The organism is Pseudonocardia halophobica (assembly GCF_050948485.1).
In the GTDB taxonomy this organism is placed as follows: Bacteria; Actinomycetota; Actinomycetes; order Mycobacteriales; family Pseudonocardiaceae; genus Pseudonocardia; species Pseudonocardia halophobica.
In genome coordinates this window covers 1985793-2216478 of sequence record NZ_CP192046.1, presented here as the reverse complement: position 1 = coordinate 2216478, position 230686 = coordinate 1985793, and the positions used below count along the sequence as shown (strand labels likewise).

203 protein-coding genes, 1 tRNA gene, 3 rRNA genes, 3 pseudogenes and 1 riboswitch (2 of these 211 only partly in view) are annotated in these 230686 nt (G+C 72.7%); of the genes and pseudogenes, 77 read left to right on the top strand and 133 right to left on the bottom strand.

Translation table 11 applies throughout. From position 1 onward, the window contains the following. Positions 1 to 188 carry the beginning of an LLM class flavin-dependent oxidoreductase gene (locus tag ACQP04_RS10605; protein WP_433506878.1) on the bottom strand. 1051 nt of this gene lie to the left of the window's left edge, so 188 of the gene's 1239 nt are visible here — the first part of the coding sequence; the start codon lies at positions 186 to 188; its stop codon lies off the left edge, out of view. 111 nt (positions 189 to 299) lie between these two features. Beyond that, on the bottom strand, positions 300 to 1271 hold the full coding sequence (locus ACQP04_RS10600; RefSeq protein WP_433506877.1) for a helix-turn-helix domain-containing protein: 972 nt from the start codon (positions 1269 to 1271) through the stop codon (positions 300 to 302). A gap of 118 nt (positions 1272 to 1389) precedes the next feature. Between ACQP04_RS10600 and ACQP04_RS10595 the strand changes: the two genes are divergently transcribed. The 4 genes from ACQP04_RS10595 (at position 1390) to ACQP04_RS10580 (ending at position 3332) form a co-directional block, all read left to right on the top strand. Then, positions 1390 to 1599 (top strand): DUF4177 domain-containing protein, encoded by a 210-nt coding sequence (locus ACQP04_RS10595; protein ID WP_433506876.1) that lies wholly within the window; start codon positions 1390 to 1392, stop codon positions 1597 to 1599. Continuing rightward, positions 1596 to 2027: a VOC family protein gene (locus ACQP04_RS10590; RefSeq protein WP_433506875.1), complete on the top strand. Its 432-nt coding sequence runs from the start codon at positions 1596 to 1598 to the stop codon at positions 2025 to 2027. The genes ACQP04_RS10595 and ACQP04_RS10590 overlap by 4 nt, the downstream gene beginning before the upstream one ends. A gap of 14 nt (positions 2028 to 2041) precedes the next feature. Then, entirely contained in the window at positions 2042 to 2467 is a 426-nt protein-coding gene (locus ACQP04_RS10585; protein WP_433506874.1) for an MmcQ/YjbR family DNA-binding protein, read from the top strand. Between the two features lie 94 nt (positions 2468 to 2561). Further along, the gene (locus ACQP04_RS10580; RefSeq protein ID WP_433506873.1) at positions 2562 to 3332 is read left to right on the top strand and encodes an enoyl-CoA hydratase-related protein; all 771 of its coding nucleotides are present in this window, start codon (positions 2562 to 2564) and stop codon (positions 3330 to 3332) included. Between the two features lie 96 nt (positions 3333 to 3428). On the opposite strand, the gene ACQP04_RS10575 is transcribed toward ACQP04_RS10580, so the two are convergent. Further along, on the bottom strand, positions 3429 to 4019 hold the full coding sequence (locus ACQP04_RS10575) for a TIGR03086 family metal-binding protein (protein ID WP_433506872.1): 591 nt from the start codon (positions 4017 to 4019) through the stop codon (positions 3429 to 3431). Positions 4020 to 4084: 65 nt separating this feature from the next. Between ACQP04_RS10575 and ACQP04_RS10570 the strand changes: the two genes are divergently transcribed. Further along, the gene (locus ACQP04_RS10570; RefSeq protein WP_433506871.1) at positions 4085 to 4984 is read left to right on the top strand and encodes a Sir2 family NAD-dependent protein deacetylase; all 900 of its coding nucleotides are present in this window, start codon (positions 4085 to 4087) and stop codon (positions 4982 to 4984) included. On the opposite strand, the gene ACQP04_RS10565 is transcribed toward ACQP04_RS10570, so the two are convergent. Continuing rightward, positions 4985 to 5167 carry a hypothetical protein gene (locus ACQP04_RS10565; protein WP_037043434.1) on the bottom strand — a complete coding sequence of 61 codons (183 nt, stop codon included), beginning with the start codon at positions 5165 to 5167 and terminating at the stop codon, positions 4985 to 4987. A 43-nt stretch (positions 5168 to 5210) separates the two neighbouring features. On the opposite strand from ACQP04_RS10565, the gene ACQP04_RS10560 reads away from it, so the two are divergent. Both ACQP04_RS10560 and ACQP04_RS10555 read left to right on the top strand, forming a co-directional pair. Next, a complete protein-coding gene (locus ACQP04_RS10560; protein WP_433506870.1) occupies positions 5211 to 6176 on the top strand; it encodes a zinc-binding dehydrogenase in 966 nt (321 codons plus the stop codon). A gap of 123 nt (positions 6177 to 6299) precedes the next feature. Further along, positions 6300 to 6734, top strand: coding sequence for a MarR family winged helix-turn-helix transcriptional regulator (locus ACQP04_RS10555; protein ID WP_037043431.1), 435 nt, complete (start codon positions 6300 to 6302; stop codon positions 6732 to 6734). A gap of 98 nt (positions 6735 to 6832) precedes the next feature. On the opposite strand, the gene lepA is transcribed toward ACQP04_RS10555, so the two are convergent. After that, on the bottom strand, positions 6833 to 8674 hold the full coding sequence (lepA, locus tag ACQP04_RS10550; protein WP_433506869.1) for a translation elongation factor 4: 1842 nt from the start codon (positions 8672 to 8674) through the stop codon (positions 6833 to 6835). 117 nt (positions 8675 to 8791) lie between these two features. On the opposite strand from lepA, the gene ACQP04_RS10545 reads away from it, so the two are divergent. After that, on the top strand, positions 8792 to 9730 hold the full coding sequence (locus tag ACQP04_RS10545; protein WP_433506868.1) for a hypothetical protein: 939 nt from the start codon (positions 8792 to 8794) through the stop codon (positions 9728 to 9730). Between the two features lie 57 nt (positions 9731 to 9787). On the opposite strand, the gene ACQP04_RS10540 is transcribed toward ACQP04_RS10545, so the two are convergent. Beyond that, positions 9788 to 10390 carry a maleylpyruvate isomerase N-terminal domain-containing protein gene (locus ACQP04_RS10540; RefSeq protein ID WP_433506867.1) on the bottom strand — a complete coding sequence of 201 codons (603 nt, stop codon included), beginning with the start codon at positions 10388 to 10390 and terminating at the stop codon, positions 9788 to 9790. Positions 10391 to 10480: 90 nt separating this feature from the next. Between ACQP04_RS10540 and ACQP04_RS10535 the strand changes: the two genes are divergently transcribed. Further along, entirely contained in the window at positions 10481 to 11554 is a 1074-nt protein-coding gene (locus tag ACQP04_RS10535) for a glycosyltransferase family 9 protein (RefSeq protein ID WP_433506866.1), read from the top strand. Between the two features lie 44 nt (positions 11555 to 11598). Here the strand turns inward: ACQP04_RS10535 and ACQP04_RS10530 are convergent, their stop codons facing one another. Further along, a complete protein-coding gene (locus tag ACQP04_RS10530) occupies positions 11599 to 12351 on the bottom strand; it encodes an alpha/beta fold hydrolase (protein ID WP_433506865.1) in 753 nt (250 codons plus the stop codon). A 156-nt stretch (positions 12352 to 12507) separates the two neighbouring features. Between ACQP04_RS10530 and ACQP04_RS10525 the strand changes: the two genes are divergently transcribed. Then, positions 12508 to 13944 carry an MDR family MFS transporter gene (locus ACQP04_RS10525; RefSeq protein WP_433506864.1) on the top strand — a complete coding sequence of 479 codons (1437 nt, stop codon included), beginning with the start codon at positions 12508 to 12510 and terminating at the stop codon, positions 13942 to 13944. A 61-nt stretch (positions 13945 to 14005) separates the two neighbouring features. On the opposite strand, the gene ACQP04_RS10520 is transcribed toward ACQP04_RS10525, so the two are convergent. The 3 genes from ACQP04_RS10520 to ACQP04_RS10510 are packed head-to-tail and all read right to left on the bottom strand — an operon-like array spanning position 14006 to position 17435. Beyond that, on the bottom strand, positions 14006 to 14848 hold the full coding sequence (locus ACQP04_RS10520) for a transglutaminase family protein (RefSeq protein ID WP_433506863.1): 843 nt from the start codon (positions 14846 to 14848) through the stop codon (positions 14006 to 14008). Between the two features lie 2 nt (positions 14849 to 14850). After that, positions 14851 to 15795, bottom strand: a complete 945-nt coding sequence (locus ACQP04_RS10515; RefSeq protein WP_433506862.1) for an alpha-E domain-containing protein — start codon at positions 15793 to 15795, stop codon at positions 14851 to 14853. Next, positions 15795 to 17435, bottom strand: coding sequence for a circularly permuted type 2 ATP-grasp protein (locus tag ACQP04_RS10510; protein ID WP_433506861.1), 1641 nt, complete (start codon positions 17433 to 17435; stop codon positions 15795 to 15797). Before ACQP04_RS10510 ends, ACQP04_RS10515 begins: the two co-directional genes overlap by 1 nt. A gap of 409 nt (positions 17436 to 17844) precedes the next feature. Between ACQP04_RS10510 and rpsT the strand changes: the two genes are divergently transcribed. Continuing rightward, positions 17845 to 18111: a 30S ribosomal protein S20 gene (gene rpsT, locus ACQP04_RS10505; RefSeq protein WP_358207663.1), complete on the top strand. Its 267-nt coding sequence runs from the start codon at positions 17845 to 17847 to the stop codon at positions 18109 to 18111. Positions 18112 to 18325: 214 nt separating this feature from the next. Here rpsT and holA read toward each other — a convergent pair whose 3' ends face one another. Further along, entirely contained in the window at positions 18326 to 19294 is a 969-nt protein-coding gene (gene holA / locus ACQP04_RS10500; protein ID WP_433506860.1) for a DNA polymerase III subunit delta, read from the bottom strand. Positions 19295 to 19522: 228 nt separating this feature from the next. Further along, a riboswitch (SAM riboswitch) is annotated at positions 19523 to 19667 on the top strand. A 6-nt stretch (positions 19668 to 19673) separates the two neighbouring features. Between holA and thrC the strand changes: the two genes are divergently transcribed. Beyond that, positions 19674 to 20939: a threonine synthase gene (thrC, locus tag ACQP04_RS10495; protein WP_433506859.1), complete on the top strand. Its 1266-nt coding sequence runs from the start codon at positions 19674 to 19676 to the stop codon at positions 20937 to 20939. A 333-nt stretch (positions 20940 to 21272) separates the two neighbouring features. Here the strand turns inward: thrC and ACQP04_RS10490 are convergent. The 10 genes and pseudogenes from ACQP04_RS10490 to ACQP04_RS10445 all read right to left on the bottom strand — a co-directional run. Further along, positions 21273 to 23021: pseudogene (locus tag ACQP04_RS10490) on the bottom strand (ComEC/Rec2 family competence protein); the annotation flags it as partial. Between the two features lie 392 nt (positions 23022 to 23413). Next, the gene (locus ACQP04_RS10485; protein WP_433506858.1) at positions 23414 to 24271 is read right to left on the bottom strand and encodes a helix-hairpin-helix domain-containing protein; all 858 of its coding nucleotides are present in this window, start codon (positions 24269 to 24271) and stop codon (positions 23414 to 23416) included. 475 nt (positions 24272 to 24746) lie between these two features. Next, positions 24747 to 24992, bottom strand: a complete 246-nt coding sequence (locus ACQP04_RS10480; RefSeq protein ID WP_433506857.1) for a hypothetical protein — start codon at positions 24990 to 24992, stop codon at positions 24747 to 24749. 577 nt (positions 24993 to 25569) lie between these two features. Beyond that, on the bottom strand, positions 25570 to 26394 hold the full coding sequence (locus tag ACQP04_RS10475) for a DegV family protein (RefSeq protein ID WP_433508343.1): 825 nt from the start codon (positions 26392 to 26394) through the stop codon (positions 25570 to 25572). A 571-nt stretch (positions 26395 to 26965) separates the two neighbouring features. Next, positions 26966 to 27781 carry a diglucosylglycerate octanoyltransferase gene (octT, locus tag ACQP04_RS10470; RefSeq protein WP_433508342.1) on the bottom strand — a complete coding sequence of 272 codons (816 nt, stop codon included), beginning with the start codon at positions 27779 to 27781 and terminating at the stop codon, positions 26966 to 26968. Between the two features lie 43 nt (positions 27782 to 27824). Continuing rightward, on the bottom strand, positions 27825 to 28451 hold the full coding sequence (locus ACQP04_RS10465; RefSeq protein WP_433506856.1) for a histidine phosphatase family protein: 627 nt from the start codon (positions 28449 to 28451) through the stop codon (positions 27825 to 27827). Next, a complete protein-coding gene (gene rsfS / locus ACQP04_RS10460; RefSeq protein ID WP_037043406.1) occupies positions 28448 to 28834 on the bottom strand; it encodes a ribosome silencing factor in 387 nt (128 codons plus the stop codon). The genes ACQP04_RS10465 and rsfS overlap by 4 nt, the downstream gene beginning before the upstream one ends. A 74-nt stretch (positions 28835 to 28908) precedes the next feature. Then, positions 28909 to 29523, bottom strand: a complete 615-nt coding sequence (gene nadD / locus ACQP04_RS10455; RefSeq protein ID WP_433506855.1) for a nicotinate-nucleotide adenylyltransferase — start codon at positions 29521 to 29523, stop codon at positions 28909 to 28911. A 49-nt stretch (positions 29524 to 29572) separates the two neighbouring features. Then, a complete protein-coding gene (locus ACQP04_RS10450; RefSeq protein WP_433506854.1) occupies positions 29573 to 30181 on the bottom strand; it encodes a TetR/AcrR family transcriptional regulator in 609 nt (202 codons plus the stop codon). Positions 30182 to 30260: 79 nt separating this feature from the next. Further along, positions 30261 to 30884 (bottom strand): alpha-ketoglutarate-dependent dioxygenase AlkB, encoded by a 624-nt coding sequence (locus ACQP04_RS10445; RefSeq protein WP_433506853.1) that lies wholly within the window; start codon positions 30882 to 30884, stop codon positions 30261 to 30263. 167 nt (positions 30885 to 31051) lie between these two features. Here ACQP04_RS10445 and ACQP04_RS10440 point away from each other — a divergent pair, with 167 nt between their 5' ends. The 3 genes from ACQP04_RS10440 to ACQP04_RS10430 all read left to right on the top strand — a co-directional run bounded on the left by ACQP04_RS10440 (position 31052) and on the right by ACQP04_RS10430 (position 34107). After that, positions 31052 to 31981, top strand: coding sequence for an ABC transporter substrate-binding protein (locus ACQP04_RS10440; RefSeq protein ID WP_433506852.1), 930 nt, complete (start codon positions 31052 to 31054; stop codon positions 31979 to 31981). Beyond that, positions 31978 to 32805 (top strand): siderophore-interacting protein, encoded by an 828-nt coding sequence (locus tag ACQP04_RS10435; RefSeq protein WP_433506851.1) that lies wholly within the window; start codon positions 31978 to 31980, stop codon positions 32803 to 32805. The genes ACQP04_RS10440 and ACQP04_RS10435 overlap by 4 nt, the downstream gene beginning before the upstream one ends. Positions 32806 to 32919: 114 nt before the next feature. Further along, positions 32920 to 34107: an MFS transporter gene (locus ACQP04_RS10430; protein ID WP_433506850.1), complete on the top strand. Its 1188-nt coding sequence runs from the start codon at positions 32920 to 32922 to the stop codon at positions 34105 to 34107. A 1-nt stretch (position 34108) separates the two neighbouring features. On the opposite strand, the gene ACQP04_RS10425 is transcribed toward ACQP04_RS10430, so the two are convergent. From ACQP04_RS10425 to ACQP04_RS10415, 3 genes are all read right to left on the bottom strand, one after another. Continuing rightward, positions 34109 to 34678 (bottom strand): TetR/AcrR family transcriptional regulator, encoded by a 570-nt coding sequence (locus ACQP04_RS10425; RefSeq protein WP_433506849.1) that lies wholly within the window; start codon positions 34676 to 34678, stop codon positions 34109 to 34111. 68 nt (positions 34679 to 34746) lie between these two features. Next, positions 34747 to 35109, bottom strand: a complete 363-nt coding sequence (locus ACQP04_RS10420; RefSeq protein ID WP_433506848.1) for an SPW repeat protein — start codon at positions 35107 to 35109, stop codon at positions 34747 to 34749. Positions 35110 to 35237: 128 nt separating this feature from the next. Next, positions 35238 to 36260 carry an iron-siderophore ABC transporter substrate-binding protein gene (locus ACQP04_RS10415; protein ID WP_433506847.1) on the bottom strand — a complete coding sequence of 341 codons (1023 nt, stop codon included), beginning with the start codon at positions 36258 to 36260 and terminating at the stop codon, positions 35238 to 35240. A 154-nt stretch (positions 36261 to 36414) separates the two neighbouring features. Between ACQP04_RS10415 and ACQP04_RS10410 the strand changes: the two genes are divergently transcribed. Continuing rightward, the gene (locus ACQP04_RS10410; protein ID WP_433506846.1) at positions 36415 to 37200 is read left to right on the top strand and encodes a S41 family peptidase; all 786 of its coding nucleotides are present in this window, start codon (positions 36415 to 36417) and stop codon (positions 37198 to 37200) included. Positions 37201 to 37207: 7 nt separating this feature from the next. Here the strand turns inward: ACQP04_RS10410 and ACQP04_RS10405 are convergent, their stop codons facing one another. From ACQP04_RS10405 to ACQP04_RS10365, 9 genes are all read right to left on the bottom strand, one after another. Further along, positions 37208 to 38638: a vWA domain-containing protein gene (locus ACQP04_RS10405; protein ID WP_433506845.1), complete on the bottom strand. Its 1431-nt coding sequence runs from the start codon at positions 38636 to 38638 to the stop codon at positions 37208 to 37210. Between the two features lie 23 nt (positions 38639 to 38661). Next, a complete protein-coding gene (locus ACQP04_RS10400; protein WP_037043371.1) occupies positions 38662 to 39546 on the bottom strand; it encodes an AAA family ATPase in 885 nt (294 codons plus the stop codon). A 518-nt stretch (positions 39547 to 40064) separates the two neighbouring features. Continuing rightward, positions 40065 to 41366: an MmgE/PrpD family protein gene (locus ACQP04_RS10395; protein WP_433508341.1), complete on the bottom strand. Its 1302-nt coding sequence runs from the start codon at positions 41364 to 41366 to the stop codon at positions 40065 to 40067. A 63-nt stretch (positions 41367 to 41429) separates the two neighbouring features. Then, a complete protein-coding gene (locus ACQP04_RS10390; RefSeq protein WP_433506844.1) occupies positions 41430 to 42719 on the bottom strand; it encodes an MFS transporter in 1290 nt (429 codons plus the stop codon). Positions 42720 to 42893: 174 nt separating this feature from the next. Continuing rightward, a complete protein-coding gene (locus ACQP04_RS10385; protein ID WP_433506843.1) occupies positions 42894 to 44327 on the bottom strand; it encodes an MmgE/PrpD family protein in 1434 nt (477 codons plus the stop codon). Continuing rightward, positions 44324 to 45151 carry a cyclase family protein gene (locus ACQP04_RS10380; protein ID WP_433506842.1) on the bottom strand — a complete coding sequence of 276 codons (828 nt, stop codon included), beginning with the start codon at positions 45149 to 45151 and terminating at the stop codon, positions 44324 to 44326. Before ACQP04_RS10380 ends, ACQP04_RS10385 begins: the two co-directional genes overlap by 4 nt. After that, a complete protein-coding gene (locus ACQP04_RS10375) occupies positions 45148 to 46035 on the bottom strand; it encodes an HpcH/HpaI aldolase/citrate lyase family protein (protein WP_433506841.1) in 888 nt (295 codons plus the stop codon). The genes ACQP04_RS10380 and ACQP04_RS10375 overlap by 4 nt, the downstream gene beginning before the upstream one ends. Continuing rightward, positions 46032 to 47246, bottom strand: coding sequence for a CaiB/BaiF CoA transferase family protein (locus ACQP04_RS10370; protein WP_433506840.1), 1215 nt, complete (start codon positions 47244 to 47246; stop codon positions 46032 to 46034). The genes ACQP04_RS10375 and ACQP04_RS10370 overlap by 4 nt, the downstream gene beginning before the upstream one ends. Beyond that, a complete protein-coding gene (locus ACQP04_RS10365) occupies positions 47243 to 48073 on the bottom strand; it encodes an IclR family transcriptional regulator (RefSeq protein ID WP_433506839.1) in 831 nt (276 codons plus the stop codon). Before ACQP04_RS10365 ends, ACQP04_RS10370 begins: the two co-directional genes overlap by 4 nt. A gap of 163 nt (positions 48074 to 48236) precedes the next feature. On the opposite strand from ACQP04_RS10365, the gene ACQP04_RS10360 reads away from it, so the two are divergent. The 4 genes from ACQP04_RS10360 (at position 48237) to ACQP04_RS10345 (ending at position 53848) form a co-directional block, all read left to right on the top strand. Further along, entirely contained in the window at positions 48237 to 49622 is a 1386-nt protein-coding gene (locus ACQP04_RS10360) for an FAD-dependent oxidoreductase (protein WP_433506838.1), read from the top strand. Continuing rightward, the gene (locus ACQP04_RS10355; RefSeq protein WP_433506837.1) at positions 49619 to 51088 is read left to right on the top strand and encodes a dihydroorotase; all 1470 of its coding nucleotides are present in this window, start codon (positions 49619 to 49621) and stop codon (positions 51086 to 51088) included. Before ACQP04_RS10360 ends, ACQP04_RS10355 begins: the two co-directional genes overlap by 4 nt. 90 nt (positions 51089 to 51178) lie before the next feature. After that, on the top strand, positions 51179 to 53272 hold the full coding sequence (locus tag ACQP04_RS10350) for a RecQ family ATP-dependent DNA helicase (RefSeq protein WP_433506836.1): 2094 nt from the start codon (positions 51179 to 51181) through the stop codon (positions 53270 to 53272). Between the two features lie 117 nt (positions 53273 to 53389). Next, positions 53390 to 53848, top strand: a complete 459-nt coding sequence (locus ACQP04_RS10345) for a DUF6918 family protein (RefSeq protein ID WP_433506835.1) — start codon at positions 53390 to 53392, stop codon at positions 53846 to 53848. A gap of 99 nt (positions 53849 to 53947) precedes the next feature. Here ACQP04_RS10345 and ACQP04_RS10340 read toward each other — a convergent pair whose 3' ends face one another. After that, a complete protein-coding gene (locus tag ACQP04_RS10340; protein WP_433506834.1) occupies positions 53948 to 54265 on the bottom strand; it encodes a hypothetical protein in 318 nt (105 codons plus the stop codon). 50 nt (positions 54266 to 54315) lie between these two features. Between ACQP04_RS10340 and ACQP04_RS10335 the strand changes: the two genes are divergently transcribed. Then, the gene (locus ACQP04_RS10335) at positions 54316 to 54759 is read left to right on the top strand and encodes a nitroreductase/quinone reductase family protein (RefSeq protein WP_037043351.1); all 444 of its coding nucleotides are present in this window, start codon (positions 54316 to 54318) and stop codon (positions 54757 to 54759) included. Here ACQP04_RS10335 and ACQP04_RS10330 read toward each other — a convergent pair. From ACQP04_RS10330 to ACQP04_RS10300, 7 genes are all read right to left on the bottom strand, one after another. After that, positions 54725 to 55915: a methyltransferase domain-containing protein gene (locus ACQP04_RS10330; protein ID WP_433506833.1), complete on the bottom strand. Its 1191-nt coding sequence runs from the start codon at positions 55913 to 55915 to the stop codon at positions 54725 to 54727. The two genes, ACQP04_RS10335 and ACQP04_RS10330, sit on opposite strands and share 35 nt — an antisense overlap. A 63-nt stretch (positions 55916 to 55978) precedes the next feature. Then, complete coding sequence (gene proB, locus ACQP04_RS10325) at positions 55979 to 57091, bottom strand: glutamate 5-kinase (protein WP_433506832.1); 1113 nt, start codon at positions 57089 to 57091, stop codon at positions 55979 to 55981. A gap of 94 nt (positions 57092 to 57185) precedes the next feature. Further along, positions 57186 to 58769 (bottom strand): GTPase ObgE, encoded by a 1584-nt coding sequence (gene obgE, locus ACQP04_RS10320; RefSeq protein WP_433506831.1) that lies wholly within the window; start codon positions 58767 to 58769, stop codon positions 57186 to 57188. An 82-nt stretch (positions 58770 to 58851) separates the two neighbouring features. After that, entirely contained in the window at positions 58852 to 59109 is a 258-nt protein-coding gene (gene rpmA, locus ACQP04_RS10315) for a 50S ribosomal protein L27 (RefSeq protein WP_037043345.1), read from the bottom strand. Between the two features lie 13 nt (positions 59110 to 59122). After that, positions 59123 to 59431 carry a 50S ribosomal protein L21 gene (gene rplU, locus ACQP04_RS10310; protein WP_037043344.1) on the bottom strand — a complete coding sequence of 103 codons (309 nt, stop codon included), beginning with the start codon at positions 59429 to 59431 and terminating at the stop codon, positions 59123 to 59125. Positions 59432 to 59577: 146 nt separating this feature from the next. Further along, positions 59578 to 63162, bottom strand: coding sequence for a translation initiation factor IF-2 N-terminal domain-containing protein (locus ACQP04_RS10305; protein WP_433506830.1), 3585 nt, complete (start codon positions 63160 to 63162; stop codon positions 59578 to 59580). A 163-nt stretch (positions 63163 to 63325) separates the two neighbouring features. Then, the gene (locus tag ACQP04_RS10300; protein ID WP_433506829.1) at positions 63326 to 64147 is read right to left on the bottom strand and encodes a TIGR03936 family radical SAM-associated protein; all 822 of its coding nucleotides are present in this window, start codon (positions 64145 to 64147) and stop codon (positions 63326 to 63328) included. A 187-nt stretch (positions 64148 to 64334) separates the two neighbouring features. Here ACQP04_RS10300 and ACQP04_RS10295 point away from each other — a divergent pair, with 187 nt between their 5' ends. Continuing rightward, positions 64335 to 66824 carry a flippase-like domain-containing protein gene (locus ACQP04_RS10295; RefSeq protein WP_433506828.1) on the top strand — a complete coding sequence of 830 codons (2490 nt, stop codon included), beginning with the start codon at positions 64335 to 64337 and terminating at the stop codon, positions 66822 to 66824. Between the two features lie 4 nt (positions 66825 to 66828). On the opposite strand, the gene ACQP04_RS10290 is transcribed toward ACQP04_RS10295, so the two are convergent. Together ACQP04_RS10290 and ACQP04_RS10285 are read right to left on the bottom strand one after the other, a co-directional pair. Beyond that, positions 66829 to 67359: a GNAT family N-acetyltransferase gene (locus tag ACQP04_RS10290; protein ID WP_433506827.1), complete on the bottom strand. Its 531-nt coding sequence runs from the start codon at positions 67357 to 67359 to the stop codon at positions 66829 to 66831. Beyond that, positions 67352 to 69301 carry a TIGR03960 family B12-binding radical SAM protein gene (locus tag ACQP04_RS10285; protein ID WP_433506826.1) on the bottom strand — a complete coding sequence of 650 codons (1950 nt, stop codon included), beginning with the start codon at positions 69299 to 69301 and terminating at the stop codon, positions 67352 to 67354. The genes ACQP04_RS10290 and ACQP04_RS10285 overlap by 8 nt, the downstream gene beginning before the upstream one ends. 105 nt (positions 69302 to 69406) lie before the next feature. Here ACQP04_RS10285 and ACQP04_RS10280 point away from each other — a divergent pair, with 105 nt between their 5' ends. Together ACQP04_RS10280 and ACQP04_RS10275 are read left to right on the top strand one after the other, a co-directional pair. Then, positions 69407 to 70228 (top strand): class I SAM-dependent methyltransferase, encoded by an 822-nt coding sequence (locus ACQP04_RS10280; protein WP_433506825.1) that lies wholly within the window; start codon positions 69407 to 69409, stop codon positions 70226 to 70228. Between the two features lie 130 nt (positions 70229 to 70358). Then, positions 70359 to 71954, top strand: coding sequence for a hypothetical protein (locus tag ACQP04_RS10275; protein ID WP_433506824.1), 1596 nt, complete (start codon positions 70359 to 70361; stop codon positions 71952 to 71954). A 729-nt stretch (positions 71955 to 72683) separates the two neighbouring features. Here ACQP04_RS10275 and dapA read toward each other — a convergent pair. The 11 genes from dapA to ACQP04_RS10220 form a co-directional block, all read right to left on the bottom strand. Further along, entirely contained in the window at positions 72684 to 73562 is an 879-nt protein-coding gene (gene dapA, locus ACQP04_RS10270) for a 4-hydroxy-tetrahydrodipicolinate synthase (protein ID WP_433506823.1), read from the bottom strand. A gap of 698 nt (positions 73563 to 74260) precedes the next feature. Next, the gene (locus tag ACQP04_RS10265; RefSeq protein WP_433506822.1) at positions 74261 to 75091 is read right to left on the bottom strand and encodes an ABC transporter permease; all 831 of its coding nucleotides are present in this window, start codon (positions 75089 to 75091) and stop codon (positions 74261 to 74263) included. Next, positions 75088 to 75927, bottom strand: a complete 840-nt coding sequence (locus ACQP04_RS10260) for an ABC transporter permease (protein WP_433506821.1) — start codon at positions 75925 to 75927, stop codon at positions 75088 to 75090. The genes ACQP04_RS10265 and ACQP04_RS10260 overlap by 4 nt, the downstream gene beginning before the upstream one ends. Then, positions 75927 to 76850 (bottom strand): ABC transporter ATP-binding protein, encoded by a 924-nt coding sequence (locus ACQP04_RS10255; RefSeq protein ID WP_433506820.1) that lies wholly within the window; start codon positions 76848 to 76850, stop codon positions 75927 to 75929. Before ACQP04_RS10255 ends, ACQP04_RS10260 begins: the two co-directional genes overlap by 1 nt. A gap of 10 nt (positions 76851 to 76860) precedes the next feature. Then, positions 76861 to 77367: a GNAT family N-acetyltransferase gene (locus ACQP04_RS10250; protein WP_433506819.1), complete on the bottom strand. Its 507-nt coding sequence runs from the start codon at positions 77365 to 77367 to the stop codon at positions 76861 to 76863. An 86-nt stretch (positions 77368 to 77453) separates the two neighbouring features. Beyond that, on the bottom strand, positions 77454 to 77864 hold the full coding sequence (gene ndk, locus ACQP04_RS10245) for a nucleoside-diphosphate kinase (RefSeq protein WP_433506818.1): 411 nt from the start codon (positions 77862 to 77864) through the stop codon (positions 77454 to 77456). 34 nt (positions 77865 to 77898) lie between these two features. After that, positions 77899 to 78438: a DM13 domain-containing protein gene (locus ACQP04_RS10240; RefSeq protein WP_433506817.1), complete on the bottom strand. Its 540-nt coding sequence runs from the start codon at positions 78436 to 78438 to the stop codon at positions 77899 to 77901. 52 nt (positions 78439 to 78490) lie between these two features. Continuing rightward, the gene (locus tag ACQP04_RS10235) at positions 78491 to 78883 is read right to left on the bottom strand and encodes a DUF4233 domain-containing protein (protein ID WP_433506816.1); all 393 of its coding nucleotides are present in this window, start codon (positions 78881 to 78883) and stop codon (positions 78491 to 78493) included. A gap of 37 nt (positions 78884 to 78920) precedes the next feature. After that, positions 78921 to 80405 carry a bifunctional tetrahydrofolate synthase/dihydrofolate synthase gene (gene folC, locus ACQP04_RS10230; RefSeq protein ID WP_433506815.1) on the bottom strand — a complete coding sequence of 495 codons (1485 nt, stop codon included), beginning with the start codon at positions 80403 to 80405 and terminating at the stop codon, positions 78921 to 78923. A gap of 43 nt (positions 80406 to 80448) precedes the next feature. Beyond that, positions 80449 to 83076 (bottom strand): valine--tRNA ligase, encoded by a 2628-nt coding sequence (locus tag ACQP04_RS10225; RefSeq protein WP_433506814.1) that lies wholly within the window; start codon positions 83074 to 83076, stop codon positions 80449 to 80451. 77 nt (positions 83077 to 83153) lie between these two features. Beyond that, complete coding sequence (locus ACQP04_RS10220; RefSeq protein ID WP_433506813.1) at positions 83154 to 83855, bottom strand: hypothetical protein; 702 nt, start codon at positions 83853 to 83855, stop codon at positions 83154 to 83156. A 153-nt stretch (positions 83856 to 84008) separates the two neighbouring features. Between ACQP04_RS10220 and ACQP04_RS10215 the strand changes: the two genes are divergently transcribed. Continuing rightward, complete coding sequence (locus ACQP04_RS10215; protein WP_433506812.1) at positions 84009 to 84434, top strand: PPOX class F420-dependent oxidoreductase; 426 nt, start codon at positions 84009 to 84011, stop codon at positions 84432 to 84434. Here ACQP04_RS10215 and ACQP04_RS10210 read toward each other — a convergent pair. Genes ACQP04_RS10210 through ACQP04_RS10200 form a run of 3 tightly spaced genes read right to left on the bottom strand, consistent with a single transcriptional unit; the run spans position 84431 to position 86298 of the window. Beyond that, positions 84431 to 84739 carry a DUF6457 domain-containing protein gene (locus tag ACQP04_RS10210; RefSeq protein ID WP_156067386.1) on the bottom strand — a complete coding sequence of 103 codons (309 nt, stop codon included), beginning with the start codon at positions 84737 to 84739 and terminating at the stop codon, positions 84431 to 84433. The genes ACQP04_RS10215 and ACQP04_RS10210 overlap by 4 nt on opposite strands. A 45-nt stretch (positions 84740 to 84784) precedes the next feature. After that, positions 84785 to 84922 carry an MFS transporter small subunit gene (locus ACQP04_RS10205; RefSeq protein ID WP_197040546.1) on the bottom strand — a complete coding sequence of 46 codons (138 nt, stop codon included), beginning with the start codon at positions 84920 to 84922 and terminating at the stop codon, positions 84785 to 84787. Beyond that, positions 84919 to 86298 carry an OFA family MFS transporter gene (locus ACQP04_RS10200; protein ID WP_433506811.1) on the bottom strand — a complete coding sequence of 460 codons (1380 nt, stop codon included), beginning with the start codon at positions 86296 to 86298 and terminating at the stop codon, positions 84919 to 84921. Before ACQP04_RS10200 ends, ACQP04_RS10205 begins: the two co-directional genes overlap by 4 nt. A gap of 128 nt (positions 86299 to 86426) precedes the next feature. On the opposite strand from ACQP04_RS10200, the gene ACQP04_RS10195 reads away from it, so the two are divergent. After that, complete coding sequence (locus ACQP04_RS10195; protein ID WP_433506810.1) at positions 86427 to 87599, top strand: CaiB/BaiF CoA transferase family protein; 1173 nt, start codon at positions 86427 to 86429, stop codon at positions 87597 to 87599. A gap of 146 nt (positions 87600 to 87745) precedes the next feature. On the opposite strand, the gene clpX is transcribed toward ACQP04_RS10195, so the two are convergent. The 6 genes from clpX to ACQP04_RS10165 all read right to left on the bottom strand — a co-directional run bounded on the left by clpX (position 87746) and on the right by ACQP04_RS10165 (position 93097). Beyond that, complete coding sequence (gene clpX, locus ACQP04_RS10190) at positions 87746 to 89023, bottom strand: ATP-dependent Clp protease ATP-binding subunit ClpX (protein WP_433506809.1); 1278 nt, start codon at positions 89021 to 89023, stop codon at positions 87746 to 87748. A 238-nt stretch (positions 89024 to 89261) separates the two neighbouring features. After that, positions 89262 to 89891 carry an ATP-dependent Clp protease proteolytic subunit gene (locus tag ACQP04_RS10185; protein WP_037043313.1) on the bottom strand — a complete coding sequence of 210 codons (630 nt, stop codon included), beginning with the start codon at positions 89889 to 89891 and terminating at the stop codon, positions 89262 to 89264. Beyond that, complete coding sequence (locus tag ACQP04_RS10180) at positions 89888 to 90493, bottom strand: ATP-dependent Clp protease proteolytic subunit (protein ID WP_345378561.1); 606 nt, start codon at positions 90491 to 90493, stop codon at positions 89888 to 89890. The genes ACQP04_RS10185 and ACQP04_RS10180 overlap by 4 nt, the downstream gene beginning before the upstream one ends. A gap of 263 nt (positions 90494 to 90756) precedes the next feature. After that, on the bottom strand, positions 90757 to 92274 hold the full coding sequence (gene tig, locus ACQP04_RS10175) for a trigger factor (protein ID WP_433506808.1): 1518 nt from the start codon (positions 92272 to 92274) through the stop codon (positions 90757 to 90759). 142 nt (positions 92275 to 92416) lie between these two features. Further along, positions 92417 to 92851, bottom strand: a complete 435-nt coding sequence (locus ACQP04_RS10170) for a hypothetical protein (RefSeq protein ID WP_433506807.1) — start codon at positions 92849 to 92851, stop codon at positions 92417 to 92419. Between the two features lie 72 nt (positions 92852 to 92923). Then, the gene (locus tag ACQP04_RS10165; protein ID WP_433506806.1) at positions 92924 to 93097 is read right to left on the bottom strand and encodes a CsbD family protein; all 174 of its coding nucleotides are present in this window, start codon (positions 93095 to 93097) and stop codon (positions 92924 to 92926) included. A gap of 187 nt (positions 93098 to 93284) precedes the next feature. Between ACQP04_RS10165 and ACQP04_RS10160 the strand changes: the two genes are divergently transcribed. Genes ACQP04_RS10160 through ACQP04_RS10150 form a run of 3 tightly spaced genes read left to right on the top strand, consistent with a single transcriptional unit; the run spans position 93285 to position 95028 of the window. Then, positions 93285 to 93926, top strand: coding sequence for an RNA polymerase sigma factor (locus ACQP04_RS10160; protein WP_433506805.1), 642 nt, complete (start codon positions 93285 to 93287; stop codon positions 93924 to 93926). Next, positions 93917 to 94612 (top strand): Asp23/Gls24 family envelope stress response protein, encoded by a 696-nt coding sequence (locus ACQP04_RS10155; RefSeq protein WP_433506804.1) that lies wholly within the window; start codon positions 93917 to 93919, stop codon positions 94610 to 94612. The genes ACQP04_RS10160 and ACQP04_RS10155 overlap by 10 nt, the downstream gene beginning before the upstream one ends. Further along, a complete protein-coding gene (locus tag ACQP04_RS10150; protein WP_433506803.1) occupies positions 94609 to 95028 on the top strand; it encodes an Asp23/Gls24 family envelope stress response protein in 420 nt (139 codons plus the stop codon). Before ACQP04_RS10155 ends, ACQP04_RS10150 begins: the two co-directional genes overlap by 4 nt. On the opposite strand, the gene ACQP04_RS10145 is transcribed toward ACQP04_RS10150, so the two are convergent. Next, the gene (locus tag ACQP04_RS10145; RefSeq protein ID WP_433506802.1) at positions 94971 to 95693 is read right to left on the bottom strand and encodes a (2Fe-2S)-binding protein; all 723 of its coding nucleotides are present in this window, start codon (positions 95691 to 95693) and stop codon (positions 94971 to 94973) included. The two genes, ACQP04_RS10150 and ACQP04_RS10145, sit on opposite strands and share 58 nt — an antisense overlap. A 571-nt stretch (positions 95694 to 96264) precedes the next feature. Between ACQP04_RS10145 and gltB the strand changes: the two genes are divergently transcribed. Together gltB and ACQP04_RS10135 are read left to right on the top strand one after the other, a co-directional pair. Next, entirely contained in the window at positions 96265 to 100830 is a 4566-nt protein-coding gene (gene gltB, locus ACQP04_RS10140) for a glutamate synthase large subunit (RefSeq protein ID WP_433508340.1), read from the top strand. Beyond that, positions 100823 to 102274 (top strand): glutamate synthase subunit beta, encoded by a 1452-nt coding sequence (locus ACQP04_RS10135; protein ID WP_433506801.1) that lies wholly within the window; start codon positions 100823 to 100825, stop codon positions 102272 to 102274. The genes gltB and ACQP04_RS10135 overlap by 8 nt, the downstream gene beginning before the upstream one ends. 94 nt (positions 102275 to 102368) lie before the next feature. Here the strand turns inward: ACQP04_RS10135 and ACQP04_RS10130 are convergent, their stop codons facing one another. The 4 genes from ACQP04_RS10130 to ACQP04_RS10115 form a co-directional block, all read right to left on the bottom strand. Continuing rightward, on the bottom strand, positions 102369 to 103343 hold the full coding sequence (locus tag ACQP04_RS10130) for a cation diffusion facilitator family transporter (protein ID WP_433508339.1): 975 nt from the start codon (positions 103341 to 103343) through the stop codon (positions 102369 to 102371). A 349-nt stretch (positions 103344 to 103692) separates the two neighbouring features. Further along, positions 103693 to 104139 carry a nitroreductase family deazaflavin-dependent oxidoreductase gene (locus ACQP04_RS10125; RefSeq protein ID WP_433506800.1) on the bottom strand — a complete coding sequence of 149 codons (447 nt, stop codon included), beginning with the start codon at positions 104137 to 104139 and terminating at the stop codon, positions 103693 to 103695. A gap of 99 nt (positions 104140 to 104238) precedes the next feature. Next, complete coding sequence (locus ACQP04_RS10120; protein WP_433506799.1) at positions 104239 to 104490, bottom strand: hypothetical protein; 252 nt, start codon at positions 104488 to 104490, stop codon at positions 104239 to 104241. A gap of 71 nt (positions 104491 to 104561) precedes the next feature. After that, the gene (locus ACQP04_RS10115) at positions 104562 to 105230 is read right to left on the bottom strand and encodes a DedA family protein (RefSeq protein WP_433506798.1); all 669 of its coding nucleotides are present in this window, start codon (positions 105228 to 105230) and stop codon (positions 104562 to 104564) included. Between the two features lie 166 nt (positions 105231 to 105396). On the opposite strand from ACQP04_RS10115, the gene ACQP04_RS10110 reads away from it, so the two are divergent. Both ACQP04_RS10110 and ACQP04_RS10105 read left to right on the top strand, forming a co-directional pair. Continuing rightward, the gene (locus tag ACQP04_RS10110) at positions 105397 to 105924 is read left to right on the top strand and encodes a DUF1697 domain-containing protein (RefSeq protein WP_433506797.1); all 528 of its coding nucleotides are present in this window, start codon (positions 105397 to 105399) and stop codon (positions 105922 to 105924) included. 57 nt (positions 105925 to 105981) lie between these two features. Then, positions 105982 to 106806 (top strand): hypothetical protein, encoded by an 825-nt coding sequence (locus ACQP04_RS10105; protein ID WP_433506796.1) that lies wholly within the window; start codon positions 105982 to 105984, stop codon positions 106804 to 106806. Between the two features lie 25 nt (positions 106807 to 106831). Here the strand turns inward: ACQP04_RS10105 and ACQP04_RS10100 are convergent, their stop codons facing one another. Together ACQP04_RS10100 and ACQP04_RS10095 are read right to left on the bottom strand one after the other, a co-directional pair. Continuing rightward, entirely contained in the window at positions 106832 to 107164 is a 333-nt protein-coding gene (locus tag ACQP04_RS10100) for a hypothetical protein (protein ID WP_433506795.1), read from the bottom strand. Positions 107165 to 107337: 173 nt separating this feature from the next. After that, complete coding sequence (locus ACQP04_RS10095) at positions 107338 to 107922, bottom strand: NAD(P)-binding domain-containing protein (protein WP_433506794.1); 585 nt, start codon at positions 107920 to 107922, stop codon at positions 107338 to 107340. 371 nt (positions 107923 to 108293) lie between these two features. Here ACQP04_RS10095 and ACQP04_RS10090 point away from each other — a divergent pair, with 371 nt between their 5' ends. Beyond that, positions 108294 to 109637, top strand: a complete 1344-nt coding sequence (locus ACQP04_RS10090; RefSeq protein WP_433506793.1) for an ABC1 kinase family protein — start codon at positions 108294 to 108296, stop codon at positions 109635 to 109637. A 2-nt stretch (positions 109638 to 109639) separates the two neighbouring features. On the opposite strand, the gene ACQP04_RS10085 is transcribed toward ACQP04_RS10090, so the two are convergent. Together ACQP04_RS10085 and ACQP04_RS10080 are read right to left on the bottom strand one after the other, a co-directional pair. After that, on the bottom strand, positions 109640 to 110737 hold the full coding sequence (locus tag ACQP04_RS10085) for an MFS transporter (RefSeq protein WP_433506792.1): 1098 nt from the start codon (positions 110735 to 110737) through the stop codon (positions 109640 to 109642). A gap of 138 nt (positions 110738 to 110875) precedes the next feature. After that, positions 110876 to 112063 (bottom strand): MFS transporter, encoded by a 1188-nt coding sequence (locus ACQP04_RS10080; protein ID WP_433506791.1) that lies wholly within the window; start codon positions 112061 to 112063, stop codon positions 110876 to 110878. Positions 112064 to 112233: 170 nt separating this feature from the next. Here ACQP04_RS10080 and ACQP04_RS10075 point away from each other — a divergent pair, with 170 nt between their 5' ends. Beyond that, positions 112234 to 113178: a hypothetical protein gene (locus ACQP04_RS10075; RefSeq protein WP_433506790.1), complete on the top strand. Its 945-nt coding sequence runs from the start codon at positions 112234 to 112236 to the stop codon at positions 113176 to 113178. A gap of 140 nt (positions 113179 to 113318) precedes the next feature. Here the strand turns inward: ACQP04_RS10075 and ACQP04_RS10070 are convergent, their stop codons facing one another. Continuing rightward, a complete protein-coding gene (locus ACQP04_RS10070) occupies positions 113319 to 114329 on the bottom strand; it encodes a thiamine-phosphate kinase (RefSeq protein WP_433506789.1) in 1011 nt (336 codons plus the stop codon). An 89-nt stretch (positions 114330 to 114418) separates the two neighbouring features. Here ACQP04_RS10070 and ACQP04_RS10065 point away from each other — a divergent pair, with 89 nt between their 5' ends. After that, complete coding sequence (locus ACQP04_RS10065; protein ID WP_037043291.1) at positions 114419 to 114655, top strand: Lrp/AsnC ligand binding domain-containing protein; 237 nt, start codon at positions 114419 to 114421, stop codon at positions 114653 to 114655. 31 nt (positions 114656 to 114686) lie between these two features. After that, positions 114687 to 115268, top strand: coding sequence for a DUF3515 domain-containing protein (locus ACQP04_RS10060; RefSeq protein WP_433506788.1), 582 nt, complete (start codon positions 114687 to 114689; stop codon positions 115266 to 115268). Between the two features lie 200 nt (positions 115269 to 115468). On the opposite strand, the gene ACQP04_RS10055 is transcribed toward ACQP04_RS10060, so the two are convergent. After that, a complete protein-coding gene (locus tag ACQP04_RS10055) occupies positions 115469 to 116593 on the bottom strand; it encodes a D-alanine--D-alanine ligase family protein (RefSeq protein WP_433506787.1) in 1125 nt (374 codons plus the stop codon). 101 nt (positions 116594 to 116694) lie between these two features. Then, the gene (locus ACQP04_RS10050; protein ID WP_433506786.1) at positions 116695 to 117579 is read right to left on the bottom strand and encodes an isocitrate lyase/PEP mutase family protein; all 885 of its coding nucleotides are present in this window, start codon (positions 117577 to 117579) and stop codon (positions 116695 to 116697) included. 50 nt (positions 117580 to 117629) lie between these two features. Here ACQP04_RS10050 and ACQP04_RS10045 point away from each other — a divergent pair, with 50 nt between their 5' ends. Continuing rightward, positions 117630 to 118076, top strand: coding sequence for a TIGR03618 family F420-dependent PPOX class oxidoreductase (locus ACQP04_RS10045; RefSeq protein WP_433506785.1), 447 nt, complete (start codon positions 117630 to 117632; stop codon positions 118074 to 118076). 229 nt (positions 118077 to 118305) lie between these two features. Then, complete coding sequence (locus ACQP04_RS10040) at positions 118306 to 120882, top strand: MFS transporter (RefSeq protein ID WP_433508338.1); 2577 nt, start codon at positions 118306 to 118308, stop codon at positions 120880 to 120882. 67 nt (positions 120883 to 120949) lie between these two features. On the opposite strand, the gene ACQP04_RS10035 is transcribed toward ACQP04_RS10040, so the two are convergent. Beyond that, positions 120950 to 121294, bottom strand: a complete 345-nt coding sequence (locus tag ACQP04_RS10035) for a nuclear transport factor 2 family protein (protein WP_433506784.1) — start codon at positions 121292 to 121294, stop codon at positions 120950 to 120952. 44 nt (positions 121295 to 121338) lie between these two features. Beyond that, the gene (locus tag ACQP04_RS10030; protein ID WP_433506783.1) at positions 121339 to 122730 is read right to left on the bottom strand and encodes a PLP-dependent aminotransferase family protein; all 1392 of its coding nucleotides are present in this window, start codon (positions 122728 to 122730) and stop codon (positions 121339 to 121341) included. Positions 122731 to 122810: 80 nt separating this feature from the next. Between ACQP04_RS10030 and ACQP04_RS10025 the strand changes: the two genes are divergently transcribed. After that, complete coding sequence (locus ACQP04_RS10025) at positions 122811 to 123482, top strand: pyridoxamine 5'-phosphate oxidase family protein (protein WP_433506782.1); 672 nt, start codon at positions 122811 to 122813, stop codon at positions 123480 to 123482. 74 nt (positions 123483 to 123556) lie between these two features. Here ACQP04_RS10025 and ACQP04_RS10020 read toward each other — a convergent pair whose 3' ends face one another. Further along, positions 123557 to 124096 (bottom strand): TetR family transcriptional regulator, encoded by a 540-nt coding sequence (locus tag ACQP04_RS10020; RefSeq protein ID WP_433506781.1) that lies wholly within the window; start codon positions 124094 to 124096, stop codon positions 123557 to 123559. A 45-nt stretch (positions 124097 to 124141) separates the two neighbouring features. Here ACQP04_RS10020 and ACQP04_RS10015 point away from each other — a divergent pair, with 45 nt between their 5' ends. The 5 genes from ACQP04_RS10015 to ACQP04_RS09995 are packed head-to-tail and all read left to right on the top strand — an operon-like array spanning position 124142 to position 129756. Next, positions 124142 to 124651, top strand: coding sequence for a GNAT family N-acetyltransferase (locus ACQP04_RS10015; RefSeq protein ID WP_433506780.1), 510 nt, complete (start codon positions 124142 to 124144; stop codon positions 124649 to 124651). 11 nt (positions 124652 to 124662) lie between these two features. Further along, entirely contained in the window at positions 124663 to 126762 is a 2100-nt protein-coding gene (locus tag ACQP04_RS10010) for a prolyl oligopeptidase family serine peptidase (RefSeq protein WP_433506779.1), read from the top strand. Further along, positions 126759 to 127748: a mechanosensitive ion channel family protein gene (locus tag ACQP04_RS10005; RefSeq protein WP_433506778.1), complete on the top strand. Its 990-nt coding sequence runs from the start codon at positions 126759 to 126761 to the stop codon at positions 127746 to 127748. The genes ACQP04_RS10010 and ACQP04_RS10005 overlap by 4 nt, the downstream gene beginning before the upstream one ends. Continuing rightward, the gene (locus ACQP04_RS10000; protein ID WP_037043275.1) at positions 127745 to 128128 is read left to right on the top strand and encodes a globin; all 384 of its coding nucleotides are present in this window, start codon (positions 127745 to 127747) and stop codon (positions 128126 to 128128) included. Before ACQP04_RS10005 ends, ACQP04_RS10000 begins: the two co-directional genes overlap by 4 nt. A 38-nt stretch (positions 128129 to 128166) precedes the next feature. Then, a complete protein-coding gene (locus ACQP04_RS09995) occupies positions 128167 to 129756 on the top strand; it encodes a glycoside hydrolase family 13 protein (protein ID WP_433506777.1) in 1590 nt (529 codons plus the stop codon). 70 nt (positions 129757 to 129826) lie between these two features. Here ACQP04_RS09995 and ACQP04_RS09990 read toward each other — a convergent pair whose 3' ends face one another. From ACQP04_RS09990 to ACQP04_RS09965, 6 genes are all read right to left on the bottom strand, one after another. Beyond that, positions 129827 to 130471 (bottom strand): hypothetical protein, encoded by a 645-nt coding sequence (locus ACQP04_RS09990; RefSeq protein WP_358204994.1) that lies wholly within the window; start codon positions 130469 to 130471, stop codon positions 129827 to 129829. Further along, the gene (locus ACQP04_RS09985) at positions 130468 to 130905 is read right to left on the bottom strand and encodes an acyl-CoA thioesterase (protein ID WP_433506776.1); all 438 of its coding nucleotides are present in this window, start codon (positions 130903 to 130905) and stop codon (positions 130468 to 130470) included. Before ACQP04_RS09985 ends, ACQP04_RS09990 begins: the two co-directional genes overlap by 4 nt. Further along, complete coding sequence (locus ACQP04_RS09980; RefSeq protein WP_433506775.1) at positions 130842 to 131582, bottom strand: alpha/beta fold hydrolase; 741 nt, start codon at positions 131580 to 131582, stop codon at positions 130842 to 130844. Before ACQP04_RS09980 ends, ACQP04_RS09985 begins: the two co-directional genes overlap by 64 nt. Before the next feature lie 30 nt (positions 131583 to 131612). After that, entirely contained in the window at positions 131613 to 131999 is a 387-nt protein-coding gene (locus ACQP04_RS09975) for an STAS domain-containing protein (protein WP_433506774.1), read from the bottom strand. A gap of 36 nt (positions 132000 to 132035) precedes the next feature. Further along, complete coding sequence (locus tag ACQP04_RS09970) at positions 132036 to 136760, bottom strand: NAD-glutamate dehydrogenase (RefSeq protein WP_433506773.1); 4725 nt, start codon at positions 136758 to 136760, stop codon at positions 132036 to 132038. A gap of 274 nt (positions 136761 to 137034) precedes the next feature. After that, a complete protein-coding gene (locus ACQP04_RS09965) occupies positions 137035 to 138054 on the bottom strand; it encodes a hypothetical protein (protein ID WP_433506772.1) in 1020 nt (339 codons plus the stop codon). A gap of 2793 nt (positions 138055 to 140847) precedes the next feature. Between ACQP04_RS09965 and ACQP04_RS09960 the strand changes: the two genes are divergently transcribed. Then, the gene (locus tag ACQP04_RS09960; protein WP_433506771.1) at positions 140848 to 141189 is read left to right on the top strand and encodes a hypothetical protein; all 342 of its coding nucleotides are present in this window, start codon (positions 140848 to 140850) and stop codon (positions 141187 to 141189) included. A 712-nt stretch (positions 141190 to 141901) separates the two neighbouring features. On the opposite strand, the gene ettA is transcribed toward ACQP04_RS09960, so the two are convergent. The 6 genes from ettA to ACQP04_RS09930 form a co-directional block, all read right to left on the bottom strand. Beyond that, the gene (gene ettA / locus ACQP04_RS09955) at positions 141902 to 143578 is read right to left on the bottom strand and encodes an energy-dependent translational throttle protein EttA (RefSeq protein ID WP_433506770.1); all 1677 of its coding nucleotides are present in this window, start codon (positions 143576 to 143578) and stop codon (positions 141902 to 141904) included. 25 nt (positions 143579 to 143603) lie between these two features. Continuing rightward, on the bottom strand, positions 143604 to 144119 hold the full coding sequence (locus ACQP04_RS09950) for a single-stranded DNA-binding protein (RefSeq protein WP_433506769.1): 516 nt from the start codon (positions 144117 to 144119) through the stop codon (positions 143604 to 143606). A 233-nt stretch (positions 144120 to 144352) separates the two neighbouring features. Then, positions 144353 to 144469 (bottom strand): 5S ribosomal RNA (gene rrf, locus ACQP04_RS09945). 134 nt (positions 144470 to 144603) lie between these two features. Beyond that, positions 144604 to 147725, bottom strand: a 23S ribosomal RNA gene (locus tag ACQP04_RS09940). A gap of 309 nt (positions 147726 to 148034) precedes the next feature. Beyond that, positions 148035 to 149551, bottom strand: a 16S ribosomal RNA gene (locus ACQP04_RS09935). Together the 16S, 23S and 5S rRNA genes form the textbook arrangement of a ribosomal RNA operon. A 497-nt stretch (positions 149552 to 150048) precedes the next feature. Further along, entirely contained in the window at positions 150049 to 152229 is a 2181-nt protein-coding gene (locus tag ACQP04_RS09930; RefSeq protein WP_433506768.1) for a cytochrome c oxidase assembly protein, read from the bottom strand. 62 nt (positions 152230 to 152291) lie between these two features. On the opposite strand from ACQP04_RS09930, the gene ACQP04_RS09925 reads away from it, so the two are divergent. After that, positions 152292 to 152945, top strand: a complete 654-nt coding sequence (locus tag ACQP04_RS09925; RefSeq protein ID WP_433506767.1) for a methyltransferase domain-containing protein — start codon at positions 152292 to 152294, stop codon at positions 152943 to 152945. Here ACQP04_RS09925 and ACQP04_RS09920 read toward each other — a convergent pair. Then, positions 152857 to 153645, bottom strand: a complete 789-nt coding sequence (locus ACQP04_RS09920) for a PP2C family protein-serine/threonine phosphatase (protein ID WP_433506766.1) — start codon at positions 153643 to 153645, stop codon at positions 152857 to 152859. The genes ACQP04_RS09925 and ACQP04_RS09920 overlap by 89 nt on opposite strands. Positions 153646 to 153818: 173 nt before the next feature. Between ACQP04_RS09920 and ACQP04_RS09915 the strand changes: the two genes are divergently transcribed. The 7 genes from ACQP04_RS09915 (at position 153819) to ACQP04_RS09885 (ending at position 159339) form a co-directional block, all read left to right on the top strand. Beyond that, a tRNA-Arg gene (locus ACQP04_RS09915) sits at positions 153819 to 153892 on the top strand. 76 nt (positions 153893 to 153968) lie between these two features. Further along, on the top strand, positions 153969 to 154904 hold the full coding sequence (locus ACQP04_RS09910; RefSeq protein WP_433506765.1) for a tyrosine-type recombinase/integrase: 936 nt from the start codon (positions 153969 to 153971) through the stop codon (positions 154902 to 154904). Between the two features lie 251 nt (positions 154905 to 155155). Next, positions 155156 to 155479 (top strand): hypothetical protein, encoded by a 324-nt coding sequence (locus tag ACQP04_RS09905; RefSeq protein ID WP_433506764.1) that lies wholly within the window; start codon positions 155156 to 155158, stop codon positions 155477 to 155479. After that, on the top strand, positions 155476 to 155787 hold the full coding sequence (locus tag ACQP04_RS09900) for a hypothetical protein (protein ID WP_433506763.1): 312 nt from the start codon (positions 155476 to 155478) through the stop codon (positions 155785 to 155787). Before ACQP04_RS09905 ends, ACQP04_RS09900 begins: the two co-directional genes overlap by 4 nt. Continuing rightward, positions 155784 to 157874: an AAA family ATPase gene (locus ACQP04_RS09895; protein WP_433506762.1), complete on the top strand. Its 2091-nt coding sequence runs from the start codon at positions 155784 to 155786 to the stop codon at positions 157872 to 157874. Before ACQP04_RS09900 ends, ACQP04_RS09895 begins: the two co-directional genes overlap by 4 nt. Positions 157875 to 157910: 36 nt before the next feature. Then, positions 157911 to 158174 carry a hypothetical protein gene (locus tag ACQP04_RS09890; protein ID WP_433506761.1) on the top strand — a complete coding sequence of 88 codons (264 nt, stop codon included), beginning with the start codon at positions 157911 to 157913 and terminating at the stop codon, positions 158172 to 158174. Between the two features lie 238 nt (positions 158175 to 158412). Then, entirely contained in the window at positions 158413 to 159339 is a 927-nt protein-coding gene (locus tag ACQP04_RS09885) for a phage major capsid protein (protein WP_433506760.1), read from the top strand. A 224-nt stretch (positions 159340 to 159563) separates the two neighbouring features. Here ACQP04_RS09885 and ACQP04_RS09880 read toward each other — a convergent pair whose 3' ends face one another. The 4 genes from ACQP04_RS09880 to ACQP04_RS09865 all read right to left on the bottom strand — a co-directional run bounded on the left by ACQP04_RS09880 (position 159564) and on the right by ACQP04_RS09865 (position 163026). Then, positions 159564 to 160574, bottom strand: coding sequence for a protein rep (locus ACQP04_RS09880; RefSeq protein WP_433506759.1), 1011 nt, complete (start codon positions 160572 to 160574; stop codon positions 159564 to 159566). A gap of 260 nt (positions 160575 to 160834) precedes the next feature. Continuing rightward, positions 160835 to 162040 carry an FtsK/SpoIIIE domain-containing protein gene (locus ACQP04_RS09875; RefSeq protein ID WP_433506758.1) on the bottom strand — a complete coding sequence of 402 codons (1206 nt, stop codon included), beginning with the start codon at positions 162038 to 162040 and terminating at the stop codon, positions 160835 to 160837. Then, positions 162037 to 162405 (bottom strand): hypothetical protein, encoded by a 369-nt coding sequence (locus ACQP04_RS09870; RefSeq protein ID WP_433506757.1) that lies wholly within the window; start codon positions 162403 to 162405, stop codon positions 162037 to 162039. Before ACQP04_RS09870 ends, ACQP04_RS09875 begins: the two co-directional genes overlap by 4 nt. 108 nt (positions 162406 to 162513) lie before the next feature. Then, complete coding sequence (locus tag ACQP04_RS09865) at positions 162514 to 163026, bottom strand: hypothetical protein (RefSeq protein ID WP_433506756.1); 513 nt, start codon at positions 163024 to 163026, stop codon at positions 162514 to 162516. 485 nt (positions 163027 to 163511) lie between these two features. On the opposite strand from ACQP04_RS09865, the gene ACQP04_RS09860 reads away from it, so the two are divergent. Beyond that, a complete protein-coding gene (locus ACQP04_RS09860) occupies positions 163512 to 163766 on the top strand; it encodes a hypothetical protein (protein ID WP_433506755.1) in 255 nt (84 codons plus the stop codon). 591 nt (positions 163767 to 164357) lie between these two features. Next, on the top strand, positions 164358 to 164576 hold the full coding sequence (locus ACQP04_RS09855; protein WP_433506754.1) for a hypothetical protein: 219 nt from the start codon (positions 164358 to 164360) through the stop codon (positions 164574 to 164576). 1915 nt (positions 164577 to 166491) lie between these two features. Here ACQP04_RS09855 and ACQP04_RS09850 read toward each other — a convergent pair. Continuing rightward, complete coding sequence (locus tag ACQP04_RS09850) at positions 166492 to 167061, bottom strand: TetR/AcrR family transcriptional regulator (protein ID WP_433506753.1); 570 nt, start codon at positions 167059 to 167061, stop codon at positions 166492 to 166494. A gap of 157 nt (positions 167062 to 167218) precedes the next feature. Between ACQP04_RS09850 and ACQP04_RS09845 the strand changes: the two genes are divergently transcribed. Continuing rightward, positions 167219 to 167662 (top strand): cupin domain-containing protein, encoded by a 444-nt coding sequence (locus ACQP04_RS09845; RefSeq protein ID WP_433506752.1) that lies wholly within the window; start codon positions 167219 to 167221, stop codon positions 167660 to 167662. Here ACQP04_RS09845 and ACQP04_RS09840 read toward each other — a convergent pair. Continuing rightward, a complete protein-coding gene (locus ACQP04_RS09840) occupies positions 167631 to 168656 on the bottom strand; it encodes an SAM-dependent methyltransferase (protein ID WP_433506751.1) in 1026 nt (341 codons plus the stop codon). The two genes, ACQP04_RS09845 and ACQP04_RS09840, sit on opposite strands and share 32 nt — an antisense overlap. A 1033-nt stretch (positions 168657 to 169689) precedes the next feature. On the opposite strand from ACQP04_RS09840, the gene ACQP04_RS09835 reads away from it, so the two are divergent. Beyond that, a complete protein-coding gene (locus tag ACQP04_RS09835) occupies positions 169690 to 170178 on the top strand; it encodes a group II truncated hemoglobin (protein WP_433506750.1) in 489 nt (162 codons plus the stop codon). 474 nt (positions 170179 to 170652) lie between these two features. Here the strand turns inward: ACQP04_RS09835 and ACQP04_RS09830 are convergent, their stop codons facing one another. The 16 genes from ACQP04_RS09830 to ACQP04_RS09755 all read right to left on the bottom strand — a co-directional run bounded on the left by ACQP04_RS09830 (position 170653) and on the right by ACQP04_RS09755 (position 184202). After that, the gene (locus ACQP04_RS09830; RefSeq protein ID WP_433506749.1) at positions 170653 to 171570 is read right to left on the bottom strand and encodes an NADP-dependent oxidoreductase; all 918 of its coding nucleotides are present in this window, start codon (positions 171568 to 171570) and stop codon (positions 170653 to 170655) included. A 55-nt stretch (positions 171571 to 171625) separates the two neighbouring features. Continuing rightward, positions 171626 to 172255 carry a nitroreductase family protein gene (locus tag ACQP04_RS09825; RefSeq protein ID WP_433506748.1) on the bottom strand — a complete coding sequence of 210 codons (630 nt, stop codon included), beginning with the start codon at positions 172253 to 172255 and terminating at the stop codon, positions 171626 to 171628. Between the two features lie 76 nt (positions 172256 to 172331). After that, complete coding sequence (locus tag ACQP04_RS09820; RefSeq protein ID WP_433506747.1) at positions 172332 to 173315, bottom strand: isocitrate lyase/PEP mutase family protein; 984 nt, start codon at positions 173313 to 173315, stop codon at positions 172332 to 172334. A 195-nt stretch (positions 173316 to 173510) separates the two neighbouring features. Beyond that, positions 173511 to 173738: a GNAT family N-acetyltransferase gene (locus tag ACQP04_RS09815; protein ID WP_433508337.1), complete on the bottom strand. Its 228-nt coding sequence runs from the start codon at positions 173736 to 173738 to the stop codon at positions 173511 to 173513. 259 nt (positions 173739 to 173997) lie between these two features. After that, positions 173998 to 174297, bottom strand: a complete 300-nt coding sequence (locus ACQP04_RS09810) for a DUF3040 domain-containing protein (RefSeq protein WP_433506746.1) — start codon at positions 174295 to 174297, stop codon at positions 173998 to 174000. 20 nt (positions 174298 to 174317) lie between these two features. Further along, a complete protein-coding gene (gene ctaD / locus ACQP04_RS09805) occupies positions 174318 to 176066 on the bottom strand; it encodes an aa3-type cytochrome oxidase subunit I (RefSeq protein WP_433506745.1) in 1749 nt (582 codons plus the stop codon). Positions 176067 to 176077: 11 nt separating this feature from the next. Further along, a complete protein-coding gene (locus ACQP04_RS09800; RefSeq protein WP_433506744.1) occupies positions 176078 to 177013 on the bottom strand; it encodes a ferritin-like domain-containing protein in 936 nt (311 codons plus the stop codon). Between the two features lie 372 nt (positions 177014 to 177385). After that, on the bottom strand, positions 177386 to 178027 hold the full coding sequence (locus ACQP04_RS09795; RefSeq protein ID WP_433506743.1) for a uracil-DNA glycosylase family protein: 642 nt from the start codon (positions 178025 to 178027) through the stop codon (positions 177386 to 177388). 10 nt (positions 178028 to 178037) lie between these two features. Next, complete coding sequence (gene msrA / locus ACQP04_RS09790) at positions 178038 to 178577, bottom strand: peptide-methionine (S)-S-oxide reductase MsrA (RefSeq protein ID WP_433506742.1); 540 nt, start codon at positions 178575 to 178577, stop codon at positions 178038 to 178040. A gap of 54 nt (positions 178578 to 178631) precedes the next feature. Then, positions 178632 to 179075 (bottom strand): DUF5709 domain-containing protein, encoded by a 444-nt coding sequence (locus ACQP04_RS09785; protein WP_433506741.1) that lies wholly within the window; start codon positions 179073 to 179075, stop codon positions 178632 to 178634. A 72-nt stretch (positions 179076 to 179147) separates the two neighbouring features. Beyond that, complete coding sequence (locus ACQP04_RS09780) at positions 179148 to 179819, bottom strand: FAD-binding oxidoreductase (protein ID WP_433506740.1); 672 nt, start codon at positions 179817 to 179819, stop codon at positions 179148 to 179150. A gap of 53 nt (positions 179820 to 179872) precedes the next feature. After that, complete coding sequence (locus tag ACQP04_RS09775) at positions 179873 to 180481, bottom strand: molybdopterin-dependent oxidoreductase (protein WP_433506739.1); 609 nt, start codon at positions 180479 to 180481, stop codon at positions 179873 to 179875. A gap of 112 nt (positions 180482 to 180593) precedes the next feature. After that, the gene (locus ACQP04_RS09770; RefSeq protein ID WP_433506738.1) at positions 180594 to 181289 is read right to left on the bottom strand and encodes a TetR/AcrR family transcriptional regulator; all 696 of its coding nucleotides are present in this window, start codon (positions 181287 to 181289) and stop codon (positions 180594 to 180596) included. Positions 181290 to 181549: 260 nt separating this feature from the next. Further along, positions 181550 to 181798, bottom strand: coding sequence for a hypothetical protein (locus ACQP04_RS09765; protein ID WP_433506737.1), 249 nt, complete (start codon positions 181796 to 181798; stop codon positions 181550 to 181552). A gap of 457 nt (positions 181799 to 182255) precedes the next feature. After that, entirely contained in the window at positions 182256 to 182681 is a 426-nt protein-coding gene (locus ACQP04_RS09760; protein WP_433506736.1) for a DUF6197 family protein, read from the bottom strand. 861 nt (positions 182682 to 183542) lie between these two features. Continuing rightward, complete coding sequence (locus ACQP04_RS09755) at positions 183543 to 184202, bottom strand: response regulator (RefSeq protein ID WP_433506735.1); 660 nt, start codon at positions 184200 to 184202, stop codon at positions 183543 to 183545. Positions 184203 to 184509: 307 nt separating this feature from the next. Here ACQP04_RS09755 and ACQP04_RS09750 point away from each other — a divergent pair, with 307 nt between their 5' ends. From ACQP04_RS09750 to ACQP04_RS09740, 3 genes are all read left to right on the top strand, one after another. Continuing rightward, positions 184510 to 186357 (top strand): AAA family ATPase, encoded by a 1848-nt coding sequence (locus tag ACQP04_RS09750; RefSeq protein ID WP_433506734.1) that lies wholly within the window; start codon positions 184510 to 184512, stop codon positions 186355 to 186357. A gap of 9 nt (positions 186358 to 186366) precedes the next feature. Continuing rightward, positions 186367 to 186747 (top strand): PAS domain-containing protein, encoded by a 381-nt coding sequence (locus tag ACQP04_RS09745; RefSeq protein WP_433506733.1) that lies wholly within the window; start codon positions 186367 to 186369, stop codon positions 186745 to 186747. A 162-nt stretch (positions 186748 to 186909) separates the two neighbouring features. Continuing rightward, the gene (locus ACQP04_RS09740) at positions 186910 to 191787 is read left to right on the top strand and encodes an AAA family ATPase (RefSeq protein WP_433506732.1); all 4878 of its coding nucleotides are present in this window, start codon (positions 186910 to 186912) and stop codon (positions 191785 to 191787) included. Between the two features lie 20 nt (positions 191788 to 191807). Here ACQP04_RS09740 and ACQP04_RS09735 read toward each other — a convergent pair whose 3' ends face one another. Then, positions 191808 to 192191, bottom strand: coding sequence for a response regulator (locus ACQP04_RS09735; RefSeq protein WP_433506731.1), 384 nt, complete (start codon positions 192189 to 192191; stop codon positions 191808 to 191810). Positions 192192 to 192484: 293 nt separating this feature from the next. Here ACQP04_RS09735 and ACQP04_RS09730 point away from each other — a divergent pair, with 293 nt between their 5' ends. After that, positions 192485 to 193414: a serine/threonine-protein kinase gene (locus ACQP04_RS09730; RefSeq protein ID WP_433506730.1), complete on the top strand. Its 930-nt coding sequence runs from the start codon at positions 192485 to 192487 to the stop codon at positions 193412 to 193414. Between the two features lie 792 nt (positions 193415 to 194206). Further along, positions 194207 to 194485 (top strand): hypothetical protein, encoded by a 279-nt coding sequence (locus ACQP04_RS09725; protein ID WP_433506729.1) that lies wholly within the window; start codon positions 194207 to 194209, stop codon positions 194483 to 194485. 323 nt (positions 194486 to 194808) lie between these two features. Here ACQP04_RS09725 and ACQP04_RS09720 read toward each other — a convergent pair whose 3' ends face one another. From ACQP04_RS09720 to ACQP04_RS09700, 5 genes are all read right to left on the bottom strand, one after another. Beyond that, positions 194809 to 196089 (bottom strand): MFS transporter, encoded by a 1281-nt coding sequence (locus ACQP04_RS09720; protein ID WP_433506728.1) that lies wholly within the window; start codon positions 196087 to 196089, stop codon positions 194809 to 194811. 629 nt (positions 196090 to 196718) lie between these two features. Then, positions 196719 to 197051, bottom strand: coding sequence for a hypothetical protein (locus ACQP04_RS09715; protein WP_433506727.1), 333 nt, complete (start codon positions 197049 to 197051; stop codon positions 196719 to 196721). Between the two features lie 441 nt (positions 197052 to 197492). After that, positions 197493 to 198086 carry a Dps family protein gene (locus ACQP04_RS09710; protein WP_433506726.1) on the bottom strand — a complete coding sequence of 198 codons (594 nt, stop codon included), beginning with the start codon at positions 198084 to 198086 and terminating at the stop codon, positions 197493 to 197495. 84 nt (positions 198087 to 198170) lie between these two features. After that, positions 198171 to 199298 (bottom strand): transaldolase, encoded by a 1128-nt coding sequence (gene tal, locus ACQP04_RS09705; protein WP_433506725.1) that lies wholly within the window; start codon positions 199296 to 199298, stop codon positions 198171 to 198173. 662 nt (positions 199299 to 199960) lie between these two features. Beyond that, a complete protein-coding gene (locus ACQP04_RS09700; RefSeq protein WP_433506724.1) occupies positions 199961 to 200620 on the bottom strand; it encodes a TetR/AcrR family transcriptional regulator in 660 nt (219 codons plus the stop codon). A 292-nt stretch (positions 200621 to 200912) separates the two neighbouring features. On the opposite strand from ACQP04_RS09700, the gene ACQP04_RS09695 reads away from it, so the two are divergent. Continuing rightward, positions 200913 to 201569, top strand: a complete 657-nt coding sequence (locus ACQP04_RS09695; RefSeq protein ID WP_433506723.1) for a TetR/AcrR family transcriptional regulator — start codon at positions 200913 to 200915, stop codon at positions 201567 to 201569. A 296-nt stretch (positions 201570 to 201865) separates the two neighbouring features. Continuing rightward, a pseudogene (locus tag ACQP04_RS09690) lies at positions 201866 to 202271 on the top strand (PH domain-containing protein). Here the strand turns inward: ACQP04_RS09690 and ACQP04_RS09685 are convergent. From ACQP04_RS09685 to ACQP04_RS09670, 4 genes and pseudogenes are all read right to left on the bottom strand, one after another. Beyond that, positions 202199 to 202456 (bottom strand): hypothetical protein, encoded by a 258-nt coding sequence (locus ACQP04_RS09685; protein ID WP_433508532.1) that lies wholly within the window; start codon positions 202454 to 202456, stop codon positions 202199 to 202201. The pseudogene ACQP04_RS09690 and the gene ACQP04_RS09685 sit on opposite strands and share 73 nt — an antisense overlap. 720 nt (positions 202457 to 203176) lie before the next feature. Continuing rightward, positions 203177 to 203763 (bottom strand): annotated as a pseudogene (locus ACQP04_RS09680) (AMP-binding protein); the annotation flags it as partial. Between the two features lie 204 nt (positions 203764 to 203967). Continuing rightward, a complete protein-coding gene (locus tag ACQP04_RS09675; RefSeq protein WP_433506722.1) occupies positions 203968 to 205632 on the bottom strand; it encodes an acyl-CoA dehydrogenase family protein in 1665 nt (554 codons plus the stop codon). Then, positions 205629 to 206372, bottom strand: a complete 744-nt coding sequence (locus tag ACQP04_RS09670; RefSeq protein ID WP_433506721.1) for a TetR/AcrR family transcriptional regulator — start codon at positions 206370 to 206372, stop codon at positions 205629 to 205631. Before ACQP04_RS09670 ends, ACQP04_RS09675 begins: the two co-directional genes overlap by 4 nt. A gap of 342 nt (positions 206373 to 206714) precedes the next feature. On the opposite strand from ACQP04_RS09670, the gene ACQP04_RS09665 reads away from it, so the two are divergent. From ACQP04_RS09665 to ACQP04_RS09620, 10 genes are all read left to right on the top strand, one after another. Further along, positions 206715 to 206957, top strand: coding sequence for an Lrp/AsnC ligand binding domain-containing protein (locus ACQP04_RS09665; protein ID WP_433506720.1), 243 nt, complete (start codon positions 206715 to 206717; stop codon positions 206955 to 206957). Positions 206958 to 207239: 282 nt separating this feature from the next. Further along, positions 207240 to 207587, top strand: coding sequence for a hypothetical protein (locus tag ACQP04_RS09660; protein WP_433506719.1), 348 nt, complete (start codon positions 207240 to 207242; stop codon positions 207585 to 207587). 640 nt (positions 207588 to 208227) lie between these two features. Beyond that, the gene (locus tag ACQP04_RS09655) at positions 208228 to 209457 is read left to right on the top strand and encodes an NAD(P)-dependent oxidoreductase (RefSeq protein ID WP_433506718.1); all 1230 of its coding nucleotides are present in this window, start codon (positions 208228 to 208230) and stop codon (positions 209455 to 209457) included. Next, positions 209454 to 210581 (top strand): DUF1015 family protein, encoded by a 1128-nt coding sequence (locus ACQP04_RS09650; protein WP_433506717.1) that lies wholly within the window; start codon positions 209454 to 209456, stop codon positions 210579 to 210581. The genes ACQP04_RS09655 and ACQP04_RS09650 overlap by 4 nt, the downstream gene beginning before the upstream one ends. Positions 210582 to 210967: 386 nt before the next feature. Continuing rightward, positions 210968 to 211324 carry a hypothetical protein gene (locus tag ACQP04_RS09645; RefSeq protein ID WP_433506716.1) on the top strand — a complete coding sequence of 119 codons (357 nt, stop codon included), beginning with the start codon at positions 210968 to 210970 and terminating at the stop codon, positions 211322 to 211324. A gap of 448 nt (positions 211325 to 211772) precedes the next feature. Continuing rightward, positions 211773 to 212588 carry an ArsR/SmtB family transcription factor gene (locus ACQP04_RS09640; protein WP_433506715.1) on the top strand — a complete coding sequence of 272 codons (816 nt, stop codon included), beginning with the start codon at positions 211773 to 211775 and terminating at the stop codon, positions 212586 to 212588. Positions 212589 to 212601: 13 nt separating this feature from the next. After that, positions 212602 to 213270, top strand: coding sequence for a maleylpyruvate isomerase family mycothiol-dependent enzyme (locus ACQP04_RS09635; protein ID WP_433506714.1), 669 nt, complete (start codon positions 212602 to 212604; stop codon positions 213268 to 213270). Positions 213271 to 213375: 105 nt separating this feature from the next. Beyond that, a complete protein-coding gene (locus tag ACQP04_RS09630; RefSeq protein ID WP_433506713.1) occupies positions 213376 to 216447 on the top strand; it encodes an ATP-binding protein in 3072 nt (1023 codons plus the stop codon). 62 nt (positions 216448 to 216509) lie between these two features. Further along, a complete protein-coding gene (locus ACQP04_RS09625; protein WP_433506712.1) occupies positions 216510 to 217883 on the top strand; it encodes an FAD-binding oxidoreductase in 1374 nt (457 codons plus the stop codon). 38 nt (positions 217884 to 217921) lie between these two features. Continuing rightward, complete coding sequence (locus ACQP04_RS09620) at positions 217922 to 218734, top strand: alpha/beta fold hydrolase (RefSeq protein ID WP_433506711.1); 813 nt, start codon at positions 217922 to 217924, stop codon at positions 218732 to 218734. 73 nt (positions 218735 to 218807) lie between these two features. Here ACQP04_RS09620 and ACQP04_RS09615 read toward each other — a convergent pair whose 3' ends face one another. Then, positions 218808 to 219311 carry a hypothetical protein gene (locus ACQP04_RS09615; RefSeq protein WP_433506710.1) on the bottom strand — a complete coding sequence of 168 codons (504 nt, stop codon included), beginning with the start codon at positions 219309 to 219311 and terminating at the stop codon, positions 218808 to 218810. 800 nt (positions 219312 to 220111) lie between these two features. Beyond that, positions 220112 to 220270: a hypothetical protein gene (locus tag ACQP04_RS09610; RefSeq protein ID WP_433506709.1), complete on the bottom strand. Its 159-nt coding sequence runs from the start codon at positions 220268 to 220270 to the stop codon at positions 220112 to 220114. 4 nt (positions 220271 to 220274) lie between these two features. Here ACQP04_RS09610 and ACQP04_RS09605 point away from each other — a divergent pair, with 4 nt between their 5' ends. Beyond that, positions 220275 to 221180 (top strand): hypothetical protein, encoded by a 906-nt coding sequence (locus ACQP04_RS09605; RefSeq protein WP_433506708.1) that lies wholly within the window; start codon positions 220275 to 220277, stop codon positions 221178 to 221180. Positions 221181 to 221265: 85 nt separating this feature from the next. On the opposite strand, the gene ACQP04_RS09600 is transcribed toward ACQP04_RS09605, so the two are convergent. From ACQP04_RS09600 to ACQP04_RS09565, 8 genes are all read right to left on the bottom strand, one after another. Then, positions 221266 to 221784, bottom strand: a complete 519-nt coding sequence (locus tag ACQP04_RS09600) for a (2Fe-2S)-binding protein (protein WP_433506707.1) — start codon at positions 221782 to 221784, stop codon at positions 221266 to 221268. Continuing rightward, positions 221774 to 222634 carry an FAD binding domain-containing protein gene (locus ACQP04_RS09595; RefSeq protein ID WP_433506706.1) on the bottom strand — a complete coding sequence of 287 codons (861 nt, stop codon included), beginning with the start codon at positions 222632 to 222634 and terminating at the stop codon, positions 221774 to 221776. Before ACQP04_RS09595 ends, ACQP04_RS09600 begins: the two co-directional genes overlap by 11 nt. Before the next feature lie 4 nt (positions 222635 to 222638). Further along, on the bottom strand, positions 222639 to 224957 hold the full coding sequence (locus tag ACQP04_RS09590) for a xanthine dehydrogenase family protein molybdopterin-binding subunit (RefSeq protein WP_433506705.1): 2319 nt from the start codon (positions 224955 to 224957) through the stop codon (positions 222639 to 222641). Between the two features lie 285 nt (positions 224958 to 225242). Continuing rightward, positions 225243 to 226004, bottom strand: coding sequence for an IclR family transcriptional regulator (locus ACQP04_RS09585; protein WP_433506704.1), 762 nt, complete (start codon positions 226002 to 226004; stop codon positions 225243 to 225245). 109 nt (positions 226005 to 226113) lie between these two features. Beyond that, positions 226114 to 226740 (bottom strand): TetR/AcrR family transcriptional regulator, encoded by a 627-nt coding sequence (locus ACQP04_RS09580; protein ID WP_433506703.1) that lies wholly within the window; start codon positions 226738 to 226740, stop codon positions 226114 to 226116. Between the two features lie 55 nt (positions 226741 to 226795). Further along, positions 226796 to 227638 carry an SDR family NAD(P)-dependent oxidoreductase gene (locus ACQP04_RS09575; RefSeq protein ID WP_433506702.1) on the bottom strand — a complete coding sequence of 281 codons (843 nt, stop codon included), beginning with the start codon at positions 227636 to 227638 and terminating at the stop codon, positions 226796 to 226798. Beyond that, positions 227635 to 228162: a carboxymuconolactone decarboxylase family protein gene (locus ACQP04_RS09570; RefSeq protein WP_433506701.1), complete on the bottom strand. Its 528-nt coding sequence runs from the start codon at positions 228160 to 228162 to the stop codon at positions 227635 to 227637. Before ACQP04_RS09570 ends, ACQP04_RS09575 begins: the two co-directional genes overlap by 4 nt. Next, on the bottom strand, positions 228159 to 229544 hold the full coding sequence (locus tag ACQP04_RS09565; RefSeq protein WP_433506700.1) for a 4-hydroxyphenylacetate 3-hydroxylase N-terminal domain-containing protein: 1386 nt from the start codon (positions 229542 to 229544) through the stop codon (positions 228159 to 228161). The genes ACQP04_RS09570 and ACQP04_RS09565 overlap by 4 nt, the downstream gene beginning before the upstream one ends. A gap of 255 nt (positions 229545 to 229799) precedes the next feature. Here ACQP04_RS09565 and ACQP04_RS09560 point away from each other — a divergent pair, with 255 nt between their 5' ends. Further along, positions 229800 to 230686: the 5' portion of an ABC transporter ATP-binding protein gene (locus ACQP04_RS09560; protein ID WP_433506699.1), read on the top strand. 118 nt of this gene lie beyond the right edge of the window; the window shows 887 of its 1005 coding nt (coding positions 1-887); its start codon is at positions 229800 to 229802; its stop codon lies beyond the right edge, outside the window.

Sequence of the window (230686 nt, the reverse complement as noted above, 5' to 3'; positions counted from 1 at the left end):
CCGACCCCGTCGAAGCCGAGCCGGTCGGCCAGCTCCAGCTCGTCGAGGTTCCACTGGTAGTACTGCGCGACCTTGCGCGGGTCGCACAGCTCGCTGTTGGGCGGGGTGATCCAGATGCTCTCGTAGCGCTGCTCGAAGTCGGCCGGGAGGTCCCGGTAGGGCATCAGGTGGAAGAAGATCGACCGCATCGGCTCTCCACTCCGTCGGGGTGATCCGGGTCACCTCGATCCTGCGGAGCGCGGGCGGGCCGAGTCATGCACCTGCCTGCCGGAAACCGGCCGATCCCTGCCAGCCGGCGCCTACCGCGGCCGCAGGGCGGCCCGGTAGGCGCTCGGCGACGTGCCGAAGCGGGCGCGGAAGGCCCGCGAGAAGTGGCTGGAGTCGCTGAAACCCCAGTTCCGCGCGATCAGCGCGACGGGCACGGAGCCGGCGGCCAGCTCGGCGCGCGCCCGCAGCAGGCGCCGGGTGCGGACGTGCGCGCCGACCGTGTCGCCCGAGGACTCGAAGGCCCGGTACACCGTCCGCACCGACACGCCGTGGGCGGCCGCGATCGCCGCCGGCGTGATCTCCTCGCCGAGGTGCCGGTCGATCCAGGCCTCCATCGCGGCGCGCAGCCCGGGCCCGTGCGGCGCGTCGCCGGTGGCCCGGACCAGGCCGGCCACCAGCTCCAACGTGGCGTTGCGGGCCGCCGCGACGGCCGACGGCGGCAGCTCCCCCGACCCGGCCAGCAGGTCGAGGTAGGCGACGAGCAGGCGCGCGGCCGGGTCCGCGCCGTCGAGCGGCCGGTCCCCGACCGACCAGCCGCGGCCCAGGACCTCGTCGAGCGCCGACCGGCGCGTGATCAGCGTGCGCTTGGCGAAGCGGCCCCGCACCGAGAAGCGGGCGGGCAGCCGCCCCTCCCACATCAGCAGGTCCCCCGGGCGCAGCCGGCGTCCGTTCTCGCCCTGCATCATCAGCTCGCCGCCCGACCGCGTGACGAGCACGCCGACCAGGTCGTCGTCCGCGCTGCCGATGCGGGAGCGCGGCCGCACGCCGTCGCAGGGATCGGACTCGCAGTCGACGAGCTCGAGGTCGCCGATCCGCCGTCGCCGGACGACGCCGTGGAAGGGCCGCGGCGGCCGGCCGGCGGCGAACCGCAACCGCATCGGCGCGTGCGACTCCGAGACGACCTGCTCCCAGAGCTCCTCGCGGTCCCCCTCGGCCACCCCGGCGAGGGAGTACTCCTCCGGGCCGGACTCCTCGGTCCCCGACGCGGTGCACACGGCGGTCACGGGCGCCTCCCCTCCGCCGCGCCGACCTCGGCATCGGCGGGCGTCGGCTCCATCATGACCGCCGGTCGAACGTTCGTGAATCCTCCGCCCGCAGTCCACCGCTGGCATGCTCGGACGCATGGCACGGCGATTCGAGTACAAGGTGATCCAACTCCGCGAGGGCCTGATCGGCGGGAAGCTGTCCGCGGACAAGCTGGAGAAGATCCTCAACGGCGAGGCCGACGACGGCTGGCAGCTCAAGACCATCACCAGCGCGGACGTGAAGGGACGGATCGGCCCCGGCGGCGTCGAGGGCCTGCTGGTCACGTTCGAGCGGCCGGTGGCATGACGGGCACCGCCGTGCGCCCGCCCTTCCACCTCGCGATCCCGGTCGACGACATCGACGCCGCCCGGCGCTTCTACGGCGAGGTCCTCGGCTTCCCGCGCGGCCGCTCCGCCGAGGCCTGGACGGACTGGGACGTGCACGGCCACCAGGTCGTCACGCACCTCGTCCCGGGTCACCGCGGCGTCGCCGGCCGCAACCCCGTCGACGGGCACGAGGTCCCGGTCCCGCACTTCGGCGTGGTCCTGCCGGTGCCCGAGTTCACCGCCCTGGCCGAGCGGGTGCGGGCCGCGGGCGTGGAGTTCGTGATCGAGCCGTACGTGCGGTTCGCCGGCGAGCCGGGCGAGCAGCACACGATGTTCTTCCTCGACCCGGCCGGCAACGCCCTGGAGTTCAAGGCGTTCGCGGACCTGGACCAGCTGTTCGCGGTCTGACAGCATCTCCGGCCGTGGTCGACGACCGGCCGGCACGGGTCGAGGACGTGCACGCGCTCGCCGCCGGGATGCCGCACGTCACCCGCGTCGACGGCACCGCCGGCAACGCGGTGTACCAGGTGGGCGGCAAGTCGTTCGTCTTCTTCCGCACGCCCCGGCCCGACGCCGTCGACCCGGACACCGGCGAACGCTACGACGACGTGATCGTCTTCTGGGTCGGCGGCGACGAGGACAAGGCCGCGATGGTCCAGGACCCGGGCTCGCCCTTCTTCACCACGCCGCACTTCGACGGCCACCCGTCGGTGCTCATCCGCGCCTCGCGCCTGCACGAGATCGGCCGCGACGAGCTCGCCGAGGTGGTGCAGGACGCCTGGCTGTCCCGCGCCTCCGCCAAGCGGGCGCGGGACTGGCTCGCCGCCCACGGGACCGCCGACGCCTGAACCGGTGTGCACCCGCCGCCCCCCGCGCCTCCGCCGACGAGATGCCGGACGAGGAGAGCGCCCGACCGGTGCGCACTCGGTAGGGTCCGTGGCCGTGAGCGAACTCGTCCACCGCGACACCGCCGACGGCGTCGCGACGATCACCCTCGACTCCCCCGCCAACCGCAACGCGCTGTCCGCCCAGCTGCGCCGCGAGCTGATCGCCCAGCTCGACGCCGCGATCGGCGACGACGAGGCCCGGGTGATCGTGCTGACCCACACCGGCACCGTGTTCTGCGCCGGCATGGACCTCAAGGAGTCCCAGGGGCGCAGCGCCGAGCAGCAGGGGGTCACCGAGGTCCCGCGGATCCTCGAGACGATCTGGACCTCGCCCACCCCCGTCGTCGCCCGGCTCACCGGCCCGGCCCGCGCCGGCGGCGTCGGCCTGGTCGCCGCCTGCGACATCGCCGTGGCCGCGGACACCGCCACCTTCGCCTTCACCGAGGTCCGGCTCGGCGTGGTGCCCGCGGTCATCTCCGTGACGGTGCTCCCCCGGCTGCTGCCGCGCGCCGCCCACGAGCTCTTCCTCACCGGGGAGACCTTCGACGCCGCCCGCGCCGCGTCGATCGGGCTGCTCAACCGCGCGGTGCCCGCCGACGAGGTCGACGCCGAGGTCGCCCGGTACGTCGACATGCTCCGGCTCGGCGCCCCCGGTGCGCTCGCGGGTGTGAAGGAGCTGCTGCGCCGCGAGCGCCCGAGCTCCATGTCCGCGGAGTTCGCGCAGATGAACGCCCTGTCCGCGGACTACTTCGCCGGCGAGGAGGGCCAGGAGGGCATCCGCGCCTTCGGCGAGAAGCGCAGGCCCAGCTGGGTCACCCCCGGCTGAGCGGAGCTCGCGGAGCGAACATCAGCACTGAGCGGAGCTCGCGGAGCGGACATCAGCACTGAGCGGAGCTCACGGAGCGGACATCGGCGCTGAGGGTCACGGCTGCCAGGCCGGGTCCCGCCCGCTCACCCCGAGAGCCCGGTCCAGTGCGGGCGCCGCGGGGTCGACGGGCACCTCGGCGCCGATCCACCCGGCCTCGCGACCCATCGACGCCATGCCGCTCATCGCCTCCAACGCGGCCTCGCCGAGGGCCGGGGACACGCTGAACGGCTGCCCGGTGGCCACGGCGAGGTCCCACGCGTGCACCACGAACTCGCCGGTCATCATCGCGCCGATCGCGGCGGCGGGCATCGGCCCGCCGCCCAGGTGCGACTCGCCCTCCCACACGCGCGGGTCGGTCCAGGCCGCGGCGGCCGCGGCGCCCTCCTTCTCCGCCGCGGCGGCCCACTCCGGCTCGGGCAGGTCGCGCAGGAACGGCGCCCGCGAGTCGGCCGTCCAGGACTCCGGCCAGGGCTCGCGGGTCGCCGAGTGGTGGGCCAGCAGGAAGCCGAACGCGAGATGGTTCACCAGGTCGGCGACGGTGTAGTCGGAACACGGGGTCGGGTCGGCGTACCGCCCGGCCGCGGCGCCGCGGATCGTCGCGACGGCGAGGTCGACGGCGTCGGTGAACAGCGTCTGATCGGTCATGTCCCCCAGCCTCGTCGGCCCCGAGCGCCGCGCATTGCACATTCGCGCCACGTACCCTGGAGATCGTGCAGAACGCCCTGGCCGCGCCCCTCGACGAGGCGCTCGACCTGCTCGCCGGGCGCCCGCTCGTCGCCCTGACCGGGGCCGGGCTCTCCACCGACTCCGGCATCCCGGACTACCGCGGCCCGGGCTCGCCGCTGCGCCGCCCGATGACCTACGGCGAGTTCGTGTCGGGCCCCGCGGCGCAGCGCCGGTACTGGGCGCGCAGCCACGTCGGGTGGGCCCGGATGCGCCGGGCCGTGCCGAATCCGGGCCACCTCGCCCTCGCGGACCTGGAGCGCCGCGGCGTGCTCCGCGGCCTGATCACGCAGAACGTCGACGGCCTGCACGGCGAGGCCGGCCATCGCGAGCTGATCGACCTGCACGGCCGGATCGCGGACGTCGTCTGTCTGGCCTGCGGGGAGATCAGCTCGCGCGCCGTGCTGCAGGAGCGGTTCGAGGCGGCCAACCCCGGCTTCGCCGACTCGGTCGGCCCCGAGATCGAGACCGCGCCCGACGGCGACGTCCTGCTGGAGCGGACCGAGGGCTTCCGGCTGGTCGGCTGCGCCACGTGCGGCGGCCCGCTCAAGCCCGACGTCGTGTTCTTCGGCGAGAACGTGCCGAAGGAGCGGGTGGTCCGCGCCTACGCGATGGTCGACGCGCTGCGGGCCGCCGGCGGCGCGCTCCTGGTCGCCGGCTCCTCGCTGACCGTCATGTCCGGCCTGCGGTTCGTGAAGCACGCCGCGAAGCACGACGTGCCGGTGGTCATCGTGAACCGGGGCGAGACCCGCGGCGACCCGCTCGCCGCCCTGCGCCTCGACGCGGGCTGTTCCGAGGTGCTCTCCGCACTGGCCGGCGCCTGCGGCGGCGCGGGGGTGGAGGTGCGGGACACGCCGATCCCGGAGTGGCGGGACCTGGCCCCCTGATCAGGGTCGTCTGCGGCGCGCCAGGGCGTCGGTCACCACACCGGCGGCCCGGTCCAGCAGCCCCGCGACGGCCCAGCACAGCGGCAGCACCACCACGATCGCCAGCCCGACCTGCAGCGGGAACGCGAGCTGCGTCAGCCACAGCTCCACTGCGTCCCACCAGTCCGCGATCGCCCTCGCCACGGTTCACACGGTAGCGCCGGGTCCGGCGGGTTAGGTTCTGGGCATGTTCGCCGTCTACGCCGCTGAGCCCAACGCCGACGCTCCGCTCGACTCGCTGACCGTCGGCGAGCGCCCCGACCCCCAGGTCCCCGAAGGCTGGGTGAAGGTGCGGGTCACCGCCGCCAGCCTCAACATGCACGACCTCTGGACGCTCCGGGGCGTCGGCATCAAGCCCGAGCAGTTCCCGATGATCCTCGGCTGCGACGGCGCCGGCACCCTCGAGGACGGCACCGAGGTCGTCCTGCACTCGATCATCGGCGACCCGACGTGGAGCGGCGACGAGACGCTCGACCCCAAGCGCACGCTCCTCACGGAGAAGCACCAGGGCGCGATGGCCGACTACATCGCGGTCCCGAAGCGCAACGCCATCCCGAAGCCCGACGGCATCACCGCGAGCCAGGCCGCGGTCATGGGCACCGCGTGGCTGACCGCCTACCGCATGCTGTTCACGAAGTCCGGCCTGCACCCCGGCCAGACGATGCTCGTGCAGGGCGCGTCCGGCGGCGTCTCGACGGCGCTCGTCCAGCTCGGCCGCGCGGCCGGGATGACGGTCTGGGTGACCGGACGCACGGAGGACAAGCGCAACCTCGCCGAGAAGCTCGGGGCGCACGCCGTCTTCGAGTCCGGTGCGAAGCTGCCCGGCAAGGTCGACGCCGTGTTCGAGTCGGTCGGCGAGGCCACCTGGAAGCACTCCATGCGCGCCCTGCGACCCGGCGGCGCGATCATCTGCTGCGGCTCGACGAGCGGGCCCAACCCGGGCGCCGACCTGCAGCGCCTGTTCTTCCTCCAGCTCCGCGTGGAGGGCTCGACGATGGGCACGCGGCAGGAGCTCGCGGACCTGCTGAGCTTCGTCGCGAACGCCGGCATCACCCCGGAGATCGGCCTCGAACTGCCCCTCGACCGGGCCGAGGAGGGCTTCCGCGCGATGCTGGACGGGGACACAGCGGGCAAGATCGTGTTCACGCACTGACACCGGCAACGTTGCTGTCGCGGTCTTCTCCTCGCGAACTGCGGCAATCGGGCCGCACAGCAAGTACAGTCGGTCATCGTGCCTGAGCCACTTAGTCCCACGGCGCCGGGGCACGGTCGGACCATGACCGTCCCGGCGCCGCGCGTCCCCGGTCTCGTCGAGCTCCTCGACCGGGTCGAGCGCGCTGTCGCGGCGTCGCTCACCCCGGCCACCTCGGCGCAGGGCGTCAGCCGCGACGGCTGGCGGGTCCTGCTGATGCTCGCCCGCGGCGGAGGCCGAAGCATGGGTGAGATCGCCTCGCACACCGCGCTCCCGGCCCCCACCGCGACCCGCGTCGTCGACCGCCTCGTCGCCGACGGGCACGCCTACCGGCAGAACGACCCGGTGGACCGAAGACGGGTGCTGGTGCATCTCGCCGCGGGCGGCCGCGAGGTCGTGGAGCGCGTGTGCGGGAGCATCGAGCGTCGGGTGGGCACCGCACTCGGCGCCGTCCGGACCCCGGAACGCGTGCAGCTCGCCCGCCTCCTCGACGACCTGGCGAACCCCGACCCCGAGTAGAGCTCCCCCAGCGACCTCGAGCTCCCCGGCTCCCCCGTACCCGGCTCAGCAGCGACGCCGGGCTCCCCTCGGTCCCTGCGCCGAGACCTGCTCCGCGGCTACTTCTTCGCCTTGTCCGCGGTGGACTCGGTGGACAGTGCCGCCACGAAGGCCTCCTGCGGCACGTCGACCCGACCGATGGTCTTCATGCGCTTCTTACCCTCCTTCTGCTTCTCCAGCAGCTTGCGCTTGCGGCTGATGTCACCGCCGTAGCACTTCGCGAGGACGTCCTTGCGGATCGCGCGGATCGTCTCGCGCGCGATGATGCGCGACCCCACCGCCGCCTGGATCGGCACCTCGAACTGCTGGCGCGGGATCAGCTCGCGCAGCTTCGTGGCCATCGTGGTGCCGTAGGAGTACGCCGCGTCCTTGTGCACGATCGCGGAGAAGGCGTCGACCGGCTCGCCCTGCAGCAGGATGTCCACCTTGACCAGGTCGGAGACCTGCTCGCCGGCCTCCTCGTAATCGAGGCTGGCGTAGCCGCGGGTGCGGGACTTCAGCGCGTCGAAGAAGTCGAAGATGATCTCGGCGAGCGGCATCGTGTACCGCAGCTCGACGCGGGTCTCGGACAGGTAGTCCATCCCGCCGAGCTGGCCGCGCCGGCTCTGGCAGAGCTCCATGATCGCGCCGATGAACTCCGACGGCGCCAGGATCGTGACCTTCACGATCGGCTCGTGGATCTCGGCGACCTTGCCCGTGGGCCAGTCCGACGGGTTGGTCACGGTCATCTCGGTGCCGTCGTCCGTGAACACCTGGTAGACGACGTTCGGCGCGGTGGAGATGAGGTCCAGGTCGAACTCGCGCTCCAGCCGCTCCCGGGTGATCTCCAGGTGCAGCAGGCCGAGGAAGCCGCAGCGGAAGCCGAAGCCCAGCGCGGCCGAGGTCTCCGGCTCGTAGGTGAGCGCGGCGTCGTTGAGCTGCAGCTTGTCCAGCGCCTCGCGCAGGTCCGGGTACTGCGAGCCGTCCACCGGGTAGAGGCCGGAGTAGACCATCGGGCGGGGCTCGCGGTAGCCCGTGAGCGGCTCGGTGGCGCCGCGCCGCTGGGAGGTGACGGTGTCGCCGACCTTCGACTGCCGGACGTCCTTCACCCCGGTGATCAGGTAGCCCACCTCGCCGACGCCGAGGCCCTCGGTGGCCTTCGGCTCCGGCGAGACGATCCCGACCTCGAGCAGCTCGTGGGTGGCGCCGGTGGACATCATCTTGATCCGCTCGCGCGGGACGATCTTCCCGTCGACGACCCGGATGTAGGTGACGACGCCGCGGTAGGTGTCGTACACGGAGTCGAAGATCATCGCGCGGACCGGGGCGTCGGAGTCGCCGACGGGCGCGGGGATCTGCTTCACGCACTCGTCGAGCAGTGCCTCGACACCCATGCCCGTCTTCGCGCTGACCCGCAGCACGTCCTCGGGCTCGCAGCCGACGATGTGCGCGATCTCGGCCGCGTAGCGGTCCGGGTCCGCCGCGGGCAGGTCGATCTTGTTGAGGACCGGGATGATCGTCAGGTCCTTCTCGAGCGCCAGGTAGAGGTTCGCCAACGTCTGCGCCTCGATGCCCTGCGCGGCGTCGACCAGCAGGATCGCGCCCTCGCAGGCCTCCAGCGCCCGCGAGACCTCGTAGGTGAAGTCGACGTGGCCGGGGGTGTCGATCAGGTGCAGGACGTGGTCGGTGCCGTCGACGGTCCACGGCAGCCGGACGTTCTGCGCCTTGATCGTGATGCCGCGCTCGCGCTCGATGTCCATGCGGTCCAGGTACTGCGCCCGCATGGCGCGCTCCTCGACCACACCCGTGATCTGCAGCATCCGGTCGGCCAGCGTCGACTTGCCGTGGTCGATGTGGGCGATGATGCAGAAGTTCCGGATGCGCTCCGGCGGGGTGAACGTGCGGTCGGCGTACGTCGTCACTCAGACATCCATTCCGGTACGGGGTCGCATCCATCGTCCCACGTCGTCCGATCGGGCCGCGCAGGCCCGCGCGCGTGTGAGACGGACCACCGTCGGGTATCCGCCGCCATGGATTCCGTGAGCACCGGTACCCCCTCGTCGTCCGGCGCCCCGGCCGGCTCCGCCCCGACCGGGCCCGGACCGGACCCCGCCGCCGACCCCACGACCCGGGAGTTCCCGCGGACGCACGAGACGGCCGGGCCACGCGAGTGGGTCGGACGGACCGTGCGCGGGCGGTCGGGGAACACGGTCGGGAAGCTCACGAGCGTCGTCGACGGGCCGGACGGCACCCCGTGGGGCCTCGTGCAGCCGCGGCTCGGCGGCGCCCGCACCATCCCCCTGAGCGGCGCCGCGCCCGACGACCGCGGGATCACCGTGCCGATCGACCGGCGCACGTTGCGCAGCGCCCCCGCGCGCCGCGAACCCGACGCCGACCTGGCCCAGCACTACACCAGCCGCGGCGCGCTCACCGCCGCCCACGAGTACCAGCACGAGCGGTTCGGCGGGCTGAAGATCGGGTCGGCCTTCTTCGGCTGGCTCGTCGCCGTGGGCCTGACCGTGCTGCTCGGCGCGCTCGCCTCGCTCGTCGTCCGGCTCGCCGGGGTGTCGCCGGACATGACCGGCGGACCGGGCCAGGACCCGCGGATGCTCGGCGTCGCCGGTGGGATCGTCGCGGTCGTGGTGATGCTGCTGGCCTACTACGCAGGCGGCTACGTCGCCGGCCGCCTCGCCCGGTTCGACGGCGCCCGCAACGGCGTCGCGGTGTGGGCGATGGGCCTCGTCGTCACCGTCGCGGTATCGATCGCCATGGCGGTCACCGGCACCACGGACAGCCTGTTCGCCGCGCTGCGCGTGCCCGGCGTCGCGATCTCCGGCGAGTCGCTGACCCTGTCCGGGGTGATCGCGCTGCTGATCGCGGCCGTCGTCGCTCTCATCGGCGCGGTCGTCGGCGGCAAGGCCGGCGAGCGCTACCACCGCCGGGTGGACCGGGCGGCCGAGACCGCGCTCACCCCCTGAAAAGCCTGCTCAGCAGGGGTCGTGAGTGGCCGGTGACCCGCTAGGGGCAGTCGGCACTCACGGGGTCGTGGGGCCGTTGCCGTCCCACTCCTCGAGCGGGGCGCAGTGCCACCGCCAGTTCTCCAGCCGCGGCCGCGCGCCCAGGGGCGCGCGGCCGTTGGCCCAGCGCAGGGTGGGCCAGGAGCGTTCGTCGTGCGGCGCCCACGGGAACAGCCGGCGGACGACGTGGGCGGCGAGGTGCGCGTCGGGTTCGAAGGCGAGGCCCAGCCCGCGGGCGGCGTCGTCGGTGTGCACCAGCAGCTCGTCGCAGGCCATCGCGGCGAACCCCGACGGATCGGCGACACCGTCCGGGTGGAACCCGCGGACGTCGTCGCCGCAGGCGTCGATCGTCGCCGCCAGCACGAACGCCCCGGTCCGCACGGCCGCCACCAAGGTCGGCGGGGGCCGGTCGGCGTGCACCCGCAGCTCCACGGCGTCGACCTCGGCCGGCCCGCCCGCCAGGTCCACCGCGTAGAAGTGCAGCACCCGCGCGACGTGCGCGACGACCTCGGACACCGTCATGTCCAGCGTGCCCGCCCGCGCCGACCAGTCCCGCTGCAGCGCGCCGCCGAGCAGGCCGGTGCAGGCGGCGGCCGCGGTTCGGACGTCGTCGCTGCGCACCCGCCCACGGTAGGAGGCCCGACGCCCCCGCGACACCCTGCGCCACCCGGGCGGGGTGTGTGCCGGCCGCGGAGTGGGCATCCCTCCGCCGTGCCCGATCATGGTCTGCTCCCCGGGGTGCGGCGCATCGCCGTGCTCCGCGCCAACGGCCTCGGCGACTCCCTCGTCGCCCAGCCCGCGCTCGCGGCCCTGCGGGCCGCCTACCCCGACGCCTCGATCACGCTCGCGACCTCCGCGCCGGTCGCCGAGCTGCTGCGCGGGCGTCCCTTCCCGGTCGACGAGGTGCTGGAGGCACCGCGGGTGTCCGGTGTGCGCGGGGAGGTCGGCGGGCCGCCCGACGACGCACCCGAGGTCGTCGAGGAGTTCTGCGCGGCGATGCGGGCCCGGGAGTTCGACCTCGCGGTGCAGCTGCACGGCGGCGGCGCCAACGCCAACCCGCTGTTGCTGCGCTTCGGCGCCCGGGTGACCGCGGGCAGCCGCGCGGAGGACGCTCCCGCGCTGACCCGGACCATCCCCTGGACGCCGTTCCAGCACGACGTGATGCGCTGGCTCGAGGTCGTCGGCCTCGTCGGGGCGCGGCCGGTCACGCTCCGGCCGGAGCTCGCGGTCACCGACGCGGACCGCGCCGCCGCCGACGCCGCCCTCCCGGCCCTGCACGGCCCGCTCGTCGTCCTGCACCCCGGCGCGACCGACATCAGCCGCCGGTGGCCACCCGAGCGGCTCGGCGAGGTCGGCCGCGCGCTCGCGGAGCAGCGCGGCGCCTGCGTCGCGGTGATCGGCGGGAAGTCCGACCTGGAGCTCGGCGAGCAGGTCCGCGCCGGGCTCGGCGACGCGCCCGTCCTCGACCTCGTCGGCACGCTCGACCTCAACGGGCTGGTGGGTGTGCTCGAACGGGCGGACCTGGTGGTGGGCAACGACTCCGGGCCCCGGCACATCGCCGAGGCCGTCGGCACCCCGACCGTCGGCGTGTTCACCCGGGCCAACCTCGTCGACGTCAGCCCGCTGTTCCGCGCGCGGCACCGGGTCGTCGTCGACTGGGAGAGCCGTTGCGCGGTATGCGGCGACCCGTACCTCGGCCGCAGCTGTGGGCACGAGGCCACGGTGCTCGCGGGGGTCGAGGTCCGCGAGGTCCTCGACGCCGCGCTCGCCCTGCTGCCGGGGTAGGCCTGAGGCCTCGCCGGGCGTTCCGGCCGCCGCGGGTGTGGTGGTCAGACCTCCGCCCAGAACCGGTTCAGCACGGCGGCGGCGCGCTCGGGGTCCTGCGTCATCCACCAGTGCCCGAGCCCGGCGAGCACCTCGACGCGGGCGCCGGCGCGGGCGGCAGCCCGGTGCCGCTGCTGCTCCGTGCCGACCATGTGGTCCTCGCTCGGCACGAGCGCGAGCCCGGGGCGCGCGGCCGCCTTCTCCAGGTCCTTGCCCAGCTCCGCCATGACCGGCTGCGCGGCGGAGCGGTAGAGCCGCAGGATCGAGTCGGTCATCGTCTCGTCGAACGCGGCGGCGATCCGCTCGGCAACGGGCGCCGCCATCCCGAACCCGGACAGCCGCTCGGCGCGCGCGGTCGGGCCGGCGGCGAGCATCCCCGCGACCGCCTGCTCACCCACGCCCGGCTGCTGCCACGCCTGCGCCAGCTCGTGCCACACGTAGTCCGGGTCGAAGATGCCGACGACATCGGACACCCAGCTGCGCAGCAGGTCCGGCCGGGCCGTCGCGACGTTCACCGCGTGCCCGCCGCCCCAGTCGTGCCCCACGAGGTCGACCGGGCCCTCGGCCGCCACGATCGGCTCGAGCTCCCGGATCAGCCAGTCCCGGTACTCGAGCACGGTCCCGCCGAAGCCCTCCGGGACGGGCGCGCCGAACCCGGGCGGGGCGAGCCGGACCACCGGCCCGCGGTCCAGGTGCGGGACGAGCAGGTCCCACACCGCGGGCGTCTCGGGGTTGCCGTGCACCAGGACGACGGTCATGGGGGCACCCTACGAGCCCCCACCGACAGTTGCGGCGCAATCGGCCGCAGGGTGTCCGCGCACCGCGAAACCGCGTGGCCGATGACCTTCGGGCCCGGATAGCGTCAGTACGTACGTGAGATCCACGTACGCCGTCCCCCGATCGGAGAACCCCGCATGACCGCGCCCGACGCACCCCCCAGTTCCGTCGAGGTGCCCCGGTCGGCGTCGACGGTCGTCTGGCTGCTGGTGGGCTCCGCGTTCGTCATGATCCTCAACGAGACGATCATGAGCGTCGCGCTGCCCGTCCTGGTCACCGACCTCGGGATCACGGTCGGCACGGCCCAGTGGCTGACCTCGGGCTTCCTGCTCACGATGTCGGTGGTCATCCCGATCACCGGCTTCCTCCTGCAGCGCCTCACCCCGCGCACCGTCTTCCTCGCCTCGATGTCGCTCTTCAGCCTGGGCACGCTGATCTCGGCGCTCGCGCCCGGTTTCGGCCTGCTCATGACGGGGCGGGTCGTGCAGGCGCTCGGCACCGCCGTGATGATCCCGCTGCTGATGACCACGGTGATCCGGCTCGTCCCGGCGGAGCGCCGGGGCGCGACGATGGGCACGATCACGGTGGTCATCGCCGTCGCGCCGGCCGTCGGTCCGACGATCTCCGGCGTGATCCTGTCCACACTGGGCTGGCGGTGGATGTTCATCGTCATCCTGCCGATCGCGCTGCTGGCACTGGCCGCCGGCGCCACCTGGCTGCGGCTCGACAGCGAGACCCGGAGGATCCCGCTGGACTGGCCGTCCGTCGTGCTCTCGGCGCTGGCCTTCGGCGGGCTCGTGTTCGGGCTCTCCAGCATCGGTGAGTCGGCACGCGGCGAGGCGCTGCTGCCGCCGTGGGCGCCCACGGTGATCGGGCTGGTCGCGCTCGCCGTGTTCGTGTTCCGGCAGCTCCGGCTGCAGCGGGACGGGCGGGCGCTGCTCGACCTGCGCCCGCTCGGCTTCCGGCCCTTCGCGGTGTCGCTGGTGTTGGTCGTGCTCGGCATGATGGCGCTGTTCGGCGTGCTGATCCTGCTGCCGCTCTACCTGCAGGACGTGCTCGGCGTGTCCGCGTTCGTCACCGGGCTGGCGGTGCTGCCCGGCGGCCTGGTGATGGGTCTGCTCGGCCCGTTCGTCGGCCGGCTCTACGACCGCGTCGGCGCCCGCCCGCTCGTCATCCCCGGCACCGCGGTGCTGGCGCTGTCGCTGTGGGGCTTCACGACCGTGGGTGCCTCGACCCCGGTCCCGATGCTGATCGGCATGCACGTCCTGCTCGTGATCGGGCTGTCGTTCATGTTCACGCCGCTCATGACGGACGCGCTGGGCCGCCTGCCCAGCGAGCTCGACTCGCACGGCAGCGCGATCCTCGCCACGCTTCAGCAGGTCGCGGGCGCGGCGGGCACGGCGCTGTTCGTCACGCTCATGGTCGTGTTCGCGGCCACGCCGGGCGTCGCGGCCGACGTCCCCGGAGCCCGCGCGGCGTTCCTCTGCGCCGCGGTGATCGCGACGGTCGCCCTGCCGGTCTCGCTGCTCGTCGGTGGGAAGAAGCAGGTCGCGGAGGCCCCCGCGGCCGCCTGACGCATCCCGGCGAACGGCGCTCTCGCTCATTCCTCATGAGCGAGAGCGCCGTTCGTGCGTCTCAGGCCAGGCGCGTCATGTGCACCGAGACGTCGAGCGCCTCGGCGGTGCCGCCGGAGTAGATGCCCTTGAGCGGGGAGACGTCGGCGTAGTCGCGGCCGACGGCGACCCACACGTGCCGGTGCCCGATCGGGATGCCGTTGGTCGGGTCGAAGCCCCACCAGGCGCCGGTGCGCGCCTCGATCCACGCGTGCGACTGCCCGGACACCGTCTCCCCCACCGCGACCTCCTGGCGCGGCAGCAGGTACCCCGAGACGTACCGGGCCGGGATCCCCATCTCGCGCAACAGGACCAGGGTGAGGTGCGCGTAGTCCTGGCAGACCCCCTTGCCCGCCTGCCAGGCCTCGGTGGCCGAGGTGTGCACGCCCGTCGTCCCCGCCTGGTAGGTCATGGTGTCGCGGACCCGCTCGCAGGCGGTGAGGACGGCGTCGACGGGGTCCTTGCCGCGCTTGAGGTTCTTCGCGATCCGGGCCAGCTCCGCGTCCCGCCCGACGTACTCGGTGAACTCGAGCATCTCGGTGTACCGGTCGCGCACGGCCTCGGACGCCAGGTCCTCCCAGGTCGCCTCGCGGACCGGCTCGCCGGCGTCGCCCGTCTCGACCACCGAGGTGCCGGTGACCAGCAGCTCCTTGTGCGGCGCGTGCAGGTCGAACGCCGTGACCTGGGTGCCCCAGTAGTCCTCGTAGCGGTACGCGCGGGTCGCGGGCACCGTCTCGACGCGGCTGACGATCACGTTCTGGTGGGTGTCGCTGCGCGGGGTCAGCCGCACCTCGTTGTAGGTCTCGTGCACCGGCGAGCTGTACTTGAAGCCCGTCTCGTGCACCACGCGGATGCGCCAGCCCATCCTCAGACCACCTCCGGCGCGGTCCACGCGACCCAGGGGGCGGCGTGGAAGAACTGCAGCGAGACGGCCTCGCCGACCTTCTGGATCGTCTCCTGCAGGGACAGGAGCTGGGCCGGCAGGTCGTCGAGCAGCTCCTCGGGGCGGAGGAACTCCAGCTCGCTGCGCGCCCGGCCGAGCAGCCGCAGCGCCTCGGCCTTCGCCCCGACCCGCGCCGTCGGCCGCTGGTCCAGCTGCTGCAGGCAGGTCTCGGCCTCGCGCAGCGAGTAGAAGACCGACCGCGGGAAGAGCCGGTCCATCAGCATGAACTGCGCGACCCGCACGGCGTCGACGGCGCCGCGGTAGGTGCGCAGGTAGGTGTCCTGGGCGCCCGCCGAGCGCAGCACCGACAGCCAGCCCGGCGAGCTCATCCGGTCCGAGACGCGGGACAGCAGCAGCCGCACCACCATGTCGACCCGCTCGACCGAGCGGCCGAGCAGGTAGAAGCGCCACGAGTCGTCCCGGCTCATCGTGGAGGCGGCCAGCCCGGAGAACATCGCCGCCCGGTCCTCGATGTAGCTGAAGAAGGCGTGCGGCCCCACCCAGCGCGCGTACCGCTGCCGCTCGGGCAGGGCGTTCCAGGTGGCGTTGAGGCACTCGAACATCTCCGACGACACGACCTCGCGCGCGCCGCGAGCGTTCTCCCGGGCGCTGGAGATCGACGAGACGATCGAGCCGAGGGTCTCGGTGGAGTAGGCGAGCACCTCGGTGAGCGAGAAGGCGTCGAGCGGCTCGTCCGTGCCGGGGTCGACGCCCATGACGCCGAGCAGCCGGCGGGCGACCGCGTCGACGTCGATCGTGGCGTCCTCGAGCAGCTGGTGGACCGAGACGTCGAGGATCCGCGCGGTGTCGTCGGCGCGCTCGACGTAGCGGCCGATCCAGTACAGCGACTCGGCGTTGCGGGCGAGCATCAGCCCGTCACCTGCTCCTGGCGCATCCCGCCGAGCTCCTGGACCTGGCGGCCCTGCTGCTGTTGCTGCTGTTGTTGTTGCTGCTGGCCGAGGGTCAGCTCGGGGCCCTGCTCGGCGGCGGGCCCGCGGGCCGGGGCGGACGACGCGATCCCGCGCTCCCCCAGCTCCCGTTCGGCCTCGCTCGACCGGCTCGCCGCCAGCACCCAGGTGTCCTTCGAGCCGCCGCCCTGGCTGGAGTTCACCACGAGGCTGCCCTTCGGCAGGGCGACCCGGGTGAGGCCGCCGGGCAGCACGAAGACGTCCTCGCCGTCGTTGACCGCGAAGGGCCGCAGGTCGACGTGCCGCGGCACCAGCCGGTCGTCGACCTTCGTCGGGACCGTGGACAGCTGCACGACGGGCTGGGCGATCCAGCCGCGGGGGTCGTCCCGGATCGCCCTGCGCGCCTTCTGCAGCTCCTTGGCCCTGGCGTTCGGGCCGAAGAGGATGCCGTAGCCGCCCGAGCCCTCGACCGGCTTGAGCACCAGCTCGTCGAGCCGGTCGAGGACGTGCCCGCGCTCCTCGTCCAGCCAGCACCGGAAGGTCGTGACGTTCGGGATGACCGGCTTCTCGTCGAGGTAGTACTTGATCATCTGTGGGACGTAGGTGTAGACGAGCTTGTCGTCGCCCACGCCGTTGCCCACCGCGTTGGCGATCACCACGTTGCCCGCGCGGGCGGCGTTCATGATCCCCGCGACGCCCAGCACGCTCGTCGGCGTGAACTGCAGCGGGTCGAGGAAGTCGTCGTCGATCCGGCGGTACACGACGTCGACCTGCTGCTCGCCCTCGGTCGTGCGCATGTAGAGGACGTTGTCGCGGCAGAACAGGTCCCGGCCCTCGACGAGCTCGACGCCCATCTGCCGGGCCAGCAGCGAGTGCTCGAAGTAGGCGGAGTTGTAGACGCCCGGGGTGAGCACGACGACCGTCGGGTCGGCGACGTTGGGCGCCGCGGCCGAACGCAGCGCGTGCAGCAGGTGGGTCGAGTAGTCGGCGACCGCGCGGACCCGCTGGCGCGTGAACAGGTCGGGGAAGACCCGCGCCATGGTGCGCCGGTTCTCCATCACGTAGGACACGCCGGAGGGGTTGCGGAGGTTGTCCTCCAGCACCCGGAACGTGCCCTCCTGGTCGCGGACGAGGTCGATGCCGGCGACGTGGATGCGCACCCCGTTGGGCGGGTTGAGCAGGTGCGCGGCCCGCTTGAAGTGCTCGCAGCTGGTGATCAGCCGGCGCGGGAGCACACCGTCGCGCACGATCTGGGCGTCGTTGTAGACGTCGGCGAGGAAGGCCTCGAGGGCCTTCACCCGCTGAACGATCCCGCGCTGCAGCCGGCTCCACTCGCTCGCACTGATCACCCGCGGCACGATGTCCAGCGGGAACGGGCGCTCCTTGCCCGAGAGGCTGAAGGTGATGCCCTGGTCCATGTACGCCCGGTCGAGTGCCTCCGAGCGCGCGGCCAGGTCGGCGGCGGCGGCCGGGGCGATCGCGTCGTGCAGGTGCCGGTACGGGGCGCGGACGCTGCCGTCGGCGTTGAACATCTCGTCGAACGCGTCGGGGTGGGGCCGGTCCGGCTCCAGGTACCCGTCGAACAGGGCGGAGCCGGCCACCCGGCCGGCCCCGTTCGTCCCTGCACCGTCTGCGGCAGCGGCCCCGTCGTCCTGTGCGGGTTTCCCGCCCGCCCGTACTGGTCTGCGGTCCACTGCTCGGCTCACGGGGGTCATCTTGACCGTTTCGCCTGGCCGGAGCCAGACGGAGCGGTGCTACGTCCGCGTTACGGACACGACCGGCCCGGATCCGTCGCGGAGCGGCGCGTTCCGCCCGCCGAGAGGGTCCTCGCTGTGTGATCCTGGCTCCGTGGGCGCGCGGAGCGCGGGCCCGTGCAGGGCCGTCCGCGCCGGGCTGTAGCATGGACGACCGAGTGCTCGGCGTGCTCGCTCGCATCGGTGGAGAACCGGTCGGGGTCGCCAGAGCCCCCCGATACGTACCCAGCACCAGGAAGACTCGAGGCACACCAGCGTGGCGAACATCAAGTCCCAGATCAAGCGGGTCAAGACCAACGAGAAGCGCCGTCAGCGCAACAAGTCGGTCAAGTCGTCGGTCAAGACCGCGATCCGCAAGTTCCGCGAGGCCGCCGAGGCCGGCGAGACCGAGAAGGCCGTCGAGCTGCAGCGCGCCGCCGCTCGCGCCCTCGACAAGGCCGCCAGCAAGGGCGTCATCCACAAGAACCAGGCCGCCAACCGCAAGTCGGCCATCGCCAGGCGCGTCGCCAAGATCGGCGCGTGAGTCCTCGGGCGCGGTCGCGCGCCCGGTGAAGCTCCCGGGTTCTTCCCGGTCGAGCGTTCCGTCGACGGCACTGCCCTTTCCCGTGGGGCAGTGCCGTCGACGCGTTCTCAGGTGGTGGCGCGCCGGTTCGTACTCCTGGTGCGTCATGGCTCCGTAACGCGGTGTCAGGGCGTGCCTGTGGGCGTCATGGCTCCCTAACGCTGCAGCATGCGGGTCAGCCGGTGCCTCGGGCGTCGACGACCGCGAGGACCGCGCGCTCCAGGGCGTAGGCGGGGTCGGCGGCCGCGCCCTTGACGTCCGCGTTGACCTGCGCGGTCGTGGCGATGGCGGTCGCGAGGCCCGCCGGCCGCCAGGCCCGCACCTGTCCCTGCGCCTTGCGGATCTTCCAGGGCGGCATGCCGAGGCTGCCCGCCAGGCGGTTGGGGTCGCCCCGGCCGGCCGCGCCGACCTTGGCGAGCGTGCGCACGGCGTCGGCCAGCGCGTCGGCCACCAGGACCGGCGCGACGCCCAGCACGAGCGCCCAGCGCAACGCCTCCAACGCACCCGCCCGGTCCCCCGCGACCGCCTTGTCCGCCACCGCGAACCCCGACGACTCGGCCCGGCCCCGGTGGTACCGGCGCACGGCCTGGCCGTCGACCTGCCCGCCCGTGTCGGAGACCAGCTGGTTCGTGGCCGAGGCCAGCTCCCGCAGGTCCGACCCGACCGCCTCGAGCAGCACGCTCACGGCCTCGGCGGTGATCGACCCGCCGGCCCGCCGCACCTCGGCGCGCACGAAGTCGGCGCGCTCCTCGGCCCGGGTCAGCCGATCGCACTTGGTGACGGCCGCACCGGCCTTCCGCAGGTCGTCGGCCAGTTGCTTGCCGCGGGCCCCGCCCGCGTGCACCGCGACCAGCACGATCCCGTCGGCCGGCTCGGCCACGTAGGCCATGATCGCGGCGACCAGGTCCTTGCCCGCCTCGTGCGCCCCCTGGATCACCACGACCCGGCCCTCCGCGAACAGCGAGGGGCTCAGGTGCCCGACCAGCTCGCCCGGGGTGAGCTCGGCGGGGCGGAACCGGCGGATGTCGGCCTCGGGATCGACCGCCCGGGCGGCGCGGAGGATCTCGCTCACGGCCCGCTCGACCAGCAGCTCCTCCTCGCCCACGACGAGCTGCACAGGGGCGGGCGGCTTCGTGGCCGGCATGGGCCGGGCTCCTCTCGCACGCGTCGCGCGGTGCCGCGCACCGGGGCCCGGGCGTGCCGGGCCCGCGGGTCATCGTCGCGCACGGCACCGACAGTCCGTGACACGGCTCCCAGAAGGTGAGTGCGGCTGGCCGGGAGCGGGGCCGGTGCCGTAACGTGCACGGCATCCGGATCAATCCGGACGCCGCGCTCGCTCCGCGCACGAAGCCTGCTCGGCACAACCGCATATGGCTCATCCAGAGGGGCAGAGGGAACGGCCCGACGAAGCCCCGGCAACCGGCGTCGAACGACGATCCGCGCAGCGCACCGCTCGGTGCGCGCACGTCGACGGACCAGGTGCCAATTCCGGCCCGCGCCAGCGGGACAGATGAGGAGATCTGATGACTCTCACTGCAGACACGCCTGCCAGCACCACCCTCGACCTCGGCTCCGCCCGCGCCCTGTCCTGTCGCGAGTGCGGCCACCAGACGCCGCTCGCCGCGGAGTTCGCCTGTCCGCAGTGCTTCGGCCCGCTCGAGATCGCCTACGACTTCCCGCACGTCACCCGCGAGTCGATCGAGTCCGGCCCCAAGTCCATCTGGCGCTACAAGGACCTCCTCCCCGTCCCGACGCACGTCCAGTCCTTCCCGAACACCGAGCCCGGCTTCACCCGCCTGATCCAGGCCGACCGGCTCGCCGCCGAGCTCGGGGTCCGCAAGCTCTGGGTGAAGGACGACACCGGCAACCCCACCCACTCGTTCAAGGACCGGGTCGTGGCCGTCGCCCTCGCCGCCGCGCGCGAGCTGGGCTTCTCCGTCCTCTGCTGCCCGTCCACCGGCAACCTGGCCAACGCCGTCGCCGCGGCGGCCGCCCGCGCCGGGTGGGACTCGGTCGTGCTGATCCCCTCCTCGCTCGAGCAGGCGAAGATCACCACCACCGCGGTCTACGGCGGCACCCTGCTCGCCGTCGACGGCAACTACGACGACGTGAACCGCCTCGCCACCGAGCTCGCCGCGGAGCACGAGGAGTGGGCGTTCGTGAACGTGAACGTCCGCCCGTACTACGCCGAGGGCTCGAAGACCCTGGGCTACGAGGTCGCCGAGCAGCTCGGCTGGCGCCTGCCCGACCAGATCGTCGTCCCGGTCGCCTCCGGCTCGCAGCTGACCAAGGTCGACAAGGGCTTCGGCGAGTTCATCAAGCTCGGGCTCGTCGACGAGAAGCCCTACAAGATCTTCGGCGCCCAGGCCACCGGCTGTTCGCCCGTCGCCTCGGCGTTCGAGGAGGGCCACGACTTCGTCCAGCCCGTCCGGCCGGACACCATCGCCCGCTCGCTGGCGATCGGCAACCCCGCCGACGGCCCCTACGTCCTCGACTCCGTGCGCCGCACCGGCGGTGCCGTCGGCCACGTGACCGACGAGGAGGTCGTCGAGGGCATCCGGCTGCTCGCCCGCACCGAGGGTGTGTTCGCCGAGACCGCCGGCGGCGTCACCGTGGCGACCGCGAAGAAGCTGATCGAGGCCGGCAAGATCGACCCCGACGCCGAGACCGTCCTGCTGATCACCGGCGACGGGCTCAAGACGCTCGACGCCGTGTCTGCCCACGCACGCCCGACCGCGATGGTGCCGTCGACCAGCAAGGCCGTCCGCGAGGCGCTCGAGGGCCGCTGACCCGGCACACCGCAACCACGACCGGGCCCGGAGGACGCGTTCCTCCGGGCCCGTCGTCGTCCCGGAGGCCCGGCGCCGGGTGCTGCGGCCCGCACGGGAGCGGCGCGGGGCCGGGAGCGGGTCCCCGCGGGCGACCAGCTCGTCGGCCCGCGTGAAGGCCACGTCGCCCGACTGGTCCGTGCGCCGCACGACGGCCCCCGACGCCGTCAGAAGGTCCAGCAGGCCCGGGTTCGGGTGCCGGTAGGAGTTGCCCGCGCCCACGCTGACCAGGGCGACCCGTGGCGCGACGGCCCGCAGGAAGTCCGGACTGGTCGAGCGGGAGCCGTGGTGGGGCACCTTGAGCACCTCCGCCCGCAGGTCCGCGCCGCTGTGCAGGAGGTCGGCCTGGGCGTCGAGCTCCACGTCGCCGGTCAGCAGGATCCGGCCGGCCGGTGTGGTCGCCCGGAGCACGACGGACGTGTTGTTCACGGCGGTGCCGTCCTCGCCGTCGACGTACTCCGGCGGGCGGTCCGGTGCCAGGACGTCGAGCGTGAGGGCGGGCCACGCGAGGCGACGGCCCGCGGTCAGCTCGAGCACCGGCGCGCCGGCGTCCGCCGCCTGCTGCGCGATCCGCCGCAGGGCCCCGGCCGGCTCGCGCGCCGGCCCCAGTGCGACCCCGCCGGCCGCCCGGCCGCGCAGCGCCCCCGCGAGACCGCCCATGTGGTCGGCGTGCAGGTGCGTGACCACCACGAGCGCCAGCGCGTCGACGCCGAGTCGGCGCAGACAGGCGTCCGTGGGGCCGTCGTCGGGACCGACGTCGACGAGGACCGCCTGGCCAGGAACGCCCGTGGCGAGGACGAGCGCGTCGCCCTGGCCGACGTCGCAGGCGACCACGACCCAGTCCGGGGGCGGCCAGCCGGGGCGGATCACGCGCGTGGGCACCAGGACGAGCGCCAGCCCGAGCACGACCGCGAGGACGAGCAGCCGGGAGCGGCGGAACCGGAGGAGCACCACCAGCACCAGCAGCACACCGGTCAGCAGGAGCGCGCCACCCACGCCGGCCGGCCAGGGCAGGACTGCTCCGGGAATCGCCGCGGCGCGGTCGGCCACCAGCACGAGCCACGCCACCGCGGGCCCGGCGAGCCACGCGCACGCGGTGGCCAGGCCGGGTGCCAGCGGGGAGACCACGGCAGCGAGCACGCCCAGGACCGTCGCCGGCGCGACCGCCGGTACCACCAGCAGGTTCGCCAGCACGGCCACGAGGCCGAGCTGGCCGCTGAGACCTGCGATCAGCGGAGCCGTGGCGACGCACGCGGCCGCGGGGACCGCGAGCATCTCGGCGACACCCTGCGGCACACCACGCCTCTGCAGCGCGGCGGACCACCCCGGCGCGACCAGGACGAGCGCCGCCGTCGCGAGGACGGACAGGGCGAAGCCCAAGTCGACCGCGAGCGCCGGGTCGACGACCAGCAGCACCAGCACGGCCGCGGCCACGGCCGGGACCGCCGATCGGCCCCGTCCGAGCGCGAGCGCCAGCAGCACGATGCCGCCCATGACCGCGGCCCGTACGACACTGGGTGAGGGCCGGGCGAGCACCACGAAGCCGACCAGGGCGGCCCCGGCCAGCACCGCGGACAGGCGGGGGTCGGCTCGGAACAGGCGGAGCAGGCCGAGCACGGCTCCGCCGACGATCGCGAGGTTCGCACCGGAGACCGCGGTGAGGTGGGTGAGACCGGCGGCCCGGAAGTCCTCCTCCACCTCGGTCGTCTGCTCGCGGGTGTCGCCGACTGCGAGGCCGGGCAGCAGACCCGCCGAGTCCTCCGGCAGCACGTCGGCGGCCCGCCGCAGGCCGTCGCGGAGTGCTCCGGCTGCGGTCTGCCACCACGGCGGCGGGCTCACGGCCGTCGGGGATCCGCGCACCCGCAGCACCGCGATGGTGAGGTCGGCCCGCTGGGCGGGGAGGAGCAGACCCTCGGCAGTGACCGTCTGGCCCGGGAGGAGGCCGCTCCACCCCTCGGCGGGCGCCAGCAGCAGGACGCGACCGCCCGACCGCCACTCCCCCGCACCGACCGTCGCGGTCTCCAGCTCGGCCTCGACCAGCATCCGGTCCGCTCCGACGTCCGCGCCGTAGGCGGGGCCGCGCAGGGGTCGTGGGTCGTCGGTCAGCGTGACCTGCAGGACCGCGGCCGATCCGCGCTCGGCGGCGGGGCGCAGCGGGTGGTCGTGGACGTGGAGGGCGTGCAGGCCTGCGAGCAGCCCCACGGCCAGGGCGCACCCGGAGGCGGCGAGCATGGCGGACCGGGTGCGGCCCGGTGCCCGACGAGTCGTCGCGATGAGCGTGGCCAGGGCGACGATGCAGGCGACCAGCGCGGCGAGCGGCCCTCCGAGCACCGCGCAGAGCACCGTCGCCCACGCGGCGAGGGCCGCCGGCACCAGGCGCAGGTCCGGCCGGGCCCGGGGTTCCTCGGCGACCGCCCGGCGCTCCTCGCGGGTCCTCATACGGTCACCAGCTCCCGGAGCTGTGCGAAGCGGCGCTCGCCGATGCCCTCCACCTCGCGCAGCTGGTCGACGCGGGCGAAGCGGCCGTTGCGGGTGCGCCAGTCGACGATGCGTTGCGCTGTGACCGGCCCGACGCCCGGCAGCGCGTCCAGCTGCTCGACGGTCGCGCGGTTGAGGTCGATCTTCCCGGCAGGTGCCGCACCGACGGCGTCACCAGCGGTCGGTGCGGGACCGGACGCGGCGCCGCCGGCGTCCGGTGCGGCCGGGACGCCGACCGCCACCTGCTCGCCGTCGGCGACGCGGCGCGCGAGGTTGACGCTCGCGAGGTCGGTGCCGGGCACCGCACCACCGGCGGCCTCGAGCACATCGGCCACACGGGAGCCGTCCGGAACGCGGACGAGACCGGGGCGACGGACCTTCCCCGACACGCTGACGACGAGTTCGGTCGGCGCCGTCGTGGGCGGTGCGGAGAGGCCGGGGCTCGACTCGACCGCCGTGTTCAGCGAGACGACGGGCAGCGGGGGTACCTGCTCCGCGCGGGGTCGTGCGCTCCAGACCCCGACGGCCGCCACCACGGCCGCCACCGCCGCGACCAGGACCAACGCGAGTGCGCCCGCGCGGCCGGGGTCGAGTCGGGAGCCGCGCCACGCGGTGGGGACCCAGCGCGAGGCGACGCGGGTGAGTCGGCTCGGTCGGCTGCCGGGACTCCGCGACCCCTGCTCCTCGTCGGCGTAGTCGTCGGGGTGCTCCTCGCCAGGCGCGAGGTGGTTGTCCGCCGGCTCGTCGACCTCGGCGAGCAGCGCTGCGAAGTGCGGGTTGCCGGAGGCGTGGTGAGGTGGCTCGTTGCGGGTCACGTCCGCCGTCCCGTTGAAGGACAGGGGCAGTGGCAGGGTGGGCGGGTCATCGGCGCCGGGGTCGGGGCTCAGAGGTATGGCCGGCCGGAAGACCCGAGGAAGTGGGCGGTGGCGAGGGACCTGCGCAGGCGGGGTTCTCGGTGCCGGGATCTCCTCGCCGCCCCGCTCCCTCACCGGGTAGGGGCGGCCCACGGGTGTCCCGAGCACCGCGGACAGCCGCGCCGCGGATCGGGTGTTCGGGGAGCTCCGTGCCACGCCCGCGACGCTAGGGCCGCCGACACCCCTTTCCCGGATCACTGCGTCGGCTGTGGACGGAGAGGGCGGGGTGGGGACAACGTCATCCACACGGGCCTCAGGAGCGCCGGATCTGTCGGGGGTGCCGGGCAGGATGGGGCGGGGTGCCGCGCCCAGGTCCGTTGCGGGTGGATGTGGCGCAGGCAGAGGAGCCCGGGGGCAGAAGGGCTGGCTGCGTTCCTCACCAGAAGATCGCTGGTCGCGGTACCTGACGGCCGCCGGTGGTCGTCAGGCATCGCAGACGATGATCATGTTGGATCGACGCCCGGCACCAGCGGCCCTCGGCGCGGCCGTCACACGAGATCGCCAGTCGCTGCACATTCCTGGCCACTATGGGCGGCCAGGCACCGCAACTGACGATCATGCTGGTAGGCAGCACGGCAACCCGGATCTCGCCGCCGAGCCGCTCCCCGAGATCGCCGGTCACGTCACATCCCGGCCACCACCGGCCGCCGAGTACCGCAGACGGTGATCATGGGGGCTCGCGGAAGCGCGAGCGGGCCTCCACGCCGGGTGTCGCGCAAGATCGGCAGTCGCGGCTGCAGGAGCCGCCGTTATGGTCAACAAGCAGCGATCACGTTGCGACGCAGGCAGGGAGGCCCGGCTTTCGGGCAATGGCAGGGCTCAAGATCGGCGGTAGCGCTACTTCAGGGCTGCCGGTGCCGCCGTCATGGTCCGCGAACAGCGATCATCCTGCGTCGCGGCGTCAGGGAGACGCAGCCTCGGGGCCGGGCGTCGCCCACCAAGCGCCGGGAGCGGTGGTTCATGGCTGCCAGACGCGCCATGATCCGCCGCTGACGGTGATCATGCCGCAGCGCTGTCACCCGCAGTGGCGTCGGCGCGGACCGGATCAACGGCCCGCCTGCGCATGATCGGCGGTTGCAATGATCATGTGACAGCGGAGGGCACGGACCGGCGTACGCAGGGTCGCTCGGATCAGCATCTGCGGTCCGCGCCGCAGCCGCCAGGTACCGCGACCGGCGATCGGAACGTGGAGCCGCCTATCACCGCGGCACCACCACGACGCCCAGGGCGCCGTTGCCGACGTGGGCGCCGATGACGGCGCTGATCTCGGAGACCACCGGGCGGGGGGAGGCGGGGAGGTGTTCGGCGAGGCGGTCCGCGAGCTCCTCGGCGCGCCCGGGGACGCCGAGGTGATGCACCGCGAGGTCGGCCTCGGCGCCGGCGGCGGCGACCGCGTGCTCGACGAGCCGCTGGGTGGCGCGGGCGGAGGTGCGGACCTTCTCCAGAGCGGTGATGCGGCCGTCGACCAGGTGGAGCAGCGGCTTGACGGCGAGGACGGTGCCCAGCACCGCGGCCGCCGCGCCGATCCGGCCGCCGCGGCGGAGTCGGTCGAGCTCGTCCACACAGAAGATCACTCGGCACCGGGCGGCCACGGCCGCGGCGGCGGCCTCGACGTCGGCCGGGTCCGCGCCCTCGGCGGCAGCACGGTCGGCGGCGAGGACGGCGAACCCCAGACCCATGCCCAACGCTCGGGAGTCGACGACGCGGACCCGGCCCGGGTCGACCTCCTCGGCGGCGAGCCGCGCCGCGTCCCAGGTGCCCGACAGCTCACGGGAGAGGTGCACGGAGACCACCGCGGACGCTCCCGCCGCGAGCAGGTCGCGGTAGGTCTCGGCGAACGCCTCCGGGGTCGGGCGCGAGGTCTGGACGTCCAGCCGACGGTCGGCGATCGCCGCGCTCAGCTCGCCCGGACCGATGTCGACGCCGTCGCGCACCACGCGGTCGCCCAGCCGCACCTCGAGCGGAACGACGCGCACGGCGCCGGCCAGCGAGGACGGCAGGTCGGCCGTCGAGTCGGTCACCACCGCGACGCGGCCCGCGACCTCCTCGGCGCCGGCCCGGCCCGCTGCGCCCGCAGGCGCCTCGGCGCCGTCGGGCGCGGTGCCCTCCGCGCCCTCGGGGTCGGTCGCGCGGCCGGCTCGCTCGGTCACCGCTGCGGACCGCGGGTCGAGTGCGGAATCGGGCACGGGCCGAACCTAGAACCTCTCCAGTCGATCTCCAACCGGCTGCGCCGGTCGACGTCGCCGGCCGCTCACGACCCGCCGGGCCGCTCGCCGCCCACAGGATCGATCGCCCCTCGCGAAGCCGACCGCACCTGCCGAGCCGATCGCCGCCCGCAGGGTCGACCGCCACCTGCGGAGCCGATCGCCGCCCGCAGAGTCGATCGCCACCTGCACAGTCGATCGTCGCCGACGGAGCGGATCACGTTACCCAGCGGACCACGCTCGGCGGAGCCGCTTGCCGAGCCCGCCGACGCCCTGGCAGCCGATCACGACCGGAGGGGCAGATCCCGAGCACGGAAGCCGGATCACGAGCGGAACGACCGAGTTCCGCAGGCTGGCCGCTCACGGAGCGGTCGGCGGCCCTGCCCACCGATCACGCCTCCACTGCCGAAGTGCCAGGAGCCCCGACGACCTCCCCCGGACCACGCGACCCGATGCCACCGGAACCGGGCACCCGAGCGAGCTCCCCCCGCACCAGCTCGGCGAGCGTCTCCCCCACCCGCCGGTGCGCCTCCCAGCCCCAGTGCATCCCGTCGGGGTTGCCGCGTCCGCCCAGGACGTGCCCCGCGACCAGGGTGGGCGCGTCGAGCACCCGCACCCCGTGCGCGTCGGCCCAGATCCGGGTGGCCCGCTCGGCCGCCGCCCGCCCGGCGTGCACCCCGCCGTAGACCGCGGCCCGGTGCACCGACGGCAGCATCGCGACGACCGGGATCCCGGGCCGCAGCGCCGTCACGGCGGCGCGGCACCGTTCCAGGTACGACACCGTGAGCCGCGGGGGCAGCGCCACCGGCCCACCGCCCGGCAGCGCCGCGAACGCGCGCGACAGCCACGGCTGGGCCCGCAGGTAGCCGTCGCGCACGCGCCCCCGCACCGACGCGGGCCGCAGCACCGGGATCAGCTCCCGCATCGCCGTGGGCAGCGGCGAGGGCAGCGAATCCATCCCGCCCACCCCGAGCACCAGTGCGTCGACCCGCGGCATCGCCGCCCACACCCGCGGGTCGTGGGTCAGTGCGTGCCAGGCGTGTCGCGCCGTCCAGCCGATCCCGGCGACGAGCTCGACCCGCCCGCCGAGAGCCGCCGCGGCGACCTGCGGCCAGATCCGCGGGTGGTCCGCGGGTTCGGCCCGTTCGGGGCCGTGGAAGGCGAGCGAGTCGCCGAGGACCAGCAGCGTCGAAGGGGATGAGCGGATCCCCCCGTGTCCGAAGGCGCTCCGGTTCAGGGCCGATGGGTCCTCAGGAGGTGACACCGATGTTGTACCCGGACAGCCGCCAGCGCGGGTGGTCCGCGCGCCGCGCGACGACCGCCCATTTGCAGTTGCCCATGCCGCCGATGATCGGCCACACGGCCTCGGGCAGGTCCAGCAGCCCGGACACCAGGCCGCCGATCATCCCGCCGTGCGCCACGATCAGCAGGGACTGCGAGCCGGGCTCCTCGGCCAGGTCGACGTCGATCTCCTCGACGACCGGCAGCGACCGCCGGACGACGTCGACGCGGGACTCCCCGCCCGGCGGCGTCCACCGCGGGTCGCCGCGCCACTCCGCGATCTGGCCCGGGTAGTCGACCTCGACCTCGTCGACTCTGCGGCCCTGCCACTCCCCCAGGTGCGTCTCGCGCAGCCGCTTGTCGAGCTTGACCGGCAACCCCAGGACGTCGGCGATCGTGTTCGCCGTGTCGACGGCGCGGGCCAGGTCGGAGCTGACGACCCGGTCGAAGGGCATGGCGCCGAGGACCGGGGCTGCCCGCAGCGCCTGCTCGCGGCCCTCCTCGGTGAGCTGGGAGTCGATGTGGCCCTGCATGCGGCCGGCGACGTTGTAGTCCGTCTGCCCGTGCCGCAGCAGCACGACCCGCCGGAGAGTCACTCCGACTCCTCGGCCGGGGTGGTGCGGGCCTCGGGGAAGTCGAGGGCCGGGCAGTCCTTCCACAGCCGGTCCAGCCCGTAGAACCCGCGCTCGTCCGTGTGCTGGACGTGCACGACGACGTCCGTGTAGTCCAGCAGGACCCACCGGCCCTCGCGGGTGCCCTCGCGGCGGGTCGGCTTCACGCCGTGCTCGCGGAGCTTCTCCTCCACGCCGTCGACGATCGCCTGGACCTGCCGTTCGTTGGGCGCCGAGGCGAGGACGAAGCAGTCGGTGATCACGAGCTGCCCCGACACGTCGAGCACGACGATGTCCTGGGCGAGCTTGTCCGCGGCGGCGGCCACCGCCACCCGGGCGATCTCCACCGCCTCTGCCGTTGCCGCCACGCGGCCTCCCTCCGCGACGGCCGGACCTCGGCCTCGCCGCCCCAGTGTCGCAGGCCGCGCCGGGTGGGTCCGGTTCAGGCCGGGATACCGGTTCCCGCGGGCGCGTCCGGGGTGTAGAGCCGGCGCTTCGAGATGTACTGGACCACCCCGTCCGGCACGAGATACCAGACCGGCCGGCCGGCGGCGACGCGGTCCCGGCAGTCCGTCGACGAGATGGCCATGGCCGGCACCTCGACGAGCGTGACGGCGCCCTTCGGCAGGTGCGCGTCGGCCAGCTCGTAGCCGGGACGGGTCACGCCGACGAAGTGCGCCAGCGTGAACAGCTCCTCGACCTTGTGCCAGGACAGGATCTGGGAGAGGGCGTCGGCACCGGTGATGAAGTACAGCTCCGCGTCGGGCATCGCGGCGTGGATGTCCGCCAGGGTGTCGGCGGTGTAGGTCGGGCCGCCGCGGTCGATGTCCACCCGGCTCGTCATGAACCGCGGGTTCGACGCCGTGGCGATCACCGTCATCAGGTAGCGGTCCTCGGGCGGGCTCACCGCCCTCGCCGACTTCTGCCACGGCTGCCCGGTCGGCACGAAGAGGACCTCGTCGAGCGCGAACCGGTCGGCGACCTCGCTGGCCGCCACCAGGTGGCCGTGGTGGACGGGGTCGAACGTCCCGCCCATCACCCCGATCTTGCGCTGCATCGCGGCAGGATATCCCGCCCCGGAGGCCCGGTACGGACACACCGCCGCCTCACCCGGCGGGCTGAGCAGCGGCGACCCGGCCACGGGCCCGCTCGCACCGCTCGGCGTAGGCGACGGCCGCGGCGTGCGCCTCGGCGACCTCGACGGCATCACCCGTGCTGAGCAGGTCGAACTGCAGGCCGCGCCAGAGGGCGACGATCTCGCGGGCGATCGTGTCGGCCTCCGGGTCCGGCACGCCCTCGGCCCGCAGCCGCCCCGCGACGAGGTTGGTCCAGTCGTGCCCGACCCGGGCGAGGAACTCGTCGAAGCGGCCCGGCTGGTGCAGCGCCACGCCGTAGACCTCGAAGAACAGCCGATGGAACGGGTGGTTCTCGCGGGCGGCGATGCCGGTCCACACGGCGTCGAGGCGTTGACGGAGGGGGCCGGTGCCGTCGAGCGCGGTCAGCGCGGCCGCGAAGGTCGGGAACCGCAGCGAGGCCGCCATCAGCGCCTGTGCGATCAGTTGTTCCTTGGACCCGAAGTAGTACAGCAGCATCCGGTTGTTGGTGCCGACGGCCGCGCCGAGCCGGCGCAGCGTCAGCCCGGCGATGCCGTGCTCGAGGACGTAGTCCGCGATCAGGCCGAGCAGCCGGTCCCGCTCGGACTCCGGTGCCGCCATGGCGTCACCGTACCCACCGAGGGGCGGCCCGGACCCGCCAGCAGGGCGGCCTCGGCACAGCCGACGACGTACGGATGAGTCAGGAGCGCTCGTAGGCGTGGCGGAACTGCACGCTGATCCGGGCGGAGGCCGACCGCACCTTCGGCACGCTGTGCTGCCACGTCCGCTGGCAGGTCCCGCCCATCACCAGCAGGTCGCCCGGCCCGGGGAGGAACCCGACGGACGCGCCGCCGCCGTGCGGCCGCAGCCGGAAGGGCCGCAGCCCGCCCAACGAGATCAACCCGACGAGCGCGGTGTCCATCTCCCTGGCCACCCGGTCCCCGTGCCACGCCACGCTGTCCGCCCCGTCGCGGTACAGGTTGGCCCCGACCTGCGTGAACTCCTCGCCGTAGCGCTCGCTCAACAGGCGCGCGGCCTCGGCGAACACCGGTTCCGGGAGCCCCTGGCCGACGGTCCACCGGTGCGTGAGCCGCGGTTCGGGCAGTACCCGCTCGTACATCCGGACGTCCCGCTGCGCCCACGGCGTGCTCCGCAGCAACCGCGCGAACAGCTCGTCCGCCCCGCGCAGCCACCCGGGGACGAGGTCCACCCAGGCGCCGGCGCCCAGCTCGTGCCGGACCAGCCCGTGGAAGTCCGGGTCGACCTCGACGGCCGGAGCGCCCTCGTCGAACAACGACGGCTGCCACACCAGGTCCACTCCCATGGAACCGACGCTACCCTCTCTCGAACATCAGTTCGAGAGTTTTCGATCGAAGTCCCCACAGACTGCAGCCGGTCTTCGACCCCGAAATTCAGGGCCGACGTCACATTCCGGACGCCGAAACGCAGGTTAGCCTTCCCTCTGCTCGCCGCCGAGAACATGGAGCCCCGATGACCCCACGCCGTGCCCGCCGCCTGCTCACGACCACCGTCGCGGTCGTCGGGGCGCTCCTCCTGTCGGCCTGCGGCGGCGACGCCGCCGGCGGCGAGCAGCCGGCGGCGCCGCGCACCGTGGGCCACGCGCACGGCGAGACGCAGGTGCCGGCCGACCCGCAGCGGATCGTCGTGCTGGAGCCCGTACAGCTCGACACCGCGGTCGCGCTCGGACGCGTGCCGGTCGGGGCCGCCGTCCTGAGCACCGCCGCCGGCGTCCCGGCCTATCTGGGCGAGGAGGCGAAGGCCGTCGATCCGGTCGGGACCGTCGCCGAGCCGTCCCTCGAGCAGATCGCGGCGCTGAAGCCGGACCTGATCCTCGGCACCGAGTCCCGGCACCGCGAGCTCTACCCGCAGCTCGCCGCCCTCGCGCCCACCGTGTTCATGGCCAGCCAGGCCGACCCGTGGCAGGACAACGTCCGGTTCGTCGGGCGGGCGCTCGGCGCGGAGGACGCGGCGCAGGGCCTGCTCGACCGGTACCACCAGCGGTGCGACGAGGTGGCCGCCACGCACCGCACGGCCGGCCGGACCGCACAGCTCATCCGGCCCCGCGAGGGGGTGCTCACCCTCTACGGCCCCACCTCCTTCGCCGGCAGCACGCTCGAGTGCGCCGGCTTCACGACCCCGTCGCGGGACTGGGAGAACTCGATCTCGGTGGACCTGTCCCCGGAGCTCGTCCTGGAGGTCCGGGCCGATCTCGTGCTGGTCACCGCGACCAGGGCCGGCGACGAGACGGTCGTCCCGCCCGCGGTGGCGGCGGTGCGGACCGAGTCCTTCCCGAACCTGCACGTGGTGGACCAGTCCTTCTGGATCACCGGCGTCGGGCCCCGGGGCGGACTGGCCGTGCTCGACGACCTCGAGCGCATCCTGGCCGGACGCACCGCATGACGCGGTCGTTCGACACCTCGCCGAACGTCCTGTTCGACACCCGGGTCGCCGGCGTCGACCGGCTCTCGCCGGGTTTCGTGCGCCTCACCCTGCACGGTCCCCAGCTGGCCCACTTCGTCGCGCACGGCCCCGACCAGCGGATCAAGCTCCTCGTCCCGCAGGGCGGCTATCCCGCCGCGTTCGCGCCCGGGACCGAGCCACTGCCGGAGCGGGACTGGCGTGCGATCTGGCGGAGCCTGCCCGACGCCGGGCGGCCCGCCCTGCGCAGCTACACGCCCACCGCGGTGCGGTGGGCGCAGCGCGAGATCGACGTCGACGTCTTCGTGCACGCCCGGCCGGGCCCCGCGAGCCGGTGGGCCGGCGCGGCCCGGCTCGGCGAACGCCTGCTGGTCTCCGGTCCGGACGTGCGCCGGGGCCGGCCCGGTCACGGCGTCCAGTGGCAGCCGGGCGGGGCCACAGCCGTACTGCTCGCCGCCGACGAGGCCGCGCTGCCCGCCCTCCGCGGCATCCTCGCCTCCCTCGGCCCGGGGGTCGGGGGCACGGCGCTCGTCGAGGTGGGTGATCCGGCCGACGCCGCCGGCCTGCCCGCGCCGCCCGGTGTCGTGACCGCCCTGTGCCCGCGCGGGAGCCTGCTCGCCGCCGTCGAGGAGTGGGCGGGCGGCCGGGGGGTCTCCGCCGCAGCGCTGGGCGGGGAGTTCTACGCCTGGGCCGCGACCGAGAGCTCCCGCGTCGCCCGGGTCCGCACCCTGCTCGCCGGGGCCGGGATCGCGGCGGACCGGATCCACACCCAGGGCTACTGGCACGACCGCCGCCGCGCGGGGTAGCCGAAGGCCGGCGCAGTCCGGCACCCGAACGGAAGCTCGGTGCGGCGCACCATCTGCATCCCATGATCCGGGAGCACTTTCTCAATCTCTGATATCACGGCGTACGGTCCACCCATGCCCACCACCACCGCCTCCCGCCGCCGCTGGGTGGTGCTCGCGATCGGCGTCCTCGCCCAGACCTCGGCCTGCGCGTTCGTCTACGGGGTCCCGTTCCTGGTGCCGGGGCTGCGCGACGCGATGGGCCTGTCGCTGGCCGCCGCGGGCACCTTCGTCGCCGCGCCGACCACCGGCCTCCTGCTCACGCTGATCGCGTGGGGCGCGGCCGCGGACCGGTTCGGCGAGCGGAAGGTGATGGCCTCGGGGCTGCTGCTGGCGGGGCTCGTGGTCGGCACGGTCGCGCTGCTGCCCCACCCGGGGCACGCCGCCGTGCTGGGCCTGCTGGCCGTGGGCGGGGCGGCGTCGGCCAGCGTGTTCGCCGCGAGCGGCCGGATGATCATGGGCTGGTTCCCGCGCACCGAGCGCGGCCTGGCGATGGGGATCCGACAGACCGCGCAACCGCTCGGCGTCGCACTGGCCGGGCTGGTCCTGCCGAGCCTGGCGGAGCGGACCGGCGCGATCGGCGCGCTGATCGTCCCCGCCGCGCTCTGCCTGCTCTCGGCCGTGCTGGTCGTCGCGTTGGCCCCCGACCCGGCGCGGCCGCCGCGGACCGAGGGTGTGCGCGAGGGCTCGCCGTACGGGACGCCGGTGCTGTGGCGGGTGCACGCGGCGAGCGCCATGCTGGTCGTCCCCCAGTTCGCGATCAGCGCCTTCGCCACGGAGTACCTGGTGCGCCAGCAGGGCTGGAGCGCCACCGGGGCCGGTGCGTTCGTCGCGGTGATCCAGATCGCGGGCGCGCTCTCGCGGATCGGCTCCGGCGTGTGGTCGGACCGGGTCGGGTCGCGGCTGCGGCCGATGCGGCAGCTCGCGGTGGGCGCGACGCTCGTCCTCCTCGTCTTCGCCCTGGGCGACGCGGTCGCCCCGTGGCTGGCCGTCGCCGCACTGGCCGTCGGCGGGATCGTCACCGTGGCCGACAACGGGCTGGCCTTCACTGCGGTCGCCGAGATCGCCGGGGCGACGTGGTCGGGGCGGGCCCTCGGCATCCAGAACACCGGGCAGAACGTCGTGTCGTCGCTGACCCCGGTCGCGCTGGGCGCGGTCGTCGGAGCGGCGGGCTACGCGCTCGGGTTCGTGGTCGCCGCGGCGGCGCCGCTGGCCGCGATCGCCCTCACCCCGGTGCGGGACGAGCCCGAACCCAGCTGGTGAGTCAGCCGACGCCGGCGTCGAGGGCCGCGGCGAGGAAGCGCAGCTCGGGCCGCAGGTCGAGCCGGGCCGGCGACCCCTCGTCGGCGTGCCGGTAGACCGAGTGCCGGTAGCTCAGCGTCGACGCCAGCAGCAGCGCCGCGCTGTCGACGCCGGTCCCGTCGCCCTTCCGGGCCCCGAGCAGCACGGCCCGGATCTCCTCGACGAACCGGGCGAACCGGCCGTGCAGCGCGTCGCGCACCGCGGGGTGGGTGTCGGCCTCGCGCCACAGCAGGTGGGAGACCACCGCGGAGGACCCGAGCCGCTCGTCGAGCACCGCGACGAGCCGGCAGAGGCTCTCCGCGACGTCGCCGGGCACGACCACCGCCGCCCGGTCGACGGTCTCCTCCGGCAGCCGCCCGACCAGCGCGGAAAGCAGGTCGACCTTCTTCGCGAAGTAGTAGTGCACCAGGCCCTTCGGCACGTCGGCGCGCTCGGCGATCTTCGAGGTGGGCGTCGCGTCGAACCCCCGCTCGGCGAAGAGCTCCTCCGCCGCGGCCAGGATGCGCTCGCGCGCCGGTTCCGGTGCGGTCATCGCCTCCCATCCTGCACGCACGAGGGGCCGCGACCCCCGCGGGTCGCGGCCCCTCGTCCCTCGATCGGTCAGTGGGTTCCGGCCAGCCCGCGGTGGGCGCTGGTGGCCGCCGGCAGGGCGCTCGCGGCGACCAGCACCGCGAGGACACCGGCGACCCACGAGGTCCACGCGGCCCCGGTGAGGTCGCTGAAGCCCATCACCCACGGGGCGATGAACAGCAGCACACCGAGCACGCCGTGCCCGTACTCGCTCGCCACCGAACCCGGTGCGGCGAGCGACCACAGAGCGGTCAGGGCGAGCACCACGCCGAGGACGACGAGCGTCCACGCCGCGGCCGCGTCCGTGGCCACCACGACGGGCGACAGGGCGGCCAGGACGCCGATCACCAGGGCGACCCAGTCCTGCCACCGTGTCCACGCCTTCGCGGTCATCACGATCACTTCCCTCCAGGAGACCTTCCCGATGCCTCCGGTCTACGCCTTGACTGGCCGACCGGTCAACTTCGTCGCCGAGTGATCCACGACTCGCCGGCCGGCGTGCCGACCGGCGAGCGCGCAGGTCAGCGGCGGCTGCGGGTGGCCGCCTCGGCGAGCACCGGCAGGTAGGCGTCGAGCACCCACGGGATCGACAGGACCGACGGCGACGAGCTGGCCGCCACCCGGTCCGCCCCGATGATCGGCGCGTAGCCCCCGGCCTTCACGGCGGGCATCTCCTGCACGGCGGGGTCGGCGCGGAACGCGGCGTCGAGGTCCGGCGTGCCGAAGAACCCGACGAGCAGGTCGGACTGCAGCCGCGGGACCAGCTCGGCGCTGACCGTGTAGTAGACCGCCTCGCCCCCGGGGGCGTTCTGCTCGACGAAGGGCGCCGACGTCATCCCGAGGTCCTCCAGCAGCCGGACCCGGACGTCCGTCGGCCGGAAGATGCCGAGCTGCCCGCCGTCCATCCCGCCGGTGTAGGCGAACGTGGCCGCCGCGAGCTGCGGGTACTCCGACGTGGCCGCGGCCAGCCGGGACTGCGTGGCCACGACGAGCTCCTCGGCCCGGGTGCTGCGGCCCAGCGCGCGGCCGGCGATCCGGGTCTGCTCCTGCCAGCTCGTGGAGTACGGCGCGTCCGGGTAGGCGACGACGGGGGCGATCCGGGAGAGCGTGTCGTACTCGTCCTGGGTGAGTCCGGAGTAGGTGGCGAGGATCAGGTCGGGCTGCGCGGCGGCGATCGCCTCGAACGCGATCGGCTCCGGCGACCGCCCGACGACCTGCGGCATCGGCTTGCCGGCCAGCGCGTCCCGGACCCACGGGAGCACCCCCTCGGCATCTCCGCCGTAGTCGAAGAACGGCATCGCGACGGGCACCACGCCGAGCGCGATCGCCACGTCCTGGTTGGCGGCGCTCACCGTCGCGACGCGGGTGGGCTCGGCCGCGATCGTCGTGGTGCCGAACTTGTGCGTGATCGTGACGGGGAAGCCGTCGCCGCCGCCCGCGGAGGACGGCGTGTCGCCGCCGGACGCGCACCCGGCGAGGGTCAGCGCGGCGAGGCCCGACGCGGACAGGACGAAGGAACGGCGGGACAGGGTCGGCACGTGCATGGCTCCCCGGGACGTCGTGACAGTACATCGGTGAGCCTAACCTCAGTACCGTAGGATCCTGCACGAATCGGACACACCCCGCGCACGCCATACTGGGCCGGTGATCGGGCGCGGCAGGCGGGAGCGGAAGGCCAGGGAGAGCTCGGAGAGGGCGGTGACCGCGGCGCTCGACCTCATGGAGGGCCGGGCCCTGCACGCCGACCGGGTCGACTGGTCCGCTGCCCGGACGGACGTCCTCGGCGCGCTCGACGACCCGGAGCAGCTCGAGCTGAAGCTGTTCCACCTCGTCAGGCAGGCAGGTGGGCCGCACGGAGGCGTCCGCCGCGCCCGGCCGGCGACCGGTGCGCCGGAACTGCCGCGGGTCGAGGAGCAGGGTGACGCGGTCGTCCTCAGCCTGCCCTCCTGTGCCGAGCACGACGCCCGGACCTACGTCGACGCCGCCCGCGCGGCCCTCGGCGGCCGCAGCGCCGAGCGGTGGATCGTGGACCTGCGCGGCACCGGCGGCGGCTCGCTGTGGCCGCTGCTCGCCGCCGTGGCACCGCTCCTCGGCGAGGGCGAGGTCGGCGCGTTCGTGGACCGGAAGGGCGGCCGCACCCCGTGGACCGTGCGCGACGGCGTGGTCTCGCAGGGCGGGACCCCGCAGCTCCAGGGCCCACCCGGCCGGTTCGACGGACCCGTCTCCGTGCTGACGGACGGGAACACGGCGAACTCGGGCGAGGCCGTGGTCGTCGCCTTCCGCGGCCGCCCCGACGCCCGCTCCTACGGCGCCCCGACCCTCGGCTTCAGCACCGGCGTCGAGTCCGCGCCGCTGCCCGGTGGGCTGGTGCTCACGGTCGCGACCAGCCGCTTCGCCGACCGCACCGGCCAGGTCTACGGCGGCCCCGTCACCCCCGACGTCCCCAGCGACGACCCGCTCAGCATGGCCCTCTGGGACCTGTGAGTGGGCGTCAGACGGGCAGGAGGGCCTCGACGACGTCGGCGAGCTGGCCCGCGGTGCGGCACTCGTGCATCGGCAGGACGTCGGCGTAGCGGTGCGCGGCGGAGTCGCCGGTCCCCCACTGCCGCTTCGGCTCCGGGTTGAGCCAGTGCGCGTGCCGGGCCTGCCCGACGAGCCGGCGCAGCACGGCGAGGTTGGGGTCGCGGTAGTTCGTGCGGGCGTCGCCGAGGATCAGCAGCGAGGTCCTCGACGTGATCGCCTCGCCCCAGAACTCGGCGAAGCTGCCCAGCGCGTGCCCGTAGTCGGAGTGCCCGTCGAAGGCGGTGAGGTCGGCCTCACGCAGCACCCGCTGCATGACCCCGGACAGCTCCGCGCCGGGCTCGAACAGGTGCGTGACCTCGTCCGTCTTCTCGACGAACGCGAACACCCGCACCTTCGAGAACTGCTCGCGCAGCGCCTGGACCAGCAGCAGCGTGAAGTGCGAGAACCCGGCGACCGAGCCGGAGACGTCGCAGAGGATCACCAGCTCCGGGCGCCCCGGGCGGCGGGTCTTGTAGGCGGGCTTCATCGGCACCCCGCCGGTCGACATGGACCGCCGCAGCGTGCGGCGCATGTCCAGGGTGCCGCGCTTGGCGTGCTTGCGGCGCACGGCGAGCCGGCTCGCCAGCCGCCGGGCCAGCGGGTGCACGGTGCGGCGGAGCTGGGCGAGCTGCTCGGCGTAGGCGGAGAGGAACTCGACCTGCTCGGCCTGCTTGGGCACGGCCGTCTTCGCGACCTGGTCCCGGCCGCGCTGTTCCGCGGTCCGGCGCCGCACCTCGTCCTGCACCATCTTGCGGAACCGGGCGATGCGGTCGCGGATCTCGCGGCGGCGGACCTCGTCGGTGAAGTCGTCCGTCGGGTCGCCGTCCTGGCGCATCCCGTCGAGGATCCGGGCGAGCAGCGTCTCCGGCGACATCAGCCGCAGGGCCTGGTACGCCGACCAGCTGGGCTGGCCGTTGACGCCCTGGACGCCGGTGCCACTGGCCCCGGCGGTGCCGAGCGCGTCGACGGCCGCGCGGGCCAGCTCGCGCAGTGCCTCCTCGTCGCCGGCGAGCAGCAGGTCGGCGAGGAGATCGCGCAGGGCGTCGACGTCGACCGGGCCCTCCGACCCGTCGTCCGTCTCCGTGCGCGGCACCTCCACGTCCTGGGCGCCGACCCCGAGGGCGGGCGGGAAGTACAGGTCGAAGAGGGTGTCGAAGACCTCGCGCTGGCCGGAGCGGCGCAGCAGCGCGGACGCGAGCCCCTCGCGCAGCTCGCGCCGGCGCAGCAGGTCGAGCGCGCCGACGACCTCGGCCGCGTCGACCGTCTCGCCCGGCCCGACGGCCACGCCGTGCCGGCGCAGCGCGCCGACGAAGTCGACGAGGTGACCGGGCAGCCCGTGCTCGGGGGTCGTGACGGCCATCGGGGCCTCCTCGGTTGGACGGCTCAGTTCAGCCGGAGTTCCGCACTCGCCTTGACCTGGTCGGACTGGTGCTTGAGGACGACGCCGAGGGTCTGCCGGACGGCGTCGTCGTCGAGGGTGTCGAGGCCGAGGGCCAGCAGCGTGCGACCCCAGTCGATGGTCTCGGCGACGGACGGGACCTTGCGCAGCTCCATGGCCCGCAGCACCCGCACGGTCCGCACCAGCGCGTCGGCCAGCGCCTGCGGCAGCTCCGGGACGCGGGTCAGCACGATCCGGCGCTCGAGGTCCGGGTCGGGGAAGTCCAGGTGCAGGAACAGGCAGCGGCGCTTGAGCGCCTCGGACAGCTCGCGCGTGGAGTTCGAGGTCAGCAGCGCGAACGGCTTGCGGGTCGCGGTGACCGTGCCCATCTCCGGGATGGAGACCTGGTAGTCCGACAGGACCTCCAGGAGCAGGCCCTCGACCTCGACGTCCGCCTTGTCCATCTCGTCGATGAGCAGGACCGTCGGGTCGTCCCGGCGGATCGCGGTGAGCAGCGGGCGCGGGAGGAGGAACTCCTCGGAGAACACGTCGTCCCGGGTGGCGTCCCAGCTCTCGTGCCCCTGCCCGGCGGTGATCCGCAGCAGCTGCTTGGCGTGGTTCCACTCGTAGAGCGCGCGGGCCTCGTCGATGCCCTCGTAACACTGCAGGCGCACCAGTCCGGAGCCGGTCGCGGCGGCGACCGCCTTCGCGAGCTCGGTCTTGCCGACGCCGGCGGGGCCCTCCACGAGGAGCGGCTTGCCGAGCCGGTCGGCGAGGTACACGGTCGTCGCGACGGCGGTCGACGCGAGGTAGCCGACGCCCTCGAGGCGCTCGGTGACCTCGTCGACCGAACCGAACAGCGGTGACTGGGTGGCCTTCACCCGGATCATCCTGCCTTGTGGGTACCGGCCCCGCCCAGCCGTGTTGCCGATCGGACGTTCAGTTGGGGGTGAGTGGTGCGTCACATCCCGACTCTCGGCCGAGCAGTCGCAGGGCCGTGGAGATCGGGTCGAGGAGCCGCGGCAGGGCCGGATCGAGCCCCTCCTCGACGTCGACGGCGAGCAGCCGTTGAGCACGACGTCGGCGCCGGCGGCCCCGGCGCGTTCCAGCGCGGGCCGCACCGCCCGCGCCCAGCGGCCGGCGTCCTCGATGTCCTCGACCGCGAGGTCCAGCACGGTGACCCCGAGGAAGGCGCCGGACCAGCCGTAGGCGGCGATCCGCGCCTCGAGCTCCGCGGCGATGGCGTCGTTGCGGGCGACCTCCGACGCCCGGACGTCGGCCTCGGTCTCCAGCGCGCGGGGCGCCTCCGGCCCGATGTCGTGCAGCTCGACCCGGACGCCCCGCGGCGCCAGCGCGTCGTAGCGGGCCTGGCGGCGGGCGACCTCGGCCTCGCCGACGTGGATCCGGGTCACGGCGTGGATGCGCACGACGGGTGCTCCTTCGGCTCGGCCAGACCGCGCAGCGCGTCCCCGACCCCGGGGAGGCCGGGCAACGCCGCACACACGGCCTGGATCGCGTCCACCGGCTCGCTGCCGCCGAGCAGGTCCGCGAGCAGCGTCGGCAACGTCTGCGTGGTGAACGGGTGATGGTCGGCGTCGCCCACCGGGTTCGGGGCCTCCGCGGTGACCGTCCCGGCCGCCGACCGGACGGTGACGCGCGCGGGGCGCTCCGCGGGCAGCCTGGCGTCGAGGTCGGGGGCGGCCCGGACCGTCACGCGGGCGGCCAGTGCCGCGGTCACGGGATCGGCGAGGGCCTCGGCCGACAACGCCGCGGGGTCCATCCGGCCGCGCCGCAGCGCCGTCGCGACCGTGAACGGCACCGAGAACATCGCGGCCAGCGGGCCGGTCCAGGCGCGGCGGTCGAGACCGGCGGCGAGCGAGTGCGTCTCGACCAGCACCTCCTCCACCTCCCCGCCGATGTCGTCGCGCAGCTCCAGCGCGGCGTCGACCGCCGCGTGGGTGAACGAGCACGAGGCGTGCCGCTTCACGTATCCGCCCTCGACCTCCCAGCGGCTGCCCGGAGCCGCGTCGAGCTCCGCCGGATCGAGCCCGCCCAGCAACTCCCCGAGCGATCCGGCCGCGGTCCCGGTCGAGCGGGCGAGCCCGGCTGCGGCCATCCGCGCCGCGGCGAGACCGGAGACGTTCGCCGCCCCCATCCACGCGTCCCGGACCCGGTTGCCGTCGAGCGCGCTGACGAAGTGCCCGGCGATCGGCATGCCGCTGCCGGCGTCGATCGCCCCGGCGGTGGCACCGGCGTCGAGCCCGAGCAGGCGCGCACAGCCCGCCGCCGCACCGGCCACGCCCCAGTTGCCGTGCGGGTGCGTGCCGGGGCGCAGCCGGGTGGCCCGGCCGAAGCGGGCCCCGACCTCGTAGGCCGCGAGCAGGGCGGCGAGGGTGTCCGGGCCGGACGCGTCCCGCTCGGCGGCCAGGGCCAGCACCGCCGGGAAGGCGTGCGCGGCGGGATGCCCCTTGGCCCGCTTGTGGCCCTCGTCGAGCTCGAGCCGGACGAGCGCGGTCGCGTTGAGCCACGCGGCCGCCTCGACCGTCGTCGTGCACCCGGCCCCGACGAGCGGCGCCGGGCCGGGTCCCGGCGACCAGGCCCCGACGAGCCGGCGCTGCTCGGGCTCGGGGCGCCGAGCGCCGTCACACCGAGGACGTCGAGGAGGACCAGGCCGAGCCGCTCCCGCGGCCCGGCCGGCACGTCGGCCCAGCGCAGCCCCGCGACCCAGGCCCCGAGCCGGTCGACGGCGGCGCGGACCTCGCGCTGCCGCACCTCAGGCGGTGGTGGCGGTCGAGCGGGTCGCGGCGCCCTCGGCCGTGCGGGCGGGCTCGCGCGGCACCAGCAGCATGAGCAGCGCACCGCCGACGGCGAGCACCGCCATCACGATGAAGCCGCTGGTGAACGTGCCGGTGCCGGAGACGATGAACCCCATGACCGACGGGGCCACGATGCCCGACGACGCGAAGGCGGCGTCGGCGAACCCGGCGGCGCTGCCCGGCTGGTCCGGGGCGGCGTCGATCGAGGCCACCCACCAGATGCCGCCGGTGACGAACCCGAAGCCCACGCCGCAGGAGATCGAGATGATCGCGACGGTCAGGCTGGGCACGAGCAGCATCGGGATCAGCGAGCACCCGGCGAGCAGCAGGGCCACGCCCATGACCGCGAACCGGCTGCGGATCCGCGGGCTGCGCCGGTACACCCGGTCGACCACGACGCCGCCGACGAGCGCACCGACCACGCCGGCCGCCCACGGGGCGACCGAGAACGCGCCGGCCTGCTTGAGGCTGAGCCCGTACGCGCTGGAGAAGAAGGTCGGCAGCCAGTACATGAAGGCCCAGAACATGAAGCCCCAGGCGAAGTACCCGCCGGCGACGACCCACAGGTTGCGGTTGGTGAGCAGCGGCCGCCAGCGCACGGGGGCGCGCTCCGGCCGGGCGTCGGCCTCCTGGCCCGCGGCGATGTAGGCGCGCTCGGCGGCACTCACCCGCGGCGACTCGTCCGGCAGGTCGCGCAGCAGCGCGAGCGCGACGAGCGCCCAGACGCCGCCGAGGATCGCCATCGTCCAGAACATCCCCTTCCAGCCCAGCGCCCCGATCAGCCAGGTGAGCAGCGGGCCGGAGATGAGCAGGCTGCCGGAGACCGCGACGCCGCCGCAGAGCGCGAGGGCGACGCCGCGCTCGCGCACCGGCAGCCAGCGGCTCACGGCACGGGTGGCGGCCGGGAAGGCCGGGGACTCCCCGATCCCGAGCAGCAGCCGCACGATCAGCAGGCCGGCGAAGGAGCCCGCCAACGGGATCAGTGCGACGGAGACGGAGAACAGCATCACCGCGGCCAGCAGGACCTTGCGCGTGCCGAACCGGTCGACCAACGGCCCCGACACGAAGGCGAAGACCATGTACCCGACCGAGAAGACGCTGCTGATGATCCCGTACTGCGCGGTCGTGATCCCGAACGCCTGCTCCAGCGGTTGGACCGCGTAGGAGATGGCGCTCCGGTCCACGTAGTTGATGACGATCAGGGCGATGACCACCCCGATCGTCACGAAGCGGAAGCGACTCTGCATCTCGTGTTCCTCGGATTCCCCGGCCCGGTCCGGCGACCGGCCGATGTCCGCGTCATCGCGTTCCTGCCAGCGGAACAATTCTGACGCTCCTTTGCGCGGAAATACTCCTCTTGCTGCTGCCCTACGTCAACGATCAGGCTCGTTCTCTACAAATTTCCGGGACAGATGTTCCGTTCAGAGGAACAGTTCCGGGCGACGGAGAATCGCGAGGGCGTCGCGGACGGGCCGGCCGTCGCGCAGGCCCCACACGGCGGCCACGACGTCCGCGGCGGCGCCCGGCACCAGCGCGCGGTCGGCGTTCCCCGTGAACTTCGTCGACAGCTCGTCGGCGGAGAGCGGGTTGGCCGGGCCGCCGCGGTTGGCCCGGACCCGTTCGGTGGCCGTGCGGCCGTCGGCGAGCTCGGCGGTCAGGACCGCCGGGAACTGGCGCGGGAACAGCGCCGTCGACTCCTCGTCGGCGACCACCCGCACGCGGCCGGCCAGGTCGAGCCGCCTCGGGTCGGCGACGGCCGCGTCGGTGAAGTCCTCGTGGAACACCCCGAGCCCGCCGCCGCCCAGCAGCGCGGCGGCCACGGTGTAGGGCCCGCTGAACGCCGCGTGGTACCCCGACCGCGGCCGCGCCTTCTCCTCGGGCGGCTCGGCGATGGTCCGCAGCACCGGGGCCGGGACCCCGAGGGTGAGGGCCCGCACGTCGCCCGGCTCCACCCCGCGGGCGCGCAGCGCGAGCGCCGCGTCGATCCCGGCGTGGGTGAAGTGGTTGCAGGGGTAGGGCTTGAAGAAGATCCCCGGCGTCTCCCACTCGTCGCCGAACCCGTCGGTGACGCGCTCGACGTGCACCCGGTCGCCGCAGAAGGCCTGCAGGAACCCGAACCGCCCCTCGATCACCGTCGGCGGTCCGGTCAGGCCGTGCCGGGCCAGGTCCGCGGCGGCGACGCCGGCGTGCGCGGCCCAGCCGCAGTGCACCCGCTTGATCGTGCCGCCGGTCCGGTTCGCCTCGATGACGCCGGCGCCCATGCTGGCGGCGATCCCGACGACCGAGGTCAGCTGCTCGGCGTCGAGCCCGGACAGCATGCCCGCCGCGACGGCGGCGCCGACCGCGCCGCAGATCGCCGTGGCGTGCTGGCCGCGCTCGAAGAACACGGAGTTGCCCAGCTCCTCGTCGTACCCGGCCATGCCGAGCCGGCAGGTCACCTCGATGCCGACGGCGGCCGCGGCCAGCATCGCCGGGCCGGACGCGCCGACCCGCTCGGCCGTCGCGAGCGCCGCCGGGATCACCGACGACGACGGGTGCAGCACGGACGGCAGATGCGTGTCGTCGAAGTCGAGCGAGTGCGCGAGGGTGCCGTTGACCAGCGCCGCCGACGGGGCGGGCAGCGGCTCGGCGCGGCCGACGGCGGTGGCCGTGCCGCGCCCGCCCCACTCCCCCACGACGGCGCCGACGATCCGGGCCGGCTCCTCGCGGGTGGCCGCCAGGCAGTTGCCGAGGACGTCGACGGTGCGGGCGACGACGTCGTCGGCCAGCTCGGCGGGGATGCCGTCGGCGGCGACCCGCGCGGCGACCTCGCCGATCCGCTGGGCCGGGGTGCGGGTGGCGGTCGGGGCGCTCACGCGGCCACCACCGCGAGCGGGCGGACCGGCGCACCCGTGCCGCCGACGATGCGCAGCGGCGCGAACACGGCCAGGAACTCGCCGAGCCCGGCCGCAGCGGCGTCCTCGAGTGCGAGGTGCTCCACGATGTGGATGCCGTGCTCGACCAGCAGCACCCGGTGCACCGGCAGGACGCGGTGCCCGGCGCCGGCGGGGATCTGCTCGAAGGCGGTGGTGTCGGAGCCGGTCGCGACCACGCCCCGCTCGGCGAGCCAGCGCGCCCCGTCGACGGTCACGCCGGGCACCCCGGACTCCTTGCCGAGGTAGGCGCTCGTGTCGCCGAACAGGCGGCCCCACCCGGTCCGGACGAGAGCGATGTCGCCCCGGCCCGGCTCGGCGCCCACCCGCGCGGCCGCGGCCTCGAGGTCCCCGGCCGTGACGCCGTAGCCGCCCTCGAGGGTGTCGACCCCGTGCACCGCGGCCACGTCGAGCAGCACTCCGCGGGTCACCATCGGCGGGATGGTCTCGGCCCCGTGCGCGGTGTGCTTCCCGCCCCGCTGCGCCTCGGCGGCATCGATCCCGCCGTGCAGCAGGCCCTCGTGGCTGACGTGGGACAGCGCGTCGACGTGGGTGCCGACGTGCCCGCCGGTCACGATGACCTCGTTCGAGGCCGAGCCGCCGTCGGGCCGGACGGCGTCGCCGTGCCGGCGCTCGAGCGTCATCCGGAAGCCGGGGTGGTTGGGCGAGCTGGGCATGCCGGTGTAGAGCGGGTGCCCCAGCTCGATCACGCGGGTGCCGGCGCGGACCGCGTCCAGCAGCGCGGAACCCGTGGTCGTGGCGGTCATGGGAGCTCCTTCCCGGCGCGCGGGCGGTGCTGCGCCGGTTCGTAGGGGTCGGGGAGGGCGTCCGCGAGCTCGACGACCCAGCGCGCCCCGGACACCACCGCGGGGTCGACGAACCGGCCCCGCGGGTCGACCCAGGCGGACTCGCCGGCCGACTCCAGCGACCCGAGCAGCTCGCGCGCCCGGGCGACCTCGTCCGGGTCGGGGGTGAAGGCCCGGTGCACCGGGCCGATCTGGGCGGGGTGGATCACCGAGCGGCCGAAGAAGCCGGCGTCGCGGGCGGCGGCGGAATCGGCCGCGAGGCCCTCCGGGTCGCCCAGGTCGGTCCAGACGCTGGCCACCGGGCTCGGCAGGCGGGCGGCCCGGGCGGCGACGACCACCCGGCCGCGGGCCCACTCCAGCCCGGACCCGCGGACCCGGAGGTCGGCGGCGAGATCGGCCTCGCCGAGCGAGAGGCCGGCGACCAGCGGGTGGCAGGTGGCGAGCTCGAAGGCCCGTTCCACCCCCAGGGCGTTCTCGACCAGCAGGTGCAGCGGTCGGCCCAGTCGCTCGGCCAGTGCGGCGACGGCCGCGGGATCGTCCGCCTTGGGCACCCGGACGCCGTCGGTGTCCGCCCCGGCGAGGGCGGCGACGTCGTCGGCGGCCCAGGGCGTGCCGATGCCGTTCATCCGCACCCACACCGGGAGCCGGCCCCGCGAGACGGACGCGGCGGCCTCGCGCGCGGCGGCCTTGGCGTCGGCGGGGACGGCGTCCTCGAGGTCGAGCACCACGGCGTCGGCCGCCCCGGCCAACGCCTTCGCGACGACGTCGGACCGGTGGGCGGGGACGTAGAGCCAGCTCCGCGCGCGGCCGAGGGCGGTGCGCGGGGCAGTGGGTGCGGCTGTCACACGACCCCCTCCGTGCGCAGCCGCTCCAGCTCGTCGGCGTCGACCCCGTAGCGGCCCAGGACCTCCGCCGTGTCGCGGCCCAGCCGCGGACCGGCGCTGCGGACCCGGCCGGGCGTCTCCGACAGCCGGAACGGCACGTTCTGGAAGCGGATCGGGCCGAGCTCCTCGTCGTCGACCCGGACGATGCTGCCGAGCGCGGCGTACTGCGGGTCGGCCAGCACGTCGGCGGCGGTGTAGATCGGGGCGACGGCGGCCTCGGCCTTCTCGAAGGCCTCGATCACCTCGTCGCGGTCCCGCGCCGCGATCCAGGCGCCCACCGCCGCGTCGAGCTCCTCGACGTGCTCGGCGCGCGAGGCGCCGGAGGCGAACCACGGCTCGTCGATCAGCTCGGGCGCGCCGACCAGCCGCATCACGCGCTCGGCGATCGACTGGGCACTGGTGGACACGGCGACCCAGCGGCCGTCCGCGCAGCGGTAGGTGTTGCGCGGCGCGTTGTTGGTGGACCGGTTGCCGGTCCGCGGCTGCAGGACGCCGAGCTGGTCGTACCCGATGACCTGCGGGCCGAGCAGGTGCAGCAGCGGCTCGATGATGGCCATGTCGAGCACCTGTCCGCGGCCGGTGGTCTCCCGCGCCCGCAGCGCGGTCATGATCCCGAACGCCGTGGTCAGGGCCGCGACGCCGTCGGCGAGGCCGAAGGGCGGCAGGGTGGGCGGGCCGTCGGGCTCCCCGGTGATCGCGGCGAAGCCGCTCATGGCCTCGGCGAGCGTGCCGAACCCCGGGCGCGACGCGTACGGCCCGAACTGCCCGAAGCCGGTGACCCGGGCGAGGACGAGCCGCGGGTTGCGGGCCGAGAGCTCCTCCCAGCCCAGCCCCCAGCGCTCCAGGGTCCCGGGGCGGAAGTTCTCGATCACCACGTCCGCGTCGGCGGCGAGCTCGCGGAACAGCTCCTGCCCGCGAGGTGTGGACAGCACGAGCGTGACGGACTTCTTGTTGCGCGCCAGCATCTTCCACCAGAGGCCGACGCCGTCGCGCTGCACGCCGTGGGTTCGCGCGGGGTCCCCGCGCGGGTGCTCGATCTTGATCACCTCCGCGCCGTGGTCGCCGAGCAGGGTGGCCGCGAGGGGCCCGGCGAACAGCGTCGACGCGTCGAGGACCCGCAGGCCCTCCAGCGCGTCCGGGCCGGCTCCGGGCAGGGTGCCTGGTGCGGTCATGACGTCCTTCCGGCTGCGACGGGCGCAGCGCTGCGTGCGGGGGTGCGGGGCGGTCGGGCGGGGGCACGGTCGGCGAGCCGTGCGGAGACCCGGGCTGCGGCCGCGACGACCTCGGGCGCGGTGGCCGCGACGAACTCGTCCGTGACCCGGAACCGGGGCCCGCAGACCGAGACCGCGCCGACGACGTCGCCCGACGGGCCGAAGACCGGGGCCGCGACGGACCCGGCGTCGGCCTGCCGCTCGCCGGCGGAGGCCGCGTAGCCGCGCTCCCGGATCCGGTCGAGCTCGGCGTGCAGCACGTCCGGCTCGGTCAGGGTGGCGGCCGTCAGCGACGGGAGCGCGCCGGCGAGCACCGCGTCGATCTCGTCGGCCGGGGCGAACGCGAGCATGCACTTGCCGGACGAGCCGGCGTGCAGCGGGAACCGGCGGCCGAGCTCGACGGACATGGTGATCTCGTGCGTCCCCACGACCTGGTCGAGGTAGACGCGGCCGCCGTGCACCTTCGCGCTCACCGTGGCCGTCTCCCGCAACCGGTCGCGCAGGTCGACCAGCTGGGGCAGTGCCGCGGAGCGCAGGTCCGAGTCGCGCAGGGCGCGGCCCCCGAGGGCCGCGGCGGCGGGCCCCAGCCGGTACTCGCGGCTGACCGGGTCGTAGGCGATCAGCCCGCGCCCGGTGAGCGACTGCAGGATGCGGTGCACGACCGCCTTCGACAGCCCGAGCTCGCGGGCCACCCGGGTGACGCCGAGCGTCGGCGGCCCGTCGGTGAAGAGCAGCAGCACGTCCGCCACCCGCTCGGTGGCCCCGGTGCCGCCGGTCGTCTCGGCCATGCGCCCCTCCGGTTGTCCCGCTTGACGGAACAAAGACTGAGCCGCGGGTCCACCTGATGTCAAGCGATCCGTGTCAGGGTCTTGCATAAGTCCAGGTCGAGTGGTCTCATCGCTACACCCCACGAGGTCCGATACTGTTTCTCTCAGCGGAACGGAGGTCCCGGTGACGGAGGTCGACCTGGTGATCGCCGGGGCGGGCGGCGGTCTCGCCGGCGCGGCCCACGCCGCGCAGCTGGGGCTCGACGTGCTGGTGGTCGAGGCCAACCCGCACTTCCTGCGCGGCAACAACACCTCGATGTCGACGGCGATGGTCCCGGGTCCGGGGTCGCGCTTCCAGGCCGCCGCGGGGATCGAGGACTCTCCCGCCCGGTTCCTGGCCGACGTCGAGGCCAAGACGCACGGCACCGCCGACCCCGTGGTCGCCCGAGCCCTCGCCGAGGTCGGCGCCGAGCTGGTCGAATGGCTGGCCGACCACGTCGGCATGCCGATCGAGCTACCCACGGACTTCGTCTACCCCGGCCACTCCGTTCCACGCGTGCACACGGTCCCGGGCCGGCACGGCTCGGCCCTGCTCAGGTACCTGTCCGACGCCGTGGCGGCGTCGCCGCGCGTCGACGTGCTCGCCCCCTGCCGGCTCGTCGACGCCCCGCCCGGGCCGGACGGGACCAGGGTCGCCGTCGTCGAGCATCCGGACGGGACCCGCGAGGAGATCGCGGCCCGCGCGGTCCTGTTGGCCACCAACGGTTTCGGCGCCGACCCGGAGCTCGTCCGGACCCACCTGCCGGAGATCGCCGACGCTCACTACCACGGCAGCGAGCACTCGCGCGGCGACGCGCTGCGGATCGGCACCGCGCACGGCGCGGCCACCGGATGCCTGGACGCCTACCAGGGGCACGCCGCCCTCTCGGCGAAGGCCCAGACCCTCCTGACCTGGACCGCGGTCATGCACGGCGGGACGGTCGTCGACGGGTCGGGCCGCCGCTTCGGCGACGAGACCACCGGCTACTCCGAGTACGCCGCCACCCTCGCCGCGCAGCCCGGCGGACGCGGCTGGTTGGTGTACGACGGGCGGATCGACGCCCTGTGCCGCACGTTCACCGACTACCTCGACGTCCGCTCCGCCGGGGCCGTCCGCACGGGCGCGACGGTCGACGAGCTCGCCGCGGCCACGGGCCTGCCGGCCGGCCCCCTGGCCGAGGAGATCGACGCCCTCGCCGCCGTCGCCCGCGGTGCGGCCGCGGACCGCTTCGGCCGCACGGTCGAGGCGCCGCTCACGAGCCCGTTCCACGCGGTGGAGATCGTGCCCGCGCTCTTCCACACCCAGGGGGGCCTGCGCGTCGACGCCGACGCCCGGGTCGTCGACGCCGGCGGCGCGCCGCTGCCGGGCCTCTACGCCTCCGGCGGGGCCGCGGTCGGGATCTCCGGCCACGGCGCCGCCGGCTACCTCGCCGGGAACGGGCTGCTGCCCGCCCTCGGCCTCGCCTACCTGGCCGCCGGGCACGTCGCCCGCGCGGCCGTTCCCTCCGTCGAAGAAGGTGCAGCCCGATGAGCCAGCCCGACCTGATCATCCGCGACGTCCGGGTCGTCCGGCCCGGCGGGAGCGAGCCGCAGCACGCCGACATCGCCGTGACCGACGGGCGGGTGTCCGAGGTCGCGCCCCGGGTCGAGGTGCCCGAGGGCACCGCCGTGCACGAGGGCCGGGGCCGCCTGGCCTTCCCCGGCGTGGTCGACGCGCACCAGCACTGGGGCATCTACAACCCGCTCGCCGAGGACACCGCGACCGAGAGCCGCGCGTGCGCCCAGGGCGGCGTGACGACCTCGCTGACCTATATGCGCACCGGGCAGTACTACCTCAACCGGGGCGGCAGCTACGCCGAGGTCTTCCCGGAGGTGCTGGCCGCGGCGGAGGGCCGCTCGTACGTCGACTACGCCTTCCACCTCGCCCCCATGCAGCGCTCGCACATCGACGAGATCCCCGCGCTGGTCCGCGACCACGGTGTGACCTCGTTCAAGATCTTCATGTTCTACGGCAGCCACGGCCTGCACGGTCGCTCCGCCGACCAGAACTCGTTCCTCATGATCCCCGAGGGCGAGCGGTACGACCTGGCGCACTTCGAGTTCGTCATGCGCGGCATCCAGGCGGCGCGCGAGGCGAACCCGGACATCGCCGACCAGATCTCGCTGTCGCTGCACTGCGAGACGGCCGAGATCATGACCGCGTACACGAAGCTCGTCGAGGAGGAGGGGCGGCTCACCGGGCTCGAGGCCTACAGCGCCTCCCGGCCGCCGCACTCCGAGGGCCTCGCGGTCACCATCGCCTCCTACCTCGCGCACGAGACGCAGCTGCCCACGATCAACCTGCTGCACCTGTCGTCGGCCAAGGCGATGGAGGCGGCGATGACCATGGCGCGCGCCTTCCCGCACGTCGACTTCCGCCGCGAGGTCACGATCGGGCACCTGCTCACGGACGTGACCACGGCGGACGGCATCGGCGCCAAGGTGAACCCGCCGATCCGGCCGCGCGAGGACGTCGAGGCGCTGTGGGAGCACCTGCTGGCCGGGGACGTGAGCTGGGTCGTCTCCGACCACGCGTGCTGCAAGGAGGAGCTGAAGTTCGGGAAGGACAAGAACGACGTGTTCGCCGCGAAGTCCGGCTTCGGCGGCACCGAGTACCTGCTGCCCGGGCTGGTCGGCGAGGGCCGCAAGCGGGGGCTGTCGATGTCCCGGGTCGCCGAGCTGACCGCCTGGAACCCGGCGCAGCGCCTCGGGCTGCCGACCAAGGGCGACATCGCGCCCGGCTTCGACGCCGACATCGCCCTCGTCGACCCGGACCGGTCGTACGTGGTCGACCCGGCGGACTCCGAGTCGACGCAGGAGTACACGCCCTTCCGCGGGCTGGAGATCGGGTCGACGGTCACCACGACCTTCCTGCGCGGGCGGCGGGTCTACGACGACGGGCAGGTCGTCGGCGAGCCGACCGGGCGCTACCTGCACCGGCCGACCGGCCGGGCCTGAGCGGCCTCGGGCCCGCGGGCCCCGCGGTTCCGCGCGCCGGATCCGCGGGGCCGGTCGGTTCCTGTCGGGGGTTGCCGCCACCATGGGGGCGTGACCACCACGGAACAGGACCTGCGCTCGCGCGCCGAGGAGCTGCTGCAGACCCTCGCGGGCGAGGGCGCCCGGCTGCGCGAGGACCAGTGGCGGGCGATCCACGCCCTCGTCGCCGAGCACCGGCGCGCGCTGGTCGTGCAGCGCACCGGCTGGGGCAAGTCCGCGGTGTACTTCCTGGCCACGGCGCTGCTGCGGGAGCAGGGCGCGGGGCCCACGGTGATCGTGTCGCCGCTGCTCGCGCTGATGCGCAACCAGATCGACGCGGCCACCCGCGCCGGGATCGTGGCCGTCACGGTCAACTCCGCGAACCTCGACGAGTGGGAGCAGACCTACGCCGAGATCGCCGCCGGCGAGGTCGACGTCCTGCTCGTGAGCCCGGAGCGGCTCAACAACCCGGACTTCCGGGACCGCGTGCTGCCCGAGCTGACCCGGACCGCGGGAATGCTGGTGGTCGACGAGGCGCACTGCGTGTCCGACTGGGGGCACGACTTCCGCCCCGACTACCGGCGGCTGCGCGCGCTGATCGCCGAGCTCCCCGAGGGCATCCCGGTGCTGGCCACCACGGCCACGGCCAACGACCGCGTGGTCACGGACGTGACCGAGCAGCTGGGGTTGCAGTCCGGCGAGCCGCTGGTGCTGCGCGGCTCGCTCGACCGCGATTCCCTGCGGCTGTCCGTGGTGGCGATCGACTCGCCCGCCGACCGGCTGGGCTGGCTCGCCTCCCGGCTGGACGAGCTGCCCGGCGCCGGGATCGTCTACACACTCACCGTGCAGGCGGCCGAGGATGTCGCGGAGTTCCTCCGCGAGCGCGGCTTCGCCGTGCGCGCCTACACCGGTAAGACGGACGCCGAGGAGCGGCTCGACGCGGAGGCCGACCTGCTCGGTAACCGGGTGAAGGCGCTGGTCGCCACGTCGGCGCTCGGGATGGGCTTCGACAAGCCGGATCTCGGGTTCGTCGTCCACCTCGGCGCGCCCTCCTCCCCCGTGGCCTACTACCAGCAGATCGGCCGCGCCGGGCGCGCGCTGGACCGGGCCGAGGTGGTGCTCCTGCCCGGCCGCGAGGACCGGGAGATCTGGGCGTACTTCGCCTCGCTGGCGTTCCCGCCGGAGCCGCTGGTGCGCCAGACCCTCGCCGCGCTGTCGGACCAGCCGCTCTCCACGGCCGCCCTGGAGACCCGCGTCGACCTGTCGCGCACGCGGCTCGAGATGCTGCTCAAGGTCCTCGACTCGGACGGGGCGGCGAAGCGGGTCAAGGGCGGCTGGATCGGCACCGGCGCGGAGTGGGTGTACGACCGCGAGCGGCACCAGCGGATCGCCGCCGCGCGCAAGGCCGAGCAGCAGGCGATGCTCGACTACCTCTCCACGGACGAGTGCCGGCTGGTCTTCCTGCGCCGCCAGCTCGACGATCCGGACCCCACGCCGTGCGGCCGGTGCGACGTCTGCAGCGGCACCGTCTGGTCCCCGGAGGTCTCCGCCGACGTGTCGGCGGCCGCGGCGGAACGCCTGCAGAAGCCGGGCGTGGAGCTCGCGCCCCGCAAGATGTGGCCGAGCGGCATGAAGGAGCTGGGGATCCCGGCGTCGGGCCGGCTGAAGGCCGACGAGCTGGCCGAGCCCGGGCGGGCCGTCGGGCGGCTGTCGGACATCGGCTGGGGCACGCGGCTGCGCGAGCTGCTGGCCGGGCCGGACCAGCCCGTCCCGTCGGACCTGCTCGACGCCGTGGTGCGCGTGCTCGCGGGCTGGAACTGGGCGCAGCGGCCGGTCGGCGTCGTCGGGATCGGGTCGCGCACCCGCCCGCACCAGCTCGAGCACCTGGCCCGCCGGATCGCCGAGATCGGGCGGCTGCCGCTGCTCGGCACCCTGCCCCCGGCCGGCGACCGCCCGGGCGCGCACGAGAACTCGGCGCAGCGGCTGGCCGCGGTGTGGGAGGGGTTCGACACCGCCGAGCTCCCCGACCTCGGCGGTCTCGACGGCCCCGTGCTCCTGGTCGACGACCTGGTCGACTCGGGCTGGACGATGACCGTCGCCGCCCGGGCCGTCCGCCGCGCGGGCGCCCCCGCGGTCCTCCCCCTCGCCCTGGCACTGGCGGGCTGACCGCCTACCGCACCCGCTGTCACCGCGCGCTCACGGGGCCCGTCAGGGTGAATCACACGCGTGTAATACCTTCCGGACTCGCCCGCACCGACTCCCCGTGAGAGAGGACGAGCCCCCGTGACCCAGAACCTCGAGACCATCCTCACCGACCCCGCGCGCCGGCCCGCCGTCGTCGCCGACCTGAACGAGCTCGTCGGGCAGGAGGTGAAGGACAAGGGCGGCATGTCCGGCGCCGCCGTCAAGCTCGGCTACCAGACGGTGTCGAAGATCCGGCCGGGCGTGGTGCCCGCGGCGGTCGACCGCATGCTGCCCCAGTTCGCCGGCGCCCTGCAGCCCTTCTACGCCGACTACCGGGCCGCCGCGGCCGGCAGCGACTTCGGTGCCTACCTGGCCGGCCGCCCCGACGCCGCCGACGCGCTGCTCGGTGTCACCGACCGGCGCGCCGAGAGCTCCAGCTCGGACGCGCTGAAGAAGGCCTACGCCAAGCTGCGCCCGAACGCCCGCAAGAACGTCGAGGAGGCCCTCCCCCGCCTCGGCACCCTCATCGGCAGGCACGCCGCCTCCGCCGGCGGCTGAGCCGACCCCGACGCCTGCCGCGGCAGGCCGACGAGGCCCGGGGCGCCGACGACGTCGCCCCGGCCCGTCCGGGCCCACCCGCCCGGCGGCGCACGCGCCTCAGTTCCGTGGCGCCTCGCCGAGCAGGTCGGCGACCAGGCGCTCGGACAGCCCCTCGGCGTCCCCGCGCCAACCCTGGTCGGCGTAGTCGAGCAGCTCGGCCGCGATCAGCCGGCCCACGGGCCCGGGATACCGGTCGAGCGCCACACCCGCCGCCCGGCGGATCCGCAGGACGGCCTCGGTGTCGAGCGGCGCGGGCCGCACGGGCCGCGGGTCCCGCGGTCGCCGGGCCCGGATCGGTCCGGACGTCCAGCGTCCCGCAGGCGGCTCCAGCAGCACGCCCCCCGGCCGGTCCCGCCCGCTGTCCCCGACATCCACGCCCTGCCGTTCGCCCCGCCCCCGGCCGCCGTTACCCCTAGGCTCGGGCCGTGCCTCATGATCTCGTGCTGAAGGGCATGAACGCCGCGCACCGCCTGCTGCTCAAGGCGACCGGCGGCCGCGTCGGCCACGACGCCGCGGGGATGCCCGTCCTCGAGCTGACCACGGTCGGCCGGCGCAGCGGCGAGCCTCGCTCGGTCCTGCTCACCGCGCCGCTGGTGGAGGGCGACACCCTCGTGGTCGTCGCCTCGCGCGGTGGCGACGACCACCACCCGGCCTGGTTCCTCAACCTCCGCGACCACCCGGACGTGCAGGTCTCGGTGCGCGGCGGCCCGCGCGAGCCGCGCCGCGCGGAGATCGTGGGACCCGACGAGCGGCCCGCGCTGTGGGAGCGCATCGCCTCCCGCTACCGCAACTACGCCGGCTACCAGCGCCGGACCGACCGGGAGATCCCGCTGGTCAGGCTGGTGCCGGTGCCACCACCAACCGGCTGAGCTCCTTCTCGACGACCGCGCCCTCGCCGGGCAGCGCCGCCCCGGCGGGCACGGCGAGGATCCGCAGGTCCGCGGCGTGCGGCCGGCCGGCGGCGTGCCAGGCGTCGACCCCGGCCCGCAGCAGGCGCACGGCCGCCTCGCCCTCGGGCCCGAAGGCGCGCACCCCGGCCGGCTCGGTGACCAGGGCGGCGAGCCCGCCCGGCACGGTGACCGCCACCGTCGCCCGCCCCTGCCCGGTCGGGACCAGCCAGTACCCGGGCGGGTCCTCGGCGTCGCCGGTGAGCAGCCGCAGCGCGCCGGGGACCGTGAGCATGAGCCACAGCCCCAGCCCGTCCCACACGTCCGCGCGGTCGAGGCTCCCGGTCGACCGGTGCAGCTTCCGCGGCTCGTCGAGCAGCCCGGCGACCGCCTCCAGGTCGGGGGTGTCGCCCTCCGGCACCTGCGCCGCCCACCCGGGTCCGATCCGCTCGACCGCCTCCGGCCCCGCACCGGCCCCGCGCAGCCGGATGAACGCGCAGCTGCGGACCGACCGGCTCTCCAGCACCCCGTCGGGCCGCAGGTCGAAGGCCACGGACAGCTGGCTGCCCCGGACGGTGAGCGGCAGCAGCAGCCGCCCGCCCGGCACGAGCTGGGCCACCCACTCCGGCCGGACGTCCCAGCTGCCGACCGTGAGCACGATCCGGTCGTACGGGGCGGCATCGGGGACACCGAGCGCGCCGTCGCCGACCCGCAGGTCGACGCCCGTGATCCCGGCCTGCGCGAGGTGTCGCGCAGCCAGCTCGACCAGCTCCCCGTCGATGTCCACGGACACCACCCGCCCCGCGGGGCCGACCAGCCGGGCGAGCAGCGCGGCGTTGTACCCGGTGCCCGCCCCGACCTCCAGGACGCGGTGCCCGCGTGCCGGGGCGAGCTGCTCCAGCATGATCGCCATCATCGAGGGCTGCGACGCGGAGCTGGTCGCGATCCCGTCGACCACCTGGGTCGGCACGGCCTCGTCGGCGTAGGCCTCGCGGATCGGGATGCCGGGCAGGAAGAGGTGCCGCGGCACGGCCAGGAATGCCTCGACCACGGCGGGCGTGATCGCGCACCCGTGCGCGCGGAGGCCGTGCACCAGCCGCGCGCGGGCCTGCGCCGGATCCGTCGCCGGGTCGGTCATCCGCAGAGTCTGCCCCTGCCGGACCGTCGGCCGCATCTGCGTGGCCGCCCGGCCCGGCCGGCGTCAGAGGATCACGAGGTCGTCGGCGTGGACGATCTCCCGCCGGTAGTGGCGGGGCAGGTCCGTGGAGCGCCGCCCGATGATCCCCGGCAGCTCGGCGGCGTCGTAGTTCACCACGCCCCGGGCCACGACCGCGCCGTACGGCCCGACCAGGTCGACCACGTCCCCGGAGACGAAGTCGCCGTCGATGCCGTGCACGCCCGGGGCCAGCAGCGAGCGCCGCCGCTCGACCACGGCGGTCACCGCGCCCGCGTCGAGGTCCAGGCGCCCGCGGACGTCCGCCGCGTGCTTCATCCAGAACAGCCGCGCCGACATCCGTCGGCCGGACGCCCGGAACGCCGTGCCGACCTTCGGCCCGCCCGTGTCGAGGGCGTCGGCCACCTCGTCCGCCGCGGCGAGCAGCACCGGGATGCCCGACGCCGACGCCATCGCCGCCGCCGTGATCTTCGTGGCCATCCCGCCGGTGCCGAGGCTGCCCTGGCCGGGCTCGGCCACGGTGACGGCCTCGAGGTCGGAGGGGGCGTCGACCTCGGCGAGCAGGGTGGAGCCCGGGCGGCGGGGGTCGCCGTCGTAGAGCCCGTCGACGTCCGAGAGCAGGACCAGCGCGTCCGCGCCCACGATGTGCGCCACCAGGGCGGCGAGCCGGTCGTTGTCGCCGACGCGGATCTCGTCCGTGGCCACGGTGTCGTTCTCGTTGACGACCGGGATGACGTCGAGCCCCAGCAGCCGCTCGAGGGTGCGCTGGGCGTTGCGGTAGTGCGAGCGGCGGATCATGTCGTCCGCGGTCAGCAGGACCTGCCCGATCCGCTGGTCGTGCCGGAGGAACGAGGCCGAGTAGGCGTGCGCGAGCAGCAGCTGCCCGACGCTCGCGGCGGCCTGCTGGGTGGCCAGGTCCCGGGGCCGGCGGGCCAGCCCGAGCGGCGCCAGGCCGGCCGCGATCGCCCCCGAACTGACCAGCACGACCTGCGACCCGGCCGCGCGACGGGCGGCGAGCGCGTCGACCAGCCGGTGCAGGCGGGCGGGGTCGAGCCCGCCCGCGAGGCTGGTCAACGACGACGACCCCACCTTGACGACCACCCGCCGGGCGTCGCCGAGCAGCCTGCGGGTGTCGGTCACCGGAAGATCGTCCCGCGAGTCGGCACTTCCGGGCGACCGAGTTGCACATCGCGGTCGGCGCCCGAGGCCCGAAGACCGGGACGCACGCCTCCGGTCATCGGGGGTCGTCCTCGTCCGACCAGACCTCGAGCTCGTCGTCCCCGAGCTCGAAGAGCTCGCCGCCGTCGTCGAGGTCGTCCTCGTCGGCCGCGTCGTTGGTCCAGCGGGCCTCGTTCGCGTAGCTCGCCCCGGCGGCCAGCTCCGCGTCGGTGAGGTGCCGCCGGCGCGCGAGCCTCGCGAGCTTGCGCTCTGCGGCCGAGACGCGGGCGGAGCCGCCCTCGACGCGGGCGTCCGTGCCGCGGCCGGACATGACCCGGGCGATCCCGGCCGGCGTGCTGGGCTGCCAGTCGAAGGTGACGTCGCCGATCGTGACCGGGCAGCCCGGGACGGCCCCGGCCTCGGCCAGCGCGTCTTCCACGCCGAGCCGGGCGAGCCGGTCCCCGAGGTAGCCGACGGCCTCGTCGTTGTCGAAGTTCGTCTGCCGGATCCAGCGCTCGGGCCGGGCGCCGCGCACCAGGAACCCGTCCTCGAGCTGCGGGTCGGGCTCGACGGTGAAGCCGGCGTCGTCGACCGCCTGCGGGCGCAGCACGATCCGCGTGGGCTCGACGACGGGCTGGGCGGCGCGGTAGGCCGCGACCTGCTCGCCCATCGCGAAGGCCAGCTCGCGCAGGCCCTTCCGGCTGGCGGTGGAGATCGGGAAGATCGGCCAGCCGAAGCGTTCCTGCAGGTCCGCGGTCACGATCTCGACCATGTCCGCGGCGTCCGGGACGTCGATCTTGTTCAGCGCGATCAGCCGGGGCCGGTCGGCGAGGTCGCCGCCGAGCGCCGGGGTGTAGCGCGCGAGCTCGTCCTCGAGGGCCTGGACGTCGGCCACGGGGTCGCGGCCGGGCTCGAAGGTGGCGCAGTCGACGACGTGCACCAGCACCGAGCAGCGCTCGATGTGCCGCAGGAAGTCGAGGCCCAGCCCGCGGCCCTCGGAGGCACCGGGGATGAGGCCCGGAACGTCGGCGACGGTGAACACCTCGTCCCCGGCGGTGACCACGCCGAGCTGCGGGACCAGCGTGGTGAACGGGTAGTCCGCGATCTTCGGCCGCGCCGCGGACAGGGCTGCGACCAGCGACGACTTGCCGGCCGAGGGGAACCCGACCAGCCCGACGTCGGCCATCGACCGGAGCTCGAGGGTGAGGTCGCGGGACTCCCCCGGCTCGCCGAGCAGGGCGAAGCCGGGCGCCTTGCGCGCCGACGACGCGAGTGCCGCGTTGCCGAGCCCGCCGCGGCCGCCCTCGGCGGCGACGAACCGGGTACCCGGCCCGACCAGGTCGGCGACGATCTCGCCGCGCCGGTCGAACACCACCGTGCCGTCCGGGACCCGCAGCTCCAGGTCCTCGGCGTTGGCGCCGGCGCGGAACCCGCCCTGGCCCTGCTTACCGTTCTTCGCGACGGCGTGCGGGCGGTGGTGGAAGTCGAGCAGGGTGTGCACACCCGGGTCGACGACGAGCACCACCGAGCCGCCGCGGCCGCCGTTGCCCCCGTCGGGGCCGCCGAGCGGCTTGAACTTCTCGCGATGGATCGACGCGCAGCCGTTGCCGCCCGCCCCCGCGGTGGCGTGGACGACGACCCGGTCGACGAACCGCGACATGTCTGACTACTCCTCTACACGCGAAAGCGGCGGACCCCAGCCCGGGGCCCGCCGCTCGCGAACTGCCTGTGGTGGTCGGGCCTCAGGCCTCGACCGGCACCACGTTGACGACCTTGCGGCCGCGCTTGTGGCCGAACTGGACGGCACCCTCGACGAGCGCGAACAGCGTGTCGTCGCCACCGCGGCCGACACCGTCGCCCGGGTGGAACTTGGTGCCGCGCTGGCGGATCAGGATCTCGCCGGCGTTGACGGTCTGGCCGCCGAACCGCTTGACGCCCAGCCGCTGAGCGTTCGAGTCGCGCCCGTTGCGGGAGCTGGACGCACCCTTCTTGTGAGCCATGGCGCAGGTCTCCTTACGCGCTGATGCCGGTGACCTGGACCTTGGTCAGCGGCTGACGGTGGCCCTGACGCTTGTGGTACCCGGTCTTGTTCTTGAACTTGTGGATCCGGATCTTCGGGCCCTTGGTGTGCTCGACGACCGTGGCGGTCACCGAGGCCTTGGCCAGCGCATCCACATCCGTGGTCAGCTTGTCGCCGTCCACGAGCAGCACGGCGGGCAGGCTGATCTCGGCGCCGGGCTCACCGTCGATCTTCTCGACGGTCAGCACGTCGTCGACGGCCACCTTGTACTGCTTGCCGCCGGTCTTGACGATCGCGTACATCGTTGACGCACGACTCCTGAAACTCTCGGGGGACTCATGGGCGCCCAGCCCCGGCGAACGGGGCACGGCGCGCACGCCGGCTCCCTCAGCACAGGCCGAGGGCGCGGCTCCTTGACTCCCAGGGTACGGAAGGGGAAATCGCAGGGTCAAACCGGGTCCCCCCCGGTCGGTCCGGCGGGGCCGTCCTGCGTGCCGGCCCCCACGGACGAGGTCACCGGGACGGTGACCGTACCGGAGGCGTCGCCCTCGCTCGGCGGGCCCGCCGGACGCGAGGCCGCCCGGCGCGACCTGCGCGGACGGGAGGTGACGGCCGTGTCGCTCGCGGGCTCCGGCCGGTCCGGGGCCGCGGGGGCGGACCCGGTCTCCGGCACCGGTGCCGTGACGACGACCGGCTCGGCCGCCGTGCTCGGCGCGCCGGCCGAGCGGGTGACCCGGCGGCGCTTCTCCGGCCTGGCCGGGGCGTCGGCCGCCCCGGGGGGCCCGGCCGGCTCGGCCTGCCCGGCGGAATCGGTGGGCTCGGTCCCGGTGCGCTCGGTCACCTCGGGGGTGTCCGCGGTCGCCGGGACCGCCGGGGCGTGCCCGTTCGACGTGGCGACCGGAGCAGCGTCCCCGGCCGCGGCGGCCGGAGCCGACGTGGCCTCGGCCGGTGCCTCCGAAGCCGCAGCCTCCGCAGCCGCAGCCTCCGCAGCCTCCGCAGCCTCCGAAGCCTCCGCAGCCGCAGCCTCCGCAGCCTCCGCAGCCTCCGAAGCCGGCGCCTCCGGGGCCGCTGCCGCGGTCTCCTCGGGCCCCTCGGCCGTGACGACGACGGCCTCGGCGGTGCCGGAGCTGCCCGCCGGGCGCTCGGCCCGGCGCCGCCCGCGCCGCCGGGCGGGCCGACCGGAGTCCGGCTCGTCCATGCCCGTCGGCGCCTCGGGGGTGTCGGCGACCGGGGCCGGGGTGGTCTCGACCACCTCGGTGACCGCGGCGGCACCGGCGACACCCGCCGGGGTGTCCGTGTCCTCCACGTCGGCGACCTCGGCCGGGGCCGCCTCGCCCGTCGTGTGCCGCGCCGCCGCCACGATCTCGGCGACGGCCGCCGCGGCGCTGCGGACGTTCGGCCCCTGCTGCTCGGCGCGCTCGGGGTGACGGTCCTCGCCGCGGCGCCGGCCGCGCTTGCGGCCGCCGGTCTCGCCGCCGCCACCGCCCGCGCTGTCGTTCACGGGGTGCACGTGGTCGCCGTCCGTGGAGACGATCACGCCCCGGCCGCGGCAGTGCTCGCACGGCGTGGAGAAGTGCTCCAGCAGCCCGCCGCCGACCCGCTTGCGGGTCATCTGGACCAGGCCCAGCGAGGTCACCTCGGCGACCTGGTGCCGGGTGCGGTCCCGGGCCAGGCACTCGGTCAGCCTCCGCAGCACCAGGTCCCGGTTGGCCTCGAGCACCATGTCGATGAAGTCGACCACGATGATGCCGCCGATGTCGCGGAGCCGGAGCTGGCGGACGATCTCCTCCGCCGCCTCCAGGTTGTTCCGCGTGACGGTCTCCTCGAGGTTGCCCCCGGAGCCGGTGAACTTGCCGGTGTTGACGTCGATGACCGTCATGGCCTCGGTCCGGTCGATCACCAGCGTGCCACCGGAGGGCAGCCAGACCTTGCGGTCCAGCGCCTTGAGCAGCTGCTCGTCGATCCGGTACTCGGCGAACACGTCCTTCGGCCCGACGTGCCGGTGCAGCCGGTCGGCCAGCTCGGGTGCGACGTGCGCCACGTAGTCCGAGACGGTCTCCCACGCGTCGTCGCCGGACACGGTCAGCGAGGAGAAGTCCTCGTTGAACTGGTCCCGGACGACCTTGACCAGCAGGTCCGGCTCCTCGTAGAGCAGCGCCGGGGCCTTGGGCGCCTTGGGGCCGGTCTTCTCGGACTTCTCCTTGACGACCTCCCACTGCGCCTGCAGCCGGCGGACGTCCCGCTCCAGGGCCTCGTGGCTGACGCCCTCGGACGCCGTCCGGATGATCACGCCGGCGTCGGCCGGGACGATCTCCTTGAGCATGTCCTTGAGGCGCTTGCGCTCGATGTCCGGCAGCTTGCGGGAGATGCCCGCCGCCCCGCCGCTCGGCACGTAGACCAGGAATCGGCCGGCCAGGCTGATCTGGGTGGTGAGCCGGGCGCCCTTGTGCCCGACCGGATCCTTCGTGACCTGGACGAGGACGCTGTCGCCGCTGCTCAGGGCCTGCTCGATGCGGCGGGCCTTGCCGTTGAGACCGGCGGCGTCCCAGTCGACCTCGCCGGCGTAGAGCACGGCGTTGCGGCCGCGGCCGATGTCGACGAACGCGGCCTCCATGCTGGGCAGCACGTTCTGCACGCGGCCGAGGTAGATGTTGCCGACCATCGAGGCGGGTGCGGACCGGTCCGAGGACCCGTTGCCGCCGTCGGCGACGAAGTGCTCCACGAGCACGCCGTCCTCGAGCACGCCGATCTCGGTGCGCGGCCCGCTCTGGCGGACCACCATCGACCGCTCGACGGACTCGCGGCGGGCCAGGAACTCGGCCTCGGACAGGATCGGCGGGCGCCGGCGGCCGGCGTCGCGGCCGTCCCGGCGGCGCTGGCGCTTGGCCTCGAGCCGGGTGGAGCCGCGGACGGACTGCACCCCGTCGTCCCCGGAGTCGCGGGAGTCCCGGGCGTCCCGGGCGTCCCGGGCGTCCTTGTCCCGGGCCTGGCGCACCTTGGTGACGGTGTTCGGCGGGTCGTCGTCGCCGCGCTCGTCCGCCGTGTCGCCCGCGCCGCGGCGCCGCCGGCGGCGACGGCGGCGCCGCGAGCCGCCGGCCTCGCCCTCGTCGGTGTCCTCGTCGTCCGCGTCGGAGTCCTCGGCCGAGTCGTCGGACTCGGCGTCGGCGGCATCGCCCTCGGCGGTGTCCGCGGCGTCCGACGTGTCCTCGGCGCCTTCGCCGTCCTCGCCGTCCTCGCCGGCCTCGCCGTTGTCCCCGCGGCCGCGGCCCCGGCCACGCCGGCCTCGGCGCCGACGGCGGCGGCCCGCGCCCTCGTCGTCGCCCTCGTCGGAGGCGTCGGTCTCGTCGGCGGTCTCGGCGTCCCCGGTCTCGTCCCCGGTCTCGTCCGCGGGCGTCTCGGGCGTCTCCTCGGCGGCCTCCGGCTCGGCCTTGGCCGAGCGGCGGCGGGTGCGGCGGGGCTTCGCGGGGCCCTCGTCCTCGGCGGGAGCGGCGGCCTCGGCGGGCGCCTCGCTCGCGGCCTCGGCGGGCTCCGGCGCGGCCCGCCGGCGCCGGCCGCGGGTGGGCGCGGCGTCGGGCTGGGGGGCCTGGAAGAGCGGGGCGGGCGGCGCGAAGACCGGCGAGAGGGGGCCCTCGGTCTGCGCGGCCGGGGTGTCCGCGGCGGGCTGCTCGGCGGCGGGGCGTCCGCCGGCGGCCGGTTCGGTGTCCTGCCCGGCGGCGGCCTCGGCGGCCGCGACCGTCTCCGGCGCCGCGGTCTCCTCGGTCGTGTCCGACTCGGGGGCGGTCGCCGGGGCTTCGGGGGCGGCCCCGGTGGCCTGCTCGCCCAGCAGTGCGGTGACGACCTGCTCGGCCGTCTTCCGGTCGACGCCGGCCTGCGCGCTCCGCGCGGCACTGCCGAGCTCGGCGAGCGCCGCGAGGACCTCCTTGCTGGTCCGCCCGATCAGCCGGGCGAGGGCGTGCACACGCAGCTTCTCCGGCAGTTCCGACACGGAGAACTGCCCGCCGGTACCCCCGGCGGGCGCATCGTTGATCGACATCCAACTCCTTCGCCCCCGGGCGCCCCTCGAGGGCGGCCGCACAGGGGCCTCACGCGTTCTCCCGTCCCGCGGTGCGGGCCGGGCAATCCTGGTCGCTCGGCGGTGCTCGACGCCGCGTCCGGCCGGCCCACCCCGGGCCGGCGGCGGCACCGCTCCGCGGCGGTCAGGCCCGGGCGGTGACCCGGCCCGCTCCGAGCGGATCGGCGAGGCGGCCCCGGTCGTCGAGCAGGCCCTGCGCCATCCGGGTCGCCTTCGCGGGCACCGGCGGTTTCAGACCTGCGACAACGTCGAGTGCGCCCAACACGTCGTCGGGTCGAACAGCGGGTGTCGTCTGCCGTACGACCGCCGTCAGTATCGCACAGTCCGACCCCGCGGCGTCCGGTTCCCGTGTGACTCCGCCCGGTGCGTCACCTACCGGCGGTCCCCCCACGGGCGCATCGTCGCAGGCCGTGACGCCCACCGACACGACCGCGGCCCGGACGTCGATCTCCCGTCGCCCGGCCGGCATGACCCGCTCGACCACGAGCGCGTCGCGCGCCAGGAGCGCCTCGACGGCCGCCCGCAGCGCACCCTCGGGGACCCCGGGGAGGACGATCCGCCACAGGCTCGCGTCGATCCGGTCGGCGAGCGCCGGCGGCTCGGCGACCACGGCGTCGAGGATGTCCAGCCCCGCGGGCAGCGCCGCGTCGAGCGCCGTGCGGACGACCTCGGGATCGACCTCGCGGGTCAGGCCGATCTCGAGGTACTCGGCCTCGCTGGCCGTGCCGGTCGGGGCCGCGCCGATCCACGAGATCCGCGGGTGCGGGCTGAAGCCGTGCGAGTGCGAGACGGGGATGCCGGCGCGGCGCACCGCGCGTTCGACGCTGCGGGCCACGTCGCGGTGCGACAGGAACCGCAGCCGCCCGCGCTTGGCGAAGCGCACGCGGATGCGCTGCACCGTCGGCGGGGCGGGGTTCGCGGCCTCCCCGGGACGCACTCGAGCCATGGGAGCAGGGTAGGCCCCGGTCCCCGCCGACCCGGCGGCCGGCCTCACCCCGGTCCCGGCGGATCGGCCCGCCAGGAGGCCCGATCCGGCGGTTGGGGCGCGCGTCTTCCGGGGACACACTCGTCGCGGTCGGCACGGGCGCCGGCCGCGGCGGACCGGGAGCGGGGTCGAGGGCGGGGTCGGGAACGTGGACGACAGGCTGGACGACAGGACCGACGAGCGGGTCGACGCGCAGGTCGGTGCGCCGGTCGGGGAACGGGCCGACGAGGGGCCCCGGGAGCGGGTCCCGCACGGGCCCGCACCACAGCCGGAGGACCCCGTCGTGACGGTTCCCACACGCTCCCTGCGGCGGTTCTCCGTCGGCCGCCGGCCCCGCGACGTCGTGCGGGTCGTGGTGGCGGCCGCGATCGTCACGCTCTGCGCGCTCGCGGCCGACGGCGCGGTCAACCCGGTCGAGGCGGCGATCTTCGAGGAGATCGGGGCGCTGCCCGCGGGCTGGGCCCCGGTGGCCACCGGGCTGCTCTGGGTCGGCACGTGGGCCGGGATCGCCGGGGCGGCGGCCGTCGCGCTGTACCTCAAGCACGTCCGCGCGGCGGCACAGCTGGTCGCCGCCGGCACGGTCGCCTGGTTGGTGACGACGGCGCTCGGTCATCTCCTCCCCGACCGGCCCGTCCCGCCCGAGCTCGCGGGCGAGACCGGTCTGCGGCTCCCGGGCCCCGAGGGGTTCGCCTTCGCCGCCACCCACACGGCCGTCGCGGCGGCGCTGGTCACCGCCGCGGCCCCGTACCTGCCGCGCAAGGCGGCCTCCGGGGCCTGGGTCGTGGCGGCCGCGGTCGCGCTCGCGGAGGTGTACCAGGGCGCCCTGCCGCTCGCGGTGTTCGCCGGCGCGGTCGTCGGCTGGGGCGCTGGGTCGGCGTCGCACCTCGTCGGCGGGGCCCCCGGCCGCCGGACCTCGGTCGAGGCGGTGCGCCGCACCCTCGAGGAGGCGGGGCTCTGCCCGGACGACATCCACGCGGAACGCACCCACCTGGTCGGACCCCGCCGCTTCACCATCACCACCCGGGACGGCCGCGTGCTCCGGGCCCGCGCGGTGGCGCGGCTGCACCGGCGGGCGGGCCCCTGGTACCGCCTCCGGCGGCTCCTCGCCACGATCGACGTCCAGGACGTGCCCCGGCTCTCGAGCACCCACCACGAGGTGGAGCACGAGGCGTACGTGTCGCGGCTGGCAGAGGCGGCCGGGGTGCGGACCCCGCACGTCGAGCTAGCCTGCGTGATCGAGCACGGCTCACCGGTGCTGGTGCACGGCGTCGTCGAGGGACGGCCGCTCTCGGAGCTGCCGGTCCGGGAGATCGACGACCGGCTCCTGGACAAGGTGTGCACCCAGGTCGCGATCCTGGGCCGGGCCCACATCGCCCACCACGACCTGCAGGCCGACAACATCCTGGTCGACGCCGACGGGAACCCCTGGCTGCTCAACTTCACCTTCGGCCAGGTCGGGGCGAGTCCCGCGCTGCTGGCCCAGGACCTCGCCGACGTGCTGATCACGCTGGTCTCCATCGTGGGCGTCGACCGGACCGTCTCGGCCGCCGACCGGACCCTGTCCGCGGACCGGCTGGAGGCGGCGCTGGCCTACCTGCAGCCCCTCGCGCTGCACCGCGGGGTCCGGGAGCAGATCGCCGAGGGCCACTACCTGTTCAGCGAGCTGCGGGAGGCGCTGGCGGACCGGATCGGGCGGCCGCTGCCGAGCTACCCGTCCCCCGTCCGGCCGCGCGCCCTCGTCACGATGCTGTTCCTCGGCGGCGCGATCTACCTCCTGCTGCCGCAGCTCGCCGACCTGCCGGAGACCGTGAGCCTGCTCCGTGACGCCAACTGGTGGTGGCTCGCCCTGGCCGTGTTCACCGGGATGCTGGCGATCGTGCTGTCCGCGGTGTCCCTGCTGGGCTCCTGCGACACCCACCTGCCCTTCCGCCGCACCGTGGAGGTGCAGGTCGCGGCCGCCTTCACCGGCCGCACCACCCCGGGCGGCGTCGGCTTCTTCGGGATCAACATCGCGTTCATGGAGAAGCTGGGGATGCGCCGTTCGCTCGCCGTGGGCGTGACGATGCTGAACCTCGCGGCGACCGGCGCGGTGTCGGCCGTGATCTGCGTGGTGGGGATCTTCGCGGTGGGCATCACGGGAACCCTGCGGTTCGTCCGCATCCCCACGGGCTGGCCGCTGCTGGGCGCCATCGCCGGGATCCTCGTCCTCGCCGGGCTCGTCCTCGGGTCGCCGCTGGGCCGGCGCCGGATCGTCCGGCCCGGCCTGCAGGTCGTCCGCGAGCTGTGGGGCGCGATCCGCCGCCCGCTGCGGGCCGCGCAGCTGTTCGGCGGCGCCGCCGCGTACCACCTGATGTCCGCGTTGGGCCTGGCCACCTGCCTGGCCGCCTTCGACCCGCACTTCCCGTGGCTGGAGGTGATCGTGGTGTTCGTCGTCGGGCAGACGCTCGGGCACATCGCCCCGACGCCGGGCGGCCTCGGCGCGGTGGAGGCGCTGCTCGTCGCCGGGCTCGTCGCCGTCGGCGTGGCCCCCGCGCCCGCGGTCGCCGCGACCCTCACCTCGCGGCTGCTGACCTACTGGCTGCCGGTGCTGCCCGGCATCGGGATGTTCCGCTACCTGCAGCACCGAGGTGTGGTCTGACCTGCTACTCCGGCCCGGGCTCGAGGACCAGCAGGGTCTCCCCCGCCGGCCGGAAGCCCGCGCGCCGGTAGAAGGTCGTGCTGCGGGCGGTCGGGGCGAGGATCAGCCGCCGGTAGCGCCGGTCCCGGGCGTGGTCGACGACGGCCTGCAGCAGGGCGCGCGGAACGCCGCGATCGGCGAAGGCCTCGAGCACGAAGGCGTTGCCGACCTGCCCGACCTTGCCCGCGCGCGTCCCGGGCCGGGGCATCGGGACGATCTCCACGACGTTGATCGAGCCGATCGGCGTCCAGCCGGCCCGGTCGCTGCCGATCTCGGCCAGCCAGAAGGTCCGCCGGGGCTGCTCGACGCGCGCCCACTGCGCGAACGCCGCCTCGAAGCCCGCGTCGGAGACCGGCCGGCCGGCCCGTTCCTCGGTCCAGGCACGGCGCAGCCGCGCCAGGGCCTCGACGTCGCGCTCGTCCGCGACGCGGACGGTGATCTGCCGGGTGCCCGCCGACTGCGACCCGGCCGGCTGCCCGGAGGGGTCCTCAGCCACCCAGCTCCCGTCCGACGGGGTTCACCACCGTCAGCGGGAGCAGCGTCGTGCCGCTCGGCCCGACCTCGATGTCGGTGCCCGTCGAGGGGCACACCCCGCAGTCGAAGCACGGGGTCCAGCGGCAGTCGTCCTGCTCCCGCCCGGACAGCGCGTCCTGCCAGTCCGCCCAGAGCCAGTCCCGCTCCAGCCCGGAGTCGAGGTGGTCCCAGGGCAGGATCTCGCCCTCCTCGCGCTCCCGGGTGGTGAACCACTCCAGCGAGACGCCGAGCGGCTCCAGCTCCGCCTTCGCGGCGGTGATCCAGCGCTCGTAGGAGAAGTGCTCGGACCAGCCGTCGAACCGGCCGCCCTCGCGCCACACCCGCTCGATCACGGCGCTGACCCGGCGGTCGCCGCGGGCGAGCAGGCCCTCGATCAGCGAGGGCTGCCCGTCGTGGTAGCGCATGCCGATGTTGCGGCCGAGCTTCTTGTTGCTGTTCACGGCCTCGCGGAGCTTGCGCAGCCGGGCGTCGACGACCTCCGGGTGCGCCTGCGCCGCCCACTGGAACGGTGTGTGCGGCTTGGGGACGAACCCGCCGATGGAGATCGTGCAGCGGACGTCGTTGCGGCCGGAGGCGGCGCGGCCGGCCTGGATGACCCGGTGCGCCATGCCCGCGATCTCCAGGACGTCCTCGTCCTCCTCGGTGGGCAGCCCGCACATGAAGTAGAGCTTGACCTGCCGCCAGCCCTGCGCGAACGCCTCGGAGACGGTGCGGATGAGGTCCTCCTCCGAAACCATCTTGTTGATCACCCGGCGGATCCGCTCGGACCCGCCCTCGGGCGCGAAGGTGAGGCCGGAGCGGCGGCCGTTGCGGCTGATCTCGTTGGCGAGGTCGATGTTGAACGCGTCGACGCGGGTCGACGGCAGCGAGAGCGACGTGTTGGTGCCCTCGTAGCGGTCCGCCAGGCCCTTGGTGATGTCGGCGATCTCGGAGTGGTCGGCGCTGCTCAGGGACAGCAGGCCGACCTCGTCGAACCCGGAGGCCCGCACGGCGGCGTCGACCATCTCGCCGATCCCCTGCAGCGACCGCTCGCGCACCGGGCGGGTGATCATGCCCGCCTGGCAGAAGCGGCAGCCGCGGGTGCAGCCGCGGAAGATCTCCACGCTCGCCCGCTCGTGCACGGTCTCGGCCAGCGGGACCAGCGGCGCCTTGGGGTAGGGCCACTCGTCGAGGTCCGACGTCGTGCGCTTCTGGACCGTGGCCGGGGCACCCTCCGCCGGGGTGACGGCGGTGATCGCGGTGTCGTACTCCACCTCGTAGAACGAGGGGACGTAGCAGCCGTCGGTGTTCGCCAGCCGGCGCAGCAGCTCGCGGCGGCCTCCCGGCCGTCCTTCGGCCTTCCAGGCCTTGACGACGTCCGTGATGTCGCCGACGACCTCCTCGCCGTCCCCCAGCGCCGCGACGTCGACGAAGTCGGCGATCGGCTCCGGGTTGAAGGCGGCGTGCCCGCCGGCGACGACGACCGGGTGGCTCTCGTCCCGGTCCACCGCGTGCAGCGGAATGCCGGCGAGGTCGAGCGTGGTCAGCAGGTTCGTGTAGCCCAGCTCGGTGGAGAAGCTGACGCCGAGGAGGTCGAACGCGCCGATCGGGCGGTGGGTGTCGACGGTGAAGGCGGGGACCTCGTGCTCGCGCATGAGCTTCTCGAGGTCCGGCCAGACGGCGTAGCAGCGTTCGGCGAGGGCGTCGGCGCGCTCGTTGAGGACCTCGTAGAGGATCATGACGCCCTGGTTGGGCAGGCCGACCTCGTACGCGTCCGGGTACAGCAGGGCCCACCGGACCTCGGCGGACTCCCACGGCCTGGTCTGCGCGTTCAGCTCGCCGCCGACGTACTGCACGGGCTTGGACACCCGCGGCAGCAACGGTTCGAGGGCAGGGAAGACGGACCCTGACAGCACGGCGCTCACGCGAACCCAGGGTAGCCCTGCGCCGATTCCTCCTCCGCACACGGTTCCGCACACGCTCCCCCGCCACGCTCCCCGTGACCGGCACCATCGACCCGAGGAGCCACCATGAGCACCCCGACCACCGACCCGATCCACGCCATCGGCCCCAAGCACCGCGCGCTGTGGGCCTCCGGCGACTACGGCACCGTCGCCTCCGACCTCATCCCCGGGCTGGGCGCGATCCTCGTCGAGGCCGCCGGCATCGGCCCCGGGCAGCGCGTGCTCGACGTCGGCGCCGGCACCGGCAACGCCTCCATCCCGGCCGCGGCGTCCGGCGCCGAGGTCGTCGCCTCCGACCTGACGCCCGAGCTGCTCGACCGGGGCCGGCGCATCGCCCGCTCCCGCGGCCTGGACCTGGAGTGGGTCGAGGCCGACGCCCAGTCGCTGCCGTTCGAGACCGGCGAGTTCGACGCCGTGATCTCCTGTGTGGGCTCGATGTTCGCGCCGTTCCACGAGCGCACGGCAGCCGAGACGCTGCGCGTCTGCCGGTCCGGCGGCACCGTCGGAATGATCAACTGGACCCCGGAGGGCTTCGTCGGGCAGCTCTTCGCCACCATGAAGCCCTTCGCGCCGCCGCCCCCGCCGGGCGCCCGCCCCGCGCCGCTGTGGGGCAGCGAGGAGCACGTCCGCGAGCTGTTCGGCGACGGTGTCCGCACGCTCCGTGCCGAGAAGCGCACCTACACCCTCGACGTCACCGACTCCCCGCAGGACTTCCGCGAGTGGTGGAAGCGCAACTACGGCCCGACGATCGCCGTCTACAGGTGCGTCGCCGACGACCCGGCGCGCACCGCCGAGCTCGACGCCGCCTTCCTCGACTTCCTCACCCGCACGCAGAAGGGCGGGATCTGGGAGTCGGAGTACCTGCTCGTGACGGCCGAACGGGCCTAGCGGGCGGGCGGGAACCGGCCCGTCACGGCCGAACGGGTCTGCCGCAGACGGCGGAACCGGCCGAACGGGCGACGCCGGACGTATCGGGCGGTGCCATCCTGACCTCCTTCCCAGCGGACGGGAGAGCGGGATGGAGCCGGACGACACAGGACGGGGGGACGACGGCGGGGAGGGGCCCGCCGTCGTCGTCCGACTGCTCGGGCCGCCGCGCGTCGAGACCCGAGGTCCCCGCCCTCCCGTCCCTCGGGGCCGCAAGCCGTGGGCGCTGCTCGCGCTGCTGCTGACCACGACCGGCCCGGTGCCCCGCGGGCGCGTCCAGGAGCTGCTGTTCCCCGACGCCGAGGACCCGCAGGCCGCGCTGCGCTGGACGCTCAGCCAGGTGCGCCGCGCCGTCGGGGACGCAGTGCGCCTCGAAGGCGACCCGCTGACCTGCGAGATCGCCGAGGGCGTCCGGGTCGACGTCGTCGACGTCCTGGCCGGACGTGCCCCGGCCGGCTGGCCCCTCGCCGAGGCCACCCTCCCGCTGCTGGAGTGCGCCGAGCCGGACGTGCCGGAGTTCGCCGCGTGGCTGCACGGCCGCCGGCACGGCCTCGCCCGGGCGGGTGCGCGGCTTCAGCGGCGGCACCGGCCGCGCGGCAGCTCCCCCGCCAGCCGTTCGGCGGTGCGGGAGCTCGTCCGCGTCGGCGAACAGGTGATGGACTCGGGGGCTGCGCGCGACGGCACCGCTATCCTCGCCGGCGCGGTCCGGCGGGCCCGGGAGCTGGGCGACGACGTCGTGCTCGCCGAGGCGCTGGCGCACTACGGGCGCGGGTACGTCCACGCCGTCGCCAGCACCGACCCCGGCGCGGCCGCCGCGCTGCGCGAGGCCGACCGGCTCGCGACGCGCGAGGGCCTGGCCGACATCGCCTCGCTCGCCCGCCGCGAGCTCGGCTTCGTCGCCACGGCCACCGGCGACCCCACCGCCGCGCTGCGGTGGCTCGAGAGCGCCGACGTCGCCGCCGGGGAGCGACCCGAGCAGCGGGCCGGGGTGGCGCACGTGCGCGGGTTCGCGCTCATCGACACCGGGCTCTCCGAGTGGGCGGTGCGCGAGCTCGACGCCGCGGTGGCCCTCGCCGAGACCGCGGACCGGCCGCGCGCCTTCACCGCCGCGGTCGCCATGCGGGCCCGCGCCCGGCTGCAGCGCGGCGAGGACGAGGCGGCCGCCTCCGACGTGGCCGAGGCCCGCCGGATGGCCTCCGAGCTGGGGTGGACGTCGATGCGGCCGTGGATCGACGTGCTCCACGGCGAGGTCCTCCTCCGGGAGGGCCGGCTGGCCGAGGCCGAGGCCGTGCTGGCCGACGCCCACACCCTCGCCGAGGTCCTCGACGACGCCTGCTGGATCGCGCTGACCAGCCGCGGCCTCGCCGTCGCCCGGGCACGGCTCGGGAACCCGGCCGCCGCTGCGACGGCCCTCGACGGCGCCTGCGCCACCCTCGTCGCCGACGCCGACGTCTGCTGCTGGATCGAGCTGCACCTGCGGGACACGCTCTGCGGGATCACCGCCGACCTCGACCGGGACGCCGCGCTCCGCGAAGCCGCCCTGCTCGCCCGGCGCGCCGACCACACCGGGCTGGCGGAGTACGCGGTCCGCGCCGCCCGCCACCGCGCCCGCCTCGGCGACCCCGACGCCGCCGCCGACGCATGGGCCCGCGCCCTCCCCCACGACAACCCCGCCCTCCTCCGCTGACCGCACGAACGGCCCTCTCGTGCGGTAGGTCCGCACGAGAGCGCCGCTCGCTCACAGGAAGGCGGGAGCGGGGCATTTTTCCGCCGGCTCCCCGGGTGGCACCGCCCGCGGCACACCCGTCCTGACGCAGCCTCATACCCGGCGCCGCCGGCACACGTGTCCCGGCGTCGGCCTCACACCCGACAGAGCGCTCCCGCATCCAGTCGACCGGGTGTGACGCGACCCGACGGGTGTGCGGCGCCCCGCAGACCCGACGGGTGTGCGGCGCCCGCGGAAGCGTTTGCCGACGCTCGCCCTGTCCCCGCAGGCCTCCGACGGCCCACCCGGCAACGGGCGCAATGGCCGGCGACCCCGACGCGACCGGCACATCCTGGACCACGCGGCACACCCATCCTGGCGCAGCCTCACACCCCGCGCCGCTGTCCCACATCCAGTTGACCGGGTGGGAGACGACCGGCGGGGGTGCGGCGACCCACGGAGCGATCACTGACGCTTGCCAGGCCGCGCAACGGACCCGGCGTACCGACCACGGGTCGACACCACGACGGCGCATCGACGCGGGCACCATGCGCACGACCGCGCTGCAGAGCCGGCACCCGCCCCCCATGGGACGGCGTCCCGCACCCTCCCGAGCGCTTCACACCCGGTCGACGGGGTGTGCCGCGCTCCTCTCGGGTGCGGGACCGGGCCCGGGCGGGTGCGCCGCGCCCCTCAGGCGTGCGGGGTCGGTCAGTCGAGGAGGCCGGCGGTGCGGAGGGCGGCGCGGACGTCCTCGTGGTGCCACTCGTCGAGCGGGACCAGCGGCAGCCGGATGCCGCCGGGCATCAGCCCCATCTCCGCAAGGGCCCACTTCACCGGGATCGGGTTGGGCTCGGCGAAGAGGGCGCGGTGCAGGCCGGCGAGGTCCGCGTCGATGGTGGCGGCCTCCTCGTCGTCGCCGGCGATGGCGGCCTTGCACATCCGCGCCATCTGCTCGGGCGCGACGTTCGCGGTGACCGAGATGTCGCCGTGGAAGCCGGCGAGCATGCTGGCGCGGGCGGTGGCGTCGTCGCCGGAGTAGAGCGCGAAGTCCGTGAGCCCGAGCGCGACCAGGTCCCGGACCCGGTCCAGGTCGCCCTTGGCCTCCTTGAGCCCGACGATGTTCGGCACCTCGGCGAGCCGCTCGACGGTCGAGGGCAGCATGTCGCAGGCCGTCCGGCCGGGGACGTTGTACAGGTACTGCGGGATGTCGACGGCCTCGGCGACCTTCTTGAAGTGCCGGTACAGGCCCTCCTGCGGGGGCTTGTTGTAGTACGGCGTGACGAGCAGCGCCCCGTCGGCGCCCGCCGCGGCGGCGGACTCGGTCAGGTGGATGGCCTCGTCGGTGTTGTTCGCGCCGGTGCCCGCGATGACCGGGACCCGCCCGGCGACGACGTCGATCGTGCGACGGATGACGTCCGTGTGCTCCTCCACCGACAGCGTGGAGGACTCGCCGGTCGTGCCCACGGACACGATCGCCGCGGTCCCCGCCAGCACCTGCCGCTCGACGAGCCGGTCGAGCGCCTCGTGGTCGATCGAGCCGTCCTCCCGCATGGGGGTGACCAGCGCGACGAGACTTCCGGTGATCATGATCATGCCCTTCGTGACGCGAACGCGACGGCGACGGTAGCAAGCGCGGACGGCCGGGGCCCAGGGCGATCCGGCCCGTGCGACCAGGCCCCCGGACCCGGTCCGGACAACGGCGGGGTGGTGCTGGCCCCACCCCGCCTCGGGGGTCGGCGCGCCCGGATCCGGGGGCTCGCACCGGCGACCGGCGGCCCGGTGATCCCTAGCGTTCCGGGCAGCGTTCCGGGTCCGACGAAGGAGCTGCGATGAGTCCGGTGTCCTCCCCGGTCGCGCCGGTCCGCCGGCGGCCGGCGCCCCGCGAGCTGCCGCGGCTGCGCGAGGCCGGCACCGCCGCGGCCCTGCTCGCGGTGGCCGCGCTCGGCCTGCGGTGGTGGGGGTCGCCGTGGCACGAGGTGCCCGTGACGCACGTGGCCGAGTGGCACATGCGCACGCTGCTGGGCCTCGGGCGGGCGGGCCGGGTACCGGTCCTGCTGCTGCTCGGCCTGGCGGTGCTCGCGCTGGTCACGGGCGGGCTCGCGCGCTCGGGCCGACTGCGCTGCTGGCCGCACCACCTGGCACTGGCGGCGGCCGGCGCCACCTCCGTGCTGGCCGCGGTGCAGACCCTGACCCGCTGCCCCCTCGCCCTCGGCGCCTGGCTCACCGGGCTGCTGGGCCTCGTGGCGCTGGCCGGATCGACGGCGCGCTCGGGGCGCCGACCGGACCTACCGCAGCAGCAGCGCCTCCAGCCGGCGGGCCGCGACGACGACGCCGACCGCGGCCATCACCACGAAGTAGGCGACGTGACCGAGCATGCCGAGGTGGACCGCGCCCGTGGTGAGCCCGCGCATGAGCTCGACCGCATGGTACAGCGGTAGGCACTCGACGAGGATCTGCAGCGGGCGCGGGTAGACGCCGAGCGGGTAGAAGGTCGTGGCGAACAGGAACATCGGCAGCACGGCCAGCGTGACCAGGTCGAAGTCCTGCCAGGAGCGCATGAACGAGGTCGCCGCCATCCCGATCGCGGCGAACGCGAACGCGACCAGCAGCGCGGCCGGCAACGCCAGCAGCGCCCAGGGCGAGGTGATCAGGCCGGCGACCGCCATGACCGACAGGAAGCCGGTGGCGTAGAGCCCGCCGCGCAGCAGCGCCCAGCCGATCTCGCCGAGCGCGATGTCGACCGGGCCGAGCGGGGTGGCCAGCATCGCGTCGTACAGCCGGTTGTACTTGAGCTTGAAGAACACGTTGAAGGTCGCGTCGAACACCGCGCCGTTCATGGCGGACGCGGCCAGTAGGCCCGGCGCGATGAAGGCGGCGTAGGAGATCGGCCGCCCGTCCGGCCCGGGCAGCTCGCCGACCAGCGAGCCGAGGCCCGAGCCCATCGCCAGCAGGTAGAACACCGGCTCGGCGAACCCGGACACGATCGCCGGCCAGGTGCGCCGCGCGGCCGTGGCGGAGCGCAGCAGCAGCATCCGCGAGCGACCGGCGTAGCTCCCACCGGGCAGCACCCGGGCCCACCCCGGGGCGGGGCGCGCTGCGGCGTCGAGCGTGGTCACGGCGCCAGCCTCCGGGTGAACGCCCGGACCGACAGCCCGGTGCCGACGGCGAGGAGCGCCGCCAGGTAGGCGAGGTGCCCCAGCACCGCCCCGGCCGTGCCGGTGCCCAGGGCCGCGGCGCGGGCCAGCTCCGTGCCGTGCCACAGCGGCGACACCCACGCCAGCGGCTGCACCCACGCGGGCAGCGCGGCGACCGGGAAGAACGTGCCAGAGAACAGGGTCATGGGCAGCACGACGAACCGGAACAGCGCGTTGAACGCCGCCCCCTCGTCCTCCCGGCTCGCCGAGAACGCCATGACCGGCGCAGCGACCGCAGCCCCGGTCAGCACCGCGGCGACGAGCGAGCCCAGCACCCCGATCGACGCGGCGCCGCCGAACACGGCGATCAGCACCAGGTAGACCGCGCCCGTGAGCGTCATCTTGGCCGCGACCCACACGAGATGGCCGACGGCGATCTGGGCCCCGGTGAGCGGCGTGGCCGCCATGCCGAGGTAGACGCGCTGCCACTTGAACCCGGACAGCACCGGGTAGGTCATCTCGAACGCCGCGCTCTGCACCGTGGACATCGCCAGCAGCGCCGGGGCCAGCCACACCAGGTACGGCACGCCGCCCGTGGCCGCCTCCGCCCCCGGCCGCGACGCGATCAGGCTGCCGAAGCCGAGCCCGAACGCGAGCAGGAACAGCAGCGGCTGGAGCACCGACGACACCGCCGTCGCCCGCCAGTTGCGCCGGTACCACCGCCAGAACGACTCGACGACCAGCAGCACCCCGCGCACCCACGCGGGCGCCGTCGCCGGCGCGCGCCGGGTCGCGGGCACGCGTTCCTCGATCGCCATCAGTCCACCAGCGTCCGGCCCGTGAGCCGGAGGAACACGTCCTCCAGGGTGGAGCGCCGCACCAGCGCCGAGAGCGGCCGCAGCCCCGCAGCGTGCAGCGCGACCTGGGAGCGCTCCCCGTCCGGTGTGTAGAGCAGCGCCCGGTCCGGGAGCAGCTCGACGCGCTCGGCGTACCGCTCGAGGTCGCCCGCCGCGGGCCGTTCCTCGGGCAGGAACCGCAGCTCCAGCACCTCCCGCGTGGACCACCGCTCGATGAGCTCCGCGGGCGAGCCCTCGGCCACGATCACCCCGCCGTCCATGACGACGAGCCGGTCGCACAGCTGCTCGGCCTCGTCCATGTAGTGCGTGGTGATGATCTGGGTGACGCCCTCGCGCTTGAGCTGGTACAGCCGCTCCCACAGCAGGTGCCGGGCCTGCGGGTCCAGACCCGTGGTCGGCTCGTCGAGCAGGAGCAGCTCCGGGTCGTTGACCAGCGACCGGGCGATGGTGAGCCGGCGCTTCATGCCGCCGGACAGCGGCTCCACCCGGTCCTCGGCCCGCTCGGTGAGCCGCGCGAACTCCAGCAGCTCAGCCGCCTTGGCCCGCACGTGCCGGCGGGGCAGCCCGAAGTACCGGCCGTAGATCTCCAGGTTCTCCCGCACCGACAGCTCGGTGTCGAGGTTGTCCAGCTGCGGGACGACGCCGAGCCGGGCCCGGATCCGCGGCCCCTCCCGGTCCGGGTCCATCCCCAGGACCTGCAGCGATCCCGAGGTGCGCGGCGAGACGCACGCGATCATCCGCATGGTCGACGACTTGCCCGCCCCGTTGGGCCCCAGGAAGCCGAACACCTCGCCCTGCGCCACGTCCACGTCGATCCCGCGGACGGCCTCGAACCTCCCGAAGCGCTTGCGCAGGTCCCGCGCCTGGACCAGTCCGTCCCCCACGCCCGGAACGCTAACGGGAGGGACCGACACTTTCCTGTCGATTCCGGGTCCGGTCCCGTACGGCCTCGTCGTCGGCGATCCCGCGCTGGAACCAGTGCTCGTCCCGGACGTCGCCCGGCCCGAGCCGCAACGCTCCGGGGAAGCGGCCGACCTCGGCCCAGCCCCGTGCGGCGTACCACTCCGGGAGCCCGGTGCCGCCCCGGGCCGACAGGATCAGCTGGGCGAGACCGAGCTCCGCGGCGCGGCCGACGGCCGCGTCGAGCAGCCGCCCGCCGAGACCGCGGCCCTGCAGGTCCGGCCGCACCATCAACCGGATCACGGTGGCCCGGTGCGCCACCACCGGCCCGCGCCCGGGCTGCAGGAACACCGTGCCGACGAGCTCGTCCCCGGGCAGGTGCAGGGCGAGCAGGTGCAGCGTGCCGGCCCGGACCTCGGCCACGGTCGCCTCGGCGAGGGCCCGGACGTCCGCCTCGGGGGCGTCGGGCGGGAAGCCGACCGCCCCGCCCGCGCGGGTCACGGCCGTCCAGAGCGTGCCGAGCGCCGCTGCGTCCGGATCGGTGTCCGGCCGGGGTCCGGAGAGCCCGGCCGGGGTCGCCGCGTCGCTCAGAGGTTCGGGAACCAGAGCTTGATCTCGCGCTCCGCGGACTCGGGCGAGTCCGAGCCGTGCACCAGGTTCGACTGGGTCTCCAGGCCGAAGTCGCCGCGGATGCTGCCCGGGGCCGCCTTCTCCACCGGGTCGGTGCCGCCGGCGATCTGTCGCCACGCCGCGATCGCGCGCGGACCCTCGGCCACCGCCGCCAGGAGCGGGCCGGAGGTGATGAACTCGAGCAGCGACTCGAAGAAGGGCTTGCCGTCGTGCTCGGCGTAGTGCTGGCTCGCCAGCTCGCGGTCGATGGTGCGCAGCTCCAGCGCCACCAGCCTGAGGCCCTTGCGCTCGATGCGCGCCAGGCACTCGCCGATCAGGTTGCGGGCGACGCCGTCGGGCTTCACGAGGACCAGGGTGCGTTCAGTCACGCGACGGAGCGTAGCGACGCCCCCCGACGGGTCGTCACGGGGCCAGCGTGGCCGCGCCGAACGAGACGGAGAACCGTTCGCACCAGATGCTGACGCTGGTCAGCCCCGCGAGGTCGGCGCCCGCCGGCACGGGGTAGTTGGCGCTGCCGACGTTGCCCTTCAGCGGGCCGAGGTCGAGGTACCGACCGTCGTCGAACACGTGCCAGCCCTCGCGGCCGGGCAGCACGGGCGCGTCGGTCAGCCAGACACGCAGCCGCGGGCCGTTGCTCGTGACCAGGTCCTGCAGCCGCAGCACCCGGGACCCGTCCGGCAGGCCGAGGAGCAGCGCCTCGCCGGTGGTCGCGTGCTCGTGCGCGACGAGCCGGCCGGACGCGAGCACGACGGGCGCGGCCTCCGGGACGCCCGCCGGGGCCGCGGCGGCCGGAGCGGGCTCCGCCACCGACTCGTCGACGACGAGCTTCCACGGCTCGAACCACACCAGCCCGGCCGCGACGACCAGCGCGAGGACGACGGCGGCGGGCAGGATGACGGACCGGCGCCGCCATCGGCGGCGGGTCCCCGGGCGACCGGACATCCGCGCAGGATGCCGGTCCCACGGGCCCGTGACCAGGGCCGGAGGGCAGCCGCTACTGCTGCTGGGACGGCAGCTGCCCGCGGGCCATCCGGCGGGCGACGTCCCGCCGCATCCACAGCACCATGCCCCACACCAGGACGAAGATCAGGCCGATGGCCAACAGGGACACGTGGAAGAGGCCCGTGGCCACCAGCCCCACCTGCAGGACCAGCGCGAAGCCCAGCCCCCACGGCCGCCGCTGCAGGCCCGAGGCCACGATCATCAGCAGCCCGAGCACCAGCACCACGGTGATCGCGACCGGGTTCAGCGCCCCCTCGGTGAACCTCGCGACGACGAGCACCCCGAGCAGCACGACGATCGCCTCGAGCACCAGCAGCCCCGCGCACACGCCGCGGAATCCCTTCATCGGGTCCGTGGCGGGCGGGCGCACCGGTTCCGTGCTCACGCCGGCACCCCGGTGGTCCCGTCGATGGTCGCCGTGCTCACGCCGGCTCCTTCCCGAAGATCGACCGGGCCTCGCCCGCGGTCACCACGGAGCCGGTGACGATCACCCCGACGCCCGAGTCCCCGGCCTCCTCGGCCAGCTCGACGCCCTGGTCGATCGCCGCCGCCAGCTGCGGCTCCACGCTCACCCGGTCCCGCCCGAACACCTCGACGGCCAGCGCCGCCAGCTCGTCCGGGTCCATGGCGCGCGGCGACGAGTTCATGGTCACCACGACCTCGTGCACCGCGGGCTCGAGCGACTCCAGCAGGCCCTTCGCGTCCTTGTCCCGCATCACGCCGATCACCGCGACCAGCCGCGTGAACCGGAACTCCGACATCAGTGCGGCGGCCAGCGCACGGGCACCGTGCGGGTTGTGCGCGGCGTCGATCAGCACCGTCGGCCGGCCCGGCCCGCCCTGCATCGGCTCCAGCCGCCCCGGCGAGGTGATCGACGCGAACGCCGCGCGGACCGCGTCGGGATCCAGCGGCTGCTGCGGGCCCGCCCCGACCAGCGCCTCGGCGGCGGCCAGCGCGATCGCCGCGTTGGACGCCTGGTGCTCGCCGTGCAGCGGCAGGAAGATCTCGTCGTACCGGCCGGACAGGCCCTGCAGCTCCAGCCGCTGCCCGCCCACGGCCAGTTCGCGCTCGCGCACCCCGAACTCGGCGCCCTCGCGGGCCACCTGGGCGCCGACCTCGGCGCAGCGCTCGATGAGCACCTCCGCCACGGCCTTGTCCTGCGCGGCGAGCACCGCGACGGAGCCGGGCTTGATGATCCCGGCCTTCTCCCGCGCGATCCCCAGGAGGTCCGTGCCCAGGTACTCGGCGTGGTCGAGGCCGACGGGGGTGATCACGGAGACCCGGGCGTCGACGACGTTGGTCGCGTCCCACCGGCCGCCCAGCCCGACCTCGACGATCCCGGCCTCGACCGGCGCGTCGGCGAACGCCGAGTACGCCATGGCCGTGAGCACCTCGAACTTGCTGAGACTGATCTCGTTCTTCGCGTCGAGCAGCTCCACGAAGGGCTCGACGTCCCGGTAGGCCTGCACGTACTGCGCGGGCGAGACGGGCCGGTTGTCGAGGTTGATCCGCTCGGTGGCCCGCTGCAGGTGCGGGCTGGTGTACCGGCCCGTGCGCAGCCCGATCTCACTGAGGATCGCGTCGACCATGCGGGCCGTGGAGGTCTTGCCGTTCGTGCCGGTCAGGTGCACGACCGGGTAGCCGGTCTGCGGGTCGCCGAGGACCTCGACGAGTGCCCGGATCCGGTCCAGCGACGGCTCAATGACCGTCTCCGGCCAGCGCCGGTCCAGCTCGGCCTCGACCGCGAGGAACTCGGCGTACTCCGCCACCGTGGACTGCGCGGGCACGACGTCCGGGGTGTCCGAGCCCCGGATCTGGTCCAGGACGTGGGAGATCACCGCGTCCTGGGCCTGCTCCTCCGGAGCGCGGACCTCGCCCTCGCCCTCGGGGGGTTCCGGATCCGTCACCGCGGCACCTCCACACCGGCCGGGTGGACCGCGCGCACGCGGCTCATGAGGCCGGCAGCCCCTCGAGCCGCGCCGTGACCCGCTCGATCTCGGCGACGGCGGCCTCCCGCCGCGCGCGGATCCCGTCGACGACCTGCGCCGGGGCCTTCTCGGTGAACTTGGGGTTCCCGAGCTTCTTCTCGGCCTGCTCCAGCTCCTTCTGCGCGGCCGCCAGGTCGCGCCCCAGCCGCGCCCGCTCGGCGGCGACGTCGATCGCCCCGGACGTGTCCAGCTCGACGTGGACGGTGTCGCCGTTCAGCGCGACCTCGACCGTGGCGGTCGGCGCGAAGTCCGCGCCCGCCGGGTCGAGGCGGGTGAGGAACCGGACGGCCCTCTCGTGCCGGGCCAGGCCCGCGGTCTCCAGCCCGACCAGCAGCGCGGCGACCGACTTGCGGTCCGGCAGGCCCTGCTCGGTGCGGAAGCGGCGGACCTCGGTGATCAGCTTCTGCAGCGCCTCGACCCGCGCGACCGCGGCGGCGTCGACGGGCAGCCCGGTGTCCTCGCCGGGCCAGGTCGCGGTCACGACCGTCTCGCCGCCGGTCAGCGAGGTCCACAGCGCCTCGGTGACGAACGGGACGATCGGGTGCAGGATCCGCAGCAGCGCGTCGAACACGTGCCCCAGGACCGCGCGGGTGCCCTCGGCCGTGGCCGGGTCGTCGAGCTGGGGCTTGGCCAGCTCGAGGTACCAGTCGCACAGCTCGTCCCACGTGAAGTGGTAGAGGCCCTCGGTGGCCTTGGCGAACTGGAAGTCCTCGAGCAGCGCGTCCGTCTGCTCCCGGACCTCGCGCAGCCGCCCGAGGATCCAGCGGTCCGCGTCGGTCGGCTCGGTGGGCAGCGGCAGGGCCGGGTCGGCGCCGTTGGCCTCCGCGAACCGGACGGCGTTCCACAGCTTGGTGGTGAAGTTGCGGGAGCCCGCGACCCACTCCGTGGACAGCGACATGTCCGTGCCCGGGTTCGACCCGCGGGCGATGGTGAACCGCAGCGCGTCGGCCCCGTAGGCGTCGATCAGCTCGAGCGGGTCGATGACGTTGCCCTTGGACTTCGACATCTTCTTGCCGTGCTCGTCCCGGATGAGCCCGTGCAGGTAGACGTGCTCGAACGGCGAGCGGCCCATCGCGTAGGTGCCGAACATCATCATCCGGACGACCCAGAAGAACAGGATGTCGTAGCCGGTGACCAGGACGGAGTTCGGGTAGTACCGCTCCAGGTCCGGGGTCTCGTCCGGCCAGCCCAGCGTGGAGAACGGCCACAGGCCCGAGGAGAACCAGGTGTCGAGGACGTCCTCGTCCTGGCGCCAGCCCTCGCCGGTCGGGACCTGGTCGTCCGGCCCGACGCAGACAGTCTCGCCGCCCGGCCCGTACCAGACCGGGATGCGGTGGCCCCACCACAGCTGCCGCGAGATGCACCAGTCGTGCATGTTGTCGACCCAGTCGAAGAACCGCGACGACATCTCCGGCGGGTGGATCTTCGTCTCGCCCGAGCGGACGGCGTCGCCCGACGCCTTGGCCAGGGACTCGACCCGGACGAACCACTGCAGCGACAGCCGCGGCTCGATCGGGACGCCGGTGCGCGAGTCGTGCCCGACGCTGTGGACGTACGGCCGCTTCTCCGCGACGATCCGGCCCTCGGCCCGCAGCTGCTCGCGGATGGCCTCGCGCGCCGCGAACCGGTCCATGCCGTCGTACGGGGTGCCCGAGTTCGCGATGACCCCCGACTCGTCCATGATCGTCGGCATCGGCAGGTCGTGCCGGCGGCCCATCTCGAAGTCGTTCGGGTCGTGCGCGGGGGTGATCTTGACGGCGCCGGAGCCGAACTCCGGGTCGACGTACGGGTCCGCGATGACCGGGATGTCCCGCCCGGTGACGGGCATGCGGACGGTCCGGCCGACGAGGTGGGTGTACCGCGCGTCGTCCGGGTGGACCGCGACGGCCGTGTCGCCCAGCATCGTCTCGACGCGGGTGGTGGCGACGACGATCGAGTCCTCGCCGTCCCCGTAGCGCATCGAGACGAGCTCGCCCTCGACCTCCTTGTGGTCGACCTCGATGTCCGAGATGGCGCTCTGCAGCGCGGGCGACCAGTTGACCAGGCGCTCGGCCCGGTAGATCAGCCCCTCGTCGAACATCTTCTTGAAGACGGTCTGGACGGCGCGGGACAGGCCCTCGTCGAGCGTGAACCGCTCGCGGGTCCAGTCGACCCCGTCCCCGAGGCGCTCCATCTGGCCCAGGATCGAGCCGCCCGACTCGGCCTTCCACTCCCAGACGCGCCGGACGAACTCCTCGCGGCCCAGCTCGCGGCGCCCCGGCTCGCCGGCCTCGGCCAGCCGGCGCTCGACGACGCTCTGGGTGGCGATGCCGGCGTGGTCCATGCCCGGCAGCCACAGCGCGTCGTACCCCTGCATGCGGCGGCGCCGGGTGAGGACGTCGATCAGGGTGTGGTCCATGGCGTGCCCGAGGTGCAGGCTGCCCGTGACGTTCGGCGGCGGGATGACGATGCAGTACGGCGGCTTGCCCGATGCCGGGTCCGCCTCGAAGTAGCCGCGGTCGACCCAGCGCCGGTACAGGACGCCCTCTACCTCCGCCGGGTTCCACTTCGGCGGGAGGGAGGTGGTGCGCGCTGGGAGGGTCTCGGTCACGCAGTCAAGTCTACGAGCCGGGTGCGACTCGTTTCCGGGGGTGGGTCGCGCCCCGGCACGCCCGGACGTCGCGCCGGTCAGCGGCCCCGCACCGGCAGGAACACGACGTGCAGGTGCGCGAACCCGAGCACCGGGGCGAGCGCACGGGCGCGGACCAGGCCGGGGTCGAGCGCGCGGACGGTGCCGCTGGTCGGCTCGTAGACCCGCCAGGTGCCGTCGTCGGCGATCCGCAGGGCCAGGCAGTAGTGCCGCGGCACCAGCGAGCCGACGAGCAGCGGGACGGGCCGGCGGGCGGCCAGGGCGGCCTCGACCTCCCGGATCGCCGTGTCGACGTCCGTCGCCGAGGCGTCGTCGACGAACCGGATGCGGTAGCGGCCCGCGCCCGGGGCGTGGGTGTGCAGCCAGCGCAGGAAGCCCCACGGCGTGGTGCCCAGCGCCCGCGGCCAGAGCCGGTTGGTCGCGGCGTGGATCTCGCGCTGGCGTGCGTCGTAGCGGGCGGCGAAGCCGCGGACCATGCCTTTCGCGTCCGTCTCGCGCAGCTCCAGCTTCTCCAGCTCGGCGGGATCGGCCCAGGTGGCGAGGGCGAGGAGCACGGCGCTGCCGCACGTGGTGCCGTCGACCTGGTCGAGCCGGGCGCCCGCGTGCCGCTGCTCCCCCAGCGCCTCGCCGATCAGCGGCCTGCGCTCGCCGGACAGGACCTTCACGGCCGCGACGGGCACCGGCACGGGCCGCGAGACCAGCCGTTGCGCCGCCCGCCCGATCGCCGACACCGTCCGCACGCGGTCACGGTAGCGCGCGGCGGCGGGCGGGCGGCGGCTCACGCCGTGCGCCGGTCGGCCGCACCCGTCGCCGGCGCGCGCACACCATCACCGCCGTCCGGGCGGCCCCGAGCGGGGCGGGCGGTCGTCCGGTTCCCGATCTAGGTTGACCCCGTGAGCGCAGAGCTGACCCCGGAGATCGTCGAGTTCCTCAACCACGGCACCCGCACCGGGGTGCTCGCCTGGACGGCGGCGGACGGCCGCCCGCTGGCCGCCCCGGTCTGGTTCCTGGTCGAGGACGGCACGCTGATCTTCAACACCGGGCGGGACACGGCGAAGGGGCGGGCGCTCGCCCGCGACCCGCGGGTCGCGCTGGCGGTCGACCTGCCGGCGCCGCCGTACGCGTTCGTCCAGGTCCAGGGCGTGGCGGAGACGAGCGAGGACCCCGCCGAGCTGCTCCGGACCGCCACCGCGCTGGGTGGGCGCTACATGGGCGCCGACCGCGCGGAGGAGTTCGGGAAGCGCAACGGGGTCCCCGGGGAACTCCTGGTCCGGGTGCGCCCGACCAAGGTCGTGGCGCACCTGGACGTGTCGGGCTAACCGCGGTTGTCGGGGTCGTTCGACGGGACACCGCGCTCGGTGTCGGCGTCCCAGCCCTCGGCGAGGGCGGAGATCTTCTGCGCGTAGTCCGCGGCGGCGACCTGCGGCTCCTGCGCCCGGCCCGCGGCGACCCCGATCAGGAACGCCGTCACCGGCGCGGCCGGCCGGCTCACGCCGTGCGCGACGTCCGACGTCAGGTCGAGCACCGCGTCCACGCTCTTCTCGCTGTCCACCTGACCCTCGAGCCCCAGCTCGCGGGACACGGCGGTGATCCACTCCGACATGGCCTTCGCGTCGTCACTCACGGCGGGAAGGTACCCCGGCACACCCCGGCCGAACCCCTGTGCGGGTCAGCCGGAGAACAAGGCGGGGATCTTCGTGAGCAGCGCGATCAGGCCGTACAGGAAGGGCGCCGCCACCCACACCCATGCCAGGACGACGAGGGCGACGGGCGGGCCTCCCGTGCGGTCCGGTGTGCTCGCGCTCATCTGCGTGCCTCCTCCTCGCTCCGTGCCGCCCGCTCGGGCTCGTGCCACTTGTCGGCGACCGGCCGCACCAGCTCGTTCGCGACGAAGCCGAGGACCAGCAGCACGATCATCACCAGGAAGGCGGGCGTGTACTTCGACGGGCCGGCGACGTCCGACCGGGCGTCGGCGATCGCGTTGACGATGATCGGCCCGAGGACGCCGGCCGTGGACCAGGCCGTGAGCAGCCGGCCGTGGATGGCGCCGACCTGGTAGGTGCCGAACAGGTCGCGCAGGTACGCCGGGATCGTCGAGAAGCCGGCGCCGTAGAACGACAGGATCAGCATCGTGCAGATCAGGAAGACGGCCTTGTTGCCCTCGCCGATGAACGTCAGCGCCAGGTAGAGCAGCGCCCCGACGCCCAGGTAGAGCCGGTAGATGTTCTTGCGGCCGATGAGGTCCGAGACCGTGGACCACACGAACCGGCCGAGCATGTTGGCCAGCGACAGGATCGACACGAACGCCGTGGCCGCGGCGGTGAGCGTCTGCGCCGGCGAGGCGTCGCGGAAGAAGTCCTGGTAGATCGGGTTCGCCTTCTCCAGGATGCCGATCCCCGCGGTCACGTTGAAGCACAGCACGATCCACAGCAGCCAGAACTGCGGCGTCTTGACGGCGTTCGCGGCGGAGACGCTCGCGGTGCTGACCATCGCCCGCGCCTTCTGCTTCGCCGGGTCCCATCCCGCGGGCTTCCAGTCGGCGGCCGGGACGCGGATGAGCAGCCAGCCCATCGTCATGAAGACCGCGTAGACCACGCCGTGGATGAGGAAGGCCAGCGCGATGCCGTTCGGGTTCGGGTCGTTACCGGTGGCGCCGAAGGCCGACAGCATCGACGCGGTCCACGGGTTGGCGATCAGCGCGCCGCCGCCGAAGCCCATGATCGCGATGCCGGTCGCCAGGCCGGGCCGGTCGGGGAACCACTTGATCAGCGTGGACACGGGCGAGATGTAGCCGATGCCCAGCCCGATGCCGCCGATGCCGCCGTACCCCACGACGACCAGCCAGTACTGGCCCAGCCAGATGCCGAGGGCCGAGACCAGGAAGCCGGTGACGAAGCAGGCCGACGCGACGGCCATCGCCCAGCGCGGGCCGTTCGTGTCGACCTTGGTGCCGAACACCGCCGCGGAGATGCCGAGCATGACGATGCCCAGGGTGAACGGCAGCGCGCTGAGCACGCCGCTGATGTCCAGGCCCTTCTCGAGGGAGCCCTTGAACGCGCTCCACGCGTAGACCTGGCCGATCGCGAGGTGGATCGACAGCGCAGCGGGCGGGACAAGCCAGCGGCTCCAGCCCGGTGGGGCGACGATCCGTTCCCGCGAGAGGAACCCCGGCGTTCCCGACATGCGTCCACCTCCGTGCCTTGGCGGGCCGAACCGTATGTCGCGGTGCTTGACGCGGCAATTCGTGGCATTCCCCCTCGTCACCGACTCCAACCGTCGGGTGCGCGCCCGGTGTGTGGTGGAGTGGGCGGGTGAGTGCACCGCTGACCGGGATCCGCGTCGTGTCGTTCGACCACGCCGTCTCCGTCCCCTACGCCGGGCGGCTGCTCGCCGATCTCGGCGCCGACGTCGTCAAGGTGGAGCGACCGGGCGGGGGCGACTTCGCCCGCGGCTACGACGCGGCCTGCGGCGACGTCTCCTCGTACTTCGCGTGGATCAACCGCGGCAAGCGCTCCGTGGTGCTCGATCTCAAGTCGGCCGACGGGCTCGCCGCGGCGCACCGGCTCGTCGACACCGCCGACGTCGTGCTCGCCAACCTCGGCCCCGGTGCCACCGCCCGGCTCGGGCTCGACGGCGACACCCTCCGCGGCCGCCGGCCCTCGCTGATCACCTGCGAGCTGTCCGGGTACGGCGAGGGCGGCCCCGCGGCGGGCCGCAAGGCCTACGACGCGCTCATCCAGTCCGAGGCCGGTTTGCTCGAGCTGACCGGCGACGGCGACGTGACCGCCCGGGCGGGCATCTCCGTCGCCGACATCGCGGCCGGGGTGCAGGTCCAGTCCGCGGTGCTTGCGGCGCTGTTCCACCGCGAGCGCACCGGTGAGGGCGCCACGCTGCGGATCTCGCTGCTCGAGGCGCTCACCGAGTGGATGCACCAGCCGATGCTGTACGCGCTCGGCACCGGGCGGGCGCCGGCGCGCTCCGGCGGCCACCACCCGTCGATCGCGCCGTACGGCCCCTTCCCGTGCGCCGACGGTGCCGTGCACCTCGCCGTGCAGAACGAGCGGGAGTGGCTTCGGCTCTGCAGGACCGTGCTCGGCGACCCGGCGGTCGCGGTCGACGAGCGCTTCGCCTCGGTGCGGGCGCGGGTGGAGCACCGCGACGCGCTGCACGACCTGCTGCACGCCCGCTTCGCCGGGCTCACGCAGGAGCGGCTCGGCGCGCTGCTCGACGAGGCCGACATCGCCTGGTCCGCGGTCGGGCACGTCGCCGAGCTCCCCCGGCACCCGCAGCTCGTCGCCCGCGCCCGGTTCGTCGGCGTGCCGGTGCCCGGGGGCGAGGCGGTGCCCATGGCCGTCCCGCCCGTCGACTCCAGCGCCTGGCCCCCGCCCCTCGACGCCGAGGTCCCCGCCCTGGGCGCCCACACCGCCGAGGTCCTCGCCGAGCTCGGCTACACGCCCGAGGAGATCGAGAAGCTGAGCGCCTGAGCGTGGCACCATGATCGCCGAGAGTGTGCGGTGGCGGCTGCCCCGACGGCCCTCACTGCACGCGGAGACCGATGATGTGCCGCGCGGGCGGCCCGAGAACGCGGAACGCCCGCCCTGGGGAGGGCGGGCGTTCGGCGGAAGGTCGCTCAGGCGGAGCGCTCGCCCCGCTCCCGGCGCTGCGGGCGCCGGGGCACGATCGTCGGGTTCACGTTCTCCTTCACCGTCTCCTCGGTGACGACCACCTTCGCCACGTCGGTGCGGCTCGGGATGTCGTACATGACGGGGAGGAGGACCTCCTCCATGATCGCGCGGAGGCCACGGGCGCCGGTGCCCCGCAGGATCGCCTGGTCGGCGACCGCCTCCATCGCCTCGTCGGTGAACTCCAGCTCCACGCCGTCCATCTCGAAGAGCTTCCGGTACTGCTTGACCAGCGCGTTGCGCGGCTCGGTCAGGATCTTGACCAGGGCGTCCTTGTCGAGCGAGGTCACCGAGGCCACGACCGGGAGCCGGCCGATGAACTCGGGGATCAGCCCGAACTTGATGAGGTCCTCGGGCATGGTGTCCGCGAAGCTCTCGGAGTTGTCCAGGTCGGACTTCGAGCGGATCTCCGCGCCGAAGCCCAGCCCGCGGCGCCCGATCCGGTCCGAGATGATCCGCTCGAGACCCGCGAACGCGCCGGCCACGATGAACAGCACGTTCGTCGTGTCGATCTGGATGAACTCCTGGTGCGGGTGCTTGCGCCCGCCCTGCGGCGGCACCGAGGCGGTGGTGCCCTCGAGGATCTTCAGCAGCGCCTGCTGCACGCCCTCGCCGGAGACGTCCCGGGTGATCGACGGGTTCTCCGACTTGCGGGCGATCTTGTCGACCTCGTCGATGTAGATGATCCCGGTCTCGGCCCGCTTGACGTCGTAGTCCGCCGCCTGGATGAGCTTGAGCAGGATGTTCTCGACGTCCTCGCCGACGTACCCGGCCTCGGTCAGCGCCGTGGCGTCCGCGATCGCGAACGGCACGTTCAGCAGCTTGGCGAGGGTCTGCGCGAGGTAGGTCTTGCCGCAACCGGTCGGGCCGAGCATGAGGATGTTCGACTTGGCCAGCTCGACGCCGTCGCCGTCGCCCCGGGCCCGGTCGCCCGCCTGGATGCGCTTGTAGTGGTTGTAGACCGCCACCGAGAGCGTGCGCTTGGTGGCCGACTGCCCGACGACGTACTGGTCGAGGAACTCGTGGATCTCGGCGGGCTTGGGCAGCTCGTCGAGCTTCACGTCGCCGGTCTCGGCGAGCTCCTCCTCGATGATCTCGTTGCAGAGATCGATGCACTCGTCGCAGATGTAGACGCCGGGCCCGGCGATGAGCTTCTTGACCTGCTTCTGACTCTTCCCGCAGAAAGAGCACTTCAGCAGGTCACCGCCGTCACCGATGCGTGCCATGAGTGCAGCCCCAGTCCCATCCGGCCCGCCCACGTCCGGGCGTGCCCACGTCGTCATGACGGTACCTGCCGGAGCCCCTCGCTGCGAAGGATCGCGGCGACCTGTCGGAATCGGGTCGGCAGGCGGTCGTTATGCGTTCACCCCGCAACTGGTGCGGGAGGTGCGGGGTGCACCGGGGCCGTCCTGCGACGCCCCGGTGCACCGACGGCGGTGCGGGTGCTCGCGTGGCGAGCACCGCTCAGCCGACCGCGGACAGCTTCCGGCTCTGGATGATCTCGTCGACGATCCCGTACTCCTTGGCCTCCTCGGCCGTGAGGATCCGGTCCCGCTCGATGTCGTCGTGCACCTGCTCGGGCGTGCGCCCGCTGTGCCGCGCGAGGGTGCTCTCCAGCAGCTTGCGCATGCGGGTGATCTCGGCGGCCTGGATCTCCAGGTCGGACACCTGGCCGTAGAAGCCCTCGGTGGCCGGCTGGTGGATCAGGATGCGCGCGTTCTGCACCGCGAGGCGCCGCCCCGGGGTGCCCGCCGCCAGCAGCACGGCCGCGGCCGACGCCGCCTGCCCGAGGCAGACGGTCTGGATGTCGGGGCGGATGAACTGCATGGTGTCGTAGATCGCCATCAGCGACGTGAACGAGCCGCCGGGCGAGTTGATGTACATCGAGATCTCGCGGTCGGGGTCCGCGGACTCCAGGCAGAGCAGCTGCGCCATGACGTCGTTCGCCGAGGCGTCGTCGATCTGCACGCCGAGGAAGATGATGCGCTCCTCGAAGAGCTTGTTGTACGGGTTCGACTCCTTGACCCCGTAGCTCGTGCGCTCCACGAAGGACGGCAGCACGTACCGGCTCTCCGGCATCCGGAAACCGCTCATGAGGAGACGCCCCCGTTCGAACTCGAGTCCGGGACCTGCGCGGCCCGGCTGATGACCTGGTCGACGAAGCCGTACTCCTTGGCCTCCTCGGCGGAGAACCAACGGTCGCGGTCGAAGTCGCGGATGATCTTCTCGACCGGCTGGCCGGTGTGCCCGGCGATCAGCTCCGCCATCTCCTGCTTGTGCCGGCGGAACAGCTCCGCCTGGATCCGGATGTCCGACTCGGAACCGCCGACACCGGCCGACGGCTGGTGCATCAGGATCTGGCAGTGCGGCAGCGCGTAGCGCTTGCCCGGCGTGCCCGCGGAGAGCAGGAACTGCCCCATCGATGCGGCCAGGCCCATGGCGTAGGTGCTGACGTCGCAGGGGATGAACTCCATCGTGTCGAAGATGGCCATCCCCGCGGTGACCGAGCCACCCGGCGAGTTGATGTACAGCGCGATGTCCGCCTCGGGGTCCTCCGCGGCGAGCAACAGCATCTGCGCGGCGATCCGGTTGGCGATCTCGTCGTCGACCTGCTGCCCGAGCACCACGATCCGCTGCTGCAGCAGCCGCTCGAACACCGAGTCGGACAGCGTCATGCTCGAGGGGGCCGAGCGCATCTGCAGCGCGCGGCGGTCCTCCACGAGGCGGTCCGCGGTCGACCGCGGGCCGGTGTCCTGCTGACTCACTTCACCCTGCCTTCTGCTGGCGTCACTCGGGGGTCGTCTTCTCCGGGGGGCCGCCGGGGGATCGTGTCCCGCCGGCGGCCCGTCCCGTTGCTTCGATCCCGACCCTACGCGGCCGCGGCACCCCGCGTCCGCGGACACGGCGCGTGTTCGCCGACAGCGCAGCGACCACGCGTCCGTGCAGGTCAGGCGCGCGATCAGGCCTTGCCGGCCGCCGGGCCCGCCGCCTCGGTGCCCACGGCGGCGTCGGACGAGTCGTCCGCGGCCGGGGCCTCGACGACCTCGGGGGCGGCCTCGTCCGCGGCGGTGTCGGTCGCGCCGTCGGCGCTGTCGGCGGCCTCGGCGGCGGCCTCCGGGGCCTCCTCCGCGTCGACGGCGACGGCGGCGCCCTCCTCCGAACCGAGGAGGTCCGACAGGTCGACCGGCTCGCCCGCGGCGTCGGTGACCGTGGCGGCGCGGACGGCGACGATCAGCGCCTTGCTCCGTCGGACGTCCGAGTAGATCGCGCCGAGCTGGCCCGCCTGCTGGATGCGCTGGACGAACTCCTCGGGCGCCATTCCGTACTGCTGGGCCTGGTAGATGATCCGCTCGGTGAGCTCCTGGTCGCCGACCTGGACCTCCTCGGCGTCGGCCAGCGCGTCGAGCACGAGGCGGGTCTTGACCGACTTCTCGGCCTCGGCCCGGGTCTCGGTGTCGAACTCCTCGCGGGTCTTGCCCTGCTTCTCGAGGAACTCGTTGAACTGCTCGTCGCTGTGGTCGAACGCGTGCACGGCGTCGTGGTGCCGGGACTCGACCTCGGCCTCGACGATGCTCTCCGGCAGCGGGACCTCGGTGTTGTCGACGATCTCGTCGAGCACCTTGTCGCGGGCCTGGGTGACCTGCTCCATGCGGCGCACCCGGCCGAGCCGCTCCCGCAGGTCCGCGGTGAGCTCGTCGAGGGTGTCGAACTCGCTGGCCAGCTGGGCGAACTCGTCGTCGGCGTCGGGGAGCTGGCGCTCCTTGACCGCGGTGACCTTGACGGTGACCTCGGCGTCCTGGTCTGCGTACTCGCCCGCGACCAGCTTCGAGGTGAAGGTCTTCTCCTCGCCGGCGGACAGGCCGGTGATGGCCTCGTCGATGCCGTCGATGAGGCCGCCCTGGCCGACCTGGTACGAGTACCCGGTCGTCGTGGCCTCCTCGATCTCCTTGCCGTCGACGGCGGCGGAGAGGTCGATCTGGACGAAGTCGTCCGCCTGGGCCGCACGCTCGACACCGGTGAGGGTGCCGAACCGGGCGCGCAGCTGGTCGAGCTGCTCGGTGACCTGCTCGTCGGTCACCTCGACGTCGTCGACCTGCACGGTGATGCCGTCCAGCTCCGGGAGCGTGATCTCCGGGCGGACGTCGACCTCCGCGGTGAACGCGACCTTGTCCCCGTCGGCGAGCTCGGTGACCTCGATGTTGGGCTGGCCGATCGGCTTCACGTCGTCCGCGGCCGCGACGGCCTCGGAGTACTTGGCCGGGACCGCGGCGTTGATCACCTCGTCCAGCACGACGCCGCGGCCGAGCCGCGCGTCGAGGATGCGGGCCGGCGCCTTGCCCGGACGGAAGCCGGGGATGCGGACCTGCTGCGCGATCTTCTTGTACGCGCGGTCGAAGTCGGGCTTGAGCTCGTCGAACGGCACCTCGACTGTGAGCTTGACGCGTGTCGGGCCGATGTGCTCGACGGTGCTCTTCACGGTGGAACTCCTCGGACTGCTGTGTGGCTCTGCTGTGTGGCGGGGCCCTGCTCGGTTCGTACTCCGGCGACCGGCGGCACGACGCCGCATCAACCGGGTCGGGAGGGGCGGTCACGCGCGCCGGGCACGTGTCCGGGCGAGTCTAGGCGAGACGCGTGCCGGGTGTTCCGGCCGGTCCGGGCCCTGTGGCCGGACCGCCGCCGGCCGGCTCCGCGCGGGCCCCGGGGACCGGCGCGGTGATCGGCGCGGTGATCGGCGCGGGCACGAGGTCCGCGACGGTCACGTCGACAGGCCGCTCCCCCGCGACGCCGCGCACCCGCGCGGCGATCTCCTCGGCAAGCACCGGGAGCGAGGTCCCGGCGGGCCAGCGCACGACCACCGCGACCTCGACGGGTTCGCCCGCCGCGGCGCCCTCCGCCGCGCGCACCCCGACGACGCGGCGGCCGGGGAGGTAGGAGGCGACGCTGCCGAACGGCCCGCCGTCCAGCCGGGCGACGGCGGGATGGCTCAGCACGGCGGCGGCGACCCGCTCGGGCAGCGGGCGTTCGGACGGCTGCCCCGGAAGCTGCGCGGACACGCCGGCCACGCTAGCGCCGCACACGCGACGGCGGCGCCCCGGAAGCCCGGGACGCCGCCGTCGGCGGATGGGTCAGCGCTTGAAGACGTCCTTGACCTTCTCGCCGGCCTGCTTGAGGTCGGCACCCATCTGGTCCGTGCGGCCCTCGGCCTCGAGGCGCTCGTCGTCCGTGGCGCGGCCGGTGGCCTCCTTGGCCTTGCCCGACAGCTCCTGGGTCTTGTTGTCCAGCTTGTCCTTCATGCTCATCTGGTGAACCTCCCGGACTCGTGCGCCCGCCGCGCGGCCGGCCCCTCCGGCCACTAGCGTCGGGCCTCGCGGAGCGGTTACCCCCGGCCCCCGCCCGACACACGACCCTCGTGACCGGCGTCACGGTCGGTCATACTGTCGGCGTCGTCGGGGGAAACGGCTGTCGGACGGGACCGTGGTGCAGGCGATGCGGACGAGGGGGGCGCGGGAGGATGTGTGCCCGCCGCCCCGGGTCCCGGCCGTAGCACGGGAGCACGCGCCCACCCCCGCCGAGCGCGAGCTCGACGACACCACGCTCGTCGTCCGCGCCCGCGAGGGCGACGTCCGCGCCTTCTCGGCGCTCGCGCAGCGGCACCAGGCCGCGCTGTACCGGCTGGCGCTGCGCCTGGTCGGGAACGCCGCCGACGCCGAGGACGCGCTGCAGGAGTCCCTGCTCGACGCCTGGCGCCGGCTCGACCGATTCCGCGGCGACTCGGCCTTCACCACGTGGGCGTACCGGATCGTGACGAACCGGTGCCTCGACCTGCTGCGCCGCCGGCGGGCGACGGTGTCGGTGGAGCAGGTGGCCGAGGTGGCCCCGGAGCGGCTGGCCGCGCCGGAGGCCGGCGCCCCCGAGCACGCCGCCGAGGTCGACGCCGGGCTCACGGCGCTGCGGGCGGCGCTGCGCACGCTGCCGGACGAGCAGCGGGCCTGCTTCGTGCTGCGCGAGCTGGAGGGCCTGGGCTACGCCGAGATCGCGGAGATCACCGGCGCGTCGGAGACCGCGGTCCGCGGGCGGATCCACCGGGCCCGCCGCGGGCTGGCGGAGGTGATGCGGTCGTGGAGGTAGGCAGGACCGTCCCCGGCGCCCCGGCCGGCGAGGCGCCCGGGTCCGTCGGCGCCGTGGGCCCCGCGGACGAGCGGATCGAGCCGCTGGCCTGCGGCCGCGACGCCGCCGACGTCTGGGACCACGCGGTCGAGGGCACCCTCGACACGCACGAGCGGGACTGCCCGCACTGCCGGGCCGCGGCCGCCGACGCCCTGGGGCTCGACGGCGTGGTCCACCGGATGGCGGCGGAGCGGCCGGCGCCGCCGCCCTCGGTGCTCGACGGGGTGATGCAGGCGGTGATCGACACCGTCACCGCCGAGCTCCGCCCGCAGGACCTGCTGGCGCTCGACTCCCCCGCCGGTCCCGCGCGGCTGAGCCGGACCGCCGCGGCCCGGGTGCTGCGGCACGTCGTCGACGGGATGGACGGGACGCGGGCGCGCAGCTGCCGGATCGAGCCCGTCGGGCCGGCCGGGACCCACGGAGCGGCAACGAACGGCGCGGGAACCGACGGTGCGGCGACGAACGGGGCCGGGGCGGACCCGTTCGGCGTGACCGTCGCGATCACCGTGACGGCCCGGTTCGGGGTCGACCTCGCGTCAGTGACGGCACGGGTGCGGCAGATGGTCGTGGCGGCGGGCGAGCAGGCCCTCGGGGTGCCGGTGCGCAGCGTGGACATCGCGGTGGTCGACCTCTGGGACGAGCCGTGACCCCGCCGGTGCGGCTGACGGTGGGCGACGCCGTCGTCGCCCGGATCGCGGCGGCCACCGCTCGCGAGGTGCCGGGGGTGGTCGCGCTCCGGCCGGACCTGGCCCAGACGCTGCTCGGGCTGGCCGGCTCGCTGCTGGGCGACCGGTCCGCCGGCGACGCGCTGTCGGCGGCCGGGGCGTCGGCCGCGGTGCAGGACGGCCGCGCCGAGGTCGCGCTGACGCTTGTCACCACTCTCGGCCACAACGCCCGCGACCTCTCCGCCGCGGTGCAGCGGGCGGTCGCCGCGCAGGTGCGCGCCGAGACCGGCCTCGACGCCGTCGTCACGGTGACGGTCGCCGACGTCCTCCTCGACGCCCCTCAGGCCGAGCGGGCGAGCACGCAGTCCCCGCAGGTGCCGCCGCCCGGCAACCGGTAGTAGAGGCAGCAGGAGCGACGGCGGAAGGTCCAGCCGCGGTCGGGCGCGGCGGGCGGGCGCCGCTCCCCCGTCCCGGCGAGCAGCGGGTGGTCGAGGACCGCGGCCGCGAGCTCGGCGGCGCGGATCGCGGCCTCCGGCCGCTCCGTGCCGAGCACGCGCTTCGCGCCCGCGACGGACGACGCGACGTTGCCCCACAGCACCCTCGGCGACACCGGCACCAGCGCGCGCACGGCCCCGACCAGCGGCTCCGCGATCTCCTCCGCCATGAGGGCCGGCAGCTCGCCGGGATCCCGGGCGGGGCGGTCCGCGTCCGTCCACAGCGGCCACGGCCCGGTGAGGGAGACCCGCCAGTGCAGGGCGTCGCGGCCGAGGTCGGGCAGGACGCCGTGCAGCGCGACGGCCGCGAGCGGCGCGGAGACCAGCCGGGCGGCCAGGCCCTGCAGCGCGACCGACGCGGCCACCCGCTCCTCCACAGCGCACCCGGCCTGCTCGGACAGCACCCGGCGGACGTGCGCGATCCGCTCCCCCAGCGCGCCGGGCTCCGTGGCCAGCTCCCGCAGGGGCCGCCACGTGGGGTCGGCCGACTCGGCGGGGTCGGTGGACACGGAGAAGAAGGGACCGGCCCGCGCGACGTCGGCGAGCACGGTGCGCACCGGGGCCGTCACCGTCCGCCCACCGCCACGTCGAGCCCCCGTTCAGGTGTCACGCCGGTCACGCCGGGAAGGCGGACCGGGTGAGGCGTGCACTGCATCACCCCAGTGTCGTCGCCCGCCCGCCGATCCGGGCGGGGCGGAGGGCCGTGACCTGCCCGGACGGGCAGGCCCCGATCGTCCGCCGGTCGGCCGCGCCGCCCGTCGGAGGCCGCTCCGACGCAGGTCACAGCGGTTCGCCCCGCTACATCTGGCGTATCAACGCGTCGGCGTGTCACTCTTTCCCCGGAGAGACCGCATCCGACGCCGCGTGCGGTCCCCAAGTGCAAGCCGCCGGCCGGGCCCGAAGTCGGGCACCGGCCGAGACACGTGCGTCCGAACACCAGCAGGAGACGACTGAGGCGCAGTCCGGACGGTGCACCCGAACGGACCAGCGTCAGCGTTCCGTCGGAGCATCGCTGTATTCTGGACCCCCTTGTGGAACCACCCACACGTCGTCCCGATGCGAAGTCGGGGTGCACCGAGACGACAGGAGGAGCTGTTGGCTGCGATCAGCAACCGCCCCGGCGCCACGGAGACCACTCCGGTGACGAGCGCGCCGGTGCCCGGCGGGCTCTACTCCCCCGAGCACGAGCACGACGCCTGCGGCGTCGCGATGGTCGCCGACCTGCAGGGCCGGCGTGACCACTCGATCGTCGAGAAGGCGCTGACCGCGCTGCTCCGGCTCGAACACCGCGGCGCCCGGGGCGCCGAGGAGAACACCGGTGACGGCGCGGGCATCCTGATCCAGGTCCCGGACGCCTTCTACCGCGAGGTCGTCGACTTCGACCTGCCCGAGGCGGGCGCGTACGCCACCGGCATCGCGTTCCTCCCGCGTGACGAGGCGAAGGCCGACGAGGCCGTCGCCCGGATCAACGAGCTGGCCGCAGAGGAGAACCTCCGCGTGCTCGGCTGGCGCGAGCTGCCGACCGACCCGGAGAAGGCCGACCTCGGCCCCACCTCGCTGGCCGCCATGCCCGGCTTCCGCCAGCTGTTCGTGGCCGGCATCGAGACCGGCATCGTGAAGCCCCCGCCCACCGGCATCGAGCTGGAGCGGCGCACCTTCTGCCTGCGCAAGCGGGTGGAGCACGAGACCGGCGTCTACTTCCCGAGCCTGTCCCCGCGGACCGTGGTCTACAAGGGCATGCTCGCCGAGCCGCAGGTCGAGGCCTTCTACCCGGACCTGTCGGACCCGCGCGTCACCACCGCCCTGGCCGTGGTGCACTCGCGCTTCTCCACCAACACCTTCCCGGCGTGGCCGCTGGCGCACCCCTACCGGTACGTCGCGCACAACGGCGAGATCAACACCCTGCGCGGCAACCGCAACTGGATGAAGGCGCGCGAGGCGCTGCTGGAGTCCTCGGTGCTGCCGGGCAACCTGGACCGGCTGGTCCCGATCGTCACGCCCGACGCGTCGGACTCGGCGACCTTCGACGAGGTGCTGGAGCTGCTGCACCTGTCGGGGCGCTCGTTGCCGCACGCCGTGCTGATGATGATCCCCGAGGCGTGGGAGAACCACGCCGAGATGGACCCGCTGCGGCGCGCCTTCTACGAGTTCCACTCGAACCTGATGGAGCCGTGGGACGGGCCCGCGCTCGTCGCCTTCACCGACGGCACCCAGATCGGCGCGGTGCTCGACCGCAACGGCCTGCGCCCGGCCCGCTGGTGGGTCACCGAGGACGGGCTGGTCGTGCTGGCCTCCGAGGTCGGCGTGCTCGACGTCGACCCGGCGCAGGTCGTGCGCAAGGGCCGGCTGGAGCCGGGCCGCATGTTCCTGGTCGACACCGAGGCGGGCAAGATCGTCGCCGACGAGGAGATCAAGGGCGAGCTGGCCGCGTCGCTGCCGTACGGCGAGTGGCTGCACGCCGGCCGCATCGCCCTCGAGGACCTGCCCGAGCGGCAGCGCGAGGTGCCCGCGCACTCCGAGCTGACCCACCGCCAGCAGTCCTTCGGCTACACCGAGGAGGAGCTCAGCGTCCTCCTCAAGCCGATGGCGGCGACCGGCGCGGAGCCGATCGGCTCGATGGGCAACGACGCGCCGCTGGCGCTGCTGTCCGAGAAGCCGCGGCAGATCTACGACTACTTCATCCAGCTGTTCGCGCAGATCACGAACCCGCCGCTGGACGCGATCCGCGAGGAGCTCGTGACCTCGCTGCGCTCGCTGCTCGGCCCGGAGCAGAACCTGCTCGAGGCCGGCCCGGCGAACTGCCGGCGGATCGTGCTGCCGTTCCCCGTGCTGGGCAACGACGACCTCGCCAAGATCGTCCACATCAACGACGACGGCGACCTCCCGGGCTTCGCGACCTACACCGTCAAGGGCGTCTTCAAGGCGGCCGAGGGCGGCGAGGGCCTGCTGCGGCGGCTCCAGGAGATCCGCGGCGAGGTCTCCGAGGCGATCCAGGACGGCGCCCGGCTGATCGTGCTGTCCAGCCGCGGCGTCGACCCGCAGCACGCACCGATCCCGTCGCTGCTGCTCACCGGCGCGGTGCACCACCACCTGGTCCGCGAGCGCACCCGCACGCAGGTCGGGCTGGTCGTCGAGTCCGGCGACGCCCGCGAGGTGCACCACATCGCGCTGCTGATCGGCTACGGCGCGTCCGCGGTCAACCCCTACATGGCGATGGCGACCGTCGAGGACCTCGCCGAGCGGGGCGACATCCCGGGCGTCGACGCCAAGACGGCGGCGAAGAACCTCGTCAAGGCGCTGGGCAAGGGCGTGCGCAAGACGATGTCCAAGATGGGCATCTCGACCGTCGCCTCGTACACCGGCGCGCAGATCTTCGAGGCGGTCGGGCTGGGGCAGGAGGTCGTCGACACCTGCTTCACCGGCACCACCTCGCGGCTGGGCGGAGTCGGCTTCGACGTGCTCGCCGAGGAGGCGCTCAAGCACCACCGGCGCGCCTTCCCGGCGGACGGCACCCGGGCCAGCCACCGCGCGCTCGTCGTCGGCGGCGAGTACCAGTGGCGGCGCGAGGGCGAGCTGCACCTGTTCAACCCGCAGACCGTGTTCAAGCTCCAGCACTCGACCCGCTCCGGCCGGTACGAGATCTTCAAGGAGTACACGAAGGCGGTCGACGACCAGGCCAAGCGGCTGATGACGCTGCGCGGGCTGTTCTCCTTCAAGGAGGGCCTGCGCCCGCCGGTGCCGATCGACGAGGTCGAGCCGGTCGAGTCGATCGTCAAGCGGTTCGGCACGGGCGCCATCTCCTACGGCTCGATCAGCCAGGAGATGCACGAGACCCTCGCCATCGCGATGAACCGGCTCGGCGGACGCTCCAACACCGGTGAGGGCGGCGAGGACCCGGACCGCTTCACCCCGGATGCCAACGGCGACTCCCGGCGCAGCGCGGTCAAGCAGGTCGCGTCCGGCCGCTTCGGTGTCACGAGCGAGTACCTCGTGAACGCGGACGACATCCAGATCAAGATCGCGCAGGGCGCCAAGCCCGGCGAGGGCGGCCAGCTGCCCGGCAGCAAGGTCTACCCGTGGATCGCCGAGACCCGGTACTCCACGCCGGGCGTCGGCCTGATCTCCCCGCCGCCGCACCACGACATCTACTCGATCGAGGACATCAAGCAGCTCATCCACGACCTGAAGAACGCCAACCCGCGGGCCCGCATCCACGTGAAGCTGGTCAGCCAGGTCGGCGTCGGGACGGTCGCGGCGGGCGTGGCGAAGGCCTTCTCCGATGTCGTGCTCATCTCGGGCCACGACGGCGGCACCGGCGCCTCGCCGCTGTCCTCGATCAAGCACGCGGGCGGCCCGTGGGAGCTCGGCCTGGCCGAGACCCAGCAGACGCTGCTGGCCAACAACCTGCGGGACCGGATCGTCGTGCAGACGGACGGCCAGCTGAAGACCGGCCGGGACGTCGTCATCGCCGCCCTGCTGGGCGCCGAGGAGTTCGGCTTCGCCACGGCCCCGCTGGTGGTCAGCGGCTGCATCATGATGCGCGTCTGCCACCTGGACACCTGCCCGGTCGGCGTCGCGACGCAGAACCCGACACTGCGCGAGAAGTTCGACGGGCGTCCCGAGTACGTCGTCAACTTCATGCGCTTCGTGGCCGAGGAGGTGCGCGAGCACCTGGCGGCGCTGGGCTTCCGCACCCTCGAGGAGGCCGTGGGCCACGCCGAGGTGCTCGACACCGACGCGGCGCTGCACCACTGGAAGACCCGGGGCCTGGACCTCCGGCCGATCTTCCACGCGCCGGAGCTGCCCGAGGGCGCCTCCCGGCACCGCACCCAGGCGCAGGACCACGGCCTCGAGAAGGCGCTGGACAACACCATGATCCAGCTGGCCGAGGGCGCGCTGAAGAGCGGCGACAAGGTCCGCCTGGACCTGCCGGTACGCAACGTCAACCGGACCGTCGGCACCATGCTCGGCTACGAGCTGACGAAGCAGTGGGGCCGCGAGGGCCTGCCGGACGACACGATCGACGTCACGCTGACCGGTTCGGCCGGGCAGTCGCTGGGCGCCTTCGTGCCGAAGGGCATCACGCTGCGGATGGTCGGCGACACGAACGACTTCTTCGGCAAGGGCCTGTCCGGCGGCCGGCTGATCCTGCGGCCCGACCCGTCGGCGCAGTTCACGGCCGAGGAGAACATCATCGCGGGCAACGTGATCCTGTACGGGGCCACGTCCGGCGAGATGTTCATCCGCGGCATCGTCGGCGAGCGCTTCTGCGTCCGGAACTCCGGCGCCGTGGCGGTCGTCGAGGGCGTCGGCGACCACGGCTGCGAGTACATGACCGGCGGCAAGGTGGTCGTGCTCGGCAAGGTGGGCCGCAACTTCGCGGCCGGCATGTCCGGCGGCATCGCCTACGTGCTCGACCTCGAGGCGGGTGACCGCACGCTGGCCAAGCGGGTCAACCCCGAGATGGTCGACATGGACCCGCTCGACGACGAGGACCGCGAGTTCCTGCGGGAGTACGTCGAGAAGCACCACGCGGAGACCGACTCCCCGGTCGCCCGCGCCCTGCTGAAGGACTGGGACGTGGCGGTGGAGCGCTTCGGCAAGATCATGCCGAAGGACTTCAAGCGCGTCCTGCAGGCCCGCGAGCAGGCAGAGAAGGATGGCCGCGACGTCAACGCGGCGATCATGGAGGCCGCACATGGGTGACCCGAAGGGCTTTCTGACCACTCCGCGCGAGACCCCGAAGCGCCGGCCCGTCGACCTGCGCCTGATGGACTGGCGCGAGGTCTACGAGGACTTCCCGCGCGCGACGCTGGAGAAGCAGGCGGGCCGCTGCATGAACTGCGGCATCCCGTTCTGTCACCAGGGCTGTCCGCTGGGGAACCTCATCCCCGAGTGGAACGACCTCGTCTACCGCAAAGACTGGCGCGAGGCGATCGAGCGGCTGCACGCCACCAACAACTTCCCGGAGTTCACCGGGACGCTCTGCCCCGCCCCGTGCGAGGCGGCGTGCGTGCTCGCGATCAACGACGACGCCGTCACCATCAAGCAGGTCGAGGTCGAGATCATCGACCGCGCCTGGGACGAGGGCTGGGTGACCCCGCAGGTCGCGCAGACCAGGACGGGCAAGAAGGTCGCCGTCGTCGGCTCCGGGCCGGCCGGGCTGGCCGCCGCGCAGCAGCTCACCCGCGCCGGGCACGAGGTCGTCGTGTTCGAGCGGGCGGACCGGATCGGCGGGCTGCTCCGCTACGGCATCCCCGAGTTCAAGATGGAGAAGTCCCGGCTCGACCGGCGGCTCGAGCAGATGCAGGCCGAGGGCACGCACTTCCGCGCCTCGGTCGACGTCGGGGTCGACGTCACCACCGAGCAGCTCCGCGAGGAGTACGACGCCGTCGTGCTCGCCGGCGGCGCCACCGCGTGGCGGGACATCCCGGCCAAGGGCCGCGAGCTCGAGGGCATCTACCAGGCGATGGAGTTCCTGCCGTGGGCCAACCACGTGCAGCAGGGCGACCTCGACGCCCCGCCGATCACCGCCGAGGGCAAGCACGTCGTGATCATCGGCGGCGGTGACACCGGCGCCGACTGCCTGGGCACCTCGCACCGGCAGAAGGCCGCGTCGGTCACCCAGCTCGAGATCATGCCGACGCCGCCGGAGCACCGCACCGAGGGCATGCCCTGGCCGACCTACCCGATGGTCTACCGGGTCTCCTCGGCGCACGAGGAGGGCGGCGAGCGGCTGTTCTCGGTCAACACCACCGAGTTCGTCGACGACGGCCACGGCAAGGTCAAGGCGCTGCGGCTGGTCGAGGTCACCCGCGGCGAGCGGGGCTTCGACCCCGTCGAGGGCACCGAGAAGGAGATCCCGGCGGACCTGGTCCTGCTGGCGATGGGCTTCGTCGGCCCGGAGAAGGGCAAGCTGCTCTCCGAGCTGGGCGTGGAGCTGGACGAGCGCGGCAACGTCGCGCGGGACCAGAACTACATGTCCAGCGTCGACGGCGTGTTCGTCGCCGGCGACATGGGCCGCGGCCAGTCGCTGATCGTGTGGGCGATCTCCGAGGGTCGCTCCGCGGCCGCGGGGGTCGACGCCTTCCTGACCGGGCGGGAGGTCCTCCCGCGCCCGATCAACCCCACGGACCGTCAGATCGCCTGACGCGTCCCTGATCGCACCGACGGCACTTTCGTGCGCACCTGGCGCACGACAGTGCCGTTCGTGCATTCCGGCGTCTGCCGGACGCCCGGCGGAATCAGGCGAGGGTGCGGCCGTAGCGGTCCAGCACCCGCCCGCGCATGACCGGGTCGGTCCGCGGGACGGGTTCGAGGAAGATCTCGGCGAGGTCGGTGAAGCGCTCCCGCAGCTCGGCGTCGATCTCCACGGAGGCCCGCTCGACGTCGGCGGCGCCGAGCGAGTCGTCGAAGTCCAGCCGGGCGCAGAGCAGCACGCTGTCCGTGCCGAGCTGCATGGTCAACAGGTCCACCACGGCGTCGACCTCGGGACTGTCCTGCAACGCCCGGCGGATCGCCGTCACCAGCCTCAGATCCGCCTGCCGGCCGATCAGCAGGCCCTTGTTGGTCCGGCCCAGGATGTAGGCGACGCAGGCCAGCAGCAGCCCGATCAGCAGGGACGCGACCCCGTCCCACACCCCCGAGCCCGTCAGCTGGTGCAGCCCGACGCCCGCGAAGGCGAGCAGCAGGCCGATCAGCGCCGCGCTGTCCTCGAAGAACACGGTCTTGACGGTGGGGTCGTCGGTCCCGCGCAACCAGCGGGAGAAGGTCGTCTCCTCGGCCGCCGCCTCGCGCCGCACCTGGCGCACCGCCTGCAGCCACGAGGTGCCCTCCAACAGGAACGACACCCCGAGCACGCCGTACGCGACCCAGGCGAGGGTCTGCTCGGCGCTCTCGCCGAGGATCGTCGTCACGCCCTCGTAGATCGCGAACACCCCGCCGGACACGAAGATCGAGACGGCGGCGATCAGCGCCCAGAAGAAGCGTTCCTTGCCGTAGCCGAACGGGTGGCGCCGGTCGGGCCGGCGGGCCGAGCGGCGCAGCGCAGCCAGCAGCAGGCCCTCGGTGGTGGTGTCGGCGACGGAGTGGGCGGCCTCGGCCAGCATCGCCGACGAGCCCGTCAGCAGGCCCGCCACCAGTTTCAGGACGCCGATCGCGGCGTTCGCGGCGCCCGCGATCAGGACGGTGAGGGTGCTCTCGCCGCCGGGGCCTCCCACGTCCGAGCGGTCGCGGTGCGGATCGTCGGAGGGAGCGGGCCCGTCGGCCCCGGAGCGTTCCACCACAAAACGAACCTAGCGCCCGCCCCCGCAGCCCGCCGGGCGTCGGGAGGGTTGTCCGGAAGATCCGGTCCGGCGCCGCGCGGTCGCCACAGCGCGATCATCGGAAGGTCGTTGCCGCGGCACGCAGGTCGGCGCGGGAGTGACCGATCGGCGCATCTCGTGCCACGTTCGGCGGGACTGGTGGGGTTCGTGGGATTCCGACCGAAACCCCGGGCGGCCCGCAGCGTTGAACCCGACACCGGTGCCGGTGGACTGGGGAGCCCCCACCGGCACCGGACAGCAAACTTCACCGGATGCGGAAGGCGGGGAAGCCCGGGGCGGCCGCACGGAGCGCGTCGTCGGGCGAGTCCTTGTCGAGGTCCTCGAAGAAGGCACCGACCTCCCAGGCCCACTTCCGCAGGTACTCGCGCAGGATCGGGAGCTTCTCGTCGTCGTCCAGCTCGACGGCGGTGAAGGTCTCGACCCGCCGGCCGAGGCGCAGCTCACCGGTGCCCGCGGCCCGCAGGTTCCGCACCCACTGCGTGTGGCCGCGGGGCGCGACCAGGTACCGCTCCCCCTCGACCTGCAGCAGGTTCACCGGCGTGGTGCGCCACTGACCGCTCGTGCGGCCGCGGACGGCCAGCACACGGCTGCCCATGACGCTGATCCCGGCCCGGGTCAGCGCGGCGACGATCCGGTTGAACACGGCGGTGCCGCTCTTCGGGGCCAGGTAGCGCTGCTGCGGCTCGATCATTGTGACTCCTCGTCTCGTTCGAGAGCAGTGCTCTCTCGATGCCACGAGTGAACCTCAGGACCGCTCTCCCGTCAAGAGCAGTGCTCTCGATTCTGTGCGCTACTCGCGGTCGAGCTCGAACGCGTCGTCGCCGATCCAGACCCGCAGGCCGTCGGCGTCGTCGGTGAGGAAGCCGTCCTCCTCCTCGCCCAGCTCGCGCGCCGCACCCAGCGCGCGGGCGTTGTAGCGCACCCTGCCGTCCCCGATGTCGACGGGCCGGTACTCGCGGGCCAGCCGCGCCGTCCGGCTCTCCGTGGCCAACCAGGCCGCGTTCTGTTCCCCCACCTCGACCACCCACGCCTCGTCGCGCACCCGATCATTCTCGGCCCGCACACACGTGCGGCCCGTCTCAGCATGAGACGGGCCGCAGGGGTGGAACGGGGTCAGCGCGCGAGCGCGGGCTCCGAGGTGGCGACCGGGGCGACCGTGGCGGCCGCACGCCGGGCCAGCACACGGCGGCGGATGCGCCGGGCGGCCTCGAAACCGCCCGCCGTGACCACCGCCATGATCATGCCGGCGGCGAGGCAGAGCAGCGGGTTGCCCTTGGTGATCGGGCCGAGCACCGCGCCGACCAGCAGCATGTACACGCCCCAGATGGCCGAGCTGGCCGCGGTGGCGGGCAGGAACATCCGCACCGGCAGCCGCACGCGCCCGCACGCGGCGGTGCTCACCAGCCGCCCGCCGGGGACGAGCCGCGCGCCGACGCAGGCGACGATCGGCCTGCTCCAGAGGTTGCGCCGGACCCACGCGCCCAGCCCGTCGTCCTTCTGGCCCGCGCCGCGCAGGAGCCGGTTCGAGCTGCGGCCGAGGGCGTACACCGCCACGTCGCCGAGCATCGAGCCGACCATCGACGCGAGGAACAGCCCGAGCACGCCGACGACGTCGCCGGTGCCGAACGCCGCGGCCGCGCCCACCGTCAGCAGCGTCTCGCTGGGCAGCACGGGGAACGGGCCGTCGAACGCGATCAGCACCGCGAGCACCGGTAGCAGCCACACGCTGTGCAGCACGGCGTCGAAGAGCGCCACGAGGGCGCCGGCGTCGGGAAGCTGCACGAGGGGGGTCCTTCCCACGGGGGTCTCGCGGAGTACTCGGACCAGAGTCCCAGAACGTCACGGCAGGGTCACGGGGGAACACCCCCGTCCCGTCCCCGAGGCCAGCCGGATGCGTTCCGTGTGCGGTGAGCGGTCGGGTCGCCGGGGCGGGTGTAGGTTCCCGCCCGTGTCGGGCTACGCGGTGCTCCTGCGGGGCGTCAACGTCGGCGGCAACAAGAAGGTCGCGATGGCGGAGCTGCGCGAGATGCTCACGGACCTCGGGTACACGCAGGTCAGGACGCTGCTGCAGAGCGGCAACGCCGTCCTCGCCGCCGACGAGCCCGCCGCGGTCGTCGCCGAGCGGGTCGAGGAGGCCCTCGCCGAGCGGTACGGCACGGAGATCAGGGTGCTGGCGCTGACCAGGGCCGACCTGGAGGCGGCGGCGGACGGACATCCCTTGCGTGACGTTGCCGACAACGGCTCCCGGATGCTCGTGCTCTGGCTCTTCGGCGAACCCCCGCCGGGCGCGCCGAGCCCCACCGAGCTCGACCCGGACCGGATCGTGGTGCGCGGCGGGCTGATCTACCAGTGGTGCCCGGACGGGATCTCGAACTCCCCGGACGTCGCCGCGTTCGTGCGCAAGGCGTGGAAGGTGCCGACCACCGGCCGCAACTGGAACACCCTGGAGAAGCTGATCGGGGCGATCCCCGACTGAGTCCGGCGGTGGGCCCGACCCGTGCCCGACGACGGCGGATCGTGCGAGGGTGCCCGGATGGCCGGCGAGGACCGCGAGGGCGGCGAGCAGGTGCTGCGGACGACGACCGCGGTGGCGCGCGAGGTCCTGGGCGACCGCCTGAGCGCCGCGTTCGCGCTGGGCAGCCTGGCCCACGGCGGCTTCGCCCCGCTCGCGAGCGACATCGACCTGGCGTTGGTCCTCGACGCGCTCCCCGACGACGTCGGCGCCCGCGTCGCCGAGATCCGGCGCGCGACCGTCGAGCGGGCGGCGAACCCGCTCGCGGAGCGCCTGTCGGTCTTCTGGTCGGACTGGCACGGCGTCCGGCACGGGGCCGGCCCGCGCTCGCGGCTCCCGGCGGTGGACCGGCTCGACCTCCTCGACGACGGCCGCCTGTTGTACGGGGTGGACGAGCGGGGCGACGCGGCCCGTCCCGCTCCGACGACGCTGGTCGTGGAGGCGGCGCAGTTCGCCGTCGAGAGGTTCGACCAGGCCTACCTCGCCGCCCTGCACAGGCCGGAGGAGCAGGTGGCCGCCGGCCCGCGGGTGGCGAGCAAGGCGGCGCTGTTCCCGATCCGCTTCCTCTACACGCTCGCGTCCGGGCGCATGGGTCACAACGGCGCCGCGGCGACCTGGTACGGGCGGCACGGAGCCCACGCGCCGCTCGCGCACGCCGCCATGCGGTGGCGCGAGTCCGGCATCGACGACGCTGCTGCGGCGGTCCGCGACCTCCGTACGCACCTGGTCGGCGTGTACGTCGAGTTCTTCGACGCCTACGCCCCGGCCGTGGCCGCCGCCGGTGAGGGGCTGGTCGCCGACGCCCTCCTCGGCCGCCGGGCCGAACTCCTGTCCGCGGCGCCCTGAGGCCCGTCGCGCGCCCGTGGTGCGTTCACGTGGTCCGGACGAGGTCGAGCGCGGCCGGGCGGGGCCGGCGCCGGGTCCCCGTCCCGTTCCCGTGCAGGGTCCGCGCGACCTCGTCGGCGACGGTGGCCGCGTCGCCGGGAAACCCGAAGAAGTTGCCCGAGCACCGGCGGAGCAGCCACCGCAGGCCGAGGTACCAGATGCCCGGGAGCGCTCCCGCGGCGCCGCGGCGCACCGGCCGGCCGCCGTCGCGCAGCACGGGGTGCAGCCACGAGAAGTCCCCCGTGTACCCGGTGCACCAGATCACCGTCCCGATCCCGGCGGCGCCCAGGTCGAGGCACGTCGGAGGGGTGATGTCCACCGGCTCGTCGGCGGGGTCGGGTTCCGGGGCGGGCGGGCGCGACCGGTGCGCCGGAGGGTGCTCGTCGAGCAGCGTCCTGATCCGTGCGGCGAACGCGTCGGCGGCGGCGATCGTGGCCGCGGTGCTGTCGTCGAAGCGAAGCCGCCGGCCGTCGATGCCGACGAGCCGGCCGGTCAGGACGGCGCCCCGCCGGGCCAGGGTGTGCAGGCTGGCGCTGCGGCCGCCGGGGGCGAGCAGCGGCTGCGGTGCGTGCAGGACCGTCGGGTCGGGCAGGTCGTCGGGGCGCTGGTCGAAGAACCCGCTCTCGGCGAGCCACTCGACGGTCTCCCTCCCGGCGTGCCGGGCGGGGGCACGACCGGCGCGGCAGGTCGCGAGGACGCGAGGACGACCCGCCGGCCGGCGCCGAGCAGCTCGTCCGCGATCTGGTAGCCCGACTGCGCGCTGCCGACGACGAGCACCGCGCCGGCAGGCAGCAGCGCCGGCGGGCGGTAGTCCGCGGCGTGGAGCTGGAGGATCCCGGACGGCAGCAGCCCGGCCGCGCGCGGCGTCCGGGGGACGTTCTCCCCGCACGTGGCCACGACGACGGTGTGCGCGTGGATGGGGCCGTCGCCGGCGCGGAGCAGCCACCCACCGCCGTCCGGCATCAAGGAGGTCACGGGGACCTGTTCGTGCACGGGGCACCGCGTGGCCAGGACCTCCAGGCGCCGGCACACCTGGGCGGCTGTCAGGTGAGAGCCCGCCGGCTGCGCGCCGAGCATCGGGTTCATCCACCCCGGGTTGTCGAGGGCGGACGGTGGAGAAGGCCGACCCGCTGATCTCCGCGGCGAAGGCGGTGGCGCGCTCGCTCAGCTCGTGAAGGAGCGCCCGGGCCACCCGGACGTCCCGGTCGGCGAGCCCGCGGACCACGCCCGGCCGGATCGCCAGCAGCCCGAGTCGACCACCGCCGCCCTGACCCGCCCGTCCACCGGCGCCGCGGCGCCGTCCACCACCACGAACGGGCACGCCAGCCGCACTCCCGGCCACCGGCCCACGGGAATGACACCCCCACGGCCGGGGTACGGGACCGGGTGCCGGGCTGCGCTCCCGCCGCGTGACAGTAGGGTCACCGTGGGTTGCGGAAAGGGGTGCGATGGCGGACGAGAGGGCGGACCGGGGCGTCCCCCGCAACGGGTTCGGCCGTTCCGCGCGGCTCGCCTCGCTGCCCCTCACGTTCGCCGGCCGGGCCGTCAGCGGCTGGGGCCGCACGCTCGCCGGGGCCGACGCGGACGAGGTCACCGCCACCACCCTCGCCCGCAACGCCGAACAGCTCTTCGCCGTCCTCGGCTCGCTCAAGGGCGGGGCGATGAAGCTCGGCCAGGCGCTGTCGGTCTACGACGCGATGATCCCCGCCGAGATCGCCGGGCCGTACCAGGAGGCCCTGGCCAAGCTCCAGACGTCGAGCCCGCCCATGCCCGTCGCGGACGTCCACCGGATGCTCGCCGAGCAGCTGGGCCGCGGCTGGCGGGAGCGGTTCACGGAGTTCGACGACGAGCCGCGCGCCGCCGCGAGCATCGGCCAGGTGCACCGGGCCGTCTGGCGGGGGTCGAACGGCCGGCCCCGGGACGTCGCCGTCAAGGTGCAGTACCCCGGCGCCGACCTCGCGCTCGACTCCGACCTGCGCACCCTGGAGCGCTTCTCCCGGCTGTTCGGCGCGATCTTCCCGGCGCTCGACGCCCGCGCCCTGGTCCGCGAGCTGCGCGAGCGGACGATGGAGGAGGTCGACTACCGGCTCGAGGCCGACCGCCAGCGCGCCTTCGCGGCCGGCTTCGCGGACCGGCCGGGCCTGCGCATCCCTCGGGTGGTGGCGTCGGCGCCGAAGGTCCTGGTCACCGAGTGGCTCGACGGGTTCCCGCTGCGGGATCTGCTCGGCGGGCGCGGGGCCGAGGAGGACCGGGACCGGTTCGGGCACACCGTCGTCGAGACGATGTTCGCCTCGCCCGCCCGGGTCGGGCTGCTGCACGCCGACCCGCACCCCGGCAACTTCCTCGTGCTGGCGGACGGCAGCGGCCTCGGCATGATCGACTTCGGGGCGGCCGCGAACCTGCCGGACGGGATCCCGCCGGTGCTCGTGCGGATCCTGAAGCTCACCGCGGAGCAGGACGCCGAGGGCCTCGACCGGCTCCTGCGCGCCGAGGGCTTCCTCGCCCCCGGGGCCGGGACCGCCGACGTCCTCCGCTGGGTGGGCGCGCTTGCCGACCCGCTGCGCGTCGAGAAGTTCCACTTCACCGAGGCGTGGATCGCGCGGCAGGGAGCCCGGGTGGCCAACCCGACCAACCGGGCCTACCGCGACACCGGCCGCGCGCTGTCCTTCCCGCCCGAGTACGCGCTGGTCATGCGGGTGCTCTCGGGGTGGATGAACATCCTCGCGCGGCTCGACTGCACCGTGGCCGCCCGCGGCCTCGTCGAGCGCTGGGTGCCCGGCTTCGCCGGCTGAGCTCAGGCACGCCGCAGCAGCCACCACACCGCCGGGGCGAGGACCAGCAGGCCGACGGCGACCGCCGGCGTCCCGCCGAGGCCCCAGGTCGCGAACACCGCGAGCGCCACGAGCTCGGTGCCGAGGGCCGAGACCGAGGTCGACGTGGCGCGGGCCCGGCCGGAGAGCCGCTCCTGCACCCGGGTGTCCGTGACGACCTGGGCGCACTGCTGCAGGGCGTAGTACGTGCCGAGGGCGGCCAGGCCGACCGCTCCCCCGTGCCCGGCGGCCAGCAGCGCGGCGGCGGCCAGCAACAGCAGCGTCGCGAGCCCGCGACCGCGCAGGACCCCGGCCCGCCCACCCAGGGCGGCACCGGCCGCCCCTGCGAGCGCGACCAGTACCAGGAGACCGGGCACGGCGACGAGCGCCACCGCCTCCTGCTGACCCACGATCAGCGGGAAGTACTCCTCCAGCGCGTCGACCCCGCCGACCAGCGCGGCCGCGAGCAGGGCCCCCCGGACCGCGCGGCTGCCGACGGCCTCGGCGAGCCCGGCGCGCAGGGTCTGCCAGTACGTGAGGTCTTCGGCGGTCTCGTCCGGGTCGTCGTCCGGCGGACCGGCGCGCGGCGGGTCGGGGAAGGCGACGGTGAGCACGGCTGCGGCCAGGCAGGTCCCGACGCTCACCCAGCCGACCAGCGCGTACCCGCCCGTCGCGACGAGGACCGTCGCGGCGGCCGCCGAGGGCACCTGTGCGGCGTGCCCGGCCGCGGTGACGAGTCCCCGGACCCCCGCGTACCGGTCGGCCGCCTCCGCGGCGCTCAGGACCTCGTAGACGAGGGCCTCGACCGTGCCGCTGAACAGCGACGTCCCGACGCCCCACACGACGAAGCCCGCGGCGAACCCGGGGAAGCCGGGCGCGAGCAGCCACAGGGCGTAGGCCGCGCCCTGCAGGACCCCGCCCGCGGCGAGCACCCGCCGTCGGGAGAACCGGTCGGACAGAGCGCCCGACGGCACCTCCGCGACCAGCCCCGTGACCGACCAGACGGCGAAGAGGGCGGAGATCTCCGCCCCGGACATGCCGTGCTCGGCGAAGAAGAGCGCGTAGAGGGGGTAGAGCGGCACGACGTCGGCGAGCAGGGCCCAGCCGACGACCAGGCGCGCCGGACCGCGAGCGGCCGGCGGCAGGGGGCGGGACGTGCGTCAAAGGAAAGGCACGGCGGCAGCGTAGCGACGCCGTCGGCATGCCGTCCCGGGGTTTTCTCAGGTGGTCGCGGCGGCGGCCTCGCGCCTGTGATCGCCGATCCCGATCGTCGCGACGATCTGCAGCACCGCAGCGCCGAGCAGCACCAGCAGCGCCGCGGTGTAGCCGTGCGTCAGGTCGACGAGCACGCCCATCAGCAGCGGCCCGATCCCCGCCACGGTGTACCCGACGCCGAGGGCGAGTCCGCTCGTCGCGGCGCTCGCCGCCGGGTCGGGGGTCCGGTGAGCGATCACCGACAGCCCGAGCGGGAAGCCCGCGCCGCAGCCGATCCCGATCAGCGCGACCCACAGCCACGCGCCCGCCACCGGCGGCTCGGGCAGCAGCACCATCCCCAGCACCGCCACGACCACGCACGACGCCATGAGCAACGCCCACCGCCGGAAGTGCCCCGACCGGTCGGCGAGGGTCGGCACGATCAGCGCCGACGGCATCTGCGCCACGCTCCACACCGCGATGAGCAGGGCGGCGGTGGCAGGGCTCCAGCCGCGGTCGACGTAGGCCGGTGCGACCCACGTCAGCGAGCCGTAGACGGTGAGCGACACCCCGGACTGGTACATCGCGGCGAGGCGCGCGAAGGGGTCGCGCCAGGGCAGCCGGCGCGGCGTCGTCGCCGATCCGTTGCGGGCGCCGGCGTCGCCGCGCATGATCGCGACCCAGATGGCGACCGCCAGGAGGGCGGGCACCGCCCACAGCGCCAGGGAGTACGACCAGCCGCCCAGCGCGACGGCCACCGGCACGGCCAGGGCGCTGACGATCGTCGAACCCAGCATCATCGCGACGACGTACGCGCCGCTCACGGCGCCCGCGCGGGCGGCGAGGCGGTCCTTCACCACCGCGGTGAGCAGCACGCCCGCGACGCCGATGCCGAGGCCGATCACCAGCGTCCCGGCGAAGAGGGCGGCCAGCGCCGGGACCCCGCGGACCAGGCTGCCGAGCGCGACCAGCCCGACCGACCCACCGAGCGCCCGCACCGCGCCGAACCGGGCCCCGACCCGCGGACCGATCAACGAGCCGCCGGCCATCGCGAGGATCGCGCCGGTCTGCGCCGCTCCGGCCGTGCCGGCGGCGATCCCGAGGGACTCGCGCACCTCGCCCAGCAGCGGCGGGTAGGCGGACAGCGCCGCCCGCAGGTTCAGCGACAGCGCGAGCAGGCCGACCAGGACGAGCGACGCGGACCGTGCGTTCACCGCTCCTGCGTACCCGACCGACCGCCCGCCCGCCGCCCTGTGAGTGGCAATAGACGCAATGGATCATCGGCACTCATGACCCGGGCCGGTGCCCGTGCGTGGTCGACCGGTCGCCGGGAGAGGTGACGCCACCGCGTAACGGCGTCGCGCGCAGGCCCGATAGCCGGGCCGTGAGCGAGTCGGGACGCAGCACCACCGAGGAGTCGACAGCATCGGGCACGCCCGACGGCCGCAGGGACGAGTCCGAGGTCCGGCCCGCCGAGCGCACGACCTACCTGCGGGTCCGTCCCAGCCCGCGCCCCCGCACCTCCCCCGCCGCGGACGCGCGCGACACGTCCGCGGCGGGGGCTCCTGCTCACTCTGTCGAGGCAGGTGGGGCTCCCTCCGCGGGCGCGGAGCCGTGCGAGGAGCCGGCGGGCGTGCCGGCCGGCGCCGAGGAGCCGACGGCAGCCGGGATCGAGAAGGCCGGCCCGGACGAGGAGCCGGCCGAGGGCCGAGCCGACGCGGACGACGCCGAGGCCGAGGCGACCCGGGCTGCCGCGATGCAGGCCGACGCGGACGATGCCGGGGCTCAGGAAGCCGAGGCCGGGGCAGCCGAGGTGCGGGCAGCCGAGCCGGAGACCGAGGACCTCGTCACGGGCCCGCCGGACCCGGCGGAGCGCGATGCGAAGTCGGACGCACCGGAGCCCGATGCCCAGCCGGCGACGGAGGCCTCGCGGATCGAGCCCGCACCGCACGCCGCCGGGCAGCCGGAGGCCGAGGACCTGGTGGACGAGGCGGCTGCACGGCCCGCGGCGACACCGGTCGACCCGCCCGCCGCCGTGCCGGACGAGCCGTCGGAGCTGGAGACGACCGTCGAGCTGTCCCGCACGGACGACACCGGACCGAAGCCGACGCCGGCCCGGCGTCCGAAGCCTCTCCGGGCGGCCCCGCCCGTCTCCGGCCCGTCGACGAAGGTGCTGCAGCCGATCGCCTCGCCTCCCGCGCCCGCGACCATTCCCGCCCTGCCGATCGCCCCGGTCGACCCCGCGGACCGCCCCTTCGCACACCCGCAGCGCTCCGTGCCGGGCAAGCCGGACACCCTGCTGCGCCGGCTGTTCCGCCGCCGGAGCTGAGCGCGCTGCGGTGCAGCAGCCGCACCACAGCGGCTCCTGCACCACACGCCGCGACCGATCACGTTCCCGGTTCTCACAGCGACGTCGCCCCTCCCGGCGCCGCCGCGATCCCGCGCCGGGCTCCACCGCCCGTGTCGCCGTCAGGTGAAGTGCTCCCACCCGGGGGCACCGGCGTAGGGTTCGCCGTCGACGACCACGCCCTCCCCCTCGACCACCGCGCCGACCTCGACGAACCCTGCGGGCAGGGTGGTGCCGGCCGGGAAGGTCGCGGCCAGCGCGTGGTCCTCGCCGCCGGTCAGCATCCAGTCGATCGGGTCGACGCCGAGCGCCGGCGCGACCTCCGCCAACCGGTCGGGCACCGCGAACGCGTCGCGCCGCAGCTCGATCCGCACCCCGGAGTCCGCGGCGACGTGCCCCAGGTCGGCCAGCAGGCCGTCGGACACGTCGATCATCGCGGTGGCACCGGCGAGCGCGGCCGCGGGCCCGGCGGCGTACGGCGGGGTGGGCACGCGGTGGGCGTCGACGAGCACGCCGGGCGCCCGGAACCCGCGGGTCAACACGGCGAGCCCGGCGGCGGCCCAGCCGATCCGACCGCACACGGCGACGACGTCGCCGGGCCGGGCACCGTCGCGGGTCACCGGGGCGCGTCCCTCCAGCGAGCCGAGCGCGGTCACCGAGACCACGAGCGTGGGCGAGGAGGCGACGTCGCCGCCCACCAGCCCCACGCCGACGACCTCGGCCTCGGTCCACATCCCGGTCGCCAGCCCTTCGAGGGTCTCGACGGGCGTGTCGCGGGGCGCGGCGAGGCCGACGAGCAGGCCGGTCGGCACCGCCCCCATCGCCGCGACGTCGGACAGATTGGCCGCGACCGCCTTGCGCCCGACGTCCTCCGGCGCCGACCAGTCGAGCCGGAAGTGCACGCCCTCCACGAGGACGTCGACACACGCCACGGCCCGCCCGTCCGGCTGGGCGACGACGGCGGCGTCGTCGCCGGGGCCGAGCAGCGTCGCGGGCGGCTGGACCCGGTCCCGGGTCACGCGCTCGATGAGCCCGAACTCCCCGATCGTGGCCAGTGCGGGCGTTTCGTCCGCTTCGCTCGGTGTGTCGCTCGCCTCGGTGGCCCCCGACGGGGTGCGCGACGATGGGGACACGGGCTCTCCTCAGGTACGTTGCCTTCCGACTTTCCCGTCGGACGCCGTCCGGCGGGTCCCCAGACAAGCAGAACCGGAAGGGGCACGCCGTGGTGCAGGCCTACATCCTCATCCAGACCGAGGTCGGCAAGGCGGCGGCGGTCGCCGCCGAGATCGGTGCCATCCAGGGCGTCGTCACCGCCGAGGACGTCACCGGGCCGTACGACGTCATCGTGCGCGCCGAGGCCGCCGACGTCGACGAGCTGGGGCAGCTCGTCGTCGCGCGGGTGCAGGGGGTCTCGGGGATCACCCGGACCCTGACCTGCCCCGTGGTCAAACTGAGCTGAACCGAGCCGGATCCCGGAACCGGGCACGTCCATGTCCTCCCCGACCAGTCCGCGGCACGGCCCCGACCTGCGACGGCCGGCGGTGGTCCTCGCGATCGCGCTGCCGGTCCTGCTCGCGCTGGTCGTGGCCGGGTTCGGGATCGCGGCGCGGGCCGGGGCGTTCGACGCGCCCGCCCCCGCTCCGGAGACGGGACCGCTCGCCCTCGCGCCGGTCGACGCCCCCGATGCGTCCTCCCCGGCCTGCACGAGCCTGCTCGCGGCGCTGCCCGCCGACCTCCCCGGCGACCCGGCGTTCCCCACGCGGCCGCTCGCCGAGCCCGTGCAGCCCGGGGCGCGGGCGTGGGCGGCCGCGCCGCGACCGGTGGTGCTGCGCTGCGGTCTCCCCCGCCCGCAGGAGCTGACGCCGGCCTCCACCCTCACGGACGTCAACGGCGTCAGCTGGCTCACGATCTCCGACGGCACCCCGCAGCCGACGCTCGTCACCTATGTGGCGGTCGACCGCGGGGTCTACGTGGCGCTCACGACGCCCACGGCCGTCGGCACCGGCCCGGTCCAGGCGGTCTCCGACGCGATCGCACGCACCCTCCCCCTCACGGCCATCGCCGTCCGCTGACGCACTCAGTCCCGACTCGCGCGACCGGAACCCCCGACTCGCGCTGCCGGAACTCCCGACTCGCGCTGCCGGAACTCCCGACTCGCGGACCCAGACCCGCGAGTCGCGAGATCTGGACGCGCGAGTCGCGAGATCTGGACGCGCGAGTCGGGAGATCTGGACGCGCGAGTCGGGAGATCTGGACGCGCGAGTCGGGAGCTTCAGCGCAGGCCGGTGCCCCGCGCGAGGGCGGTGTCGACCAGCGTGGCGAGCAGCGTGGGGTAGTCGACGCCCGTGTGCGCCCACATCCGCGGGTACATGGAGATGGGCGTGAAGCCGGGCATGGTGTTGACCTCGTTGACGGTCAGCTCCCCGTCCTCGGCGACGAAGAAGTCGACGCGGGCCAGGCCCTGGCAGTCCAGGGCGCGGAAGGCGGCGATCGCCGTCTCGCGCAGCCGCTCGGCGACGGCGTCGTCGAGCTTGGCGGGGATGTCGAACTCGCAGACGTCGTCGAGGTACTTGGCCTCGAAGTCGTAGAACTCGCTGGCCCCGCCGACGAGCCGGATCTCGGCCGGCACCGAGGCGCGCAGCGTGCCGTCGGGCAGCTCCAGCACCCCGCACTCCACCTCGCGCCCTACGATCGCGGCCTCCACCAGCACCTTCGGGTCGTGCACGCGGGCGGTGGCGATCGCGGCGTCGAGGTCGGCCCAGTCGCTCACCTTCGTGATGCCGACGGACGACCCGGCCCGCGCCGGCTTGACGAACACCGGCAGCCCGAGCCGCTCGCGCTCGTCGGCCGACAGGGTCCGGGCCTGGGGCCGCAGCACCACGAGGTTCCCGGCCGGCAGCCCCTCGGCGGCCAGGAGCTTCTTGGTGAACTCCTTGTCCATGCCGGCCGCGGAGGCGAACACCCCGGCACCGACGTACGGCAGCCCGGCCATCTCGAGCAGGCCCTGGATGGTGCCGTCCTCGCCGAACGGGCCGTGCAGCACCGGGAACACCACGTCGACGCCCGCGAGCACCTCGCCCGCGCGACCCGGGTCGAGCCGCAGCAGGCCACCCCGGGTCGGGTCGCCGGGCAGCGCGAGGGCCGTGGCGGCGGGGTCGACCTGCGGCAGCGCGCGGTCCCGGATGCGCAGGGCCGCCGGGTCGTCGGTGCCGAGGACCCACGCGCCGTCGGGCGCGATCCCGACCGGCACGACGTCGAACCGCTCCCGGTCGAGATGGGTCAGCACGCTGCCCGCCGAGACGCACGAGATCGCGTGCTCGGAGCTGCGCCCGCCGAAGACGACGGCCACCCGGATCCGGCCGGACCGGGACGCGGACTCGCTCGCGGGCTCGCTCATGACCGGGGAGCGTAGGCGGGCCGGCCACCGGCGCGCCGCACGCCCCGCCGAACCCCCGGTCCCCGGACCGGCGAGCGGCGCTCCCGTTCGCCGCACAGGGATCAGCGGTAGCGCTGCTCCAGCTCCTGCACCTCGGGCAGGCCGACCAGCGAGGTGAACTCGTCGAAGGCCGGCAGGCCGGGCAGCGCGGCCTGCGGGGTCCCGTCCTTGCGCAGGGTCTCCAGCAGCGACCGGATCCCGGCGGTGGCCGCGAGCAGCGTGCCGATCGGGTAGATGACCAGCGCGAACCCGAGCTCGGTCATCCGCTCCAGGCTCAGCGGCGGGGTCTTCCCGCCCTCCGCCCAGTTGAAGACGAGCGGGGCGACCCCGGCGAGCTCGCCCGCGATCCGTTCGATGTCCGCCTCCGCGGTGGGCGCCTCGACGAACAGCAGGTCCGCGCCGGCCTCGCGGAAGGCCTTCGCCCGCGCGATCGCCGCGTCGACACCCTCGACGGCGACGGCGTCCGTCCGCGCGATGATCAGGAACTCGGGGTCGCGGCGGGCCTCGGCGGCGGCGCGGATCTTCCCGAGCATCTCCGGCAGCGGCACGATCTCCTTGCCGCTCATGTGGCCGCACTTCTTCGGCGTGACCTGGTCCTCGAGCTGGATCGCGGCCACGCCGGCCTGCTCGTAGGTCTGCACGGTGCGCAGCACGTTGATCGCGTTGCCGTAGCCGGTGTCGCCGTCGGCGATCACCGGCACGTCGACGGCCGCGACGATCCGGCGGGCGTTGTCGGCCATCTCGGTGCCGGTCAGCAGGCCGACGTCCGGGCGGCCGAGCAGGCCCGCCGTCGTGCCGAAGCCGGTCATGTAGACGGCGTCGAAGCCCGCCTGCTCGACGAGCCGGGCGGACAGGGCGTCGTAGGCGCCGGGGGCGACGAGCGGGCCGGGCCCGGAGAGCAGGTCGCGCAGCCGAGCGCGCGGAGCTGTGGACAGCAGGTCGGACATGCCACGAGCGTGACACAGGTCCGTCGGTGACCGGGTCCACACTGAGGTGCATGAGCACTGGGGACATCGGCGCCGCCCTCGAGGCGGCCCGGCGGATGGTCGGGCAGGAACACGGGCTCGCGTCGATCAGCGTGGTGCGGGAGGACGGCACCCCGCACTCGTCGCTGGTCAACGCCGGGGTGCTCGAGCACCCGCGCACGGGCGCACCGGTGGTCGGGTACGTCACGTACGGGCGCGTGAAGCTGCGCAACCTGCGGGCGCGGCCGGCCACGTCGGTGCTGTGGCGGGCGGGCTGGCGGTGGGCGGCGGTCGACGGCATGAGCGAGCTGATCGGTCCGGACAACAGCGATCCCGAGGAGCTGCGGCTGCTGCTCCGGGCGGTGTTCACCGCGGCCGGCGGCACGCACGACGACTGGGAGACCTACGACCGCGTGATGCGGGAGGAGGGCCGCGTCGCGGTTCTCGTCACCCCGACGAAGGTCTACGGCAACGCCTGAGCCTCACGCAGCGTGGGCGCTCGCCTCCACTGTGGGAGATCACACCCCCGGTCGCGGAACTTCCCGCTCGACCGTGGCATGCCGAAACGGTTAGCCTGAGACAACTAATCGTCGTCCGTGGGGAGAGACCGTGCCGGCCGAGCAGGCTGCCGTCATCGACCGACCGGGGGAGGCCCGCGACCCCGGCCCCGGCTACAAGTGGATCGCGCTGTCCAACACCACGCTGGGCATGCTCATGGCCACGATCAACTCGTCGATCGTGCTCATCGCGCTGCCCGACATCTTCCGCGGGATCGGGATCAACCCGCTGGAGTCGTCGAACACCAGCTACCTGCTGTGGATGATCATGGGCTTCCTGGTCGTCACGGCGGTGCTGGTCGTCGGCTTCGGTCGGCTCGGCGACATGTTCGGCCGCGTCCGGATGTACAACCTCGGCTTCGCCGTCTTCACGATCTCGTCGATCCTGCTGGCCGTCACCTGGCAGCAGGGCGACGCCGCCGCGATCTGGCTGATCGCCTGGCGCATCGTGCAGGGCATCGGCGGCGCGTTCCTCATGGCGAACTCGAGCGCGATCCTCACCGACGCGTTCCCGGTCAACCAGCGCGGGCTCGCCCTGGGCATCAACGGCGTCGCCGCGATCGCCGGCTCCTTCCTCGGCCTGGTGATCGGCGGCCTGCTGGGCCCGGTGAACTGGCACCTGGTGTTCGTCGTGTCGGTGCCCTTCGGCGTGTTCGGCACCTTCTGGGCCTACTACAAGCTGCACGACAACGGCCGTCGCGTGCGGGCGAAGATGGACTGGTGGGGCAACATCACCTTCGCGGTGGGCCTCATCGTGCTGCTGATCGGCATCACCTACGGCATCCAGCCCTACGGCGACAGCGTCATGGGCTGGGGCAGCCCGATGGTGCTGAGCTGCATCATCGGCGGGATCGTCGTCCTGGTGATCTTCGGGATCATCGAGACGAAGGTGGCCGCCCCGCTGTTCGAGCTCTCGCTGTTCCGCAACCGCGCCTTCACCCTCGGCAACCTCGCGAACCTGCTGGCCTCGCTCGGTCGCGGCGGGCTGCAGTTCGTGCTGATCATCTGGCTGCAGGGCATCTGGCTGCCGCAGCACGGCTACAGCTTCGAGCAGACGCCGCTGTGGGCCGGCATCTACATGCTGCCGCTGACCATCGGCTTCCTCGCCTCGGCGCCGCTGTCCGGGATCCTGTCGGACAAGTGGGGCGCCAAGTGGTTCACCACCGGCGGCATGGTGATCACCGCGGTCAGCTTCGTCCTGCTGGAGATCCTGCCGGTCAACTTCGACTACTGGGCCTTCGCGGTCATCCTGCTGGTCAACGGCATCGGCATGGGCCTGTTCGCCTCGCCGAACCGCGCCGAGATCATGAACAGCCTGCCGGCCGACGCCCGGGGCGCCGGCGCCGGCATGACGGCCACCTTCCAGAACGCCGCCATGGTGCTGTCGATCGGCTTCTTCTTCAGCCTCATGATCGCCGGGCTGTCCACGCACCTGCCGACGGTCATGGAGACCGGCCTGGTGCAGAACGGCGTGCCGGCGGCGGACGCCTCGCGCATCGCGGACCTCCCGCCGGTCGGCGTGCTGTTCGCCGCGTTCCTCGGCTACAACCCGATCCAGGAGCTGCTCGGCGGCGTCCTCGACCGGATCCCGGTCGACCAGGCGAACTTCCTCACCGGGCGCAGCTTCTTCCCGAACCTGATCTCGCAGCCCTTCTCCGAGGGCCTCACCGCGGCGTTCTGGTTCGCCGTCGCGGCCTGCGTGGTCGCGGCCGTCGCGTCGATCTTCACCGGGCGCCGGCAGACGTCGCCGGTCCCCGAGACGGTCGGCGCGGAGCTGGCAGCCGAGGGCGGCGAGCTGGTCGACACCGAGGACTGGTCCGACACCGCGACCTCGCCGCTGCCCACGGTGGGTCCGGCCGTCGGGACCGCGGCGCTCGCGGGCTTCGCCGGAGCCGCCGAGGCGGTCCCGGAGGCGGGCACGGTCGTCGGCTCGCTGCGCACCCCGCACGGCACCGCCATCCCGGGCGGCGTCGTGACGGTCACGGCGCCGGACGGGCGGCAGGTCGGCCGCACCGAGGTCGACCAGGGCGGCACCTACGCCCTGCACGGCCTGCCCAGCGGCACGTACATGGTGGTCGCGACCGCGCCGGGCTTCCGGCCCGAAGTCGCCACCGTGGCGCTCAACGGCAGGGGCGCGGCCCAGGACTTCGACCTCAGCGGCGACGGGGCGGTGCACGGCCTGGTCCGCGCAGGCGAGCGACCGGCGCCGCAGGTCTCGGTGCTCGCGCTCGACGGCACGGGCCGGCTCGTCGGCCGCGCCGTCACCGGGGAGGACGGGCGCTTCCGCCTCGACGGCATCCCGGTCGGCACCACCACCGTCACCGCGACCCTGGCCGGGCACGAGCCCAGGGCCACCACGGTGCACGTGACCGCCGAGGGCGCCGCCCCCGTCGAGCTGGTGCTCGACGCCGGGGGCGGGCTGGGCGGCACGGTCACCGGGCCGGACGGGCGCCTCCTGCCCAATGCGCTCGTGACCGTGGTCGACGGGGCGGGCGAGGTCGTCGGCACTGCCACGAGCGGGGCGGACGGCCGGTTCACGGTCCCGCGGGTCGTGCCCGGCACCTACACCGTGACCACCAGCGTGCACCTGCCCGCGGTCACGCGGGTGGAGCTGTCCGGCACCGGCACGACCGACGTCGAGCTGCGGCTCGGCGCCGTGGGCACGGCCGCGGAGACCGCCGATCCCGCCCGACACGCGCAGCGGAACACCCCCGTCGCCGGGGACTGACACACCACACGACCGGCCCGTGTCCCCAGGGATGCGGGCCGGTGGCGTGCGGGGACCGGACGAGCCGTCAGCGGGGCCGGGGCGTGAACCGGGCCGTCTGCGCGACGATGAGCCCGTCGCGCACCACCATGGTGTCGATGCCGTCCGAGACGGTCGCGACGTCGGACTCCAGCGCCCATTCCAGGAGGATCACCCCGTCGGCCTCCGTGACCGACTTCTCGGTGAACACGCAGTTCGGCATCTGCTCGATCAGCCCGCCGAAGGCCTGGCGCAGCGCGTCGTGCCCCTGCAGCGCGGCACCCGGGGTGATCAGCACGGCGTCGGGGGCGTAGTCGGTGAGGATCGCGTCCACGTCGTGCGCGTTGAGCGCCTTGAGGTGGTCGGTGAGTACGTCGACGGGGGTGCGCGTCATCGCGGTCGCCTCTCGCTCCGGTGCGGGGGAATCCGCGCGCGAGCCTAACGACCGTTCGACAGCTCTGTCAGCCCCGCTGCGCACCGTCCGTCGAGCACCGCGGCCAGGACCGGCAGCGCGGCGGTGAACTCGGCGCGCGGGGACCCGGCGTAGCCGATCACGATCCCGCCCGCCGCCTCCGCGCCCGCGTAGCGCTCCAGCACCTCGAGGCCCACCCCGCGCTCGGCCGCCGCGGCCTGCACGGCGCGGGCGGTGGCCGCGTCGGGCAAGGGGACGAGGACGTGCGCGCCGGCCCGGTCGCCCCGCAGCGGCACCCCGGCCAGCGCCTCGACCAGCAGCCGCCGGCGCTCCCCCAGCTCGCGGCGCAGCCGGCGCAGGTGCCGGGCCAGGTCGCCGGAGGTGGCGAAGGCCGCGAACACCCGCTGCCCCGCCGGCGCGGGCCGCGACCCGGTCCGCTCCCGGCGCTCCGCCACGGCCGCACGCACCGCGGGCGGCGCGACCAGCCAGCCCACCCCGAGCGTCGGCGTGAGGATCTTGCTGGCCGTCCCGACGTGCGCGACGACGTCCGGGCCGAGGGCGGCGAGCAACGGCAGCGGGGCGACGTCGTAGCGCAGCTCGCCGTCGTAGTCGTCCTCGATCACCAGCAGGCCCTCGGCCCGCGCCCGCTCGACCAGGGCGATCCGCCGCGCGGCCGGCATCCGCCCGCCGACGGGGAACTGGTGCGCCGGGGTGCAGTAGACCGCGGCCAGGCCGGCGGGCAGGTCCTCGACCCGCAGCCCCTCGGCGTCGACCGGCACGCCGACGACCTCGAGACCGGCCGCCGCCAGCGCGTCGGCGGCGCGCCGGTACCCCGGCTCCTCCACCGCCACCCGTGCACCCTCCGGCAGCACCCGGGCCAGCTCGGCGATCGCGCCCGTGCTCCCGCCGGTGGCCAGGACCTCGTCGGGACGCGCGACGAGCCCGCGGTGGCGCAGCAGGTGCTCGCCGACGGCGGCGCGGAACCCGGGCAGCCCGGCGTAGCGGGGCAGCAGGTCGGGCTCGGGATCCGCCGCCGCCCGCCATGCCCGCCGCCACGCGGCCCGGTCCAGGACCTCGGTGCAGGGCGTGCCGGGGCGCAGCTCGATCCGCAACCGCTCGTCCGCCGCCTCCCTGCGCGGCTCCGGACCCGGGGCCGGACCGGCCGCCGGGACCGCGGTCACGAAGGTGCCCGCGCCCACCCGCCCCTCGACCCACCCCTCTGCCAGGAGCTGGTCGTAGGCGGCCGCCGTCACGGTGCGGCTGACCCGCAGGACGGCGGCCAGCTCGCGGGTCGATGGCAGCCGGTCCCCCGCCCGCAGCGCGCCACCCGCGGCCGCGGCGCGCAGCGCGTCGGCCAGCTGGGCCGCGAGCGGCTCGGAGCCCGCGCGGTCGAGGTGCAGCGGCGGCAGCTCGGTCACGATCGACACGGCAGTGGCCTTCCGGATCTGAGGCGGAGTGGCCGTTCCAGGATGCCACCTCCGGCCCCAGACTCGAGGCCGTGAGCGACGCCGTGAGCACCACCCCGTGCCCCACCCTGTCCCCCACCCCGCGCAGCACCGTCGGCCGCCACCGCGAGCGCGGGGCCACCGACCGGGCCGCGCTGTACGACGTCCTCGACCACGGCCTCGTCTGCCACCTCGCGCTGGTCCGCGACGGCGCTCCGGTCGTGCTGCCCACCGGCTACGGCCGCATCGGCGACACCCTCTACGTGCACGGGTCCTCCGGCGCGCGCTGGCTGCGCGAGGGCGGGGTCCCGGTGTGCGCGACCGTCACGCACCTCGACGGGATCGTCTACGCCCGCTCGGCCTTCCACTTCTCGATGAACTACCGCAGCGCCGTCGCGCACGGCACCGCCCGGCTGGTCACCGCGGAGCCCGAGCGCACGGACGCGCTGCGGGTGATCGTCGAGCACCTCGCGCCCGGCTCCTGGGACTACACGCGCCCGCCCACCCGCCGCGAGCTGGCCGCCACCGCCGTGCTCGCGCTGGACCTCGACGAGGCCAGCGTGAAGATCCGCACCGGCCCGCCCGCCGACGACCCGGAGGACCTCTCGCCCGAGGTCTGGGCCGGCGTCGTCCCGCTGACCAGCACGTTCGGCGCACCCCGGCCCGACCCGCACGTGCCTGCCGACGCCCCGATCCCCCCGCACGTCACCACCCGCACCCCGTGAGCGGCAACTGCCCCTGGAGGGGCGGCCGGCACTCACGACCCCCGACGACCTGCCGGAATCCCACCCGCCTCGGTTCAGCCCAGGCGGGCGGCGTGGGCCGCCACCGCCGCTCCCGTCCGGTCCGCGTCACCCGTGGCCAGCAGGTCGAGCAGGGCGCCGCGCAGGACGGCGAGCGCCTCGGTGGCGGCGGCCTCGGGCAGCACCCGGCCGAGCACCACCAGCCAGTCCCGCACCGTGGCCTCGGCGAACCCCGCCCACGGCCCCTCCGGCTCGACGAGCGCACGCCCGTACCCCTCGACCCACAGCCGCAGCAGGTCGCGGTGCGCGGGCGCGGCGAGCCACTCCCACAACGCCCGGAGCAGGCCTGGTGCATCGCCCTCGGGCAGGTCGGCGAGCAGGGCGAGCTCGGCGGTGCGGGCGCGCCCGAGCAGGGCCCGGACGAGCCCGTCCTTCGACCCGAAGAGGTAGAGCAGCACCCGCGGACTGCTCCCGACCTCGCGGGCGAGCGGGCGCAGCGACAGGTCGGTGAGCCCGTGCCGCAGCACGTACGCGTACGCCGCCTCCAGCAGTTCCTCCCGCCGCGGCGAGCCCGCTCCTTGCCCTTCTCCGGTCATCGCGTCATCCTGCACTGAAACACTCGTTTCAGTCGAGGAGGCGCGATGGCCGAGATCGAGATCCGGGAGATCGGCAGGCCCGGCGACCTCGGGTGGGTCGTCGGTGCGCACGGGGAGCTGTACGCCGCGGAGTACGGCTGGGACACGAGCTTCGAGGCCCTCGTGGCGCGGATCGTGGCGGAGTTCACGCCCGGTCCGCGGGAGCGCGGCTGGATCGCCGAGCTCGACGGCCGCCGCGTCGGCTGCGTGCTGTGCGTGGCCGGCCCGGACCCGGACACCGCCGTGCTGCGGATCCTGCTCGTCCACCCCGACGCCCGCGGGCACGGGCTCGGCCGCCGGCTCGTGTCCACCTGCGTCGACTTCGCGCGGGAGCAGGGCTACGCCACGCTGCGGCTCTGGACCAACGACGTCCTCGACGCGGCCCGCCGCCTCTACCTCGACGCGGGCTTCCGGCTCGTCGCCGAGGAACCGCACCACAGCTTCGGCGCGGACCTGATCGGTCAGGACTATGTGCTGTCCCTGGGGCCCGGCGGTCACACCCGGGTGGTCACGTAACCTCCGATCGTGTGAGCACGCCGCCCTATCCCGTGGCGCCCCGCCTCGCTCTCGTCGAGAAGCTCCACGGGCGCCCGGTCGCCGATCCGTACCGCTGGCTCGAGGATCCGGAGGACCCCCGGACCCGCGAGTGGTCGGCGGCCCAGGACGAGCTCGCCCGCGGCCGGCTCGACGCCCTGCCCGGTCGCGAGGTCCTCGAGGCGCGGCTGCGCGATCTGCTCTCCGCCGGCTCGATCTCGGTGCCGCTCTGGCGGGCCGGGCGGGCGTTCTTCTCCCGCCGCGAGCCGGGCCAGGAGCACGCCGTGGTCCACGTCCGGGAGCCCGACGGGAGCGAGCGGGCCCTGCTCGACCCCATCGCCCTCGACCCGACCGGCCTGACCACGCTCGACACGTGGGTGCCGGACCTGGAGGGCAAGCGGATCGCCTACCAGGTCTCGCACGGCGGCGACGAGCAGTCCGTCCTCTACCTGCTCGACGTCGCGACCGGCGAGGTCGTCGAGGGCCCCATCGACCGCTGCCGCTACTCGTCGGTGGCATGGCTGCCCGGTGGCGCCGAGTTCGTCTACGTGCGCAAGGTCGCCCCCGGCGAGGTCGAGGACGGTGAGGAGGACTTCCACCGCCGCGTCTGGCGGCACCGCGTCGGCACCCCGGACACCGAGGACGAGCTGGTCACCGGCCCGGGCCTGTACGAGGACCACACCTACTACGGCGTCCGCGTGTCCCGCGACGGCCGCTGGCTGGTCGTGACCGCCAACGTCGGGACCGCTCGCCGCGACAGCGTGTGGATCACCGAGCTGGGCGACGGCAAGACCCCGGAGCTCGTCCCGATCCTCTCCCAGGCGGACGACGTCCAGGCCACCTGCTGGGTCGAGCGCGACGGCCGCCTCTACATCCACACCACGGACGGGGCGCCGCGCTGGCGGCTCGCCGTCACCGACCCCGCCACGCCGCAGCGCGAGCACTGGCACGACCTGGTCCCCGAGGACCCCGGCTCGGTGCTGCAGGCCGTCCGCTGGCTCGAGCCCGCCCCGGGCACCGACGACGTGCCGCGGCTCGTCCTCGCCCGCGCCCGGCACGCGGTCGCCGAGCTGGCCCTGCACGCCGTCGACGGCGCCCCGGCCGGGGAGATCCCGCTGCCCGGCACCGGCTCGCTCACCGGTCTCACGGTCGCCGACCGGGACACCCCGGACCGCTACGGACAGGTCTGGATCGGCTGGACCGACCTCGTCACGCCGCCGCAGGTGCACCGGTACGAGCGGGGCACCACGGTCCTCGAGGCCACCGCGCCCGGCCAGGTCGAGCTGCCCGTCGTGCGCTCCGAGCTGCGCGAGTTCACCTCCAAGGACGGCACCACCGTCCGGATGTTCGTGGTCACCCCGGACGAGGGGGACGGTCCGTGGCCGGTCCTGATGACCGGCTACGGCGGCTTCTCGATCGCCCGCGAGCCGGCGTACACGTCGTCGGCGCTGGCGTGGGTCACCTCGGGCGGGGCGTACGCGCTCGTCGGGCTGCGCGGCGGCAGCGAGGAGGGCGAGGCCTGGCACCTCGCCGGCAACCGCGCGAACAAGCAGAACGTGTTCGACGACTTCCACGCGGCCGGCGAGGCCCTCGTCGCCGCGGGCACCACCACGCCCGTGCAGCTCGGCATCCAGGGCGGCTCGAACGGCGGACTGCTCGTCGGGGCCGCGCTGACCCAGCGCCCGGACCTGTACGCCGCCGTCGTCTGCTCGGCGCCGCTGCTGGACATGGTCCGCTACGAGCTGTTCTCCCTGGGCCGCACGTGGAACGACGAGTACGGCACCGCCGACGACCCCGAGCAGCTCGGCTGGCTGCTCTCCTACTCGCCGTACCACCATGTCCGCGAGGGCGTGGCGTACCCGGCGACCCTCTTCACCGTCTTCGAGTCGGACACCCGCGTGGACCCGCTGCACGCCCGCAAGATGTGCGCCGCGCTGCAGCACGCCACCACCGGTGACCTGCTCGGGCGCCCCGTCCTGCTCCGGCGCGAGACCGACGTCGGGCACGGGGCGCGCTCGATCTCGCGCACCGTCGCGCTGTCCGTGGACACCCTGGCCTTCCTGGCCTTCCACACCGGTCTGGAGCTGACGTGACCCCTCTGCAGGACGCCGTCGACGCCCTGCCCCTCGCCGAGCCGCCCGCCTGCGCCGCGCAGGCCGGGAGCTGGTGCGCCCGCTTCTACGAGTGGACCAACAACGACTTCCTGGCCAGCTCGGCCGACGTCGTGGTCAACGGCACGATCAAGATCGTGCTGATCATCGTGGTCGCGTTCGTGGCGCGGCACCTGCTGCACCGCGCGATCACGCGTGTGGTGGAGGGCGCGTCGAACGGCGGCCTCTCCAAGGTGCTCGGCCGCGCGCCCAGGCGGATCCGCACCACCCCGCTCATCTCACAGCGGCGCATCCAGCGCACCCGGACCATCGGCTCGGTGCTGCGCTCGATCACCTCCGCGGTGATCCTGCTGATCGCGGCGGTGATGATCCTCGCCGAGTTCGGCGTGGCGCTCGGGCCCATCCTGGCGTCGGCCGGGATCGTCGGCGTCGCCGTCGGTTTCGGCGCGCAGAACCTGGTGCGGGACTTCCTGTCCGGCATGTTCATGCTGCTCGAGGACCAGTACGGCGTGGGCGACATCGTCGACCTCGGCGAGGCCAGCGGCACGGTCGAGGCGGTCGGCCTGCGCATCACCACGATCCGGGACGTGCAGGGCACCGTCTGGTACGTCCGCAACGGCGAGATCCTGCGCGTGGGCAACAAGAGCCAGGGGTACGCCGTGGCCGTGGTCGACCTGCCGCTCGCCCACTCCGCGGACATGGCGGAGGTCTCCGAGCTGGCCGGGCGGGTCGCCGCCGAGCGCGTCGGGCAGGAGGACATCGCCGAGGACGTGCTGGAGGACCCGGAGGTCCTCGGCGTCGAGAAGGTGACCGCGGAGGGCGCCACGCTGCGGCTCACCGTCAAGGTCAACCCGGGCAAGCAGTGGGCCGTGCAGCGCGCGCTCAACGCCGCCATCACGGACGCGTTCGACGACGAGGGTGTCCCCCGGCCCGTGCCGCTCGGCCTCGGGGGGAGACTGGGCACGTGACCGCACCACAGAACTTCTACGCGGAGGTGGGGGGCGACAAGGTCTTCCACCAGATCGTCCACCGCTTCTACGAACAGGTCGCCGAGGACGAGATCCTCCGCCCGCTGTACCCCGAGGAGGACCTGGGCCCGGCCGAGGACCGGCTGCGGATGTTCCTCGAGCAGTACTGGGGCGGCCCCCGCACCTACTCCGAGCAGCGCGGGCACCCGCGCCTGCGGATGCGGCACTTCCCGTTCACCATCGGCCCGATCGAGCGGGACGCGTGGCTGCGCTGCATGCGCGTGGCCGTCGACGAGTCCGACCTCGACGAGGCCCACCGCGCCCAGCTCTGGCAGTACCTGGAGTACGCCGCGGCGAGCATGGTCAACTCCGGCTTCTAGGTAGGGACCGGCCGCCGCGTTTGGCATGATGACGTCCTGTGCGGCGCGACGGGCAGTGGTGGGCGGAAGCCGTCGTCTACCAGGTCTACGTCCGCAGCTTCGCCGACTCGGACGGTGACGGGGTCGGCGACCTCGCGGGCGTCCGCAGCCGGCTCGGGTACCTCGAGCTCCTCGGCGTCGACGCCCTCTGGCTGAGCCCCGTCAACCCGTCGCCGGGCCTCGACCACGGCTACGACGTGACCGACCCGCGCGAGGTCGACCCGCTGTTCGGCACGCTCGACGACCTCGACGGGCTGATCACCGACGCGCACGCGCACGGCCTGCGCGTGCTCGTCGACGTGGTGCCCAACCACACCTCGGACCAGCACGAGTGGTTCCGGGCCGCGGTGTCCTCGGCGCCCGGGAGTCCCGAGCGGGCCCGCTACCACTTCCGTCCCGGCCGGGGCGAGCGCGGCGAGCAGCCGCCGAACAACTGGCAGAGCGTGTTCGGCGGGCCGGCCTGGACCCGGCTCACCGGGACGGACGAGGACGGCACGAGCCGGCCGGACGAGTGGTACCTGCACCTGTTCGCCCCCGGCCAGCCGGATCTCAACTGGGAGAACCCCGAGGTCTGGGCGGACCTGGAGAAGACGCTGCGGTTCTGGTGCGACCGGGGCGTCGACGGGTTGCGGATCGACGTCGCGCACGGCATGGCGAAGGCCGCCGGGCTGCCGGACGACCGCCGGCAGCCGGGCTGGACCCCGGTGTCCGACGAGCTCGTCGACCCGCGGTTCGACCAGGACCCGGTGCACGACGTGCACCGGCTGATCCGGGCCGTGCTCGACCACTACCCGGACCGCATGGCCGTCGGCGAGGTCGGCGCGGTGCGCGACGACGCCCGCTGGGCCGGCTATGTCCGCCGGGACGAGCTGCACCTCGCCTTCCACTCCGCGCTGCGGGACGCGGCCTACGACGCGGTCGCGGTGCGCGAGGCGATCGACCGCACGCTCGCGGCCGCGGGGTCTGCCGGTGCGCCCGCGGTGTGGAGCCTGTCGAACCACGACCTCGTCCGCCCCGCGACCCGCTACGGGGAGGGCGCGGACGGCCCCGCCCGGGCGCGGGCGATGGCGCTGGTCGCGCTGGCCCTGCCCGGGACGGCGTACCTCTACCACGGCGACGAGCTCGGCCTGCCCGATGTCGAGCTGCCCGCGGAGGCGCGGCAGGACCCGACCTGGGAGCTTTCCGGGCACACCGACCCCGGCCGCGACGGCGCCCGGGTGCCGCTCCCGTGGGAGGGCGAGGGCCCCGGCTTCGGCTTCACCACCGGCACGCCGTGGCTCCCGATGCCCGAGGAGTTCGGGGCGCTCACCGCCGCCGACCAGCTCGAGGACCCGGACTCCACACTGTCGCTCTACCGGCACGCCCTCGAGCTGCGCCGCCGCCATCCCGCGTTCCACGGCGACCAGGTCGAGTGGTTCGGGGCACCGGCGGGTTGCCTCGCCTTCCGCCGCACCGGCTCCACCCTGGTCTGCGCACTCAACGCCGGCGACCGGGCCGTCCCGCTCCCGCCCGGCGACGTCCTGCTCACCAGCGCCCCGCTCACGGACTGCGGCGAGCTCCCTCCGGACACGGCCGCCTGGCTCGCCTGACCCGTGAGTGCCCACTGCCCCTGGAGCGGCAGTCCGCCCTCACGACCCCATTTGAGCTGCGGAAATGCTGTCAGGTCAGCAGGGGCAGCGTGGTGATCCGCCGCCGGACGACGGCGCCGAAGCGGGCGTCGAGCCGCATCCACGAGCCCGTCGCGGAGACCCGCACGATCGGCTCCGGCCCCTCGCCCGCCCCGGTGTCGGCGCCGCCGAGGAAGCCCATGCCGGACAGGGCGAACAGCGCCCGCATCGGCACCGAGACCGTGCCCGGGACGTCGCCGGAGACCGTGAGCACGGTCTGGTCGAGCAGCGAGGCCGGCGGGCCCATCGGCCCGCCGTGCTCCCGGGCCAGGGCCAGCCCCCGCTCGGTCAGCGCCTCCAGCTCCCGCGCGGGGACGTCCTCGAGCCGCGTCCAGCCCTCGTCCGGCGGCAGCGTGCCCGTCCAGAACCCGGCGGCGCCGCCGAGGTCCACCTCCTCGGACCGGTCCACGGCCAGCGCGGTGAGCAGGGCGGATCCCTGGAGGGTGACGTCCTCCGGCTCCATCTCCGCGGCGACCGAGCGGGTGGCGAGCGCCTCGAACGGGGTCGGGGCCCAGGCCGTCACCCGGCCGCGTGCGGACCGCAGCCGCACCGGCGCGGACTCGTCGAGGCGGACCAGCCGGGCGGTGAAGGCGCCCAGGTCCGCACGCTCGGACGGGTCGGCGAACCGGAGGCTCACGACACCGCCTCGCTCGCCTCGGGGGCCCAGCGCAGCAGGAACGCCTTCTCCTCGGCCGTGAGCCGGCGCGGCCGCTGCCCGCTCAGGTCGAACAGCGCCATCCGGGTCTCGGCCTCGATCGCGACGGGATCGGACTCCGCCGGGCCCGCGCGCATGACGTAGTCGATCGTGAACGACGCGGCCCGCACGTCCCGCACGGTCATCTCGACCCGCAGGTCGTGCGCCCGGTACGGGATCTGCCGGCGGTACTCCACGCCCAGCCCGGCCACCAGCAGCCCGGCGGCGAAGGTGTCGACGCCCTCCGCGGCGGCCGCGGTGAACATCAGGTCGATGCGCGCCTCCTCGAGGAGCGTGACCGCCCGGGCGTGGTTCAGGTGCCGGTAGGAGTCCTGGTCGGTCCAGCGCAGCGGGACCTGGGCGACGTAGCGGGCCACGCGCCCACCCTCTCACCCGCTCGGACTGCCGCGACCAGTGCCTCCGCCACCTCCACCGGCCGGGACAGGGCGTTGAGGTGCCCGCCCGGCACCGCGGCGACGTCGAGCCCGAGCCGCTCGCGGGCCACCCGCCGTTGGAAGGCCAGGGGGAACAGGCGGTCGTCGGCGCCGGCCAGCACCGTGGTCGGGACCTCCGGCCACGCCTCGAGCGGGTACGGCTCGGCGAACGAGCGCTCCGACTGGTTCCGGCCGCCCCGCCGCAGCTCGGCGCGCAGGTCGTCGGGCATGTCGTGCAGGAAGTCCCGCTCGAGGTCGAACCCGTCGAACCCCGCCTCGGCCCGGGCCTCGGCCTGCCGGGTCGCTTCCCACCAGTGCCCGGCGCTCTCCCCCGGCGCCGGGATCATCGGGTTCACCAGCACGAGCCGCCGGGCCTTCGTCGCCGCACAGACCAGGGCGCCGGTGAAGGCGCCCATCGACTGCGCGACGACGACCGGGTCGGGCCGGCCGCCGAGGGCCTCCAGGGCGAGGGCGGTGTACTCCGCCCAGCCCACGGACTCGTCGTCGGCGGGCAGGTCGACGGGGACGGGCTCGTGGCCGCGGGCCGTCAGCTCCGGGACGACCCGGTGCCAGTACCAGGCCTCGCCGCCCGCGCCGGGCAGCAGCAGGAACGTCGTCACGTGGGGGTGGACCGGCCGGGCGGCCGGAACTCATCGCTCCCGGCAGGCCGACGCGACGGAGCCGTGGAGGTCGAAGCTGCCGGCCACCCGCAGGAGCTGCTCCTGCAGCGGGTCGCCGGACACCACGACCCGCATCTCGCTCCCCCGGCGCCGGAACGTCTCCTGGGCCTCGGCGAGGCGGCGGGCGCCACAGGCGGCCAGCAGCTCCACGCAGGTCAGGTCCACCACGACCCGGCCGGCCGCGTGCGACTCGACCCAGGAACCCATCTCGAAGCAGTTCGTCAGGTCGATCTCGCCCGCCATCAGCAACAGCGCGAGCCACGGGACCGGCCGCACGGCCCGCATCTCCAGCGGCGTCCCGGGCGGGTACTCGCGCAACGACGGCAGGGCGACCACCTTCGGGTCGCGGTCGTCCACGAGGGCCTCCTCCGCTGCGGGTGTCGCCCCGTCACGCTACCGCGCGAGGCCCCGCAACTGCCGGGAGACGACGGAGAGCGTGGCCAGGTCGAGCTGCCCGGCGCCGGCGATCTCCTGCAGCGCCGCCCGCGCGCGGACGAGCCGGGACGCGTTCGCCCGCTCCCACTGCGCGATCGTCTCCGGCACCGGCGTGCCCGGTGCGGCCTCGCGCAGCGCGTCGAGGGTGATCGAGCGCAGCGACCCGTAGAGGTCGTCCCGCAGCGCGAGCCGGGCGAGCTGGTGCCAGCGGTCGCCGCGCGGCAGCGCACTGACCGAGGTCAGCGCCACGTCGACGCCGAGGTGGTCGCTGAGCGCGAAGTACGTGCGCGCGACCTCCTCCGGGTCCCGCGGTTCGCCGTCGCGCTCGGACAGCTCGATCAGCTCGACGACGTCGAGCAGCCCGAAGCCGTGCACCGCCGTCGCCGCGCGCCGGGCCAGCCGGTCCGGCACGCCCTCGTCGAGCAGCGCGGCGGTCCGGTTCTGCACGGCCTCCTTCTCCCGGCCCACGAGGAAGTCCGGGAGGCGGCGCCACAACGTGCGTACCTGCCCGGCGAAGCGGGCGGCCTCGGCCCCGACGGCCAGGGGCTGGGGGCGGTTGGCGAGGAACCAGCGCGACGCCCTGTCCAGCAGTCGGCGGGACTCCAGGATCAGCCGGTCGGCGACCTCGACGGGCAGCCCGGCGGCGCGGATCTGCCGCCAGTGCGTCCGCAGCGCGTACACGCCGGTCACCACCGCGTAGGCGCGGACGGCGTCGGACGGGGCGGCGGCGGTCTCCTCGCCGATCCGGAAGGCGAAGGTGATCCCGGCGCCGTCGACCATCTCGTTGACCAGCAGCGTGCAGAGGATCTCGCGGTGCAGCGGGTGGCGGCGGATCGCGTCGGGGAACCGCTCGCGCAGCGGGTGCGGGAAGTACTCCGGCAGCCGGGGTGCGAACGCGGCCCCCTCGAGGAGGTCGCTGTCGAGCAGCCGGCGGGTGAGGTCGAGCTTGACGTGTGCGAGCAGGGTCGACAGCTCCGGCCCGGTCAGGCCGTCCCCGGACCGTTCGAGGGCCTTGAACCCCGCCGGGGTCGGCAGCACCTCCAACCCCCGGTCCAGCCCGGTGCGTTCCTCCAGGTCCGCGACGACCCGGGAGTGCACGTTGGCCATCTCGCCGGAGTGCGCCCGGGCGACGCCGAGGACGGCGTTCTGGTCGGTGTTGTCGGCCAGGACCAGCGAGGCGACCTCGTCGGTCATCTCGGCGAGCAGGGCATTGCGCCCCGGGCGGTCCAGCTCGCCGACCGTGACCAGCCGGTCGAGCAGGATCTTGATGTTGACCTCGTGGTCGGAGCAGTCCACGCCTGCCGAGTTGTCGATCGCGTCGGTGTTGATCCGCCCGCCGTGGCGGGCGAACTCGATCCGGCCGCGCTGGGTCAGGCCGAGGTTGCCGCCCTCGCCGACGACCTTGACCCGCAGCTCCCGGCCGTCGACCCGGATGACGTCGTTGGCCTTGTCCCCGGCCTCGGCGTGCGCCTCGGTGGAGGCCTTGACGTAGGTGCCGATGCCGCCGTTCCACAGCAGGTCGGCCGGGGCGAGCAGGATCGCCCGGATCAGCTCGGGCGGGCTCAGCTTCACCACGTGCTCGGACAGGCCCAGCGCCTCCCGCATCTCCGGGCCGACCGGCACCGCCTTGGCCGTGCGCGGCCAGACCCCGCCGCCGGGGCTGATGGCGGCGCGGTCGTAGTCGTCCCACGAGCTGCGGGGCAGCGCGAACAGCCGGCTCCGCTCGGCGAACCCGCGGGCGGCGTCCGGCGTCGGGTCGACGAACACGTGCCGGTGGTCGAAGGCCGCCACCAGCCGGATGTGCTCGGAGAGCAGCATCCCGTTGCCGAACACGTCGCCGGACATGTCCCCGACGCCGACGACCGTGAAGTCCTGGGTCTGGGTGTCGACGCCGAGCTCCGAGAAGTGCCGCTTGACGCTCTCCCACGCGCCGCGGGCGGTGATGCCCATGGCCTTGTGGTCGTAGCCGACCGAGCCGCCGGAGGCGAACGCGTCGCCGAGCCAGAAGTCGTAGCTCGCGGCGACCTCGTTGGCCACGTCGGAGAACCGGGCGGTGCCCTTGTCCGCGGCGACGACCAGGTAGGAGTCGTCGCCGTCGTGACGCACCACGTCCGGCGGCGGGACGGTCTCGCCCCGCACCAGGTTGTCGGTGACGTCGAGCAGCCCGGAGATGAAGATCCGGTAGCAGGCCTCGACCTCGGCCGGGTCCGGCCGCAGGGCGCGGACCACGAACCCGCCCTTCGCGCCGACCGGCACGATCACGGCGTTCTTCACCATCTGGGCCTTGACCAGGCCGAGGATCTCGGTGCGGAAGTCCTGGGGACGGTCGGACCAGCGCAGCCCGCCGCGGGCGACCGGTCCGAACCGCAGGTGGACGCCCTCCATCCGCGGCGAGTACACGAAGATCTCGAAGCGCGGCCGCGGCGCGGGCATGTCCGGCACCGCGGCCGGGTCGATCTTGAACGAGGTGAACGTACGGTCGCGGAACCAGTTCGTGCGCAACGTCGCGACGATCGTCGCCAGGAAGCCGCGCAGGATCCGGTCCGCGTCCAGCCCGGTGACCTGGTCGATCAGCGTGGTGACCTCGGTCAGCGCCTCCTCGGTGACCTTCGACCGGTTCTCCTCGGCCGGGTCGAACCGGGCCCGGAACAGCTTCACCAGCCCGCGCGCGACGGCGGGCTGGGCCAGCAGCGTGTCCGCCATGTACTGCACCCCGAAGGTGCTGCCGACCTGCCGGGAGTAGCGGGCGTAGGCACGCAGCAGCGCCGCCTCCCGCCAGTGCAGGCCGGCGTGCAGCACCAGCGCGGAGAACCGGTCGGCCTCGGCGTCGCCGCCCCAGGTCGCGCGGAAGGCGGCGCAGAAGTCCCGGTCCAGCGCGGCCTCGTCCCGGCCCGCGAGGTCGGTGTCGGCGAAGTCGACGGGGTCGAGGCGCAGCCCGAAGTCGTAGAGCCAGCAGCGGCGGCCGTCGGGCCGGACGAACTCCGACGGGTGCTCGTCGACGACCTCCACGCCCAGGTGCTGCAGCACCGGCAGGATCCGGGTCAGCGACACCGGCGCGTCCAGATAGATCGCCAGCCGGCGCTCGCCGTTCTCGTGGTGCAGCCGGACGTCGAACCCGCCCTCGGGCAGCGCCAGGATCCGCTTCAGGTCCTCCACCGCGCGCTCGGGCCGGGTGCCGGCCTTGTAGGAGTCCGGGATGCCGGCGAGCAGACCGGGCACCGTGGCCGCCGTGGCCGGGGCGCCGAGCCGGTCGACGAGCCGGTCGTCCCAGGTCCGGACCGCCTCGGTGAGGGCGTCGGTGAGCTCCTGCGCGTCCGGGTCGACCGGCGCCTGTGCGGGGTCGGTCTGCACCATGAAGTGCACCTGCGCGTACGGGGCCTCGGTGACGCGCGCGGTGTAGTCGACGGTGCCGCCGCGCAGCCGGTCGCGCAGGACCTCGGCCATCGCCAGCCGGCTCGTCGTGGTGTACCGGTCGCGCGGCACGTAGACCAGGCACGAGACGAACCGGTGGTGCGGGTCCCGGCGCAGGAACACCCGCACCGCGCGGCGGCCGGCCAGCCCGAGGACGCCGACCCCGACGTCGTGCAGGTACGCCGTGGTCGCGCTGAACAGCTCCTCGCGCGGCAGTCCGGAGATCACCTCGAGCATCTGCTGCCCCGAGTACGACTCCTGCGGGAAGCCCGCCCGCCGGATCGCCCGGCGCACCCGCCGCGCGATGACCGGGATGTCCAGCACGCTCTCGTACATCCCCGGGACCGTGAGCATGCCGAGGAAGCGGTGCTCGCCGGTGGGCGCGCCGTGCTGGTCGAAGGTGCGCAGGCCCACGTAGTACGGGTGCGCGGGGCGCAGCACCCGGCTGCGCACGCCGGCGCGGGTGAGGATCAGCAGCTCCTCGGCCCGGTCCGCCCCGCCGCCGTCCGGGACGAACGCACCGTTGTCGAGCGTGTCCCGGCGCAGGACACCCAGGCCCGACGCGAGCTCGGGCCGCAGCCGCTCGCCGTCGATCCGGTAGTGGCGGTAGCCGAGGAAGGTGAAGTGGCCGTCGGCGAGCCAGCGGAGGAACTGGGCGGTCTCGTGGCGCTCGGAGCCGCGGTCGGTGCGGACGCCGCGGGGCACGAGTTCCTCGGCGAGCAGCTCGTCGGCGAGGGTGCGGATCCGGCGTTCCATCCGGTCGCCGTCCTCGACGGTCTCGCGGACGTCGTGCAGCGCGTTGCGCAGCTCCTCGGTGAGGGCGGTGGGATCGACAGCGGCGTTGAGGTCCAGGCGGATCCAGGACTCGGCGAACGTGCCGCGGGGCGGGTCGGCGGGGTCGGCGTCGGGCAGGACCTCCTGCAGCTGCCCCGCCACGTCCCGCCGCACGACGACGATCGGGTGCAGCAACCGCCGCATCTCCGCCCCGGCGCGCGACACCGCGACCAGGGTCGAGCCGACGAGGTAGGGCATGTCGTCGGTGACGATCCGGACGGCGGTCCCGTCCACCTGGACCAGCGGCTCGCCGACCAGGCGGCGGGCGGCCAGGGACAGCTGCTCGGCCGCGACCTCGCCGAGCCGGGGCAGCTCCGGGCTGTCGGCATGGGCGGGCGCCCCGTCCGCGGGCGCGTGCCGGGCGTAGAGGGCGGTCAGGCCGTCCAGCTCCGCGTCGGCCGGCTCCGCGGCGGTGGTGTGCTCACGGGTCCGGCTCATTCTCGGCGACTCCGGGTCTTGCGAGGGTTGCTCGGGGCGGCGTCCACCCTAGCCCCCGATCGGCTGATCGCGGCGCCGACCCGAGCGCGATCCGGTCACCCAGGGGAAGCGCCTGGTGGCGGTAGGTGGTGACGGTGGTCCTCGTTCGCTCCACCGCGGCCGGTTGGCGTTGCCGGCCGTCCCGTCGGCCCGGCCGGTGCCGGCCCCGGCCGGTGTCGCCCGGGCGGTGTCGGCCCCAGGCGGACCAGCTCGGCGTGGAGTCCGTCAGAGTCCGTCAGAGTCCGCGGTACGCCGCCATCGCGCCCGCGAGGAGGTCCCCGAGGCCCAGGGACTCGGTGGGCGTCTCCTTCGCCACTGCGCCACCCGGTCCGGTGCCGTCGCCGGACTCGCTCGGAGCGTCGGCGTTCGTCGCGGAGTCGGTCGCCGTGGCATCGGGGTCACCGGTGCCGTCAGTCCGGTGGCCGTCCTGGCCGGCCGGACGATCGTCCCGTGCGACGGCCGTCGCTCCGGTCGATCCGGCGTCGGCGGCAGGTGCCGGTGGCGTCGAGCCGGCGGCAGGTGTTGCCGCCGTCGTCGAACCGGCCGGGTCGCCCTCGTCGTCCGCCGTGCCCTCGGCGCCGGCGGATCCGGCCGCCCGCCGGTGCCGACGGCCGCCGCTCCCGGGGCGGATCGCCAGGTCCTCCATCCGGAACGCAGCCACACTCGTGCGCCCGCTCGACGACCGACCCGCGGGCGGCGGCTCCAGGTCCTGGATGAGCTGGACCCCGGTGACGCCGTCCGTCCCGTGCACGGTGCCCCGCAACCGCGCGCCCCGGAGCTCCGCCCCACCGTCGACGCTCGCGGCCAGGTCCCGCATCACCGGGTGCAGCCACGCCGCGGTCTCGCTCCGGTCACGCCCCGGCAGATCGACGCGCAGGGTGCTGGGGTCCTCGCTGCGCAGGCGACCGCGGCTCGGCAGGTGCACCCGCATCCGGTCGGTGAGCCCCCGTAGCACCCGCTCGGCATCCGGCGACCCGATCCGCCGGTCCCCGTCCACGAGGTCGAGCACCACGGACGTGCCCACCGCATCACTGTCGCTCCCGGCGGGCCCGCTCCGATCGACAGGCAGGGCCCCCGACAGCGCGTCCGGCTTGCCCCACACCCGGTCCAGCTCCGCGATCGCCGAGCGCAACCAGTCGTCCGCCGCCTGCGCCGCGGCCGACGGCTCGGCCCCCGCCGACGCCGGCTCACCCGCCCGCGCCGACGTCCGGTCGAGTGCCGACAGCGCACCGTCCCCCGGCGTGCCCGTGCTCACCACGTCCTGAGGTCCGGACACTCCGGCACGCCCCAGCTGATCGCCCCGGGTCCGCTCGGCACCGCTCGCCTCGCTCGCAGGGCTCGACTCCCCGGCGCGACTCGACTCACCTCCGCGCCCCGACTCACGTCCCCGACCCGAAACAACTCCGCGGCCGGACTCGGCTCCCTGGCTTGGCTCAGTGTCGCGGCCGGATTCGGCTGCCCGGCCCGACACAGCTCGCCGGCTCGCCACAGCTCCGCGCCCCGACTCACCTCCGCGCCACAGCTCAGCCGCGCGACCCAGCTCGTCGGTGCGAGCACGGCGCCCACCATCCCGCCCCTGCTCGCTTGCAGCGCTCAGCGGACTGACGCCCAGCCCATCGGCGCGCTCCCGGGCCCGGCGTCCGCGTTCCCGACCCAGCTCGCCCGCACCACTCAGCGCACCACGGCCCAGCTCCTCGACGTGACCCAGCTCCTCGGCCCGACCCGGTTCGTCGCCGCGACCAAGCGCACCGACGCGGCCCAGCTCACCGGCCTTGCTCGGCTCATCGGCGTTGCTCAGCTCATCGGCGTTGCTCGGCTCATCCGCCCGGGTACGGCGCCCGCCAGCCCGGCCCACCTCGCTCGCACCGCCCAGCGCACCGAGGCCCACCCCCGCGGCACCGCGCCGCTGGGCAACCGGCTCACCGTCTCGTGCCGGCGCGGTCGACGCCGTGCGGTCGGACTGCGCCTCGGCAGCCTCGCGCGCCCGGCGCCGACCAGCGCGACCTCCGCCCTCGGAAGCAGCGAGCAGGTCCGCCACCAGACGCGCGGCAGGCTGTCCGTCCGCGGAGAGCCGATCGGCCGAGCGACGCGACCGGGACCGCTCGCCGTCCGCCGCCCGCGCCCCGTGGACGTCGCTGCGCCACACGTCCTCGACATGCGCACGAGACCTGGCCGAGCTCTCAGCACTCTGCACCTCGGTTCCCGCGCTCGGCTCCTGGGCGCCTTCGTGACCGGGACGCTCGACCTCGCTCGGGCTGGCGGCGGCGAGGCCACGTCTCGCCCCCTCCATGCTCCCGCTGGAGAGCTCGTCACTGATCCGGCCACGACGTCCAGCCGAGCCGCCCGGCTCGTCACCCGCCTCGCCCCGCGGCTGCGAATCGTCGCCTTCCCGGCGCGGCCCCGCGGTCGTCCGCGCAACGCCCTCGTCCAGCACGATGCGCCCGGATTCCTCGTCCGACCCACCGCTGCCACCACTGCCACCGCTGACGACGCCGGGCAGGTCGTCATCGGGCCGCGGACGGGGCCAGGAACGAGACCGACCGTCGTCGCTCCACTGACCCGAGGCCCGCAGCTCCGAGATCAACGCGTCCCCGAGCAGCGCCCCGTAGGACGCCGTCCGGCGCTGGTCCACGTCGTCGATCGGTACCGCGGTCGCCGTGGTCCGCCGCCGAGTCTTCGTGGGTGGCTCGTGTGCGCGCTCGGACTCACCCTCGGCGTCGGTCGACGTGCTCGGCGAGTCGGCCGAGCCGCCGAACAGCGCGCTCCATCCGCTGTCGCTGCGGCCACGGCCCGGCGCCGGTTCCGAGGCCCGGCCGTTCGTAGCCATCGCCGCGTCGTCGCGGAGCACCGACCCCCGCCCGTCGTCCTCCGAGCTGCGCCCTGCGCTCGTCGCGCCGGCGCCATCGGTCGGGCGCTCGTCCGGACTCGTGGGCGCCTCGCCCTCGCCCCGCCGCCGAGCCCGACGGCTGCGCAGGGTCTCCTGCTCGGCACGGCGTCCGACGCCGGCAGCCGGGAGGAGGTCCTCGGCACCGCCCCGGCCCGCGCGACCGGAGGCCGGGAACAGGCCTTCAGCAGGGCCACCACGGCTCGCGCCGGCAGAGTTGCCGCCTCCGCGCCGACCAGAACCCGCGACGACACCCTCGAGGCCCCGACCCACGGCTGCGGAAACGTCTCCACTCCGCCGACGACCGGGCTCCGAGTGCGCCCCCGCGTGGCGCGCGCCCCCGACCGAGTCGGCGGAGTCGTTCCCCTCACCGCGCCTGCGGCCGACGGTCGGGGCCACACCCTCGTCGAGATTCCCCGGACCCGAGCCTGCGGAGCCGGCTGTTGCACCTCGGGTGCGGTCGGAGGCCGACGCTGCACCGCCGGCGGTCTCCGCGCGCTGTCCGCCGCGAGTCGCCCCGACGTCTGCAGCCAGGCCGGCGTCGTTGCGCCGCCTGGCGCCATGATCACCGGTCCGCACAACGCTGCGCGTGCCCGGGTCGCCGATGTCGGCGCGGTCGGCGTCGGTCCGGCCGGTGCCGACGGTCGGCTCGGCATCGCGGTCTGGCTTCCGCCGCCGCCCAGCCGTCACCTCGCGCTCGTCAGCGACCCCGTCCACAGCGCGGCGCCGACGGCCGCCGCCCTCGCCGGCCGTCGTCTCGCGACGGTGCACCGCGGCTCGCGGCTCGGCCACCGGATCGGCGATCGAGCTGCTCCATGCGGACGGCAGGATCCCTGCGTCGAGTCCGCCCAGCAGGGCGTCGATCGCGCTCGTCGGTCCCGTGACCCTCGCGGTCGGGTGCGCAGGAGACGTACCGTTCCGCGTTCCGCGTCCGGCTCCGGGCGGGGTGCTGGGGGACGCTCCGGTACCCGCCCCCGTGCCACGGGAACGACCGGGCGTGCCGGCACCACCGGCGTCGCCCCGGCCGTCGGCACGCGGAGCGCTGCCACCTGCAGCGGACCCGACGACGTCGCGGCGCCCTCGATCGGGAGCGCTGTCGCCGATCAGCCGGTCGGCAACAGCGGCGACCAGCTCGCGGAACCGCCGCCCGCGCTCCGCGTCGCGATGCTCCGCCTCGAGCCCGGCACGCGTCGCGGCCAGGGCGACGTCCAGCCGGCCCTGCTTCTCGGCGAGGTCGCCGAGCGCGATGCGGCACGCACCCTCGAGCCCGGGGCTGTCGACCGCGGCCGCGTACTCGGCGGCCTCGGACAACGCTCGCTCGGTCGCGGCGCCGTCGTCGGCCGTCGCCTGCGCGACGACGAGCCGGAGCTGCGCGGCCTGCCGCGTCGCCTTCGTTCCCGCGCGTCCGGCCACCGCGTCCGCCAGCGCGCGTGCCTCCGGGCGACGTCCGGCCTCGAGCAGGGCGCCGAGCCGCTGTGCCGTGAGCGCGTCGACCAGATGGGGTGACACCGGACCGGGGGTCTCTCCGTCGCCGGCTCCGAGTACGCGCAGCCCTTCGGCGGCGGCGTCGACGGCCTCGTCCGGTCGCCCGCCCTCCCGTGCGGCCGACGCCCGCGCGAGCGCGACGGCAGCCGCGTAGGCGGGGCCGGGCAGCAGACGTGCGGCCTCCGCCCGAGCGTCGTCGAGGAGGCCGCTCACCTCGCCCGGCTGATCACCGGTCCCACAACGCGCCAGGACCAGCCGAGCGTCGAACCGGGACTCCGGCGACTCGTCGGCACGTGCCAGCACAACCTGTGCGAGCCGCCGGGCGAGCGCGACGTCGCCGTTGTCCCGGCACGCCGAGGCGACCTCGACCAGCAGACGCAGGGCCGCCGTGTCCGCAGCATCGGCGTCCACCGCGTCCAGTGCCGCAAGGGCCTCGACGACGGCCGGACGGCCGTCGCCCACCGCCGCAACTCCGTGCACCCGCCACCCGAGGGCGGCGAGCCACAGAGCCGGGTCGCCGGACCGCGCCGCATCAGCGACGTGCCCGGCGAGATCGGCCGTGAGATCCGGCCTGCTCCACCGCAGCGACGAGGCGACACCGACCATCGCCGCCCCGGAGATCTGGTCCCCGTCGTGCCGGACCACTTCGGACATGCACCCTCCCGTGCACCCCGACTCCGGGGTCGCTCCCGCTGCCGCTCCGTGCCCTCAGGCCACCGGAGAGTGATAGCTCTCAGTCACGGGTCAGCTTACGGTGCGTCACACGGTGCGGTCGCGCGGCATCCGCTCCGAGGCGCTCGATCTTGTTCTTCTCGTACGCCTCGAAGTTGCCCTCGAACCAGAACCAGCTGGCCGGGTTCTCGTCCGTGCCCTCCCACGCGAGGATGTGGGTCACCACGCGGTCGAGGAACCAGCGGTCGTGGGAGATCACCACGGCGCAGCCCGGGAACTGCTCCAGCGCGTTCTCCAGCGACCCCAGGGTCTCGACGTCCAGGTCGTTCGTCGGCTCGTCGAGCAGGATCAGGTTGCCGCCCAGCTTGAGCGTGAGGGCCAGGTTCAGCCGGTTCCGCTCACCACCGGACAGCACGCCGGCCGGCTTCTGCTGGTCCGGGCCCTTGAACCCGAACGCCGCGACGTAGGCCCGGGACGGCATCTCGGTCTGCCCGACGTGGATGTAGTCGAGCCCGTCGGACACGACCTCCCACACGTTCTTGTTCGGGTCGATGCCGGCGCGGTTCTGGTCGACGTACGACAGCTTGACCGTGTCGCCGACCTTCACCTCGCCCGAGTCCGGCTTCTCCAGGCCGACGATCGTCTTGAACAGCGTGGTCTTGCCGACACCGTTCGGCCCGATGACGCCCACGATGCCGTTGCGGGGCAGCGAGAAGGACAGGTCCTTGATGAGCTGCCGCCCGTCGAAGCCCTTGTCCAGGTGCGAGACCTCGACGACGGTGTTGCCCAGGCGCGGGCCCGGCGGGATCTGGATCTCCTCGAAGTCCAGCTTGCGGTGCCGGTCCGCCTCGGCCGCCATCTCCTCGTAGCGGTCGAGCCGCGAGCGGCTCTTCGCCTGGCGCGCCTTGGGGTTGGAGCGGACCCAGGCCAGCTCCTCCTTCAGCCGCCGCTGCAACTTCGCGTCCTTCTTGCCCTGGACGGCGAGCCGCTCCGCCTTCTTCTCCAGGTAGGTGGAGTAGTTGCCCTCGTACGGGAAGGTGCGGCCGCGGTCCAGCTCGAGGATCCACTGCGCCACGTTGTCGAGGAAGTACCGGTCGTGGGTGACGGCCAGGACCGCGCCCGGGTAGGAGCTGAGGAACTGCTCCAGCCACAGGACGCTCTCGGCGTCGAGGTGGTTGGTCGGCTCGTCGAGCAGCAGGAGGTCCGGCTTCGACAGCAGGAGCTTGCACAGCGCGACCCGGCGGCGCTCACCACCGGAGAGGTGCGTGACCTCGGCGTCCGGCGGCGGGCACCGCAGCGCGTCCATCGCCTGCTCGAGCTGGGAGTCGAGCTCCCAGGCGTCGGCGTGGTCGAGCTCCTCCTGGAGGGTGCCCATCTCCTCCATCAGCGCGTCCGAGTAGTCCGTCGCCATCTGCTCGGCGATCTGGTTGTACCGGTCGAGCTTCTGCTTGATCTCGCCGACGCCCTCCTCGACGTTCCCGAGGACGGTCTTCTCCTCGTTCAGCGTGGGCTCCTGCTGGAGGATGCCGACCGTCGCCCCGGGCGCGAGGAATGCCTCGCCGTTGTTGGGCTGGTCCAGCCCCGCCATGATCCGCAGCACGCTCGACTTGCCGGCGCCGTTCGGCCCCACGACACCGATCTTGGCCCCCGGATAGAAGCTGATCGAAGCGTTGTCGAGGATGACCTTGTCGCCGTGCGCCTTGCGCACGTTCTTCATGGTGTAGATGAACTCCGCCACGCCCACGATGGTAGTTCCGCCGGGGTCAGGCCCTCGCGGCCGGTACGACCTCGGCCACCTGTCCGAGCCGCTCCTCCTCCGGTGCGGAGCGCGGACCGACCGGCACACCCTCCTGGGCAGCACCGTCGTCGCCCGGCATCGGCATGCCGGCCTCCTCCACCAGGCTGCCGTCGGCGGTCCGTCGCACCCTGGTGACGGCGGCCATCGCCGTGTTGAGGTCGGGCCCGACGGCGTCGGCGACGAGGGTGACGGCGGTGCGGGTGCGCCCCTCCTGCTCGTAGTCCCGGACGTACAGCCGGCCGTGCGCGATCACCGGGTCGCCCTTCACGAACGACCCCTGCACGTTGCGGCCCAGGTGCTTGCGCCAGATGTCGACGGACACGTAGGAGGTCGACGACTCCTTCCACTGGCCCGTCGTGCGGTCCAGGTACCCGTGGTTGCAGGCCATTCGGAAGGAGACGACCTCGCGGCCGCCGCCCAGGTCCCGCGTGACAGGCGCATTCGTCAGGCGGCCCACCACGGTCGTCAGGATCTCGGTCATCTTCTCGCTCCTCGTATTGGTCGATCCGGTGGACCAAGCATCGGGCGAGAACGGGAGCTCGACGGAACGAATGCCGATCCTGTGGACACGCGGACCCGAGTGGGGAACGTTCGACGTCTTCCGACACGGCGAGGCGAGAAATTGTCGGTGGAGCGTGGTAGCCGCTTCCGTCGCACTCTGAGCCGAGAACGCAGCCCCGGAACCGCAGTTCCGGGGCCTTTCCCAAGGTTTGATGTCGGCAGCGACCTACTCTCCCACACCCTGGCGAGTGCAGTACCATCGGCGCTGGAGGGCTTAGCTTCCGGGTTCGGGATGGGACCGGGCGTTCCCCCTCCGCAATGACCACCGACAACACTATTCACCTATCCCACCCCACCCCCCGTTCTACCGGGGGAATGGACCGGGTCGAACACCAACCACCGACCCGAAACCGGGCCGGACTGGTCGTGTGCTCAGGGTCACACAGTGGATGCGAACAACATGTTGTGGCAAGCCCTCGGCCTATTAGTACCAGTCAACTCCACCCCTCACAGGGCTTCCATCTCTGGCCTATCAACCCAGTCGTCTACTGGGAGCCTTACCCACGCAAAGGTGGTGGGAGACCTCATCTTGGAACGAGCTTCCCGCTTAGATGCCTTCAGCGGTTATCCCTTCCGAACATAGCCAACCAGCCATGCACCTGGCGGTACAACTGGCACACCAGAGGTTCGTCCGTCCCGGTCCTCTCGTACTAGGGACAGCCTTCCGCAAGTCTCCTACGCGCGCGGCGGATAGGGACCGAACTGTCTCACGACGTTCTAAACCCAGCTCGCGTACCGCTTTAATGGGCGAACAGCCCAACCCTTGGGACCTACTCCAGCCCCAGGATGCGACGAGCCGACATCGAGGTGCCAAACCATGCCGTCGATATGGACTCTTGGGCAAGATCAGCCTGTTATCCCCGGGGTACCTTTTATCCGTTGAGCGACACCCCTTCCACCAGGAGGTGCCGGATCACTAGTCCCGACTTTCGTCCCTGCTCGACCCGTCAGTCTCACAGTCAAGCTCCCTTGTGCACTTACACTCAACACCTGATTGCCAACCAGGCTGAGGGAACCTTTGGGCGCCTCCGTTACCCTTTAGGAGGCAACCGCCCCAGTTAAACTACCCACCAGGCACTGTCCCTGAACCAGATCATGGCCCGAGGTTCAGACACCCAATTCGACCAGAGTGGTATTTCAACAACGACTCCACAACCACTAGCGTGACCGCTTCACAGTCTCCCACCTATCCTACACAAGCCGAACCGAGCACCAATACCAAGCTGTAGTAAAGGTCCCGGGGTCTTTCCGTCCTGCCGCGCGTAACGAGCATCTTTACTCGTAGTGCAATTTCGCCGAGTCTCTGGTCGAGACAGCGCCCAAGTCGTTACGCCATTCGTGCAGGTCGGAACTTACCCGACAAGGAATTTCGCTACCTTAGGATGGTTATAGTTACCACCGCCGTTTACTGGCGCTTAAATTCTCCGCTTCGCCGACGAATCGGCTAACAGGTCCTCTTAACGTTCCAGCACCGGGCAGGCGTCAGTCCGTATACATCGTCTTGCGACTTCGCACGGACCTGTGTTTTTAGTAAACAGTCGCTTGGGCCTGGTCTCTGCGACCGGCCACCCCTAGCCCGCAACGGGGCTTCAAGGCAACCGGCCCTCCTTCTCCCGAAGTTACGGAGGTATTTTGCCGAGTTCCTTAACCAGAGTTCACTCGATCGCCTCGGTATTCTCTACCTGACCACCTGTGTCGGTTTAGGGTACGGGCCGCAACAGCACTCACTAGAGGCTTTTCTCGACAGCATGGGATCACCCTACTTCGCCTCAATCGGCTACGCATCACCTCTCACCCTTATATGACCCCCGGATTTACCTGGAGATCGGGCTACAGGCTTACACCACGACAACCACCGCGTGGCGAGGCTACCCTCCTGCGTCACCCCATCGCTTGCCTACTACCGAATCGGATCCCACGCTCCCCCACTCCCCCTCGTCCCGAAGGACTCAGAGGCGGGTTCGGATGGTTAGCATCAACAGCCTCGGCATGGACGCACTATCACGAGCACGGGAATATCAACCCGTTATCCATCGACTACGCCTGTCGGCCTCGCCTTAGGTCCCGGCTCACCCTGGGCGGAACAACCTGGCCCAGGAACCCTTGGTCATCCGGCGGCAGAGATTCTCACTCTGCATTCGCTACTCATGCCTGCATTCTCACTCGCACACCCTCCACCACTCGATCACTCGGCGGCTTCACCGGATGCACGACGCTCCCCTACCCAACCCAACCACTACACCAACGCCCCAAAAAGGCCCCGGCGGATGAATGTCGGATTGCCACGGCTTCGGCGGTGCGCTTGAGCCCCGCTACATTGTCGGCGCAGGACCACTTGACCAGTGAGCTATTACGCACTCTTTCAAGGGTGGCTGCTTCTAAGCCAACCTCCTGGTTGTCTCGGCGATCCCACATCCTTTCCCACTTAGCGCACGCTTAGGGGCCTTAGCCGGTGATCTGGGCTGTTTCCCTCTCGACTACGAAGCTTATCCCCCGCAGTCTCACTGCCGCGCTAACAGTACCGGCATTCGGAGTTTGGCTGACTTCAGTAAGCTTGTCGGCCCCCTAGGCCATCCAGTGCTCTACCTCCGGTACCCACCACGCGACGCTGCACCTAAATGCATTTCGGGGAGAACCAGCTATCACGGAGTTTGATTGGCCTTTCACCCCTACCCACAGCTCATCCCCCAGGTTTTCAACCCTGGTGGGTTCGGGCCTCCACGACGTCTTACCGACGCTTCACCCTGGCCATGGGTAGATCACTCCGCTTCGGGTCTACACCCCGCGACTCAACGCCCTGTTCAGACTCGCTTTCGCTACGGCTACCCCACACGGGTTAACCTCGCCACGAAGCATAACTCGCAGGCTCATTCTTCAAAAGGCACGCCATCACCGATAAAGGCTCTGACGGCTTGTAGGCACACGGTTTCAGGTACTATTTCACTCCCCTCCCGGGGTACTTTTCACCTTTCCCTCACGGTACTCGTCCGCTATCGGTCACCAGGAAGTATTTAGGCTTAACGGGTGGTCCCGCCAAATTCACAGCAAATTCCACGAGCTCGCTGCTACTCGGGTATGAGGTCCATCATGCGCTGCGCGTTTTCGCGTACGGGGCTCTCACCCACTACGGCGACCCTTTCCAGAAGTCTTCCACTAACACACAACCACACAATCCGAGGTCCGGCAGAACCCCGACGACCACAACCCACGACACCGCATCCGCAACCCCTGCCGGGTATCACACGAACACGGTTTAGCCTCCTCCGCTTTCGCTCGCCACTACTCACGGAATCACGGTTGTTTTCTCTTCCTGTGGGTACTGAGATGTTTCACTTCCCCACGTTCCCCCTTACACCCTATGAATTCAGATGTAAGTAACGCCCCATGACGGGCGCTGGGTTTCCCCATTCGGACACCCTCGGATCACAGCTCGGTTGACAACTCCCCGAGGACTATCGCGGCCTCCCACGTCCTTCATCGGCTCCTGATGCCCAGGCATCCACCATGTGCCCTTACACACTTGACCACAACAAGATGCTCGCATCCACTATGCAACACTCAACACACAACCACACCCCGACCCCCGTCACACCACCACCCACACAACGGCGGGCGTTAGATGAACCAGACCGGACGCGGCCACCAAGAACACACCCACAGGTGTCTCCTCAGGACCCAACAGTGTGCCAAGCCTCAAACATGTCCCAGCAGAACTCTTTGCGTTCCACCCAGCGCCCCCACACCCACTGCCACAGCAGCCGGCGCCATCCGGAGGCGTATCAGTGAAAGGACCCCAGAAACCTGGGGACGCCCACCACACGGTGAGACTCCTTAGAAAGGAGGTGATCCAGCCGCACCTTCCGGTACGGCTACCTTGTTACGACTTCGTCCCAATCGCCAGTCCCACCTTCGACGACTCCCTCCACAAGGGTTGGGCCGCCGGCTTCGGGTGTTACCAACTTTCGTGACGTGACGGGCGGTGTGTACAAGGCCCGGGAACGTATTCACCGCAGCGTTGCTGATCTGCGATTACTAGCGACTCCAACTTCATGGGGTCGAGTTGCAGACCCCAATCCGAACTGAGACCAGCTTTAAGAGATTCGCTCCACCTCACGGTCTCGCAGCCCTCTGTACTGGCCATTGTAGCATGTGTGAAGCCCTGGACATAAGGGGCATGATGATTTGACGTCATCCCCACCTTCCTCCGAGTTGACCCCGGCAGTCTCCCATGAGTCCCCACCACTACGTGCTGGCAACATGGAACAAGGGTTGCGCTCGTTGCGGGACTTAACCCAACATCTCACGACACGAGCTGACGACAACCATGCACCACCTGCACACCAACCACAAGGGAAGCCCTATCTCTAGGGATGTCTGGTGCATGTCAAACCCAGGTAAGGTTCTTCGCGTTGCATCGAATTAATCCACATGCTCCGCCGCTTGTGCGGGCCCCCGTCAATTCCTTTGAGTTTTAGCCTTGCGGCCGTACTCCCCAGGCGGGGCGCTTAATGCGTTAGCTGCGGCACAGAGACCGTGGAATGGCCCCCACACCTAGCGCCCAACGTTTACGGCGTGGACTACCAGGGTATCTAATCCTGTTCGCTCCCCACGCTTTCGCTCCTCAGCGTCAGTATCGGCCCAGAGACCCGCCTTCGCCACCGGTGTTCCTCCTGATATCTGCGCATTTCACCGCTACACCAGGAATTCCAGTCTCCCCTGCCGAACTCCAGTGATGCCCGTATCGACCGCAAGCCCAGAGTTAAGCCCCAGGTTTTCACGGCCGACGCGACACACCGCCTACGAGCTCTTTACGCCCAATAATTCCGGACAACGCTCGCACCCTACGTGTTACCGCGGCTGCTGGCACGTAGTTGGCCGGTGCTTCTTATCCAGGTACCGTCACTCACGCTTCGTCCCTGGCGAAAGAGGTTTACAACCCGAAGGCCGTCATCCCCCACGCGGCGTCGCTGCGTCAGGCTTCCGCCCATTGCGCAATATTCCCCACTGCTGCCTCCCGTAGGAGTCTGGGCCGTGTCTCAGTCCCAGTGTGGCCGGTCGCCCTCTCAGGCCGGCTACCCGTCGTCGCCTTGGTAGGCCATCACCCCACCAACAAGCTGATAGGCCGCGGGCCCATCCCCAGCCGAAAAACTTTCCACCCACTCCCATGCAGGAGAAGGTCCTATCCGGTATTAGACCCGGTTTCCCAGGCTTATCCCAGAGCTGAGGGCAGGTCACCCACGTGTTACTCACCCGTTCGCCGCTCGTGTACCCCGAAGGGCCTTACCGCTCGACTTGCATGTGTTAAGCACGCCGCCAGCGTTCGTCCTGAGCCAGGATCAAACTCTCCAACAAAAACTGGCTCTCAAAAACAGTCCACCCACCGGACGGGGCCGGCAGCAGACCAAACATGAACTGGCACAAAAACCACCAGAACACTTAGCTCGACACACTGTTGAGTTCTCAAAAGACACCCGCACACCACCAAGAACCCTTGCGGGATCCGTCCGGGGCGTTGTCGCTTCTGTTCGAGAGCCTACCAGACTCGATCGAGTCCGGGGCAACTCTCTTATGTTACGTCGTCCGAACTGGAGGGGCAACCCCCAACTTCCGTCCGACGCGCCCCTGCCACGCTACCCGAAGGTATCGCTTCCGCGGAGGCTGCCACCCTCCGGCGAGCCCGACCCGGCCCGGAGAACCGGCCCGATCCGTCTTTCCGCTCGCCGCGGCGACGAAGGGAAAGTTACACCAGGGCTACCGGGGGTGGTCAAATCGGCCCCCCATTGGCGCGTTGACCTGCGCAAACGGCCGACGGAGAGCAAGACGGCCCCGAACGGCCCTGCGACGAACGGTCAGTCCGACGACGGGACGTCCCGGGGCCGTTCACCTGCCCCGATCCCCGACGCCCCGGCCGGCTCGCGCCCCGCGGAGGGGCCCTCCACCCGTCGTTCGTCGTGCGACGCACCGTCCGCAGGATCTTCAAGATTTTCCTCGGACGCGCCCGACGGGCGTCCACCACGGGCCAAGCGGCGCAACATCTCGTTGTAAGCCTTGAGGTCCGCATCCCCGTCTGCGTCCGCCCGGCGATCATCGCGCCGGGCCGACCGCTCGTCGTGGCGGGACCACTGGATGAGCAGCGCGACGATCACCAGGAGGAGCGGGACCTCGCCGGAGGCCCACGCGAGTCCGCCCCCGAGCTTCTGGTCCACGAGCGGATCGGTGACCCACGGCAGCGCCAGCGACCGGTAGAACTGCTCCCCGATCACCGTGTCCGCGCCCATCAACGCCACGCCGAAGAACGCGTGGAAGGGCACGGAGATGAACACGACCGCCAGCCGGACGACGGGTGGCAGGCGTCGCGGCGACGGGTCGACGCCGATCACGGGCCAGAAGAAGATCAGCCCGGCCAGCAGGAAGTGCAGGTTCATCGCGACGTGCGCCCAGTGCTCGTTGAGCGCCCACCCGAACAGGTTCGAGAAGTACAGCGCGTAGTACGAGCCGACGAACACCGGCAGGGAGAACAGCGGATGCGTGACGAACCTGGCGACCGGCGAGTGCACGGCCGCGAGCAACCACTCCCTCGGCCCCGGCGGATTCCCCCGCCCGGCAACCGGGAGCGCACGCAACATCAGCGTGACCGGTGCTCCCAGCACGAGCAGGATCGGCGTGAGCATCGACAGCATCATGTGCGTACCCATGTGCACGCTGAACATCGCCGGCGAGTACTTCCCGAGGCCCGAGCTCGTCGCGATCAGCAGCACCGCGCAGCCGCAGAGCCACGCCGCCGTCCGCCCGGGCTTCCAGGTGTCCCCCCGCGCACGCAACCGTCGGACACCCAGCAGGTAGAGCAGGGCCATGAGCACGGCGGCGGTGCCGAAGATCAGGTCGAGCCGCCAGTCGAAGGCGAGGCGCGCCAGGGTCGGCGGACCGTCGAGGTCGTACCCGAGAACGACCTCGGTCCGCGAGGGTGGAGCCACGTTCGAGGCGGGCGGCGCGCTGCGTCCCAACGCCACGGCGAGCCCGATGGTGGCGAGCATCAGCATCACCTCCACCCCACCGAGCCGCAGGAGTGCTGCACGTTCGCCCCGACCGGCGGCGTCGACGGTGTGCCTGCGGTGCAGGTAGCCGAGCGCACCCAGCACCACCAGGGCCAGGGTCTTCCCCAGCAGCAGCGCGCCGTACGTCGAACCGATCAGGTCGGCGGGCGACACGCGGACCAGGGCGTTGAGTACCCCCGTGGCCGCCAGCACCACCCAGCACCAGAACGCGACCCGTGAGAACCGGCGCACTGCGACGCCGAGCGTCACGCTGTCGTCGTCCGCCCTGGCGACGGCGAGCGACAGCACGGCCACCAGGCCGCCGACCCACAGCGACGCGGCCAGGATGTGCAGCACGAGACTGTTCGTCGCGACGTCGTGAGAGCCGCCCGCCGCGGAGTGCCCGGTGAGGGCGACCGGCAGCGGGCCCAGCAGGGCGAGCCCGAACGTCACCACCGTCCATCCCCAGGACAGCACCAGCCGGCACGCGACCAGCAGCAGCAACGCGACGATCGCGGTCAGCAGCCACGCCATGGCGTCCGCGAGCTTGGGGATGACCGAGATCAGGAGCCCCGGGTCGAGCACGTCGACCACCGATCTGCCCAACGCGTCCGCCGCGCTCAGGGGCACCAGCAGCAGGGCCGACACGGCCCATCCCGCAGCGGCGTACGAGCCCGCCCGTACCCCGCGGTACCCCGCGACGTCCAGATAGCCGCTCCGTTGCGGAGCCACGAAGAACGCCGCGAGGAGCAGGAAGCCGATCGCGAGCACGGCGCACACCTCGGCGACCGCGCGGACCGCGGGCAGCCCGATCGTGGTCAGCGTGCCCGGGTCGGGCAGCCCGAGGTTCTCGACGGGCCGGGATCCGGTGAGGGCCGTGAGCCCTGCCGCGACGAGGACCGCCACGGCGATGCCGAGCCCCAGCAGGCCGCCGACGCCCGAGGGTGGCCGGTGGGGCGACGTCGTCGGGGTGGGGTCGGCGGTCGTCTGCGCCATGCGACCAGGCTATGCCCGCGTCACGACGGTTTCCGTCGTACCCCGCTGCCAGACTCCCCCACGTGACGGACGTCCCGGGACTGACCGAGTGGGTCGGCGCCGCCCTGCCCACCACGGGCCGGACGGTCTCGATCACCTCGCACGACCCCGGCGCGGTGACGGTCGCCGACGCACGCGCCTCGCCCGGGGCGCTCCCGCTCGGCGACGCCGCGGCGGACTGCGTGGTGCTCGACCGGGTCCTCCCCGCGCTCGACCGGCCCGACGCGTTGCTGGCCGAGGTCCGCCGCGTGTTGCGGCCCGCGGGCAGCGTGGTCGTCGTCGTCCCGGCGCCCGGGCGGTCGCTCGGCGAACTGCGACGCGGCGTGCGGCGCGGGCTGCTCGGCGCGGGCTGGGTGTGCCCGACCGCCGTCGACCATCCGGGCTGGCTGCTCGCGGCGGCCGACTTCGCCGTCCTCGGCGACGTGCGCGCCGTGTTCCGCGCACCGGCCGAGCTGGCGCCCCTCGTCGCGGCCGCGCATGGCCGGAACCGGACCGGTCGCGCAGGCAGGCCGTGGAGCGTCGCGTCGCGCGGCTGGCGGCCTCCGGAGGGACCGTGCCGGTCGGCTTCCGACGCCTGGTCAGCCGCCGTTAACGCAGGTCGGACGCTGCTCCCACGACCCGGACGCCCTGCGCCTGCGCCTCACCCGCGTCGACGACGTCCGCCACGACGGCGGTGATGTTGTCCGGCCCACCGCCCTCGTTGGCCAGCGTGATCAGCTGCGCGACGACGACCTCGGGCCCGGTCGGCGCGGCCATCAGGTCCTCGATCGCCTTGTCCGGCAGGACCGCCGTCACCCCGTCCGAGCAGAGGAGGTAGCGGTCGCCCGGCTCCGGCTCGAGGAACTCGAGGTCCGCCTCGACCGGGTGCTCGGTGCTCAGCGCGCGCATGAGGACGGAGCGCCGCGGGTGGACGAGCGCCTCCTCCGGCGTGATCTGGCCCTCGTCGACCAGCTGCTGGACCATCGTGTGGTCGTGGGTGAGCTGGCGCAGCTCGCCGCCGCGGCAGCGGTAGATCCGCGAGTCCCCCACGTGCGCGAGTCCGAGCCGGGCGCCGTCGAAGACCAGCGCGACGACCGTCGTGCCCATCCCCTGCGTGTCCGGTTCCTTGCGGGCGTGCTCGGCCAGCCGCTCCGACGCCTCGTCGACCGCCCGGGCGAGCTCGCCGAGCAGGTCCACGTCGGAGAGATCCTGGGGCAGGCGCTCGTCCAGCTCCAGCATCGCCGCCACCGTGAGCGCACTCGCGAGCTCACCGTGCGCGTGGCCGCCCATGCCGTCGGCGACGACGAGCAGGCGGTCCCCGGCCGCGCCGGAGTCCTCGTTCGCGGTGCGCCGGCGGCCGACGTCCGAGCCGATCGCGGAGCGCAGTCCCAGTGCCATGCGCTTAGTATGGATCTCGCACCCTCGACGCGTGAGGGCGGACACCGCGAAACGGACGGGTGACGTCGGGGAACGGGCCGGATCGGCGGCCCGCGTCGCTCGGTCGGGCGGCGTCGGAGCCCCTGTCGACACCCGAGCCGTTACCCTCGTCGGCGGCGGCCTCCGGGCCCCACGCCCTCGTAGCTCAGCTGGACAGAGCAAGAGCCTTCTAATCTCTGGGTCGCAGGTTCGAATCCTGCCGGGGGCACTACCTGCGGAAACGCAGGTGAAGCTACAGCATAGACGCTTGCTCAGCAAGAGAGCCGGCCGCTACATTCCCGCAGGTGACCGGCGCCGGCTCCCCCGCACCCGACAGCGTCCGCGGCCTTCTCCCGGACTTCCGCCGACACCTCATGGCCACCAACCGGGCGCCGCAGACGATCCACCGCTACCTCGTGGACACCGAGATCCTCGCCGACTACCTCGATGCCGAGGGCCTGCCGACCGCGCCCGCGGCGATCACTCGCGGTCACCTCGAAGCGTGGCTGGTCCACCTGTCCACGCGGCCGAGCCGGCGCGGCGGGACGCTGGCCCCGGCAACCATCGCCCGGGCGTACCGGTCGGTGCAGCAGTTCTTCCGGTGGCTGGTCGACGAGGAGGAGATCGAACACAGCCCCTTCGAGAAGCTGCGTCCGCCGGCCGTGCCGGAACAACCGGTCCCGATCATCACGGACGAGGAGCTGAGCAAGCTGCTCCACGCCTGCCGCGGCAACACCTTCGAGGCGCGGCGCGACGCGGCGATCGTGCGGATGCTGCTCGACACCGGCGTCCGGGCCGGCGAACTGGCCGGGCTCACGGTCGATGACCTCGATTTCGACCTCGACGTTGCCCGGGTCCTGGGGAAGGGCCGGCGCGGCCGAGCGGCCCCGTTCGGGGTGCGCACCGGCGACGCCCTGCGGCGCTACCTGCGCAGCCGGGCAAAACACCCGTACGCGCAGCAACCGGCGCTGTGGCTCGGCGCCCGCGGCGCGATGACTGCGTCAGGCATCGCGCAGATGCTCGACAGGCGCGGGGCCGAGGCCGGCATCGGCGAGGTCAACCCGCACCGGTTCCGGCACACCTTCGCTCACCGCTGGCTTGCCGCCGGTAACCAGGAACAGGACCTGATGCGGCTGACCGGGTGGCGATCGCGGGAGATGGTCGGGCGCTACGCCGCGAGCGCCGCGGACCAACGCGCCCGCGAGGCGCACAAGCGGGCCGGGCTCGGCGACACCCTCTGAAACGCGCGACTACCTGGGCATCACGGAGGTTCCCGTGGCGATGCACAGCGCCCGTGTACGCTGTGCGGCAGAGGAAGTCGGACCGGGCCACGTGCCCTCCCCCGCGTTCAGCTCACGCGCGCTGATCGCCTTGACACGCTCGCGGGGGTCGTGACCGGGACGCACCCGCTGACAGCCGAAGCGCTACCTCGCGGGGATGGGCAGTCGCCGCCGGCCGCTGCCCTCTCAAGCATCCCGAGAGGCTTCCTCGCGTGTCCTCCAAGACACCTTCCGACCTGTCTGCCCCGACTGACGACCCGGGCTCCGACCGCGCCCTGATCGCCAGGATCGCCGCGCACACCTCGTGGGCGAACACGTCCGACCGCTCCGCCCGCACGGCGCCCGGCCGGGCCGCAGCCCGCGCCGCGATGCTCGACCGGTTCGAGCGCGAGATCGACCCGGACGGCACCATGTCCCCCGCAGAGCGGGCACTACGGGCCGAATCCGCGCGCCGCGCCTACTTCTCCCGGCTGGCCCTGCGCTCGGCCCAGGCCCGGCGACGGCGCGCGGGCCGTGACACGGACGGCGCCGCGTGAGCACCGACGTGACCGGGGGCGGGACCCGGCCCGGCCCCGCCACCCGCACCACGAGCGATCAGCAACCCACCGATCCCGGCCAGCGTATCCGGGAGACCCGCCGGGCGTCCGTCGTCGCCCGCTCGGTGGCCTTTCCCCCGGTCCCGGGCGGACGACGCCGGCACCTGCACATCGTCAGCCGGTGCCCGTTCGACTGCGGCAACGCGCATCACCACCTCGGCCCCGCCGAGGGCGGACCACGCCGCGCCGGCTGTGACCGCGGCTCCTACATCGTCACGCCCTGGACGGTGCGGGGGGAACGTTCGTGACGCTGTCCAACCCCGCGGTGGGCACCGGGAACTTGCACCTCGAGGTGGACCCAGAACACGACCACCTCGAGCGCCTTGCCCCACTCGACCGGGTGCTCGACGCCCTGGAGCGACAGGCCGGCGGGGCCGGCGTTCGGTGCAGTGGCAGCGGTTGGGTGGCCCGCTGTCCCGCGCACGACGATCACGACCCGTCGCTGTCGATTCGTGAGGGCGACGAACAGCCGGTGGTGCTGTACTGCCACGCCGGCTGCACCTCGGACGCGGTGGTCGACGCGCTCGGTTTGTCCTGGTCCGACCTGAGTGAGGACCGGCCGGCCAGCGTGCCCACCGCCTCGCAGGCGCCCGCCGCCGGCCCGGCCCACTACGTCTACCGCGACGGAGACGGCCGCGAGATCGGCAAGGTAGTGCGCGGGCCGGACAAACGGTTCCACCAACAGCGCAAGGTGGGCGAGCACTGGGAGTCCGGCGGGTCCGCCGAGCTGAACCACACGCCCTACCGACTGCCCGAACTGCTCGCCTCGGCCGAGTCGGACGCCGTGGTGTATGTGGTGGAAGGCGAGCGCGACGCCGACACCGCTATCGAACGGTGGGGCGTGGTCGCCACCTGCAACGCGGGTGGAGCCGGCAAGTGGCGGCCCGAGCACGCCCGGCACATGGCCGGCCGGTCGGTGATCGTCGTTCAGGACCGGGACGACCCGGGCCGGCAACACGCGGCGGCCGTGGCGGACAGTCTGCGCGGCCTGGCCCGGGACGTGAGCGTGGTGGAGCCCCGGGCGGGTAAAGACCTGACGGACCACGCTCACGCCGGCTACGGACCCGAGGACCTTGTTCGTGTCCCGAACCAGGCCGCGGCCAGCGCCGAGGCAGGCCCGGCGCCCGTGACGGTGTCGCTGGCCGACGTGGCGCCCGAGCGGCTGGCCTGGTTGTGGCCGGGCCGGTTGCCGGCCGGGAAGTTGGTCACGCTCGACGGTGACCCGAGCGTGGGCAAGTCCACGCTGGCCGTAACCCTGGCCGCGCACGTGTCCACCGGCCGGCCGTGGCCCGACGGGGCGCCGTGCGAGACCGGCGCGGTGGTCATCCTCTCCGCCGAGGACGGGCTAGCCGACACCATCCGGCCCCGGCTGGACGCGGCCGGCGGCGACCCGGCCCGGGTCCACGCCATCACCGCCATCCGGACCGGCGAGCGGGAGCGGGCGGTGACGCTCGCCGACGTGGCCGCGATCCGCGACACGATCCACCGGGTCCGGGCCCGGTTGCTGATCGTGGACGTGCTCATGGCCTACATGCCCGGCAAGGTCGACGCGCACAAGGACCAGGACGTGCGCACCGTGCTGCACCAGGTCGCCGCGCTGGCCGAGGCCACCGGCTGCACGGTGATCCTGCTCCGGCATCTCAACAAGAGCGCGGGCGGATCACCGATGTACCGCGGTGGCGGGTCGATCGGCATTGTGGGGGCGGCCCGGGCCGGCTACGTGGTCGCCCTGGACCCCGACGACCCCGAGGTGCGGGTGTTGGCGTGCATCAAGTCCAACCTGGCTCAGATGCCAGACAGCCTGGCCTACCGGCTGGAAAGCGCGCCGGGCACCGACGTGGCCCGGGTCGCGTGGTCCGGGACGTCAGAACGCGGCGCGGCGGACCTGTTGCGCGGCGACCGGGACGGCGGCGACGAACGCCGCGAGATCGACCGATGGCTCGAAGACCTGTTCATCGAACGCGGTGGCGCGCTCGCCGCCAACGATGCGTACAGGGCCGCTGAGGGCGCCGGCTACAGCCGCGATCAGGTCAAGCGAGCCAAAGTCCGACTCGGTGCAAAGGCGAGGAAATCGGGCGGCGCGGGTGAGCCGTGGATGTGGTGTTGGGACCCCGGCGAACCCAAGGGAGCAAAGAGTGCACCGTCAGAAACCCCGCCCCCTTCGCCCCCTTTGGTGCTCCCTTCGCCCGAGCCGAGCGGGGTGGCCGAGAGCGAGCGGTGCACGCGCTGCCGGCAACCCTCGCCGCACCCGTTGATCCTCGGCCTCTGCCGCTCCTGCGCCTACCCGCCCGGCACCGACTCGCCCCACCGGCCCGCCGAGCCGGCCGACGACTGACGCGAGCGCAACCCGCTCCCGAGAAAGGACGATGACATGACCGACGCCACCGGCCACCTGACCGCGGCCCGCAGCACGACCAGTCACCTGATCCGCGGTTGGACCACCCTCGGTGGCAATGCCGTGGCCGCTGACGCGGTGCACCTGCGCTGCGAGGAGGTCAACCGGGTGCCGGCCGACGCCCTGGCCGCGGTGCACGCCGAGGGTCGGGCGTTCCCGCCGCTGGACGTCTGCGGTCAGCACGACCACGCGCTCAACGCCCCGCTCAAGGACGAGGGCCGTACCGACACGTCGGAGTAGCCCGGGCACCTCGAACTAGCTCAAGCACGACCACGGCCCGCCAGTCGGCCGCTATGATCGTCCACATCGGACGGTCTACGGCCCGGGTGGCGGGCCGTCTGGTCACCCCGCCGAGTCGGTCGGGCAGGGCGCCCCGGATGGCGCCGAGCCGGCCCCGTGGCGGGCGCAGAGGCCCCAGGAGGCCACGCCCCGATCCCGAGCGCCCCCGCGCGCGCTCTCGTGCTCCTGGAGCGACACCGTGCCTTCCTACAATGACGTCATCGACCGCGTCGGCGCTGCCAGCGAGGTCCCCGCCGAGATCGCCGAGGCCATCGTCGGCGAGGTGGAGACTCAGTCCACCGCGCTCACCCTCGGCCGACGGGTCCCCACCACCACCCGCGACTCCCGCATCCCCGTCCTGAGCAGCACCCCGGATGCCTACTGGGTCACCGGTGACCGCGGGCTCAAGCAGACCTCGGCCGCCACGTTCGACTCCACCCCGCTGATCGCGGAGGAGCTGGCCGTCATCATCGCCGTGCCCGACTCGGTCATTGCGGATTCGGAGTTCGGCATCTGGGAGGCCATCCGGCCGCTGGTCGCCCGGGCGTTCGCCCGGCGCCTGGACCGGGCCGTGATCTTCGGCGAGGAAGCCCCGCCGTCTTGGCCGGCCGGCATGGTGACCGCCGCGCTCGCCGCCGGGCACACCGTCAACGCCAGCGGGGACCCGGTGGTCGACCTGCTCGGCGCGGCCCAGAAGGTGGCCGAAGCGGAGTACAACCCGAGCGCCGCGGCCGTGGCGACCGGCTGGCAGTACCGGGCCGCGGCCACCCGCACCGACGCGTTCACCGCGTCCCCGGTCGGCGCGAACGCCCCGTTCCCGCTCTCGGTGGCCGGGCTCGGCGTGCGCACGGACCCGGTGTACTGGGATGCCGACGCCGCAGACGTGGTCGTGGCCGACTGGTCCAACGTGCTGATCGGCATCCGCCAGGACCTCACGATCGACTTCAGCAACTCGGCCGTGATCACCGACGAGGACGGCAACATCACCAACAACATGTTCCAGCGCGACTCCACGGCCATGCGCGCGGTGATGCGAGTTGGGTACCACCTGGCCCAGCCGGTGACCCAGTCCGGCACCGCCAGCGTGCCCGTGGCGATCGTCAACCCGGCCAGCCCGCAGAGCTGACCCCGTCTGTCCGGTGCCCGTGGCTGCTTCCTCCACGGGCGCCGGCTCGCCCCTCACGTCGCCGTTTCGTCTGGCGGTGGCACGGGGGCACCCTCGTGGTCCCGATCGCGCCCGCTTCGACGGTCGCCGGCTCCTGCGGCCGGGGCGCGGTCGGGGCCACACCCACACCAGGAACGCGCTCAACCCAGCCATCGAGGGCTGGCCGGACCAGGCATTTAGCGTTGCTACAGACCCGTACGCAGCCCGAACCGCAGCACGGCCCGCTGCCGCGGCGGGGGTGGGGTCGGGGGTACACCCCCCGGTCTGTGCCACCGGGCGCCGCGCGAGTCCAACCACCGGGCTGCGGCCGGCACCCCGCCGGTCTCCAGGGCGTCCAGGAGGTCGGCAACCTCGGCGCGCACGAGCGGCCACGACTGCGGCTCAAGCGCAAGCACATCGTCGCCGTGCAAGTCCTCGGAAACGATCTCCTCATCCGTGGCCTCCCGGTGCAGCCCGGCCCAGGCACGGAGGTCTCTGCTCCAGGTCAGCTGTCGGCGACCGTGCGATGCCTGCTCCCAGCTCCACCACAGCTCCACGTCGTCGGCCAGGCCATCGGCGAGCGCATCACGCAAGATCGCAAACGGTGAACGGTTCCCGTCGCGGCTGACCTTGGTACTCGGTGAGGTCACCTCCAGGGTGATCTTGGACAGGTAGTCGGCTGTGGCCCGGACCGACTCCCCGGCCATCCGCACCACCTGCACGTCCAACCCACCACGATCGGCCACCGCATCGAGATCACGACGACCCAGCGCCCGCGCCCACCGTCCGAACATCCGCCCGGCCAGCTCCCCGGCCAGCTCCACCGAGACCGGCGTGTCGAACATGATCAGGGCGTGGACGTGCAGGTGCCAGCCGTTGGGGCCGTGCGTGGCCTCCACGGTGCGCACCCAGCCCAGCACCCCGAACCGCTCCCGGTCCGCCGTCCAGCCCCGCCCCGAGGTCACCGCACCCCACGCCGCGGACAGCGCGTCCCACAACACCTTGAGGTCGTGGCCCCGGTGGTGGCGCATGGTCAGCGTGAGCAGTGCAGCACCCCCGCCCTGCTCGGCCACGGCGTCCAGCACCACCTGGAGATCGGCGGAGCGGCGGGCGGCGATGCGGCGAGCGCAGACCGGACACGCCCACACCGACCCGCACGATTGCAGCCCCGCCACCCCGGCCCGCCGGCCTCCGGTGGTGGCCGACACCCGCAGCACCGGGCCACCGGCCGAGGTGTGCGACACCCGCCCACAGTTACGCAACCGGGGCAACGACGTGAACCGCCACAACCGCGTCCGCCAGGCCATCGCCACCGCCCGGTTGCGGCGCCGATCCTGCTCCCTCTCCACGTCCGACCGGTCACGGCGACGGCCCCGGGAAGGATTGTCCGCAGTGTTACCGAGGGCGCCCTTCGGGCGCCGGCCCCGCCCCCCGACCTCCGGCCGGGGCGGGGCCAAGGCCAAGGGCATCCCGGCGGTCACCGCGTACCCCCACCGGTCCCGGTCACGGCCGCCACATACGCGCTGTAGGGCATCGGTCGGGTCCGCAGCCGGGTCAACGGCCGGCCCGGGGCAGTCAGCAGGCACACGCCGGCCTCGGCCGTGGCGTGCGCGGCGATCACGTCGGGGTCCACGTCCGGGTGCAGCATGCGCACGGCGTCGGCGGTGTCGACCCGGAACGAGAGCCGGTGCGACGCCTGCCCTCGCTCGAACCCGCCCACGATCGCCGCCTCGGCCCGCTGCGTCACGATCACCACCCGCACGCCGGCCTTGGCGCCCTCGGCCAGCAGGCGGGCGACCAGGGCGCGCGCTTGCTTGCCGGCCGTCTTGTCCGCCCCGTCCAGCAACCGCAACAGCCCCGGCCACTCCTCCAGCACCACCACGAGCAACGGGCACCCCTCGCCGAGGATCACCGCGTCGCGCCCGGCCGGGATCGCCGCCACCCGCTTGTCCATCTCGACCACCAGGGCGTCCAGCACCCGCACATGCGCGGCCGGGTCCCCGGTGCCCACCGACGGTGCGATCGGGCCGCTACGGGCCAACCAGGGCGCCAGCAACAGCCCGGTCGGGTCGCACCCGGTCACCCGGACGTGCGGGAGCCGGCCGAGGCGGGCCAGCACGCGATAGAGCCCGGTCGACTTCCCGGACCGGGTGGCACCCTGCACGATCAGGTGGGCCGCTGCCTCAAGCTCAAGCTCTACCCGGTCGCCGAGCTCATCGCGGCCGAGCTCCACCGCGAACGCGTCCGGGGCGAGCCGGGGCCGAGGGATGCCGGCCAGCGGGTCGGACCGCAGCAAGGTCACCGCCACCTCGGCCCCGACTCCGACCGGTTCCACCCGCACCCCGAACACCCCGAGGTGCGGCGCGAGCCGGCCGGCCACCGCGCGCACATCGGCCACGGTCATGCCCGGCTCCAACGCCACCTTGAGCACCGTGGGCGGGCCGAGGGACACCCCGACCACGGCCGGCGCGATCACGGTCGGGCCGGTCACCGTGGGCACGGTCCGGACCAGGCCCGCACCCTCGGCCGCGCGCTGCCATGCCTCGGCCAGCCGCACGCCCTGCGCCGGCACCCAGGAGCGGGCACGCCGGCCGGCCCGCACAACGCCACGGAGCCGACCCAGCGCGCACCACACGACCAGCAGGGCCACCCACAACCCCACGGCCGTGAGAAACCCGCTCACGCCACCGACGGCCGAGCGACCGGCTCCGCCATCCCGGCGGCCCGCAGCGACACCGCCACCCGCCCGGACTGCCGGTCCACGTACGGCGTGGCGGTCACGTCCCGGAACGCCACCGGCCGCCACTTCGGGCACGCCGGCTCCTCCGCCGCAGGCACCGTGACCCCGACAACCTCGGCTCGCCGCGCGTCGTCGTCGTCCACCAGGACGTCCACCGTCCACAACGGCAGGCCGGTGTCCGGGTCGGTGGCCTGCTGCCCGGACGCGCGGCGAGAGCCGTCGGACAACTCCACGTACTCCGCGCGGGCGCTGACCTTGCCCGTGCCGATCAGCGTGCAGCGGGACAGGTCGACAGGGATCGAACGCATGATGATCTTCTCCAGGGTGGGAACACCCGCAACGCCGGACGGCGCCACGGGACACCCGGGCAGGGCAGAGCACGACCGGCCGCCCGCACCCGAGGTGGGTACGGTCGGTCAGCGAACGGGCCGGTTGGCCGGGTCGAGATCGTCCACGGTGCAACCGAGGTGGCCGGCGTGATCGGCCACCGCACGGAGCAGGAACAGGGCCGGGCGCCGCGGGAGTCGGCCGGCGTCGGCGCACGACTCGCACAACGTCAGACAGTGGATGCCGAGGGCGGAATCCGCCGTGGCGACGATCAGGTCCTCGCCGGTCTGGCAGCGCGCGCACCACAACGCCACCGGGCACCGGGTCGTGTCGTCCGGGTCGACCAGGGCGCCCGGGTGCGGGCCGGCCACCTCCGCCCCCGGCCCATCGTCCGACGCGCCCACGCCGGCCTCCAGGGCGCCCAAGGGCGTCGCTGCGCGATCGGCTCCGCCGACCCTGGACCCCGACGCGGTCACGTAGTCCTGGCCGGTGTCGAAGCTGGCCGGGGAGGTCTGCGGCGGGTCGACGTCGACCGCGTACCCCCGCGCCTCGCCACACTCCCGGTGCGCCCACACCCGGCCGTGGTTCTCGCCGTGGATCATCGGCGTGAGGACACCATCGGCCGCGCCGCAGACCTCGCACTCACACCACCGCGAGCACGCCACCGTGCACGACGGGGCCGGCGGAGAACACCACGCCACGAACCAGCCGTGCAGCGTGCACAACACGGCCACCATGCCGGCCGGCCGGCGCGACGGATCAGTCAAGGGGTTGGGGCGTCCCGAGGACGTCGATACGGTGAGCACGGGGCGACCTCCGGGGTCGTCCAAGGGCCCGGGGTCCCGGTGTTCCAGCACCGGCCGGGCCCGCCTGATGGGGCCCGTTCCCGCAGATAGAGACTCGGCCTGGTTCGTTCGCTCACGACCTGGTCAGAAGCCTGCCAGCACAGCGCTAGCGCCTTACTCACTTCTAATCTCTGGGTCGCAGGTTCGAATCCTGCCGGGGGCACCAGGTCGGACGGCGTACGCCTCTGGCGGAGCACGACAAGTGGGGCGAGTGGTGGGGCGAGTATCGCTACCGTCGCCCCATGGCAGCTGCTCGGAAACCCCGACGCCAGCGCGGTGAGGTCGAGCGGCTTCGCGTCGGCTCCTACCGGGTGCGGGTCTATGTAAGCACCGATCCGCTCTCCGGAAAGCGCCACCGCGCCGACGAGTACGTGGCGGCGGGGCCGCAGGCGGCCAAGGAAGCCGAGAAGGTCCGCACCCGCCTCCTCAACGAGGTCGACTCCGCCGCTGCCGGACCCGCTGCACACGCCGCCGCGGCCGGATCGACCACGGCGTAACTGGCGAACACGACTGCAACCATCGCTGCGCCCCGCACGTATGCAGACCCCTCGGCGCCTCCTACCTGCGCCAGATGCACGTGCTCCTCAACGGCGCCTTCGCACGCGCGGTGAAGTGGCGCTGGATCGGCGTGAATCCCGTCGCTCAGACCCATGGCTGGGGACTACACACCGAACCAGATGCGCGCTTGGACAGCGGTCGAGGCGACCTGTCTGCTCGCGCAAGCGTCTACGGCAAGGCTGTACCCAATGCTCCTGATTCGGGCAGCGGCGTGAGCGAGATAAAGTTGCTAATATGGACTCAGCTACGATTCTCGGCATAGCCGCACTCATTGTATCGATCCTATCGATCGGCGCCTCCGCGATTCTTGCGTACCGACAACTTCGACTCAGCCGCAGCGCGAATCACTCCCCGGCACTAGCCTCGCTCTATACCGAGCTCAGGAACCCTGGGTTTCACGCGCACTACAACTACGTTGTGCATCAACTGGCCTACGACTACCCGCCCGAGCGCGGCGGCTCTTCGGGCCTCCGACCCGAGCTCAGGCTGCTGTTGTCGACGTCGCGTACTACTACCAGAACCTTTCCCACATGATGGAATTCGGCCTGCTCGACCGAAGCGAGGTGCTCCCGATGATCCGTACTCGCATCGTGAACCTATGGGCAGCCATCGAGCCGTACGTTGAGATCGAGCGTCAACGAGCGGCAGTAGCCGGCTCGATCACGGTCCTGATGACCTTGGAACGCCATGCCGTTGCGGGCGAAGAGTTGCCTGACGAGCAGCTTCGTGTCACGCCAAACAAAGAATGATCAGTCCAGTGCAGCCCGCGTTCGAGAGGCTCGCCGCTTAGGTCGTGTCACTGTCCGAGTGGTCGCCTAGTAACTGAACGTCCCCGGGTCTCAGGTCCGGTCGCCAACGCAGGAATCCCACTGGATGGCCCCAGCGACCCTGCTCGTGGCAGCAGCGACACCAAGCTCGACGACAACGCTCGGCTGGACCTGTACATAGTCGATCGGTTCGCTGGGCCGCTGGCCGAAACGGGTCGACGGAATCACTGTCGGCCACGGGTGCTCAGACTCTGCCGCGTGGAGGACTCCCCGCAGGTCCGCGCGAGCACCACTGTCGAGCGGTGTCGTCCGGCCGGTGACTCACAGCCGGCCGTGCACACCGAACCGGTCAACCACCAGCGCGTCGGGCTCCTCAAGCGAGCCCAGCACACCCCCGACGACCGCCTCGGCGGTCAATCGGGCCTTGACCTCCCGCCCCCCGGGGCGCCCGCGGGATCGGTCTGGTCAACGCGCTTGGCCACCACGCATGCCGACGCCGCTCCGCCCACGGCAGCGACCGCAGGTCCGTGCCCTGGCGCGCCATCAACAACCGAGCCCCACCCCGCAGCCCGCTCGCCTCGACCGGCACCGCGCGCAGATAGCGCAGCACCCGCGGGGCGGCCAGGTCCGTGAGCTGCTTGGCCGGGTGGCGCTGGTCGAGCACCTCCACCGCCATGGCCACCGTCCGGTGAGACTGCCCGACCGCGGCACGGTTGACCGGAACGTCGGTGACCGGGCCACCGGGCGGGAGCTCCGCCGGGGCATCGGCGGGGGCGCGGTGCCCGCACGTGGGACACGGGTCGAGGAAGTCCTCGCCGTCGAACACCACCGTGCGGACCGGGCGCAACCGAACACCCGCCGAAGCCTGTTGTCGTGGGGCGTCTCGTTGTGGTCGAGGGTCTGGGACATGGCGGCCTCCAGCAAGGGTCGGCAACAGCGCGAACAGCAGGGGTATGGGGTTGTGGTGGGCTGGTTGCGGGGCGCGGTGCGACGCGCCCGCCCTTGCTACTCCGCGCCCGAGTCCGCCCGGCGAGGCTCACGCTCCAGGGCAGCCCGCAGGCTGTCGGCGCAGTCGATGCGCAGCATCCCGGAACGTGAGACCGGGCGGAGTAAGCGGCCCATCACCAGCCCGGCCGGAAGGCCGGACGGACTCTCTCCGAGAGGAAGGCGTCGAGGCAATGAACTTGCGCTGTGGCGCGGGCAGGCCGCGCACGGCGAGACGCCAGCGGCAAACTGCTGATCGTCGACGAGGCGGGCATGGCCCGGACCGAGAACCTGGTCGCGTCGTCAAGCACGCTAGACGGACGGGGCCACGGTGCTGCTCGTCGGTCAGGATCGACAGCTCGCCGCGGTCGGTCCGGGGGCGGGCTGGCCACCTCGCGGACCGGGCGCTGACCCAACGGCTGAGCGGCGTGCGGAGGTTCAGCGAGGAGTGGGAGTGGGAGGCTTCGCTGCAGCTGCGCGACGGAGCCCGTGAGGCCCTCGACGCGTACGACCGGCACGGGCGCTCGTCGACGACGGGCCACCGGAGCAGGCCGAGGCGCGCCGGTCGGCCGCGGCTCGCCGACACGGTCGCCAATCGGGAGACTGTGCTGCTGGTCGGAGCGAACGAGCCGACTTGACGCTCGCGTCCGCGTCGACGACGCCATGCGGCGCAGGGCCGCACGGTCGACACCGCGCACGCCGTGCTCGGCGGGCAGTCGCCGGCGTGTACGTCGCGATGACCCGCGGCCGAATCGCGGCACGGTGACGCGGCCGGCGGTGTGGGTCAGCAGCTGCCGGATGCGCAGCTGACCGCCACGCGCGTCACCACTGCGCAGACAACGGGTGCACCGACCGCGAGACAACCTCACTGCGGCCGCGCGCACCGAGGCGGCGGCGGTCGGAGCGGAGGGCATTAACCCTCGCGCTCGCTCGTCGTGTCCGGGTCGTCGGGGGCGATGGTTGACGTGACCAACGCCCGCGCGGCCCACTGCTGGACGCGCAGGATCTCGTCGGACTCGAGTCCGCAGATGTCACGCAGCACGATCGTCGACTCGATACCGATGACGACCGTGAGGGCGTGGACCAAGCGGTCGAGCGCATCCGGATCCAGACTTCCCTGCAGCGGAGCCAGCGCGCGCTCGACGTACTCCAGGCGTCGCCTGGGCCGCGGCGGCACCCCCGGTTCGATCGCGCCCCGGTCGATCGTGAAGCGAATCATCTGCCGCAGCAGCGGCTCGTTGTCCAAGGTCATCTGCGACAGCGCGTCCACGAGCCGTGTCACGCGGTCGACCACGGGCTCGTCGGCCCGACCCGCCTCGATCGACAGTTCCATGTTCTGCCGGGTCGCCTCCAGCGCGGCCTCAACGGACAGCTGCTCCGCGCTCGGGAAGTACCGGTACGCGGTGCGACGGGAGATCTCGGCGGCGTCGGCGACCTCGGCGACGGACGGGCGCTGCCCGTCGGCGATCAGTCGGCCGGCCACCTCGACGAGCGCCTTCCGCGTCCGACGCTTCTGATTGTCGCGACCCATGCCCGTTGACTCCTGCTCGATCTCGGCCGTACTGTCACATCTGTGCCACGAAGGCATTGAAGTGTCATAGTAGCAACGCTGTGCCACGAGGCGACCGGAAGGAAGTCTGATGACCGAGCAACAGACCCCCTCTGCACCGGGCCTCGTCGTAGGTCCGCAGGACGGCCGGGAGCTGCCCTTGATCGGGCAGGTCAAGGTGAGCAGTGCGCAGACCGGCGGCGCATTCGAGGTGATCGAGTTCCGGGGCAACGCCGCCTGCCCACCCCCGCACGTCCACCGTGAGCGTGAGGAGTGCATCCATGTGCTCGACGGCCAGTTCACGTTCACGCTCGGCACCGAGGAGATCGAGGCGGTACCCGGCAGCTGGGTGCTCGTTCCCCGTGGCACCCGGCACGGCTTCAGAGCGAGCGCCGACGCTCACGCGCTGATCCTCGTCACGCCGGCGGGACTCGAGGGCTTCTTCGCCGAACTCGGCGGCGGCCTGGCGGCCGGCATGTCCAGCCAGGAGCTCCGCGCGGCTCTCAAGGGACGGTTCGACTCGATTCCGGCGTGACGTTGCGACCCCTCACGTGCAGCGGGGATCGAGGCCCTGCCTCCGCGCTCTCCGCAAGCACCCCGGCGGGTCGGCGGCGAGCCGTGTGTCGGGCCTTCCGGTCCGACGCCCGAGTGTCCTGCCCGCCCTGTCTCAGCCGAGCGGGCCCGAACCTACGAGGCCACGCTCTCGATGGGACAAGCGGATCACGTCCGGCGAACCGGTCGCTCCTGGTAGGTGACAGGGACCGAGACGATGGGCTCGTCGAGGCTTCCGTCGTTCCGACGCGCGACCGCTCGGACATAACCGAGATGCCGCCCGCGGTCGACGGTGAGGCCTCGATCTCCACGGTGTTGTCCGGCGCGACGGCGTGCTGCCAGTCCAGCCAGCATCGCCAGCCGTCGGGCATCGCGTCGGCGAGCTCGACGGTGGCGACGCCGCTTCGTTCCCAGTGCCGCCGCCACCAGTCCGGCGAGTGCAGGCAGCTCAAGCTGGGCTCCCACCACGCCTGCAGGTACTCCGGTGGCGCGCCGTCGATCTCCTGGGTCAGTCCGGCGCCCGCGATGCCGATGGCGGCGCCGGGCCGCACGAATCGGGCGAGGTAGCTCAGGTACAGGTCGTCCGTGCCGTAGTAGACGTAGGAGTCGATGCTGACGACCGCGTCGAAGAATTCCTCGGCGAACGGCAGCGCCCGGGCATCGGCATGGATCGGGAAGACGGCGTCGGCCACGCCGGCGTCGCGGATGCGCTGCGCCCGTTCGTCCACGCTGAACCACAGGTCCGTGGCCCACACCTGCACCCCGTACTCCTGATGCAGGAAGATCGACGAGGCGCCGCGGCCGCAGCCGAGGTCCAGCACACGCATTCCCGCATGCAGCGGCATCGCCGCGGTGAGCCACTCGGTGAGCCACAGCGAGTTCGCTCCGCCGCTGATCGCCGCGACGATCCACTCCGGGTCGTAACGGGAGCTGCGGGGAAAGCGGTCAGACGCGAACGGGTCGGACGAACCGCTCATCGCCGGTCACCCGGCTGATCGGGCGGCGGGAGGTCGGAAGTAGCGGAGGTGAGGCCTGCGGGGACCGAGGCCGTGTCGACGGTGGGCATGTGGCGAGTCTGACCGCAACTGCGCGGTCTCGACCAGCATGCAAGCCTCCCCCCGCCCGCAGCGCCCACTCGGCGTCTCACCTGAAGGACGTTGAGCAGACTTGGCGGGCTAGCGCTGCGGCATGGGGGGCCGGTGCTGGTTGGCCGGCTGCTGCCAGGGCCGTCGGAACAGCAGGATGATCGAGCCGTTCTTGGCGTGCATGTCGGCGTACTGCATCATCTGCAGGCCTCAGCCCACCGCCTCGATGGCTTCGATGACCTGGGCGGTGTCGGGGACCGGGCCGGACATCGTGGCCATTCTCAGCGGGATGTTCTGGTTCACACGAACACCGAGTGGCCCTCCTGCCAGGCCCGCGTCGCGTTGTCGGTGGCCAGCTTGGCCTCCGTGTCCCTGATCCAGCCCATGCCGCTGCGTTCTCCTTGATCGACGAACCTTGCGTCTCCTCGTGATGAGGACGCACCGCGCCGTTGCAGGGGTCCTGCTCACTCCTCGCGTGCCCGCTGTGATCAGGCGGCCGACCGGGAACTGGGCGCTGCTCCCGGGCATGGTGGCTACCAACAACCCGCGCGGAGCTACGTCGTTTTCCGGAGTCGAGGCGAGTGGCGCTGCGCGAACTCGGCACACTGACGACGTGCTCGACAAGGTCGGAGACCGGGCAGTGCCGATCGCGGCGCTCCGCGGAGCCCGAACGTCTCTGGACTCGAGCGGAGGTGCTCCCGCGGCCCTCCCCCGCGCCGGCACAGCCCGAGGTCTACGGCTGGCACTTCACCAAGCGAGAACCGCGGACACCCGTTCCACTCTCATCTCTCGGCCCTGCGAGCCGAAGCACGGGACCGAGCCGCGCGTCAGGGAGCGCCGGGACGAGTTTCGTTACTAGGCATTATGCATTGGCGCCGACGTGATTACGCTGCAACACCCGACCCCGCGCGCTCCGGGAGGCCTCGTGCCCTCGCTCTACGAGTTCGCCGGCGGCGAAGCCGCCCTGCACCGGCTCGAGCAGACCTTCTACGACAGCGTGCTCGCCGACCCGGTGCTGCAGCCGCTGTTCGGCGCCGGCCGCGCGTCACACGTCGACCACCTGACCGCGTTCACCGCCGAGTCCTTCGGTGGCCCTGACCGCTTCTCCCGCGAGCTCGGCTTCGCGCACCTCATCGACGTCCACCGCGGCCTGAAGATCACCGACCGGCAGCGCGAACGCTTCGTCGAGCTGTACCTCGCAGCGCTCGACGCGGCGGACATGCCGACCGATCCCGACTTCCGCCAGGCCGTGCGGGAACACCTCGAGTTCGGCACCCGGGTCGCCCAGCAGAACTCCCACGCCACCACGGACGACGAGCTGCACCCGCTGCGCGAGGTGCCCCGCTGGACGTGGCGGGGCGACCAGGAAGACCTTCCCGAGGGAGCACGATCTGCGTCGGTCGGGCGAAGCTAGCGATGGTTGCCGACGCGAGGACGAAGAGACGCCGCCTGTCATATATGGCGTTCTCGGCTCGACACTTGATCGGGCCCTTCATGGTCCCCCCATGAGCCCCTGTGAAGGGCGACCACGGCGGGTGGTGTGAAGACCCTCGGCTTCTCCGAGGTCACGCCGCTGGCGAGCGGCTACCAGGGCCGCCCGCCCTGCGGCGGCCGAACTGTCAGTATGTGGGTCGACAGCCGACCGGTTTCGCCGACGGCTACTCCGACGAGGTCCTCCAGGCGTGCCGCGCCAGCGGGTCAAGACCGCCCGCCGGCGCGTCCGCGAGTTCTCGAAGCGCCCCGGCTGCCTCCTCAGGGCCGCGCTCGACGGTCCCCGCGATCGATCCGAGTGCCCTGATCGCCGGGCCAATGACCGAGCTGCCGTCTTCCGCATGGCGCCACGGACGGCGGCGCGTGGGCCGCCAGTCGGACTGCGGCCATCCGCTCCCTACGGGCGTACTCGGATGACTGTCTTCCCGTTGCGTCGCGTGGTCGGGTTGAGGGCCTCAACGCCATCATCGATGCTCGCGACGTGTCCGATGTTTGTCCGCAGCCGTCCGTCCCGCACCCGCTGCACTATCTCACCCAGTTCGGCACGGTCGGCCTCGACAACGAAATCCACCGCCAGGCCGTCAATGGGCCGCGCCTCGACCGGGCCGACGATGGACACCAGTGTTCCTCCGGCCTTGATCAGGGCGGCGGACCGCTTCTGAACGTCGCCGCCGATGACATCGAAGACGAGATCGACGCCTCCGACGTCTTTCAGCGCGTCGTTCTCGAGGTCGACGAACTCATGAGCACCGAAGTCGAGTGCCTTCGCACGGTCCGCGGCGCGTCCGGTGCCAATGACGTAAGCGCCAGCTTCACGTGCGAGCTGGGTCACCATCGTTCCGACTGCCCCGGCCGCGCCATGGGCGAGGACGGTCTGGCCAGCCTGAAGCCTGCCGTGCTGGAACAGCCCTTGCCACGCGGTCAAACCTGAGATTGGCAGGGACGCGCCCACTGTGAAGTCGACGTCGCCGGGCAGCGGTGCGAGGTTGCGTGCTTCGATCGCCACGTACTCCGCAAGGGTGCCATCGCGGTGCCAGTCGGCGAGGCCGAACACCCGTTGCCCGACCGACAGCCCCGTCGTGCCGTAACCGAGGGCGGTGACCACCCCGGCCAACTCGTGGCCGAGGATCGACGGTGTCTTGTCGCGGCCAGCGCGATCAGTCCAGGTCGACGGCCATTCCACCTCCGTCGGGACGAAGCCCGACGCATGAATCTGAACGACGACGTCGTTGATCGCTGCGGCCGGCTCAGGCCGTTCCGTCAACGTCATCCCGGCCGCTCCCGCGGCCTGGTCGGTCACCACAATTGCCTTCATTGAACTGTCCCCGTTCCTCGCGTGTGTTGTCGGTTTCTGCTTTCCTGGTGCGCGTTCAGAGAAAGGTGAACAGCTGATCGGCGTCGAACCGCGAGATCGGGTTGGCGTACACCCTCTGCGGGTCGGGGTAGCCGAGGGCCAGCAGGACCGTCGTGCTGTGTCCGGTCTCGCGGATCTTGAACGCCTTGTCGACACTCGTCGGGTCGAACCCTTCCAGCGGCGTGGCCTCCACGCCGAGCTCAGCGGCCGCCATCATGGTCATGCCCACCGCCATGTAGGTCTGCTTCTCCATCCAGTGGTTCAGGTCCTTGTAGCCATAGTTGCGCAGGTTGAGGAAGTCTCGAGTCATCGATTCCCACAACTCCTGCTTTGACGGATCAGGGAACCGGCCGTCGGCCCTCTCCTTCGCGAACACCGCCTCGATGTGACTGTCAGGCACGTCTGCCCGGGTGGTGAGGATGATGGTGTGCGACGCGTTCAGGATCTTCTCGCCGTTGTCCTGAAATCGTTCACCCAAGTTGTCGGCGAGCCGCTCTTTGCCTTCGGGCGTGGCGAGGACATAGAAGTGGTTGGGCTGTACGTTCACCGATGACGGGGTGGAGCGCAGGAACCTCAGCAGCCGCTGAAGGGTTTCCTTCGGGATGGTCCTGCTGGGGTCGAAATACCTAGTGAGGTGCTTGTTCATGATCTTGTCAATATCCATATCAATCTACCTCTTCTTGCGGTGAGTCGGTGAGGAGCGGGGGTTCGCGCGGCCTGGGCTAGTCCGTGTCGCGGGCAAGTAGGCCGCTGACGCGCTCGAAGTTGATTCCTGTCGTCGCGGCGGTGAGGTCACCCGCGACGAGAGCTCTGGTGGCACGTTCGAGTGCCGCCATTGCGTGGGTGTAGAGCGCCGGCCCCAGGCTGATGCGCTTGACCCCGGCCTTCTGTAGTTCTGCGACGGTCAGGATCTTGTCCGCCGGCGAGATGAGGACGTTGACGGGTGTCGGCGCGACGGCGGTGACGATCGCGACGAGTGCGTCGAGGTCGGGTGGGTACGGGGCGTACAGCACATCCGCGCCGACCTCGGCGAAGGCCGTCAGACGCTGGATGGTGTCGTCGAGATCGGGCCGCCCCTGGATGAAGTTGTCGGTGCGGCCGGTGATGACGATGCGTCCCTTGCCGGCGTCGACGGCACTACGCATGCGGTTGACAGCATCGTCGAAGTCGCGGATCGGTTGATGAGGATTGCCTGAGGTGTCTTCGATCCCGATACCAGCCAGGCCGGACGCCACGGCGGCTTCCACGGTCGCCGCGACGTCTTCCATCGTGTCGCCGTAGCCGTCTTCGAAGTCACCGTTGACGGGCAGCCCGGTGAGTTGACCCAACAGCCGCGCATGCTCGAGGTGCTCGCCACGGGTGACTTGGTGACGCCCGTCGGACCGGCCGAGCGTGGCAGCGAACGCCGCTGACGATGTCGCGATCGCCTCGAAGCCGGCATCGGCCAGCATCAGCGCCGAGAGGCCATCCCATGCGTTCGGCATGACAAAGCCACCGTCGCGGGTGTGCAGTGCCATGAATCGCTCATAAGGCTCGGAGCCCGGCATACCGACCTTCCCATATGATCGTTGGAGACAGTAACGGATGGAGCGGTGAGGAACATCGCTTCGACGAGGACGGCGTCGCTCGTCCCGACGTAACGCGGCGGTGATGCCGATGCCGGCTTGGTTGACGTTGTTGAGGAAGTCGGTCAGCAGGATCTGCACCGCCACCGTGATGATCGCCGGATCTGCGGGTCGGCCCAGCGCTCACCCCAGACAACCACCGCAGCGCGGCGCTCCCCTGAACAGGGCCGCGACGGCTCAAACCCGACAGGCCGACGGGTCGGCCGCCCTCGGAGAGAAAGAGCTGACACACGGGGACGGGAGGTGCCGCTATCGGCCGCGGCGGCAGCATACTGTCTAGTGACGCTGACCAGTTCCTCTATCGAGAAGATCGGAATACTCGGGGTTTACAGCCACGAAGTCGTCGACGAACGTGCAGTAGTTGGTCAACCGCAAGCCCCGTGCCCGGGCGTCATCGAGAGCGTATCGCACGAGCCCGGTCGCGACCCCTTTGCCACGGTGCTCCTCCTGGACGACGGTGTGAGTGAAGATCAGTCGGTCGCCCTTCCGTCTGTACACCAGCATGCCTACGACAGTCCCATCGACTGAGGCATCGTAAGATCCGGTTTCGGGGTTATCGCTCACGGTCACGTTCAACATGAGTGGCGCTTTCGGTGAGTTGTCGGGACCGAGCGGCAAGGGCAAGTGATCGCCCTGAGCATCCGGTGAAGCCCGGCCATCGCCTGGTATCCGGCGACAATCCATGCCGGTAGGTAGGCGACAATGATGATCAAGCCACGGTCAGATTCGATAGGGTGTGGAGCGCGTCGGTGCAGTCCGACGATCATCTAAGGCAGCTCCTCCGTATCAGCCACGTCAGGACGGTTGCAGAGCCGGCGAAGGCGGCAGCGACCGCGGCCGCAAGAACCAACCCACCTGCGACGGCGGCGAGGCCGATCAAGAGGCACGCCATTGATACGGCAATTGCAACAGCAGCGCGCACCACCCCCGGCGGAGCTCCTTGCCCGTTGTTCGTGGCCTCCGGCCAGACGCCATCGCCACTACCAAGGAGGCGCTCGAGCTCAGCCAGCGCGAACTGCTCGCCCGGACTGAGCGGTTGGACGCCGTGGTCGTCGAGGCTCATGTCGCCCTCCGAAGATGCGCTCAGTGCGCCCGTGGGTCGTCGTCTGGCTCGGCCTCGCGATTGCCCCTGTGTGCGAGATACTCAGACGCTGTAGCCACCTGTCCGGCATGCGCCTCGGCCCGTGCCCGCTCGACCAGGTGCGGGTAGTGCAGCTCGAACGCCGGGCGCTCCGAGCGGATGCGCGGCAGCTCGGTGAAGTTGTGCCGCGGCGGCGGGCAGCTCGTGGCCCACTCCAGCGAGTTCCCGAATCCCCATGGGTCGTCGACGGTCACGACGCGGCCGAAGCGGTAGCTGCGGAACACGTTCCAGATGAAGGGCAGGGTCGAGGCGCCCAGGACGAACGCACCGATCGAGGAGATCATGTTGAGTAGGGTGAATCCGTCGGTCGGCAGGTAGTCCACATAACGGCGCGGCATGCCCTCGTTGCCCAGCCAGTGCTGGACGAGGAAGGTCATATGGAAGCCTATGAAGGTGAGCCAGAAATGGAGCTTGCCCAATCGTTCGTCGAGCATCCGGCCGGTCATCTTCGGGAACCAGAAGTAGAGGCCCGCGTAGGTCGCGAACACGATCGTCCCGAAGAGCACGTAGTGGAAGTGCGCCACCACGAAGTACGTGTCGGACACGTGGAAGTCGATCGGCGGGGAGGCGAGCAGCACGCCGGTCAGGCCGCCGAGCAGGAACGTCGCGAGGAAGCCGACCGAGAACAGCATCGGCGTCTCGAACGTGAGCTTGCCCCTCCACATCGTGCCGATCCAGTTGACGAACTTGATGCCCGTGGGGATGGCGATGAGGAACGTCGTGAAGGAGAAGAAGGCCAGCAGCACCGCGCCGGTCGCGTAGAGATGGTGCGCCCACACCGCGATGGAGAGGGCCGCGATCGCGATCGTCGCGAACACGAGCGTTCGATACCCGAAAAGGGGTTTGCGGCTGAAGACCGGCACGACCTCCGACACGATCCCGAAGAACGGCAGGGCGATGATGTAGACCTCGGGGTGGCCGAAGAACCAGAACAGGTGCTCCCAGAGGATTGCGCCGCCGTTGGCCGGATCGAAGTTGTGCGCCCCTAGGTGTCGATCGGCGGCCAGACCGAGGAGGGCTGCCGTCAGGACCGGGAACGCCACGAGAACGATCAACGCCGTGACGAAGATGTTCCACGTGAAGATGGGCATGCGGAACATCGTCATGCCGGGGGCGCGCAGACAGACAACGGTGGTTATGAAGTTCACCGCGCCCAGGATCGTTCCCAGTCCGGACACGGCCAGGCCCATGATCCACAAATCGGCACCTGCGCCGGGTGAGTGTGTGGCGTTGGTGAGCGGGCTGTAGGCGAACCAGCCGAAATCAGCGGCACCGCCCGGTGTGAGGAAGCCCGAGAGCACGACGAGGCTGCCGAACAGGAACAGCCAGTACGAGAACGCATTCAGCCGCGGAAACGCCACGTCCGGGGCGCCGATCTGCAACGGCACGATGTAGTTGGCGAAGCCGAAGAGGATCGGCGTGGCATAGAGCAGCAGCATGACCGTGCCGTGCATGGTGAACAGCTGGTTGTACTGCTCGCTCGACAGGAACTGCTGTCCCGGACGGGCGAGCTCGGCCCGGATGAGCAGCGCCATCACGCCGCCGATCATGAAGAACGTGAACGACGTGACCAGGTAGAGGATCGCGATGTCCTTCGGGTCTGTTGTGCCCAGACGCCTGAGGAAACCCGACCCCTTCGGGGTCGGACGGTACTGCACGACAGGAACCGGACCGGGAGCGACGTCCGTCATGGCTGAACCCCTCAGCGGTCCTGAACAGAGCCCACGGCCGGCCCGGTGCCCTGGACGATGTTCCCGTTGAGTCCGTCGGGGTAGAAGCCGCCGGAGGAGCCCGCTTCGGCGTCGAGGTAGACGACGTTGAGGATCTGCGCAGCGCTCCTGCCGAATGCACGGCCGTACTCATCGGTGGGGACCAGGTTGGCCTCGTCCTTGGTGCCGAGATCCTGATCGTCATCGGCGGGGCCGCTGACTGCGTTGCGAACCGCAGAAATCTTGTGCACGGCGTCGAACACCGAGTCGTCCGCGAGCCCTTCACTGAACAGTGTGGCCCGCACGATCCCGGCGTGGTAGGCCTCGGTAGCCAGCAGGCCTGCTGCGGCGTCCAGGTAGGTCTTGTTGGAGATGAACGGTGCCGCACCCTTGAACGCGGTGACTCCGACATCTTCGAAGAGGAAGGCAGCGAAGAGGAAGTTGCGGTCGTTCGCATAGGCGTCGAAGATCTCCCCGGGCTGGATCAACCCGGCAGCGGTCGCCGCGGCGGTGAAGCTGCGGTCAAGGGAGATCGTTGGGCGCGCAGCGGCCGCGTCACCGAGTGCGCTGCGCAGGAACGCAACGTGGGCTCGCTCGTCCATGGCGATCTCGCGGGCGATGTTCTTGATCAAGGGACTACGGAACTCGACCTGTCGGCCGCCGCACACCTGGCCGGGCTTCCCCGTCCCACCGACCATGTCGTCGGGCAGTCCCTGACCGGTTGCGCCACGAAGGTAGAACTCGGCTTCCAAGTACTCCAGGTTGAGCGCGAAGTTCAGGATCGAAGCGTCACTCGGCCCACCTTCATCAGTCGTGGTCGTCGCTGTGCCAGTGGTGGCTTCGGCAACCATGCCGGCGAGCTTGGCGCGGTCTGCTGCGGTCTCGGCGCTACGGTTGATGGCGTTGTCGATGAAGCGGTTCTCAGACATCCTGTCTCCTGTGCTGTTCGATGATGACGGTCGCGGCTGGAGGGCACGTCGCTGTGATCTTGGGTGGCTTCGAGACCACCGCTACCTTCCCGGCGAAGGGGAAGAACCTGGTCTGCTGAGCAGCTGGAAGGGTGTTCGAGGTCGAGCCGGCGCAGGAACGTCTGCCACCAGCGATCCAGATCCGCCGGTGTGGCGCCGGTGATCGGGCCAACACCGACTTCGGGTCGCGGTCGCCGGGCAGCGGGTCGGATGGTCGCCTGGCCGGACCGACGCATAGACGACGTGTCGGTGCGGACCGTGTGCCCCCCTGCTCGTGGCGGGGCGTGCCGACGTTGACCGACACGAGCACGGCCATGAGGGATGCATTCCTCTTCAAACTCCGGCTTTCCAGCCGGCCGGATCGACGTCTGGGCGGAGGAGCGTGTGTACGCGGGCGCGCAGCGCCGGGACGGCCTCCTCGGCGAACCACGGGTTGCGGGACTGCCAACGGAAGTTCAGTGGTGAGGGGTGGACGAGAGGCATGCGGTCGGGAAGGTAGTCGCGGAACGCCCGGACCGTGTCGGTGAGCTTGGCTCCGGCGGGTTCGGGCAGGTAGTGCTTCTGGGCGTAGCGGCCGATCAAGACGGTGAGGCGGACGTGTGGGAGTTCCGCGAGGAGCCGTGGATGCCAGCGTCGTGCGACTTCAGGACGGGGCGGCAGGTCGCCGTGCGCGGCCTTACCCGGGTAGTAGAAGTCCATCGGCAGAATCGCGAAGATCGTCGGATCGTAGAACTGGTCGTCGGTGACCCCGAGCCAGCGCCGCAGCGTGACGCCGCTCGGGTCGTTCCACGGGATTCCGCTGTCCTGCGCACGTGTTCCCGGGGCCTGCCCGATGAGGACGATTCGGGCGGCCGGATGCGCGGTGTAGATCGGCTGCCGGCCTGCGGCGCTGGCGCCCCGGTTGGCCGGGTCGGCGATGATCTCCTCGCGGATCCGCTGCAGCGCCGGACTCGTCCCCGGCGCCGACCCCTGCATGGTGGCGATGTCAGGCCGGCCGCGACGACGGCTGCGACGCGACGTCACCGCGTCGCGGCAGCACCCAGTCCGGCCGTGGGAAGTGGCAGGTGTAGCCGTGGGGGTAGCGCAGCAGGTAGTCCTGGTGTTCGGGCTCGGCCTCCCAGAACGGCCCGGCCGGCGTGACCTCGGTGACGACCTCCCCCGGCCACAGCCCGGAGGCGTTGACGTCGGCGATGGTGTCCTCGGCGACCCTGCGCTGTTCGTCGTCGAGGTAGAAGATCGCCGACCGGTAGGACGTTCCCACGTCGTTGCCCTGCCGGTTCGCCGTGCTGGGATCGTGGATCTGGAAGAAGAACTCCAGCAGGTCGCGGTAGGAGATGGCGGACGGGTCGTAGGTGATCTCGATGGCCTCGGCATGCGAGCCGTGGTTGCGGTAGGTGGCGTTGGGGGTGTCACCGCCGGTGTAGCCCACGCGGGTGGACAACACGCCGGGGCGTGCCCGGATGAGATCCTGCATCCCCCAGAAGCAGCCTCCGGCGAGAACTGCCCGCTGCTGTTCGGTCATCATCGTGTTCCTTTCTCGTCGCGATCGGAGCCGGTCGGCGTGGTCGGTCGGTCGTGCTCAGACGTCGTCGGGATCGCGCACGATGTGAATGGCCGCTTCCTCGGCGCTGGCAGCCCCGCCATCCCTTCCCACGTCGACGGCGTTCAGATAGGCGAAGTCGTCCCACTCCCCGGCGGCCTCGACGTCGACCAAGCGTCCCGAGCGGTCGACGCCGACTTCGTCGTCGTAGAGCTCGCCGTCCGTGCCGGCGGTGTCGCCGAGTCCGTCGCCGTCGTCGGTGTCCGTGAGGTCGGGCAGCTCGCGGGCCAGGCGGCCGGCGAGGCTCTCGTGCTCGTGCGCCTCCCGCGCCGTGACGCCGTAGTGCTCCCGCTCCCACGGTCGTTCGGGCACCGTGTAGCCCTCGTCGAGGAGATCGACCCCGCGCCCGTCGAGGGTCTCGTCGTCCTCGAGCAGGCCGTTGTCGATGTCGACCCCGTCCACGCCGTCGCTGTCATCGCTCATGTCATCGTCCTGTCGACGCGCCGGCCCGGCGGCCCGGGCGGCTTACGATCTCGTGCTGGGGCTCCGGGCCGCTCATCCCGAGAACCCGAACCGCTCGACCCTGATCCGTTCAGCGGGCACACCAGCCGCTGCGACCAGTTGGGTGGCAGCATCGCAGAAGGCACTGGACCCACAGACGTAGACGTCGCGGTCCCGGTCCCCGTCCAGAGCGGTAGCGACGTCCCGGGCCGTCAGACGACCCGGCGGACGAAGGTGCCCGTCGGGAACGGCGCGCGTGAAGACGACCGAGGTGTCCGGTCCCGGAATCTCGCAGGAGTAGTACAGGTCCTCAGGGCGGCGCACCGAGACGACAAGCCGGAACAGATCAGGCTGGTCCAGCTTGCGGGCGTGGCGCAGCATCGACATCAGCGGCACGAGCCCGGTACCGCCGGCCACTCCGAGTGCGGGCCGGAGGTTCCAGGCGAAGTGACCGCCGATCGGGCCCCGCACCTCGAGCGTGTCTCCCACCTCGACGGCCTCGTTGAGGAAGCCCGACACCTCGCCACCCTGCAGGATCTCGACGGTGAGGTCGAGCTCCGCCGAGTTCGACGGCGCGCTGGCGATCGAGTAGGACCGCTGAGCTCGGTACCCGTCTGGGGCGGTCAGGCGCACGACGAGGTGTTGGCCGGCCCAGAACGAGCACGGTCGGGCCAGCACCAGGGTGAAGGTCTTCGCGGTCGGGGTCTCTTGGCAGATGCCGGTCACCCTGGCGGACTGCCAGGGCCCCGGGTGGGGCGGCGCTGCGGGAACGCTGGCCATCAATCCCCCTGGTAGCGCTGCTCGCGCCACGGGTCACCCCTGTCGTGGTAGCCGCGCACCTCCCAGAAGCCCGGCTGGTCCTCGGCGAGCAGTGTCAGGCCCGCCACCCACTTCGCGCTCTTCCAGAAGTAGAGGTGGGGCACGAGGAGCCGCGCAGGACCGCCGTGGACGTCGGTCAGCGGGACGCCGTCGACGTCCCACACGACCCAGGCCTTGCCGCCGGTGAGGTCCTCGAGCCGGAAGTTGGTGGTGTAACCGGTATGAGATCTTGCCAACGCGAACGCTGCACCGTCACCGACTCCCGCCGCGTCGAGGAGGGTGTCGACCGAGACACCGTCGAACCGCATGCCGAACTTCGACCACGTGGTCACACAGTGAATGGCGCCTTCGTACCGAGAGACCGGCAACGCATGGATCTCATCCCAGTTCCAACGGACCGGCTTCTCGACCAGACCGTCGATCTCGAAGCTCCACCTAGCGGTGTCAATGCTGGGGGTCGACTCGGCGTGCAGAACCGGCCAGTCCATACCGACGTCGTACTGGCCGGGAGGCAGCCGTGCATCGCGGGCACCCCGGCGGCGGCCGGTGAATCCCCTTGTCAACGCCATTAATAGTACCTTTCGGTGTCGTCACCGGCGCTCGGACGGCGGGCCTCGGCGCCGGGCAGGATGGCCGACAGCGGCCCAGACGGACCGAATATGCCGCCGCGAGACTGGACTGTCAAGTCCGATTACGTGACTGCAGTGCGGCCCGAGCGGCGCCAGCTCGCCGCCCGGGCGCGCCATCAGCGCGTGCCCGCCGGGCCTCGATGCTGTCGAGCGCAAGGTCCAGCGCCACCGCCATCGGACGCGGGCTGCGGGCCACCTGAGAGAGCAGGTAACCGCCCTGATACGCGGCCATGAGTCCAGTGGCGAGCTCACTCGGGTCGACACCGGCGTCAAGCTCGCCCCGCTCCTGCATCCGCCTCAGCCCGGCCGCGAGAGAGGACTCCCACGACCGGAACGCGGCCTCGATCAGAATCCGGTGCGACTCCGACCGGTCCGCGAGCTCGCTGGACAGCGAACCGACAGCGCACCCGTTGGCACCCCGAGCTTTCTCGACGAACCACACCACCGCGTCGCGCCACCGCCGCAGACCGGCGAGCGACGCCAGCCGCTCGAGGTAGGGCTCCTGGAACTCCAGCACCCGCGCGATCTGCAACTTGATGACAGCGGCGACCAGAGCCTCCTTGTCGGCGAAATAGTGGTAGAGCTGCGACTTGCTCGTACCCGACGCGTCGATCACCTGGTCCACGGTGGTGGCGGAAACACCTGCAGCATGCATGAGATCCGCGGCAGTCCGGACGATGCGGTCCCGAGTCAACGCTCCACGCGCAGTCAGCCGCGGCGCAGGAGACTGGGGTCCGACACTGGTCACGACGGTCATGCTAGTCCGGTCGAAGGCCAAAAGGAGTACTTGACAGTCCACTTCTGGCCTCCTGTGTTCGCCGCGGATCAGATCAGACTTCCTGTGCCGCCTTGACATCGTCCGCGAGGGCGGCGCCCGTCGCCTTGATCGCGTCGGACGGCGTCGTCGGACTCCACTACCGCACTGCATCAAATCTCCTGTGCGCCGTCGTGACCGGTCAGGCCCCTGGCAACGCTGCCAGGAATCAGGAAGAGTGGCGTCGACCGTGATCACCGGCCGTCTCCGTATGCGCCGGGTTGACAGTCGGGGCACAGCGGCGACGTGCAGCCGGTGCAGGGCGGGACGTCGAGGGGTTGGATGCGGAAGTGGTTGGCCGGGTCGACATCGACCGGCACCATGCGGTCGTCGAGCGACACGCGGACGCACATGGTCGTGGCGGTGATGACACCGCCCTCGACGTACCGCCGCAGGTGGGGGTCGAACACCTGAACCCGTTGGGCGGGCTGGTAGTGGGTCATGCCGCGATCCGTTCACGAAGGCGGGGCTTGTCGCCGCGGAGCTCGCTCTCGTCAGCGGCCTGTCCGAGCAAAGGGGCGCGCGTCACAGGTGATGATGCGGGCCTGGATGAGCCGTTCGACGGCCTGGCCGGGGTTCGGGTCGGGGCGGACGTCGAGGGATCCGCAGGCCTTGATCCGCTCGATCCCGGACAGCGGCTCTCCTTCTCGCAGGCTGCCGCGACGACGGCGGCGTTGACGGCGGAGGCCTTGACGCACTCGCTGGCGGCGGACGCGGCCGCATCGACCTCCTTCATGCGGGCCTCGAGGATGGCGGGGACGGTGGGCTCGATTTCCGGCGGTAGGTCAGGCACCGGCAGCCGCCTCCTCGGAGTGCTGCCACTGCGGGTGCTCGCCATCGCGCCACACCGACGGGTCGCCGCCGTAGTCGACGCCGCCGTCGGAGCGGACACGGAGATGCTCATGCCGCACCGCCTGACTGGGCGCGAATCTGCGCGGCGGCGAAGCGGAGCTCCGCCACGACCTCCCGGTCACCGGCGTGGTCCGACCACTCGTAGACGTCCTCGGCTTCCCGGAACCCGAGCGCCTTCATCGCGGTGGCCATCACGAGATGCGGGTGGTCGGGCTCGGTGACACCGGTCTCGGGGTCGTACTCGCTGACCCCGACGAACGCCTTCTCAGCGCCGATGCCGTCGCGGTACCCAGACACGACCGCGAGCGCGCCCACTGTGCAGCAGGGCGTGCCGGGCTCATACGGCTGGAACAGAGCCCTCGTCCAGTAGTCGCCTACCTCCAGGCCATCGGTCTCGATGAGTGTGGCGGCCTGGTCGATGAGATCGGCGACTTGTGCGGGTGACAGGTCACCGCTGATCGGCGGATCGGACACTTTTGTTGCCATTACGGGTTCCACTCATGGGTCGGGTCAGTTGGTGTGGATCGGGCCGCGTCGCGCCAGGCGGTCGGGCCCTATGCGCTGTTCAGCGGGCCTGTCGGCTGATCCGACCGATGCCGGCGGTGAGAGCGTGGCTTTTACGCTGCGCCTGCCCTGCGCGGCTTCGGCGGTCTAGAAGCAAGCCGAGTGTTCACCGGGCGCTGTCGAGGCGCTGCCGGGCTCGGATCGCCTTCTGAACAAGTCGTTCATGCCGTCACCACGGTGGCTGTCCGGCGCAGGTGCAGCCGAAGGTCGACGGCTTCCGAGTCGGGCATGAGAACTCCAGTGGGGATCGACCAGTGAACCGTCGCATCGAGGTTCAGGGCCGGCTGAGCTGGCTGGTCCGCCGGTTAGCGGCAGCCACCACGCCACCCGGCGGACGTCGATAGAGACGGAGAAAGAAGCCCTCTTCTCGGCGGGCACTCGAATGTCGCACGTAGCGAAGCACGACATTCGGGCCGTGCAGGAAGTACGCCTTTCGCGGCCGCGCGTCGATGCCGTCCTTCGGGACGAGCGCTGCTGCCGAGATGTTGTTGATGTCGGTTGCTCCACAAGCCGACCGGGGAGGTTTCCTCGAACCTCCCTCGACCCAGAGAGTGCGGCAAGTCCGGTTGGCATGCCCCCAAGGGTCGTCACCGGAGCGCGGCAAGTCCGCCCGGCGAGCGGCACTGTGCTTTACCCGGAAGCAGGATTATCACTTACCTGGTGGCAGGCACGCGCCTGTTCGCCGTGTGGCCCCTGAAACCGACGTTCAAGCGAGCGAACGCACGAGAACGTGAGGTGCCCGCACTTCGGCAAAGGGGCACGGACGCGGGGTCAGTTGCTGTCGAGGAACGTGAGGACGGCCAGCACGCGCCGGTGGCTTTGCGCAGCCTCTGCGATGCCCAGCTTCGTGAGGATGCTGCGGACGTGCTTCTCGATCGTCCCCTCGGCCAGCCACAGCCGGTGGGCTATCCCGGCGTTGGACAGGCCCTCGGCCATCAGCGCGAGAACTTCACGCTCTCGTGGTGAGAGGGGCTGCAGGGGGTCCTTGGCCTGACGGGCGGCGAGCAGCTCCTGCACGAGCGCGGGATCCACGACGGAGGCGCCCTTGATGATCCGATCCAGCGTGGAGAGGAAGTCCTCGACGTCGCTGACGCGGTCCTTGAGCAGATATCCCATGCGCTGCCCGCCTCTGAGCAGCTCGGTGGCCTGCTCGACCTGGACGTGCCCCGACAGGACCAGGATCGCGGTGTCGGGCAACTCCTGCCGGATGGTGCGGGCCGCGTCCAAGCCCTCGGTGGTGTGCGTGGGCGGCATCCGGATATCGACGATCACGAGATCCGGGTTCAGCCGCAAGACGTGGGCCATCAGCTCGGTGTGCGTGCCGTAACGTCCGACGATGTCGAACCCGGCCCCCGCGAGCAGGCTGGCCAGGCCCTCACGCAGCAAGACGTCGTCCTCGGCCACCACTACTCGAGCGCGGCTCTCCGCCATGTACACGATTATTGACCGGCCCACGCCCGTGTTCCACAGATGATCGCGGTCCGCCGACACGTCCGGCAGCGTTGGGCATTCAGTCGGCGAGATCGCTGGCGGATCCGACCCGTCGCGACGATGCAGCAGCTCTTACCGCCCGCGACATCCATCGCCGACACGCGGCAGGCCGTGCCCTTCAACAGTGGCTACCGACCGGAGGTGGGCAGCGGCGGCGACCAGCGCGCAATGAGCAGAGTCGCGGTCCAAGGCGAAGCCGGGCTTCTTCATCGCGCTTGTAGGGCTTGCGGCGTACCCTTCATCGGTCATGGGCTCGACGTCCACTAGCTCCGAGATGGCTGCGGGCCGCCTGAGTGTCCATCTTTTCGGCTCGCTCGTCGTCGATGACGGGGGCCGCAGCCTTGGCCCGCGCGATTTCGGTGGGAGCAGGCCGAAGCAGGTGTTCGAGATTCTCGTCGCCGAGCGGGGGCACCCGGTGCATCGCGACCGCCTCGCCGATCTGCTCTGGGGTGACGAGCTGCCGCAGAGCGTTGCCGGCGCGCTACAGACCTACATCTCGTTGCTGCGCCGTCGTCTCGATCCGGCCGGGCGCCGCGGACACGAGCTCGTGGTCACCCAGCGTGAGGGCTACCGTTTCATGATGGCAGCCGCCGACCTGGATCTCGACCGTTTCGACCGGCTGCACGAGCGGGCCGCACGAGCCTCGACCCGGGAGGCGCGGCGCCGCTACGAGGAGGCCATCTCGATCGCCCGGGGGGAGGTGTTGGCGGACGAGCCGCACGCCCGATGGGCCGAAGAGCTGCGGGGGACGTACCGCGCCCGTCTGCACGCGGTCCGGCTGGCGGCCGCCGAGGCCTCGCTGGCCGAGCTCGACTACCAGGCGGCACTCGACCACGCCGAGGCCGCGCTGGCGATGGACCGCTACGGCGAGCGCGCCTACCGGACAGCGATGGTCGCCCGGTACGGGCTAGGGCATCAGCGAGACGCGCTGGAAGTGTTCCGGCAGCTGCAGCAACTGCTCGACGATGAGCTCGGGTTGCAGCCAATGCCCGAGACAACCGACGTGCAGCTCGCGATTCTGCGTCACGACGATGTGCGCACCCTGCTGCCGAGCCCCACCGGTGGAGCAGCGTCCGGCCCGGCCGAGCGGGGCGTCGTCCTCCTTGGTCGCGCCGCTGAGCTGGCGATGCTCGAGCATGCCGTCGAGGATGCGCTGGAGGGATCGTTCGTCCTGTTGCTCGTCGGGGGCGAGGCCGGGTCGGGCAAGTCCCGCATCCTCGACGAGCTGGCTGCCCGCCTGCCCGCTGTGCGGATCGGACGGGCGGCATGCTCGGAGCTCGAGCGGCACCTGCCCTACACCCCGCTCGCTGCGGCCCTGCGTGACGGGCTGGGCACCGTCAAGCGGGATTCGGCCCGCCTGCCGGCGCTACGCCGGATCCTTCCCGAGCTGGACCTGGCCGGGCCGTCGCGCGCCTACAACGAAGTCGAGGTCTTGGAATCACTGACCGGTCTCGTCCAGCTGCACGCCCCGCTGATTCTGATGCTCGATGACCTGCATTGGGCGGATACGAGCACGATCACGGCACTGGACTACCTCCAGCGACGGTCCGCAACCGCGCCGGTCGGGATCATTGCCACCGTACGACTCGAGGAGCTGTCAGCCGACCATCCGGTGCGACGCCTGCAACCCTCGTCCGTCGTCCGGCTCGAGCCGCTGACGGAGGCCGAGCTCGCGCCGCTCGGAATGGCTGGCGTGCATGAACGTACGGGTGGTCACCCGGCTTTCGTCGTCGCCGCCCTGGCGCCCGGGAGCGCGGACCTGTCCGTGGCGCTGGGGGAAACACTGCTTTCCCGCTGCCGCGCCGAGGGCACGCTTGCCTACCGGATTCTGCTCGGTGCCTGCGTGCTCGGGCAGCGATTTGAGCCCGAGACACTCGCCGGGATGCTCGCCATGGACGCGGGCGACGTGGCCGAAGAGCTGGATCGGCTGTGCGAGCGGAGGATCCTCCGCATCGACGGCTTCGGTTTCCGCTTCAGGTACGACGTCGTGCGGGAGGTGTTGCTGCTGAGCATGTCGCCCGCGCGCCAGCGGCTGCTGCGTGCCCGCGCGCCCGAGCCGGGCGGTGAACCTCCGGCAAAGCTCGGCGAGTGGTAGGTGGTGGACATGCGGCGCGATCTCCGAGAGCGCTTCAGCCGCGTCCTGGACGACGCGAGCGGCCCGATCTTCCTCCTCGACCCGGAGCACGACCGGATCGTCGACGCCAACGGTCCAGCCTGCGCAATGCTGGGATACCTGCGCGAGGAGCTGCGGGTGACACCGATCTCGACCATTCACCCGGCGGAGATGCCCCAGTTGCGGGAGTTCGCCCGCAGGGTGATCCGGCACGGCCAGGGTTGGACGGTGAACCTGACCTGCCGCACCAAGAGCGGGCGCTTCCTGCCGGCCGAGATGTTCGCGGTCGCGCTCGACGACAGCGAGGGCCACACCTGCGTCTTCGTCCTCGTCCAGTACCCGAGCGAGCACCGCGGCCCTGGCCGGAGTTGACCGTTATCTGTTCGTGACCTCCGTGCGCGGTGCAAAAGGTCCTGCTGAGCGCCTTGGTCGAAGCTGTCGCTCATGCACGCCGTTGATCCGGGCACGAACGATGACGACGAACTCTCGACACACGCGAGGGCTGAGGTACTGCACGAGAGCGAACGCACGCGCGTGAGTCGGCTGTTCTTGGCAGGGCGCACGGTCATCCGGAAGGAGCCGCTGGGGCCGGACGCCGACCGCCGGCTGCGGCACGAGCGAGCGATGTTGGAGCGGCTGCGCGATGTCGGAGGGGTGGCGCAGCTGGAGGCGACCCGATACCCGGGGTCCATCGTGCTGGCAGATGGCGGTGGCACCAGCCTGGCGGGGCTGGGCGAGCCGCTGCCGGCAGATGCCCTGATCGGGCTGGCGGTGGGGTTGGCGCAGGCGGTGGCAGGGATGCACGGGCGGGGTGTGATGCACCGCAACATCACCCCGGCCAATATCGTGATCTCCGACGACGGTGTCCCGAGCCTGGTCGATTTCGCGTTGGCGACCTCGCTCGCCGAGATCCGCCCGGAGCTCACCCACAACACCCAGATCGTGGGGACCTTGGCCTACCTGGCGCCGGAACAGACCGGGCGCACGGGCCGGCCGGTGGACCAGCGAGCCGACCTCTACGCGCTGGGCGCGACACTCTACGAGCTGGCCACAGGGGAGCCGCCGTTCGGCACCGGGGACCCGCTGCGTCTCACCCACGATCACCTGGCGAGGGTGCCGGCGCCCCCGGCGGAGGTGAACCCGGCGGTACCGGAGTCGCTGTCGGAGATCATCCTGCATCTGCTGGAGAAGGAACCGGACCACCGCTATCAGACCGCCGACGGCGTGGTTCACGACCTGGAGCGGGTGCGGGAGGTTCACGTGCACCCGGCGGCAGCTTCGGTCCGCGTAGGCGAGCACGACGTTCCGCTGCGGCTGTTTCCGCCGCGGCTGGTGAGCCGCGACGACGAGGTGGCGACCCTGCAGGCGGCGTTCGAGGACGCGCAGGTGGGCCGGTGCCGAGCGGTGCTGGTCGGCGGGACGCCCGGGGTGGGCAAGACCGCGCTGGTCGACCAGCTGCGGTCGCTGGTGGCCGCCCGGGGCGGCTGGTTCGTATCAGGCAAGTTCGACCAGTACCGGCGCGACCTGCAGTTCAACGGAGTCCACCAGGCGTTTCGGGCACTGGGCAGGCTGCTGCTGGCCGAGCCGGAGACCGAGCTGACCGACGTCCGCGCACGGATCCTGGCCACGCTCGGCCCGAACGCCGGACTACTGACCGCGGTGGTGCCGGAGTTCGCCGCGCTGCTGGCAGTGCCACCCGATCCCGGGGATCCGCTCACCGCACAGACCCGGGCGCAGTGGATGGGCGTGCAGGCGCTGCGGGCGGTCGCCTCGCGGAAACGTCCGGTGGTGCTGTTCCTCGACGACCTGCAGTGGGCCGGGCGCGCCGCGCTCGGCCTCGTCGACATGCTGCTCGACGAGGAACCGGCTGAGAGCCTGCTGCTGGTGGGCGCCTACCGCGACGAGGACGTGGACGCGGCGCACCCGCTGGCGGCGCCACTGTCCCGATGGCGTGGCCACGCCGGAACGCGGCACCTGCGACTGGACAACCTGCCCGTCCCGAGCCTCGTCACCATGGTCGCCGAGATGCTGCACACGGACCCGGCCACGGCGGCCGGATTGACCGCGGTTCTCGGGCCGCACACGTCCGGCAACCCGTACGAGACCGTGGAGCTGCTCAATGCGTTGCGCCGCGACGGCGTGCTCAACGCGACCGCCGCGGGGTGGCGGTGGGACACGTCGGCGGTGCGCGCCCATCTGGGCCGGTCAGAGGTCGGCGAGCTGCTCGCGGCACGCATCGAGACCGTACCGCTGCCGTCCCGGCGGCTGGTGGAGGTGATGGCCTGTCTGGGCGGCCGCGCCGAGCTGAGCCTGCTGCAGATCGCGACCGGCCACCCGGCAGCCGAAGTGCGACCGATGCTGGCGCCCGCCCTCGTCGAAGGCCTTCTCGTCATGGAGCCCGGCGCCCACGAGGCGGTGCGGTTCCGCCACGACCGGATCCGCGAGGCAGTCCTGCGCGGGCTCGACCCGGGGCGGCGACGCACCCTGCAGCTGGCCACGGCCCGGTGCCTCGCCGGGGTGCCGGAGTTGTACGCGGTCGCCGCCGAGCAGTACCTGCCGGTCGTCAACGCGATCGACGATGCCGGCGAGCGCCACCGGGTGGTGGGGCTGCTGCGGCGCGCCGCCGACCAGGCCACGTTGATCGGGGACCACGCGCTGATGAACGCGCTGCTGGCCGCGGCGCTACGGCTGATCGACCCGGGTGAGACCGCGACACTGATCGCGGTGCACACCGCCCGCCACGTCGCCCTGTACGGCCTGGGACGCCTGGACGAGGCGGACGAAGAGTACTGCACGATCGAAGGGCTGGGCCCCACCGCGTTGGAGCGCGCGGCCGTGGCGGCGGTGCAGGTGAGCAGCCTGACCCACCGGAACCGTTTTGCGGACGCGATCGGGCTCGGCATCGACTTGCTGCGTGAGCTCGGCATCACGGTGCCGGACGCGGACCGGCTCGCCGCCGAGCTCGACCACCAGTTCGACCGCCTGCACCGGTGGCTGGACCACACCAACGCCGCCGATGACCTGGCACGGCCCGATCTGACAGAGCCCACACTGCTGGCCACGACCCGTCTGATCGACGCCGTTCAGCCGGCGGCCTACTTCGCCGGCGGCCACGGCACGGTCGCCTGGCTGAGCCTGGAAGCGCTGCGGATCTGGCGTGAGCACGGCCCTGGCCCTACCCTCATCGGACCTGCCAGCGCCGCCGCTGTCGCCGCGGTGGCGCGGCGCGGCGACCACGCCGCCGGGTACCGGGCGTTGCGTCGGCTCCTGGCGTTGAGCGAGATCCGCGGCTACGAGCCCGGCACCTCCGAAGCCCGCCGCCGGTTCGCTCTGCTGAGCTGCTGGTTCGAGCCGATCGAGAACGGCGTCCGAACCGCGGGCCGGGCCCGTGAAGGGCTGATCGCGGGGGGCGACCTGGCCAACGCCGGCTACACCTACCACCCGACCGCGCATTACCTGCTGGACTGCGCGCCGTCACTGGACGTCCTCGTCGCCGAGCTGGAGGCGGGGCTGGCCTTCGTGCGCCGCACCGGCAACGAGCAGACCGGCCAGTGGCTCGACAGCTACCAGTGGCTGACCGGTGTACTGAGAGGCGGAAGCGTCTGCACAACCGCGGAGGCCGTCCCCACGGACAGCTACGTCGACAACCCGATGGCGCTCTTCCACGCGCATCTCAGCCGCGCGCTCGTCGCCGCGGTCTTCGGCGATCCGGACGGCCTCGCGCAGCACACCGCGGCGGCGATGCCGCTGCTGTCGACTCTGCCGGGCCTCTACCCCACCGCCGTGGCCCGCCTGCTGCGCGGGCTGGCCCTCGCCGAGCAGGCTCGCGCCGGCCACGATGACGAACACAGCCGCCTGTCCGAGCTGGACGAGCTGACGCAGTGGCTGGCCGCTCGCGCCGCGGACGCGCCGGACAACTTCCGGCATCTGCAGCGGTTGCTGGAGGCGGAGCGGGCCTGGGCTGTCGGCGACTTCCGCGCTGGCGCCCTCGCCTTCGACACCGCCCGGCGCGAAGCAGCCGGCCGGCAGCGTCCGTGGCACCGGGCCCTCATCACCGAACGCAGCGCCCGTTTCTACCTCGCGCACGGGTTGGAGCAGGCGGGCCGCGACCTGCTCGCCCACGCCCGGCAGTACTACGCGGCATGGGGCGCGACGGCGAAGGTCGCCCAGCTGGACTGGGCCTACCCGACCTCACGGCCGGGAGTACTCACGAGCAGCGAGCCCGGCGACCGCTGTGCCGATGATCTCCGGCTGTCCTCGGCGGTCACGACCGGCACGCTCGACCTGCTCGGCATCCTCGCCGCGTCGCAGGCGCTCAGCTCGGAGACCGACATCGAACGCTTGCACACCCGCGTCGCCGAGGTGCTCAGCACGATGACCGGCGCCACCAGCGTTCACCTGCTGCTCCGGGACGACGACCACCACGACTGGGTGCTGCCCACACCGAACCACACCACGCGTACCGCCACGGTAGGCGGCGCGCACGAACGCGAGCTGCCGATGTCGACCGTTCGCTACATCCAGCGGACGGCTGAGATCCTGATCGTCGACGACGCCACCCGCGACGCCCGCTTCGCCCACGATCCCTACATCGCCGGCCTCGGCACCTGTTCGTTGCTGGCCATGCCCATCCTCGCCCGCGGCGCTCTCCGGGCGGTGCTGTTGCTGGAGAACCGCCTCATGCGCGCCGCGTTCACCACGGAACGGCTCGACGCCGTCAGGCTCATCGCCGCGCAGCTCGCCGTCTCGCTCGACAACGCGCAGCTCTACGCCGACCTCACCGCCTCGCGTGCGCGTATCGTCGCCGCTGCCGACCAGGCCCGTCGGCGGATCGAGCGGGACCTGCACGATGGCGCCCAGCAACGGCTGGTCACGCTCGCCATGCGCGCGCGGATCGCCCGCGCGGCCGTACCGCCCGAGTCCGGCGCGCTGAGGGAACAGCTCGAGGCCCTCGCGGCCGAAGCCGCTGTCGCCATGAACGAAGTGCGCGAGCTCGCCCGCGGCATCCACCCCCCCACCCTCGCCCAAGGCGGACTGCTCCCCGCCCTCAAAGCGCTCGCCCGCCGATCGCGTGTCCCCGTGCGGATCAAGGCGCCCGCCGGTCGGCGGCTGCCGGAACCGGTCGAAGTCGCGGCCTACTACGTCGTCGCAGAGGCGCTGACGAACGCCACCAAGCATGCCGAGCCCTCGATCGTGACCGTGGAGGTCGAGGTCAACGGCACGTCGGCCGATACAGTCCTGCGGGTCGAGGTCCGCGACGACGGCCGTGGCGGCGCGCACTTCACCGGTGGATCCGGCCTGCTCGGCCTCAGAGACCGCGTCGAGACGCTCGGAGGCCGGCTCACCCTGCACTCCGATCCCGAGGCAGGCACCGCCGTCCTGGCCGAGTTCCCCTGCAGCGCGCGGGCGTAGGCCCGAGTTGAGCAGTCACCTCACCTTCGTGTGCCGCCTCCGACGTCGCGGACCAGCGACTCGATCGTCGCCGCGGACAGCGTCGGCTTCCACACGAACCCGATGGCCGGGCTCGCCTCGATCAGGTCGATGAGGTCCTCCTCGGTGTTCACGGAAATCAGGATCAGGTGACCAGCGTCGAGGTCCGGCCTGCGGGCCAGGTTCCGCGCCAGCTCGAAGCCGTCGGTCGTGCCGAGATCGACGTCGAGGAGCGTCACGTCGGGACGCAATTCGGCAGCGCGGACGAGTGCGTCGGCACCTGTCGTGGCGATGCCGACGATCTGGAGACCTTCCTGTTCGAGCAGTGTCCGCACGGTCTGCAGGAAGTCCAGGCTGTCGTCGACAAGCAAGCACCGCAGGGTCACGATCATCAGGCTACGGCTGCCGCAACGGCCCGACCACGCAGCTAGCCGCTATCCGAGCGGGCAGGACCTCCTGGTCGCCCCTCCCCCACCCTGGCCGCCCTGGAACGATCGGCCTCCCGCTAGCAGGGTGCCCCGCGGACGGAGATCCGGGCCAGCCATTGGTTGCTGACCGGGCAGCAAACGCCTTGCGAGTCCGCGATGGTGAGACTCCCGGATCATCGCCCGCCCGAACCGTGAGTCCGCACGACCTCCTCATCGACCCGGAGGCCGGCGGCTCGGTCACAAGGAGTCCCATGACTTTGCGTTGTTGCATCCAGCCCACTCGTCCGTCTTCCGGCACATCGCGCACTCGCGCCGCCGACGACGCCCCCGTTGCCCGGTGTGGTGAGCTGCTCGGCGGCCGCTACCGGCTCGCAAGACGAGTGGGTCGTGGGGCGACAGCAGACGTGTGGCGTGCGCACGACGAACGGCTCGACCGGGTCGTGGCGATCAAGCTGTTCCGCAGGGACAACCCGATCGGAGCCGAGGCACGGCTCGCCGCCCGAATACGGAAGCCCACTGTCGTCGCCGTGCACGACCTGGTGCTGCACCACGGTTCACCCTGCCTGGTGATGGACTACCACCCCGGCGTGAGCCTCGCCGAGCTGCTGCGGGACCGGCACCGGTTGCCACCGTCCGTCGTCGCCGCACTCGGCCTGCAACTGTCCGCCGCACTGGAGGCGGTCCACGAGGCCGGCGTCGTGCACTGCGACGTGAAGCCGGCAAACCTGGTGATCGCGAACCACGGCAGGCTGGTTCTGATCGACTTCGGGATCGCCGAGCTCAGTGCTGGCGAGCCGACCCATCCCGCCCGCCGCGCCGGCGACGTCGTCGGCTCTCCGGCATTCACCGCCCCGGAGCTCGTTCTGGGCGGGCCGCCGCGCCCCGCCTCCGACCTGTGGTCTCTCGGGACCGTGCTCTTCGCCGCCGTTCAGGGCCGGCCGCCCTTCCTGGGTGAAGGCCTCGTCCCGACGCTCACCGCGGTGCTCCACGATCCGCCGCCCCCGGCTACGCGAGCCGGTCGTCTTCGGCCACTCGTGGAGCAGCTGCTGGTCAAGGACCCTGCGGCGCGACCGTCCTCGGCAGCGATCCGAGCGATGCTCGTCGAGGCCTACCCCGCGTCATTCGCGTTCGCTGCGGCCCCGCGCAAGCCCGTGTTCAGGCGATCCCGAAGGGCGGCGTGAGCACGTCGAGATCCGTCTGGATCTGCCACCGCTGTGAGGTGCTCGGCGCCGACGCGCTCATGGAGCCCGAGTGCTGGGACTGCGGCAGCCCGGTCACGGTGACCGTCAGGACCAAGCCTGGCGGGGCGGAGAAGCAAGTCTCCGGGGTCGCTCGGCGCCGGGGTCGTCACTCGCGTCAGCAGGGCTTCCTGATGGCCGACACCACCGGGTCCCGCACACGACGAGAGGTCGGACCGAGCTGGTGGAGACGCACGGGAAGGTCTCCCGGAAGGTGTACGTCGGGCCAACCACAAGCCGCGGTTTGGCCGAGCAACACTGGATCTACATCGGATTGATCGAAGTCGACGCCGACCAGGCTGTATGACCCAAGCGAATCTGCGACGAGCGGGCGGGCGCTGACCGGAGGGAGACGTAGTGGACGAGAACTGGAGCGAGCGCGCCGGATCGATCCCGCCGGAGTCCGCGTCGTGATCCACGATCAGGAAGCCGCCGAGCACTACGCGGTACCCACGAAGGCGATCTACGGGAGGCTTCTGGGGCAGCAGGGCCCGCGGCGGGAAGCTCGTCGGCTGGCAGGGAATCACCAGATATCGGTTGCTGCCGCGAAGGGGCGCAAGATCGAAGTGACTACCAGGTCGGAGTGGGGCCGAGCGGCCGCCGACGGCGGTGAGCGCCCACCGGACCTCGGGGAGGAACGATCGGGACTCGGGCGGGTCTGGGTATGGCTGTCCGGCTAGGCATGCCGGCGCAACTGCTGTACGTGCACGAAAGTTGAGAGAAGGAGCAATGACCGTGTACACGAACGACCAGCGAGCGATCTCCGCGTGCGTGTGCGGGTACCGCTGCTTGCGCAAGGTCGACCGGCTGCTGACCGAGGCGCGAGATCATGTCCTGGACGCCACGGCGGCGCTTGAGGATCCCGCTGACGCCTGCAGGGCGGTCGAGCTGCTCCGGCTCGCTGGGCAGAAGCGGGCGGACGCGCACGAGGAAGCCCGGGCGGGGCTGCGGGCGATGCTGAGCTCGGTACCGCGGACCGAACCTGTGTCCGACGCGGCTATGCCCGACGGCTGATGGTGCTTCCCGACGACCGCATCCGTGCGCTCGTCGAGGCACCGCACTGCGGGACGACGAGTTCGAAGTGCTGCTGGTCGACGCCGCGCATCTCAAGCACGTCCCGGGCCGGGAGACCAACGTGATCGACGCCCAGCGGATCGCTGAGATTCTCTCGACGGGTTGCTCCGGCCCAGCTCCGTGCTCAAGCGGCCGTTCCGCGAGCTGCGCGACCTGACCCCTTAAGCGCAAGCGCCGATCCGGCCCGCGCCCGCAGAGGTGAACGGCTGCACAAGGTGCTCGAGGACGCCGGGGCGAAGCTGGCCACCGTGGCCACCGACCGCTCAGCGTCGGGCGACGCCTGGATGACGGTGAGCTTCGTCGTGATTACTCACCGCGCTGGCTGTCCCCGTGGTGTCGGTGTGGGGATTGCGCGCAGCGATGAGAGTGAACAGGGTGACGACGAGGGCAAGTGCGCCGTATCCGAGGGCGATCTGCGGTAGCGAGAAGGTGTTCGAGAGTTGGCCGGCGATGAGAGCGGGGATTGCGGAGCCGCTGTAGCTGAGGAGGTAGATCGCACTGAAGATCGGTGCCCGGTCGTCCGGGGTGCTGCCGTGCAGCAGGCTGCGGGTGGCGGCGCTGATGGCGATGCCTTGACTGGCGCCGGCGACGATGGTCGCTGCGATGAACAAAGTCAGCGTGCCGGTGGCGAGGGCGGTGACGATGCCGATCATTCCGGCCAGGAAGGTGATCATGCTGAGCCGTTGGGCCGCCGCTGGTGTGAACCGACCGCCGAGGGGAGCGCCCACAACGCTGGGACCCATGTAGGCGGCGAACACCAGTCCGAGGACGAGTGGGCTGCGGGTGTGGAGTTGATCTCCGACTAACGCGGGCACGAACGCTTGGTAGAAGGCCCCGGTTGCCCAGGTGCCCAGGAACACCGCTGCCGCGACGGGGAGCAGGTGTCTGACCCGGCCCGGGACGCGGACCCGAGGTCGCAGTGATCGCCAAGCCCCCGGCGTCGGAGTCGCGGTCTCCGGGCTGACAGCGATGAGTGCGACCGACGCGAGGAGAAGGCCGATGACGACAAGGTAGATGAGATCGCGTGGCCAGGGGCCGAACTGGACCAGGGCGCCGGAGGCGATGGCGCCGAGCGCGAGGCCGAGCATGACTGTCTGGCTGGAGGCGACAGAGGCCAACCAGGCCGGCCTGGTGGGTGCAGCGTCGACGATGTAGGAGGTGAGGCTGCTGCTGGCCAGCCCGGCAGCGAAGCCCATCAGGAGCCGACCCGCGATCAGGATGCCGATGTCGTGCACGTTCAACAGGAGCAGACAGCCCAGCAGGAGCAGGCCGAGACTGGTGATCGAGGTGGGTCGTCGGCCCAGATGAGTGGACAGTCGCCCCAGTACCAACAGTGTGGTGAGAGTAGCGGCGGAGTAGGCGACGACGGTCATCGAGATGCCGGCGTTGGTGAAACCGTCCTCGATCCGGTAAATGTTGAACAGCGGGATCGTCGAGCCCACCGCGGCAAACGCGACCGCCAGGGAGACCACCGCAGACACGAATGCCAGCCGGAGCGTTCTGCCCCGACGAGCCTGGTTGAGCGCCGGTGCCGCGTTGTGCATCGAGCCGTGCCCTTCTATTGTCTGAGCGCACCAATCTTCTGGCTGCTGCGGTTCACGCGACCCGGGTTGCGCTACGACCGCACCGAATGCACTACACTTCCACTACTCGCCCTTCGCCTGCACCGCCATCAACACCCGCCGACCGATCAGACCGATTCTGAGACCACATCTAGAATCCTCGCACAGTCTGAGATATGCGGAGGCACCGCCAGAAGGTTGTGGCGCAGGCGAAGCGGAGAAAGCTCGTGGATGGCGTCGCGGATGTCGTCGCGGATTTCCCGTCGGATGCGGAGCTGGCGGAACCAGCCCAGTAAGACGAAACCCTGCTCGACGACAAGCGGAACCCACCCAGCTCAGAATCACGTTGCTCGCCACGACCGGCGATGACCGGTTGATCCCGACCTCGCGGACTTGCTTGCGGCATATGTCGTGGTCGTAACCGTGATCGGTGTAGAGCGCATCCGGACCGGGTCCCGGCTGCCCGTCGGCGGGTTCGCAAGCAGGCGGCCAGGTGGCGCAGCAGGTCGGGGAAGGTTCACTGACGAGGACGAGGCGGATGGTCAACCGTTCAGCTTGGTATTTCGAATCTGCCGCAGACCAATCGACCCTCGCCGCCCTGACCATGCTGCTCACGCCCGGTAATGACCACTAAAACCGGAACCGCTGCGGCGTTCGACAAATCGGAGGCCTGCTATTCTGTCGTCTTCGACGATCCAGTAGAGGTTGTAACACGCTCGATAGCTCGGAGGCCAGAACGAGCAGAAGCGACCGTCGTCGTCGAGATACCATTCACCCTCGGTCGGCCGGCCCTCCTCGACGTAGATGGTGGCACCGGCGGGTTCGAAGATCTGAGTGGCGCCGTCGTCGTACACGAAGCCACCCGCGGTCAGCGCCGTGGGAATGTGCTTGGTTGCCACGGCATCGCCGTCCGAGACATCGATGTTGTCCAGTGGGCTTGCCATAAGATCCTCCTCAGGAGTTTCGTCTCGGCAACAGGCCGACCGACCGCGCGGCGGCCGGACGACACGTGAGGTCTCTTGTACGTCATCCCAGGTGCGTGCCACCTCATCACCACGATCGTCACTCGGGATCGCGCGATGCGATGTCGGGCGTACTTGTCTGTAGCAGCACGGTCGGATTCACGCAGGTGAGCAAGATTGGGGTCGGAGACAGCAGCAGCGTGGCGGTGCGGTGCATGGTGCACAGCTGGTTGTACCGCTCGGTGGGGCAGGAACTGCCGACCTGGCACGGCCGGCTCGCCCCGGATCAGCAGCCCTGTCGTGGCACCGACCAGGAAGAAACCTGAAGCCGGCCTCACCGCCGCGGGTCGGCGTCCGGAGCAGCGGCATCCACGTGACGACGACCAGCACACACCGAGGCCGACGCACTGCGCGGCTGGACCGTCAGAGGCGCACGAGAGGGGCGTCGACCAGATGCTCGGCCAGGAACCAGCACTGCTGCTCCCCGGTGCGGATGACCTGCGAGACGAGCAGGTCGTTGGTTCCGTCGTCACCCAGTTCGGCGCTCTTGGCAGCCGCCCTGTGGGCGTCGATCAAGATGCGTTCATGCGCGTCGAGTAGCCGGGAGAGCATCGCCGGAACGTGCTCGACACCGTCGGGCGGTCGCGGAATCCCACTGAGCTCCGCCACGTGTCGGGGGTCGCCCACTGCGACGGCACCTAGGCTCTGGATGCGTTCAGCGATCGCGTCGATGAGAGCGAGCTGCTCGGCAGCGTGCTTGTCGAGCAGGAGGTGGAGCTGGTAGAAAGTCGCGCCACGAACATTCCAGTGACTCTTCTTGTAAAGCGCATGAAGAATCTGCGTGTCCGCGAGGGTCCGGTTGAGCTTTTCGCCCGCGTACATACGCGCGTCATAGGACAATCCGACGGGGAACTGCTTCACCGTCCCGAACTTCTGGACCTCGCCCCCTTCGTGCTGATGCAGCCGGGGCTGACTCGACGGCGAGACGCGACCGGTTCCGTCCTGAGTTGCGGTCATCGGTGGACCTCCTCCACATTCATCATTCGCACTGACACTTCTTGGCCAATCTCGTCTGGTCTTGCGCGCAGAGACCGGAAGGCTTCACCCGGCCGCCGCCTCCTCCATGGACCGCCTGACGGTCTCGTGCAGCTCCGACCAGGAGCAGGCGAACCGATCAACACCGTCGCGCTCCAGGGTCGTGAAGACATCTGTGAGATCGACGCCTGTGGCAGTGATCGCGTCGATCACTTTGCGGGCCTCGGAAGCACGGCCGGTAACGATGTCACCGTCTTCTGCTCTGCGCAGCAGGCCGTGATCCGCGAAGGCGTTCAGCGTTGCCTCCGGCATCGTGTTCACGGTTCCGGGCACCGCGAGCTCGGTGACATACATCGTGTCCGGGTAGACCGGGTTCTTCACACCCGTGGATGCCCACAGCGGCCGCTGAACGCGAGCGCCCTGCGCCGCGAGGCGCTCCCAGCGCGGGCCGGCAAAGGTCTCCCGGAACGCCTGATGGGCAAGCCGCGAGTTCGCGATACCAGCCATACCGCGCAACGCGAGTGCTTCGTCCGACCCGATCTCTTCGAGGCGCTTGTCCACCTCCGCGTCAACACGCGAGACGAAGAAGCTCGCGACCGAGTAGACCCCGGAGAGAGGCACGCCGGCGTCGAGTGCCCGCTCGAGGCCGGCGAGGTACGCCGCCATGACGTCCCGATACCGCTCCACCGAGAAGATCAGCGTGACGTTGATGTCCACACCTTGCGCGAGGGCTTCCGTGATGGCCGGCAGACTCGCCCTCGTCGCAGGGATCTTCACATAGAGATTTGGGTGGCCGACCGCTCGTCTGAGGCTCACGGCCTCGCGAACAGTCGCCTCACAGTCATCGGCCAGATCGGGATTGACCTCGAGTGACACCCGCCCGTCCACGCCGTCGCTCGCCTCCCAGACGCCGCGGAACAGTTCGCAGGCCTGTTGAACGTCCACGACCATGAGCTTCCGAACAGCTTCTCCGACCGTCGCCCCGCTCCCCACGAGCTCCCCGAGCTGTGCCGCATACACCCCGCGGTGTGCGAGCGCAGTTGCGAAGATGGTCGGGTTGGTGGTGACGCCGACGACGTGCTTGTCGTCGACAAGTCGCCGGAGCTCACCGCTGACCAGGCGACCACGCGAGAGGTCATCGAGCCAGATCGAAACACCCGCCGCCGCGAGCGAAGCAAGTCGGTCGTCTGCCACATGGATTCCTCTCTGGGCTCACTCCGGTAACCACATGCCCGGTACCTCGCCGGCCTCTTCCGGACGCTGCCCTCTGCACTGCCATCCCGACCAGGTTCGCCGCATTGGTGTGCACGATCAACGCCCCAATCGATCTCCCCGGGCGTAGTGGGACGCGCATGGAACAGGCAGCCACAACTGGACCGCTTATTCCAGTCTACGACGCTGCGCATGCGGTCTGCAGCAGGGTTCGTGAGTGACGCGCATCACACCACTGGTCCGGCTCTGCTCAACGCAGGACCAACTCGATCACCTGCACGCCAAGGAGATCGGGCGGCCGACATCCCGGGAACGACGATCAGCCGGGTATACCGTCATGGGACCAGCGGGGCTCCGGTCGATCTTCTGTTCGACTGTCGTGGTCACCTTTCCACCCCGAGAGCGCTGCGCGGATGGACCACCTCGCCTACGGGAGCAATCAGAATGCGCGGGTTCACCGGAGAGGTCACCAATCCGAGCGCGCCGCAGCGGGTCGCTACGCCGCTGCCCGCCCGGACGGCCATCCAGCCTGCTACCACCCCACGCCGGAGGATCTGTCCGGTCGCGCCTGCATCCGAGCCGGGTCAGTCAGCAGCACTTGACCATTCGGCCCGACCGTTGCGACAGGACCTGGGTGAGCCGCGTCAGCGTCTGTTCTCGCTGTCCGCCGGGCGTGCCGTGTCGGCGGCAAGTGCAACTCTGCCGACAGCGAGATCAAGGGCTGCCCGCAGCGGCTTCTCGCTCCGGGCGGCCTGAGCCAGGATCAATCCGCCCTGGACGGCCGCCACGACCCCGGTGGCCAGCTCGATGACATCGGCCTCCGCGTTGAGCTCTCCGCGATCCTGCATCCGGCGGAGCCCCGTCGCCAGGTACGACTGCCAGGTCTGGAACGCATCCTCGAGTTTGGCCCGCATCGCGCAGGACTGCCCTGCCAACTGACTCACCAGCGACCCGAGCGGGCACCCATGCGGGCCCGTCCGCGCGCGGTTCAAGTCAACTACGTCATCAGCCCATTCTTGAAGATCACCCACAGAACCAAGCGTCGCAAGCAAGGAGCGTTGCCGGGCGAGCACCGCCGCGATCTGGAAGTCCACCACAGCGTCGATCAACGCCTCCTTGGCCTGGAAGTACCGATAGACCTGCGAGCGGCTGACCCCCGACGCTGCACGGACCCGTTCGATGCTCATCCCCGCGACGCCAAGCCGGTGGACGACCTCGGCAGCGCCCCGCACAATCCGATCCCGTGTCGCTGCATCCCGGCCAGCCCGCCGGGCGGCTTGCTCCTCGAGTTCCTCTCTGGGCACGCGCAGATGTTAACCAACCTGAACTAGCTGGTCCACTTCCGGTCGCATCGCCAGTCGGTAGCGAACGACGAGCGCGCTCGTGCGATCCACAGGGCGGCTCCTGTCGTGCGCAGGAGGGCGGCCGGCTTCCAGAACGACCTCCGGGTATTTGCCATCGGCATGGTCAAGGGCGTCACGGTTTTCGCAACACCTGGCAGCAGGCAGTGTGCCAGGTATAGGATGCGCTAGACTGAACGGTCCGCAAGATTCGGTCAGACGTTCACCATCACGTCGTCAGGCTAGGATCGCTTCTGTGACGAGTGCCGGAGCCGAGCCGCCTCCGCGGCGCCTGACTGCCCGCGGTGCCCTCACCCGCGACCGTATTGTCCGAGCCGCGGCCGACCTGATGCACGCCAATGGAGTCGCCGGCACGACCATGGACCAGGTGGTCGAGGCCTCCGGTACCAGCAAGTCACAGCTGTACCACTACTTCGAGGATAAGGACGCCCTGGTCACCGCGGTGATCAAAATGCAGGCCGCACGTGTGATGGAGCTGCAGGAACCCCACCTCGAACAACTCAACTCACTACAGGGACTACGACGTTGGCGTGATGCGGTCGTTCGTTTTATCGACGAGCGCCAGGGAGCACACGGCTGCGCGATCGGCTCGCTGGCCAGTGAGCTGGCGGACCGGTCCGAACCGGCCCGGATTCTGCTCAACGCTACGTTTCAGAACTGGGAGTCGTATATCGCCGCGGGGATCCGTCGGATGCAGGATCGTGGCGAACTCGATGCCCGGGCCGACCCTACCGAGCTCGCCACCGGCATCATGGCGGCCTACCAGGGCGGCTACCTCCTCTCACAGGCCGGACGAAGTGCGCAGCCGATGGCGCTGGCGCTGGATCTCGCGATCCGTAACGTCGAAGCGCTCGCGCAACAGCAGAAACGGGCATCTGACGCAGCGAGCTGATCAGTTCAACGCTGCGGAGCTCCATCGACATGCGCAACGTAACAGCGCTACTGCCAACTCCGCATGGACATCTACAATCACGCCGACGCGCTGCGCAAGACAGTCGCGAACTACCTCAGCCGCGAGGCATCTGCGCAGTAGGGCTGCCTATCGGATAGGCATTCAACGGGCGGGCCACTCGCTCGATGACCTTCTGACGTGACCACCCGAGCTCGCCTGAGCCCTCGAGAGCAGAAGCCGGCTCGCTCTTGACCGGAGCGGCTCGCCGCCAGTGAGCTGCGGATAGGACGACGCCCATGGGCCTTCTCGACGGCATGCTCGGCAACGCCTCCCGGATCGACCCCCGAGCCGCAGCACAGGAGTTCGGGCGCTCCTTGCCCACGGCGAGCAAGTCCACGCCGCCTACCAACTCATCCGCGACTCATTCCTGTTCACCGACCGCCGCCTCATCCTCATCGACAAGCAGGGCATGACCGGCCGCAAGGTCGAGTACCACTCCGTTCCCTACCGCAGCATCACCCACTTCTCCGTCGAGACCGCCGGCACCTTCGACCTCGACGCCGAACTCAAGATCTGGCTCTCCGGCATGGCCACCCCCATCCAGAAGCAGTCGGCAAGGGCGTCGACGTCTACGAAGTCCAGGCACTGCTCAGCGCGCACGTCGCCCGCTGGTCGACGGGCCGACGGCAGAGCTCGCGCTGACCGCGGTAGATCCGGGAGAACCGCTCCTGCCTTGGGATGCGGGCGGCAAGGTTCCACGGCCGGGCCCCGATGCCGCGGTCGGGCTGGTCGTAGCCGGCGGTGCCGATCTCCGAGCCGGGCGGCCCGTAGAGGATCTGGGTGGTGGCAGCGGCGGGCTCGTCGTTGAGATCACCGAGCACGATCACCGCCCGCTCGCTGCCCTACCCGCCGAGCAGCCCGGTGGCGGCCTCCCGCACGGTGACGGCTTCGGCGGCGCGCCGGTAGAGGCGTAGGCGCCACAGCGGGCCCACAGCCCCTCGTCGGAGGTGGTGAACGCGCCGCCGGGGAAGGTGAGCAGCTTCGACTTCAGATGACACGTGATCAGCTCGATCGGGTGCCCGACGCACGGCGGCGGCCAGCGCGGGACGGCCCATCGCGCCCTCGCTCGTGTCACTGTCGTCGACCTGGATCGACGGGGGATCGACGGAGCCGGCGGGACGGCGAGCAGGAGCCCGCCGGAGGTCTGGGCGTCGGCCAGCTGCAATTGCCGGGTCGGATCGTGGGCGCCGGGGTCGAACCAGCCTGCAGCGAGGGCGTCATGCAGCGTGCGGCGGCTGCCGTCCGGGGCGCTCCCGGCCCGGACGAGGTCGATCACCCCGGGCAGCAGAGCTCCTGCGCCGGCAGCTCGCGCCATCGGTCCTGTCACACGTAGGTGTAGGGGCCGTAGGTCTCGGTGAGGCCGTGGACGTGGACGTGGACGTGGACGTGGACGTGGACGATGGTGAACCCCATCGCCTCCCTCTCGAACAGGGTCGTCGGGCTCGGCGGCGCCCCACCCCGGTGGTGATCACCGGCCGGTCGAGCCAGTGGGCCTGCGGCGCGTTCAGGATGGTCGTGATGACCGTGGGCGCACCGTTGAGGTGGGTGGCCCCGTGGCGGTCGATCAGCTCCCACATCCTGTCCCCACGTATCTCCCGCAGGCAGATCTGGGTGCCACCGGCGGCGACCAGGCCCCAGGTGGTGCACCAGCCGTTGCAGTGGACATCGGCAGCGTCCACAGGTAGACGCTGTCCGCGGCATGGGCGCAGATCTCGCCGAAGGAGTTCAGGTAGGCGCCGCGATGGGTGTACACGACCCCCTTCGGGCGTCCGGTGGTGCCCGAGGTGTAGTTGATCGAGGTCGGAGCCCGCTCGTCCGAGACGTCCCACACCAGCTCCCCACCCTCGCGCTCGGCGCCCGCGGGCAGCTCCGCGAAGGGGACCGCCCCGGGATCTCCGCGCCGGCCGCCGGGCCGTGGGGGTCGTCCGCGACGGCGATGGTCCGCACCGTCTGCAGTGACGCGGCGATCGAACCGACCGTGCCCGCGTACTCGGCGTCGACGACGAGCACCGAGGCGCCGCTGTGGTCGAGGATGTGGCGGACCCGGGGCGGGCCGCGTGTTGATCGCGACCGGTACCGCACCGGCCAGCGGGACCGCGAAGTGCACGGCCAGCACCTCCGGGGTGTTGGGCATCAGGTGCGCGACCCGGTCCCCGGGCCGACCCCGGCCGCCGGCGCAGCATCCGGGCCCGCTGCTCGACCTGCGCGGTGAGCTCGCGGTATGTCCACGAGTCCTCGCCGTGCACAACGGCCGGCTTGTCCGCGTGGACAGTCGCCGACCGCCGCAGGAACGACAGCGGCGTCAGTTCCGTGATCGAAGTGTCCATCGTGGGTGTGTTCAGCCGAGCCGGGCGAAGTCGATGATCGACTGAAAGTCCATGCCGCGCAGCGTGCCGTAGCCCGGGCCCCACCCGGTGCCCAGGCGGGAGGCGATGAACGCCTCGGCCACCACCGTCGGGGCGTGCTCGACCAGCAGTGCGGCCTGCACGGCCAGCGCGAGGCGGGTGACCAGGTAGCGGGCGGTGTGCTCCGGGGACATCACGAGCTCGTCGATCTCGTCCACGGCCTGGGCGAGCAGCGGGTGCGCGGCCGCGGCCGGGCGGATCTCGTCGAGCACCGGCTCGATCGCCTTCGGCTCACGGGTGAGCACCCGGCCCACGTCCATCACCATCATGTTGGAGGTGCCCTCCCAGATGGCGTTGAGCGGCGCCTCCCGGTAGTAGCGCGGGCAGGGGTGCTCCTCGATGTAGGCGTTGCCGCCGATGGACTGGATGACCTCCTCGGTCACACTCGAGACCCGTCGGCAGTTCCAGAACTTCGCCACCGGGGTGAGCAGCCGGCTCACCAGCCGCTCGGACACGTCGTCCTGCGCGTCCTCGGCGCGCGCGACCCGGAACCCCAGATGCGCCGCACCGGCCCACTCCAGGGCGAGGTCGGCCAGGACGGGGGCCTGGATCGGCAGGGCGGAGAGCTTCGCCCCGAACGCCGACCGGTTGTCGTTGTAGTACAGGCCCTGCGACAGCGCGGCGCGCATCAGCCCGGCGGAGCCGACGGCGAAGTCCAGGCGCGTGTACTCCGCGGAGGACAAGATCGTGCGCACCCCCTTGCCCTCCTCCCCGACCAGGAACGCCTCGGCGTCGTGGTACTCGATCTCCGAGGACGCGTTGGCCTTGTTCCCGAGCTTGTCCTTGAGGCGGTTGATCTTGATCCCGTTCAGCGAGCCGTCCTCGCGGCGGCGCGGGATCAGCAGGCACGACACCCCACCCTGCGTCTGGGCGACGGTGAGGTAGCAGTCCGACATCGGCACCGAGGCGAACCACTTGTGCCCGTTGACCAGGTACCGCTCCCCCGGGCCGCGCTCACCGACCGGACGGGCCACGGTGACGTTGGCGCGCAGGTCCGAGCCGCCGTGCTTCTCGGTCATGAAGTAGCCGATGGTGCCCGCGGACTTCCGGGTGACCGGCACGTCGGCGGGGTCGTACCCCTCGGCTTCCAGGGCGCGGGCGAACGGGGCGAGCTCGGGCTGGCTGCGCAGCACCGGGATCGAGGCATACGCCATGCCGATCGGGCAGGCGGTCGAGCCGTCGATCTGGTTCCACAGATACGACAGGACCGCCCGCGCGGCGTGCGATCCGGGCCGGTCGGCGGTCCAGGCCAGTGAGTGGACCCCGGAGCCGAATCCGAGGCTCATCAGCTGGTGGTAGGCGGGGTGGAAGTCGACGTCGTAGACCTCCTCACCGATCCGGTTCAGCGTCCGCAGCTCGGGGGTGAACCGCTGCGCGTCCCGGGCGGACTTGAGCACGGTCGGGTCCCACACCTTGGCGCCGAGCGCCTCGGCGCGCTCCCACGCCCACGGGGCGTAGCGGCCGATGACGTCGGTGGCGACCTTGTCCGTGGCGAAGGCGTTGACGTCGTTGAGGTCGGGGATCAGGTTGTCCGGGATCGCCCGCTGCCGAGAGAAGTCGTCCGTGCCGGTCGTCGTGGTCTCGTCGGTGAGTCTCATGAGAGTCCTCTTCGCATCGCCCACGCAGGCGCGGGCAGTCGATCTGGGCTGGATCCGTGCTGGGTTCCGGTGCTGGGTGGCCGGACGACCTTGGGTGCGGTCACCGTCGCGCCGGTGACCGCGGCCTGGCAGAACCGGGCGATCTCGCCGCTGATCGCCGCCCGGTCCGGGGTGACGGTTTCCCGCTCGGCCAGGGGTGCGACGACGCCCTCGAGGAATGCCCCCACGATGGCGGCGCCGCGGATGCGGGCGTCCTGCGTGGCGAACTCGCCGGAGTCGATGCCCTCGGCGATCAGCCCGGCGAAGGCCTCGGCGAGTCCGGCGCGGGCCTCCAGGCGGACCTGGTCGACGTCGGGGTCCATCGGCTCGGCGATCACCGCGTACGCCAACCCCTCGCCACGCAGCGCCCGGTCGACGAAGGTCGCCACCGCGTCCCCGATCCGCTCCGCCGCCGTGCGGGCGGCCTCGGCGGCGACGGCCTGCACCACCTCGAGTTCACGGACGCAGACATCGCGCAGCATCTCCGAGAACAGCGACGCCTTCGACGGGAAGTGCCGGTAGATCGACCCCGTCGCCACATCCGCGACCGAGGCGACCACCGCCACCTGCGCCGCCGCAAAGCCCTGCTCTGCCACCACCACTCGCGCGGCCTCCAGGATGCGACGCCGGGCATCGGCCTGCCGCGCGGCGACCCGCGGGCTCAACGCACGCGACGCCGGCGCGTCACCGGATGACGTCACTGCACCCCTGGTGGATGCCTGCCGTGCCGTGGCCCGCTTCGTCACGGTCTGCTCCAGTCTTCGTGCCGGTGTCGAACACCCGCTAGTGAATCCGTATTCAAGACTGAACCAAAGTTCATCCTGGGGTCAACCCCTGGGTTCCCAGCGCCTCGGTCTGTCCGCGCCCTGCGGTCAGCCGATGACCTGCTCGACGAGCAGGGCGGCACCGATAACGATCACCGCTACGCCGGACACGCGGGAGACGATGCGGGCAGCGGTGGGCCGGGAGCGCAGGACCTGGCGGGCTCCGATGCCGACGCCGGCGTCCTCGGACTCGACTTCGAAGCACTCGTCTTCGTGACCATGCGCGACTCCGACCGCGACACCCTCGACGCATTCGAGGACACCGTCAGCGCGCTTTCTCACGTCCAACAGGCGCAACGACTGTTCGGCACGCCGGACTACCTCCTGCGCGTACTGACCCGAGATCTCGCCGCCTTCCAACGCCTCTACGACGACGAGCTCGCTCGACTCCCCGGTGTCCAGAAGCTCAGCTCCACCCTCGTGATGAAGCGGATCACCGAGAACCAGCCCCTCCCGCTGTAGAGGTGCCTGGTCAGGCAACTGCGCGACGTGCCGCTCGGCTTCGATCGAAATCGGTCAGGCAGCAGGACGTGCTCGCGCACCCAGGCCACGCTCTCGGCGGTCACGGCGTCCGCTCTCGGAGACCGCATGCGTTGCGCCGGGGAGCACGGACACCTGCGAGCCGCGCGGGGGGCAGGTGCGCGCCGGCGGCGGTGTTGGCCTCGCGGCCGCACGGCACGAACCCGGTCCGGCACGTGCTGGCGACTGTGCCCTGGACGAGGACGCCGCCCGCGTGGTGGCCAGGTGGACCTGCTCGCCGACTGCCGCGCGGTCATGGACCGCCTGCCGGTCAAGGCCATGCACACGGGCGAGCTCCGCGACACGCTAGCCGCTCGAGCGCCCGGCGTGCGGGGCCACCTCGACGCCGAAGCGCTGTCGAGCATGCTGCGCGCGGCCCGGGTGAAGCTCGGCACGGTCTGGTCGGCCGCCGGAATCCAGGAGAACGTGAGCGCGTCGGGGGTCGTGCACTACACGACGTCCGACGAAACGGCGACAACCATCACCCTTCGCGGTCGCGTGCTGTCGGACAGCCAGCGCTACACCCAGGTATCCGTGCAGAAGGATGACCAGAGCGTCTTCCACTTCCGCTGACTTCGGCGCGAATGTTTCCGGTCTCGCGAATGATCTCGGGCCCGCTTTTGGTGCTACCGCGTCGTCAGTTGCCACGTCTGGTCCACAAACGTTCCCGACTGTTGTCGTGAAACCCGAGCAGAAGGCCCTGTGTGCTGGACGTTGATCGGTAGCGCGTCGACCTTCCGAAGCGGCGATCGGGCCGTCTACGGACGTGGCGCACCGACAGCACGGTGTCGGCCGGGTTGCGGGCCTGCACGTCGAGGGATCGGTGATCGTCCACGACCGGTTCGAGGATGAGCCAGGACCCCGCCGGACCGCCTCGTTCTCGACCTTCCACCCGACCTGCTCACAGAGGCCCGGCGTCGACGCCCAGCCGGATCGCACTCCGATCTGCATGACCGGCCGCCGCCGGCACTTGTCGGGGGCGGAATCGGCGCACGGCCGTGCGGGGCGAGCGCGCGCCCTCTCCTCTTGACATGGTGCTCGACCGCCGTCACCCTAACCGCGATACCCGGAACGTGGGTTCCATAATATGAAACTCATGTGGATCTCGTGTCGCCATTCATAGGGACTGGCCGTCGAGCGCGGTGCGTGTTCAGCCTCTATGGCGGCCCGATCGGGGCCCGGTTTGCGAACCCGTCGTGAAGGGTGTCCGCCCATGTATCTGCTGTTCGCCGATTCGGTATCCGCCCAGACCATTGCCGAACTCGAGTCGCGGGGACACCGGTGTGCGGTGGAGCCTGCTTTGACCGCGGCGGACCTGCCGGGTCGGATCGCAGGCGTCGACGGGCTGGTGGTCCGCAGCACGAAGGTCGACCGCGCGGTGTTCGAGGCCGCGGACAAGCTCGCCCTGGTGATCCGGGCCGGTGCCGGCACGAATGCCATCGACATCGAGGTCGCGGCCCGCAAGGGTGTTCTGGTCTGCAACGTGCCCGGCCGCAACGCGGTCGCGGTCGCCGAGCTCACGATGGGGTTGATCCTCGCGCTGGACCGCAGGATCGCCGACAACGTTGCCGACGCGCGGCAGGGCCGTTGGGCGAAATCGACCTACACCGAGGCCAACGGGCTGCTCGGCAGCACCCTGGGCATCCTCGGCCTGGGCTCGATCGGCCTCGCCGTGGCCGAGCGGGCAGCCGGGTTCGGGATGCGGATCGGCTGTCTGGACCGTGCCGGCCGCAGCCAGGCCACCCGCGACCGGCTGGCCGAGCTCGACGTCGCGTGCTACCCCACGGTGCCGGACCTGCTCGCCGCCTCCGACGTGGTGAGCCTCCACGTACCGTTGTCGCCGGAGACCAAGAACCTCGTGGACGCCGAGTTCCTGGCCGCCATGAAACCTTGCGCGGTCCTGGTCAACACCTCACGTGGTGAGGTGGTCGACGAGGCGGCGCTGCTCCCGGCACTGGATGCCGGCCACGTCCGCGCAGGTCTCGATGTCTTCGCCGACGAGCCCAGCTCGGGCATCGCCGAGTGGGACTCGCCGCTGGCCAGACATCCGCGGGTGGTGGCCACCCACCATATCGGCGCTTCCACCGCACAGGCCCAGGCCGCGATCGCCGCGGGGGTTGTGGAGATCGTCGACGCGTTCGCGGCAGGCGAGGCGCGCAACTGTGTCAACCTCTCACCCCGCGGACTGGGCAGCGCCACCCTCACCGTGCGTCACCTCGACAAGGTCGGCGTACTGGCCAGCGTGCTGGAGTTGCTGCGTGAGGCGAGGCTCAACGTCGAACACATGCAGAACCGGATCTTCGCAGGCGGCGTGGCGGCCGTCGCCACCATCGATGTCGCAGGCATCGTGCCCACAGACCTGCTGGCAGGCCTCGATGCGCTCCCCGAGGTGCTGGGCAGCTCGCTGATCACCCTCGACTCCACCGGCACGGAGCTCGGATGACCCGCGGATACGCGCCAGAAGCCACCGCTGATACGCCGGCCACGTCGGCCGGAGGGGCGACGACATGCGGCGCACAGCCCGTACGCACCTTCGCGGGCTGGCTGGTCCGCGCCGAAGCCGCCGCCGAGGAGGTGGGCCCGATGGTGGAGATTGCCATCGCCTCGCGGTTCGCGCCGCGCGCGGTACGCCCCGACTCCTACGAGCCGATGCCCCCGGCGCTCTACGTCTACCGGCAGAGCACGCCGCACGGCCACCACATCGGCATCGTCTGCGACATCATGCCAGAGGCGTTCCTCGACGGCAGGGTGTTGGGTCACGAGTCGGTGCAACCGCAGCGGGTCGATGGACTGACACGCTACCTGGCGACAACGCCCCAACGGGTGGATCTGGTCAGCACCCTGCACCGGGCCGGGCCGGTGGTCCGAGCGACATTGGCGCTGGCGCCCGAGCTACCGCCCGACCGCGACGTCGCCGGACTTGACGGCTCACGCCACACGGTGTGGCGAATCCCGGAAGGCCCGCAGACCGAGAAGCTGTGCCGAGAGCTGGGCGCCGCCACCCACTACATCGCCGACGGACACCACCGCGTGGCAGCCAGCCTCAACGTGCGGGCCCGCTCCGGACGGGGCTCCCGCCGCGGCGTGCTGTGCGTGGCCTACCCCCTCGACGGACTACGGCTGGCCTCCTTCGACCGGCGGGTCGCGGGTCCCGTCGACTCCGCGCTGGTCCGCGACCTGCTCGAGGCGAGCTTCCACGTCCGCCCGGTCGCCGACCCACAGGAGGCGATGGCGGCGGGTATCGCGGTCAACCTCGACCGCCGCTGGTACGTCGCGCGCTACTCCGGCGAGCGACCGCCCGGCTCGCCCGGCCTGGACGTCTCGCTGCTCCACGACCGGGTGCTCAGCGGGCTGCCCCCCGGCACCAAGATCGAGCAGACCCGCGCCCCGATCGAGGATCTCCTCACCGCATGCGAGGCCGACGGCGGCGTGCTGTTCGCGCTACCGGCGCCGCAACTCGAAACCCTCACCGCGATCGCCGACGCAGGCCAGGTCGTACCGGCCAAAAGCAGCTTCTTCTCCCCCAAACCCGGCTCGGGCATCTTCCTACGCGCCCCAGCCCCCTGACCAGGCCAAGATCGCGTCGGTGGCGCTGAGGAACCCCCCAGCCGCCACAGGACTGGGATGCTCACGCCGGAGGAGTTACCACTACGGCTTGACCAACACGTGCACACTCGAGGAGTCGAGGCCGACCTACGACAGGCTCGCGGTGCCGGGGCCGGGGCGCCCGCTCTTCCAGGCGGCGTTCGCGGACTTCACGCCCCACGCGGTGACGAGGGTCAATCGGCACAACTCGAGCCCCGCGCCGCTGCTGTTCCTCAACGGCAAGGACCACACCGTGCCCGCGGTGTCGACCCGCGCCGCCTACAAGAACCCGCCCAGCGGGCGAGGATGCTCGCGGGCCGGCGCTTCCAATCGGTGCAACATCTCACTGCGCTCTACCATCCTGCGGCATGGCCGACAACGAAGACGGCTTAGGCCGAACCCCTGGTCTGCCCCTCACCGACGAGCAGCGCGACGAGCTGGTCGCCCGACAGGCGCGCCTCAACAAGGCGCTCGCCGAGGTCGAGGCGACGCAGCACGAGCGCGACGCCTACTTCCTCGAACTGGACGACGCGGGCGTCGAGCCGAACGAGATGGCGAAGGCGCTCGGGCTGCACCGGCTGACCGTCACTCACGCGCTGACCAGCCACCGCAAGGCCGAGGCGGCGCGGCGGCTCGCTGCGGATGCGCCTCGCGCTGCAGCGCAGGCGGCCCTCGACCGGGCGCAGGAGCACGTCGATCAGGCCTGGCAGAGCTCGCCCGACTGAGGCCGCCACTGACTCGCGCCGCGCCCTGCTCGATACCGGGCTCGCGCGGCGAACGCCGGCGTCTCCTCGCCTGTCCCGACCGACCGCCGCGGCGACGCGCGCGCCGGTGTGGAAAGCGCCGGTGTGGAAATCAGCGTGTCCGCCGGCTGCTGAGTCTGCGCCTTCAGACGGTCCAACCAGGGCGGAAAACGGCATCACCCTGAAACGACACCGCGCTCCTCTCCTCCATCGAAAGTGAACGGGGAGAGACCGAGAAGAACCTTCTCAAGGCTTGCGACGAGTACGCCGCCGAGGTTCTCGGCTGGCGTGGCCACTAGGGGCCGTGCTTCTCGGATATGAGGTGGGAGACGCTCTGGCGGAGGAGCTGAGGTCGAGCCGTCATCACAGCGAGGGCGACAACCCTCCAGGCTGGTAGACATGTGACCGGATGGTCACCTATCATTCGCGCATGGAGCCGGACGACCGCGTGTTCAAGGCGTTGGCCGATCCGTCCCGTCGGCTGCTGCTCGACCGGCTGCTGGCCCGCGACGGCCAGACCCTGAGCGAACTAGAGACGCAGCTGGAGATGACCCGGTTCGGCGTCATGAAGCACCTGCGCGTGCTCGAGGAGGCTGAGCTGGTCGTCACCCGCCGCTCCGGTCGGGAGAAGCTGCACTTCCTCAACCCCGTGCCGGTACGGCTGATCCACGACCGGTGGATCGACAAGTACACCGAGCGGCGGGTGTCGCTGCTCGCCGAGCTCAAGACCCGACTGGAAGGCGGCGACGTGTCCCCCTCTGCCCCCACCGCGGTCACCCAGGTGTTCCGCGTGCACATCAAGGCCACCCCGGAGGCCGTCTGGGAAGCGATCACCTCCCCGGAGTGGTCGGCCCGCTACGGCTACGGGCCGATGGAGTTCGACCTGCGTCCCGGTGGTGCGTTCCGGGGCAGGGCCAACGAGCGCTTGCGCGCCATGGGCGTGGCCGAGGTCGTCGTCGACGGCGAGGTGCTCGAAGCCGACCCGCCACGACGCCTGGTGCAGACCTACCGGCTGCTCTTCGACCCGGCCGCCGTGGCAGAGCCGCCCACCCGCGTCACCTGGGAGCTCGAGCCGATCGGCGCCGACGTGACCCGGCTGACCGTCGTCCATCGGCTCGACGACGCCCCCGTGCACGCCCACCTCGTCGCCGGCGATGACGTGCGGTCCGGCGGCGGCTGGCCGTTCGTGCTCTCCGACCTCAAGTCCGTCCTCGAGACCGGCAGCCCGCTGCCGTCCGCCTTCTGACCGTGGAGGACCCATGTCCGACATCCAGTCCCTCCTCGACCGCGAGACCGCGCAACTGGTCGCAGCGCTCGACGCCCTCGACGACGCGCAGTGGTGCGCCCCGAGCCTGTGCGCCGGCTGGCGGATCCGGGACGTGGCGGTCCACCTGCTCATGCCCTACGAGCTCTCGGTGCCACGCTTCCTCCTCGGGATGGCCAGGGCTCGCTTCGAGTTCGACCGGCTCGCCGACCGGTGGGCCACCGAGGACACCCGCTCCCGCGGCGAGGTGATCGCGGCCCTGCACACCACGCCGCGGCGATCCTTCCGTGTGCCGGGGGCCCCGCCCGAAGCCCCGCTGTCCCACCTGGTGATCCACGCCGAGGACATCTACCGGCCACTCGGTCTGCCCCAGGGCCCGAGCGCGGCGGCGGCGACGATCGTCCTGGACCAGCTGACCGGCCCCCGCGCGCGCGGGCTGGTGCCCGCCGGCCTGCTCGACGGCCTGACCTACACGTCCACCGACACCGACTGGACAATCGGCACCGGTCCGGAGGTGCGCGCGACCGCATCAGCGCTCATCACGACGTTCGCCGGGCGCACAGCCGCACTCACCGACCTCCACGGCGACGGTGCACCCGAGGTCCACGACCGGCTCGAAGCCGCGCTGCTCGGACGCGGCGCGTCCTCGACCGGATCGGTCTGAGGCATCAGCTCGTCGACCGGGCCCGCGTAGTTGGGCCGAACGGACCTGTGCTCGGTCCGGGCCCGGCAGTCCACTCTGGGTGTGGCTCACCGCGTCGAGGAGAGCGTGGACACGACGGCCGTCCGGCTTCGCCCCGGGGCCGGTAGCCCGTCGGTGGTGATCCGGCTGCTCGGCGAGGTCAGCGCGAGCGTGCGCGGGGAGAGCGCCCCCGCGCTCATCACCCCCCGGATGCAGCGGCTGGTGGCGCGGGTGGCCCTCGCCCACGGCTCCGGCGTGTCCCGGGACCGCCTCGCCGCCGAGCTGTGGCCGGACTCGAGCGCGTCCCAGGCACGGACGAACCTCCGCAAGCTCCTCCACGACCTCCGCCACGCGACTCCCGGGGTGCCGGCGCTCGTCGACGCCCGGGACGGCGCGGTCCGCTGGTGCGCCGGACCGTCGACCTGGATCGATGTGGCTGCGTTCAACGATGCCGTGGCCCGCGGTGACCTTGCCGAGGCGGCCGAGAGCTACGGAGGCGATCTCCTGCCGGGGCTCGACGACGACTGGGTCGTCGAGGAGCGCGAGCGGCTGCGTCGCCGTGCTGTCGAGGCGCTCGCCGGCCTGGCGACGGCGGCCGAGGCCGGACGGTGCGACGACGACGCCATCAGGCACACCCGGCGTCTGCTGCGGCTCGACCCCCTCCACGAACCGGCCGGCCGGCTGCTGATGCGGGCACACGCCCGGCAGGGCGAGCGGAGCGAGGCGCTGCGGACGTACGAGCGTCTCCGGGACGGCCTGGAGCGAGAGCTTCATGTCCGGCCCGAACCCGCGACCACCGCCCTGGTCGAGGAGCTGCGGTCCCCGTCCCCGGGGCTCGCGCTCGTCGGACGGCGGGCCGAGTGGCAGGCGGCGCTCGCCGCGTGGGAGCAGGCCGCGCAAGGCCGCGCACGGCTGCTCTGCGTGACTGGCGAGGCGGGCATCGGGAAGTCCCGCCTCGTCGAGGAACTGGCCCGGCACGCGGCCGCCGACGGCCACGCCGTGGCCTACGGGCGCGCGTACGAGGCCGGGGGCCGGCCGCCGTGGGGCCCGGTGATCGACTGGCTGCGCTCCGGGCCCGTGTCGACACGCCTGCACACCCTCGACGACGCCTGTCTGGTCGAGCTCGCCCGCCTGCTGCCCGAGCTCCGCGCCGAGCGCCCCCACCTTCACGACGTTCTCTCCTCCGGCGAGGTGAGCGGGCGCCGCCATCTCCTCGACGCCGTCGTCCGCGGTCTCCTGGCCGTGCACCGTCCGCTGCTGCTGGTCGTCGACGATCTCCAGTGGTGCGACGCCGACACGCTCGACCTGTGCGGCTACCTGGTCCAGAGCGCTCCGTCGGCTCCGGTGCTCGTGACCGGCACGCTCCGGGACGACGAGGTGGACGACGCGCACCCCGTCACGACGCTGCGCGGCCGTCTCGCCCGGGCCGGCGCCCTGTCGGTGATCCCCCTCGGGCCGCTCGACGAGCAGGCGACCGCGGAGATGGCCACCCTCGTCGGCCAGCGGGAGATGCCCACCGAGGCGGCGGCCCGGCTTCACGAGGAGACCGAGGGCAACCCGCTCTTCATCAGCGAGGCCGTGCGGGCCGGGTTCGGCACGTGCGCACCCGGGTCGGTCAGGATGACCCCCACCGTGCGTGCGGTGATCAGCGCCCGCCTCGACCGTCTCACGCCGGAGGCCCGGAGGCTCGCGGAGGTGGCGGCGACCATCGGCCGCGAGTTCACGGTGCCCACGCTGGCCGCAGCGGCCGGCCGCAGCGAGGACGACCTGACCGACGATCTCGACGAGCTGTGGCGACGGCACATCGTCCGCGCCCGGGGCACCGCCTACGACTTCAGCCACGACCGGCTGCGCGACGTGACGCTGGACTCGATCAGCCCGGCACGCCGGCGCAAGCTCCACCGCTGGGTCGCCGAGGCCATCGAGGCGCAGCACGCGGCAGATCTCGGCCCGGTCGGCGCGCGCCTCGCGCTCCACTTCGTCGGCGCAGGTCTGGGATCCCGCGCCGTCGAGGCCTACGAATGCGCAGCCCGGCACGCCTACCAGGTGTTCGCCCTCGACGCCTGCATCGCGCTTCTCCGACGGGCGTTGCGGCTGCTGGACGACCTCCCGCGGAGTGCGGTCAGGGACGAGATCGAGCTGCGGCTGCTCACTGCGATGTATGCGCCGCTGGTCGCGCGGCGGGGGTACGGGGCGGCGGAGGTCAGGCCCTGTCACGAGCGTGCGCTCACGCTGCACCGCAGGCTTGGCCGCTGTCCCGATCCGTCGCTGCTACGCGGGCTCGCGCTCCACGCGATCGCCCGCTGCCGGTTCGACCGGGCCGAGGAGAACGGCCACGCTCTGATCGCCGCGGGGCAGGTCGATCGCACCGCCCGCGTCGAGGGCGACTACGTGCTCGGTGTGACGTGTTTCTGGCGCGGTGAGTTCGCCGCCGCCGAGCGTCACCTCGGCGAGGCGATCGCCCGGTACCGCCGCGAGGACGCCCCGGAGCACATCGCGCGGTACGCGCAGGATCCCTTGGCCGTGTGCCTGTCCCGGCTCGCGCTCACCCAGCTCTTCCGCGGCGACACGGCGCGGGCCGACCGGTCGATGCGGGAGGCGCTGCGGGTGACGACCGAGCTCGAGCATCCGATGACCACCGGGTACGTCCGCGCCTTCGAGGCGGAGCTCGCCGCGCTCGAGCCCGCTGGCCACGACCTCGGCGCGGCGGTGGCGGCCCTGGACAGAGTGACCTCGACGATGCACATCGGCTTCTTCGCCGTGATCGCCGAGTTGTTGATCGGCTGGTCGGACCTCCTCGACGGCCACCACCGCGGCCTCACCATCCTTCGCAGGGCCACCGACCGCATGCGCGGTGACCAGCCGCTGCACCTGACGTTCGGGCTCAGCCTGCTGGCCCGCGGCCACCACCGGTGCGCCGACCCGGCGGCCGGCCGGGCGGTCGTGGCGGAGGCACTCGGCCTGACCAGCCGCACCGGCCAGCGTTATCTGCTGGCGGAGCTCCTCCGCATCGACGCGGAGCTGCTCGCCTCCTCCGGTGACCCGGGCGGAGCCGTCGACCGGCTCGAGCGAGCGGTCCGGACGGCGGTCGAGATGAAGTCGCCGTGGCTGCGCGACCGCGCGCTCGTCACGCTGGCGGCCCTGCGAGGTGGCGACTGATCGGGAACGCTCCCGGAACGCCCGTCCGGGACAGTCGCCTCCGCCACCACGAGGGAGGGGACATGACCACGATCGCCGAGCTGCGCGAGCAGGTACGCGGCCCCGTCGTCGAGCCGGGCGACGACGGCTACGACGAGCTCCGCGCGGTCCACAACGGCATGCACGACCGCCGGCCCGCACTCATCGTGCGAGCCTCCGCGGCCGCGGACGCCGTCGCTGCCGTGAACTACGCCCGCGAGGCCGGCGTCGAGCTCGCGGTCCGCGGTGGCGGCCACAGCGGCCCGGGGTTCGGCACCTGCGACGGCGGGGTCGTCCTCGACCTCGGACTGATCGACAACGTGTTCGTCGACCGGACCAGGAAGACCGCCCGCGTGGGCGGCGGCGCCACCTGGGGCGACTTCAACCACGCCACCCACGCCTACGGCCTGGCCACCACGGGCGGCGTCATCTCGACGACCGGCGTCAGCGGTCTGACGTTGGGCGGCGGCATCGGGTATCTCGCCCGCGGCTGCGGCCTGTCCTGCGACAACCTGGTCGGCGCGGAGGTCGTCACCGCCGACGGCCGCCTGCTCCCGGCGAACGAGTACGAGAACGAGGACCTGTTCTGGGCGCTGCGCGGCGGCAGCGGGAACTTCGGGGTCGCCACCTCCCTCGAGTTCGCCCTGCACGACGTCGACACGATCTACGGCGGTCCCCTGTTCTACGAGGTGACGGACGCGCCGGCGGTCATGCGGGTGTACGACGAGTACATCCGGGAGGCGCCCGAGCAGCTCGGCGCGTTCTTCGGCTGGCAGATCGCCCCGCCGCTGCCGTTCATCCCGGAGGAGCGCCACGGGGACCTGTTCTGCGTCATGGTCACCTGTTGGAGCGGGCGACCGGAGCAGGGCGAGCAGGCGATCAAGCCGTTCCGCGACGTCGCCGAGGTCAAGGCCGAACTCGTCGGGCCGATGCCGTACCCCGCGCTCAACTCGGCCTTCGACGGGCTGTTCCCGAAGGGCATCCGGCAGTACTGGAAGGCCAACTACGTTCAGGACCTGCCGGACGACGCCATCGCCGCCCACGTCGAACAGGGCCGGGGCGTGCCGACCGTCTCCTCGACGATGCACCTCTACCCGCTCAACGGTGCGGTCTCCCGGGTCGGCCCGGAGGAGACGGCGTTCGGCCACCGCGACGCCCGGTACGCGATGGTCATCCTGGCGGCCTGGCCCGATCCCGCCGACGACGAGGTCAACAGCCGCTGGCCGCGCGAGTACTACGACGCGGTCCAGCCCTACTCGGGCACACAGGGTGGATACGTGAACTTCATGTCCGCCGACGATGCCGAACGCGCGCCGGAGAACTACGGCAGCACCTACGACCGGCTGCGCGCGATCAAGGCCACCTACGACCCGGAGAACCTGTTCCACCTCAACCAGAACATCGTTCCGGCGGGCTGACGCCCGCGATTGGCGAGGAGATCATCATGGGCCCAGCGATGGACCGTGTATCCGTGAACGGCGCCGAGCTGGAGGTGACCGTCGAGGGCTCGGGCGAGACCATCGTCTTCATCCACGGGGCCGGCATCGCGGACTCGTACGTCCCCGTTGCGAACGACCCGGCTGTACGTGGTCACTACCGCACCGTTCGGTACCGGCGGCGAGGGTACGGGGCGAGCAGTCCGGTGCAGGGCCCCGTGGCCGTCGCCGAGCACGCGAGCGACTGCCGAGCGTTGCTCGGTGAGCTGGCAGTGGAGCAGGCCCACGTCGTCGGACAGTCCTACGGCGGCGCGGTCGCGCTGCAGCTCGCGGTCGATGCACCCGAGGTCGTGACGACGCTCGCGCTGTTCGAACCGGCCCTTCTGGCCGTTCCGAGCGGCCCGATCTTCTTCGAGCAGGTCGCGCCGGTCTTCCAGATGTACGAGCGCGGCGACCGCGTGGGGGCGGTCGACGCCTTCATGGCCGCCGTGAGCGACCCGAGCTGGCGACGCAACGTCGAGCGCACCGTCCCGGGCGGCGTCGAACAGGCCGAGAAGGACGCGGCCACGCTGTTCGAGTCGGATCTGGCCTCGCTGGGGACGTGGGAGTTGACCGCCGAACAGGCCGCGACCATTCGACAACCCGTGCTCTACCTGATCGGGTCCCGGTCGCTGCCCGTGATCCGTGAGGGGCGGGACCAGCTGCGGTCGTGGCTCTTCCGCATGGAGGACGTCGTGCTGGACGGCGCCACCCACTTCCTGCAGATGGAACAGCCCTCTGCGGCGGCCGCAGCGCTCGCGGACTTCCTCAAGCGACACCCGACCACGGCCTGACACGCCTGGTCGAGTCGGACGAGCGGGCGAGGGGACGGCGACCGGCGCGAACCGGCCGCCGCCCCGGCGGTCCCTACCCTGCCCGTGCGGCGAGGCTCTCGCCGGCGGTCACCATCTGCGTACTGATCCGCCGCTGCGCGGTGATCAGTTGATCGACATAGCCACGTTGGGTCGCCAGCGCGGCCTCGGCCATGCGAAAGCCCTCGTCGACCACGGTCCGAGCCCCGGACGGCGGGCCGGCGTCGATGGTGCCCACGGTGCGAGCGGCCCCACCGAGCAGGGCGAGTGGGTTGAGCTGCAGGGTCAGCTCGAGCAGCGCATGCGCTGCCCGAGTGGCGGCGTCCTGGTTGTGACGCGCGGCCTCCTGCATCGCGGTCCCGGTCTGCACGGCCATCTCCCGCCAGCGCTCGCCGAGCTCGGCGGCGGTCCGGTCGACCGACGGGCCCGGCTCCGGTCCGGTCGGCCGCTCCTGCTGCGGGCCGCTCGTGCGGGCTTCCGAGGTCGTCGCGCTCTCCGCCTGTGGATCGGTGTGTGCGTTGGCCGTGTTCCGCGGGTGAGACTGGGTCGAGGTCGGCATTCCTGATGTCCCTCCGGGTGATCGTTCCGAGCGGCTCGCTCAACTGGGGTCGACAGACAGGCGTCGCGTCGGCACCGCTCCGCCGCACCTGTGGGTTGTGCCCGAACCCGGCTCGCTGTCGGGGCCGACGGTCGTCCGTGGGCCGTTCGAGCCGGATGCGACCGGATCGGTCCGAGGCCGACGCGAACCCGACGCTGGCCCGGAACGCGCTGCAGCGCAATCGCTCCGCGCGAAATTGCTCCACCGCGTCTCGGTCAGCGGGCCGGGCCGCCCACACTCTGAACCGCGGCCGCCACCCGAGCGAGGTCGAACGGCCAGGTCTCCGCCCGCCCAGCCCAGTCGTCGGGCAGGGCGTCGCCGAGGCGGCGCAGCGGTACCCCCGATTCGGCAACGGCCCGGCACGGCACCGAGAGCTCACCGATCAGCGTCCGGAACCGGGGGCGCGGTCGTGGTGTGTCCAGCCGGGGATGACCTGTCTCACGCCGAATCGTCCAGGTGGGGTCGATAGGCCGAGCCCGCCCTCCGCCGTCTCGGGCACGGGTGGCCGACGGACGGTCACGTCGCGGCGCGGCCGTTGCAGCAGTGCGTCCTGCCCCTCGGACGGGACGTGTGCGGAGGGGGTGTGAGCGCGAAATCGCGGGGGTAGCTCCGGACCCGTCCGGCCCTCGCCCCGCGAGGTCCGGGCCCGTGGGCCCAGTACCGGCCGAACCGTCGAGCAGGCCGGTGCCTCCCGGACCACGGAAACGGCGCGGACGCACCACCCGCGCCGGCCACCGTCGAGAGGGGAAACGCAGCATGGCTCAGGAGCCGACGACCACGAAGCCGAACCCGGCGAAGCCGAAGCGCGCGCTGCCGGCGGCCACCAGGCCGAAGGCGGCCCGGCCGGTGAGCGCCGAGCCGACCGAGCCGGCGGTGACGCCGGTCGGTGTCCCCGTCGGAGAGGCCGACCGCGACAGCACGGGCGTGAGCCGCCGCGTCCGCGAGCAGGGCGACCAGCGGCCGAAGGGCTCGACCGGCCCCGCGGGGCCGATCGGCGAGCGCGGGGACAAGGGCCCCCAGGGCCCGGCCGGCCCGCCCGGGGAAGCGGGCGACCGTGGTCCGAAGGGGCCGACGGGGCCCGTGGGCCCTGCCGGTGAGCAGGGCGAGCAGGGCCTTCCTGGTCCGGTCGGACAGCCCGGGGAGCAGGGCCCGCAGGGGCCGACCGGCCCGCAGGGCGAGCAGGGCCTCCCGGGTCCGGTCGGGCCGGCCGGGGAGCAGGGCCCGGAGGGGCCGACCGGTCCGCAGGGCGAGCGTGGCCTTCCGGGTTCCACCGGCCTTGCCGGTGAGCAGGGAGAGCAGGGTCCGCGCGGGCCGCAGGGCGAGCAGGGCCCGGCCGGACCCGTCGGCCTGACGGGCGAGCCCGGAGAGCAGGGGCCCCAGGGTGAGCGGGGTCTGCCCGGCGCCCCGGGCCCGCGAGGCGTGATCGGGGAGGCCGGCGAGAAGGGACCGCGCGGGCTGCAGGGCCCCCAGGGCGAGGCCGGCGAGAAGGGTGCTCCCGGGGTCCGCGGACCCCAGGGGCCGCAGGGCGAGCAGGGGCCGCCCGGGCCGGCCGGGCTGCCCGGCGTCCAGGGCCCGCAGGGTCCGACCGGGCCGGCCTGGCTGTACCAGCCGAGCCCGGCCGAGCTCGCGGGCAAGGTCAAGCAGGCCGCGTTCGCGATCCGCCCCCGGACCGTGCTCGATCCCCGCGAGGGCGCCCGCTACCTGGCGACGCTGACGTCGCGGATCGTCAAGTTGCAGGGAGGCCTGATCCTGCGCGCGATCGTCGACACCGACGCCGCCGCGGACCACGATCCGGCCGGGCCGAGCAACGTGCGCTCCCTCGCACGCTGAGGCAGGAGGCGCTCGTGTCCCCGTCCCGCGTCGCCGGGAGGGGGACACGCGCCGTTCAACGCCGTCGGGGTGGCAGGGAGTCGGTTCAGACGATCGGGCGGTCCCACGTCCGGTCGGCGTGCAGGACGGCGTCGACGATCCCCTGATAACCCGTGCACCGGCACAGGTGACCGGACACGACCGTCCGGACCTCGGCTTCGTCGACGCCCTGGCGCTCGGCGAGCAGGCGGTGGACGGTCATCAGGAGCCCCGGGGTGCAGAATCCGCACTGCAGGGCATGGTGTTCGGTGAAGGCCTGCTGGATCGGGTGGAGCGGCTCGTCGGGCGCGGCCAGTCCCTCGACCGTCCGCACCTCGGCGCCCTCGGCCTGGACCGCCAGCAGCGAGCACGCGCGGACGGCCTCGCCGTCGACCTCGACGGTGCAGGCGCCGCACACGCCCTGTTCGCAGGCGACGTGCGTCCCGGTCAGCCCCAGCTCGTCGCGCAGGGCGTCGGCCAGCGACGTCCGGGTCTCCACGGTCATCCGGGCCGGGCGGTCGTTCACGGTCAGCGTGACGGTGACGGGGTCCGCCGCACGGCGGACGAGCGGATCGTCAGGCAGCACCGATGACCTCCGTGTCCGGCCGGAGCACCTGCTCCAGTGCGCGGCGGACGAGGGTGCGGACGAGCGCCCGGCGATGAGCGGCGGTCGTGCGATGGTCGTCGACCGGGCGGCACTCGCGGGCGGCGACCTCCGCGACCTCCCGCGCGAGACCACCTCCGGCCCCACGCAGGTCGGCGACGGGGACCGCCCAGGGCACGTCGTGCACGCCGGCGCAGGCCATGCGCACCGCGTCGACGACGCCGTCGCGGACGCGCGCCACCACCCCGACCCCGACGAGTGGCAGGTCGCCGGGGCGGCGGCCGAACTCCAGCCAGGCGCTCCGGGTGTCGTCGGTGTCGAGCGGGAACGTCGCGGCGACAGCGAGCTCGTCCGGCGCCAGTGCGGTCCGTCCAGGGCCACGATAGAGCGCGGCCGCCTCGACGGTCCGGCTGCCCGCCCTCGAGCGGACCTCCACTCTCCCGCCGACGGCGAGCAGCACCGTCGGGAGTTCGGCCCCCGGGTCGGCGGAGCAGAGGCTGCCGACCACGGTTCCGCGGGACCGGGTGCCGGGGTTGCCGACCCAGGGCAGGGCGGCGTCGAGCAGCCCGGTCCCGGAGCCCGCGCGGAGCACGGCGGCCTGCCGGACCGTGGCACCGAGACGTGCTCCCCCGTCGGTCGTGCTCCGCGTGCTCAGCCCGGCCACCCGGTTGACGTCCACCAGGAGGCGAGGGCGGACCTGCCGCAGTGCCATCTGGGGCAGCAGGCTCTGTCCGCCCGCGAGCACCCGGGCGGATCCGCCGTGGTCGGCCAGCAGGCCGAGGGCCTCGTCGACCGTGGACGGCGACGCGTAGTCGAACGGCGCGGGCTTCACCGGGTCAGTCCTCGGTGGGGGCCGCGAGCTCGTGCGGCCGGATCGGGGTGTGGGTCACGGTGATCCCGAGCGGGGCGACCGCCGCGGCGACCGCGCAGGCGACCGCCCCCGGTGTCGCGATCATGGCCGACTCGCCCATGCCCTTGATGCCCCCGCGGGTGTGCGGCGCGGGCGACTCCCGGTGCTCGAGGGCGACCCGCGGCAGGCAGCGGGCGGTCGGCAGCAGGTAGTCGCCGAACGTGGTGGCGTGCGGGGATCCGTCGGCGCCGTAGCCCGCGTCCTCGTAGAGGGCCGCGCCGACGCCCTGCGCGAACGCGCCGAGCGTCTGGCCGTCCACGATCATCGGATTGATCACGGTGCCGCAGTCCTCCACCACGGCCGCGTCGACGACGTCGACCCGCCCCGTTCCGGGATCCACGTCGACGACCACGGCGACACACCCGTTCGAGTAGGTCGCGGGCGGGTCGTAGAACGCGGTGGCGGTGAGGTCCGGCTCCGGCAACGCCGCACGGACGGCGGGGTCGGCGACCGCGGCGGTGGCGATCTCGGCCAGCCCGAGCGAGGCGGAGGGGGCGACGGCCCGACCGTCGCGAAACGAGATCTCCCCCCGATCCACCCCGAGCAGGTGACCGGCCACCAGCGCCAGCTTGCCGGCGAGCCGTTCCGACGCGAGCAGCAACGCTCCGCCGATCACGGTCGCGACCCGGCTCGCCCGGGTACCGGCGGTGCTCAGCGGAGCGCCGGCGGTGTCGCCGGTCACGACGCGGACCCGCCGCGGGTCGCAGGTCAGCACCGAGGCGACGACCTGGGCCAGGCTCGTGGCGTGGCCCTGTCCCTGCGACGGGGTGCCGACCACCGCCGTGACCGCACCGGACGCGGCCATCTCGACCCGCACCGAGTCGTGCGAGGCGAACGACCAGGAGGACTCCCCCGCCCCCGCGGAGCCCCAGCCGGACGGCTCGACGTACGGGCTGATCCCGACCCCGCGGTAGCGACCGTCGGCGGTGGGCCCGGGGACGACGTTCGCGGCGTCGACGAGCTTCGCCGCCCGCTCGAGCGTGGCGAGGTGGCTGCCGCTGTCGTAGGTCATGCCGGTGGGCGTCATGTAGGGCAGGTCGCCGGGTCGGACGAGGTTCTGCCTGCGCAGATCCACCGGGTCGCGCCCGAGCAGCCGTGCCGCCCGGTCGATCAGCAGCTCCCGGGCCGTGTGCCCGCTCGTCCAGCCCACGCCCCGGTAGGGGGCGATCGGCGCCTTGGTGGTGAGCACCGAGCGCACCCGCCAGCCGGTCTCCGGGATGCGGTACGCCCCGGGCAGCAGACCCGCCGCGAGATAGGCCTCGATGAGGGCGCTGGCGGAGTTGAAGGAGTAGGCCCCGGCGTCGCCGAGCACGTCGCAGCGCAGGGCGCGGAAGGTGCCGTCGGCGTCGAGGGCCAGCGCGAGCTCGACGCGTTGCTCCTTGCCCTGCGGCCCGGCGACGATGTTCTCCCGGCGGTCCTCCACCCACAGGACCGGGCGGCCGACCGCGCGGGCCGCCAGCGCCACGGCGATCTCCTCCGGCGACGCCGGGATCTTCTGCCCGAACCCGCCGCCGACGTCGTCGACGAGCACACGGACAGCGGCGAGATCCATGCCGAGACAGAGGGCGATCTTGCGCTGCAGCAGGTGGGGCGACTGGGTCGAGCAGCGGACGGTCAGCGTGCCGGCCACGGGGTCGAACGTCGCCGAACACGCGCGGCCCTCCATCGGTGCGGCCGTGAGCCTGCCGGTGGTGAAACGCCCGGAGACGACGTGATCGGCGGCGGCGAAGGCCTCCTCGAGAGCCGGGGTCGCGCGCTCGCCGCGGTACACCTCGTTGCTCGTCAGGACGGGGTCGAGGGGTGGCAGCGTCGTCGCCGTCTCCGGGTCGACGACGGGAGGGAGCGCCGTGTGGCGGACCTCGACCAGTTCGGCGGCGTCCTCGGCCAGGGCCCGGCTCTCGGCCAGCACCATCGCGACGGCCTCCCCCACGAACCGCACACGCTCCCCCGCGAGGGCGGGTTGCGGGGTCTTGACGAGGCCGGGCACGGCGACCGCGTCCACCAGCGGGACGTGCGGCAGGTCGGCCGCGGTCAGGACGGAGACCACGCCGGGCGCCGTCCCCGCTCTGCTGACGTCGACGTCCTCGATCAGGGCGTGCGGGTGGCGCGAGCGGACGAAGGCGACGTGGAGGCAGTGCGGCGGCGGGACGTCGGCCGTGAACACTCCACGCCCACGCAGGAGCCGGGCGTCCTCGAACCGTGGGAGGCGCGCCCCCAGGGGGGAGTTCGCGTCCGCATCGCGCACCGAGATCACCCGCCGTTCTCGACCGATCACTCCTCAGGTGTCGTGCTGCCGTACATGTCGTGCGAGGACAGCGGGAAGTCGCAGCTCCGCCGCATCGGGACGGTATCCGAATCCGACGCGGACGAGCAGGGGTCGGCCGGCACGACTTCGCGCGGGCACGGATGCCGGCCTCGGCTGCACCGCTCGTCTTCGTGATCGACGAATCCTCCGGCATCGGCGTCGAGCCGGCCGACTCCCCGACCGAGCCGCATCGACCGACCCGCATCGACCGAGCGCTGAGACGCGCTACTCCGGGTCGGACAGTGTCTGCGCGGCCTGCAGGAGGGCGGTGACGCGGGCGTCGTCCTTGTCCTGCGGCATCCGGCTGATGGTGCCGATCAGTGCGATGGTGGCCGTCAGCGAGCCGTCGACCCCGTGGATGGGGGCGGCGATCCCCCGCAGCCCGTCGCCCGACGCGTCGCTGATGGCGATGCCCGAGCGGCGGATCTCGGGCCGCTTGGCCAGCAGGGCGTCGCGCACCGTCTCGTCCAGGCCCTCGAGGGCGCGGCGAATGGCGCGCTCGTCGGTCAGGTGGGCGAGGAACATCTGCCCTTGCGCGGTCACGATCGGCAGCGTCGACCCGACGGCGACCGAGATCCTGATGAAGCGGCTCTGCTCGTCGTGCACGCGTGCCACGAGCGGACCCCGGCCGCCCCAGATCGACAGCACGGACGTCTCGCCGACGGCCTCGGAGAGCCGTCCCATGACCGGGTCGGCGCGGTCGAGCAGCGGGAGCCGGTCGAGGGCGAGCAGCCCGACCCTCGACAGCGTGGGGCCGAGCGCGTAGCCCTGCCCGGGGCTGTGGGTCAGCAGCCCGTGCTTGACCATCGCGGCGAGGTAGCGGTAGGTCGTCGAGCGGTTCAGGCCGAGCTGGGAGGTGGCGTAGGCGAGGTCGATCCGCGAGCGCTCGTGGTCGAACAGCTCGAGCACCCGCGTGAAGCGGGCGAGGACCTGCAGGTCCCGGCCCTCGCGCTGGCTCCCGCCGGCGAGACCCGCTGGTTCCGCCACGCTCGCTGCACCCCCGACCTCGACGACGTCGTGACAGCATGCACGAGGCCTCGTCCGGCCCGTGCACGCCGGCTCCGGCACCACCTATCGCGCGCCCTGATCCGTGCTCTCAGGGCGCGTCCGTCGCGACCGCGGCGAACATCCGGGACGCGAGGTCGAGGAAGCGGCGTTCGAGGTCCTCGTGCTCGATGCCGAGCTCGTCGGCGAACCGCTCCGACAGCAGCCCGAAGCCGTAGGACATCGAGGCGTAGACGGCGTACAGCGCGGCGGGATCGTCGACGGCCGGCTCGGGGTCGAGGCGTCCCATGGTCGCGCGACGGGTGGTGAGCGTGCGGACCGTGCGGTCGTGGTCGAGGACGAGCAGGACGATCAGCCGGATCGCCTCCCGGTACCGCAGCGACGCCCCCAACGACGTGGTGAGCCACTCCGCCGTGTCCATGTCCGCCTCGCCGGGCACCTCGTCCCGGGGGCGCGCGATCTCCCGCTTGGCCGCGGCGCGCAACAGCTCCTGGCGGGACCCGAAGTAGTGGTAGACCAGCGCCCGGTGGACGTCGGCGAGATCGGCGATCTCGCGCAGGTTCATCCCGTCGAGCACGCCCCGTTCGCGGAGCAGGTCGACGGCGGCGTCGACGAGCAGCTGCTCGGTCGCCGCCCGTGACTGTGCGGGCCGTGACTGCCCCGGCCTCCCCTTGCGGCCCTGCCCGGGTTCCGGTGCGCCCGCCCCTGGATCCGGCACGACCGCCTCCTCTCCCCGCACGCGAGCGCCACGGTACAGCCGGCCGGCCACCGGCTCAGCCGCTCGGTGGCGCGACGACGGCATCCCGGCCGCGGAACAGCGAGTCCGGGCTCCGGCAGGTCAACCCGCCGTCGACGACGAGCTCGGTCCCGGTCACGTACGCGGCGTCGTCCGACGCCAGGAAGGCCACGGCCGCCGCGGCCTCCTCCGGCGACCCCTGCCGGGCGAGCGCGGGCAGTGCGGCCCGCCAGCCGAGGGTGCCGCCGTCCGTGCCCTGCTCCCGCCGGGACATGGCCGACGCGATGAGGCCCAGCACGACGGTGTTCGCGCGGATCCCGCGGCTGCCGAAGCGCACCGCGATGTGCCGGGCGAGCGCGAGCTGGGCCGCCTTCGACGTCTCGTAGCTCAGCGCGAACCCGTTGCTCCAGGCGCCGGCGACCGAGCCGACGAACACGAACGCCCCGCGCCCGCGCTCGACCATCCCCGGCAGCGCCCGCTCGGCCGTGACCCAGTGGCTGCGCACGTTGACGTCCATCGCGAGGTCGTACTGCTCCACGGTCTGGCGTCCGAGCGGCCCGCCGCCCCCGATGCCGACGTTGCACACCACGACGTCGAGAGGCCCGAGCCCGGCCACCGCCCGGTCGACCGCGGCCCGGCACGCGTCCGGATCCGCGGCGTCGGCCTCGATGGCGAGCCCGCTGCCGCCGAGCGCCGCGACGGTTTCCTCCGCCCGCTCCGCCGACACGTCCGTGACCGCGACCGACGCCCCCTCCGCCGCCAGGCGCATCGCGATCGCCCGGCCGTTTCCCATCGGCAGTGTCTCGCCGGGTGCGGCGGGACCGTCCGTGCCCCCGCCGACGACCAGCGCGGTGCGCCCGGCGAACCGTCCGCCCGTCACTCCGGCCACCCCGGCGTGTCCGCCTCCCGCTCGACGCCCGTGGCGTTGAGGAAGCCGGCCAGCATCCGGTAGAAGCCCGGGAGCAGCAGGATCTCCACGATCGTCGGTTCGTCGAAGGCGGCCCGCAGCCGCTCCCAGGTCCCCTCGGTCAGGGTGTCCGTGGTGGACAGCTCGTCGACGACGGTGACGAGCAGCCCCTCGTCGGCCGGCCACTCCCCCGCGTCGGCGCGGGCGAGCCGGGCGATCTCGGCCTCGGACAATCCCGTCTTCCGGCCGATGATCGTGTGCTGGCCGAACTCGTAGACCGAGCCGGTGCGCCGGGCACTGCGCAGGATCATGATCTCGCGCGCCCGCGGATCGAGCCGGTTCCCCTTGAACAGGAACCGGTTCCCCAGCGACATCGCCTTGTGCATGAGCTCGGGGTTGTGCGCGAGCGTGCGGAAGATGTTGAGCGGCTCCGCGCCGCGCTGCAGGTCGGTGCGCATCCGGTCGTCGGGCGGGACCGGGGCGAGGCGCGGGCTCACGCCGACCAGCTCTCGATACCGGCGTCGGCGAGGGCCATCGCGCGGGCGGCCTCGATGTCGAAGTGGTTCGACGCCACGATCCGCTGGGCGTACAGGCCGCCGCCGGACAGCACGTTCGTCGCGGCGTGCCAGCCGCCGTACGCGTCGGCGGTGTGGTCGCGGATCGCGTGGAAGACCCTCAGCCGGTTCTCCGCCGGCACGCCCGGGCGGCCCTGCATGTACTTGCGGACGTACCCGCCTGTCTGCGGGTTCTCCAGGTCGCCGATGGTGGGCGCGGTGAGCAGCGACCCGCCCGCGATGTCGTGCAGGTGCCGGACCATGAGGCTGTAGTTCGCCGCGCCCTGGTACTTCGCGGCGTTCGTGTACAGCTCGTTCGGGTGCACGAAGCCCTGCGGGGTCACGACGGCGTTGTGCAGCGCGGCCTCGAGACCGGCCCGCAGCATCGTCGCGTGGATGATCATCTCCGCGAGCTTGTCCTTGATGTGCGCCACCCCGAGCAGCCCGTTCGCGTCGGCGATCAGGTGCGCGAACCCCACGAGCAGCTCGGCGTTGCGGGTCATCTGCGACACCCCGCCGATGCGCTCCCACAGCCCGAGCGAGTGCGCGAACACCGCGGCGTACTGCGGGTCCCCGTCGAGGAAGACCCGGTCCCGGGGCACGAACACGTCGTCGAACACCACGAACCCGTCCGGCATGTGGTCGTGGCTGGTGTGCGGGAAGTGCCGCACGTCCTCGCCCCGCGGGGCGTAGGAGGAGTTGATGATGCGGACGCCGGGCGCGTTGACAGGGATCGCGCACGCGATCGAGTAGTCCCCGGCCTCGGCGCTCATCCGCTTGGTCGGCATGACCATCAGGTCGTGGCCGTAGGAGGCGCCGGTGATGTGCAGCTTCGCCCCGCGGACGACCACGCCCTCGTCGGACCGGTCGACCACGCGCACGTAGGCGTCGGGGTCCGTCTGCCCCTGCGGCGGCCGGCCCCGGTCGCCCTTCGCGTCGGTGATGCACTCCGTGATCCGGATGTCCGTGCGCTTCGCCTGGTCGTGGTAGCCGAGGATCGCGTCGACGTGCCCGGCCCCCGCCTCCGCCAGCCGGTCCGCCGGGGTGAGCAGCGCCATCAGCGACCCGAAGGTCACCCGCGTGACGATGTCCGCCTCGCTCAGCACCGGGATCAGGTCGCGCAGGTCCCCGGGGCTGCGGGGCGGGGTCATCAGCAGGTTCACCGCCCCCGGCTCCGGGTTGTGGAACCGGTCGTAGGTCGCCGCGGTCAGCTGCGCCGCGGTGCCCATGACCGGGTGCTCGGGGATGTTCTTCACCTCCTCGCCCTCGAAGAAGGTGACGCGCCCGTCGTTCAGGGACGCGAGGTACTCCTCACCGGTCAGCACGGGACAGCTCCTCGCTCCGTCGGTCGGCAGCTGGGCGACGCCCGGCCGCGATCACCGGTGGCGCACATCGACCCCTGTTCTACGTAGCGTTTGACAGAGTGTCAACGACACGGTTGACGAAGTGTCACGAGCGTCCTGCGGCACCGCCGTCGGCGGCGACCCGCACGGCGGCATCCGGGCCGACCGTTGACAGTCCTCAACTCCTGAACCAATATCTTTAAAGTCTGAAGTGATTGAGATCATGGAGGAGGCCCAATGGCGGGCGACGACCTCGTCGTGGATCACCTGTCGGTGGTCTTCCGGTCCCGCACCGGCACCCATGCCGCAGTCCGGGACGCCTCGTTCCGCGTCGGCGCCGGCCGCATGGTCGGCCTCGTCGGCGAGTCGGGCAGCGGGAAGACCGCGACCGGGCTGGCCCTGCTGGGTCTGCACGACCCGGCGGCGACGACGATCGGCGGCGGGGCCCGTTTCGGCGACACCGACCTGCTGAACCTCTCCCCCGCGGCGGCCGACCGGCTCCGTGGCTCGCTGGTCGGGATGATCTTCCAGGACCCGATGACGGCCCTGAACCCCCTGCTCACGATCGGCACCCAGGTCACCGAGACGATCCGGGTCCACGAAGGACTGGACCGCCGCTCCGCGCGCGACAAGGCGATCGACGTGCTCGCCCGTGTGGGGATGCCGGACCCGGCGGGCCGGTACCGCCGGTACCCGCACGAGCTGTCGGGTGGTCTGCGGCAGCGGGCGATGATCGCCGCGGCCATCGCCTGCCGGCCGCGCCTGCTCGTGGCCGACGAGCCGACGACCGCCCTCGACCTGACCATCCAGGCGCAGATCCTCCGCCTGCTCCGGACGCTCTGCGACGACGAGGGCATGTCCGTCCTGCTGATCACGCACGATCTCGGCGCGGTCGGGGCGGTGTGCGACGACGTCGTCACCATGTACGCCGGTGAGGTCGTCGAGATCGGGCCCACCGCCGGCGTCCTCGACCGGCCGAGCCACCCGTACACGAGCCGGCTGATGGCCGCCCGCCCGCGGGTGGACGGCTGGGGCGAACAGCTCGACGTCATCCCCGGCCGGGTGCCGCCGCCGTCGGCGTCGCCCGAGGGCTGCCTGTTCCGGCCACGGTGCCGGGAGGCGCG

What these genes read in the sequence shown, in the direction of transcription:
- ACQP04_RS09745 (WP_433506733.1), top strand. Translation starts at nt 186,367, where the DNA reads ATGCGGCGCGATCTCCGAGAGCGCTTCAGCCGCGTCCTGGACGACGCG.
- ACQP04_RS10430 (WP_433506850.1), top strand. Translation starts at nt 32,920, where the DNA reads ATGCCCACCACCACCGCCTCCCGCCGCCGCTGGGTGGTGCTCGCGATC.
- ACQP04_RS10300 (WP_433506829.1), bottom strand. Translation starts at nt 64,147, where the DNA reads ATGGCTCGAGTGCGTCCCGGGGAGGCCGCGAACCCCGCCCCGCCGACG.
- ACQP04_RS10105 (WP_433506796.1), top strand. Translation starts at nt 105,982, where the DNA reads ATGGCCGGCGAGGACCGCGAGGGCGGCGAGCAGGTGCTGCGGACGACG.
- thrC (WP_433506859.1), top strand. Translation starts at nt 19,674, where the DNA reads ATGACTCTCACTGCAGACACGCCTGCCAGCACCACCCTCGACCTCGGC.
- rpmA (WP_037043345.1), bottom strand. Translation starts at nt 59,109, where the DNA reads ATGGCTCACAAGAAGGGTGCGTCCAGCTCCCGCAACGGGCGCGACTCG.
- ACQP04_RS10015 (WP_433506780.1), top strand. Translation starts at nt 124,142, where the DNA reads ATGGCCGAGATCGAGATCCGGGAGATCGGCAGGCCCGGCGACCTCGGG.
- ACQP04_RS09775 (WP_433506739.1), bottom strand. Translation starts at nt 180,481, where the DNA reads ATGGCGTTGACAAGGGGATTCACCGGCCGCCGCCGGGGTGCCCGCGAT.
- ACQP04_RS10095 (WP_433506794.1), bottom strand. Translation starts at nt 107,922, where the DNA reads ATGCTCGGCGCGCAGCCGGCGGGCTCTCACCTGACAGCCGCCCAGGTG.
- ACQP04_RS10355 (WP_433506837.1), top strand. Translation starts at nt 49,619, where the DNA reads ATGAGCCAGCCCGACCTGATCATCCGCGACGTCCGGGTCGTCCGGCCC.
- ACQP04_RS09930 (WP_433506768.1), bottom strand. Translation starts at nt 152,229, where the DNA reads ATGGCGCAGACGACCGCCGACCCCACCCCGACGACGTCGCCCCACCGG.
- ACQP04_RS09855 (WP_433506754.1), top strand. Translation starts at nt 164,358, where the DNA reads ATGATGGAATTCGGCCTGCTCGACCGAAGCGAGGTGCTCCCGATGATC.
- ACQP04_RS10050 (WP_433506786.1), bottom strand. Translation starts at nt 117,579, where the DNA reads ATGTCCGACCTGCTGTCCACAGCTCCGCGCGCTCGGCTGCGCGACCTG.
- ACQP04_RS10445 (WP_433506853.1), bottom strand. Translation starts at nt 30,884, where the DNA reads ATGGGAGTGGACCTGGTGTGGCAGCCGTCGTTGTTCGACGAGGGCGCT.
- ACQP04_RS10040 (WP_433508338.1), top strand. Translation starts at nt 118,306, where the DNA reads ATGCTCATGGCCACGATCAACTCGTCGATCGTGCTCATCGCGCTGCCC.
- ACQP04_RS09810 (WP_433506746.1), bottom strand. Translation starts at nt 174,297, where the DNA reads ATGAGCCTCGACGACCACGGCGTCCAACCGCTCAGTCCGGGCGAGCAG.
- ACQP04_RS10405 (WP_433506845.1), bottom strand. Translation starts at nt 38,638, where the DNA reads ATGGCCGTCACGACCCCCGAGCACGGGCTGCCCGGTCACCTCGTCGAC.
- clpX (WP_433506809.1), bottom strand. Translation starts at nt 89,023, where the DNA reads ATGGCACGCATCGGTGACGGCGGTGACCTGCTGAAGTGCTCTTTCTGC.
- ACQP04_RS10400 (WP_037043371.1), bottom strand. Translation starts at nt 39,546, where the DNA reads ATGATCCGGGTGAAGGCCACCCAGTCACCGCTGTTCGGTTCGGTCGAC.
- ACQP04_RS09860 (WP_433506755.1), top strand. Translation starts at nt 163,512, where the DNA reads ATGGCAGCTGCTCGGAAACCCCGACGCCAGCGCGGTGAGGTCGAGCGG.
- ACQP04_RS09650 (WP_433506717.1), top strand. Translation starts at nt 209,454, where the DNA reads ATGACCCGCGGATACGCGCCAGAAGCCACCGCTGATACGCCGGCCACG.
- ACQP04_RS10280 (WP_433506825.1), top strand. Translation starts at nt 69,407, where the DNA reads ATGAGCACCCCGACCACCGACCCGATCCACGCCATCGGCCCCAAGCAC.
- ACQP04_RS10305 (WP_433506830.1), bottom strand. Translation starts at nt 63,162, where the DNA reads ATGTCGATCAACGATGCGCCCGCCGGGGGTACCGGCGGGCAGTTCTCC.
- ACQP04_RS09870 (WP_433506757.1), bottom strand. Translation starts at nt 162,405, where the DNA reads ATGCGTTCGATCCCTGTCGACCTGTCCCGCTGCACGCTGATCGGCACG.
- ACQP04_RS10420 (WP_433506848.1), bottom strand. Translation starts at nt 35,109, where the DNA reads ATGACCGCGAAGGCGTGGACACGGTGGCAGGACTGGGTCGCCCTGGTG.
- ACQP04_RS09890 (WP_433506761.1), top strand. Translation starts at nt 157,911, where the DNA reads ATGACCGACGCCACCGGCCACCTGACCGCGGCCCGCAGCACGACCAGT.
- ACQP04_RS09640 (WP_433506715.1), top strand. Translation starts at nt 211,773, where the DNA reads ATGGAGCCGGACGACCGCGTGTTCAAGGCGTTGGCCGATCCGTCCCGT.
- ACQP04_RS10240 (WP_433506817.1), bottom strand. Translation starts at nt 78,438, where the DNA reads ATGTCCGGTCGCCCGGGGACCCGCCGCCGATGGCGGCGCCGGTCCGTC.
- ACQP04_RS09620 (WP_433506711.1), top strand. Translation starts at nt 217,922, where the DNA reads ATGGACCGTGTATCCGTGAACGGCGCCGAGCTGGAGGTGACCGTCGAG.
- ACQP04_RS09960 (WP_433506771.1), top strand. Translation starts at nt 140,848, where the DNA reads ATGCTCCGCCTCGAGCCCGGCACGCGTCGCGGCCAGGGCGACGTCCAG.
- ACQP04_RS09765 (WP_433506737.1), bottom strand. Translation starts at nt 181,798, where the DNA reads ATGACCCACTACCAGCCCGCCCAACGGGTTCAGGTGTTCGACCCCCAC.
- ACQP04_RS10205 (WP_197040546.1), bottom strand. Translation starts at nt 84,922, where the DNA reads ATGAGCGCGAGCACACCGGACCGCACGGGAGGCCCGCCCGTCGCCCTC.
- ACQP04_RS09785 (WP_433506741.1), bottom strand. Translation starts at nt 179,075, where the DNA reads ATGAGCGATGACAGCGACGGCGTGGACGGGGTCGACATCGACAACGGC.
- ACQP04_RS10515 (WP_433506862.1), bottom strand. Translation starts at nt 15,795, where the DNA reads ATGCTCGCCCGCAACGCCGAGTCGCTGTACTGGATCGGCCGCTACGTC.
- msrA (WP_433506742.1), bottom strand. Translation starts at nt 178,577, where the DNA reads ATGATGACCGAACAGCAGCGGGCAGTTCTCGCCGGAGGCTGCTTCTGG.
- ACQP04_RS10590 (WP_433506875.1), top strand. Translation starts at nt 1,596, where the DNA reads ATGACGGGCACCGCCGTGCGCCCGCCCTTCCACCTCGCGATCCCGGTC.
- ACQP04_RS10440 (WP_433506852.1), top strand. Translation starts at nt 31,052, where the DNA reads ATGACCCCACGCCGTGCCCGCCGCCTGCTCACGACCACCGTCGCGGTC.
- ACQP04_RS10390 (WP_433506844.1), bottom strand. Translation starts at nt 42,719, where the DNA reads ATGCAGAGTCGCTTCCGCTTCGTGACGATCGGGGTGGTCATCGCCCTG.
- ACQP04_RS10275 (WP_433506824.1), top strand. Translation starts at nt 70,359, where the DNA reads ATGGAGCCGGACGACACAGGACGGGGGGACGACGGCGGGGAGGGGCCC.
- ACQP04_RS10560 (WP_433506870.1), top strand. Translation starts at nt 5,211, where the DNA reads ATGTTCGCCGTCTACGCCGCTGAGCCCAACGCCGACGCTCCGCTCGAC.
- ACQP04_RS09815 (WP_433508337.1), bottom strand. Translation starts at nt 173,738, where the DNA reads ATGCTGGTGTACAGACGGAAGGGCGACCGACTGATCTTCACTCACACC.
- ACQP04_RS10045 (WP_433506785.1), top strand. Translation starts at nt 117,630, where the DNA reads ATGAGCACTGGGGACATCGGCGCCGCCCTCGAGGCGGCCCGGCGGATG.
- ACQP04_RS10575 (WP_433506872.1), bottom strand. Translation starts at nt 4,019, where the DNA reads ATGACCGATCAGACGCTGTTCACCGACGCCGTCGACCTCGCCGTCGCG.
- ACQP04_RS10530 (WP_433506865.1), bottom strand. Translation starts at nt 12,351, where the DNA reads ATGACCGTCGTCCTGGTGCACGGCAACCCCGAGACGCCCGCGGTGTGG.
- ACQP04_RS10380 (WP_433506842.1), bottom strand. Translation starts at nt 45,151, where the DNA reads ATGACCGCCACGACCACGGGTTCCGCGCTGCTGGACGCGGTCCGCGCC.
- ACQP04_RS10370 (WP_433506840.1), bottom strand. Translation starts at nt 47,246, where the DNA reads ATGACCGCACCAGGCACCCTGCCCGGAGCCGGCCCGGACGCGCTGGAG.
- rplU (WP_037043344.1), bottom strand. Translation starts at nt 59,431, where the DNA reads ATGTACGCGATCGTCAAGACCGGCGGCAAGCAGTACAAGGTGGCCGTC.
- ACQP04_RS09625 (WP_433506712.1), top strand. Translation starts at nt 216,510, where the DNA reads ATGACCACGATCGCCGAGCTGCGCGAGCAGGTACGCGGCCCCGTCGTC.
- ACQP04_RS10185 (WP_037043313.1), bottom strand. Translation starts at nt 89,891, where the DNA reads ATGAGCGGTTTCCGGATGCCGGAGAGCCGGTACGTGCTGCCGTCCTTC.
- ACQP04_RS09800 (WP_433506744.1), bottom strand. Translation starts at nt 177,013, where the DNA reads ATGTCTGAGAACCGCTTCATCGACAACGCCATCAACCGTAGCGCCGAG.
- ACQP04_RS09655 (WP_433506718.1), top strand. Translation starts at nt 208,228, where the DNA reads ATGTATCTGCTGTTCGCCGATTCGGTATCCGCCCAGACCATTGCCGAA.
- ACQP04_RS09750 (WP_433506734.1), top strand. Translation starts at nt 184,510, where the DNA reads ATGGGCTCGACGTCCACTAGCTCCGAGATGGCTGCGGGCCGCCTGAGT.
- ACQP04_RS09920 (WP_433506766.1), bottom strand. Translation starts at nt 153,645, where the DNA reads ATGGCACTGGGACTGCGCTCCGCGATCGGCTCGGACGTCGGCCGCCGG.
- ACQP04_RS10415 (WP_433506847.1), bottom strand. Translation starts at nt 36,260, where the DNA reads ATGCACGTGCCGACCCTGTCCCGCCGTTCCTTCGTCCTGTCCGCGTCG.
- ACQP04_RS09795 (WP_433506743.1), bottom strand. Translation starts at nt 178,027, where the DNA reads ATGCAGGGGTCGGCGCCGGGGACGAGTCCGGCGCTGCAGCGGATCCGC.
- ACQP04_RS10525 (WP_433506864.1), top strand. Translation starts at nt 12,508, where the DNA reads ATGACCGCGCCCGACGCACCCCCCAGTTCCGTCGAGGTGCCCCGGTCG.
- ACQP04_RS09865 (WP_433506756.1), bottom strand. Translation starts at nt 163,026, where the DNA reads ATGATCCACGGCGAGAACCACGGCCGGGTGTGGGCGCACCGGGAGTGT.
- ACQP04_RS10060 (WP_433506788.1), top strand. Translation starts at nt 114,687, where the DNA reads ATGTCCTCCCCGACCAGTCCGCGGCACGGCCCCGACCTGCGACGGCCG.
- ACQP04_RS10180 (WP_345378561.1), bottom strand. Translation starts at nt 90,493, where the DNA reads ATGCGCTCGGCCCCCTCGAGCATGACGCTGTCCGACTCGGTGTTCGAG.
- ACQP04_RS10125 (WP_433506800.1), bottom strand. Translation starts at nt 104,139, where the DNA reads ATGATCGAGCCGCAGCAGCGCTACCTGGCCCCGAAGAGCGGCACCGCC.
- ACQP04_RS09720 (WP_433506728.1), bottom strand. Translation starts at nt 196,089, where the DNA reads ATGCACAACGCGGCACCGGCGCTCAACCAGGCTCGTCGGGGCAGAACG.
- ACQP04_RS09840 (WP_433506751.1), bottom strand. Translation starts at nt 168,656, where the DNA reads ATGAGCGGTTCGTCCGACCCGTTCGCGTCTGACCGCTTTCCCCGCAGC.
- ACQP04_RS10165 (WP_433506806.1), bottom strand. Translation starts at nt 93,097, where the DNA reads ATGAGCATGAAGGACAAGCTGGACAACAAGACCCAGGAGCTGTCGGGC.
- ACQP04_RS09830 (WP_433506749.1), bottom strand. Translation starts at nt 171,570, where the DNA reads ATGAAGGCAATTGTGGTGACCGACCAGGCCGCGGGAGCGGCCGGGATG.
- nadD (WP_433506855.1), bottom strand. Translation starts at nt 29,523, where the DNA reads ATGCAGCGCAAGATCGGGGTGATGGGCGGGACGTTCGACCCCGTCCAC.
- holA (WP_433506860.1), bottom strand. Translation starts at nt 19,294, where the DNA reads ATGCCGGCCACGAAGCCGCCCGCCCCTGTGCAGCTCGTCGTGGGCGAG.
- ACQP04_RS10425 (WP_433506849.1), bottom strand. Translation starts at nt 34,678, where the DNA reads ATGACCGCACCGGAACCGGCGCGCGAGCGCATCCTGGCCGCGGCGGAG.
- ACQP04_RS10555 (WP_037043431.1), top strand. Translation starts at nt 6,300, where the DNA reads ATGACCGTCCCGGCGCCGCGCGTCCCCGGTCTCGTCGAGCTCCTCGAC.
- ACQP04_RS10435 (WP_433506851.1), top strand. Translation starts at nt 31,978, where the DNA reads ATGACGCGGTCGTTCGACACCTCGCCGAACGTCCTGTTCGACACCCGG.
- ACQP04_RS09755 (WP_433506735.1), bottom strand. Translation starts at nt 184,202, where the DNA reads ATGGCGGAGAGCCGCGCTCGAGTAGTGGTGGCCGAGGACGACGTCTTG.
- ACQP04_RS10595 (WP_433506876.1), top strand. Translation starts at nt 1,390, where the DNA reads ATGGCACGGCGATTCGAGTACAAGGTGATCCAACTCCGCGAGGGCCTG.
- ctaD (WP_433506745.1), bottom strand. Translation starts at nt 176,066, where the DNA reads ATGACGGACGTCGCTCCCGGTCCGGTTCCTGTCGTGCAGTACCGTCCG.
- ACQP04_RS09715 (WP_433506727.1), bottom strand. Translation starts at nt 197,051, where the DNA reads ATGGCAAGCCCACTGGACAACATCGATGTCTCGGACGGCGATGCCGTG.
- ACQP04_RS10035 (WP_433506784.1), bottom strand. Translation starts at nt 121,294, where the DNA reads ATGACGCGCACCCCCGTCGACGTACTCACCGACCACCTCAAGGCGCTC.
- ACQP04_RS10450 (WP_433506854.1), bottom strand. Translation starts at nt 30,181, where the DNA reads ATGGCGGCACCGGAGTCCGAGCGGGACCGGCTGCTCGGCCTGATCGCG.
- ACQP04_RS09730 (WP_433506730.1), top strand. Translation starts at nt 192,485, where the DNA reads ATGACTTTGCGTTGTTGCATCCAGCCCACTCGTCCGTCTTCCGGCACA.
- obgE (WP_433506831.1), bottom strand. Translation starts at nt 58,769, where the DNA reads ATGTCGCGGTTCGTCGACCGGGTCGTCGTCCACGCCACCGCGGGGGCG.
- ACQP04_RS09825 (WP_433506748.1), bottom strand. Translation starts at nt 172,255, where the DNA reads ATGAACAAGCACCTCACTAGGTATTTCGACCCCAGCAGGACCATCCCG.
- ACQP04_RS09645 (WP_433506716.1), top strand. Translation starts at nt 210,968, where the DNA reads ATGGCCGACAACGAAGACGGCTTAGGCCGAACCCCTGGTCTGCCCCTC.
- ACQP04_RS09845 (WP_433506752.1), top strand. Translation starts at nt 167,219, where the DNA reads ATGACCGAGCAACAGACCCCCTCTGCACCGGGCCTCGTCGTAGGTCCG.
- ACQP04_RS10365 (WP_433506839.1), bottom strand. Translation starts at nt 48,073, where the DNA reads ATGGCCGAGACGACCGGCGGCACCGGGGCCACCGAGCGGGTGGCGGAC.
- ACQP04_RS09950 (WP_433506769.1), bottom strand. Translation starts at nt 144,119, where the DNA reads ATGACCGAGATCCTGACGACCGTGGTGGGCCGCCTGACGAATGCGCCT.
- dapA (WP_433506823.1), bottom strand. Translation starts at nt 73,562, where the DNA reads ATGATCACCGGAAGTCTCGTCGCGCTGGTCACCCCCATGCGGGAGGAC.
- ACQP04_RS09615 (WP_433506710.1), bottom strand. Translation starts at nt 219,311, where the DNA reads ATGCCGACCTCGACCCAGTCTCACCCGCGGAACACGGCCAACGCACAC.
- ACQP04_RS10055 (WP_433506787.1), bottom strand. Translation starts at nt 116,593, where the DNA reads ATGAGCGAGCCCGCGAGCGAGTCCGCGTCCCGGTCCGGCCGGATCCGG.
- ACQP04_RS09665 (WP_433506720.1), top strand. Translation starts at nt 206,715, where the DNA reads ATGCGCGACTCCGACCGCGACACCCTCGACGCATTCGAGGACACCGTC.
- ACQP04_RS10135 (WP_433506801.1), top strand. Translation starts at nt 100,823, where the DNA reads ATGGGTGACCCGAAGGGCTTTCTGACCACTCCGCGCGAGACCCCGAAG.
- ACQP04_RS10020 (WP_433506781.1), bottom strand. Translation starts at nt 124,096, where the DNA reads ATGACCGGAGAAGGGCAAGGAGCGGGCTCGCCGCGGCGGGAGGAACTG.
- ACQP04_RS09710 (WP_433506726.1), bottom strand. Translation starts at nt 198,086, where the DNA reads ATGACCGCAACTCAGGACGGAACCGGTCGCGTCTCGCCGTCGAGTCAG.
- ACQP04_RS10090 (WP_433506793.1), top strand. Translation starts at nt 108,294, where the DNA reads ATGGCGGACGAGAGGGCGGACCGGGGCGTCCCCCGCAACGGGTTCGGC.
- ACQP04_RS09970 (WP_433506773.1), bottom strand. Translation starts at nt 136,760, where the DNA reads ATGAGCCGGACCCGTGAGCACACCACCGCCGCGGAGCCGGCCGACGCG.
- ACQP04_RS10260 (WP_433506821.1), bottom strand. Translation starts at nt 75,927, where the DNA reads ATGGCGATCGAGGAACGCGTGCCCGCGACCCGGCGCGCGCCGGCGACG.
- ACQP04_RS10330 (WP_433506833.1), bottom strand. Translation starts at nt 55,915, where the DNA reads ATGACCGACCCGGCGACGGATCCGGCGCAGGCCCGCGCGCGGCTGGTG.
- ACQP04_RS10520 (WP_433506863.1), bottom strand. Translation starts at nt 14,848, where the DNA reads ATGGGCTGGCGCATCCGCGTGGTGCACGAGACGGGCTTCAAGTACAGC.
- ACQP04_RS09675 (WP_433506722.1), bottom strand. Translation starts at nt 205,632, where the DNA reads ATGAGACTCACCGACGAGACCACGACGACCGGCACGGACGACTTCTCT.
- ACQP04_RS10200 (WP_433506811.1), bottom strand. Translation starts at nt 86,298, where the DNA reads ATGTCGGGAACGCCGGGGTTCCTCTCGCGGGAACGGATCGTCGCCCCA.
- ACQP04_RS10160 (WP_433506805.1), top strand. Translation starts at nt 93,285, where the DNA reads ATGCGGACGAGGGGGGCGCGGGAGGATGTGTGCCCGCCGCCCCGGGTC.
- ACQP04_RS09635 (WP_433506714.1), top strand. Translation starts at nt 212,602, where the DNA reads ATGTCCGACATCCAGTCCCTCCTCGACCGCGAGACCGCGCAACTGGTC.